The following is a 230,686-nucleotide window of genomic DNA, read 5'->3' as shown; positions in this document are numbered from 1 at the left end:
ACATGAGTCAAAAATTTGCCCTGTACGATGATCTTACCGTCAAGGAGAATATCCGCTTTTTTGGCGGTATCTATGGGTTGTCCAAGGATAGGATCTCCCAAAAATCAAACCACCTCATTGAAGAACTGGGCTTGGAGAAAGTAGCCAAAAGTCTCGTCGGCTCATTGCCGTTGGGCTGGAAACAGAAAATTGCATTTTCGGTATCCCTATTGCACGACCCAAAAATTGTTTTCTTGGACGAACCCACAGGGGGGGTAGATCCCATTACCCGAAGGCAGTTTTGGGAAATGATCTATAAGGCGGCACACAACGGCACCACCATTTTTGTGACAACACACTATATGGATGAAGCTGAGTACTGCGACAGGGTATCCATCATGGTAGATGGTACCATAGAGGCCCTCGACACTCCAAAAAACCTAAAGTCCCATTTTGGTGCGGATTCCATGAACGATGTGTTCTTAAAATTGGCAAGAAGTTAAAGAGCTTACCTTATGAAACGTTTTATCGGGTTTGTACAAAAAGAGTTTTACCATATTTTCAGGGACAGAAGATCCCTGTTCATCCTATTTGGCATGCCCGTGGCACAGATCATGCTTTTCGGCTTTGCCATTACCAATGAGATCAACAATGTCGACATTGCCATTTTAGATCGGTCCCAGGATGCCTCTACCAAGGAGATCATCTCAAAAATCTCCGCATCGGAGTATTTCAGTATCCTCCAATACATAAAGGAGGAAGCGGAGATTGAGGATGCCTTTAAAAAGGGGAAGGTTAAGGCCGTGCTCTATTTTGAAAAAGATTTTAGTAAAAAATTGATCAAAGAAAACACCGCAAAGGTTCAAATTGTGACGGATGCGACCGATCCCAATGTGGCCAACACCATCAGCAATTATATCAATTCCATCCTTTCCCATTACCAAGAGGAACAGAACAGGGCCATAACACAGGACTATCAGATCATACCCCAATCCCGTATGTTCTACAATGCGGAACTGAAAAGTGTTTATATGTTCGTACCGGGCGTTATGACCGTCATCCTCATGTTGGTATCGGCCATGATGACCTCTATTTCGATCACCAGGGAAAAGGAATTGGGCACCATGGAAATTTTATTGGTATCCCCTTTGAACCCTGTTCAGGTAATCATTGGAAAGGTGTTTCCCTATATCTTTCTTTCCTTAATCAATGCTGCCGCCATTGTCATACTGAGTATTTTTGTCTTCCATGTCCCCGTCAAAGGGAGTCTGTTCCTGTTGGGCCTGGAAAGTGTGCTGTTCATTGTCACCTCCTTGGCACTGGGGATATTGATTTCCACTATTTCGGCCACCCAACAAATAGCCATGATGATCTCCTTGATGGGACTGATGTTACCGGTGATCCTTTTGTCGGGCTTTATTTTTCCGATTTCCAGCATGCCAGTTCCCCTTCAGGTCATCAGTAATATCGTCCCTGCAAAATGGTTCATCATCATCGTCAAGGGAATCATGCTCAAAGGTGTGGGTATCCACATTGTTTGGAAAGAGACCATGGTCCTCTTGGGGATGACCCTTCTTTTCATTGGACTTAGCGTAAAAAAATATAAAATAAGATTGGAATAACATGCGGGTAATTCTATATATCATCAACAAAGAATTCAGGCAGATCTTTCGGAACAAGGGTATGCTGCCCATCATATTCATACTGCCGTTGTTGCAATTGGTCATTCTTTCCAATGCGGCCACCTATGAGATCAACAACATTTCCTTTGGATACATTGACAATGACCACACCCAAACCTCCCGTGCCCTAATAGACAAGTTCCATGCCTCCACCTTTTTTGATGTTTCCCAGGTATTCCCCCATCCAAAAGAAAGTGATCTGGCCATGTTACAAGGTAAGGTCGATGTGGTGTTGACCATCCCCGAACATTTTGAACGGGATTTGTGGAAGGATAAAAATATCGATTTGGGGGTGACCATTAATGCCATTGACGGAGCTGCCGCAGGGGTTGAAAATGTCTATATCACCCAGATCATCAAAACATTCAACAAGAACCTGGAAGTTGATTTGGTTCAGCTGTCCAATAACAAGGCTCAACCTGTCCAAATTGAAGGTATCCCACTTTTTTGGTATAACAAGACCTTGAACTATAAAACCTTTATGGTTCCGGGAATCCTGGTATTGTTGGTGACCATGATCACCCTGTTCCTTTCAGGCATGAACATTGTCCGGGAAAAAGAAATGGGCACCTTGGAACAGATCAATGTCACGCCTATCAAAAAACACCACTTCATCATTGGGAAGCTTTTTCCTTTTTGGGTCATTGGCATGGGGCTGTTGACCATTGGCCTGGTATTGGCCAAGCTCATTTTCGCTGTCCCCATGCTGGGAAGCCTGGCCCTCATGTACTTTTACACCTCCATTTACATACTGGTGATTTTGGGCATGGGTCTGTTCATCTCCAATTTTACGGATACCCAACAGCAGGCGATGTTCATCGCATGGTTCTTTGTGGTCATATTTATTTTGATGAGCGGTCTTTTCACGCCCATCGAGAGCATGCCCAAATGGGCCCAGTTCCTGACCGAATTCAATCCTATCAAATACTTTGTGGAGATCATGTGCATGGTCATGCTAAAGGGTTCAGGGTTTTATGATATTCTCCCTCAACTTATCAAAACAACCCTCTATGCCGTGGTCATGAATGCCATGGCCGTATGGAGCTATAAAAAAATCAGTTGATGAACACACAAAACCATCCATTGAGACAATCGGAATACAAATTTCCTCGAGAACCTTTGTCACGGTTCAAGGAACTTGCCTTTACCTTTCGGGTACAATGGGGCTTTATCAAGAAATTGCAGGAAATGGAGCATATTTTGTAGCAATCAAAATCTTTATCATAATATAAATGATTAAAAGGTCATTTTATTGTTAATAAGTCTCTTTATAACTTTTGAAGCCACACCGCTGTCCAAAAAAACCCTGCCTTAATTTTATAAAGGACAAAAAAACAATGAGTTCTTTATGTTTTATCATGACTTTCAGGTAGTGTTTCAAGAAGTTCCCGGGGAGATCAGTCTCTGTTTTTCAATTTCTGGATGTCCCCTCCGATGTGAGGGCTGTCATTCCCCTTTTTTATGGAAGGAAGGAAATGGAAATGAGCTTACCTCTGAATATTTTCAAGCACTTTTGAACCGATATTCCGGTTTTGCCACCTGTGTTGTCTTTATGGGAGGCGAATGGCATCGGGAAGAACTTGTGGCACACCTAAAATATGCCCGACAGCAAGGATACAGTACTTGTCTTTACACGGGCGAAGACCATATACCATTCAACATACTTGAACACCTGACCTGGATAAAGACCGGAAGGTGGGACAAAGACCTTGGCGGCCTTGATAGCCATACCACCAACCAAATGTTCAAGGAAGTCAAGACCAATAGGATGCTCAACCATTTATTCACCTCTAAATAGTTTTAATATGATACGACTCACCGATAAACAAATCGCCAAAAAGATTGCGTTCATAGACCATTACCTACACTCCGGCAATGCTGCAGACGGTTCCAAGGTCGATGCCAACGCCAATGTCACTTCCAAGAATATTGCGACCATGGAAGCAGAGCTCAACAAGGACATCAACATACAGATAAATAGAGCTTTGGTCAAACAGAAAATCGCCGCTTTATACGGGAATGACCTGGCAGAAGAATATATAAGGCAAATAGAGTCCCATGAAATTTATGTCCATGACGAGACCTCTTTAAAACCCTATTGTGCCTCCATAAGTATGTACCCCTTTCTATTGGACGGCCTTACCAAACTGGGGGGCGAAAGTTTGGCTCCAAAACACTTGGAAAGTTTTTGCGGGGAATTTGTCAACTTGGTCTTTGCCGTAAGTTCCCAATTTGCCGGAGCCTTGGCCACCGTGGAATTCTTGATGTATTTTGACCATTTTGCGGCCAAGGATTATGGGCCGGATTATCTCGACACCCATACGGACACTATCGCCAACCACCTCCAACATGTCGTTTATGCCATTAACCAACCGGCTGCGGCAAGGGGGTACCAATCGGTGTTCTGGAACATTTCCCTCTATGACAAACCCTATTTTGACAGTATGTTCGGGGATTTTGTCTTTCCAGATATGGGAAGACCCCAATGGGAAAGTGTCAAAAAGCTACAGTCCTTTTTTATGGACTGGTTCAACAAAGAGCGTACTAGGGCCATTCTGACCTTTCCCGTAGTGACCGCTGCGATGTTGACCAAGGAAGGAATCCCTGTAGATACGGAGTTCACCGATATGTGCGCACATGAGTTGAGCGAGGGAAACTCCTTTTTTATCTATCAATCCGAAAATGCGGACAGCCTTGCGTCCTGCTGCCGATTGCGCAATGAAATCAGTGACCACACTTTTAGTTATTCCCTCGGAGCCGGCGGGGTAGCCACTGGTTCGGTGAATGTCATCACCCTCAACATGAACCGTTTGGTACAGCAAGGGGCCGATATTGTAGCGGAAGTCCGCAAGGTCCATAAGTACCAAGTAGCCTTTCGCAAGCTTATTGATGACTATGAAAAAGCTGGCATGTTACCCGTCTATAACGCTGGTTTGATATCCTTGGACAAGCAATTCCTGACCGTGGGCATCAACGGAATGGTCGAGGCCGCAGAAAGCCAAGGCATCCAAGTGGGCAACAATGGTGGTTATAAGGAGTTTGTTAACCACTACCTCAAGGCCATCTACCATGAAAATAGAAAGGCCAGAGAGACCTACGGGTACATGTTCAACACGGAGTTCGTTCCAGCCGAAAATTTGGGGGTCAAAAATGCCAAATGGGACCGGGAGGACGGACTTTTTGTCCCTAGGGACTGCTATAATTCCTACTTTTATGTTGTTGAGGACGAACGTATCAACGCTTTGGACAAGATCATGCTTCATGGCAAGGAAACCATCCAATATTTGGACGGTGGGTCTGCCCTACATCTCAACCTGGAAGAAACCCCGAACAAGGAAGGGTTTAAAAAGTTGATCCATGCCACAGCCAAGGCCGGGTGCAATTATTTTTGTTTCAATATCCGTATCACCATCTGCAACGAGTGCGCTCATATTGACAAACGTACCTTGTATGAATGCAGTGCATGCAATTCGCAGAATGTGGACCATGCCACCCGGGTCATCGGATACCTCAAACGGGTCTCCAACTTCAGTTCCGGGAGGCAAAAAGAACATGGTCTGCGACATTATCACTTACAAGGCGGGTACAATCCCTTGGCAAACAGAAGGGCAGAAATCCTGTCCAACAAACTAAAACCAAATGAATTTACATATCGGTAATTTGAGACAATTTTCACTGAGTAGTACGCTACATTTCATCAAAAGGAGAGTTCTCGTTTTATTTTGGTTGAAATGTGGCCTCTCACTGGGCTCGCTATCTTCTGTGATTTCCCGTCCAGGGTGACCCAACCATCTTTGGAATTACCGAATCAACTTTTAAAAATTGCCCTAATCGGGTAAAAAATCCAATTATATGACTCCCCACTCCTTCCATATTCCCGTTATGGGAATTGCATTCACCATTGACACCCCATTGAAAGTTTCCCATTTGGGCATAGATTCGGCAATATCTCTGGTCGATGATATCCTTATGGAAAAACTAAGAAGGATGTATTGTGAAAAATTTGAAATGCCCTACCATGAAATCAATGAGGGAACCGAGGACTTCAGGGCCAAAAGAATCACCTCCTATCTCAATCTCATTAAAGAACTGGCAGAAAAAAGGTTTGAGCAACTAAAGGATGTTACATATGGCCATAGCGATGGTTTAAGACAATACTTTGATTTGTTGCCCAACACTTCGTTACTAAAGCAACGGTTTATCGATTTGACCCAAAAAACCGATTGCACGGCCTCCCTCAAGGAGTTTCTTGATGAGAACCTTTCCATGGGCAATATTGAGGTCAACATCATGACCAAATTGGATAGGGAGAATTATCGACACAAAAAGCCTTTGCCCAACAAGTACAATGATGCCCATGCCGCCCTTAGGGGATATGCCAATAGCCACCTTAGTTCCTCGGTTATTTTTTCGGCGGGCATGAACCCCCGATTGTACGGCTATATTGAGGAATTCGATGATTTTTATCCAGATGAAAACGGAATCATAAAAAAGAGAATCATCCTAAAGGTCAGTGATTACAGATCGGCCTTGATCCAGGGGAAGTTTCTCGCAAAGAAAGGGCTATGGGTATCGGAGTACAGAATCGAATCGGGATTGAACTGTGGTGGGCACGCCTTTGCTACAGATGGTCATCTTATGGGGCCGATATTGGCGCAGTTCCGAGACCGGAAAGAAGCGTTGGTATCAGAAACCAACGCTGTGCTGGTCCGTGCACTTTCACAAAAAAAACGTTATGTTCCCCAATCTGCCTTGCCCGTTAAAATCACTGCCCAAGGTGGGGTGGGCACCTCGGAAGAGCATGATTTTCTATTGGAACACTATCAATTGGATTCCGTGGGTTGGGGAACCCCGTTTCTTCTAGTGCCCGAGGCCACTACGGTGGACGACACTACCTTGAAAAAATTATCGCAGGCCAAAGAAAAAGACCTTTACCTGAGCAACATCTCTCCCTTGGGCGTTCCTTTCAATAGCTTAAGGGGAAATACCAAAGACATGGAAAAGTGGGCCAACATTCAAAAAAACAGGCCCGGAAGTGCCTGTCCCAAAAAATATGTCGCCTTGAACAAGGAATTCACCAGTGAGGGTATTTGTATGGCATCACGACAATACCAACATCTAAAAATACAAGAATTGAACAAAAAGAATCTTTCACCACAAGCCCGCCAAGCGGCCTTTGACAAGATTGTCGAGAAATCATGTGCCTGCGTAGGATTGGGTACTTCTGCCTTGTTAAAATACGGGTTGGATACCAAAACCGAAGGTGATGGTGTCTCCATTTGCCCAGGACCAAATATGGCATACTTTTCAAAGATTGCCAGTCTCAGGGAAATGATGCAACATATTTATGGGGAATCCAATTTGATCAAGAGAACCGACCGCCCCAACATGTTCATCAAGGAGCTTAAAATTTACATTGATTTTCTGAAAGGCAAGATGGAGGAAGTACAAGGTTCCATTACGGATAAGCAAGTAGCATACTTATCCACTTTTATCAATAATTTACATGAAGGGATCTCTTATTATCAAACCATATTTGGTAAGGCAAACAAAGTTTCTAACGACAACAGCTCCCCAATTTCGGGGGCTTTGAAAGATTTAAAAGTTGTTTTGGATAAGCTTTTGGGTGAAATTCGTGATTTAAAAACAACCGCCCAATAACGGGTTGTTCATTGATCCCTTTCTGTATACTCTCTTGAATTACTTCATGTATTTTCTAATATGGAGCTATGCCATATTAGGCTTCTAAATACTGCTGACAGGTTCAAGATCAATATTATAGAATCCACCCTTATTTTCCTTTCTTTTCAAAGATTGTCCAATAATGAGATGGGCCACATTGATCATGTTTCGCAATTCACAAAGTGCCACGTCCACTTTTGTTGTCCGATACAGTTCCTCAATTTCACCATATATCGCATCGAGGTGTTTGACGCCTTTTTGCAAGCGGGCGGTATTTCTTACAATCCCCACATAATCTTGCATAAGTGCCTGTAAGCGATTCATGTTGTGCCTGATAAGAATTTTTTCCTTGGCAATCTGTGTTCCCATATCGTCCCATTGGGGTATGGCAACCGATGCTGGGAATAGTTCCTGGCGTTCCAAATACCCGAAAATAGTATGGGCATATACCAAGGCCTCCAATAAGGAGTTGGATGCCAATCTATTGGCTCCATGAAGACCTGTCCGCGAGCATTCGCCACAGGCAAAAAGGTTTTTTACAGATGTCCTTCCCTGTGTGTCCACAACAATTCCCCCACAGAGGTAATGGGCCGCTGGGACAATAGGGATCCAATCTTTTTCAATAGTGATATGTCTGGTTCGGCATTCTTCATAAATGTTGGGGAAATGCACCTTGAATTCCTTCATATCAAGATGTGTACAGTCCAAAAAAACGCAAGGATCCCCATATTTTTTCAGCTCTTGGTCAATATTTCTGGAGACAATATCACGAGGCGCGAGCTCCGCTCTTGTATCGTAGTCGGGCATAAATCTACGCCCTTTTTTGTTTCTTAAATAGGCCCCAAAACCCCTTACGGCCTCTGAGATCAAAAATGACCGGCCGGCTTTACCATCGTAAAGGACGGTAGGATGAAATTGGACAAACTCCATATCCCGGATCTGTGCCCCTGCCCTATACGCCATGGCAATGCCATCTCCCGTGGCAATGGCAGGATTTGTGGTATGTCCATAGACCATGCCCACCCCACCTGTGGCCAAAACTGTGTTCTTTGCGCAGAAAGCCTCCACTTTACCCGTTTTTTGGTCAAGGACATAGGCCCCGTAACAAGTCGGTGTGCTTGATTTGGTTCCATAGAGCTGATGCTCTGTTATAAGGTCTATGGCAAAATGGTGTTGACACATTGTGATGTTGTCCCGCTGATGTACTTGACTTAGGAGGGCCAGTTCTATCTCACGCCCCGTACTGTCTTTATGGTGTATAATGCGGTGCTCTGAATGGCCTCCCTCACGCCCCAATGCCAATTTACCATTCTTGCCCTTGTCAAAATGTGCGCCCCAAGACATCAGTTCCCTTACCCGTTCGGGGCCTCCGGTGACAACCATCTCCACTATGTTTACATCGCAAAGTCCATCTCCTGCAATCAAGGTGTCGGATATATGCTTTTGATAAGAGTCTTCCCCTAAATCCGATACGGACGCAACACCACCCTGGGCATATTTGGTGTTGGATTCATCTTCATCAGACTTGGTAGTAATGCAGACGGTACGGTCCGGGAATTTATGCGCCATCTTAAGGGCAAACGACAGTCCGGCAACTCCCGAGCCAATCACAAGGTAATCCGTTGAAACCATTATTGCTCTATTTGGAAAGTTTCAGCATGCGTTCAATGGGAACCAACGCTTTTTTTGCAATGGTTTCCGGCACTTTTATTTCAGGGGTTTCATCCCTGAGACAACGATATGTTTTTTCCAGGGTATTTGTTTTCATGAAAGCGCATTCACTGCAGGCACAACTGTTGTCCTCCACTGCCGGGGCAGGAATCAGTATGGTGCCCGGGACTTCCTTTTGCATTTCATGAAGGATGCCGGCCTCGGTGGCCACAATATATTTTTCCCTGGGATGACGCTTCACATAGGTTATCATAGCGGAGGTGGAACCAACGTAGTTGGCAATTTTCAGTATATGTTCTTCGGATTCGGGATGGGCAATGATCAATGCATCCGGGTGTTTATGATAAAGCTCCAGCAATTTGTCGATACAGAAAGCTTCGTGGACAATACAACTGCCCTCCCAAAGTAACATATCCCTTCCCGTTTGCCCGATCAGGTAACTGCCCAAATTTTTATCCGGAGCAAAAATAATGGGAGCGGTTTTAGGGATGGCGGAAATGATTTTTAGGGCATTGGAGGAGGTGCATACATAATCACTTAAAGCCTTGATTTCGGCCGAACAGTTGATATAGGTCACTACAAGGTGTTCCGGATGGGCCTTCACAAAGGGCCTGAAGGCTTCCGGTGGACAGGAATCGGCCAAGGAACAACCAGCGGACAGATCGGGCAGCAACACCTTTTTTGTTGGATTGAGGATCTTGGCGGTTTCAGCCATGAAATGCACCCCGGCAAATACAATGATATCCGCATCAGTTTTGGCCGCGGCTTGGGAAAGGCCTAAACTATCGCCCACATAATCGGCAACTTCCTGAATTTCGGGACGCTGATAAAAATGGGCTAGCAAGACTGCATTTTTCTTCTTTTTGAGTTCTAGGATTTCCTGATGTAGGTCAATTTCAGGGGTAAAATGATTGACTGATTGTCCTCCTTTCATGGCATAACGATATCTTGATTTGGTAATTTTTTTTGAATCCGTTCCCATTCGATGTATGGTGACGGTTTTTTTTAAGTTTCGAAACTAGGATACCCGCACCGAGCAAAAAATGATAAATGTCATAATGAAATATAAAATTATCTTTTAATTATCTTTGAGCCATCCAAATGTATTTGAATATGCTGTCCAATGCCTGTAAATATGCCGTACGAGCAGTAGTTTATTTAGCGATCCATAGTACTGTGGACAATAAACTCGGTGCCAAAAGCATCGCTGAAGCTCTTGAAGTGCCCCAGCCTTTTTTGGCCCAGTTGCTCCGAAAACTGACCACGAACAAATTGGTTTCCTCTAGCAAAGGCCCGGGCGGAGGCTTTTTTTTGGACAAAAAAAATTTAAACAATACGCTTTGGGACATTATCTCCAGCATAGATGGAGCGTATAAATTTGATGATTGTTTTTTAGGCCTTTCCAAGTGCAATAATGAAAACCCCTGTCCCGTTCACCATATTGTATCGCCGTTCAAGGAAGAAATCCTCCGCAATTTCAAGGAGAAGTCCATTTCCGAGCTCGCTGCCGAGATGGAACAGAATGGAACGGTCATTTCCCTAAAAGGGGTTGATCTGTAAATCGGTTTTAGATCAAGTTTCCGACCTATTATCTCTTCTTTTCGGAAGGATTTATGCTCCTTCATAGACAACACCCGATGTAGGGGTCTCATACAATTTGATTTTGCAGAGTTGTGGGATGTTGACCTTGATCTTGCCCCATAGCCACATGGCGACATGCTCGCATGTCGGGTTTTCAAGTCCCTCAATATCATTTAACAACCTATGGTCAACAAGAGCTATTATGGGGCTGACCACGCTTTTGATATCGGAAAAATCAATGACCCATCCAAGGTCCCTGTCCAATTCCCCCTCGAAATACAATGTCAATCGGTAGGTATGGCCATGTAGGGTCCGGCATTTATGACCATCGGGTACATTGGGCAAAAAATGGGCCGAATCAAAGTTGAAATGTTTAAACAGAATCATGTCTTGCTATTTGAATCAAACTCTTATCCGAAGGCTGGGAACGCTTAAGGGAAGCTGCCCCGGATACGATGAACAACATTAAGGGAATCACCCCGCCAAAAAGAAAAAGACAGGCACCTATTCCCCTTAACCAAGTCAGAGATTGGAACACCCCTCCTCCTATAAATGCTTCGGAACGGGCAAACCAGAGTCCATTTTCAACCACTGCCTTGAATTGGATGGTGCCCGCGGGAAGAAGATCCAAAAGTACCATGAGCATCAACCCTATGTTAATGGACCAAAAAGACACCTTTACCAGTTTCTTACTCCATTTTTTTGGCTTGAACAGCAACTTTGTAGCAAACAACATGGCAGCGAGTGAAATATTCCCGTACACTCCCATTAAAGCAGCATGGGCATGGTTTACGGTCAGATAAGTACCATGCTCATAATAGTTCATGATGGGCAGGTTGATTATGATTCCCAATACCCCTGCCCCGAAAAAGTTCCAAAAGTTCACGGCTATCAAGAACGAAAACACCTCTGGAAACCCAAAATCGCCCAGTTCGCTCGGCTTTACTCCCTCAAGGGCAATTCGTGGCATGTTCTTGAACCTCCAAGCCTCCACGGTCAATAAAATCAGGGGAACGAATTGTAGGGTGGAAAATATACTGCCCAGGGCCATTGTGGCCACGGGTTTGGCATTCCAATAGAAATTGTGGGAAATCCCCAAAAGGCCGGTGCCCAAAAATAGAATGGTGGCAAAATAGATGACCCTTATGGCGGCATTTCTGCTCACAAGCCCCATCAATACCATTAAATAGCTAACGATAACCGTGATGAATACTTCAAAAAAAGCCTCTACCCACATGTGCACTACCATCCATCGCCAAAAGTCGGCAATAACGAAATTGGTTTCCGGGCGGGCCACAAAACCCGATATGAACAACAAGGGGATCCCTATTATCGAATACATGATCCAATTGGGAAGGTTCCAGGGCATACCCTTTACAAAAGCAGGTCTCATGCCCCTGAAAACCACAATTCCCCAAAGCACAAAAATAAGCATGAGCAGAACTTGGAAAGCTTGTCCGAAATCAACAAACTCCCAACCTTGATGTCCCAAAGCGTGCCACCAATCCCCCAAAACTCCCATCGGGCCCAAGACCATACCTGTCAAGGAGCCTGCCACCAGAACGACCAAGAGCATGAAAAGCAGGTTGATCAGGGGAAGTTGATGTTCCACTTCCCTTTTGGCCAAAATCGGGAGGATGAAAATGGAAGAGGCGATCCAACAGGTCGATATCCAATACAATGAGAGCATCAGATGCCAACTTCTGGAAACCGTTATGGGGAAGGATTCCGAGAATTCAACACCAAAAAAACCAAGGTAATCCACAAATTCATTGATGGTCACAAAACCACTGGACACCTGAACAAAAAACAAAATAATGGCCACGAAGAAAAACTTGTAAGATGCCCTTTGGGTTTTTGTGGGCGCAAAACCCCTGACACTTCTGGCTGTCAACAATGCTTTGCTAGCTGGTTTAAAAAATTTGTTCGACAATTGATTGTACTGGCCTATGAAGTACAGTACAATACCACAAACAAGCACAAAGGCCAACAACCCCAGCACACTCCACAAAACTACTGGAGAGGTTGGGGTATTGCCTGCCTCGGCATCGTAGGGCCAATTATGGGTATAGCTAAAACTTTCTCCTGGTCTTTCGGTGACACAGACCCATGCTCCCCAAAAAAAGAAATTGGAAAGACTGAGGATCTCTTCCTTGTCTGTAATGTAGTTCTTCAAAGGAAAGGAACTTTCACTGGAAGTATCCAAGAAAACATTTTGATAATAATCCCGCACCTTTTCCAGGGCATACACATAGGCATCATTCAAAACAACAATATCCGCAGCACTGTCATAACCATTATTCTTGAGTTCCTGTTTCACCTTTTCGGCAATCACTTTCTGTTCATTATCATTTGCGGCCCTACCGTTTTGGGCCTCAAATTGCTCTTGATAATATGTATTGACGTGAACGCTTATCTGGTGCAGGGCCTCAGCGGTAAAATCGGGGCCACGTTGTGCTCCATCCCCAAAGAAAGAACCATATTCCATAAGGGCATACTTATGAAAGACGATTTGTCCTTTTTCTATATCGGTCTTACTGATCAGCAATGCCCCATCTTGGGACCTGAAACCGGTCATCGGTGGTGCATCGTTGTAGGTTTGAAACCCGATCATGCCTACTCCTGCCAGACTTATGATCAATATGAACAACAATGGGCCCCACCAATTTTTGGTGTCCATCCAATAATCAATATTCTTTTTAAAACCTTTTTTGCCAGTACCCGTTTCTTTGTTCTTTACTTTATACACTCTTAAAGTTTTTGGTTGGTAAATTATATCATGTGTTTCCTCTATCCCTCTCCATACGAATGGTTCAAGATTGAATCTGCACCATCAAAGAAAAGCAATTTTATTTAATTAACTATTAAATGACCTTTATATATTTTATAATAGCCTGAGCCATGTTTAAATGATACCCTTGGTTCAAGGCCAACACTCCAAAAAGAAATTGAGGACTTCATTGGGGTGTTTGAAGTATCAGTGATTTTCTGAATGGACAGTGGACAGCAATCCCTGTTGTTTCGATTAAAACATCTTAAAAAGCCCCTTTTCAGGGGCTTTTGGTTTTTGGTTGACAATCTCTAGGTGACTGTTCTCATTGCTTTAATTCTTGCTTTACCGTTAACCCATACACACAGGGGATCACCAATAGGTTCAAAATAGTTGCAGAAAACAAACCTCCCAAAATAACCACAGCCATGGGGCTTTGAATCTCACTACCTGGTTGTCCACCTTTCAAGGCCAAAGGAATCAAGGCCAATCCTGTGGTAAAGGCTGTCATTAGAATAGGGTTTAACCGATCCAATGCCCCAGTTTTAATGAGGTTCATCCCTGTTTTTCCTTCTCGTCGCAAATCTTCGTATCGAGATACCAAAAGAATACCATTTCGGGTTGCAATACCGAACAAGCTTATAAATCCAATGGTTGCTGCAATACTTACGATTCCAGATGTGAAGTACACGATTAAAATACCCCCTATCAATGACAGAGGCAAATTGATGAGCACCACAAAGGCCAATTTTACATTTTTGAACTCGTAATACAGCAATAAGAATATAATGCCAATGGCCAAAAATGCAGTGACCAATAACAATTGAGATGCTTTGGATTCACTTTCAAACTGTCCGCCGTATTGTACACGATACCCTTCAGGAAAGTTAATGGTACTGTTGACCACGTCTTCAATCTCGTTTACAGCACTTCGAAGATCCCTGCCCTGTACATTGGCGGCAATAACAATCTTACGCTGGACATCTTCTCGACTGATAGTATTTGGGCTGCTTACAGATCCTATGGTCGCCAATTCACCCAACACTGTATGTCCGCCATTAGGAAGGCTTACCAACGTATTTTTGAAGCTCTCAATATTATCACGAAAGGGTTTTTCGTAGCGTACCACCAAATCAAAATATTGTTGGCCTTCATAGATTTCGCCTACTTCCTCACCTGCAAAGGCAATGTCCACTTGTTCCATCAGATCGCCAACTGTCATTCCGTATGCCGCCAAGATTTGGCGTTTGGGTTTGATCCGAATTTGGGGAACTTCTATTTGCTGGTCAACCGCCACGTCTGCCAATCCATCAATGGATTTGATGTTTTGCTCCACCTGTTTTCCCAATTCAAACAAACGTTGTAAGTCAGAGCCAAAAATTTTGATCGCAATATTGGCACGCGTTCCCGATAGCATATGGTCTATACGGTGTGCAATAGGCTGCCCAAGGGTAATGTTAACCCCGGGCACCACACTCAATTTGGTACGGACTTCCTCGAAAAACGTTTCTTTGGTTTTACCATCCAATATAAATGGCACATCAATTTCGGCAGCATTGACCCCTTGTGCGTGTTCGTCCAGTTCCGCTCGGCCAGTTCTGCGGGTCACCACTTCAACTTCGGGCATTTCCAACAACAAGTTTTCTATTTGTTTCCCTGCCTTGTTACTTTCTTCCAGAGACATACCGGGAGGACCAACCGCACTGATCACCAATGAACCTTCATTGAACTCAGGCAAAAAACTCCTTCCCAATTGGGTTGCCAATGCCAAACTCAAAACAAAAGCAATCACAGTTACACCTATCACCGTCTTTGGGAACTTGATCACCTTGTCGAGTGTGTTTGCATAACGTTTTTGAAGCCATTGTTCCACTTTTGTGCCCTCGGCTTGCTTGTTCAACAGCTTTTCGTTGTTCAGCAAATACGAACATAGCACAGGGGTTACTGTAACTGCAACAATCAAGGAAGTTAATACAGATGTTACAAAAGCAATCCCGAGCGGTTGTAATAATCTACCTTCCATTCCACTCAAAAAGAACAGAGGCACGAACGAAACAATTATGATCAAGGTCGCTATGATGATGGAACTTCGAATTTCCACGGAAGCATCACGTACTACGGTAATTACCGATTGTTGTGCTTCTTTTGGTAAACGACTGTTTTCACGCAAACGTTTATAAACGTTTTCCACATCAATAATAGCATCATCCACCAATGCCCCAATGGCAATGGCCATACCTCCCAAACTCATGGTGTTAATGGTATATCCCATGAATTTTAAAACGATGATGGACACCAACAGGGAAATGGGAATTGCCAACAAAGAAATTACCGTGGTACGCCAGTTCATTAAGAAAATGAACAGTACAATGACCACGAAAAATGCACCTTCCAATAAGGTCGAATTTAGATTGCTTATGGAAGCTTCAATAAAATCGGATTGTCTGAAAATCTGGCTTTTGATTTCTACCCCTTTTGGCAGGGTTTTCTGCAAATCTGCAATAGCCTCATCCAATTGTTCCGTCAATTTTAACGTATTGACATCGGGTTGTTTTGAAATGGTCAAAATCACAGATTCCTTCCCGTTCAATGAACCATCACCAATCTTGTCCGATGCGCCGATCTGTACCGTAGCCACATCTTTTATTTTAATGGTCTGACCGTTGATCTGTTTTACAACAGCTTCCTGTAAATCTTCCAATGCATAGGCCCTACCACTTCCTTTAATGATGTATTGATTGCCGTACTGATTCACTATACCACCAGGAGCATTTACATTGGCTTCCTTAACGTGCTCTACCAGTTCTGACAAGCTCACGTTGTAGTGCTTCAGCTTTTCGGGATTGGCAAATATTTGGTATTGTTTGTACTCGCCACCAATAACCACCACATTGGCGATTCCTCCTATTGCCTTGATGCGTGGGCGAATCGTCCAGTCGGATAGGGTACGTAATTCCATAGGTGACAAACTATCGGAGGTGACACCCAATAACATGATTTCTCCCATGATGGATGAAATAGGTGCCATAGTTGGTGCGCCGATACCTTCAGGCAGATTTTCACGAACCATCGGGATGCGTTCGCTTACAATTTGGCGCGCGCGATATATATCCGTTCCCCATTCAAATTCCACCCAGACAATGGAAATACCCGCTGCCGATGAGGAGCGAATACGTCTTACATTGGGCGAACCGTTCAGGGCGGTTTCCAATTGATAGGTCACCAGTTTTTCCACTTCTTCCGATTCCATGCCATGGGCTTCGGTAAGAATGGTTACCGTAGGTGCTGTGAGGTCTGGGAATACATCAACATTCATTGTTTTTGCATAGTACACTCCCAATACACTCAACACTACGGCTCCCAACAAAATCAGCAAACGATTATGTAGGGAACTATTTAATATTTTAGTCAACATAATTTTTGCTTTTTAATGTTCATGGCCATGTGCAGGGGTTGTTCCTGACATGGAAGCCATTTTTACCTGATACGCACCTGTGGTTACCACAACATCACCAGCTTCCAAACCTTTTAAGACCTCTACATTTTCACCATTGCGTTTACCTATGGTAATTGATCTCCGTTCAAAGCTTTCTCCCGAAAGTTGCACCATAACCGAATAGTTACCGTAATCTTCCAGTAAGGCCGATTCGGGAACAATTGTGGTTTGTTTACCATCTCCCATTGCAATCTGTACTTGGGTTAAACTACCGTCTGGAACTGCAATAATGTCGTTCACTCTGGCAAATACTGAAATCAATGGACTCTCCATTTCCACATCTTTTGAAATGGATAGGATTTCACCATCTGAATCTGAAATGTTTTTCCAATCACCAGTTTCCGTTTGATACCATAAACCTTTGATATTTTCCATGGTCAAACCATAGGTGGGTGCAATCTGCGATTTCAACACTTTTGAATCCTCTGTTGCCACACTGATCAATACAGCTCCCTGCTCTACATAATCACCATTGGCCACATTTACAGATCTTATGAAACCATTAAAAGGTGCTCGAATCTGTTTACTGTCTCCCGACACTCCCGAAGCAATGGATTGATATTCTGCTTTTGCTATGGCATAATTACTTTCCACTTTTTCAAATGCAGCCTTTGGAATGATCTTGCTCTCGTAGAGTTCCTTTTTTCTGTTGTATTCCGATGCTGCCTGATCATAATTAGCCTTTGCTTTGGCCACCTCGGCACTTAAATTATTGGATGCCAATCCTTGACTGCTCACGTTTAATAGCAACTGTCCTTGTTTTACCTCCATGCCTTCGGTAAGATTGGATGATGAAAAGTTGACGGTTCCGTTGGCCGTTGCCACCATTGTTTTTAATGCCCCTTGAGCTGGTTGCCAAACCCCAGAGGTTTTGATAACATCATATATTTCACCTTTTGTTACAGGTTCAGTTTGGAAAGCTGTTTTCCAAGCCTGTTCTTTCAAAAATGAAATGGATCCATCCTCTCCCGCTTCACCCAAAGCTTCTTTGGCTTCGTCCAAACTGGCATAGACCATAATATCCTCGATTACGATTTTATCAGTGTATTGCGGGGTGGTAAGATCAAAAATCAATTGATGTTCCCCAGATCCTGTGGGCTGAAGAAGTGGAGAAAATATACCCGGTGACGAGGGTGCGTCAGCAGTTGACCGTATTCCTTTTTCACCTTTGACCAAACTTACCGTAACCGAACCTTCCCGTATTGGCTGATGTTTGTCCAATACAGTAAAATGTGCGGCGAACTTGCTCGGTTGTCCAACAATCAATGCCGGGAACTCCACAAACAATTCGGTGTCATCTGTCCAAATGGTATAATCCAAACGAGGCGTTTCATCCCCTACATGGCTGCCATCTGGATTATGTGCGTGGTCTTCTTCGTTATTTTGTTTACAAGCTGTTGCAATTAAGGCAAGCACAATTATTAAATACTTTTTCATTTTGATTAAAGTTTAGTGATCGTGGTGTGTTTCTCCGTCCTCGTGAGTGTGAGTACCCTCCTCTTCAGTTTGTACGGAGTCCTTATCCATTGTAAATTCCTCCTGTTTAACTTCTTCCTGTTCGTGCGTATGGTCTGCACCTTCCCCATGGGTATGTCCATGGTCGTCTTTAGCTTCTTCTTTTTTGGTGTCGCGACATCCTGTAGTTCCTATTGCAATGATTACCATTGATGCCATTAAAATTTTTGATACTGTTTTACTCACGATGAGTTTATTTGTTTTAAAGTGTTCGTGAATCTTTGATTTCATCTTTTTGTTTTTTAAGGTGTTACAATTGATGTATTAATAATTGTGCTTGTAATTGCTGTAATTGTTTTTCCATTTCCAACATCCTATCGGTTGCATCCCGATAAAACTGAACTTCCATATAATATTCCAAAAAGGAATATTCCCCCAGACTATAGGCTTTAAATAAAAGTGCTTCGCTATCTAGGTTGGATAGGGTTTCTCGGTATTCGGTGTATTTGTTGAACAACAAAAGGTACTGGTTGTATTCTTGTTGAAATTGTGAATACATCAATGCCCTTGTTACTTCTGAATTGGTTTGCTGATACTCAAAGTCGGCCTTCGCCGCCTTGACTTTGTTTTTACTGTTCCATAAGGGAATGGACAAACCGCCAAATACCCCAGAATAATCATTGCCATTCACACCTTGGTAGTTATATCCCAATGAGAAATTAGGAAGGACTTTGTTCTTTTCCAGTTTGACGTTCTGGAAAGCAGAAGCTTCATTGGCTTGGAGTTCAGTCAATCTTGGGTCATTGGCCAGTTTTTCACTCCAAATTGTCTCAATGCTTTGTAATTGGACAGGACTGTCCAACTGCAAATCATTCATTTCAATGGATTGGCCACCATTTAGCGTTTGCAATTCGGTCAGTTGGTTTTGTATATCTGCTTGTATCTGTTCCACAACAAACTGTTCCTGTATCCAAGCTACTTTAGCCTTGTTGAGATCCAAAATTCCAACCTGTTCCTTATTGTACATTTCCTGGATTTGTTGGAAGACCTCCAAACTTTGGGTTTTCCGGACCTCTTCAATCTCCAGCCTTTTTCGAAGCATGTTCAGATTGATCAAACCCTTCTTCGCATTCAACAATATTTCTTGACGCTTTTTGGTATACATCGCTTCCAATTGATCCTCTTGAAGCTTGTTCCATTTATTGCGTGCCAAATACACTGTGGGAAACTCAAAGGATTGTGATACTTCAAATTCTGAATAATCGTCCGATTGGTGTTCACCAAACGGTAAATAATACCCAAGAACTTCTGGATTCGGTAAATTGTTGCCACTTTTATTCAACAGTTGCTGCCCATTGATATACGATTGATAGGCCTTCAACGCTTTATTGTTCTGTTCTATTTGGCTTAGTACTTTCTCCATCTCAGTGGATTGTGAAAACACTTTACCGAAGAACAGGTATACGCAAAGAGCGCATACGAATTTAAATTTCATAATGATTTTGTTTAGGTTTATCAAAATTGAGAAACGAACACCCTGATTCAATTACTAAAAAAGAATCAGTTTGCCTTCTTGATTAACCTAAAGCTGGTGGGCCCCGGAGAGAATAACTGGATAAATAGGCTTTGAGTTCCTTATCAGGTGGCTGATCCCACTCTACAATTTCATCAACATCTTTACAATGATGTTTGTTGTGGGAAAAGTTAAAATCAGTTTTTACGAGGTCTTTTTTGGCTACAACCTTTTCAACAGAAGTTGAATCCAATACCAAGAGATCATTAGTGATATTGGTATGGGTATGCATATCCAAAAACCAGTCGAAAAGCCCTTCTTGAGACTGGTTGTCCCTATGTTCTCCATGATGATGTTCATTACCATGGGTATGGGCCACTTCATTATGGGAAGATGCTTCAAGGTGAATATGATGAACATGGGGCAATACCTTGTGAAACATCAACATGCTGATGATGCCCAGGAATATGTATGCTATGCCCTTTTTTCTTGTCATTGCACCAAAGTTAGCAAAATTGTCGCCCTTTCCATTCGTTTATTGAATAAAAGCCAAACGCTAAAGGTCAATGTTTTGGATTTACACAAAGTTCAGCCCGTTCTTTTTCGACTCTACCTCAAAGATATCAACAAATACATCGTTTATAAGTATCAATCCATAGCACAAATCCAAAGGTAGTCTCTTTTCCGAAAAATCTTTGAGCGCTTAACACTTAATGATATCCGTTAAGCTTGACATAGAAATTAAGTGTTGATACCCGATTGGGATAGGAATCAACAAGAACAACTCCTTCCTGTATCGGCGGACATTGTAGATAGCATTTGTTATGCCTTAATTGACCATCCAACTTTTACGTAAACTTAGCTACTTCAGTAAATCTAGGTCTTGCAGTTTTCTACCAAGAACATCGTCGGTCCCGAGTTTGTGAAAATCATCTTGCAAATTCAAAACCTTAAAAACACTATAGTACAAACCAATGGCAACCGAAGAATCCCCTTTTTCTATTCGGTAAAGCGTAGCGCGATGAATTCCGGCTCGCTCAGAAACTTGGTTGGTTGTAAATTTCCTACGTTTCCGTGCGAGCTTAATATTTTCACCGATTTGATGAAATAGCCTCTGATCCTTGGGCAATAAGATTACCTTTTTCAACTTCATTTTGTTGCTTATTAACAACAATAATATCCTTTTTGTAGTTTTTAAGCAACATAATTTATTAATTATAGAAACAAAGTGATTCGAATTGACTGTATTTGAAGAATACTATAAACAATCTAAAAAAAGTGCATCAAAATGCACTTTTTATTGCTTTTTTAAACTTGCATGTTATTGTTTTATACAAAAGTGCATTATAATACACTTTCTGTTGTTTTAGTCATGAAATATATTATCTTTACATTAAAAAGAGCAATATAATGCACCCTGAAAAGTTAGGAAAGACCATAAAAAACCGAAGGGAAATACTTGCCATCACACAAAGAGATTTGGCGGAACTTTCCGGTATGGGACTGCGTACACTGAAAGCCATTGAAAATGGAAAGTCGAACCCAACCCTTGAAACGTTGAACAAGCTCATGGATGTACTTGGGATGGAATTGAGCATTGATGTGCGAAAACCTAAATTCTGATAAATGAGGATTGCAGAAGTCTATAGAAACGGAGAGCTCACCGGATTGCTCACCGAACATTCCGTAAACAGTTATGAGTTTAGCTATGATGATAAGTGGTTCATGGATGAAGGCAAACCGGCTATAAGCTTGACATTGCCCAAAACGAAAAAGACCCACCATTCCCAGCACCTTTTTCCCTTCTTTTTCAATATGCTTTCAGAGGGTGTCAACAAACAACTCCAATGCCGGCAGTTGCGAATCGATGAAAGGGATAGTTTTGGCCTATTGATGGCCACGGCAAAGAACGATACCATAGGCGCCATAACGGTAAAACAGATCCATAGCGAAAAACCATGAGCATCCCCAAAATAGCATACTGCCCAGGAACTTTGGCCGAAGGTTTCACGACCTACAGCCAGAATTGCCTAAACCGTGTCTTCGAAGGGAGAAAGGTGAGCCATGTCCTACCCTATGACCCTCCCGCGGAAAGTGAGGAGGTGGCAGAGAAGTTCCAGGAAAACCGCAAACGAATTTCCATTTCCGGGGTCCAGGAAAAACTCTCCATGGTCCTTGAAAAAAATAAACTGCGTTTGACCGAGGAAGGGGAACAGGGCACTTACATCCTGAAACCTATCCCCAGGGATTTGAAAAAGGTCGACCAGATACCGGCCAATGAACATTTGACCATGCAGATTGCCCGACAGGTCTTTGGGCTACATACCGCCGAGAATGCATTGCTATTTTTCAGTAATGGTGAACCTGCCTATATAACGAAACGTTTTGATGTAAAAGCAGATGGCACCAAACTGGGTTTGGAGGATTTTGCCTCATTGGCGGGTAAAACTTCCGAAAAGGACGGTGATGAATACAAATATAACTACAACTACGAGGAAATTGGAGAGCTGATCAAGGACTATGTTCCCGCCTACAGAATCGAATTGGAAAAGTTTTTCCAATTGGTGGTATTCAATTATCTCTTCTCCAACGGGGATGCCCATTTGAAAAACTTTTCGTTGCTCGAAACCCCGAATGGTGATTACACCCTAAGCCCCTCCTATGATCTGATAAATACAAGGATCCACGTAAATGATAGGGATTTTGCATTGGAAGGCGGATTGTTCAAGGATGTTTTTGAATCGGATGAGGTCAAGACCAACGGACGCGCCGGTCTTCATGATTTCCAAGAATTCGGTAGAAGATTGGGCATTATGGAGTCACGCATGGTGAGACTTTTGAAGCCTTTCCGCCAACGGCAAGACCTTGTAGAAGCATTGATTCAACGATCTTTCCTTAACCAGGAGACCAAGGATTTTTATCTAAAGGAGTATTTGTTTCGCTGTGGGCAGCTCAACAAAACGTGACGGTAACTATGCCCATGAACCTATCGATTGGTCAATTGGAATACCTACCATCCCGACGCAAAACCACTATCGCTTTCAGAATTATTTCTGAGCACCGAACGAAGTCCCTCCATATCGGCGCTGATCTTATCCTCCAAGACTCGTGCATAAATCTGGGTCGTTGTGATCTTGGTGTGCCCCAAAAGCTTTGATACCGTGGCTATGGGAACCCCATTGGAAAGGGTGACCGTTGTGGCAAATGTGTGTCGTGCCGAATGAAAGGTCAGGTTTTTATCGATCCCGATCTTTTTTGCTACCTCCTTGATATAGCTGTTCATTTTTTGGTTTACAAATACGGGCAAAAGGGCATCCTTTACTTTTCCTGGTGCATCCCTATATCTTTCCAAAATCAGCATAGCTTCTTCCAAAAGGGGAATCCTGAGCGGGTAATTGGTCTTTGTACGTTCCAGGAACAACCAAAACCTGCCGTCAATGCCTCGCATCACATTGCCCTGTTTCAACTTTTTGACATCACTATAGGCTAAGCCGGTATAACAGGAGAAGACAAAGACATCCCTGACGATTCGATGCCCTTCTTCAGGAACAAAAGCATTTTTCAAGAGTTCAAGTTCATGCTTCTCCAAAAATTCACTTTTGTGTTTGTGGAACTTCAATTTGTACCGGGCGAATGGGTTCTTATCGACCCATTCCAGATCCAAGGCAAGGTTCATCATTTTTTTAAGCCGCGAAAGATGCTTCATCACCCCGTTATTGTTCAACCGGTTCGAGCTCTGCAATGAAGGCCCTTTGCGTAAAAATTGCTCAAAATCGATTATGAAGCTATATCTGATGTGTCGGAGATAGATATCCCCGGTCCTTTGGTGCTTCAACAAAAAATTCTTGAGATAATTCTCTGTTGTGAAATAATTTTTAAGGGTACCTGCCGTAATGTCCCATCCATATTCTGGTTGTGATAAGCGACCAATTGAAGCAAGGTTTTATGTTTGGAATCCACCCCGACGAACCTCGCTTTTATGGATTGTGCCGTAACCAATTCAAAATCAGAGGACAACTGCTTGTGACAGGCCAATAACTTGGCATGCACCTCATCCAAATACTCGTTCAATTGCCTACCTTCAGGGGTCCTTGCAACGGTTTTACTGGCTTTGGGGTCCCAAAAGGTAACCGATGTTTGTCGTTTTAAACTGATCTCAGCACGCTTTCCATCAACGGTTATCCGTGCATAAATTGGTGCAAAACCATCTTTTTCCTTGGCCAAATTGAGCCAAATAAGAATGCTAAAAGTTCTTGAAGTGCCCATAGACTCTCACTTTAGATGAATACTCGATTTGTTGTCGAAAGTCAAATCGAAGTGAAAGTCAAATGTTAAAGAGTTACCAAAGTAGTGAAAAAAATTGGTCGAAAAAAGGTAACCGAATAGGTAACTTTTGTTTTGGTTTTAAAGCCAATCAAATGAATTCAAAAAAAATGTAATTCTTTGAAAATCATTCGATTGACTTTTTGTTGGGTTGCTTTAAAACCCATTTCGTCGGGATGACTGAACCATCCATATGATTGTATGTTGTTGTAAACCAGAAACAAGCACTGAAATTCCAGAACCTGCACACCTTATTGCACGTTTAATATGAAAACGGGAATAAGAACATATCCATTTGATACTAAAAATACGGAAATGAGTCTAAAAAGCATGAATTACCTTTAAAAAATATGGTTATACCTTCAAGAACTGCAGGAAAGAACAGATTTGCAAGTCCTCCTAGCCCTGCTTTATCCAAATTTGGTACTGACATTTTGAAAATTGTAAGTGCGATAATAAAGGCTAAAATCAGTCATATGTTGTTCAAAGGTTATCAATCACACTTTTGTGTCCTTGTTCATTTTTCGATTGCAATCGTTTATTTGAACTTCAACCACTCGGTTTGAGCTGTCTATTGTCTTTCATTGCAATGACTGTAACCTTATCTTCTTTGAAAATATAGTAGATGGTAGTGTTTTTATGGACTACAGCTCTTCTTAAAGATTTCCGTTTATGTGATTCCGGATAAAGCGTTGGAAAATTGGATACAGTATTCTCAAATTGCTTCAAAAGTTCCTCAAATCTTACTATTTCCTTTTTGCTGAACCTTCTCTTTAGATATGCCTTAATCTCCAATGCATTGGATAACGACCTTTCTGTCCACTGTACTTCATACAGATCATCCATTGGCCAGGCCGTTCCAAAAATCTTTTGAGTTCATCGTCAGACCCTGCTCAAAGTCACGTATCCCTGAAAGAATATTTACCCTGTCACTTTCTGTGAGTTCATCCCACCAGTCACCTGACTTTCCCTCACTCGAAAGTTTTACTGAATTCAAAAGCCCTAGGATTGCATCATCTTTTAGGGACTCTATCCAACCTACCAGTTCTTTTTTAGTTGATTTTGACTCTGACATGTTCATTGAAATATCTCTTTAATATAAAGTTACAAAAATCATGCTAGATAGCAGCTAAAGCCTTTCTGTGAATCGTTTATTTGAACTTAACCATTAATCTTTGTGTCACTCTTGACTTAACAGCCCTGTCCTAAAGATCGCGGGGTATCTACAATGTAACAGAAATATTATTGAGCAAATATTTAAAATGCAAAAAACCGTTTTTGAAAGAAAAAAGCATTCAAATCATTGAATGAGATGAGTATCTTACGTTTTCAATTAAGGATTGAGAGGAATAGCATCAACAACTTCCCACCTGATTGAGCTTACATCTTTATAGTTTTTAATGCTCAATTTAAAAGGCATTGTTCTATTAGGAGGAAAAATCTCATAAATGGTGTATTCTTTGTTTCCAATAACAGAATTTGTCTTGGAATAATAGGTAACTTTCAGAATAACATCTTTATAACTGGCAACAGTAGCCTTATTAGAAATCTTTCCATTAATTTTCAGTTCAGTACCCCAAAAACTTTCATTATACTTTCCATCAGCTGTTAAAAATTGAACAGGATTTGCATTCTCCATCTCCTCAATGGACATCTTCTGCTCCTGATAGGATTTTGAATCGTCTACTTGATCATCTTCAATTGTTTTATAAATGACAAATACAACACCAATTACAAACCCAGTGAGAATTATATTTCTTATGAGGATGAAGTATTTCATTTTCTATGGTTATTTAAGATTTGAGCAACAGTTATCAATGGGTTTATCAATCCTCAAACCACTTATTTAATCTACGTTTGGTTCTATCAAATGCTGTCCGTTCCCAAATCACTTCAAAGCCATTCCAAAAAACCCGGATTTTATCTCCGCTTTCCCTATAAAGAATGAACTTTATATCTTCATGCTCAATGTACACGTTGTTTACATCATTCTCATCGGCCATATAGTCTTTGTTACCCTCCTTTACCTGATCAATTCGCTCCAACAAGCTTTGTGCCTCCACTAAGGGTAAGTATCTAAAAGCATAGGCTTGGCCCATGTATCCACTTGAATCCCTATTGTTGCCAAAAAAAGCGAGTAAAAGTCCTTTTTCATTTACCTCACTACAATTAAAGGCCACTGAAATAAGTCCAGCACTATTATCAGAAGCCAGGCTTTCAGTTTCAAATCTAATTTCTCTATCATTTGCCGGTCCAATTATATAGTTCATGATAAATTCCTTGGACCTGAATTGACTAATTTCTTTAGCTATTTCCTTTTTATTGGCATCCACAGCAACAAAGCTCAAAGCGGCCAGTCCAGTTGGTATTAAAATGTCGGTTGCCTTTTGCGGATATATATTAAGGCTGGAAATCAGAATAAGAAGAAATAATGTTTTTTTCATAGTATTGGTTGATTATAGGTTACTAGTCTTCCCATCCACAAAGTGTTCTTCCTCTTCTCTTGGCCTCCTCAAGACTCACTTTAGAAATTGATGATCCACAATTTGAAAGACCTCTACAGTTTTTTTTATAGTGATAGCGTTTGCTTGATTTACCATTACATACATAAACTTCAGGACTCTCACCTGTAAGAAGATGCACCGTATCTACGTATTGCAGACCTTCAGGTTCCAACTTTGGAATATTCTGATAAGTATTTTCATTATGAAACCTATCTTCATAACCAACATCCTTACTTTCCCTTCCTAATAAAAAGGAAATCAGCAGAGCTAGAAATACACTTATATATTCAAAGTGTTTTTTCTTCATTCGAGAGAGGTTCCGTCTTCAAATAATATCTTTTCAGGTGTCCAAACAATTTTCAAATCCTCTATATCCTTATTTCTCAATCTAACATCTTCATCTCTAAACTGATTATAATCAGTTGTGTATGTACCTCTGTATACGGTTCCCGAAGGAATTGTTTCATCAATTGTTAAATTGATAGAAGTAATTTTTGTGTCAAACAAATCATTGATGGTCAGCACCCCTTTAAATGCTCTTATATCTTTTTGAGATTTGTTTTCAAATGCCAGACTATAAGTCAGGTAATCTTGGTAGTCATATTTCGAAAAACCTTTATCATAAAGGGCTACTGTAAGGGCAGAACTCATTTTTCTTCGCCTCTCTTCTTCCTCAAGCTTTGTCTTCTTTGCTAGATTCTCCTGCTGTTTTTCGTAGTCATTGGCTTCTTCTAGTATTTCATGATAGGTTTTTCCTTCCAAGGATTCTCCTGTCAATTCTGCTTTGGCTATCCAACCTGCCATTATTTGAAGTTCTTCCTCAGACAATCCTGCCTCATCTTTAATTTCTTTAGCGTCTTCTGAAAGTGATGCCTTGCTGTATTTTTTGTCCAGAGGGGAGGAACAAGATTGTAGCATGAACAAGAAAATGATTACTAGAGAAAACCTTTTCATTTTTCAGTTTTTTATCTATTGAATAACAAACTTATCCACCCTTCAAAAAAGAACCTTACGGGTTTCCGTAAGGTCTTTAATTTTTTGGCATGAAGTTTAACCCTTAGTAACAATTACAGGCATAGTCTACAATATACTTGTGAAATCTTTCCCCATAAGAATTTGAATCTCCATAACTTACATATCGAAAATTGCTCCAGTTCTGAGATGGAATACCACAAAAGATGTATGTGTTTGTGCTAAAATTAAATTCGTTCCTTTTTATTTCCGCCACAATATAAATACGGTAATCATATTCGTATGCCGTTACCTTGTATAGCCAGGATGAATTAAGGGTGTAACTGCTCAAAGACCCTTTTCTATACCCTTCCGATTCAATAAACTCTAACAGGTTTTCGCAACTTACTTCTTGTGCAGAACCAATATTTATATATAGAAGAATCAAAAGAAAAAATATCTTCCTCATATTAAATCCAAATTGCTGCTATTGATCTCACTTTCAAGTTTCTAAGACCACATTCTCGCTTCTCAATTAAAACAAGGAAGTTATTATAGCCTAGCGCAATGATTACACAATGGTTTTCCTCCTGTTCCCGATCTTCGGTTTTCCGACTCTATATTATTTCCCTCCGTACACTTATTATTGTTATGGTGTACATTGGAATTAATACTGTGAAATGGTGATACTCTTGCCATAATGTTTGATTTAAATTGTTAACTTCTCAAAGTTAAATCGCTTAAAAACCAAAACATTACGGGAATCCACAAGGGAACAGTTATTTATAAAGATTAAGTTCTGAGTCAAAGTGTGGAACGGTGCCTTTTTTCGAAAAAAATGCTTTCCAAAAATTTTGGGCATCATTTATCATCTCATCAGTATTCTTGTTTCTTTCAGAAATAATATACATGTCAACATTGTTGAATTTTGGAAAAGAACAATCCTCTTGTTCCAAGAAATCCATGGCAATATCAATGTCTTCTTCCCACTTTTTAATCTTTGTCCTGTCCTTATAAAAGCTAAAGAGATCACTATTCTCCAACATATCCGAATATATGACTATTAAGTTTCGTTCATGTTTAAAATCCAATCCCCCAAGTTCCCTACATAAGTTTTGGTATATTTTCGAATACGGCAATTCCTCTTGGTTTGACTTTTTGATCTCCTCCAAATTTTCTTTGATACGATTAATGAATGCATTTATTTCATCAGTCCTGTCCAAGGGGTTTTTTCCCAACATTCCTGGAATACCTTTCTTAAGAACAATGGTTTGCGAATTGCCTTCACTTAGGTCATTGATTTGGAAAAATCTAAGCTCTACCCCATTAACTCCTCCATTATCCGGCGATATGTCTGCAAAATCCAAAATTTGGTGTATATCATTTTCTGAAGATTTTTTTGAATCAAAAGCTCCATTGGTTACATCGATGAAAACATAGACCCCGATGGTTTTGGGTTCTAAACGGCCACAAGAGTACAGAGCCATCAAAAGTACCAGAATACAAAACTTCCTATCCATTTGATTTTGGGTTTGGTGATAGTTCTCTATATGATTTGATTCTTAGTTCCAGATCTTGAATGTCATTTTCCCAATATCTTGGCTGTTTGTGGTTGTTCCTGTAAGTTAAATTGGTATCTCTGTACTTATTGATAGCTTCCTTACAAGAGGCGTTCACCCGTTGTTCAAATCCTATGAAATACTCTAAGGCCTTATCATGTTTGGTCTTCGACTCCGCTAGCTGGGAACGCAGATTCTCCAACAAGTTTTCAATTCTTTTTCTTGACTCCGCAAATTCGACTTGATATTGTTTTATCTCAATATTATATCTCTGTCTCTCCTTCTTTTCAATTTCATATTTCTCAGAAGACTTGATTGCGTACTTTTTTTTCTCAACATTGAACGCTTTACTAACATGGGTGAACTCAATGCTTGGGTCATGGACTAAATAAGATGCTAATCCACCGACCAAAAAGATTATCAAGCTTATAGTAAAGAAAGTCCAAAAATCATTATTCAGTTCTTCCAATGTCGGACCTGCCTTTTTGGACAAATACATCTTTCTCAGCACAGCTGTATAATAACTTATTGCGGTGATTCCGAACAGTATTAACACCAAAAGCCAGACATAGGTCGGGTTCTCTTTGAACTGCCTGAGAAATTTTCCGGCGAAATGCGCAAGCAATGGCAATGAAATCACCAAAATACAGGACATTATCAATGTCAATAATGGCGTTTCTCTAAAAGACACAAATACTTGATAATTAATGGGTAATTCAGAGACCCCAATGGAAAATATTATTACTAAATACAACCATTTGGGCATACTTATATGTAGTTCTTGACGATTTATCTTTTCTGTTACTTCCTTAAATCTTTGTTTTGCCTCACTGAACTTATTTTTAGACTCAATCCAAGAAGGCTCATTTTCTATGACCTTTAAGTCATCTTGGTGATTTTCGTTCGCCTGTTGTAGTTTTCTTTCCAACTCCCTTCTCTCCTCTTCAATTTTGCTTTTAATGTAATCGGGGTTCTTATTCAACATTACCAACTCTTGCTCAATTGGAAATACCTCCTTATCATACACTTCTTGAAGAAATTGACCTCCTTTGGATGAAATAGCCTCAACATATGATTGATACTTGCTTATAATCCCTTTTTCGAAAGGTGTTTGAAAATTTGTTTCGATTACTGGTGTATTTCTTCTGCCATCCTCTTGACCTTTTTCCTTGCATTCGTTAATAGTCCTTTCATGAAGAGTATTAAACTCTTCTTCGAAATCTGCCCTATAATAAGATTCTAATTTCATATTCACGATTTAGAGAAATACCCTTTCATTGTTTTATGACATATTGATTATGCCACATACCAGTCCTTGCCTGAAAATCCAATGAAGTCTTTACAAACTTAAATTTGAAAAAGGTCAATGCTTTACGGGAATCCTCAATCCACAGAAAAATGTTGCATTGTTAGATAAGTCCCAAATCCTTTACAATTGCCACTAAGTGTATGGCATTGTTAGCCCCGAACTGTATACGAAGTTTATTCAGGTGCTTTTCGATAGAACTTAAACTGGAGGGGGAGATATTGTTCTTCTTGAACAAAGCACTGATTTCATCTTGGGAAAGACCTTTGGCCAGGTGTTCCATCAGTTCAATATCGAATTGATTAATTCCTAAATCCAGCTTTGAACTCAGTGCATTTTTAACTTCTTCAGAGAGATAACGTTCATTATTATATATAGATGTGATTGCCTGGGATAGTTCTTTAAGACCATTTCTCCCTTTACAAACGTAACCCTCAATCCCATAGTCATTTACCAAAGTCCTAACTTTTTGCAGCCGGTCCTCAACCGAATATGCTATGACTTTTAAATCGGGATATTCGCTTTTTACTTTTTCAATCAAAGCCTCCCCTGAAGGGTAATTTTGTTCTCGATAATCCACTTTGAAAGACAGATCTGTGACCAACAATTCATAAGGCTCATCATCTAAATAGCTTTTCTTTATTTTTAAATAGGCATCGTCACAATACTGTGTTTGATGAACTTCAGCAATATCCAATTTGGAAAGAGTCGTGTAAACACCTTGGTTTACATCATCCATATCTTCCGCTACCAATACCTTTCTAAACATAGTCTAAACAATAATATGTACTTCAAATCCATTATTTCTTTGTGAATCAAAAGTAATGGTTCCCTTTAGAGAGGTAATACGGTTTTCCGCATTCTGTAGCCCGAGTTTCTTTTTAAGCTCACATCCTATCCCATTGTCTTTATAATCAATGGAGACCTTGGCTCCCGATTTATTAAACGTTAATGCGACCAATGAGGCTTGACTATGCTTTTTCATGTTGGTCAATAGTTCTTGTAAGACCCTATAAATTGCCATTTTCTTCAAATCTGAAACACGACCCCATTCTATTTGTAAAATATTTCTAGTAACAATATTTACCTTTTGATTTTTAAAGCTTAGAAACAGGTCATTTAGCAGAACATCAAAATCTTCATTGAAATCAATAGGACTATTTTCCCTTGAAATATCCCTTGTCTTCGAATAAATATTTTCCAACTCATCCATGACTTCAGGCTCAACATCTGGATTGTTTTCCAGTCTGGTCATTACCTGATAAACATCATTTGCCACTTCATCGTGTACTTTTTTGGAAATCCTGGTCTCGGTATTATATGCTTGCTCCAATCTTCCTTTTTTGTACCTGTACCGGAAAATAAAATAGGAAGCCAACAAAGCCAAAAGTATAAAGGCGGCTATAGCCTTATATAAAAGTTTTAAACGCTTCTCCTTCTCCTGCTGTAATCTGGTTGCTTCTGTTTTCTTTCGCTCTTCCTCAACGTTATATTTTATGTATGCATTTTTATTTTCAGCCAATTGTCTTGCTTCAACAATACTATCGGCCAATCTCTTGTACTCTTTCACTTTGGGGTCTTCATCCAATTCTACAAATAGTGATAACGCATCTTGCACATACCCACCATTGTTTAGTTTTTTGGCAACCGCATAAGCTTTGTCCGCATAAAGCAAGGCATTCTTTTTATCATTTTTATCCAGAAAGAAATGGGTTAGGTTTTTATAGCTTCTGTAGATTCCAGCAAGTTCGTTTTCCTTTAGCCTAACCTCTAAAGCTTTGTTTAGATTGTCCTGTGCTGATGGTAGATTTAGTTTACCCTGTACATAACCAAGATTATCCAAAACCATGGCAAGTTGCAAGCTGTCACCACGCCCCAAAGTCTTGTCATAAACTAGAACATATTGATTTAGTGCTTGCTGATATTGCAGCATATCTTTATAGACATTGGCTTTATTATTAAGTATTGTGATACTATCTTTTGTATTCGGGGCCAATTTTAGCGCTTCTTCAAAAGATTTTAGTGCTTCTTCATAATTATTGGCTGACCGATAAACCCTTCCCAACTGATTGTGCAAACCTACTCGTGATTCGATCAAAGTATCTCCATCCTTGAGTTTGTTGATCAAATCAAGTGCCTCCACAATGGAGTTTTCACTATCGTATATATTTCCTATTTTAAACTGACCTATTGCAATCATTCTCAAATCCCCAATAGCACTTAGGGTATCTCCATTGATTAAATTTCTTTCTCTTCGTCTGAAATAATAACTGATTCCGTCAGGCAAGTGCTCAGGTTCCTTTGGATTTAGAATGGCATAGTAATAATAGTTAAGGCTATCTGATTTCTCCTGTGCTGCACATTTCCCAGAAATCATTGCCACGAAAAATGGCAACAAAGAATAAAAAAAGAGGAATGAAATATTTTGGCGCTTCATTCCTCTAAATTATGAACTAATATTTGATTAGTTATCTCCTGGAGGCGGAGGAGGTGGTGGGGGTATATCTCCACCATCACCGCCACAACAGGCTATAGGGTTAACATCCTCCTCTGCAATACTATCTGGAGTGCATGAAAATAGCATTACATTGAGGAAAACCGTAAATAAAATTAAATATGTTTTTGTCATTTTATTAGATTTTGAAAATGGACATACCTATGGCTGTCCGAGTTATTATTCAGTGAATTGTGCGATGAGAAATCGCATCGAAAATGAGAGGCGTCCCCCTCGATTGAGAAGTAGTGAGGTAAGGAGTACAGAGCTGTGATTACTTCTCAATTACCTACAGCAATGGACTGAATACCTCTGATTTAGAATTGAAACTCGTAAGCCTTATTACGAGAAGACATTTTCAAATTCTGAAGCAAATGAAGTGATGAAACCTTGGAAATCCCGGAAATATCATGGAAGAGATCTGGAAAGTTTTCTGAACAGAAATTCCACAAACTTTCCAAAAGATTTCCTATTTTAAACTATCTAAAAATCAACCTTTTAATGCACAAAAAACTTATTATTCATGCCTTCAATAAGGCAGATGAGGAAAGAAAAAAAAGAGGGGAAAAGAAACCCTCAAAAGTTGAATTGGCAGAAGATATTTCGAATTTTATTAAAGGTGAAATGGGATTCGAATTGGGAGAAAAAAGTTTTCGTGACTATTATAATGATGCAAAAAAGCTAGGTAACAACTTGAAGGATATAAGTATTAAACAACTAAAGGTTGTGATTGGTCTTTGTAAGTTTCTTGGACATAACAGCTATGAAGAGTTTGAGGATAGTATAAAAAGTAAAAGCATCTTTCAGAAATTGTTAGCCTTTTTGAAAAAGCATAAAATCTTAATCATACTTTTTATTATCACAACAATTATTGTTACGGCATTAATTTCGATAAATCAGCATCGATGGATGATATGGGATGGTAGTCATTACATTGAAGCAAAGTTTGATGCAGAAAAACTCCAACAGGGTGTACTGAAAGTATATAAAGAAGATAGGATCAAATATTTTGAAAAAATCACCCCAGATTGCAGTACAAAATTTTTTAACGAAGATGGAACAGAAAATCTTTGGTATGGAAAAAATTCATCAGGTGAATTGGAGTATTTCACAGACTTGGCAAGACATCCAGAAACAGGCAAATCCCTTAATCGGATAACTAGATATATGATCAAAAAATACATTTGTGAAAGTTATCCGTAATCCATATTTCAAGTACTTCCCCAAATCTTACCATAACTAACCTGCGCCGGATCCTGTTTCGATTTTATAGTGTGCAGGTAGCTTAGCGTTAGATAAAATCGAAACAGGGCGCACTTGCTAAGGCTAAAATTTGCTGGCATTATCCAAATCACATCAAACAATCACAAGTTTTAAGAAGTATTGGTTGGAGCTTCAAATTATATATTTTGATAAGTAAATTTTCACTAAATCAAGGAAAAACTCGACTAGAGATTATTTGTATTCAAAACCATCATTCAAAAATTCCCCATACTTTTTTTCCACCAGTTTGAAGAAATCCGATAACTTGATTCCGTGGTTGAAACAGATGGTGCTTAAGGTGGATAATGGTATGTTGTAACCATTCTCCTGCTGTATTTTTTCTATCACGTGATAGTTGACACCGTAAATTTTCCCATATTTCCTGGCACTTGTGTCTTTTGAGGTCAACCATTCCTCACTGATAAACTTGCATACATATTTATCAGAAAAATAAACTTTACTTTTATTTGTGTTTTTATCTGCCATTAACACAAATAAAAAAATTATAGGAAGTTTTTTTGAGAGTGTTCGCTCTCACTCAGGGGTTTTTACTATATTTATCCCTGAAATAACATATTTGCGAAACTTCTTAAGTTAATAATATTAGAAGCATTCGCTTTGATTCTCGCATCAAAAACTGGTAATTTTTAACGACGAGATGATAAGTGCAAATGCTCACGGCCCGGGCGTGAGCTTACTTATTGTCGTGCGGTATACCAGTACCTTGATGCTATAAGTTAAGTATTCACGCCCTCTTTATCTTATTTAAAAGGGGCTTTCTCAACTTTTCAAAGCTATCTTCTCTTTATCCTTTTTTAAGAAATCGCATCAGCTTTTAAAGCATAATCAATTTTAACCATGGTGCATTGACCATCTTAAACGGGGCCTGTTATGTTATATAGTGATTTTGAACTTTTAAAAATTGGCGATACTTCTGCTTTGGACCATATCCATGCCAAATACTTTAGGAGTATACTTTGGATAGGTAAGCAATGGCTTAACGATGATTTTTTAATAGAATCCCTTGTCCAGGATACCTTTTTAAAATTATGGATCAATAGGGACAAATTGGAATCTCCTGAACACATTTTCTATTTCTTGAGGTTTGTAATGAAACGGGAATGTATTTCATATTATAGAAAACCAAAATATAAGTTCCACAAGAAGGTCAACTCTCTGGAGGATTATGACAATTACCAAGACTACATGGTAGGATATGATCCAGTAAATGATTCTGAAAACCTCGATGATCAGGAATTGAAGCAAAAATCCTTCGACCATATCAAAAGTATACTTCCCCTATTGAATGCCGATAAAAGGCATTTGATTGAACTCTGTTTAAAATATGGCTTCCAGTACAAGGCTATTTCCAAGGTAATGGGTAAAGGCATCCATGAAACTAGTAGGGAAATAAAGGAAGCCATTGAAGATATTAAAACCATAGTCCATCAAGGAAACAAACTCGATTCCAGTGACAACATGACAAATCAAATCAAGTTCAGTGGGGAGCTTAGCGAGGAGCAGGCAAAAGTTCTTAAAATGCGCTGTGATCTGAAATATTCCTTTTCTGAAATAGCCAAAGAACTTGAACTGTCCCAAAAGGAAGTCCATCAGGAATTCATGAAAGCTTATAGGCTAATGAAGGCAAATCATCAATTGCAATTACAATCAGTTTAATATGGGAAAGTCTACGCTAAAACACACCAGAAAGATTCAATTATTGATCGACCTCCCTACCAAGGACGAAAAAAAGGAGGTTATGGATATGATGTACCAATGGCGGGACCGATGCTTTAGAGCTGCCAACATCATCGTTACACATCTGTATGTCCAAGAAATGATAAAGGAGTTCTCTTATCTATCGGAGGGGATCAAATATAAATTGGCGGATGAAAAAAAAGATGAAAAAGGAATCCTGCAACGTTCCAGAATGAACACTACCTATCGAGTGGTATCTGATCGGTTCAAAGGAGAAATGCCGACAAACATATTGTCCACCCTGAACCATGGCTTGATTTCCTCATTCAATAAAAATAGGGTTAAATACTGGAAGGGCGAACGCTCATTGCCAAATTTCAAGAAGGACATGGCATTTCCTTTTGGCTTACAGGGTATAAGTCGGCTTGTCTATGATGAAGAGAAGAAAGCCTTTTGTTTCCGTTTGTACCGGGTTCCATTTAAAACCTACTTGGGCAAGGATTTTACGGACAAACGAATGCTGTTGGAGCGTTTGGTAAAAGGCAACGTCAAGCTATGTGCTTCGAATATTCAACTGAATGGCGGAAAAATCTTTTGGTTAGCGGTGTTTGAAATCGAGACGGAAAAGCATAGCCTAAAACCAGAGGTCATAGCAGAAGCATCATTGTCCTTGGAATATCCCATAGTTGTGAAAACAGGAAAAAACAGACTCACAATCGGCACCAAGGAAGAATTTTTATATCGTAGGTTGGCTATACAGGCTGCCCGGAGAAGGACACAGGTTGGGGCGACCTATTCCAGATCAGGGAAAGGAAAAAAAAGAAAACTTAAAGCAGTTGACAAGTACAATAACACAGAAAGTAATTATGTGGCACACCGCATACACGTATACAGTAGAAAACTTATAGATTTCTGTATCAAGCATCAGGCGGGAACGCTTATTTTAATGAACCATGAGGACAAAGTCGGGATTGCCAAAGAAGAAGAATTTGTATTAAGGAACTGGAGCTATTATGAACTAATGACCAAAATAAAATACAAGGCCAAGAAAGCGGGTATTGAACTTATTACTGGCTGACAATTAGATTTTGAGGGTGCTTGTACACCCATAGGGTGAGGTCGGGAATTATACTCACTAAGTGTGAACAACACATACAACTTGTGGGATATACGCCAACAATAACAATCAATAAGCTTAAACACCATATACAATTCACTGAAAAACCATACCGGAATGCAGTATTCTTTGATGACAGCCATTCATCTAGTAGGCTAAAGTGTAAATACCCCAAAAATTAGCGCAGATTTTCTATTAACCCAAAATAATTATCAAGTGGCTTTTTTGAATTGATAGAAGCATCAATAATATATCTGGTCCATCCATTTTTTCCGTGAAAAATTCCTTGATTTTACTGGGCCGAACACCTTTTTCCGTGAAAAATGGGTATACTCTAGAAATTTTAAACAGGGTTAAAAGTGGAATGAAATCCACATCTAAGGGCCACAACAAATTACCGTTTTTTAGTCAAAAATCCATTGATTTTACTGGAATGGAGGCCTTTTTTAGTCAAAAATGATGTAAATGGCAATAACCATTATTTTTAAAAAACATCCTAAAAATGAGCTTTTCCGAAGGAAAATGAATCAATAGCATCGCGCCTGCGTGCTATCCTCTTGCTTTACGTTTTTTTTGCAAAGCAAAACAAAAACGAAAGCAATCCAAGTTTGGAATTCAAATCAAACCATTACAGAATTTCACTTTTTCCGATTTATTGAAAATCCTTACTTTTAATTTCATCCCCCAGAAATGTGTAATCCACTTAGTTAAAGCTATTATTTAAAATTTAAAAATCTGTGCATAGACTTAAAGCATATTATGCCAAATAATTAAGCCCCCCTATAAAAGTTGGCAACAAGTTGAACAAAAACAAGTGAGATAATTGATGAATAGAATCATACTTATTGGAAATGGTTTCGATTTGGCGCATGGTATGAAAACTAGCTATAATCATTTTCTTAAGGATTACTGGAAAAATATAATTGCACAATTGCAAAATGCGGCTGCAAATAATATTACAAGCCAAGGAATTCCATTTGAAAATGAAGAAATTAAAGTAGGTGAAATTTATGGCCCTTGGGGAACGACAACAAAGATTGAGGCAGCAAATTTTGAAGATTTATTAACTAATTTAAAATCACAAAATATTGATTTTTCATTCAAGAATAAGTTTTTAGAAATACTTACAAAAAGACAAAAAGAACTGAATTGGGTAGATATTGAAATCGAATATTATGAATTACTTAAAAAATCTTTTAATGACAATGAGCAAGGGACATTAGATTACACTATTCAGAAACTGAATAAGGAATTTGATAGAATAAAAAACTTATTAGAGGAATATTTGGTAAAAATAGAGTTAGAATTTGATAAAAATAAAAACGTAAATTTCCCAAGAACTCGACATAATATTGGGAGAAAAATATATTCTAATTTCAACTTAAGAGATTTTTCTGAGAGTTCGTTAAATCAAAAAATTGACATGGAATATACTGATTTTGTTAAAGACGCAAAGGCTTTTAAGGAAGGTCAAATAGATAGAACTGATTTGTCAGAAAAAAGATTCTCTCTCATATCGGCAATAGGAGTAGATGCAGACAAAGAAAAGTTCAAACAATTAATGTTATCTCAGGATGCTCAAGTTTTTTTCGATTTTATACCTAATCATACACTTTTTTTGAATTTTAATTACACATTTACCGAACTTCATTATCAAATACCAGATAGATTGCCAGAATGGAGAAATGGAAAGACAGTCGATTTCATCCATATCCATGGAAGCAACAGAAAAGAAGATAAAAACCCTATAATTTTTGGTTTTGGAGATGAACTAGATGATGACTACAAAAAAATAGAGAGACTGAACAATAACGATTATTTAGAGAACATCAAATCTATAAGATATTTAGATACTGATAATTACAAAAGACTTTTAGAATTTGTTAATAGTGGGAATTATCAAATTATGATAATGGGTCATTCTTGTGGGACTTCAGATAGAACTTTGTTAAACACTATCTTTGAAAGTGATAATTGCGCATCCATTAAAGTTTTTTATCACAATAAGGGAGACGGAAAAGATAATTTTGGTGATATAATAAAAAATATTTCTAGGAATTTTAACGATAAGGCATTAATGAGAGATAGGGTTGTAAATAAAACATACTGTGAACCTCTAAATTGAAAAAGTCAGTTGCTATGTGGATACCCCGATTTGGTGAAGGTTTTCTTGAAAACCAATATAATCTCAAGCCGGTCTTTTACATAGATCGATGGGTCTATAATTAACCTTGTTCATACATTTTTTCGTGAAAAATTTGTCGGTTTTATTGGGCTGACGGTACTTTTCCGTGAAAAATTTCAAATATCTCTCCTTAAATCATTTACAAAAATTATATAATTAATTGAAAATGAATTTTTTGCAATAAACCTTATACCTGTAACATGGCGCTAGCCTGTTACCCTCTTGCTTTACATTTTTCTTTTGCACAGCAAAACAAAAACGAAAGCAATTCAACTTTTGAATTGAATGAAATTTTTTTAACTCTTTACGGAATTCCACATTTTCCAGTTTATTGAAAATTCTTACTTTTAGATTCATCCCCCTAAATTTACAGTTAGCCTTTTAAAAACAATGCTTTGTGTAAAATCTTGGGCATAGTCAACCAAATTTGCAGTATATACCCAATAAAGTTCAGCATATAAACAAGTTGTAAGCAATTAAAAAAAAATTATGATCGATATTAAAGATTGGTTGCCAGAATTTGAAGTTTCAGCAGAAACAGATTCAGAATTACAAAAATACTTTTTGCAAACACCAGAAGTTCAAAAGATTCTCAACAGGAAATATTGGCTAGTTCTTGGACGAAAAGGCACAGGAAAAACGGCTATTTTTAAATACTTAGAATCTTCACAACCAGACGAGCTAAATGGTAATTATGTAATTTCTTTAAATTTCAAGGATTATCCTTGGCCTGCTCATCGACTTTATAAGGAATCACTTGCTGGTGAATTAAGCGCATATCAAAAAAGCTGGCGCTTTCTTTTTTTTGTAAAACTCATTTCAAAACTAATCGAGTTAAAAGAACTTAAAGGCGAATCACTCTCATCAGAATTAAAATGGGCAAAAAAATATATCAACAAAGTTTTTGGTAATCCAGATCCAACTTTGTTGGAAGTTTTATTTTCAAAACTTGCAAGAATAAAAAAACTTAAAGGACCTGGTGCTGACCTTGAAGATATCGATTTCAATGTTGGAGAAGTTTCATTTGATGAAGTAGCTGACAATAAAGAGCTTCAGTCCAACTTAAGAAGTAATGCTTTTACATTATTGAATTATTTTGAAACTATTTTTAAAAATAATGTGGGTGATTTTAAATTTTTCATAATAATGGACCAGTTAGATGAGAATTGGTTAAGTAGTGAGATTGAAGAATACAGCAAGGTTTTAATAAATTTGATTAACGTAGCTAGAAACATTTCTACGGATTCAAAACTCAATAAGAACTTAAAAATAATTCCTTTTTTAAGAACTGATATTTATGATACATTGAAATTTAATGATAAAAATAAGTTGTTTCAAGATACGGCAATCGTAATCTCTTGGACTAATGAATCTTTAGATGATATGTTTTTTGAACGGGTGAAAAAGTATAAACCATCTGATCTTGATTTAGATATGAGTAAAAAAAGTGGGGCATTATTTGAAGTTACCTATGTGCGTCAAGGAACGCCACCATTTAATTTTATAACGAGAAGATCATTTTTCAGACCGCGCGATGTAATAGTGTATTTTAATAAAATTAGGGAGCAGCATACGGCAAATAAAACTGGCCTATACACTTCGAAGGAGCTCTATGATGCTGCCGTAGAAGCTTCCACAAGTGTTTATAACGAAATTATAGATGAATGGTCGAATCAATTTCCGAATATTGAAAGATTACTTACTGTACTACAGATAATTAGCGTTGAAACTTTTGAATTTGAAGATTTTTCAGATAAATACAAGCTTGAGTTTTCAGAAGCAACAGAAGGAGATTTGAGAAAAGATTTAAATTTTTTATTTAACAATTCTATAATTGGTCAGAAAAAACAAGGTCGATGGGAATATGTATCCAGTCTCCCAAATTTAAAAATAAATATTGAAAAAGATTTTCGAACTCATCAATCTTTGAAATATAGATTGCAACTTATAGAAAGTCGCCCAAGTCAAAATTAACTGCTTACAGTAATGTATATAGCCCATAGCTACCTTGTTGTCTACTGAACTGTATTTCCTACAAAAAAACCCAAAACTATACTGAATATCCGCAACTTACAACCTTGCTACGTGCCATATACAGAACCGTTGTGTGTAATGCAAAGAAAACCGCTAAAAAATTGAAATAATGATATTTAACATCTACTACATTAATTTTCCCAAAGTTTACGAAATCAAAATGATGTTAAGTAATGTCATTGCATTAAGTAAAGAAAAGGAGACTGACGTTAGTGAAGGAAAGGAAGTAGATTATCGAGGGAAATTAGGCGTTAATTTTCTTAATCTATTTAACATAGTTGGTGCGTCAATTGATGGAGAAATTGGACGCAAAAATATTAAATCAGATTCACAGAAAGTACTTGAAACTTTCGAGATTAAAACAACGAAATCAGTTATTTTAAATGAGATAATTGAAAAAAGCAAACTGACTACAAGTTTTGACAGCATTAAAGAAGGGAGCTTAATAAAGGTAGATAATGTCAATCTGACTTTAGAAAATGAACCTGAATTAAGAACTGTTAAACTGTTTACAAGTGGTTCTTTTAAGGGAATGAACATACCTGGAGCAAATGGATTTGATATAAATAATTTATTCAATTCTATGTTCAAAGACTATGCCTATAAAATGAAAGGAGTGATAGCGAAAAGTACTGAGGAATTATTAGTTAAAATCCCTTTGACTTTTGAGAGCGAATTTGAAAGTTCTTATAGTGTTGATGACTTGTTTATTGGCAAAGTTTCAATTGTTGGATTGTACAAAGGAAAAATTAAAATCGATTCTCTAAAAAATTCTTTAGAGTTTTTTCAAGAAATAGGTACAATGCAGAATATGATGGCTAATAAAGAGGATGATGTTAAAGAAATTCAAGACAGTCAGTACACAGTAAAAAATGAGAACACAGGTTTTCTATTCGCAAGTTCAAAAGATGCTGACAAAGAATTTCATTATATAGATTTATTAGCAATAATACAGAATGTAGAAATTCCAAATCAATAAACTTATCAATGAGAGAGCAATTACTTTTTTTTGATAAGTTGTACTTCAACTTTTATAAAGCCTTAAAATCAGAAGAAGGCAAAGAAATCATAAGTATCACAGATGGATTACTGAATTTTGATAAAATAAACGAAGTGAATGAAGATATCCAGATTGTAGATATTTCATCTCTATCTGGACTTGACAGATTGCAATACAATGCAGAGTTAGTTTTTCCAAAATTTCCTCTCAATACAATTTTCATAGCTGATAAAGAACATAAAAAATTATTTGAGCACGAATTACGATATTGCTTTGAAGATTTTGTTGACATCGATTTAATTGAAGATATAGATGTCGAGTACAACGATGTAGAAAATACTGTGAAATCTAAAAAATTAAACCACAGAAAGATTATAGACCTTGATAGTGATGAAATTGAAGATTTTGTTAGTTCATTTAAAAATCAAATCTATGGTCACCAAAAATTCAAAGACGATTTCACAGAATTAATAAGAAACTTCAGGGTTTTCAACAAACTGGGAGAACACAAAATATTATCATTATTCTTGATGGGAGATTCAGGGGTTGGAAAAACAGAAGTAGCAAGGGCAATTCATAAATCACTTGGTGGAAAGAAAAAACTTGCTAAAATTAATTTTGGGAATTACAGTAGTGATAATTCCTTGAATTCATTAATAGGTAGTCCAAGAGGTTATATAGGTAGTGAAGGTGGAGAACTCTTCATTAGAGTAAAAGATTCTGATATTGGAATCATCTTAATAGACGAATTCGAAAAGTCAAACTCAACTCTTTTTAATTACTTTTTAGACGTTCTCGAAAGCGGAAAAATGGTCAGTTCAATTGCAGAAGAAATTGACTTGAACGGCTTCATTATTATTTTTACTTCTAATATCAATAAAGACGAATTCCCAAAACGAATCTCACCAGAATTAAGGTCAAGATTTGATTATAAAGGATACTTTATGCCTTTATTTCATAGCCACAAGGAAAAGTTCACAGAATTCAGAATTAAAAACATAATTGAAAAATTCAATAAGAACTTTGATTTTGAACTTCCTGAAAATATCGCAAATGATATTCTGAACCGAATTAATGTAAGTAACTACAAAAATATGAGGGATTTAAATAAAAAAATAAAAGATACATTTGTTAAATCCGTAATGGAATTATTAGCAAAAAACAATGAATAAAACACTACACAAAACAATGGTAACTGTAGCCTTACCCCTTTTGTAGCCTTCCCTAAAAATAGGACAGCTTTAAATTCAATAAACCGGATAAAAGCTTTAATGTCCTAGTAGATTCTAAATGTTTTTAATAGTTCCGAGATTCCAATGTCCCAATGACTTCCAGGAAATTCCTTCTTAAAAAAATATAATGAACTGTCTGTTAGATATTTAATGAAAACAACTCCGCCTTGGCGTGTTGTCGTCTTGCTCTACCGCTTTTCCAAAAAGTGGAAAACCGCTACGACCTGTGGCCGTTGGTCCCAACATTTTAGGGCTGTCTATGAATTTTCGAATTTTTAGAAGTCACTAACTCATGGGGCATGAGGTATCCCATTGAATTTTTTAAAAATCTCCTAGCCCTTTGTTTTTAGGCTCTTTTCATTGTCCTATTCCAATGGGACATCATATTTTGAGCGTGTGAATAATTAATTTCCTAAAATTAACTTCTCTCTTATTGAATTCCGGACTTGGTGTCTAGTTCTGTCTTCTTGGAGTAAATATGCATTACCTTCTGCATGTCCTCCCCTATTTTCTCCTGTAAGACCCTTGCATAAATTTGGGTGGTTGAGAGTTTACTATGTCCCAACATTTTTGATACCGTTTCAATTGGAACACCATTGGACAATGTTACGGTTGTCGCAAACGTATGTCGGGCCATATGAAAAGATACGTTCTTGTGAATCCCACAGGCTTTTGCTATTTCCTTTAAATATGCATTGGTCTTTTGGTTGCTATAAACGGGCAAAAGACCGCTATCCTCCATTGGTGCCTCTTCATATTTTTTCATGATCTCCACGGCCCTGGGCAGCATCGGGATCTTTACAGGCTCATTGGTCTTGATTCTCTTGGTATAGATCCAATAATTACGGTCGATACCTTTGCTGATATTATCCTTGGTCAGAAGCTTGATGTCCATAAAGGTGAGTCCGGTGTAGCAACTGAAAAGAAAGACATCCTTTACCCTCTCCCTGCCTATACTCGAGAAATTGGTGTCGTCAATCAAATCAATCTCCCTTTGTGTAAGATAGTTTCGGTCAAACTTACTAAAACGCAGTTTAAAGTTTCGAAACGGGTCTTTGTCCAGCCATTCCAACCTGACCCCTAATCGGACAACCTTCATCAAGCGTTCCAAGTGCTTCATGGTGCCATTGTTGGTACAGGTCTTCCTGTTCTTCTTTGGTTTGAAAGTCCTGATATAGTTTTCGAAATCCAAAATGAACTTGTGCTTCAGATCCCTGAGCGGCACATCACTTGTTTTGAGTTTGGTAATTATATAGTTCTTCAAATATTTCTCGGTGGAGTAATAATTCTTCATGGTGCCAGGCTTTAGGGTGTTGACCATATTTGTATTGTGGTATTCGAAAAGTTCCAAAAGGGTGTGGTTCACTTCATCCTCCCCGACATACCTCGCCTTGATCAATTTTGCCGTTATCAATGCCCTTTCCATGTGCAACTCCCTATGAACATTGAGGATTTCCCCATAGACGGTATCGAGATATGCGTTCAAATCTTCCATGGTTCTACTGGTCGGAAACGCTTTTCCCCGCATTTTATCCCAATTGCACACCGGAATGTCTCGTTTGATACTTATTTCTGCACGCTTCTTTTTGACCGTTATACGAACATATATATCGTAAATGTTCGGGTCATTTCGCTTTTTCCTGACGAAGAAATTGATTCCTAAAGTACTGTCTGTCCGCATGTTGTAATCGTTTTAATTGAACAATTGTTATTGGTCGGACTGCCCTTTAACCTCAATCGTTCATACATAAAACTACAACAATCTGTGTACCGGTGTGCACACCTTATTGCACACCAAAAACTTGGTTTCAAATGATATCAAATGGTATCATAAAAAATGAAAAGCACTGATAATCATTCAATTAACAGTGCTTTGTTTCTGCCTATATGGCGGTTCGTCGGGATGACTGACCTCTTGAAGAGGCGCTAACCCATTAATATCCAGAATATTATGTCGATTTTCCCAAAATAGGACATCCCATAGGACATCTTCGTGTGAAATAATGATTTTCACAACGTAAATATCGATATTTAAAATCAAACCACACCATCTTGTTTTATTTAATTTTAAATCAAAATAGACAAAGGAATTTTTGTGAGTTCAAAATCTCATCACAAACAAGATGAGTATCTATTCGCCCTATCGACAAGCAGATATAATAAGAACTTTGATTGTCATTTTTAAACTAGCTGTATAAATTACAAGATTTAGATTTTTGCCACCGGTGTTCCAGCCAAGCCATTACTGGCCCACCTTACATGATGGACACAATCAAGTTTAGAGGTTTTGATTGCAGTGATACCTGAATCTTGCGATGTTTTCAATACTACCAATGACCATGCCTATACCGAAGTTGTGTAGAAAATCCAATAAACTTATACAACCCGAATAGGATTAAGGTAACCCCCAACCCTATTCGAACCATTTAATATATTCTTCTGGACATTCCTTTATTTCTTGGTCAAATGATATCCAGCCGATTCAACAGCAGAAGTGATTTCCTCTTCCGTAGCACTTGTAGTCTGTACGGTCAACAATTTGTCTTGGGAGGCAAAGTCAACAGACCAATCGGTCACGCCATCCACCTTATCCAAAAATGGTTTTACGGTATTGGCACACCCACTGCACTTAATATTTGATTTGAATTGTAATGTACTCATGTTCATCGATTTTAAATTAGAAGATTACTATAGTTTAATCGTTTTAAGCCTCAAACTGTTCAATACGACCGATACACTGCTAAAAGCCATAGCGGCACCAGCGATCATCGGATCTAACAAAAATCCATTGATCGGATACAGCAGCCCTGCAGCTATAGGAATTCCAATGATATTGTATATAAAGGCCCAAAAAAGATTTTGCCTTATACCTATAACGGTCTTATGGGAGAGCTTCAACGCTTTGGGAATGGCATTTAAATCAGAGGTGATCAAGGTCATTTTCGCGACATCCATGGCAATGTCGGACCCTTTGCCCATCGCGATACTGACATCTGCTTGGGCAAGTGCCTGCGAATCATTGATACCATCGCCCACCATGGCGACCACCTTTCCACTTTCTTGAAGCCTTTTCACAAAATCAGCTTTCTCTGATGGGAGTACTTCGGCTTCATAGCTTTTGATACCCACCTGTTGTGATACGGCTTCGGCGGTCATCTTGTTATCACCGGTCATCATGTAAACTTCCATACCATTCCCCTGCATTTCCCGTATGGCTTCCTTTGAGGATTCCTTTATACTATCCATAATGGCCAAAATCGCCTTCACCTTGCCTCCACCGCCAAAGTATATGACCGTTTTGGCCTCCTGCTCTAACCCTTCGACCATGTGCCCCAGGTTGTCATCCATGGCGATTCCTTTTTCGACCATCAACTTATGATTGCCCACAAGGTATTGGGTTCCATCCAATGCCTCAGCGCGAACACCTTTTCCTGTAATACTATTGAAGTTCAAAATTTCGACCGGATTTACCTTTCTATTTTTTAAAAAGGAGACCACGGCTTCAGCCAAGGGATGTTCGGACTGTCCTTCCATGGCATATAAAATTTGCTCCAGGGCCCTGTGATCGGTCACATGGTCCGCAAAGACCATATCGGTCACCACAGGCTTTCCTTCAGTTATGGTACCCGTTTTATCCAGGACAATGGCATTCACTTTGTAACCCAACTCCAGGCTTTCCGCATCTTTGATGAGAATATTGTGTTCGGCCCCCTTGCCGATTCCCACCATGATGGCCGTGGGGGTTGCCAAACCCAGCGCACAGGGACAAGCTATTACCAATACGGCAACTGCGGTCAACAGTGCATGGGTAAAAGCGTCCTCACCTCCCAGGAACATCCAGGTGATAAATGTCACCAGTGAAATCGTCATTACCACAGGAACAAAAATACCGGCAATCCTGTCCACCAATTTTTGTACGGGCGCTTTGCTCCCCTGTGCTTCCTGCACCATCTTGATGATCTGGGACAAAAGGGTCTCCCCTCCCACCCGGTCAGCTACAAACTGAAAGCTTCCTTTTTGGTTTACGGTACCGGCAAAAACTTTTTCATCCTTTGTCTTTTCTACAGGGACGGGTTCGCCTGTGATCATACTTTCATCAACATAGGAACTTCCTTTGGACACCGTTCCATCCACAGGGATTTTCTCTCCCGGTCTGACCAATATCGTTTGACCTACCTTGACCGAAGAAATAGGGATTTCCCTTTCCTCCCCATCTGCTATCACCTTTAAGGTCTTGGGCTGCAACCCTATCAATTTCTTTATGGCGGAGGATGTATTTGATTTCGCCTTTTCTTCCAATAATTTCCCCAATGAAATAAAGGTGATGATCACTGTGGCCGCCTCATAATATACATGGGGTTCCATGCCTTTACTGAGCCAAAATTCAGGAAAAAAGGTATTGAATGCACTGAACAAAAAGGCAATGCCCGTACTGAGTGCGACCAAGGTATCCATATTGGCCTTACCGAATCTGGCCTGTTTGAAGGCATTTATGAAAAAGTTTCGGCCAAACCAGAACAGGATAGGAACGGCAAGTACCAATGAAATCCACCTACCCGGGACCCAATCCATAAAAAACATCCCCAGAAGGAAAATGGGAAGTGTCAAAATAGCGGACCAAAGGGTTCGCTTTTTTATGGATACATAATGCTTTTTCGAAAGCTCTTCCTGTACTTCGGTAGGATCCTCGGCATCCACAATTATATCATAACCGATTTGACGTACCGCATTTTGAAGATCGCTTAGGTCCATAGCACTGTCATACTCCACAAGGACCGTACTGTTGGCAAAGTTGACACTGGCATTGTAGACCCCTTCCGTATGGCCCAGCATGGATTCCACGCTGGATGCACAGGCAGCACAGGTCATTCCAGTGACCGGGAAAGATTTTTTTGACACCGTCTTCGCTTTCCTTTCGGTGTCCTCAATAATATCGATTGCATCCATTTTCTACTCCAATTTGTATGGTACAAATTTCAGAATAGACCTAAAATGGACTGTTACGTTATTTACTGAAAGAGTTGTAGAATTTTCCGAAAAATCAACTTTTATCTTTCCTCGTCAAGTACTTATAATTGGTGAGTGGTTTATAGAATTCGGCAACATCTATGAAATCAGGTTCGCCCACGTCAATCTTTTTTGGAGAATTTGCCCCGATCAGTTTAGAATATATTCGATAGGACAAACCATTGTAGTGAACTTGGGGCAAAACAAGAACATTGGTAGTAAATAATCGCCTCTCATTCGGCCAGATTCTTTGTTTCTTCCCTAAGAGATCCCTCGAATTTAGGAATAGGCCGCTTTTCTTTTCCTGCTTCGGTTTCCACTATTCCATTTTCCTTGATGTCGTTTATCAACCACTGCATTTCCATTATCTCCCTGCGTTGTGCCTTGATAATTTCATTGGCAAGCTCCCGTACCCTGACATCTTTTATTTGAGAACGTTCACTGGTCAAAATAGCAATGGAATGATGGGGTATCATTCCTTCCATGTAGTCTACTCCTGATACGGTAACCTGACTCCTGACCAGCCATATCCCACCTGCAATCAACAAAACACCCAAGGCTAATATTGACATGTTCTTGCGTCGGTCTTTATACATCTGTAGCATATATAGCAGCATAATAATGATCATCGATCCCCCCATGATCAAAGTCATGAAAAATCTAGTCTCACTATACCAAAAGTGATCAATGATTTGATATGAGTGGGTGTACATTAAAAAAAACATGGCGACCATTGAAGTACCAATCATCGCAAAAAACTTTAAATAATTATTGGATTTTCTTTGACTATCTTCCATTGTGCAAATTTTATCTGGTTATTGTGATTATTCCTTGACTTTCGAGTATTGTATTGTTCCATTCCAATTGTAGGCCTGACAATTTATCTGTCCCAGTTATCGTATATCGGTTCAATTGGCTTTGTTCATCGATTGTATTTTATAATGACCCCCCTTATTTTCCAATGCTTTTTGTAGCTTTTCAAGGGGGACCTCAAATTGCGACTCCACTGTAGCTTCTGCGTTTTTTAGATCGACCGCTACATCGGCTACACCGGCCACATTGAAAAGAGTTTCTTCAACGTGCCCCCTACAGCCATCACAAGTCATTCCTTCTATTTGGTATCTTCTTTTCATGTTGTGATCATTTTTTATTTTAACAATTTTACACCTAGAATCAACAATGTTGGTTCCAACACGTATGGGAAAAGTAACACTTTCTGTATAAGGGCGTTGTTTGAAAAAAAACAAACCTTGACCCATTTGCGAAGAAAGGTGTTTTTTAAATAGCGTTTAGGAGGCTGGTTCCTTGGAAAGGTATTGCGCCCTTAATGGTAGAGGTTAAATATCATCAAGCGATATTCTATTTTGTATGGCACTTTTCTTAAATTGTGTAGGTGTCATTCCAGTAACTTTTTTAAATTGGTTGCTTAAATAGGCAACGCTGCTATAGTCCAATTGAAACGCTATTTCTTTTAAGCCCAATTCATCATAAACAAGAAACTCTTTAATCTTTTCAATCTTTTGGTTGATGATATATTGCTCCAAGGTAATGCTTTCCACCGCGGAAAACAGCGAACTAAGATACTTATAGTCAAGATGCAATCCATCGGAAAGGTATTCGGGCCATTTGACCTTTTCCATGGGTCCGGTGTAGTGTATCGCCTCAATCACTAGGTTTTTGATCTGTTCTATCAACTGACCTTTACGATCGTTGATGATCGTAAATCCAATTTTCTCAAGTCGTTCGTTGAGACCTTCCCGTTTTTCAGGCGTGATTTTCCCATTGAGGGTTATTTCACCCAACGACACATTCATATAGGGAATGCCCTCATCGTCCAAAATACCTTTGACGGCCATGATGCATCTCGGACAGACCATGTTTTTGATGTACAACACATCTTTCGATTTACTGGACCCAACTTCCATATCATGCAGTGAATTTCCACAGGGCCTTCAAAAAAATGACGACCACTGCCAATATAACGATCAATATCAAGGCCAATATGCCAAGGATTTTCTTTCTTTTTTCCTTTCTATTCTTGGCCGGATCCCGTTTCTTTTTCGCCAGCCCCCTTTTTTTCTTTCGTCTTTGCCTCCTAAGTTCGCTCATTTTTCCAAAAATGGTTCAACTGGCACAATAGTCAACTATTTGCTCCTAAGGAGTCCTTTGCCAAATAATATGTCAATGTGTTTGAACTATCGCCTTTTCCATAATTTTCTGATCGTTGGTGAGCTGACATACCACAACAAGAATCCGCTCAAAACGGTAATCAATCCCATCAGGGAAAAAATCCGTAAAACCATGGTGTTAAAATCGTCCCGTCCCTCATAGTCCATAGTATGGGTCATCCACAAAAAATCGAACCATCTCCAGGACCGATGCCTTACACGTTGAAACGACCCATCGGTCTCTGAGACATACGCTTTAAGGTTTTCATCCGTTTCATAGGTGATCACATAGGCCGGTAATGGACGTCCACGATACTCGTGCTGCCCACCTGTTTGGGTGAGTCTTTCAACACTTTTGACCTTAAGTTCGGGCAACATATACTGTGAAGCAACGGCTAAGGCCTGTTGTTCATCGATACCCTTTTTGATCTCCCCCGTTTGTGCATCCATCAAAACCCCGCCATTGATCCAATAATAGGGACTTCCCCCTATATTTCTCATTTCCAAAGATTTGATTTTAACGTTCCCGTGTCCATTGGGAGCAATTAAATTCCCAAATTCTGACTGGTCCGGATGCTCCTTGATGAATTGATCTCCATGGATCTCGTCAATGTCCGTCCAACTAAAATATAGTCCACTGATGGTCCACATTAGGAACTGGATCCCAATAAATAGGCCAAGATATCTATGTATCTTTCTGACCTTCATCGATGTTTTTCTTCCGACCATTAGTTCTTCCCGTTGTTCCGTGAGGAGTTATGCATCTTTACAATTTTCCAATCCCCATCCGTTTTTTTAAGGATGGTGGTGGCAACCCCTTTTCTGCTGATCGTTTTGCCCTCACCTCCATTTTCCGATTTTAGGCCAATGGTATAGACATAGCTTTCCGTAGTAAAGGCAAAGGGTAGCTCCACCTTCACTTCAATGGTATAATCCGAAAACCTAAAACTGTTGAAATGTCCAAGTTCTGGACCTATATGATGGTCGAGATAATGTTGATAGGTGCCTTCCACGCCCCCGGATTCAAAAACTTCGGAATCTTCCGCAAAAAGCTCCAAGGTACCTTCCGTGGTCAAATTTTGCAGTGCTTCTTTATAGCTTTCCAAAATCCTCAGCACAGCGGCCCTGTCCTGGTCTAGGTTTTCCTTGTTAGGGTTTGTTTGGCCAAAGCTTGTCCCTGTGAGAAATACGGCCATTAGAAAAATCTGTAAAGTAATACGTTTCATTAGTTTGTTTTAACATTGTTTAGGTTAGTATATATTGTATGATAAAGGCTCCCAGGACAATCGAAATGACGATCCCATACAGGATATGGTCCAACCATTTTTTTAAAATGGCCTTTTTCGGCTGCACAGGTCCATTGTCACGACAACAATCTTTCATCCTTTTTTTCCATTAGTGCCTGACAAGGGAAGGGAACGATTAACTAACTAACTCACCAACCAATCAACTTTGGGTGTTCCCCTCCCTTTCAGGACTTTATTTCCTCATTCATAGTAACCGGACATGACCAACAACAATAGCAATATCGTTTGTCCCGGTTTTAGGGTAATTTCCATGTCATTTTCAATTATCCAATTCTTCCATTAGATCATTTACCAAGGTCAATATCCGTTCTTTCTCTTCCACCGATAATTTTGCATCCTTATGGATCAGGGTATAGGAAGATAGGGGCATCTTATCGTCTTCGATCTGACTTGCGATGGACTTTAGTTTGCTCCTTTTTCTTCGATCCGAATAGTCGCCCCATTCATTGAAATTGAGTTCTTCCTTTCCCTCTTTGATGTGTTCTTCCAAAAACCAGGCGATGGGTTGGACCTTATTGTACCACGGGTATTGGGTGTTGTTACTGTGGCAATCATAGCAAGATACCCGCAAATCGTGTTCGATATCCTTGGCAACCTGGTTCACCGACATGAAGTCCGTATCGGGAACCACATCGCTCAAGTTGGGATCTGTGGGCACAAACTGGATGCCCACAAATCCCAACAGCACTACCAATGCTATGATTTTCAGTACTTTCATTTAATTGATTTCCTTTTGCACCTTACCACAGGTCAACATCTTACTTCCAAAAAATGGATTCTGGATTTCGCTACTTGCGCTGAGCCACGTTCCTCCTTGGTTGTTGTTGTACATGGGGCAGAATTGTTGGTACAAGGTTTTGGAAGTCCCGGTTATGGCAATAAAATCGACCATATCCTTGCCCAGTCCCTCAAAGTGTTCCCGTTGGTGACCGATATCACTTTTGGCGATATGCTCCCCATGTTCCTTGGCCACTTCAATGATATCGGACAGCTCCTTCTGTTGCTGTTCATCGTATCCGCTGATATCAAAGCTGCCCAAGGCACTGGCCAAGGCTTGGCCCGATTTGGCCGCTTCATCCTTATTGTCCGCCACCAGGGCATCCTTCAGTTGGAGGTAGCTATCGATCACAGATGTGCCCTGTGCATCGGACGAACCCATATCATGGTCCATGGTCCCGTGGTCCATTTCCCCCGCAGAGCTCTCATGGTGATGGCCCTCTTCCGTTCCCATCTCCATATGGGCTCCTTCCTTGTCATTTGTTTCCTTCTTACCGTCCTTACAGGAAATCACGGTAATGGTCAAAAGCGCAATGGCAATTGTACTTAATGTAACTGTTGTTCTTTTCATTGTAATTGATTTTAAGATTAATTCCTCGTTTTGATTGCCCGGGGTAAGCATTTTTGTATTATCCCCTATTATTGTTACTATTTTAATTTTTTCATCTAATTTTCCATTTCTCCCACGCAGGCACTCAGCCCTTATTCTTCCTCGACCGTACGCTTTTTCCCCAAAAAAAATCGTTCCCCGAAAAAAATAAGCACCATCAATGCAAGGGCAACGATGACCACCAAGGGGTCACTACCCGCCTTTGACCAAATAAAGACGCCCAACACCAGTACATCCAGCACAAGGGCCGTAATGAGGATAATGGGATTTGCACCGATTTCCTTTCGTAGATTTTTTAGGACCCCCAATGGATCCCGATATCCATGATCAAATAAAAGATGGCACCCAATGCAGCGATCCGGGTCAAACTCAGGCTATTTTTTTTGTATTCTACCATTTAAAAACGGGCTAGCAGGCCTCCGCCCCAACCATATCGGTTGTTGTAGTTGGCCTGGATTGAAAAATTACGTGAAAGGATATAGGAGGCCCCTACCAGCCATTGGGTCTCACTTTCATAGGATGAATTCCCCAAATCGTTGACCCATCCAAAATCGGCCCGATATTCATATTCCCCCTCGAGGAAAATCCTTGGAAAAAGCAATAGTTCCCTATCCAACCTTATTCTTGGACGCAGCTGGTGGTCCATACTCACATCCATATTAAAGCGGTATGGGGTAAAATACTTGACCCCTATCAGTCCCACTGTATTGAAGCGGTCATAGGAATCAGGGATGGAGGTTTCCGTGTTCACCCCTGCATAGACCCGTACCCAGTCATTGAGATACCTGTTATAATTGAATTCCACCTCGGCATTTTGGTCGTAGTCAAATTCTGCCCGTACCCCAAATTCATTCCTGATATTACTTGAAACAAGGAAGAGTTCATTAAAATTGGAACCCAATCTGGCAGCACCCCAAGCATAATAATGGTCAGTTTCATCTACCAACTTTTGAACAGGAAAATCCTTCATCCTCACATCCCTTGGGGTATCATAACTGAAAACCCGGGCCATGCCCCCCATCATGTGATAGAGGATATGACAGTGGAAAAACCAATCCCCGTACTCTTCATTATAAAATTCGATGACCACTTTCTGCATGGGCGGCACATTGACCGTATGTTTCAAGGGTGACTTTTCACCATTCTCATTGATGACCCTGAAATAATGCCCATGGAGGTGCATCGGATGGTGCATCATGGTCAGGTTGTTGAGGGTGATCCGGGTTACTTCCCCACCTTTGATCTTGATCTTATCGGTTTCTGAAAGTGGCACACCGTTCATACTCCAGATATACCGTTGCATATTTCCCGTCAGGTTCAACAGAATGTCATTGACGGGCAGATCGGCATTATAGGTAGTACTTTCCTTTGCTTTTAAGAAATCATAGTTGAAATACGTTTTACGGGTATCGTAATCAAAAGCTGAAGTGTCTTTCTGCATCATTGGCATAGTCTGAACCATAGGGTCTTCCATCTTATCCTTATGTCCGGTGGATTTCATTGACGTTGAATCCTTTTCCATTCCTGCCATATCCCCCATCTTTTTATCCATCTCCATGTGCCTATGATCTTCATTCGCATTCATAGGCCTTTTATCATCCATCTTCGCAATGGGTTTATCCTTTTGACCGCTCATTTCGGTCTTATCCATCGACATCCCATTGTGCATACCCATATCCATGCTGCCATCCTTCATGTCCATCTGCATCCCATACTTTTGCATCAAATATTCGGGTGTATTTTTCTTCTTGTTGCCGGCCATTGCCGGAGCTCCCATTTTCATGTCCATTTGGGCCATTTGTTTCATCATCGCCACTTTGTCGGGCCTATCGATGGTCGTTGCGGGAAAAAGCGTTCCCTGCCCTAAATGCAACGAAGTATGCCCGGAGCCGTCCTGTGCCGTGGCCGTTACCTCCAAAGTGCCTTCAGGAACGGTCACGATGACATCATAGGTCTCGGCAATGCCAAAAAGAAAACGACTTTTGGAAACAGGCTCCACATCGACACCATCCCCGGAAACCACCATGGGGTTACCGCCACCGAAATCCATCCAATAATAGGTGGAGGCAGAGGCATTGACGAACCGGAGCCGCACTTTTTCCCCTGGTTTGAAATCAGGGTATTCGGCCAATGTTTTCCCATTGGTCAAAAATGCGGGGTAGTAGATATCCGCAATATCCGCTCCCTCCATACGATCTCGCCAAAATTTGAGCTGTGCACCTAGTGCACCTTCCTTGATGACCCTACTCAAGGGCACCGCGGTCCCTTTTTTGACCTGGTACCATTCGTTTCCCCGTTTAAGGTTTCGGAGCACGTTCATGGCCTTTTCGTTCGTCCAATCGGAAAGCACCACGACCAAATCCTTATCGTAGTCCAACGTCTTTTCCTTGGGATGGATCAATATCGAGCCATACACCCCCTTTTGCTCTTGTAGCATGGTGTGGGAATGGTACCAATAGGTACCTGATTGGTTGATCGGAATCCGATATTGGAAAGTTGTGCCAGGTTCTATGGGCGGTGTGGTCAAATAGGGAACCCCGTCATAAAAATTGGGCAAGATCAATCCATGCCAGTGTACGGAGGTTTCCACATCCATCTTATTGGTCACGTTGATCAGGGCGAGGTCACCCTCGTTGAATTCCAAGACCGGTCCCGGAATACTTCCGTTGATGGTCATTGCATCGGCAGTGACCCCACCGAGGGTCAATTTGTTCTGTTCCAGTACAAGATTGTATTCCCGAACGGGTCTACCTTCCTCTTTTCTGTCCTCACCATTTGTCCCCACTTGCCCAAAAACATGGGTCGTCAAGGCAGTTAGGACAAAAAACAAGATTTTAGATTTCAATATTTTCATCATTCATTCATTTACATTTGTTCAATTACATTTCATCGGTGATTTCACCGCAGGTCAACATAGCCTCTCCGAAATAGGGGTTTTTGATCTCTTTGGTCGTACTCAACCAATAGGCACCTTTGTCGTTATCGGCCATCGGGCAAAACTGTTCGTATATCTTTTGATCCACCCCAAAAAGCTTGATACCATTGGATAAATGGGCGGACAGTTGTTTAAAATGGTTGCGTTGCGCCTTGACATCCGATATCTTTGAAATGGAATTCGCCGAACTGGAGATTTCCTTCGATATCGTCATCCAATGGCCGTGCGCCTTCTTGTCCGTCAATTGTTTCATATCCACATGTTCCAAGGCCGACAACACTTTTTTTGCAGCGGCATTTGCCTTGGTACCATTATCATTGACAAGGGCATCCTTTAACTCCAAGTAGGCGCTCAACACCTGTTTCAATTGGTTTTTAAAAGTCGCTGTCGCCGTCATTCGCTGATTCATATCGGAATGGTCTATTTTGTTTTCCAAGCCGGGATCCCCCATATCCATTTCCGAATGATCGCTACCGCCTGTACCCTTGTCATCCCCCATCTTCATGCCTCCGTGGTTATGTCCCGTCATGGCGGGCCCACCTTCAGGATTCATCATGCTCGGTTTCCCGGCCAATTGGGCCGCCGCGTCGATACTAAAGGTCCCGTTTACCGCGATCTCATCCCCTTCTTGCAGCCCCTCCTTGACAATGAAACCATTTCCCAACGATGGTCCCAAGGTGACATCGCGCAACACAAAATTCACCCCATTGGATGTGGTATTCTTGATGTATACCACAGAACGTTCCCCGGTCCACATCACTGCCGACTTAGGAATGGTTATCGCTTCTGATGCAATGGGCTGTTTTGCTTTTACGGTTCCGGAAGCGAACATTTCCGGCTTTAACCTTAAACCGGTGTTCCCGATCTCGATTCTGGCCTTGGCAACCCTTGTCATGGGATTGATCACCGGGTCGATATAGGAAATCCTGCCTTTGAAATTTTCGCCCGGGAGGGAGGGTATGGTAAAGACCACTTCGTCGCCTTTCCTTACCCAGGGCATGTCGGACTCATAAATATCGAACAATACCCAAACGCTGTTCAGGTTGGCAATTTGATATAATGCCTTGCCCTTGTTGACATAGTCGCCAAGGTTTACCATTTTTTCGGTAACGTAGCCTGAAACATCGGCATGTATCGGCAATTCCTCCTTAACGGTCCCGGATTGAAGTATCTGTGCGATTTGGTTGTCGGAAAGCTTCCAGTTTTTTAATTTTTCCTTGGCGGCATTAAAAAACTGCGGTTGGGTGTCCGCTACCTTTCTTGCTTCAAAAAGTTCCTCTTGGGCAGTGACCAGGTCAGGGGAATAAATATAGGCGATGATCTGCCCCTGCTTGATATACTCCCCTGTAAAATTCACCATTAGCCGTTCCACCCTGCCGGGAATATGGGAAGATTGGGAATAGATCGATCGTTCGTCCGCTTCCACCTTGCCATTAAGATTGATCAATTTGACCGGGGCGGTCTTGCCCACGATTTCCGTAGTGACATTGGCAAGCTGCATGGCGGTTTTCGACATGCTAACGGCCATGGGGTCCAGTTCCGAACCGTTGTCATTTTCCAAAGGGATCAAGTCCATCCCACAAATGGGGCAATCTCCCGGTTCCGGCTGTCTGATCTGCGGATGCATCGAGCAGGTCCAAGTGGTTTCTTCCGATACTTCCGAAGCATGTTGGTGTTCCTCCGTGGCATTGCCCTTCGAGCCTCCGAACAATAGCCAACCCAGCAAAAGTCCAAGAACCAGGGTGGACAAGGCTATTTTTACTATTTTTTGTGTTTCTGATTTCATCTGATTATTTTTTTGCCGTGATATAGTTAAACTTGGCCAACGCTATTTCATACTGCGTCAATGCGCTTATTTTCAATTTAGTATACTTCAACAACTGTTGCTGCATTCGCAACACCTCCTCGAAGTCCTTCCCGGAATTCCCATAGGCAGTGAACAACAGATTGAGTGCTTGTTCCGATTCCATGATCTGCTCATCAAAGAGGGAAATCAGATCGGTCTGCTGCCTTATGTCAAAAACGGCCATTTCATAATTGGTCTTCAATGTATTGGTGATTTCCTTTTTTTGCAGGGAATAACTTTCCTGCATCAATTGGGCCTCTTTTTCGGCTGCCCTGTACTTACCCCTGAATAGGGGCAGGCTCAAGGTAACCATGGGCATCAATACATCCTTGCCGTTATCGGGAACCACCATGTCGGTACGCTTATCGACCATTACATAGTCCAGTCCGACCCCCACTTTTGGCAGGCCTTGTTTAAGGGCTGCCCTTTCGGATGCCGCTGCAGCCTTGACTTTTAATTCCAGGGAATTCAAGAGCGGATGGTCCACTACCAAGGAATCTTTGACATAATCAATGGGCAGTACATTGACCCCAAGGGTCTCAGGAACGATTATTTGTTCATCTTCCTTACGGTCCAATAGTTTATTGAAGGACGCCAAAAGGGGGATTTCCTTATGTTTAAGGATACCCAGATTCGTCCGGGCTTCCTTTAAAAGCACGTCCACCCTTAAGACATCGACCAATGATCCCAAGCCATTTTTGAATTTCGTATTGGAAACCGTCTTGTAGGATTCCAGGATGGCGATGTTGTCCTCTTCGATCCGTACCCACTCCTTAAGTTCGTACAATGGAAAATAAGCTGCTGAAACCTCGTAATAAAGTTTGTTCCTGGCATCCAAAAAAGACTGGTACTTGGCCTCTGCCATAAGTGCAGCGGCATCACCTTGGGCCTTTAAGGTTCCAAACCAAGGAAACATCTGGGTCAGTGAAAATCTTGCCTTTTGGGGCCCTACCCGGGTTTCGACCGGGGAGATGAAGTACCCAAAGGACAGGTTTGGATCTGGTAAAGCCTTCACCTGCGGTACCTTTTGTAACGCCGCCTCAAAATCTTTGTACTGTGAAAGCAGCCCCGGGTTGTTCCCAGCAGCAATCTCAAAGTAGTCCTCCAAGGTCTGGCCATTGGATAGGATACTTGTCAAGATAAATATAATGGTCACTACCTTTTTCATTTTACTGTATTTTTTTCAATGCTTTGTTGCGATTTTTAATGACTGTTTCCCTCCAATAGGCTTGGAGTACCGGGACCACGAACATGGTCATGATCTGTATGGCCATTCCCCCAAAAGTCGGGATGGCCATGGGAATCATAATGTCGGCCCCTTTTCCGGTCGAGGTCAGCACCGGCAAAAGGGCGATGATGGCCACGGCGGCCGTCATCATGGCGGGACGGACCCTCTTTTTCCCTGCCTCCAAAACCGCCGCTCTTACATCCGGTACGGTTTGAGGGTTCTTTTCCTCAAAAACCTGGTGGATGTACGTACCCATGATGACACCATCATCGGTGGCAATACCGAAAAGTGCGATAAAACCAACCCAAACCGCAACGCTTAAATTGATCGTGTGCATTTGGAACAGATCCCGCATGTTGACCCCTGAAATGGCAAAATTCATGAACCAATCCTGACCATAGAGCCAGAGCATTATGAAACCTCCCGCAAAAGCAACAAAAACCCCGGAAAAATGGATGGAGGATGCGATGACCGTCTTGAACTGAAAAAACAGCAGCAAGAAAATAACGATCAAACTGATCGGTATGATAATGGACAGTCTTTTCACTGCCCTGATTTGGTTCTCATAACTCCCTGAAAACTTATAGCTTATTCCCGCGGGGACCGTTAATTCACCTGCATCGATTTTTTTCTGGATGGCTTCCTGGGCATCGTTCACCACATCGACTTCCGCAAAACCGTCCCGTTTATCAAAAAGCACATAGCCTACCAAAAAGGTGTTTTCGCTCTTGATGGCCTGAGGCCCGCGGACATATTCAAAATCCACCACTTGGGATAAGGGAATTTGCGCCCCTACCGGTGTGGGAATCAAAATTTTCTTCAACGATTCCGGGTCGTCCCTCAATTCCCTCGGGTAGCGCACCCGCACGGGAAAACGTTCCCTACCTTCAACGGTGGAGGTGATTTTCATCCCACCGATCGCTGTTTCGATGCTTTGCTGCACATCTTCAATGTTCAAACCATATCGGGATATCCCGTCCCTGTTGATATTGAGGTGCAAATAAGGTTTGCCGACTATTCTATCGGCGAATGCGGCTTCTGCCTTGACCGAAGGAACTTCCTTCAAGATACCTTCCAATTGCATCCCAAAATCCTCGATGGTCTTCAAATCGGGCCCAAAAACCTTGATCCCCATGGGAGCGCGCATTCCGGTCTGCAGCATCACCAACCGGGTTTCAATGGGCTGTAATTTGGGAGCAGAGGTTATGCCCGGGATCTTGGTGACCTTTACGATCTCATCCCAGATATCGTTGGGGGATTTGATATGGGGCCTCCAGTTTCGGAAAAACTCACCGTCCTCATCCACGATCAGGTCCTTCTCGGCAATCCCTCGCTGCAAGGCCTCCTCATTGGTCAAAGTGTCTTTATGCTGGGTAATGAACCTGTCCTTTCGATCTACTTTATAACGGACCCTATGTCCGTCTTCATTCACAATGAATTCAGGTTTATAGTTGATGATGTTCTCATACATGGAAATGGGTGCAGGGTCCAGTGCGGATTCAACGCGACCGAGTTTACCGACAACCAAGTCCACTTCGGGTATGCTTCCCAAGAGCATATCCAACTGTCCAACCACCCTTTTGTTGTATTCCACCCCTGAATGCGGCATGGATGTCGGCATCAACAGGAACGAACCTTCATTGAGCGATGGCATGAACTCGGACCCTATTCCCGGGAATCTCTTGGAAGCTGCCTGCCATCCCGAGGTCTGTCTGACACTTTTCCAACCTACCGATTCAAAGCCTTTGGCCACGATTCCAAAGGTGCTATCGAACCCCAGCCAAACCAATACCCCAAAAAACAGGGTCACGAATGGGATGAGCATGAACTTTCCCTTGTTTTCCAGACACCACTTTAGGACCGGGGTATAGAAATGTACGATTCCCATCAAAGCGGCCAGGATAATGCCCACTAGGAACAACACAAAAAAGTAGTTGACCACAATACCGTTTTGGGGTCCCAAGGGCATCCATTCCTCGGTCAGGAAGAACGAGGCGATAAAAACGGTCAATCCCAAATTGATATAGTTGGGAAACGATTTATAGTGCTCCGGCCATTTGGGTTCCATCAAATTGTTCAACCCAATGAGTGAAATGACCAATGGCAACCACATCTGGGCATAGAATGCAAAAATAAGCCCAGTGGATATCAATAGAATGGACCAAAATCGTCGCACCCGTTTCTTGTCATAATCCACCCCCAGTACAAAATGGGCCAAGGCAGGCAGTACAACGATTCCCAGTACAAAGGCGCTCAACAGGGCGAAGGTCTTGGTAAAGGCCAGGGGCCTAAATAACTTCCCTTCTGCCGATTGCATGGCAAAGACAGGCACAAAGCTCACGACAGTGGTCGCCAATGCGGTGGTAATTGCCGAGGCCACTTCCACGGTTGCCCTATATATTACCTGAATGAGTTCCTTGCCCTTGGCACCATGGTTCTCGGGCATTTCCAAATGTCGGATAATGTTCTCGACGAACACGATCCCCACGTCCACCATCACCCCTATGGCAATGGCTATTCCGGAAAGCGCGACCACATTGGCATCTACCCCGGCATATTGCATGACAATAAAGGTCATTAGCACCCCGACGGGCAATAGACTTGATATGATCACAGAGGCCCTCAAGTTGAGGACAAGTACCAGTACAACGATGATGCTGATCAGTATTTCGTGCGACAGGGCATTTTCCAAAGTGCCTATGGTCTCGTGGATGAGCTGTGTCCGGTCATAAAACGGGACCACGGTCAATTGGCTTTCCACACCATTGGCCAAGGTCTTCTTGGGCAATCCGGGTGCGATTTCCTTGATCTTGTCCTTCACATTATTGATGACCGCCAAGGGATTGGAACCATAACGGGCGACCACTACGCCACCTACCACTTCGGCGCCCCCTTTATCGAGCACGCCCCTTCGTGTGGCCGGTCCCAAGCTGACCACCCCAATATCCTTGATCCGAACCGGGACATTGTCAAATACGGCAACCACCGCCTTTTCTATGTCTTCCGTATTTTTGACATATCCCAAGCCCCTGACCAAATATTCTGCTTGATTGACTTCAATGGTCTTGGCGCCCACATCCCTGTTCGACTTCCGTACGGCCTCCATGACCTTGTATAAGGGGATATTATAGGCCTTTAGGGCATCCGGATTTACATCCACTTGATATTCTTGGACATAACCCCCGATCGAAGCCACTTCGGACACCCCGTCCACGGCATTCAATCCATATTTCACATAAAAATCCTGGGCGGTCCGTATCTCGTGCAGATCCCATCCTCCCGTAGGATTGCCATCCTTGTCCCTTCCTTCCAAGGTATACCAATATACCTGTCCCAATGCCGTGGCGTCGGGACCCAAAGTCGGGGTAACGCCATCGGGCAACAGACCCGTGGGAAGTGAATTCAATTTTTCCAGGATCCGGGAACGCGACCAATAAAATTCCACATCATCATCAAAAATGATATAGATACTGGAAAATCCAAAGATGGATGAACTACGGATTGTTTTCACTCCTGGAATCCCCAGTAAATAGGTCGTCATTGGATAAGAAATCTGATCCTCGATATCTTGTGGCGAACGTCCGGGCCATTGCGTGAAAACAATTTGCTGGTTTTCCCCAATATCGGGAATGGCATCCACGGGCACCGGGTCTTTGGGAAGAAAGCCCGTATTCCAATTGAAGGGGGAAGTGACAATCCCCCAGGTAACCAACATTATTAAAACGAGAACGGTCACCAGTTTGTTCTCTAAAAAGTATTTTATGATTTTATTGAGCATATCATGAGTTTATTGTGTTGGAAATAGTGAAATTGTTCCAAAGGCAATAAATACCTAGGGCCATGCCAAAAACCATAGCACGGCCAAACGTCATCGATATGCTCTTAAATAAGGAAAGTTTGATCAAGAATCTGAATATCCTTGACCAAAAGGGGCGGAGGGTAATGTACGACAGGAACTATATTTTCCTGTGATCCCTCAAAAAGATTGATGTAACTGTAGGTGAAGGCAATTAGGAACTGATGCTCCCCTATACTTACATTTTCAACTGAAAGTAGAAGATCTTCCTGCCCGAGGACAGAAAGTGTCTCATCTTCACAGCATCCATTTTTTTGCAGATTATGTTCATGCGAATCGGAAGCTTGTTGCACATCCATTCCACAGGATTCCGCTTTACCGAAGAAGGAAAAATCAACAAGATCCTCACCACAATAGTGTTGCCCCACCGCAAAGGAAAATGTGGAGGCCAGCACATTCAGTGCCATGAAACAAGATAATATTTTGAACCAAAATAGTTTCATATGCGATTACAAAACTACAATAATTTTAACAACCCTATTTTATTTAACATATTTTTTATGGCGATTTCATGTAAAATCCTTGCCATTCCACAGCCCTGAACCTAAGCAGGTCCCACAAAATCATCGGTTTGATTTTCAATTACATATAGTATGACAAAACGTTCCCTGGCCAGCAATGACATAACGGCTTTTTCAGGTCGGCCTTATGTCAGAAATGAAGGAAGGACGGGCTATGCTATTTTGTCTTCCATAGGGAATATATGGTATACCAATTTCTTAGGCCGGGCCACAAAGGTTGTCCCATACCACATCCTGTCGGTGGATCGGGCACATTGACCTTTAGCTTCACCTGTTGCCCAAGCAACAGAAATCGAATGGGCATATGAAGTTGTTCCACCCAATCCAAAACATGATGTCCATCATGTTTTTTCAGAAGTAGTTCCCATACTTTTGAAACAGGAACAATCCACATTATCAGAATACAAAAAACTACTAATGTATGAGTGAGTTAAGATCGAATTGATTTCAATATGTTTTATGATCGGTGTACTATTTTTTTTAATTTTAATAGGTGAAGCAAACCATATCGAAAATATTATCCCTGTTTCTAGCCTGTTCCGTATTGGTCAGTACGACTTCCTTTGCTTCCAACGCCCATTTTTGTTGTAACAAATTGGTCAGTTTTTCCGTGACAGGAAAGGCAAAACCCTGCGACCAAAAGCTTCAAAGCCCCAAAAGCCCCTTAAGGAAGTGTTCTTTGGAGCAAAAGAATTGCTGTAGCAACGTTACTTATGCCAATTTCGGCAAGGATGACCTGATGGTTCGATCTTTTGACCTTGATTTCGATACACTCATAGTTCCATATACCTCCATTTTTTACCATACCGATAGCTTTGGTGGGCTACAGGAAAGCATTGTTCCTTTTAAAGACTATATCCCCCCTTGGGTCGAACGAAACCTCCCTATCCTCCACAGGACTTTATTGATTTGATTTTTTTTTCCACCTTGGGCACTATGCCCTGGTTTGTCCCTTTGTAAGGACATTCGTCCTTTAAATGGCTGGGGCATTTTCAGGACAATACATTCTGATCTGTTGTAAAAACGACGATTTATCAATGGAGATTGTAACAACAAATGGTTATATCACAATAACCCAAAATCGAAACCCTATGAAAAATTATGATACCCTTTCAGAAGCCATATCCGATTTACAGGCAAAGGGCTATACCTATGATTTTAATCTCAAGCCCCATTGTCTGGAATGCGCTTCCCTTAAAATCGAAATTCGACCGGAGGACTTTAAGGTCGACCAGACCCATCGTTTTGAGGGGATGAGCAGCACCGATGACAACAGCGTGCTGTACGCCATATCCTCCAAAGATGGCATCAGGGGCATCCTGGTGGATGCCTATGGCGTCTATGCCGGAAACATTTCTGAAAAAATGAGAAAAAAATTACGATAACCCTTAAAAAGAACCGATGATGGAAAAGCACCAACACCACGACCATTCACGGATGAACCACGATAAGACCGACCACTCCAAAATGGACCATGGCCCTGGGGGCCATTCTGGGCACAACCCCGCACATGGCCAAATGGGTCATGACCACCACAAAATGATGATCGCCGACTTTCGAAAGCGATTTTGGACAACGCTGGTACTCACCATACCCATTTTGTTCCTATCGCCCATGATCCAGGATTTTTTTGGGTATGAATTCCTGCTTCCCGGTAACCCTTACTTTCTTTTCGGGCTTTCCACCATTGTATATTTCTATGGGGGATGGCCTTTTTTGAAAGGTTTTTGGTCAGAAATAAAACAGGGTGCACCGGGAATGATGACCTTGATCTCCATGGCCATTTCCGTAGCCTATTTCTATAGCACGGCCACCGTATTCGGACTGAAGGGCCAAGACTTTTTCTGGGAACTGTCCACCCTTATCGCCATCATGCTACTCGGGCATTGGATAGAGATGAAGAGCGTCCTTGGTGCCTCAAAAGCCTTACAGTTGTTGGTCAGCATGATGCCTGCCGAAGCACACCGTGTCAAAGGGGAAACCATAGAGGACATACCGTTGGAAGCGGTATTGAAAGATGACATCATACTGGTCAAGCCGGGGGAAAAGGTCCCAGCCGACGGTACCATCGTCGAAGGCAGCAGTTACCTGAACGAATCCATGCTCACGGGGGAATCGAAACCTGTAAAGAAAGAGGAAAAGGACAAGGTGATCGGCGGTTCTGTCAATGGCAACAGCACCTTAAAGATCAAAGTGGAGCACACGGGCAAGGATAGTTACCTCAACAAAGTGATCACGATGGTGGAAGAGGCCCAAAAGACCAAGTCCAAAATGCAGAACCTTTCCGATAGGGCCGCCAAATGGTTAACCTATATCGCCTTGGCCATTGGTTTTGGGACCCTGGCGGTATGGTTGGCCCTGGGTTTCCCCTTTGTTTATGCCCTGGAACGCATGGTGACCGTTATGGTCATTGCCTGTCCCCATGCCCTGGGTCTTGCCATCCCTTTGGTGGTGGCCATTTCCACCGCGGTATCCGCCCAAAACGGCCTATTGATCCGCAACAGGACCGCCTTTGAGGAATCCCGGAAGATATCGGCCTTGTTATTTGATAAAACGGGGACCCTGACCAAAGGTGATTTTGGCGTTACCCGAATCCAATCGGTCGATGACAACTATTCCCCGGATGAAGTCCTTCGCCTGGCAAGTGCCTTGGAACAAAGCTCGGAACACCCCATTGCCGTGGGTATCATCAAAAGGGCCCAAGAGGAAAAGGTCACCATTCCCAATCCCTCGAACTTTCATGCGATCACTGGAAAAGGGGTCGAGGCAACCGTGGAGGACAAACCGGTAAAAGTGGTCAGTCCCGGTTTTTTAAGGGACAACAACATTCCCATTCCCAAAGACGCCTATAGCGATGCCGCCGAAACCGTGGTATTTGTGTTGATCGAGGAAAAACTGGCCGGATACATTGCACTGGCCGATGAGATACGATCGGAATCCCAAGAGGCCATCCAAGTATTCAAGAAGAACGACATCAAGGTATTGATGGCCACTGGGGACAATGAAAAAACGGCCAGGGCCGTTAGCGAAAAACTCGGTTTGGATGGCTACTATGCCGAAGTGTTGCCCCACCAAAAAGTGGAAATAGTGGAAGAACTCCAACGTAAGGGCGAGTTCGTGGCCATGACCGGGGACGGTGTGAACGATGCCCCGGCCCTTGCAAAGGCCAATGTGGGCATTGCCGTTGGTTCCGGTACAGACGTTGCGGCGGAAACCGCCGACATCATCTTAGTCAACAGTAACCCCAAGGATATTGCCAATCTCATCCTGTTCGGCAAGGCCACCTACAACAAAATGATCCAGAACCTGATTTGGGCAACGGCCTACAATGTGGTCGCCATTCCGTTGGCCGCCGGTGTACTGTATTCCTCAGGGTTTGTCATGGGCCCTGCCGTCGGTGCTGTGTTCATGAGCCTGAGCACCATCATTGTGGCCATCAATGCGCAGTTGTTAAAACGTAAGATAGGAAGTAATCAGATCAAAGGATGATAGGCAAATAGAGCAATTTAGCATATAAAAGGGTGCATTCCCAATAGCAATACGGATTTTCAGTGTTCCCGCAATCCTATTAGGCCACTACGAAGAGAATACTGGATTCTGGTATTAATACTGCTGGAAGCCAGTTCCATTTTTCTTGAGGTGTGCCATTCCTAATTTATTTCCTTTCTTAGTAACCATTATAACCTTTGTTATGGCAAAATTTTGTTTTCATGTTAAAGTGTATACCCAAAAAGGGATTCCACTTCCCTTTATCGATAGGTCAATAGTTGAGCTCCAACCTTCTGCTTCCACGGCTTTCCAAGAGAATCAGTCTTAGATGCTCCTTAGGGGAAAGGATAAATTTGGGTAGCACAAGTACAAATCCTTGGGAAGTCCCGGTTTTAATGATTTTGGGCCGTTCAAAGATATAATGGGGTTCCAACTTGGTTTCTTGATACGAGGATCTCCGTTTCAAGCTGCCATTTATCCTTAGGGCCTCAAGGGTGCCTACTTCAAAATCAATGCCTGATCGGTTGCGCACCTCTACGACCATAAATACTTGAGCGTTTCGGTAGACCAACCTTTTCAACCGCAATCGGATTCCCTTTCTTCGTACCGATGCCAAGGCACCATTTCCATCACTTGATAGCAATCCACTTAAAAGAGGAAATCGAGCTGTGTGGGAAGCCAAGGAATCCCCTTTTTTACCAGGTAATTGCTGTACTTGGCCAATGCTATGCGCCTTGTCCACAAAAAAATGGGTTTGTGCCAAGTGTTCCCCATAGACCACCATGAAGTCGTACGCTTGTCCGTCCATGGTGATCACCAAGAGGTTAGTAATGGTGTTGGCTGTGGCCTGCAACAGCCCAAAATACTGAGCTTCTTCCCGGTTATAGGTAAAGATCGCTTTACTGTTTCCCGTTACAGCCTGTTTGATGGGACTGGAAAAAAAAAGGGCCACGTTCATTTGTGAATTGGCACGGATGGTATCCAGGGCCTTTTGGCCCGACACGGTGTGTCCATAGGCCATTAGCATTACTGCAATGATGACGTTTAGTGTTTTCATGATCTAGGTATTAAGAAGAATTGATAATGATCGGAAATCTGAACCTTAACGGTACGTTGATCGCGCTGAAATATGCGTTTGATCCCATTGAACTGGGGCACACCCGGCACATTGATCTCTCCAAGGCCCTCTTCCAAAGACCGATCCACCACTTCACCTCGCAGATGGTTCTTCACATAAATCCCTTCCTGTCCATCCTGGGCATCATAGGCTTGCATATCCATAAGGGTTGTCCCCAATCGGGTAAGTTCCACCATCACCCGGTTGGGCCTTATCTTTACAAAGCCATAGAGGCGGGTACCTCCTGGCACTCTGTTTCCATCCACAACATAGTCATGTGTGAGTCGCAAGTCCAAACGTTGTCCGTCCCGAAGGGTTTGATCTCCATCCACATACACCTTGGCCGCAGCGGCAGTTGGTAAATTTCCATCGGGACGGTTCCTTTTTGGATTGGAGGCAAAGAACAGTTGATGTGCAAGTCCCAGATCCGTTTCCGTCCTTGGGGAACCTATTGCCATGTTTTGGTCATCTTCCCTTACCTTTTTTACAACCTCCAACTGGGGCATTTCATCTACATCCGATACAGAAACTTTTTTCGCAGTAAAGACATTGGTATCAAAGACACTGTCTATGATCCGCTGCTTTTCATATTCCATATAATTTGGATTGAAATACCCTTTATCATCCACCATGTGGTCGGGATATACTTGGGGTGCCGTGGATTGTTTTTCCACCTTGATGGCTTCCACGGCTTCCAGTTTGGATTCAAATTCCACTGAAGTGTCCTCCAGATCCGGCATGGGGATCCTTCCCACATCAAGGCTTTCCTTTTTTGGCTTTCCAAAAGTGACGATACTATATATGGTGATAAAGAGTACCATACATACCAGTACCAGAACAAAAACTATTTTATTCTTCTGTGTTTTCATGAGTTTCAAGTTTACGAAGTGAGTTTTCAAAAAAATCAGTGATCAACAATCCATGTGGATTATGGGGGAAATTCCGTTCCACTTGGATCAGATGTCCCGAGGTCACCAGTTCATAGGTATCGGTGACGGTTCCCCGATTGATCCGTATATGCAATTGGGACCTAAAGGCAAAGGAAGTCCCATCCCAATCCAGCTCTGCATCGATTCTGATGACCTCTTGCACAAGGGAATATTGCAACAACCGGTTATAGAAACCGTCTGCCTTTTTCTGTTGGTAGACAGCACCCACGGAGGCATTACCCAACCAAAGGGCCCTCTCCATGTTCTTCTCATAACTGCCGGCATCCACCCCATAAAACCACCTATGAAACTGTTCCAAATGGGCCAGGGCCTCCACTTCCAGATGATCTCGTTGTTCGGCCCAGGAAAGCGGTATGACCTCCCCTTCCCCATTGACCACGAAGGCCCCGTTCAACGATTCACGGTATATCCTGCCCACTAGGACCATAGCAACCATACAGACCAAACCCGAGGCGATAACCACGGCAAGAACCACAAAACGGTTGAGCCGCAGCACATGAACAATACTTTTAAAAGGTGTTTTCATAGACTTCAATTTAACCGGTGAACAATCGAAGGGTAAAACTGGTCGCCCTTCGGTACAATTTAAATTTGAGCAAGACAATAAAGCCAATGGTCCCGAGTTCAATGATGGAGGCAAAGAATTCACTCCCAAAATCGAAACCAAAGAGGTTCCCCCAGAAGTTGGTAGTGATCTCCGTATAAAGGTTGTTGACGAAGACATTGACCAAAAAGAAGGCGGGAACCAGCATATATACTGCTGCATAGAGCTTGAAATAATTATAGGCCAATGGCCTGAACTTTTCAAAGACGGCCAAGCTGATGACCAAGGGAAAAAAGGCCTGTAGGATCCCCAATAGGAAATATCGCTCTGCAAGGAACAAAGGATAGATGAACAGGTCCATCAACCAAAGAATGACCCCGATGATAAAGGCCAAGACCTTTAATCCGTACAAAGGAGTGACCAAGGCCTCATACAACAGTGCCATGGCTTTCTTGGCGGCTTCCAAGGCACCCACATCCCGTTCCAGGTCCACATCCTGCAACTGTAATGGGAGGAGTGCCGGAGCCGTGTCCCGGTATTGGGCCTCAATGGCCACCAGGATCCCATCGAACACTCCCAATACCTCAGTGGAGAAAATGACCAAGAGCACCACCAAAAAATTCTTGGCCAGTTCCGTGGGGGTCAACCCCCAGGTATGGCCATCGGTGGAAGCTATTCCCTCATTGTATTTCTTCAAAATATTGATCAAAAAAAACAGTACGGCCAGGGTCTTCATCCCCACAATGGTATATTGGGAGAAATCACTGTCCTTGATGGTCTGGAAGACGGCATCCACATATTCCAATCCTATGCCCAAAAAGATTCCCGCCATCAGTAATTGGTTTCCCGGTTATTGATGATATCCTGCATACGCCGAAAGGAGATGATTTCCCGGTACCTTCGTGTCTTGACCTCCAACTCGGCCACCATTTCCTGCGACTGCACTTTTTTTTCCATCAAAATGGCCGTGCGCTCCGCATCGGACATCTTCAAAAAATCACTGGACAAAATCTGGTTTACAAAATCCAGGTCATCAATGGCCGTATCCATGATCTGCTCAAAGGCTCTGGATACCTGTTCCACCTCCCCTGCCTTGATATAGGGTGAGTTCAGAATATCACGAAGATCGTTCTGTACCGTTCGAAATAAAATCTCGTTGTTCCGTGCCAATTCCCGAACCGCCTTCAGTTGTTTGATGGTGTTATTGACCTTGACAATATTGTCCTTCTGTTCCTTCAGAAACTCCACGGTCTTTAGCAGTTCAGAGGTCTGTTTGGCCGATTCCAACAGGGACTTGGTCATACTGATAAAGTTCGTATTGTCATACACCGGCATCCCTTGGCAGGCAGCGCCTGCAGGCAATAACAGGGCCAAGGACAGCGCCAACATCCATGTTCTAGGATTGTTCCTTAGGTTTTGTTTCTTAACTATTTTCATATCGTTTTCTTTTGTTGATTTATAAATTCCGTAATGGCCCGTTCCATATTCCCGAACTGTTCAAAGAGTTCCATGATCTGACCATGTTCCATCCCATCGGTGAGATAGGCCGCATAGACCTCTGGGGGTACCTCCAAGCGAAAGACATTGCTTTCCTTCCCGATCTTGATAAAGATTTCGGTGTATTTGTGTTCCCCTGTCAGGTTGTTTCTAAGGGACTTCAATTGATTGAGATCATGGTTGGAGAGGTTCAATCGCCTTGCCAGTTCATCATAGCCCTTTTCGTTCCGTAAACTGTACACGACCTGCGTATTCTCCAGGATACTTGCCGAAGTGGCATTTTCCGGTAATTGGTTGATGGATTGCAGGATGATACCAATGGCCCCGTTTTGCTTTCGGATGGCCTGGTAATAGAACTCCACACTCTCCAATACATTGGGAAACTTGAGTTGCTTGGCAAACTCATCGAACAGGATGATGCCCCTTTCCGAGCGGTTTCGCCAAATGGTGCGTTGGATGGCCGACTTGATCAATTTGAGCATTACGGACAGGATTTCCCTATTGTCGCGCACTTCGTCCAACTCAAAGACAATTAAACGCTTGTCCTCGATCTTATAGGTCTGGTCTTCTGCCACATGGAACAGAAAACTGTACAGGCCCCCATCCACATATTCAGAAAGGATGTGCAAAAAGCCATAAACACTAAAATCGGATTCCTGAACTTGGGTTTCCTCGATCAAGGTATCCTTGTGCTTGTCCACGAATTGATATAGGGAAGCCAAGGAATGCCCCTCCATGATCTTATTATAATAGTGCAACAACACTTTTTTCAAGGCCACTTCCTTGGATTTGGTCACATGGCTTTCCGCCAAGAGCTCCAAAAGGAACAGGGCCAGATCTTCCAATCGTTCAGGGGTCAAATCGGACGGATCAGAAATATAAAAGGGATTAATACCCAAGTTCTTGCCTTGCTCATAGCGAAGGACCACGTGATCATCGGGATACAATTGGGCAAATTTGGCATAAGAACCCCCTAAATCGATAATGACCAGTCGTACATCGGCCTCAAAGTATTGACGTAGGATATTATTGGCCAAGAAGGATTTCCCTTCCCCTGTCGGGGCAAAAATGGCAAAGTTCCGGGCCTTGATACGCCTTTTCCCCTCGTCCCATACATCCTTGACCACAGGAATATTGTACTGTCTATCATTAAAAACGATTCCTGTTTCATCAGAGCGATAATTGGTATTGTTGATATACAGACAAAGGGCTGCCTTCAGGTCCATCACAAAAAGATCTTCATTGGAAAAGTTGGAAGCATAACTGGGATAGGAGTTCAAAAAATAATGTTTGCGCTCCTCCCCATGGGGATGATAGGGTCGTATATCCAGTTCCTTTAATATGGCCTTAATGCCAGAAGCAATGCGCTTCAACACCCCAGCTTCCGTATGCCAAAAAACAATGTTTACATGGCCACGAACGATCCGTGCGGTATCATCCCCATTGATCCTGTCCAAGATATGTTGGACCTTATTGCGAACCACTTTGTTCTGGGAACCAAAATTGGAGCTCTTGGAGAGTTCCTCAATTTTTTTATCCAATAGTTTACGCCATTGATGGGTATCATCTAGATATAGGATTTGGTTGATGATATGGTTCTCCCCCAATTCCAGTCCCAGACCGTCCAAAAAACCTTTATGAAAACTGAATCCGTCCGAACTGAATTTCCCGTTGGGCACACTGCTTTGCACGGTTTCTCCAAAACATTCTTCATTGTTGATGGCCATCACATCAAAATAATGGTCACCAATTTCTATGGGGCCTTTCCCAAACTGGATATCCGTATCAAAATCAAGATTGTATCCATTGAAATAAGCATGGGTATGCTCCAATATGGCTTCAGGTTCCATGGGTACCATGGACACGCTTTTGGAGTTGTTGATATAGGATACCGCATCGTTGACGGCGGTCACAAATTCCGCTACCTGCACATCCAGTTTCCGGTGCAACCCTTTCTCTACTTTTCGAAAGGGATTGACATATTTGGTGGCATTAAGGGCTTTATCAAGAGGAAGTACAAAGAAGAGATAACTCTGATGGTCCAAATGCTCCCTACCCACAAAATAATCATGGGTGGCCTTTGCCAGAAAGGAATCCTTTGGAAGATTTCTACCTACATAACCCTTCTTTTGATATATATCCTGCTTATGGATAACCGTACCCACGGGCAAGGATTTAAAGGCTTGGTACCACATCCCATGTAGATCCCCAAAATCCGTTTCAGAAAGGGAGTATATCTCCGGCAGTTCCACCTGATAACACAATACCACATTGCCGTTGCTCCCAAAGATCACATGGTTTTGAATATCCAGGATTGGGTGAAATGCATTGAAATTCAGTTTAGACATAGTCAAAGGGGTTCAACTGTTTTAGGCTTATGGTCTTGGGAAAGGTTTGCATCACCTTCAATTGGAAAGGTTTCTTCACCCACTGCAACAATGCCCCATAGAGCAGGGCATTGAAAAGCAGCAGGCCCACGATGACACCCAAATGAAACGAAAAAATGATGATCAAAAGCGAACAGATGATAGACACCATCATCAGGCCAAACAGTGAAATGGACAGCCCCATGATCATGGCCCGCTTTCGTATATTTCTATAGACCTCGAACTGTTTCATCAGACTACGATTCCGATGAGATAGGTAAAGATGCCCACAACAGCACCGGCGATTAGCACAAAGACCAAGACACGGGTAATGCCCCTTTTTAGGTCAGCGTTCTCCCCAAAGAAATGTCCTGCATTGAACAGGAAGCCCACCAAAAATATAACGCCAAGAATGATAGGGAATATGGCCCGAATGGTATCTGAAATATCATTGACCGAATCCTCGATGCCCCCAATCTGGGCCAAAACTGCACTGGTGGTAAAAAGCAATAATAAGGTAATAAAAAAAGATTTTCGCATATCGTAAACGTTTAAGGGTTAGACGATTATTGATAGGTGAAAAATATAATGGATATGCATTCAAATAACTGAATATCAGTTATTTGTGAATATCATTTTATCTGTATTCAAATAGGCTCAATTGGTCTGGATTCCATGCAGAATTAATGAAAAAGCGAATACTCCCTGTTCATAAGTGCTATCTGGTTCCAATCCCTCCAGCCCAAAAACGTCAAAAGTGGCTGATCGGCCCATCAAAAAGTGTTGCAATTCGCCAAAATTCAAAGCTACATGCTACACCGCCACAAAACCTTATTTTCTTTTGTCCTTACTGTCCTTATCGAATCCCACTAGGTTAAAGAGTTCCCGCATTCTTGACCTTACTCGGTTCCCATACCTTGATTCGAGTTCCTGTGCATTGAGATTGGTGGTGGCGTGGGTCTTGATCTTATGGTCCGTGAACAGTTCATAGCGGGACAGCAAGATCTCCCCCATGACATTGCATTCCTTTCCAAAATGAACCCCATCGGGTTCCACACCCAGATCATCAAAACAAAAGGATTGGGTGTTTCCATAGTCCCCAATGATCTTATAGCCCAAATGGTTGAAACCAAAGACAATGTTCCTGGAAGGAATGACCTCATAAGGCCTTTGGTGGGGTACCATGAACTTGAACAGTTTCATTAGACTGGTCTTGCCGCACCCTACCGGACCTGAGAGGAGAAGGCCCTTATCCACATCGATACTCAACTGTTTGCAACGTTCCCTGTCCCTGATAAAGTAGAGACTGAGCTTGTACAGCACCTCTCGGTCCTCCCTATGGATCCTGAACTTCTTGCCGAACAAGAGTTTTCCCTTGGCATCGAGGTAGACCAAGATCTTATCGAAATCGTATTTGATCTCCCTGCCCTTCAAGGAACCCAGTTCATAACTTATGGCACCTTCGGTGATGATATGTGGGGCCTTAAAATTCATAGCGGTTCGTTATAGTCCTTGTCCTTGCTTGTCCGTAAGTTGTCCCGATATGGGACAGTGGGGGTTTGTTCGGCATTGTTTTCTTCGATCTCAAAAACTTTCTTTTTCATTTTCTTTTGTTTCTTCCCGTTTGTATTGTTTTTAGTTGTTTGTATATGTTTGTTTATAGGTACCAACGCTTGTCCATTGCTTGTCCCGAATTTGGTACGGTACTGGTCCAGGGCTTGTCCAGTACTTGTCCCAAAATCGAACATCTTGATCCGGCTGCCCTTGTAAGGATTATGGGACGGGGAGTACAGGATATAGTTCCAATGGCTGAGCTCGCGGATGCAGCGGTGATAGGTCGATTTGGACCCAATCTTTGCATAGGTCATGGCCTCTTCCCTACTGATAAAGAACTCGGCCACAAAATAATTTTGGTTCCATAATTGGAACAGTCCGATGTACAGGCTGATATGGGTCGGGTTCAAGCGGTTGTCCCTGGCAAACTGGGCAAACACCCCGTTCAGGTGTTTGATATAATTGATGTCCTCCACTTTAGATGCGGTTATGGACCTTGTTCTGCTCCAGTACTTCCATGATCTCATGGTATTCATAGTAGAGCACCCCTCCTATCTTTGTAAAGGGCAGGGTCCCGTTGACCCTAAGGTTTTGAAGGGTACCCGGCGAAATGCCCAACAGGTCCCGGACCTCATTGGATTTGAGCCATTTCTTGCCCGGTTGTCCACTTTGGTCCTTCAATAATGCTTTGATGTCTTCCAAGAGTTCCACTTTGAACTCCATGAGATCTTCTGAGGTGACGATGGTTGCTCCCATAGTTTTTTGAGTTTTAAAAGAAGGACCATCCCATTACTATCATTTCATTTGATGGCCCTTCGATAGATTTGACTTTCAGGGACAAAACTCAAAAAGGTTTTTGGAAAAACTTCCCAAGTTGGTACCAAGGTGGGTGTTTTTTTCTGCGCATAGGATTTGATTGTATTTGGTTCAATTTAAACAATGTACATCCAATAATGGGCTCATAAATCTCAAGATTATACCCCTATGGCCCATCAAAATGCAAATTCCCAAGTTGGTACCAACTTGGGAAAAACTAAAACTTATTCATCCAGGGAATCCATCCGTTGGTTGAGCATTTCAATGAGCTTGTCCAAAAAGCGGGTCTTACTGGTCTTTCGGGACCGGATATCAATAAAAGTGTGGTAGTAGTTACCGAGGTCCACATTGTAAAAATGCTCAAAATGCGAAGCCAACTCCTTGATGTCCGTGGTACCGCTATTGATGCATTTGCTGGATTGGAGTGCATATAAAAGTTCGATCAGATCGGTCTTGTTGCCGGTCCAGAAGAGTTTTGAAGGTTTTTCCATGGTCATGTTCTTTTGGGGTTCTAAATTGTTTTGTAGGTCATCCACCTCCTTTCTCAGGTACACGATGAGCATGTCATAGGCCATGATCGTGGCCACGGTACCATCCTGACAGGTGGAGAACTGGTCATCGATCAAAAAGTGGAAGGATTCAAGGGGTAGCCTAAGGTCTCTGTTCCCCCTGACAAAATATTGTTCATCCAGGGACATTGCCCCACGACGGTAATAATTATAAAACTCCAGATTGTCATTGAAAAAGGTCTGGAACTTGTCGATCTGAAGTTGTAGGTACTTGATTTGTGCCGCATCGTTTCCCCTTGGCCGCTTGCTCTCGATATTGAACAGTTTGACATAATAGATCAGCTTACTAAAGATTTGGGGCTTGACGTGCTTGAAGAAGTAGATTTCGTCCGCTTGGGTGTCAAAGGTCTTGCCTGTAATCTGTTTTTGGAGTTTACGGATACTTTTCTCCACGAGAACGATACCCTTTTCCGCTTTGAAAAGGATATCCCCGTTCCCGCTTTCCAAGGCATCCAACTGGCCCTCAAATTCCGATAGCAGCTTTTGGTATTTCATGACGATTTTCCATTAATGCTGGCCTTCCATGATTCCGAGCAATTCCAGGATGAAATTGTCATTGGTCTGGAGATAGGCATATTTTTTCTCTACCGTTGCACCGAGTTTCCGTTTCTCAAAGGCTGCGGTCAACCCGAAATCGATCTTGGGGATGCCCAATCCAATCGCCCGTTCAATGGTCCGGAAAAGCAACTGGCGATAAATGGCAAATTCTTCCAGACCATCATAATCCATACCTACAAAAGCAGGGACAAAGACCTGGTTCAAATTGGTATAGCAGAACATCACGCCCACTATCTTTTCAGGTTTATCCAATGAACAAAGGACAATGAATTCCCACAAATGGTTTTCGTTCATCTTTTCAAACAGGGAGTCAGGAAAGGAAAAGGTATTGAGCCCCAAATTTCTGGACTGTACTTCCCCAAATAAGGATTTGACCTGTTCAAGTTCAGATTTGGATAGCTTGGGAAGAACTATGGTCTTTGCCCTATCGAGATAGGGCTGGACATCCTTTCGAAAATGTCTTCTGTTTCTGGAGGACAATCTTTGCAAATAATCTTCCATGGAATCCACCCCGTTCAAGACAACGTAACAGGCGTTGGGCATCTGCACCCTTAAAAATCCCCCTCCATAAAGCGCTTCATTCCATACTGTATGTTCACCAAAATCTCTTAGTACAGTCATTTTGGCTCCAAACCGCTGTTCCAGTTTTTCCAAGGTTTCCAATAGCTTGTCCCTTGCCTCCTTGCCCAAGCTATGTGATGCATTCCAATAGAGGTGATCTCCTTCCGTGAACAGACAACCAAGGGACAGGACCATGGATGACAAATGGTAGGGATCGGTTTTCCTTTCCTCCTCAATGGCAGCAGAAATTTGTGCTTGTGCCAACATATCATCCTTCCAAATGGAAAGAGTTACAAAGGTCATCAATATGGGTATCCCATCAGTATCCTTGATGACCACATACCGGAACGACCAATTATGTTCCTTTCTTGGATTTCCCTGGAATACCTCTTCCAAAAACTTCAGCCCCTCCCAATCATAAACACCTTGACCACCTAAACTTTGGTTCCATGCCTCCTTTTCAACATGATCAATGGTATCGATTACTTCAACGGTAAGCTCAGAGGATACTTTCGGATCCCTTAGGGTCTTTGGTTCCATTTTAAAGGCATGGAAGACCCGTTCGGCATTTGTTTGGGTATCTTCCAAGGCCAATGGAAAATGATGTTCCATGGCTTCTACCAATCCTTTGATCTCCTTCTTTTCGTTATGTCTTGAAATGGTGATCCGGACCCCGGTGTTCTTTACCGGTACTGCGGGAAAGATGCCAAGATTGACATAAAACCCCTCCTGCATCAATCGGTTCACAAAATTGTAACCGGTCTTGGGCATTCCTGTACCAATGTAAAAGACAGGGGATTCGTTTTGGTCAATTAGCGGTAATTCGGTTGCGGAGAGGCATGCATTGAAATAGTCTATGCGTTCCCGCAATTCGTGCTGTAGGTCATAGATCTCTGGGGAAAGGTGGATTTGCGCCGAAGCCATGGCAGCGGCCACCGAGGCCGGTTCCAATTGGGCAGAAAAGGTCAAGGGGCCCCCAAAGGTCTTTATTTTATCGTATAGTTTTGGGTTGGAACAGGCCAATACCGCACCGCTGGCTCCAAAGGTCTTGCTCAGTGTGCCGAAAAGTAGCACATTTTCCGGTAATTCCCCTAATTGGTCCAGGACATAGCCTGTCCCATTTTTACCTACCCAACTCATCCCGTGGACATCATCGAAATAAAAATGGAGTTGAGGGTATTTTTCTGAAAGCGCCATCAATTCTGTGACAGGGGCATAGTCCCCGTACATGGAATAGATGCCATCGGCCATATACCAGATATGTCTTTTTGAATGTTGGTACTTCTTGATCTTGTCCTCCAACATCTCCAAGTTATTGTGGCGTATCATTTCGATGGGAACGCTTCGAGTCTTTAACATCTTTGCGGCATTCTGAACACTCCAATGTACCTGATGGTCCAAAATAATTACATCATTATCGTCCACTGCACTGGGTATGACGCCCAAATGCCCCAGCGTACTGTTTTTGGTAATGACAATGGGCTGACCATACATTTCCTTGATATAGTCTTCAAGTTCCTTATAAAGGGGATTGGAGATATAGGACTTGGAGAGCGGAAATTGAGTGCCATATTTCTCTATGGCATTCATGGCGGCCTCCTTTAAGCGAGAATCCTGTTCCAGCCCTAAATAACCCGTGGTCCCAAAATGGTACAGTTCCCTACCGCCTATTTCTATCGTCCTTCCCGAAAAGGACTTTCCCCCGGCATAAAGGTGCAATACCCCAGCTTGTTTTGCATCGGTGAATACTTCATGTACGGTGTTCAGAAAATTGTGGTGTTTGATCTTGGCCATTTTATTTGATTTATTTTGTGATAAAAAGAAACGGATTTTGTAAGCTGATAAAGCATACTTATTCTATTTAATCCTTTTCAGATAACAAATACTCCTTTTCGGATAACAGAAAGCCCATTATTGCTGATAACTGTCCTCCTGTGAAAACTTCAATTGCAGTAATTTTGTAAATTGATTTTGCTAACCAGTTTTCCAGAGATGAAAAAAACACATGAAAACACCTTTGCCGTATATCTGTTGACCGATGATCTATTACATATTATTTACAAGAAAGTGCCTTGTATCAATGTTAAGGCAGCAGAGCTCATTGTCAAGGATCGGATGGAATTACAGGAAGGCAAAACGATGCCGGTACTCTGCGATATACGGGAGGTCAGGAATATCGATAAGGCTGCAAGGGACTATTTGGCACTGGAAGGTTCCCTTTGGATCAAGAAACTGGCCCTCTTGATCTATCCACCGGTTACGGATATGATCAGCGCCATTTATCTGGACACCCATTCCCAAAAGGTGCCTACACGATCTTTTACCAAAAAATCGGAGGCCTTGGCCTATTTGGGCATTAAGGAAACTGATGATAACTAACCTATTTAATGAAAGGATATGCCGAACAGTGATGACTTTAGGGTAAAACGGATTCAAAAGATGCTCTTGGAAATGGCCAAGGGCAATTTCTTCTATAGCATTGAACCCATGGATAAGAATGACAATATCGCCTCTCTGGTGGTCATGCTGAACATGGTCAATGAGGAAATAGGGGCGGCCTTTATCCATCAAGGTTTTGCCAATGCGCACAATACCCCACAATGTGTCATCCAACTGTCCATGATCTTAGATGGGAATGGTCAAATCGAATTGCTCACCAACGGCACCTGCTCCCTATTGTCCTATCCCCCTAAGGATCTTTTCGGAAAACACATCACTGAATTCATGACGGAAAGGTCCCGGGAAAGATGGACTAAGAAGATGGCAAAACATCTGAAGCGGGAGCGGTCTGAAACGGTATTGTTCCTGGAATTCATTACGAACGATGGTCTTTTGCTGGCCAAGGATTGTCAAATATCGGTGTACCAGGCCCTGGATGGGAGCGGTCAAAAAATCCTGTTGAACTCCGTCTTCTTTTCCAAGGGGGAACCCTTTGAAACTGGGTTGCCCAAAAATAAACTCAAAGTGACCAAGGGCATCAAGGAACATAAGGTCACGTTGACCCCAGATGACATCCAAATCATCAGGGATGTCCACGATATGATCATCAACAACTTGGACAAGGATCTCCCCACCTTAAAGGATCTTGCACATCAAGAGGGCACCAATGAGTACAAACTGAAATATGGTTTCAAACAGATCTACGGTACGACCATTTTTAGATTTCTGATCAGGGAACGTCTTCGAATGGCAAGGACCCTGATCCAGCACAGCACCCTAACGATAAAGCAGATCATCCAAATGACCGGCTTTAAGAGCAAGACCCATTTTTCAAGGGCATTCAAGGACAAATATGGAATGTCCCCTACTGATTTAAGGTCATAAAAACCTTAAAATCATACATTTACTCCGTTTCAGATAACAAATACTCCCTTAGAGATACATCAGACTCCCGAACTTTGTCATATAAAATCAAAAGATATGTCATTCAAAGGAATCTACTCCAAGCTTGTTACCCTGTTCAGCTTTTTGCTGACCATTCTATTCACGTATACGGCGGTAAGTAAACTGAACCATTTGGATCTCTTTCAATGGCGCCTGGAACGGATGCCTTATATTTCATCCTATGCCTCTTTGATCTCATGGGGCGTACCCTTTCTGGAGTTGGTAATCGCTGGCCTATTGTGGTTTCCTAAATACCGAACCATGTCACTTTATGCCAGCTTAATCTTATTGGGCTCATTCACCACCTATATCATTGTAGTGCTAAAGTACAGTGAGTCCATTCCATGCTCTTGTGGTGGGGTCATTTCGGTCCTCGGTTGGAGAGACCATATACTATTGAACATCTCCTTTATGGTGCTATCCCTAATGGGAATTCTTTGGTCGAAGAAACAATACAACATCCAAACAAATCAAAATACTGTACAGTAGGGGAAGCCGAAAACCTAGAAAAGAGTAGGCATTAACTTTAATATTAAGTATTATGAAATCTAATTTTTTAAAACTTGTTTTACCTGCCTTCGCCATCCTTTTGGCGGTTGGCCTAGCCTTTGCCACAGAGGAAAGCAATCTTCCCTATGTGGGCTATATCGCTACCCAATCCGGGTATGCTGAAATTCAAACAGATTGTCCCAATCTTGGTGAGGGGTACTGTTATGAGGGACTCGATCAGGTGTTCAATGACAGTGGGTTGACAGACCCTAAGCGTACATGGGACTAAACACCATAATGCGTTAGTCAAGATGAGGCTGTCCAAAAGGACAGCCTCATTATTATATGAAAAACCGTTAAAGTCAAATAATTGCCCTGTCCGATGCAACACCACATGTCGACACAAATGATCTTTGGGTCTTTTTAAATAAACAATAACCCGTTGAAGCAAAATAACATCCTGAACTCCAAGTCAACATATTTTATCGCATTCCTTAGGGTACACCAGCGATCTTATTCACTATAGGCCTGGCCACAAATCATTCTTTCAAAGAGGCGCCAAAAAGCTTGGTTGACCCCTTAAGGTTGCCATAACCTTCCTGAAAAAAATGCCGCCCAGAAATTGCTTTCCAGACGACTTCATCACTAATTCAAAAAAAATGATCTACTATAAAAAAAGAAAGGTCATTTTGGTTCCACTTGAAATACCTTTTCCAACTTGGCAAGGCACAGGGTCCAATGACCCTTCTGTTCCAGATGCCTTTCCTGCCGCAACTTTTCATCCATCTGTTTTTTTAATTGTATGAGTTGTCCCATCATCATGCCTTTGGCATAATCGGTTTGGGTAAATACCTCAAGATTGCGTTTCACATCTGTACTTTCTTCCAAAACAATCTTTACCAACCAATCGATATAGGCTGCCTGCAACCCTTGTTTTCTGGGTTCCACAAACCCACCCTTCCCATTCAATTCACTAAAAAGTCCCCTTTGCAGTTGTACAAAATAGGCATTCATAACCCCTTCGAAGCCTTGGGTGGTCTCCATATATTGCAAACGTTTCATGAATTTCGGTTTCAACATCTCCTGGACCAATAACTGTTGGTATGTAAATAACTCGTCGGGAAAGGTCGTAAACCGTGAATAGGTATTGAACGTTGGTCGGGCCAACCACTGTGGGGGAGCAACAACCTGATCGACCAAAAAATCCATGGCCTCCCGTTGGGTTTCCAAGGGAATGGGATCATACATTTTTCCGGGTTGATCCATCGATTTATAGAATACCTCATATCCACCTACAAGTGAAAAGACATGCCTCATGGTGAAATACCAAAGTTCAATGGCCTCCCTATGGATACGTTCCATGCTTGCATTGTCCTTTTGGCCTTGGTTCAGTTTAGGCAAGAGCGCCATGGCCCGCTCCAGATTTTTAATGGCCAATTTGGCTCCTTTGACAGGATCATCCGTTTCGACGACCTCGTCCGTTGCGGTCGGACCGATGAATTCACCCTGATCGTTCGTGTAGCGATACCAAGGAATGGTATCCTGCAATCGAATGAGGCGTTCCAGACTATCGTTCTTTTTTTCAGCCGACCAACCCTCCGGAAACTCCTGATACCCCCATCGGATATAGTATTTATCAGTGGGGCCAACTTTTTGCATCAAAAGGGAAGGGGGAATACTATCTTCGGGCTGTGCCATATTGTTATGACGGGCATAATTCATGATACTCGGGGTATGGCCCATCGTCCGAAGCCATTGTGCATCACCCATTTTAACAACGGGGTACCGATATTCCCCATAGCTATTGTCAGTAATCCCAAAAGCATGACCTGTTTCATGGGCCACCAAGGATTGTATCAATTCCCCCATGAGTTCATCGGGAAAGGGATAGGTTTGGGCACGGGTATCCAAGGCCGCGCATCGGATAAAGTATCCATCCATCAAATGTTCATAGGAAGAACCCAACAGGATATCGGATTTTATGATCTCTCCCGACCTTTGGTCCACCACCAAGGTCACGGTCGAACCGCTCTTTTTTTCCCCGAACTCCCTGATATTCCCATTCCTGAACCATCGAACTACTGAAGTCCCCAGACAATGGCTCGACCACTCATCCAAGGAATCGACCTCATGCACAACGATGGCATCTTTAAAACCTGCCGACTCGAATGCGGGCAGCCATTCCAAGATACCGGCCTTGACATAAGGCCTCCATTGCTTCGGGATGTCAGGGGACATGATAAAGGTGATGGGGCGGATGGGAACACTGGTCTGCCTATCCTTATATTTTTTTTCCAAACGCCAACGGGCAATACTTCCCATATCATTTTTGGTACGATCGCGGTGGTTGGGCATGCTCTCGATCAAAAAACTCATTCGATAGTCAAACCGTCTGGGATCCATGGGACTTGACAGCTTCATAAAGCTATAGTAAACCGGCTGTATGATTTTGGCACTTTTCTTTTGTTGGCCAAGATGTACCTTGACCACTACCTCACCCCCCATCACCTTGGTGCCGACAACTCCGGTCAGTTTTGGTACATTGGGCGCATTGGATAGCGTTTCCCATCCCAGGGATCCATCAAATAGCATATCGGTGATATTGATATGGAACCTATCTTCGTTTTCTTCCATGATATCAAAAACACCCAATATGTTTGATTCCACATCCGGATCATTTCCCACAGGCAACCAAATACCTGTCTCGGACCAAATCCTAGGTTCCTCCAAATAAATCTGGTTGCCAGATTTCCTGAACACCACCTGTTTGGTTTCATATCTATGTAATCGACCGATCCTGGTAAGAAGCATGGGCTGCCCCATGTAGGATTTGGAGAGGTCCATAAAAAGCTGACCTTCCACTAGGGATGGGTTCAAAAAAGTCTGTGTTGTTGATGGGACTTCCCTAAACTCGGTCCCTCCATCTGGATTTTGGGCCATTCCAAAAAAGGGAACAGTCAAGAACAGCCCCATCCATAAAAAATACTTCATTGTTTTTCGGTTTTTAAGGACAGGCACTCCCCTACCACAGTACTGAACATTTCCAGACTTGTTTCCAGAGAGTGCCCATCCGATCAATATCCTTGGTTTTGTGGCAATAGATTGGGATTGGCCTCCAATTCGATCTCAGGTATCGGAAAAAGTACATCCGTGTCCTCCCAATCCGGTTTGAACATCCCCAAAACCGCTGTGGCCCTACCCGTTCGCCTTAGATCGAACCAACGATGTCCCTGTTCGGTGAACAGTTCCACCCTACGTTCGGCAAGAATAGCTTCCAAAAGTTCACTTTCCGAATTGGCCGTGGTATTGGCAAGCCCTGCCCTATTTCGAATCATATTAAGGTCTTCACGGGCACCGATCAAATTTCCTAGACGTGTCCTTGCTTCTGATCGGATCAGATATTGTTCCGCCAATCGAAAATGGATGGAATATTCAAGGGACTCCGTCACATCAAACCGTGCCTTGTACTTAAAGGGATAGTACAACGTGATGGTCTGCTCTTCATTGGAGATGCTATCGATCCATTCCGACCTTCGACCATCACCATCCTCAAAAGCGGAAAGGAGCCCATCGGTCAAGGCAAAAGACTGGCCAGGAACAAAAGGAATGATCAATTGGCTGGCCTCTTGGGTATTCCCAGGAAATTCACCATGCTGCAATTGCCAAATCGTTTCCATTGATTCCTTTAGGAACACCATTCCCAGTTCATCCTCCAAACCAAAGTTGCCAATGACATCGGCTGCCTCGGCCTCGGCCAAGTCCCATTGGTCCGTATAGAGGTATACCCTTGCCAACAAAGCCTTGGCCACATTTCGGTCCGGAACCAACCGTTCTTCATTCTCGATGGTACTGTTTTCCATAAGTCCCACAGCCCGCACCAAATCCGAAATGATCCTTTCATAGACCAAGTCCTCGGACATCCGTGAGACTTGATTGTTAAAGGCATAGTCTGTGGTTGTGATATAGGGAACATCCCCAAAAACGGATACCAAAAGACTGTGCATGAAGGCGCGGACAAAAAGTGCCTGTCCCATAAACCTGTCCTGCTCACTCTCTTCCAAATCGGTGGCCCCTTCAATCCCTTCGACAATGGCATTGGCCCCGTAAATGACCTTATAGGCTTCACTCCACCAAGCCAAAACCTCGGTATTGGGTGGCAGCACCCGGTTCTGGTAGAATTCCAACAATTGGGGATTGAAGCCATAGTAGTCCAGTTCATCACTGTATATGGCCAATCTAGTGGTAAACCCATAGTTGCCTGAGACCATTCCAGATTCCCGCATGGTAAAATATAGGTCGGCCATGGCGGACTCCACCGTAGATGGATCATTGAATACGGTCTCGGAGACCATGATGTTCTTTGGAGGGTCGACTTCCACAAATGCCGTACAGCCCATAATTCCTATTAAGGGTATTATCGATAGACACCTTTTCCCATACAAGGAGTTCCATTTCATTATTAAATACTTCACTATTGTTTTCATGATACTTTTTTTTAGATGGTTAGAACCCTACTTTTAGCCCCAAGGTCAGTTGTCTCAGTGGGGGCAATCGGTTATTGAGTGTCTGTTCCGGATCGGGCCCTTTGTATTTGGTAAAGGTCCAGAGGTTCTGCCCTTGCAGGTATACATTGACATCCAGACCATTTTCTAGATGGGGCACTCTATAGTTCAAGGAAATATTGCGTACCCTGATAAAGGAGGCATCCGACACGGCGGCACTGCTCCTTCGCTGAAGGTCCCCGTTGTTGGAGCCGGCAATCAATCCGGACGAGGCGACTTGATAGGTGTTCATATCACCCGGTTCCCGCCACCTATCATGGTAGAGTTCGACACCGGCATTTCTCCTAAACCCGGGAACCGTGTTGTCCCGGAGGGTATTATAACCCTTTTGCTTTTTGAACTGTAGGAAAACATCAAAGGTCATGTTGCCCCAGTTGAGGGTATTCCCGAGACCCCCATAAAACTTGGGTGCCAGGTCCTCAATCCATTCAAGGTCCCCACTGCTACTGATGTTCCCGTCCCCGTTATAGTCCTCGATCACGTATTGTCCAGTTTCGGGATCGACCCCAAGGGATCTGTACAGCTTTACAATGGATAAAGGTTCACCAATGACATAGCGATTGGCAAAAGTGGAAGTTTCCAAACCATCATAGCGCACAAGTTTACTCTTGGGAACCGATATATTAAAAGTCGTGGACCATTTAAAGGTTTCCGTACTTAGATTGGCGGAACGAAAATCCAACTCAATACCGGAGTTCTCCACCGTGGCATCGAAATTACCGGTAAGCTCGGAAAAGCCGGTCGTGGCCGCCAAGGGCACCCCCACCAGTTGATTGGAGGAACGGTTCCTGTACCAAGATGCATTTACAAATACACGGTCCCTAAAGAACCCAAGTTCAAGCCCTGCCTCCAGTTTTTTGTTGACCTCCCATCCGAACAAGGGATTAAAAATGCCCGAAGGACTCAGAATGGCGACCCCGTCATAATCGGAACCTGTGACAGTATAGGTATCCAAGAACTGGTAATCCCCGATATTATCACTCCCTGTGGTACCATAACTGCCTCGGAGTTTTCCAAAACTCAGTACGGAACTATCAGAAAGGAGGGCCTCTTCGGAAAAGATCCATGCCAATCCAACAGCACCGAAATTCCCGAACTGTTTGCCCGGACCAAAGCGGGAAGACCCATCCCTCCTTCCGGTCAGGTTAAGGATATACCTGTCCAAAAGCTTAAGGTTGACCCTCCCGAACACCGCATTATATTTATAATCGCTGTCGGCACTGTTACGGACCTCCACACGATCGGCAGCTGTCAGGTTAAAGATCAGTGAATTGTTGGGAAAGCCCGTACCCCGCATCACCAGTTGCTCGGTGGTTTCCTGTTGGAAAGTGGTCCCCAAGAGTACATCCATGGAAAGCTTTTTCCAATCCTTTTTCCATTGCAACTGGGGTTCTATGATCCATGAATTCCGCTTGGAACTATTTGTGGTCAGGCTGGAATAACTTTGCGGGGTAAAGTTGAACCTTGGGTTTCTTGCCGAACTCGGCAGGGTCCGGTACGAATCCAAACTATAATCCGTATAGCCCATGCTCGCCCTTACTTCCAAATCCTTCACAAGCTCATACGAGATAAGGGCATTTGCCAGAACCGTACTTGTCTTGACCCCAAATTTCTCTTCAAGGGCTGCCAAAGGGTTGTCCCATGTATTGTTTTCCCAATTGAGATTGCCATCCTCGTCAAACAGTGCAGGTGCATTCGGTGCCAGTGTATACGCTTGAAAGCTTAGGTCCGACCGTGGCAATAGATTATCCTCTTGGCTATAACTGGTGGAAAGGTTCAACCTGAACCGGTCATTGTCCGATCGGTGGTTGATATTGCTATGCACATTGGCCCTTTTATAATTGGCATCCCCAGGAAAGACTGTCGTTTCCTTCAAAAAGGCGCCACTGACCAAAAACTGGGTACGTTCACTTCCCCCGGAAACCGAAAGTTGGGCATTGTTCCGATACGCCGTTCCCCCTATAAGTTCCCTTTGCCAATCGGTATATCTATTTTGGTCCCATAGGGTAATATCCGGCCAATAAAAGTCATAAGCAGGCACTCCCAAAAAACCATCAAGGCCATCATTGCTGACCCCTTCCCTTCTCACCACCAGATATTGCTGGGTGTCCATCAGATCCATAAAATGGGAAACCTGGCCAAGGGAAGTACTGAGGTGGGCATCGAACCGTGTTTTACCTGCCCTCCCCTTTTTAGTGGTGATCAGTACCACACCATTGGCCCCTCTTGAACCATATATGGCAGTGGCATCGGCATCCTTAAGTACTTCGATGCTCTCAATGTCATTGGGATTGATAGCATTCAGGGGGCTGATATCGCTGTTCACGATATCCCTTGATATATCTTCGGAACCCAGGGATTGGGATCCGTAGGGCACCCCATCCACAATGTATAAAGGGTCTGTCACCCCGTTGATAAAGTTTTGTCCGCGCACCTCAATGGAAAAACCACCTCCCGGAACCCCTGTGGATTGGACAATGTTCACTCCGGACAGATGTCCCTGCATGGCCCCCAGGGGATTGGCCACGGGTTGTTTTTCCATCACATCGGCCTTGATGGTGGCAATGTTTCCCGTACGTTCACGCTCAGACACGGAGTAATAACCCGCATTGAGCACGACTTCACCCAAAACAGTGACATCCTCTTCCAATTGAACGAAAACTTCCTCCCGACCAGCAATGGGAACAGTGAGGGATTTAAAGCCCACCATGGAAAAGATGAGCACATCGGTAGGACCCGCATTGATAGAAAAAGAACCATCAAAATCTGAGATAGTCCCAATATTCTTGGATTCCACCACAAGGTTCACCCCGGCCAGGGGATTCCCCGAAGTATCGGTCACGGTGCCGGAAACAGTGGCCTGTGGTGGTTCCAAGACAGTGCCCGCCTGCACATGAAATGAAAAAAAAGACATTAAAAAGACAAATAGGAGCATAAGCAGGAATCCCCTGCGCATGCCTGTTATTGAATGTTGCATAAATTGAGTTCGTTTGATTTTTTTGTTAGTTATTAATTACACTACCCAAAAAGCCACGGGAAATCCGTAACTTCCAGAAGGGCATCAAGGTTCGGACAAAGGCCATCCTGTCCAAGGGAAAAAAGCCCATGGAAATGGATTCCTAAACCAAAAAAAAACCGTGATTTCGTGTAGGGTCGGTTACCCAAAAAGTGTAGTCGTTAGTTGTGGGACTAAAGGATATCGTAAACCGAAAGATCAGTGTAACGGGTATCCCACAATCGTGGCCTTGGGATTATACGGGATTCTTTGGCTTCTTTTTAAACAGGATATCGAACACCGAATGTGCTGCCCCAAAAACAGGACAAAAACAAGGTGTGAACCCTACATAAAAAAGTTGCCATAAGTTTCCCATAACCCATTGGTTGGGCGATGCTCCGAAAGAACCAAAGAAACAAAAACGCTAAGAAAAAAGTTGGGCGTGGAAACTCAACTTAACGGACGGAGGCACTGGTAAATGCCCTGCAAACGATAAGTGAGCCCACGCCCGGGTCGTGAGCAAACTGCTTATCATCTCGTTCGCATAAAAAATTACCAGTTTTCCATCCGAGAATCAAAGCGATTGCTTCAAATATGTTCTAAACGAAGAATCGCAAATTTAAATAACTGGATGCAATATAATAAAATATTTCAGTTTTCGGTCGAACGACCGAGATATTTTATTTCCCATCCTATTCCTTTGCTTAGATGTCAAACATTAATGTGGAAATATGCAGCTATATAACCGAGGAATGGCTACTCCCTTGGATAAAGGAAGGCAAATCCCAGAGTTCCTTTGCTATTAAACACAATATTGACGAAAGTACTGTAAGAAAAATAAAAGGTAGAAACGAATATAGAATACCCGTGGAAACTTTAAATAGGATTTGTGAAGCAAAGGGTATTAAGCTTAGTGAATTCTTTAAACTAGCAGGACTTTGAAAATAAAATTAGCATCCTTTGTCATTTAAATACTCCCTTACAGATATTCACATTTCCCTTTCCTAGAAAATTCTTACATTTAGCATCATCTCCCCCAAAACTTTATTGAACTATGATAAAGCTATGCTTTGGATTATGAGGCGAGACTTGGGCATAGCCGGCCAAATTGGAAGTATATGCCTAATAAAATCAGCATTTAAACAAGTTACCTGTAAAACGAAAAACAACAATAAATGAAAGTATTTTTTAGTCACGCATCAGAAGATAAACCACTGGTAGAACAAGTTTTTTTAAGAGTTCAAAATAGGTTCCCAGAAATAAAAGGATGGTTAGATAAATATGAAATTTTAGGTGGTGATGAACTAATTGACACTGTTCACGCAGGAATTGAGTCTTCGGATAAATTTTTAATTTTCTTATCGCCAAATTCGATTGATAAACCGTGGGTTAGAACTGAATTACGAAAAGCACTTTCTGATGAAATTACAGGTATCAAGCCAGAGTTTATTATTCCGATAAAAGTTGGACATATTTCACAATTCCCACCATTTTTGGAAAGTAAGTTTTACATTGATATTGAAAATAAAACAGAAGAAGAGTGGTTACAAGATATTTATTCTGCGATTACTCGTCAAAAAAAAGCCACTGATACACCCGCTGACAATTTATCTGTTTCTATTCATTTAGCAAGTGACGAACCCAAAGCTGCAATGGTAGTTTTTGAACCACAGTTTTGGGCTGAACCAATAGGCTTTAAAATAAAAACTTCTAAAAAAATAGTAAATCATATATGGCAATATCGAGAATTTAAAGGTATGCAACAAGTATCTATTTCGGAATTGAAATCTGATTTTGAATATGGAGTTCAAATTTTAAATCATAATATAAAACCAAAAGTTCCTTTCGTTTTAGGAGTTGTTTTTGAAGAAACTGGAGACCCAAAAAGCTTTATAACAGAAATAACACCTTGGAATGGTGAAGGCGGAGAACAAAGTATGAGATTCATAAGTTTTAATCAATAAAAAGTACTACAGGTAACAATGGTCATAAGTAATTGCTTGGGCTCGCCTACTTCTGAAAATCCTCGCGGATTTTCAGTTTGGCGTGTACTTGCAAAATTATGTGCTAAACCACGCAACTACTCATGGCCGAGACCGTTGGGCATAATTTTAACGAATGTACACAGATAAACCACCAATACAGATACAAAATGAATCCATAGAGATATATAATGGATTTAAAAACAAAGAAATAGTAATACTTTGTGGGCGAAACAATAGTGGCAAATCATTTCTTCTTAAAAAGCTATACAGAGAAATGGGTGCGAAAACGTCTTATCTAGGGCCCAATAGATATCAAAACTTTAATACGTTAGGAGTGGTTTCTCAAAAAAGAAATAAATCTCAAGAATATCAGAATTGGATTCATAACTTTCAGAGAGACCAACAGAACATAGACAATTCGCCTTGGAATTTGCAACAGGCTATTGCCGAATTAGAAAATGTAAAAAGAACTAATCTATTCTCGATTATTAATAAACTTTTGGGTTCAGAGATAAAAATTGCACTTAGCGACCCAAATAATGAAATGTCTCAAAGATATGTTAGTGTTGATGGATATAACATTAGTTATACTAGCTCTGGCTTTAGACTTATTGCTTCCATTCTAACCTCGTTGATGGATACAGATTATGAAAATTTTTTAATTGATGAACCCGAATTGGGTATTTCGCCCGAAATACAAGGTATTTTAGCAGATTTTCTTTTAAACGACGAGAATAGAAAAAAACACTTCCCCCATTTAAAGAAGCTTGTAATTGCAACTCATTCACCAATATTCATTGATAAACTAAGGATAAATAACAATTATTATGTAGAGAAAATTGGAGACGAAATCGCTATAAATTCTATAAACTCAATTCAGGGAATAAATTCCTTACAATTCTTTTTATTAGGGAATCGATTTGAGACACTTTTTCTACCTTCAATAATAATATTGGTTGAAGGAAAATGTGATTTTAAGTTAGTCAATCAACTTGTCAAAAGTAAATATCCAGATTGCAATATGTCTATTATCCAATCAAATAGCGATAGTAAGATTAGTGAGTACATCCATATGGCTAAAAACATGTTTGGAGACCTAAATAAAAGCCCATATCACAATCGAATTTTAGCAATTATCGATAGTGTACATCAAAATGGACTGAAAAATAAACTTATAAATCAAGGAATACCAGAAGAGAATATTGTTATATGGGACAAGAACGGAATTGAATACTATTACCCTGAGGAAATTATGTTTAAAATCTTTGGGCAATACGATAATATCCTTATCCAAAATGATGTGGTTAGTGCAAATGGAATAACCAAAAAGAAAAATGAATTAGCAGATTTAGTAGTGGGAATGATGAATGGAAACGAGAAATATAATGAGGAGTTTGAAACCAAATTTTTAAAAAGACTTGAATCTCTTATATATTAAAAACTATGCCCAACAAAGTTGGCTATACGTAATGCGGGTTTTGGCGCTAAATTGAAAGTAAGTGAATATTAAAAAACATATCGGTAAGCTGACAGTGAAGTGCTTTCTAATCCCGCACTACGCATAGCCGAGTCCGTTAGCCATAATATTAAGAAAAACAGTAAACTAACCAAATGAATTTAAACTTTGACGTCAATGATGACCAAATAAGTGATTTCACAGAACAAGCTAAGTCTGAGTTACTTTCTGTCGTTCGAAATAAGGCTATCGAGATAATCGATGAAGCCAATCGATTGGAAGAAACCCGAAGAACAAGCAACTCTAAAGAGATTACCGCGACCACGATTCAAGATGCATATTCCTTTACGAATAGATTCTCGAATAATTTAAAAACGCCTAAACATATAAAATGGATTCAAGCTTTAGCTTCAATTTCATCAATTATAACTGGTGGTTTATTTGATATAGAGAAAATGAAAGACCCATACTACCTGATAATTTTCTTGGTAGTTTTAGCAATAGCAATTGGTTCTTCGGTGTACCTAATTTTTAATCGCAAGTAAAATGAATAAGAAAGAAATATATAAATATCTGACACCTGCTGCTCAAGAAGAACTTGCTGAAAAAGTAAATGATTTTGAGAATAATGTAGTAACAAAAGCTTATGAAATAGCTTCACGAAATCAAGAAAGTCTCAAAGAAATTTCTCTCTCTGATATACTTAAAGCTACTACTGAACCAATTTACCGAGAAAAAAATATTAAAAATGAATCTTCTCTTTTTTATAAAAAAGAAAGATTTTATAGACTAATTTCTCTATCGGGTATACTTTATGCGTTTATAGGAATCGGAATTTATCTTTATCAAAATGACTTTATAAATTTAAAAGCCTCAAGCGGACTAATTATTACTGCTGTTGGAATTGTCCTAGCTCTTTCAGGACTTGTGCTAAAATCTTCTGGTTTTGGAAGGTCAAAACAGAATTTAATTTTTACAAGTGAGGGAACCAACTTTGATATAGTTGAAAGGTGGCAAAAATTAGAAAAATTAGCTCTGGATAAAACAGAGAATATTGAAGGTCGTGGAAAATTTTCTTCGGTAAAAGAGTTTTATCGTAACATTTTAGATGATAAAGATTATATCGAATTTAGAAGGTTACTTGATGTAAGGAATAGAATTTTACACGAAAATTACAAACCGACAAGAACTACCTATGACCATTTTATCGAATTATCTGAAAAGCTTTTGGACATAGCCGAAAAAGCCGAGTCAAAAAATACTATGGCTAAGAATGGCTATAAGTAATTGCTTGTTCTCGCCTACTTCTGAAAATCCGCGAGGATTTTCAGTTTGGTGTGTACTTGCAAAGTTTAGTGCTAACCCACCCAACTACTCATGGCCGAGACCGTTGTAAGCAATTAAAACCATAAAATTATGAAGAAAAACCTTTTAATTCTGGCATTAATAATTCTGATAAGTTTTGGAACCTATGCCCAAGAAACTTACAAAGTTGGAAATACGGAGTATTATTATGGACAATATTATTCAACAACAGGAAAACCGCTTGTTAAAAGAAGTGAAGCGAACAAAAGAGAATTCTTAAAGTCTATGGGATACGACGAAATTCCATACGGATATGAAATTGACCATATTAAACCTTTATCTGAAGGCGGAACGGATGACCCAAGTAATATGCAGTTGTTGACTGTTGAACAGCATAAAAGAAAAACGGCACAAGAACGAACAAACAGAAGTAATTCAACCTATCCAACGACCACAAGAAGCTATTATTCAAATTCTACTTATAGCAATAACAACATTTACAATAGTTCTTCGATTTCTAATTCAACTTACTTTGGAATTGATAACAGCGGAAGAACAATTTATACTGGAAGTAGAGGCGGAAAATATTATATCAACAGTAGCGGTAAAAAAGTCTATGTGAAATCTAAAAAAAATACTTCAAATAGCCTTTACTCTAGCCCGACTTATTCTTCACCGACTTATTCTTCACCGACTTATTCTATTCCAAGCAGTTCATCAAGTAGAACTATACAAACCGGACCAAGAGGCGGAAAATATTACATTAACTCAAACGGAAACAAAACTTATATAAAGAAAAATAACTGATAAACAACTACTTACAAAAATTCTATAAGTAATTTGAAGGTTACTTAAGTCAGTTTTATTTATGAAATATACAAGTGGCGACATAAAAAGATTAGGGGGATCAATTGTAAAAAACAAAGGATATGTTACGGACCCTGAATTAGAATTACTACAAGAATACCGTAAATCATTTATTGAACCTTTGACTCAATCTTTTAATAAGCTTATAAAAATAAAAAATAACGTTAGTAAAGATGGCATCATAGCCTTTCGTTTAAAGCGTATAATTACCATTATTAATAAGGTTTTACGAAATCCTCAAATGCACCTTAATAGAATGGGGGATATTGCTGGCATAAGGTTGATTTTTGATACAGACGATCAAGTTTATCGTGCTTTAACATTTATTAAAAATGAATTTGAAATCAGTGGACGAGTTAGAAACTATATTAAAAACCCTAAAACCATTGGTTACCGCGGAATTCACATTTATGTTAAAGATTCAACTCACAAAAAGCTTATTGAAGTACAATTAAGAACAAGAGAATATCACAACTGGTCTACATTAGTTGAAATCACTGATTTACTGTACAATACTAGACTAAAAGAAATCGGATACGATAATCACCCAGAATTTGGAGAATTTCACCGATTAATTTCTAGCAATGATGAACTATCAGAAGACCAAGCTAATCATCTTTACAATGTTTTAAAAAAGTATCAATTCATTGATAAATTAAGTAAGACGTTCCGTAGGAATAATTCAGAAGTTAAAAAGCAATGGCATGCAGCTTCTTCGAAAAGTAGGTATTTTTTAATCGAATCTTCAACAGAGGATGTTCCAAAACTTAATGGATTCGTAAATTATGATTTAGCAGAAGAAGCCTATTTCAAAGCATACAAAAATAATTCGGAGTCGCTCCTTGTTTTAACTGCAATTCAAAAACCAACTTTTGATCAAATAAGTGTTGCATATGCAAACTATATTCTGTCATATCACACATTTATCAGGGACATTGAACATATCATTAAATCATTGGCTCTTGAAGCTCTTGAGCAAGGCAAAACAAAAAAATTTAAGAAAATATTTGAAACCTATGAAGAACTAGAAGCCAATAGTTTAATTCATATTTTCACTTCCAAAGAAAATGTATTCCTATCAAGAACTAAAAACAGGCTGATCCTTTCCAGTTTTGGTAAAATTTCATCCAGAAAACAAAAACTAATCAGAAGAGAAATTCAAAAAAAACTTAGACAACGACAAAGAAATCATTTGGTATTTATGAACGAAATTAGACCCTTAATTAAGGGTTATAAATTAAAGAATATTTTATGCAAATCATTTTTACGGAAAAACGGAAAACGAACAATGAAAAGGTTGAAAAATATTAAAATTGAATTTGATTACTCCGATTAATACATTTACAGTACGCCTAAAATGTTAACTTGATTTTATCCTGCTACTAAGGGTCTGTAAATTAAACTTTGTCTAATCCATCAATCCCTCAGAGACTAGCGTGTAAGCTACCCTTAAAACCGAATGTTTCCATATATTTGGGAAGAATACAATTTCCCCTACCAAAAACTAACAACACTTCATGTCCGAAGATCAAAAGAAACTGCTGGAAACGCAATTATGGAACATTGCCAATGAGTTGAGAGGCAAAATGGATGCCGACGAGTTTAGAGATTATATTCTAGGCTTTATTTTCTACAAATACCTTTCCGAGAAACAATACCTGTACGCCAATACGTTATTGGAAACTGAGCAAGTCAAGGATTATCTTTTGGTTACCAATGCTGGCGATTTGGAAGCCATTAAAGAGGAATCCTTATTAAAGTTGGGGTATTACCTTAAACCTGAGGAACTCTTTAGCTCCATCGCCAAAAAAGGGAATGCCAATACCGAAAACGAGAGTAACTTTATCCTTGCCGATCTGGAAAGCATTCTCAATAGCATTGAGCAAAGTACCATGGGCACGGAAAGCGAGGACGATTTCAACAAACTTTTTGAAGATCTGGACCTCAACAGCACCAAACTGGGAAGAAGCACCGAAGCCCGAAACAGCCTTATCTCCAAAGTGCTGTTTCATTTGGACAAAATAGACTTTGCCTTGGAAGATGCCGAAGCGGATGTATTGGGCGATGCTTACGAGTATCTTATTTCCCAGTTTGCCAGTGGAGCCGGGAAAAAGGCTGGGGAGTTTTATACCCCGCAGCAGGTCTCTAAAATATTGGCAAAAATAGTGACGACGGACAAGAAACGCCTTAAAAGCGTGTACGACCCCACTTGTGGCTCCGGCTCCTTGCTGTTGCGTGTGAGCAGGGAAGTGCCCGTGGATGATTTTTTTGGTCAGGAACTCAACAGGACCACCTACAATTTGGCACGGATGAACATGATCTTGCACGATGTGCATTTTAGGCATTTTGACATTAGGCAGGAGGACACGCTGGAACAACCCCAACATTTGGATATGCGTTTTGAGGCCATTGTGGCCAATCCCCCTTTTTCGGCCAAGTGGAAAGGAAAGAACAACCCTTTGAACGAAAACGACGAACGTTTTAGTCAATACGGGCGTTTGGCACCCACCAGTAAGGCCGATTTTGCCTTTGTACAGCACATGCTGTACCAATTGGCGGAAAACGGCACTATGGCCTGCGTGTTGCCACATGGCGTTTTGTTCAGGGGCAGTGCCGAAGGCACGATCAGGGAATACCTGATAAAGGAACTGAATTATTTGGATGCCGTTATAGGTTTACCCGCCAATGTATTTTACGGCACAAGCATCCCCACCTGTATTTTGGTATTGAGCAAATGCAGGGTACACAATGATGACATTTTGTTTATTGATGCCTCGCAAAGTTTTGAAAAAGATGGCAATAAAAACAAGCTGAACGAAGCCCATATTGATGCCATTATAGATACTTACCGTACCCGCAGCACCAAAGACAAATTTAGTTATGTATCGAGTTTGGAGGAGGTGGCCGAAAACGATTACAACCTCAACATACCCCGTTATGTGGACACCTTTGAAGAAGAGGAGCCTGTGGACTTGGACCAAGTGGCCACTGATTTGCAGGAATTGGAAAAGGACATTGCCGAAACCGATGCCCTTATTGCCGACTTCTGCCAACAACTGAACCTTAAAACACCGTTTTGATCATGAAAGAACAAAAACGGGTGCCGAAATTACGGTTTGAAGAATTTTCTGGGGAATGGGAAACGAAAAAGTTAGGATTGCTTTGCTCTAAGATCGGTAGTGGAAGCACGCCATCTGGTGGTCAAGAAGTTTATCAACAAACAGGTATTCCATTTATAAGAAGTCAAAACGTAATAAATAATGAGTTAATTCTAGATCACACCTGTATTCCAGAATCAATTAACTCAAAAATGAAGGGAAGTATCGTTAAGAGCAATGATATCCTATTAAATATAACAGGAGGTTCTATTGGTAGAAGCTGTGTTGTGCCAAAAGGTTTTAAAATAGGAAACGTTAATCAACATGTTTCAATTATTAGACTTAAAAAAGATGAACCTAAATTTATACAATCATTTTTGGCTTCGTATAGAGGGCAAAAATTAATACTAAGAGGTCAAACAGGTAGTGGAAGAGAAGGTTTGAACTTTCAAAGTATTCGTGGATTTAAAATAAACATTCCAACCCTCACCGAACAACAAAAAATAGCTGCTTTCATTTCAGCCGTTGATAAAAAAATAACGCAATTACAACAAAAGCAAAGGTTGTTGGAAGCCTACAAAAAGGGGGTGATGCAACGAATATTCTCTCAGGAATTGCGGTTTACACGAGAAGATGGGAGTGCCTATCCTGATTGGGAGGAGCAAAAAATGAGAGATGTTGCACCATTACAAAGGGGGTTCGATTTACCAACATCAAAGATTATTGAAGGTGATTATCCAGTAGTTTATTCAAATGGTATCCTAAGAAAGCACAAAGAATTCAAAGTAAATGCTCCTGGGGTTATTACTGGAAGATCAGGAACCATCGGTCAGGTTACTTATATCAACGAAAAATTTTGGCCACATAATACTTCTTTATGGGTCACAGATTTCAAAGGGAATTATCCTAAATTCATCTATTATTTATATCATTTTTTTAAACTAGAAAGATTTAACGCAGGCTCAACTGTACCGACATTAAATAGAAATGATGTCCATGCTGTTAAAAAGCATATACCGATAAGACCTGAACAAACCCAAATCGCCCATTTTTTAAGTGCCATCGATAAAAAAATAGCTGTGGTAGAAACCCAAATAGAACAAACGCAACAGTTTAAAAAGGGGTTGTTGCAGCAAATGTTTGCCTAGAAATGGAAGAGTTAAAACCAGTCAATAGCGAGAAAGAACTTGAGGAATTATTCAAACAAAATTATTTTGAAGTTGATGAGGATTTCTATTTTGGTGTAAAAAACTTAGCAATAAACTTCCCATTGACCCTACCTATAAGTGAAGAAAGAATAATACCTGAATCAGCTAGTGAAAAATGGGAGGATAGATATTCACCTAATTATGGTAAGCAACATTTTTCTTTTTCAAACTGCCAGTTTGAGTATTTACTAGAGCTTGTAGATTCTGAAAGTAATCTTCAGTTCAATAGTTGCAAATTTAATTTTGTTGATGCTGAAAATAAATATTTGAGCGGCAAAATAAGATTTCGGGAATGTCATTTTTATAACTATGCAAATTTTAGAAATACAACTTTTTATGATTTGGCTGATTTTTGGAGAAGTATTTTTTATCCACCAACAATTTTCTTCAAAACCGAATTTTTAGGGACAACAGTTTTTAGCGCTACAACTTTTAAAGAGAATGTACTTTTTACCTATTGCCTCATTGACAAACTCATTCTTTTAAGGGGAACAAAAATTGAAAAGGGCTTTGATATATCCACGGCTATACGTTCAGGTGAAATGGGCATCTTTGATTTTCATGTTAAAGATTATAAGTGTCTAAATAAAAATCTTTCAGAGGAAGCTTATGAAAGGGCCATTTCGGAAGATGCTGATATACCAATCAAAAACAAAAGGGAAACATTCAGAATTTTAAAACAAGAGCATATTTCCCAACATAACATCGTACACAGCATAGAGTACAAAACCCTTGAGAATGAAACCTATTTAAAAGAAAACCTTTCCAAATTACTCAGAGGGGAATCAATTGTTTCCTGTGTATCCAATTTGTTTGTCCTATCATTAAATTGGCTCTCCAGTAGATTTGGAGTGTCATATTTCCAAGCGGCCTTTTTTACGCTAATTTTTGGGGGCTTGTTCTACTATTTCACAATACTAAGTACCTCCAAATACGAAATGGCCATGAACTTCGATTGGAACATTTTTTATGAAAATATACCAACTTATAGTTCATACTTATTGCCTACGCATAGGTTTGATTTTCTTGGCGAAGGGTTTGGAGAAAAATATTCATTCAGTAACTGGTTTTACTTTTTTGACATATTTGGAAGGATTGTAATCGGCTATGGAATTTATCAAACCATACAAGCCTTTAGAAAATTTAGATGATGTCCATGCTCATAATACAAGCTAGAGAGATGCTTACAAACCAATAACAGGTTGTATACGACCAAACTTAAAAAAAGGCTTGTAGCAGGAATATTTGTTCAAACGCATTGAAAATGACGTACACCAACGAAAAAAAACTGATCCAAGATGCCCAGCGCATCATTGCCCATCACAATGAGGTGTCGAGATTAAAAGGGGAAAATTTCAATGTGTTTTCCATCCTAAACATGGAACACAAGGAAAATGGCACCCATTCCGCTTTTTTAGGGGAATTGCTCAATCCAAATGGATCCCATTCAAAAGGCAACCTATTTTTACAATTGTTCCTGCAAACAATCGATAACAATACCATGAATTGGGACAAGGCAAGTGTTATCTTGGAAAAGCATATCGGCTTTAGGGACGATGCCAACCTACTGGGAGGTAGGGTGGATATATACATTACCGATCAAGTCAATAGCATTTGCATAGAGAATAAAATTTATGCATCCGACCAGAATGTTCAACTACAACGCTATTGTAACCATAACAAAGAAAACAACACGGTATACTATTTAACGCTCAATGGTTCAGATGCTTCGTCGGAGAGTAAAGGCGAATTGATTGCAGACAGGGATTATTATCGCATATCGTACAAGAATGACATTATTGACTGGCTGGAGACTTGTTTAAAGGAATCGGCAGAAGAACCGATTCTTAGGGAGTCCATACGGCAATACATTATTTTAATAAAGAGACTGACCAACCAATTAACCGATAAGGCCATGGAAAAAGAAATGCACAAGCTTGTCAAGGAAAATTACAATGCTGCCCAAAAAATAGGCAATGCAATATCCGATGTGGAACGGGAAATTACCAAACAGTTTGTGGATGAGATTGCTAAACATCTTGAAATGGAGTTGGATGACGATTGGAACATACAGGTGGACGATGATTTAAATGACCCATGGACGGGAATAACCATTAACAATGACAAATGGCCAGAAAATATTGCCGTCAAACTCGAAGGACAGTCCAAAATACCTTGGCAAAAATCTATATATGGCATTATAGCCAATAAAGATAAAGTGGAAAGAGCACCTTTGAAAGAAGCCTTGGGGCAACTTGCATATTTTCAGTCAGGCTTTAGGGAAAGCAATATATGGCCTTATAACAGGGATATACTGTATTTTGATAATGTAAGTGAGCGTTCCAAGCTATTTAATGCCAGCCAACGAGAGGAATTGATTGAGTTTGTTAAAGAGAAACTTTTGGAAATCTGTAAAGCTAGTGAAGCACCTTTGGCATCTTTGAAGGCTAAAAGTTGAAACAAATGACTTTTCATCATGGATAAGTACCAAAATAAATTTATTTACAATGAGATTTGGACACTCACTTTTGGAGCAGCGTTCCAAAGAGCAAATGTTTATGTAAAAGGTGCTAAGAGTGATGAAAAAAAGAAGTTCAAAAAGTACCTTCAGCAATTTATTGAAACGGACATATTACCAGTATACCAGAACAATAATAAAATTGATGATAAAACACATATACATCAAATAAAAAGTATTTCTGATGCTTCTCACGGGTACATTAGAAGTAACATACTATCCAACAACCATAGATTGAATTTTGGTGTCAGTCAAAAACTGCTCAATCTCTTGTTGAAGTATTTATGGTGTCTTTTTGATTACCCTGAACCACCCCATTTTCCTTTAGATAGACGTATTCAAGAGTCTTTATTTGTATTGGCAAAAAAGTCCAATATTTTACCAAAATCCATCGTCAGCTGGACCCAGATAAACGATAGTGATGATTATATGGCTATCATTGAATACATTAGAGTAAATTTTCTAAATAACCAGACTTTATCCCAATTTGAACTGGAACACTTTGAGAGAAGAAGAAACCAATCATAAATGACCACCCAACCCGAATACATATTAGAAGAAAACCTAGTTGAACAGCTACAGGACTTAGGCTATACAAAAGTCAGTATAAAAGATGAAGCTGAGCTGGTTACCAACTTAAAGAGTCAGTTGGAAAAACATAACCGGACCACCTATTCGGATGCAGAGTTTAAGCAAATATTGAATCAGCTCTCCAAGGGCAACATTTATGAAAAGGCCAAAACGCTTCGTGACCGTATTACCTATGCCAAGGACAATGGGGAAACGGGTTATGTGGAGTTGATCAACCAAGTCCATTGGTGCAAAAACCAATACCAGGTCACCCATCAGGTTACTATGGAAGGCTCCTACAAAAACCGCTATGACGTTACCCTACTCATCAACGGTCTGCCCTTGGTGCAAGTAGAGCTGAAAAAACGGGGCCTCGAAATGAAAGAGGCCTTCAACCAAATCAACCGTTATGAGCGGCATTCGTTTGGTTCGGGCAGTGGTTTGTTCCAATACGTACAGCTCTTTGTCATCAGCAATGGGGTAAATACAAAGTATTTTGCCAACAACCCTGTAAAAGCACGCTCCTTTAAACAAACCTTCTTTTGGGCGGATAGGGAGAACAACATCATTACCCAATTAAGTGATTTTGCCAAAGCATTTTTAGAGCCATGCCATCTCTCTAAAATGATAACCAAATACATTGTATTGAATACCGCTAATACCTTAATGGTGTTGCGACCATATCAGTACTATGCGACAGAGGCGATTGTGGAGCGAGTGAAAAACAGCAAGAAATTTGGTTATATATGGCATACCACAGGATCGGGCAAAACTTTGACATCATTTAAAGCGGCCCAGATACTGACCAATTTGGAAGATGTGCTCAAGGTGGTCTTTGTGGTAGACCGCAAGGATTTGGACTACCAGACCATCAAGGAGTTCAATAGCTTCAGTGAAGGCAGTATAGATGCTACGACCAATACAAGCACTTTGGTAAAACAGCTATCCGATGATACTAAACTCATTGTAACCACCATACAAAAACTGAACACGGCAATCTCCAAGCCAAAACACATGGCCAAAGTGGACAAGCTCAAAAACGAGCGTTTCGTATTTATTTTTGATGAATGCCACCGCAGCCAGTTCGGGGATACCCATAACGCCATCAAAAACTACTTTGAAAATGCCCAGATGTTCGGTTTTACAGGCACTCCCATTTTTGCGGATAATTCCGTAAGGAATAAACTGGGAAGACGGACCACCAAGGATCTTTTTGAAGAGTGTCTGCATAAATACGTCATCACCGATGCCATTCGGGACAGGAACGTTTTAAAGTTCTCTATCGAATATATGAACACTGTAAAACCTAAAGATGATGTTGTTGATATAAAAGTGGAGGACATCAATACCGCGGAGGTATTGGAGGCTCCCGAGCGATTGGAGAACAACGTAGATTTTATAATTAACAATCACAACCGTAAAACACACAACAAGCGATACACGGCCATTTTTTGTGTACAGAACGTAAAGACCCTTATAAAGTATTACGAGCTATTCCAAGCCAAAAAAGAAGCAGGCGAACACGATTTAAAAGTGGCTACGATATACTCTTACCAAGCCAACCAATTGGATGAAGATGCCCAAGGCTTTATCCCGGATGAGGATTATGATGATTTTGCGGCCGAGCCCCCATCAAGGTACGATACAAAACATACAAGGGATAAATTGGAAGAGTTTATAGCTGACTATAACGGGATGTTCAAAACCAATTATTCCACCAATGAATTTTATTCGTATTACAAGGATATTGGGAAACGGGTGAAAAATAAACAGGTTGATGTCCTATTGGTGGTCAATATGTTCTTGACAGGTTTTGATAGTAAGTTACTGAACACAATCTATGTGGACAAAAACTTAAAGTATCATGGTTTGATCCAAGCATATTCCCGTACCAATAGAATATTGGATGAGGTGAAATCCCAGGGAAATGTTGTGGCCTTTAGAAACCTTAAAGAACCCACTGACGAGGCCATAACCCTATTTTCCAACAAGGAAGCCATTGAAGAAATCATAGTGCAACCCTATGAGGATTATATTGAAAAGTTTGATGAAGCCGTTGAGCGTGTAAAGGCCATTGCACCCACATTTGACAGTGTGAACGATTTGGTTTCTGAAGCAGAAGAACTGGAATTTGTAAAGGCCTTTAGGGAATTGATGCGCGTAAAAAATGTACTTGGAACATTCACCGAGTTTAGTTTTGAGGATTTGGGAATGGACGAACAAACCTTTGAGAACTATAAAAGCAAGTATTTAGACCTGTATGATACCATAAAGTCTGAGACCCAAAAGGAAAAAGTATCCATTTTAAACGACATTGATTTTGAATTGGAACTGATCCGGAGGGATGAAATAAACGTTACTTATATTCTGACGCTATTGGCCAAACTCCACGACTCAGAGCCAAAGGAGCAGGAAGAACAACGAAAAGCGATTTCCGATATATTGGCCTCAGAAACGCAATTAAGGAGCAAAAAAGAGCTGATTGAAAGATTTATAGCGGAAAATCTACCATTGATAACGGACTCCGAACTGGTTGCCAATGAATTTGAATCCTTTTGGACCGTAGAGAAGAAAAAGGCCATACTGAAATTGGCCAAAGAGGAAAACTTGGATTACCAAAATTTGGTTGATTTGGTCAGTAACTATCTATTCACTGAAAAGGAGCCTTTGCGAGATGAGATTATTGCCGTTATGAATGAAAGGCCCAGCCTAAGAGATAGAGCTACTTCATCTGACAGAATATTAGGTAAGGTAAAAGACTTTGTGGAAACTTTTATTGATGGGATGGGATAGACAGTTCAGAGTAAGAAAGTCCTTTATCATCGCCTGTTATTCAGACAGAACCATGAGAAAAGAGGAACAGACAGAATTCGAGAAAAAGGTACTTGACCAGTTCATGTCGGGCAAGAACCTTTTCGGCAAGGGCGGCGCGTTCGCCCCGATGCTGAAGAACGTCATCGAAAAAGCCCTTGAGGCGGAGATGGATGGCCATTTGGACGAATCCCAAAGGATCAACGGCAACAAACGCAACGGCAAAGGGAAAAAGACCATCAAGAGCGGCTATGGCACTTTCGATATCGATACGCCCCAGGACAGGCAAAGCAGCTTTGAGCCGGAACTGGTAAAGAAACGTCAGACCATTTTGGCCGACAACCTATCGGACAAGATCATAGGACTTTATGGCCTTGGGATGAGCTACCGCGACATCTCTTCGCATATCAAGGAAATGTACGACACCGACATCTCCCATACCGTTTTGAGCCAGATAACCGATAAGATCGTCCCCGATGTAAAGGCGTGGCAGAACCGTCCTTTGGAGCCCCTCTATTGCATCGTGTGGCTGGATGCCATGCACTACAAGGTAAAGGTCGACGGCAAGATCGAGCACAAGGCCCTCTACAATATCCTTGGCATCAACAAGGAGGGCTACAAGGAAGTTTTGGGCATGTACATCTCCGAGAGCGAGGGTGCCAATTTTTGGTTGCAAGTACTTACAGACCTGAACAATCGGGGCCTGAAGGATATCCTGATCGCTTGCACGGACAATCTTCGGGGGTTTACCGATGCGATATTGAGCGTATTCCCAAAAGCACAGGTACAGCTGTGCATCGTGCACCAGATACGCAATTCGCTCAAATACATTGCCTCTAAAGATCAAAAGGAGTTCATGCGCGACCTTAAGCTCGTTTATCGGGCGACCAGCAAGGAGGTGGCGGAAGACAGATTGTTGGATCTGGAGGAAAAATGGGGAGGCAAATATCCCGTGGTGATCGAAAGCTGGCAGCGCAACTGGGAGCAGCTGTCACAGTATTTCCAGTACACCGAACCGATCAGAAAAATAATCTATACCACCAATGCCGTGGAGGGATTCCACCGCCAAGTACGTAAAGTTACCAAGACCAAGGGGGCCTTCACAAATGATATGGCCTTGATAAAGCTTGTATACTTGGCCACCAAGAACATAGAAAAGAAATGGACCAGCCCTTTGCACAATTGGAGCCTGACCGTTCAACAACTTTACATTAAATTTGGGGAAAGGATGCCCCTGATACTAAACACCAATTCCTTTGGGGCTAGCCCCAAAGGAATTGAAACAACGGACAGAGTTTAATTTACAGACCCGCTTTTAAATCACCTACTCCTACCATCAGATAGTATTCTGTTCTCAGACCACTACTTATCAGGTTCAAATATCGACCTGACCTCCCGATGCACCTTTAAGTAATGCTGCTCCAAATCCCCTTCCTTGATTTCAAGGGGCTTGGGTAGGCCCCGCTCAATCACTGGCCTTGGAAACCGTACCTTTCGGTCCTTCCCATCCGCAAAGACCACAAACTCCCCCTGCTTCAAGCGGAAGAACACCTCGGCCCTGCGTTTGGATACCTCCTTCTCCCCTTCCGTAATGCGCCGTTCCAAGTTCAGTCCCGAACTCTTGCTCACGCTCCGTGTAGGCATCTTGACCAGTTCAAAGAAGCGCTCATAATACCTTGCCGTATCCGGGTCATTCACCTTTCCAAAGAATTGATAAGACAGATTCGAGAGAATCGCCTTGCTCGCCTTCTCCCCGTACATCATATCATTTTGGATCTTGTCCTGCAACACGTACACACTCACAATATCATAACTCCGAAGTGTGGCCGGTATGCGGTGCATATTCAATAACCGCAAGGTGGATGCCTCCTCTAACAGCATAAAGGAAGGTTTCCGATGGCGTTGGCTCATCTGTTTGGAAATCGTATGGATAATCGTGGCGATCACTGGGGAAAGGGAAGCATCCTTTTGGGGGTTATTCACTAAGGCAATGACGGAAGGGTGGTCTTCATTATTGATATCCAAGGAAATCTCATCTGCGGAGAGCACCATGAAGATCTTCCGAGTACTTATCTTTTTGAACCCATTGGCCAGGGTACTGAGCACCCCTGCCGTTTGCCGTTCCGATCCAATCCCACTGATAAAGGCATCCGCCATGGCCCGCGAAGTAATGTTCCCTTTTAAAAACTTGATCAGGCTCTTGGTCGCCAATTGTTGGAAAACGGCCATCAGATGGGGCAAGGTGCAATAGTGTGGATAGTCGATCTTCAACCGCCATATCAACCCACTGATCAAACCCTCTGCTGCATCCTTAAAGAAACGAGAAGTACTGTTCTCATCGGAGTCTCTATGTTCCATCAAATTCTCCAAAAGCACCCTTGATACCTCATGAACACTCTCCTCATCGGGCAGGTATCTTGGGGCAATGGGATTGACCCGATTATAAATGGGTCCAAAGGAAACAATCTTAAAGGGTATCTCTTCACCATTCCACAAGGGACAGGCCATTTCGGTTATCTCAAAATCCTTGTAATCGTGGATGACCCCGGAGAAATGCTCCTTTTGAAAATGCTTTAAAAAATTATAGATGACACTCTCGGTCTTACCGCTTCCTGCAGAAGCCATCACGGAGACCCCCCTTCGGATGTTTCCTAAAACCAAAGGCCTCCCCTTTACCCTCATTTTCACCTCAAAAACCTTTGAGGGTTTCTGATTGTCCTTGTAGTAATCCACCAGACCATAGATCACGACATGGACAAAGAACAGCGGCAACCAAAGGGTCAATGATCCCTTTATAAAACCATCCCATCCTCCTACTAAACCATTGGCCATGGCCAAAAGAACAATTCCCAAAACCCAAATTACAAACCCATATTTGAGAAATCGATTTACCACAACCGAGATTCCGCCCCCGACCACCATACCAGATACTATTCCGATCCATCCTAAATTTTCCATATCTAAATTATTTATATTCCTATGGATCCTGATTCCAGAGCTTTTCCGATACCCTTTTTGAGTTGCATCAGGGTCTTATACGCCAACTGAGCTTGGTTCGTGGGAATGCTCGGCACCTTGATACCGGCCTTGAACAACAATTGTTTGGCGGCCTGTTTCTCGTTGGAAGGAAGCCCTAAAAGGGCCGCAAAGAACTGCTTGGGATTTTTATCCAACAAGTTTCGGGCGTGATAGGTCTCCACAAAGTTCCTTCGGTACCCGAATTGTTTGTCAAAGCTCTTCTCCGCCGCCCGATAGAACTTGTCCCGGTCAAACCCCTGTTTGACCTTATCCCCATTAAGGATGGTCTCCGAGGTACGGAACTTAGATCCTGGGGAGAGGCTATGGGAATTAGTTATGTCCTTTCGGCTCACGATGATATGGATATGGCTCTGATGGCCTTCTTTGGCCATGCCTGAAACGATGCGTTTCCCGTTCAGTTTATGGGGTGCCTCCATTTCCAGAGCCTTGATTTTCTCCTGAAGTTTGGCCATGTCCCCTTGCTCCCTACCCTCTTTGATGGCCCTGATCTGGTGTTGCAGTTCCAAGATCTTGCTGGCATAGGCTTGGTTCTCCTTGACCTTCTTATCCTTTTCGGAATAGGCACGTTCCCTTTCCAGTTTCGCGAAATACAACACATCCTTTACGGTAACCTCTTTGTCCCTATAAAAGGAAGCCGCATAGGTTTTCATGAGTTCCCGGGTGTACTGCTTCAGTTTTTCAGGGTCATTCCCGATATGGTTGAGCTCCGCTTGGGATGGACTGACCATGATGGAATAGAACTTGGGATCCCGTTTCGAAAGTTTGGCCGTATTGGCATCGATCTCGGCAATGACCCTTTGGGCATCGATATCATTTTCCGTTTGGTTGAAAAAAAACTCTTGTTCTTCGGGGGCCTTACCTTCGTTCTCCTTTTCGAGATACTTGACAAAATCACTGGCACTGCCGTGATAGTTATCTCCCAAGTGTTGTCTTGTGATGGCGATGTACATGCTTATAGATTTTTGAGTTTGGTGCGGTACTGTTCAATGGCCCCGGGTTTGAGGTCCACTTTGAGGTGGTCCTTTCCAAAGCGGTTCTTGGTCACGGACACATGATCCAGAACATGCGCAAAATCCTCCTTCAGTTCCACCAATTGCTCTTTTAGTCTTTCATGCACGATTTTGGGAACCGTGGTCTCCTTATCCAAGAGTTCAGGGTTGGAGGGGGTATTGATCTCGGTCAACTGCTTTTCAAAAAATTCAAAGTCCCCTTCCCATTCGTCCCCCTCTTCGGGGTCCAGTTCCTGTTGAAAGAGGGCCTGCATCATACTGACCGTGGGTAGGGTCTGCTCCTTTTCGATGCTTCGCATGATGGCCACCATGGCATTGAAGCGCCGCTTTATGAACAATTTCATACTGACGATGGTCTCCCCAAAATGTTGGTCCGGGGAAATCCCATGTCGTTCAAAAAAGTCCATCATGGCCAACAAGGTCAGGGATTGTGATTTCCCGAACGTTTTGGAAAACCGCCTAAATTTCTTGGCCACGGAAACTTTGACCTTCATGGCCGCAAACGGTTCTTTTTCGTATCCTTTATCCATTTTTTCACCAAAAAATCCTTGTTTTTATTGGCCTCGGGCCGCTTTTTCACCAAAAAGCTCAATACCCGAAATCTTCAAGATTTCCCGAAACCCCATAAACAGGGGGCTTGCGGAGCAATCATGATCGGTAGCGCTGTGCAAGCACGCTATCCTCTTGCTCCTCCTTTTTGTGCAGCGGCCCAAAAAAGCATCGCACAACAGGATCCGATCCCCAATAGCCATTGGGGTTATCGGAGCCAGTGGCCCAGGTCCTAAAAAGTCAAATCGAATCGTACGGCTTTCGGAAAGTCAAATGAATCTGCCGAGGCAGATAAGTAGCAAGCCATACAAAAGGTGTTGCGGTGCAACATCTTAAATATACCTAGATTTCATTAGGCACAAAAATGCGTTCTGCGGGCAAATGGCATCATTTGCCCGCAACATTAAGGGAATTTGTAGTTGGGGAGTCCCCGAACGTCGAACAGGGCCACGGAACGACAAAAAAAAAGGCCCTTTTTCAAGAGCCTTGTTCCGGTCAATCTTTCGATGGCACGGTGTCGGTCTGTTCCCTGTAATATTCATACCGGAATATCCAGAGGTTGATCACTAGGGAGTACGTTTTGTCCACTGTGGCATCAGTGCTCTTTTTGACGACACTATGTTTTGGGTGTTTCTTTGCTGGAATCTCCAACGACTTTTTTACAATTGCTTTCATAATACATGATTTTAAATTATCGATTATTTGAGGGCATCCCCGCACTTCCCAAAAATTTCAGCTCAAAAGGAAACGGAATAAGGAGTGAGGTACGAACGGTTTATGCCGTAGTCTTTTGATGGGAACATTTTTGAAGGGCTAACTTGCGGTCAAATAAGGGATAGGTATTCTTTGGGGTTGCCCAATACTTTGCAAACAAGAATTTCCCAAATTGGTTTTTGGGTGTTCGACCCACCTAAAAACCAACCATGAACCCATAAAAAAAGCCCATCGTGATGGATGGGCTTGGATGGTGGGTTTAAGGGTTCACATATTGAATACGAAATCATAATGGTATAGGTTTCGCAAAGCTTCCCTTCGACTCCGCTCAGGGCAGGCATCTTCCAAGAGGATATCATAGTCCTTATCGTGGGTTTCTGCAAATTGGCGCAATTCTGTCCCGGAACGGCTTTCCACATCTTCTTTGGATACGGAAAGCAAACGTTCCTGGGTCTCGCTATCAAGGTTGGTAAAGTTCAAATAGACCATTATTCAAAACTTTGATAGTTCATTGCTCACAGATCATATAGGCTTGGATCGAACCCATCGGGGTAATACCTTGGGTCATATTGTTCTTCCAACCATTTTTCAAATTCCGTCATTTCTGTATTCGCTGTATTCGCTTCCATGACCATTGGATTAAAGAATTCCATTATCAGCAAAACTGTAATACCTACCATCAGGCGCAAGGATGATATGGTCCAAAACCTTGACATCAAAAAGCTGTGCCGCCTCTTTGATCTTTTGGGTCAATTGTTTATCCTGATAACTGGCCTTGAGTTGTCCAGAAGGATGGTTATGGGCGAGGATGATCCCCACGGAAAGGGTCTTTAGGGTAATGGCAAAAAGGATGCGCAGATCTACCAAGGTACCTGTGATGCCCCCATGGGATAGTGGATAAATGCCCTTTACCTTGTTGGACTGGTTGAGCAGCACGATCTTAAAGGTCTCGTGCAGGCCTATGGTCTTGTTGTCCCAATTTTGGAACAATAGATTCGCCACCTCATTGGAGTTCGTCACGGACAGGGATTTCAGCGTGCTGAGTTTTTCCCGATAACTGATCTGTATTTCATTGACACGGTGTTCCATTTCAAATGTGTTAAGGATGAAAAAAGAAAGGGATGCCCAAAGACTGGACACCCCCTATCCATTTTACTCGGTGGTATTGTTATCACCACCACCCAACAATAAAATCTCACTGGCCACTACTTCGGTCACATACTTCTTATTTCCCTCTTTGTCCTCATAGGAACGGGAGGTCAATTTCCCTTCGATGGCAACTTCCTTGCCCTTGGTCACGAAGCCCTCGATGATGTCGGCCAGTTTCCCCCATGCGATGATGGTGTGCCATTCGGTATTGGTCACCCGTTCCCCTTCGGAGTTCTTGTAGTGTTCATTGGTGGCCATGGTGAAGCGTGCCACACGTTTGCCTTTGTCAAGGTCTGTAATGGTAGGGTCTTGCCCCACGTTTCCAATAAGTTGCACTTTGTTTCTCAATGTACTCATGATAAAAAGTTTTAAAGGCCTGCCGTCTTCCAGTACGGATAAATCAGCAAACAGGGTTAAAAATTCCCCCTCTTTTATTGGTCATTGTTTCCCAAATTTTAAGGGGCGTTTGTTTGCTTCTTACGTGCGTAGCACCATAAAAGAAGGGGGTTCTGTCAAGGCTTTTGGACAGAAATCGGGAGGCTCCGCGACGTAGTAAAATCCAAGGATTTTCAAGGAAGTGGAAACCCTATTTATGGACAAAACCTGCCTTGGCCTTGACAGGTTCGATGAGGGCCCTAGGAATTCCATCCGACCCATTGGCAAGGGAGCGTACGGGAAGTTAAGCGACTGCAGGCGATGGTGTCCTGATTGGAAGTCCTTGGGCCCTGCCCTGTTTTTCGATGCCCCGAAAAACAATCAGGGCTTCTTTTATTACGGGACCCTTAAAATTTGATGGGCGGACAAGCGGATTTGCGGCCTTTCCCGGCAAAGCCCCAAGAAGGGTTTGCTAAGGAAGGGCGCACCAAAGATCCGTTTGGACGGCTTCCGTTTTGACCAAATGAAGTTTCATCAAACATTACGACAATAAGGGAACAAACGTATTGGAGTTACCCTACGACCGGATTATTTTTCATCTACAGTGATAAGCATTTCGTAATTGTTCGGATACGGTTTTTTATGCCCGGAAGCTTTCATATTGTCTCATAAGTCCTGTCGCCGTTTCTCGAAGAATCAGACCCCTAACCTTCCTGAAGTCCCCTCCAATACACGGACAGTTGTTTGGGTGACACAACCTGCGAAGCCTCTCATGTACAATTTTATTGAAGGTCTTGGCGAACCATGGGGCTGCCAACAACGGCTGAAATATAAGTTAGCCCAAAAAATGGTTCCTCTTTGAAACTAAGTGTTCCACTTCATCCGCTGAAGTCGAACAGCATTCAATATTGCCAATAAGGCAACCCCCACATCAGCAAAAACTGCTTCCCACATCGTGGCTAGGCCTCCCGCTCCAAGGATGAGCACAAATGCCTTCACGCCAAAAGCGAGCCCAATATTTTGCCAAACTATCTTTCGGGTGGAGCGTCCTATTTTAATGGCTCGTGCCATCTTGCTCGGTTGGTCGGTCTGAATGATGACATCTGCTGTTTCAATGGCCACATCACTACCCAAGCCTCCCATGGCAATGCCCACATCGCTGATGGCCAGAACGGGCGCATCATTAATGCCATCGCCCATAAAGGCCACTTTGGTGTCTGATTGTTTTTTGAGTTCTTCGACTTCGCCGAGCTTATCTTCTGGCAACAGGCCGCCCTTTGCCCAATCAAAGTTCAACTTTTTCGAGACTTGTTGCGTTATGGAATCTTTGTCACCCGAAAGCATTATGATTTTCGAAATCCCGGCATCCCTGATTTGTTGGATGGCTTGATGGGCATCTTCCTTGAGTTCATCTGCAATGGTAACATAGCCTGCAAATTTTTCATCAATGGCCAACATTACAATAGAATCTACAATATCATCGGTTTCTGAAGGTACATCAATGTTGTTTGAGGCCATTAGGGCTTTATTGCCCACCAGCACTGTTTTCCCATTGACCGTTCCCCTTAATCCCTTTCCTGCAACTTCCGATACATCGGTTGCCTTTATATCCGTGCCTTCGGCTTTGTATTCCAAAATTGCTTTTGCTATGGGATGGGTAGATTGTTCCTCCATGGCCATCAGGTATTTCATAAACTTGGCTTCCTCAAATTGCGCGGTCTTGATCTCCTTGATTTTAAAAACCCCTTTGGTAACGGTTCCCGTTTTGTCCATCACTACCGTGTTCACTTTGGTGATTGCTTCCAAAAAAGATGCACCTTTGAAAAGAATCCCATTTCGGGATGCCGCTCCCAGACCACCAAAATAGCCGAGCGGAATGGAAATGACCAAGGCACAGGGACAGGAAACGACAAGGAATATTAAAGCGCGATAAAGCCAATCCTTAAATACATAGTCATTTAGAAAAAAGTAGGGCAAGAACGTTAATCCAATGGCAAGGAAAACTACAATGGGCGTATAAATTCTTGCAAATTTTCTGATGAACAGTTCTGTCTTTGATTTTCTGGCTGTAGCGTTTTGTACCATATCCAAGATTCGAGTGATGGAACTATCCTTGAATTCTTTGGAGGTTTCTACATCGATAACACCCTCGAGATTAATACTTCCGGCATAGACTTTTTCGTCTCTATTTATCGTATCGGGCTTACTTTCGCCAGTAATTGCCGCCGTATTGAGAGAAGCTCTTTCGGATAAGAGAATGCCGTCCAAGGGGATTTTCTCCCCCACACGTACTTGTATCCTTTCGCCAATCTCGACGGTTTGGGGATTTACGGTAACGAAATTCCCGTTACGAAGCACCAAAGCTTCGTCCGGTCGCGCATCCAAAAGGGCCTTAATATTTCCCTTTGCCCGATTGACTGCTGCATTTTGGAACAGTTCGCCCACGGCGTAAAACAACATTACGGCCACGCCCTCTGGGTATTCGCCTATGGCAAAGGCCCCTAGAGTGGCAATGGACATCAGGAAAAATTCAGTAAAGAAATCACCATGCTTTATACTGTTCCAACCTTCTCTGATGACAGGGAAACCAACAGGCAAATAGGCAAGGGTGTACCATATAATCCTTATCCAGCCCTTGAAAAACGGGAAAGCATCAAAATAGTCCACTGCAATGCCGATGATGAGCATTACAAAACTGAAAATGGCCGGTAAATAGGTCTTGAATTTAGATACACCTTCAGGACCACCATGGTTATGGCCACTTTCGCCCTGGCGTTCCTTTGAACCTAGATCACGTAGTTTTACTTTTTTCTTTTTCATAGACGGTAAGGTCGTAATTAGTTTCGTGCAACGGAAGTGCATTTATTGACCGCTGCATTTGTCGCAGATTCCCTTAATGACCAAATTGGCATTTTCTGCCACATACCCATCAGGTAGATTGATATGGGGAATCTTATGCTCAGTGAGACAGACCGTTTCATCACAGTTATCGCAATGAAAGTGCAGGTGCAGATCTTGTTCCATTTCACAATTGCAACCTGGTTCGCACAGGGCATACTTTGAAATATTGGTGCCATCATCTATTTGGTGCACAATGCGTTTTTCCTCAAAGGTCTTCAGGGTCCGGTACAATGTGGTTCTGTCCGCTTTTGAGAAAGCGTTCTCCATATCGGTCAGGGCAATGGCCACTTCCTTTTCAGCCAAATATTTATAGATCAAAATACGCATCGCCGTTGGGCGTACACCTTTGTTTTCCAATGTTTTTTCAATTTCTGTCATCATATTGTAATTTTATCAATGGCTATGTCCCGCATCCCCTTTTTTCATTTGGGCCATTAAATAGTAGGCATTGTTGTATGCAAATGTAGTATATGGCCCAACGGAATCTACAAAATCGATGGCGACCCAATCCCCGTCATTTGGGCCTGTGTTAATTTCGACAGGTTTGAAGCTCCAGTCATTGCCTTCACGCTCCGCTTTAAAAATATACTTCTTTCCTTCGTTTGAACTTATTGCACTTTCAGGCACCGCAACGGTCTCGGATTTTTGGATTTCAATCCGTCCTTCAACATACATCCCTGGAATCAGCTGCCCTTCCTTGTTCTCGATTTCAGCATGGACGTGTATCGCTTTGGGATTTTGCTCGAAAGTTTTCCCTACGGAATAAATTTTCGCAGTAAGTTCCTTTCCGGGAATGGATTGCACATTGAAGGATACTTGCTGGCCTACCTTTACTTTGTACACATCCTTTTCAAACACCATTAAATCGGCATGGACGTGATGGGTGTCAACGATTTCAAATAGGTCGGTCTGCGGTTCTACGTACTGTCCGGTTTTGACCGCTACTTTTTGGACAAATCCCTCAATGGGACTTCGCAATGCCACCCGTTGGTAAATCGTACCGTTTCTGACCCCGGATGCACTAATGTTCAATTGTTCCAACTGTGCTTCCAATCCTTTTGCCAGGCTTTGGGAGGCCCGGTATTCCGCTTCGGCCTTTTGAAAGTTGGCCCCGCTGCCCACCCCGGCATCATACAGGGTTTTTTGTCTTTCAAATTCCTTCTTAAGAAACTGGCTGTTACTGTAGGCGTTCAGGAAATCGGTCTGTTTCTGGATGATATTGGGGTGGGACAGATAGGCAACCGTTTGACCTTTGCTTACTTTGTCGCCTTCAATGACCTCTATGGACACCACATTGGCACCCACGACCGTAGTAATGGTCGCTTCGTTCTGTGGTGGGACCTCCAGTTGGCCATTGGCCTCCACATATTGCTTCATAACACGTGGGGCAACGGTATCGATTTTCATGTTAAGGTTGCGGAATTGCGTTTCCGTTAGCATGGCTTCCTTGACTTCACCTTCTTTGTGCATTTCACCCACTTCAGGATTTTTTTGCTTTGCTTCCTCAGTATCGGCTTTGGAATTCCCACAGGAAGTAAGAACCAAGAGCATCGTCACGAGCCCGATAACGCTATATTTAAAAAGATTGTTCATTTGTCTATTGTTTAAAATATTGTAATTCAAATACTGATTCTAGATAGTTGTCAAGAGCGTCAAGTGCATCCGTTTCCGTGTTTATGGCATCCCGAATAATCTGTGTGAACGCTGCATAGTCCACCGCACCCTCCGCGTAGGCCAACAACGCTCCCTTGCGCTGCTCTTGGGCAAGCGGCAAGGCCTTGTCCCTATAAAATTGCCACGATGCGCTCCATTTCCGATAGGCTTGCACCGCCTGCCGATATTCGGATTGCAGCTGGCGTTTGGTATAATCCGCATTGGTCTTTGCGATTTCACTTTCAATTTTGGCGGCCTTGGCTTGACTACGCTGTCCACCTGAAAACAAAGGAACCGAAATGCCGGCTTGATAGGTGTAGAACCCGCTATTGCCATTGACCTGTTGCAGTCCGCCCTGAAGGTTGAACTTAGGCAGCAAGTCAGCCCGTGCCGCATCGTATGTCGCCTCGGCCTCCTCGATGCGCCTTTGTGAAAGTTCCAGCGCTGGGTGTTTTCCCAAATCCCCGTCCCATCCTAAAACCGTTACCGCACTTTCATCAAGTTTTTCTGGAACGGAATAGTAGATGTCCGAAAACAACCAAAGATTGAGCTTTTGTAGGGCAATGGCATAATCACTTTCGGCCTGTTGCAGTTGATTGTTGATTTGTAAGGCCTGATTTGTGGCCGATGAATATTCCAGCCTGGAAATGGCCTCTACCTTGAAGTTGAGTTCTATTGCTTTTTTAAACTGTGAATAAATGGAATCCAGTTCACGGTACAGTTCAAATTTCTGTCGTTGTCGATAGGCTTCTGACCAAGCCTTTTTGACCTCCTGTTCCACTTGCAGTTCGGAAAGGTCAAGAGCTGTCTCGGCCAAAGCGATGCGTTGTCTCTGCAAACGCCTTTTTGCACGGATGCTTAAAAGGTCGATATTCTGTTGTCCAACCCCAACCAAGGTATAAATTCCTTGTCCGTCCACAATTTCTTCGCCACCTGTGAAGACCTGGGTATTGCCAAGGTCGTAAGCCATACCTTTTAGGGCGGTTTGTTTTTGGACCTCCCATTGTTTCGCTTTCAACAGCGGGTAGTTTTTCTTGGAAACTTCCACCGCCTCTTCCAATGAAATAGCGGGCAGTGAATCTTTAGGCTGGATCTGCCGTGCATTTTCAAAACCTTCTTGCGCATGCATTTTGGCAGGCAGTGCGGTGGCGAACAAAAGAAGGACCATGACCACAGGGGTAACCCATTTCGGGTCGGGTTTACTCATCCGTTCCGAACGTCCCTCGACCCATTGGTAAAAGATGGGTAGGATAAAGAGGGTCAAGAGGGTCGAAGTTATCAAGCCACCAATGACCACGGTGGCCAAAGGTCGCTGTACCTCTGCCCCGGCCGAAGCCGAAACGGCCATGGGAAGAAACCCTAAAATATCCGTAAAGGCCGTGAGCATAATGGGACGAATCCGTCTTTTGGTGCCTTCTATAATTCTACCTTTAAGATTGGTCACGCCTTCTTCCTTCAGTTCATTGAGACCACTTATCATGACGAGTCCGTTCAGAACGGCCACGCCAAAAAGCACGATAAAGCCGACCCCCGCGGAAATACTAAAGGGCATATCCCTTAACCAGAGGGCGAACACACCGCCAATGGTGGCCATCGGGATGGCGAGGTAGATCATCAAGGTCTGTGGAAAGGACTTTAGCGCAAAATAAATCAATATGAAAATCAGGAACAAGGCAATAGGGACCACAGTTTGCAATCTATTGCTGGCGCGTTCCAGATTTTCGAAAGCTCCACCATACCGAATGTAATATCCTGTGGGCAGGTCAAACTGAGCATCCAATTTTTCTTGGATATCCTCTACAACGGATTTTACGTCACGGTCGCGAATATTGATGCCCACATAGGTCCGCCTATTGGTATTGTCACGGCTTATCTGCATGGGGCCGGGTTCATAACTTACCTCGGCAATTTCCCGTAATGGGATTTGCGAACCATTGGGCAGGTTGATAAACAGGTTCTGGATGTCCTCGATGCCTTGGCGGTTTTCCTCTTGAAGCCTTACGACCAGGTCAAACCGTTTTTCACCCTCGAAGATTACGCCCGCCTTTCCTCCTGCAAAGGCGGCCTGTACCACTTTATTGAGCTGTTCGATCTTTAGACCGTACTGTGCCAATTTATTGCGGTTATAGTCAATGGTGATTTGTGGCAGGCCGTCCGTGGCCTCAACTTTCATATCTGCCACACCGGGAACGGTGGCAATGATTTCCCCCATTTCCTCGGCCTTGCTTGCCAATATGCCGAGGTCTTCCCCGAACAATTTAATGGCCACATCCTCACGAACACCCGTAAGCAATTCGTTGAAGCGCATTTCTATAGGTTGGGTAAACTCAAAATTCACACCGGGAACGATACTGATGGCCTCCTTCATTTTTTCCACCAATTCATCCTTGCTTTCTGCAGATGTCCATTCATCCCTTGGTTTGAGGATAACGAAGACATCGGCGATATCCATGGGCATCGGGTCCGTTGGTACATCGGCGACACCGATACGGCTGAGAACGGTTTCCGCTTCGGGAAATTCGGCCTTCACGATACGTTCAATCTTTGTCGTGGTTTCGATGGTTTCCGACAGGGAACTGCCGGGTTTCAAAATCGCGTGAAAGGCAATATCACCTTCGTCCAATTGCGGGATAAACTCACCGCCCATTCTCGTAAAGGCGAAAATGGCAATGGCAAAAAGGCCAAGGGCAATGCTTACGACCATTTTGGCCTTGGAAAGTGATTTGGTCAACAACGGTTCATATTTCTGCTCAATCCAATGCACGAACCTATCGCCATAGGATTGTTTTTTGGATTTTGGCGGCCGTAGGAACAATGCCGAAACCATGGGCACATAGGTAAGACACAATAGCATGGCCCCGATCATGGCGAAAATGAAGGTGAGGGCCATGGGCCGGAACATTTTCCCTTCGACGCCCTCCAAGGCCAAAATGGGCAGGAACACGATCAGAATGATCAGCTGGCCAAAGAAAGCGGCGTTCATCATTTTTTTGGAGGCCTTAGCGGCGATGTCATCCCGTGTTTCTGCACTAACGCCATTCTTTTTGACCACATAGGAGTACATTAAAAAAACGGTGCCCTCTACGATGATCACCGCACCATCCACAATGATTCCAAAATCGATTGCCCCCAAGCTCATCAAGTTTGCCCATACGTCAAAAACATTCATCAGAATAAAGGCAAACAATAGGGATAAGGGTATGGTCGAAGCCACAATGAGTCCGCCACGCCAATTTCCCAATAACAAGACCAACACGAAAATCACGATAAGCCCACCTTCCAAAAGGTTCCCCGTTACCGTGCCTGTTGTCTCGGCGATCAATTCGCTGCGGTCAAGGAAAGGTTTGATGGACACCCCTTCAGGAAGGGACCGTTGTATCTGTTCCACACGTCGGGTCACGTTCTCGATCACCTCGTTGGAATTTGCCCCTTTGAGCATCAAGATCATTCCGCCCACGGCTTCGCCCTTTCCATCTTTGGTAAGCGCACCATAGCGTACCGCACTTCCCATGCTTACCTTACCTATATCCTTCACTTTGATGGGAATGCCATTAACGGCCTTGACCACCATGTTTTCAATATCCGATATGGTTCTGGCCAGCCCTTCACCACGAATGAAGTTGGCTTGGTGGTTACGCTCGATGTAGGCCCCACCTGTATTCTGGTTGTTGTTTTCAAGGGCCGAGAACACTTCTGTAATGGTAATACCAATGGCGCGAAGTTCGTCCGGGTCAACCGCCACTTCGTATTGCTTTTTGTTTCCGCCAAAGGCGTTTACCTCGACCACGCCGGGTACCATGGCCATCTGTCTCCGTACAATCCAGTCCTGGATTGTACGCAGCTCGGTTGCCGAATATTCACCTTGATGTTCATCATCTACTTCAAGGGTATATTGATAGATTTCGCCCAATCCCGTTGAAATTGGACCCATAACGGGTTTGCCAAAGCCCGAAGGGATCTGTTCTTGAACCTCGGGCAGTTTTTCGGCTACAAGTTGTCTCGGCAGATAAGTGCCCACCTCGTCATCAAATACAATGGTCACTACAGAAAGACCAAATCGGGAAACAGAGCGGATTTCCTTGACATTGGGTAGGTTGCTCATCGCAACTTCCACGGGATAGGTTACAAATTGTTCTATATCCTCCGTTCCCAGGTTGGGTGATTGGGTAATGACCTGTACTTGATTATTGGTGATATCCGGTACGGCATCGATGGGAACTTGGGTCATGCTATAAACGCCCGCACCAATCAATGCGAGGGTCAGCAGACCTATAATAAATTTGTTATTGATTGAAAAATCAATGATTCTGTTGATCATATAAAATGTGTTTTAATTCAGTTGAACCAATGCAATAGGGTTGCAAGTATGAGGGAACAGGTCTTTGAAAAGTTCAAAGTCCATAAACCTCATAATCGGATATAGCTATCCTGTAAAACTGAATTAAACCTGTGGAGGTTGAAATAGTGGGTCGGTAAATTCCTTGCCCAATCCTTCAAAATGGGTGAAATCATCTTCAAGGTAAGTCTCTTGAAGCGGCTGGAATCGAGCTATACCAAAATCCACCGTGTGCACATGGCAGCAATGGCAGTGGCAAAATGGTGAGCATAGTTCACAATTCTCGCTGTGTTCACCATCAAATTGAACCAGATAAACACCTTGGGAGTCTTCTGTTACGTTACCCGCATCACTGCAAGGAACCACATTGAGTGCCAACACGTAGATGGATAATATGACGGTAAAAAATTTCACTTTGCAAAGATAACAGAACTTTGGTGCAACTGCATTGCAAAATCCGGAAAGGACCTATTGAAGATTTAGTGTGTGGAACCAAGAGCATTCCATTTCAAATTTCAAAGGATGATCAAATGGGGCAATCCGGACCATCCAAAATTCAAGACAGGAAATTTCCAATCCATACCGACCCCCAAAAGGCTATGGCTTTACCAGAGTACGTCCCAATCCCAATTCGTCTGGAAAAAATCAAAGTATCCAAGAACGCTCATGATAACCGAAAAAATAAATCACTGCTGGAACAAGCCACTACAACTGCCATGGATCACGAAACAAAGTACAGTTGGCAAGTGGAACAAGCAAACGTTCCTTGTAATGGACAGGTGTCCAACTGACCGTAATAAACGGTCTTAATCATAGTACAAAATGGTGGCCTAAAAGATTCAATTTATGTAGCGGGCAGTACTAAAGGCCACGTGGGATGTATAAAAGTCCTATTCAAAAGGGGGAAGTTGACCTGTAATGGGATGCTTCCTTGAAGGATAAGCCAGTCGTTCCATAAACCGGTCATAAAAAAACAATTTATTTAAGCATTTGCTTATATAATGATATAACCTTATCTTTAATAAAATTTTTATCATGGCCCTTGAAATAAGTTGCACCCGCGCTGAGGCAGACCAAAAGCAGTTGATGCGCTGTCGCGAGACACTACGGATGAGTTCGAATTCAATCAACACTATTGGTAAGGTACTGGCCCTAGCAGGAAATGAGACCAGATTGAAGATTCTTTTCCTGCTGAACAAGGAAGGTGAGCTCTGCCCTTGTGATTTTTCAGATATACTGGAAATGACCGTACCCGCAATTTCGCAGCATATCCGTAAGATGAAGGATGCTGGTCTAATTACCTCCAGACGGGAAGGCCAAACCTTGTATTACTCACTGGTAAAAGGCCAAAGCGAGGTGTTGGAAGGCATATTCAGCAGGCTTCAGGAAAACAAAAAAGTTGCATAGAATGAACATAGAAAGATCATCATATTCAGCAATGTTCACTGGAGTTTTTACAGCGATCACAGCCTCATTATGCTGCATCACACCTGTGCTTGCATTGATTGCGGGCACCAGCGGAATGGCATCTACCTTTGCATGGCTGGAAGCTTTCAGACCATTTTTTATAGGCCTGACCGTATTGGTACTTGGATTTGCCTGGTACCAGAAGCTAAAGTCAAAATCGCAGCAAGAAATTGATTGTGCCTGTGAAAATGATGTAAAACCTTCTTTTCTACAATCAAAAAGGTTCCTGCTGTTTGTTACCCTCTTTGCGGGACTGATGCTGGCATTTCCATATTTCTCAGGGCTTTTTTATGCCCAACCGACCAAGGAAATCATATATGTGCAGCAGGACAACATGGTAGATATAACCTTTACAGTGGAAGGAATGACCTGTTCCGGCTGCGAAAACCACATTGAGAGCGAGGTCAACAAATTGGACGGTATCGTTTCAGTAAAAGCAAGCTATGAAAAAAGCAATACTACAGTTAAATATGACCGTACCAAAGTTACGGAGCAACGAATCATAAAGGCCATCAACAATACGGGCTATAACGTTTCCGAATAATATGGATACAAAAATATTATCTACCATTACCTGTCCGAAATGTGGATACCAAGAAGAGGAAGAAATGCCAACCGATGCTTGCCAGTACTTTTATGAATGTAAAAACTGTCACGAAGTAATTCGACCTAAAGAAGGCGATTGCTGTGTTTTTTGTTCCTATGGCTCTGTCGCCTGTCCACCCATACAGAATAAATCTTCCTGTTGTTGACGAGAATAGTGGTAGACCAACCTTTTCACAACCATATATTGCAGATAAAATATAAATTATGATACCAAAAGATTTAAGCCAGGACATCAAAACGAGACTTCAAAGCATCAATGGACAGGTAAACGGTTTGGTCAGGTTATTGGACGAAAGTTCCGACCCCGAGAAGATTTTGGTACAGTTCAAAGCAGTGAAGAACGCCTTGGACAAGGCACATCACCTGCTCCTCGATGAGACCTATCGAAAGACCCTCGCCATCAAGATATCTGAGACTGTCGAGGCCTGTCCAGGAAATTGCGGCAATGAAGAACGTATCGAATTTATACGAAAGCAATTTCCAGATTTGGAATTGGACAGCCTAACGGAAAAGATGAAGGAGATAGATGCGCTCAAGGCCAAACTCGAAAACCACAAAAATGCTTGACCTCCCCATAATCACTACCGATTGGATGGCCCGCATGATGCGGGCTTTTTTTTGAAATCTTATTTGGAGACCACCCTACCCACCATTCTACCTTTGATGCATTGTTTGAATTCCATGTCGCGTACAGGAAATATTAAACTATTTAAAAAACAGAAACATGAAACGTCAAGTAGAAGTATTTACGGCCAATTGTCCGGTCTGTGACCCCGTGGTCAAAAAGATAAAGGAACTGGCCTGCGATACATGTGAGGTAACGACCTATGAGCTGGTCAGGCTATGTGAGGACAAGACCTGTCTTGATAAGTTGGAGAAATACTGCATCAAGAAAGTGCCTGCTGTGGTCGTGAACGGTGAGCTCTTGGAGTGCTGTAAGGATTCGGCCATTACCGAAATGGAATTGGTGGAAGCAGGAATTGGCAGTCATAATTGAAAAGTGTTTGCATATGATTTGTAGAATATTCCTGAACATTCGCTATGTCAAATTGATATTGCTATTGGCCATATCAGGATCGGTGATGGCCCAGGGCCACGGCCCCCTCTATGGGCTACAGACACCGACCCTTGCCAAAGGCGGGGTGGATTTGAACGTGGCCGGGATGAGCCTAGGCACAGAAACCGAAACCTCCTATATGTTGCGCTACCTATTTTCCTATGGCATTACAGAAGATCTACAGGTAAACCTTACCACGCCCACAATGATAGAACGGTTGGGTGAGACGCCAAGGACACGGGGCAATAGCAATATGCCCGCCAATGGGGATATCGAGGCTTCCCTTTGGTACCGTTTTTTCTCGAACGCCTTTGGTGTGGGAAAGCGGTTTGAGTCCACTGCCATCGTGGGTGTTTCCGCTCCTACCGATAATGTCAGGGGACAGGTCAATGTCGGCAACGCTATACATGCGGCCATTTCCACGGGCTATGCCTCACGCACTTGGTATGCATGGATCGGTGGCGGTTACCAATATTATTTTGAAAGAGATGACGAACGATTGGGCGACCTGCCCTATGCGAGTGCCGTTGTGGGGTACCGACCCAATATCTTTATGGGTGATTACCCAAAACCCGATTGGCGCATCTTTATCGAATCATTGGCCGAATTCCCTGGAGGCAATAAAATTGATGGACAACTGGATTTTAGCGATACGCGCAGTACAAAGGTTTTGGTGGGACCTTCTTTCCTAGGACTTTACGGTGCTTGGGGCATATCCTTTGGTGCGATGGTTCCAGTAGTACAGGATTTGACACCCGGTTCGGTAAAAGAAAGGTATCGGATTGCCGTAAATTTAAGTTATTGGTTGTAAACACAGTATAAATTAAAAAGCACATATAATGAAAAACATCAAAATGATGGCCCTGATCGGTATTCTTGGAATAGGCACGATAAGCGGCCAAATCGCCAGGGTTGACCAAGAAGTCTATGGAATGGACTGCGCGCCCTGTGCCTATGGATTGGAACGAGGGTTGAAAAAGATGGACGGGCTTCAGGAGGTTCGCGTCAGCCTGAACGATGGAAAAGCGTATTTGGGATTGGCCGAAAAAAATGACCTTACCTTACGTAGCATTCAGGAAGAGGTCAAAAAGAACGGTTTTTCGGCAAAGAAAGCCGAAGTGGTTCTAATGGGTAACGCAACGAAAGAGGATGGCCAATGGTACATCGAGACCGATAACGAACGGTTTGCGGTATCGCAGGATACATCTATCGAATTGGTTCAAAAATTGGCGGTGGGCAGGACAACGCTGAGTGGCACGGTACAGGATGAAGATGATGATAATCTCTCGGACCAATGGGAGATCATACTGTCCAAAATAGAATAGGCCTTATGAAAGTAATTCTCAAAATGGTATTGGGCACCAGCTTGGTAGCGGCCCTTCTTCCGGTAATGTGCTGTTTGGCCCCGACCTTGTTGTCGGTCGTGGCGGGACTGGGTTTCTTGGGCGGGAATTTTGAATGGGTGCATCCCGTGCAGCCCTATCTGACCACTATTTCGGCAGGAACGCTTGGGTTCGCCCATTTTAAAAACATCAAAAATGAAAGGAAATGTGGGAATGAAGGTCCTTGTCAAAACCATGGACAAAAGCACCACATTAATTCGTGGACGCTTTGGACCGTTACATTTCTGGTTTTAATACTTACGATAGTAAACTATGGATATGAATATTAGACCCGCACATATTATTCAGGTTGTTTTTTTACTGTCCCTTATGTCAAGTTGCGAGCAGCCCGAGAAACAATGGCAGTTCGAACGAAAGATCATGCTGCCCGAGGAAGCCCGACCCTTGGCTTTGGCCAAAGATGGTGATGCGATATGGTTTTCCGACCCTGATTATTTTAGGCTTTACAAGATCGACCGGGACGGAGAGCTGTTGGATTCGATTACTGGTATCCAGCGACCAATGAACATCCATACTGACAATGGCACCCTGTTTATTCCCGAATTTTTGACGGACACCATCTGGCAATATAGAGATGACAAAAGATGGCCTTTGAAACTATCCAAAAGACCACAGGCCCCATCAGGGGTTTCCATTTACGGAGATACAGTTCTTGTAGCCGATTTTTATAACCACCGAATCATCGTACAGACACCGAATGAATGCTTCACTATTGGCAGGCAGGGGCACAAAGATGGGGAGCTGTACTATCCGATAGATGTAAAGATGAAGGATAACAGGATATATGTGGCCGATGCGTACAACAGCAGAATACAGGTATTCGGGTTCAATGGAACACACCTAAAAACCATTGGTGGAAATGAAAAAATGAACGTCGCTTCCGGTATTGCAATGGGGGGAAGGGAATTCGCAATTACCGACCAAGAAAATGGCCGGGTGTTGATTTACAGCTTTGATGGATCATTGCGGCAAGTCTTGACCGAAAGCATCAAGTATCCAACGGATGTGCAATTCGACGGGGAATACCTATACAGTACGAATTTTAAGGAGAACGCAATTTTAATCTGGTCCAGAAAATAGTGAGGGACATTGTACAATTCACTTGTTCCTTAAAAAGTTCGCTTTACAAAACGACCATCCTTTAAACTGAGCGGGAAACCGATTAAGCCATTACTGAAAACAAGATTCCCAGAATCATGTTTTTGTCCCAAATTTCAAGGTTCACATTCCCGCTTGTTGTTTGAACAATCCAATCGAAAAACGTAAATGATCGAACCTTCATTGATTTAAAATTTCAGAACCAATGTTCTACGTATACAGACCAGGACACTTGACCTCTTTAATCAAAAAAATCCAATGTGTTTCTAAGTATGCCGTATCATCTGTGAGCCCTATCGTAGGGAGTCCGAACCATCATTCCATGTAGTCGGCATTGTATTGGGCCTGTTTGACCCAAGTAGGGTTTGACGTATGCCAATTGTTATATTACTGAAACAAATAATAAATCCTTAAATCTTAATTTTTATGAAGACCCTTTTGAAAAACTTGGGAATTATCTTTGGAACAATGCTTTTGATAGTATCCTGTAGTGACAACAATGAAAATGACAATGTAGAGAAGGAATCTTATCAAACAACCCTTAAAATGACCGATGCACCCATTGACAATGCGAACGTGGAAGCGGTGTTCATCACGGTCTCCGATGTAAAGGTGGACGGAAACTCCATTGAGGGGTTCTCCAAGACCACTTTTGACCTTTCGGCCTTGGTCAACGGCCAGACGAAGACCTTGGGCAATCTCCAAATGGAGGCAGGGACCTATTCCAACATTGAATTGGTCCTGGACTATGCCAATGACATGAACGGCAACAGTCCCGGATGTTATGTGGAAATGGCCGATGGGACCAAGGACAGGATAGAGGCCTCTTCCAATACTGTGGACATCACGGATTCCTTTGAGGTCTTTGCCACCAATACCAATGAGATCATCATCGATTTCGACCTGCGAAAGACCATAAAGGAAGAACAGGGGACCTTGGAATCAGACTTTGATTTCGTGACGCTTTCAGAGCTTTCCGCAGGTATTCGGACCGTAAACAAAGAAGCGACGGGAGAGATTTCGGGTACGGTCAACGATTCCCAAGATACTTCCGATAAAATTGTGGTGTATGCCTATGAAAAGGGCACATACAATGCCGAAGTGGAGACCCAGGGCCAGGGTGAGAGCAGTATCAGGTTCGCCAATGCCGTGACCAGTGCTGAAGTGGGCGGAATCAACAACTCCTATAGCCTTAACTTTTTGGCCGAAGGGGAGTATGAACTCATCTTTGCTTCCTATACCCAAGATGGTACTGAGTTTTATTTCAACTCACAATTGGAAGTGGAGTCCACCACAGGTCTCGACCTGGGGGCCATCAATATCACATCGGCCCTACAGTTGAGCGCCAATGTCACCGTGACCGGGACCGCTTCGCTATAGGCAATCCCATCGATTATAACAAGAAAAGCCCCAGAACGGGGCTTTTTTTATTGTCAAAGGTTTTATTTGCCACCATTGGCCTGTAAATCTGCCAAACAGGCGGCATCCAATCCTGGAATGGTGCCGCCACTGATCATATTGATGAGCCCCTCACCGGTTTCCGCTGTCCAATACATCAGACAATCCTCAGTGGTACAATGCTTTCCGTGTGTCTCATCCTGATGCGTACTTTGCAATGGGGTACCGGCATTTACCAATCCCAATAGATGTCCAAACTCATGGTCAAGGACCGTGGTCTCCAGAACCGCAGTGCTCGGGGCCAAGGGTTGTCCGCTAAATTCCCGGATGGTATCTGCAAAGATGACAAAGGAGGTGTTCCTGTAGGCTACCCCCAATACGGAACCGTTTTCCGTGTTCTCGGAATATTCCCCATCAATAAAAAGGCCAAAAACCTTTAGGATACCCTCTTGGTTATAGGCTGTACGTATATCATCCTCCAAGTTCCTGATATCCGTAATGGAATAAACGGCCTGCCCCGGGGATGAAATCTCTGTAAGCGCAATGGTAACCCCATCGGGTTTATGGAGCCGTTCCATCAAGAAGGACTCAAAATTGTCCAAGGTTGTTGCACTAGGCTTCAGACCTTCCACATAGAATATTTCAAGGTGCAGTGCTGGAAAACGGGAACCATCCAACAGATCTGCGGCCGAATCCCCGACGGACTTACGGTTCTGTGAAACATCCATTGTGTCGTTCAATCCATTTCCATCATCCGCTTGTCCAGAGTCGGCACTGCAGCCAAGACCCAAAATACCAAGCAATCCCATTAAACAAATGGAACAAAATCTTTTTCTTACCTGTAATTCCATATTTACCCAACGGCAGATAAAAAAGGATAGTATGCCCTTGTCCCGTTTATTTTTAAACCATATTCCCAGGATTCCCGTAAACCATGACCTCCTTAATCTTGGTATTTTCAAGTTCTTCTGATGACGCAATATTCCGATGTATCCTAAACCTACCGTAGGCGTAAAGGCGTGTCTATACCATGCGCATATAAAATAGACAATGATCAGTAGTGCATATAACCCGAATGTGTTACAATATATCGGCGACCAGAAGATATAAAAATAAAAAAATCCAAAGGAACCTCATGATCTTTGGCACTTTGGAGGTAGGAACCTTTTACAGGTTTTTCCTTTGAAAGATTGAATGCCCACTCAATTGGAATTCAAAGTTCAACCACCGCTGTTCACCTCTGGCCAACAAAACCATCTAGCAAGCAATTCCATGTTTTTATTTGTATTAAATCTAAATAAGATTTGCAAACACAGCACAAAAACCTATTTTTGCCCCTTATTTTAAATAAATCCAAATTAATGAAACTCATAACACTTGCCACAACCCTCTTATTATCGGTTTGTGCATTTTCCCAATCCAATCTTAACGGAAAAGTAATCGATGAACAAAATCAGCCCTTGATGGGTGCCACGGTTTATATACCTGCACTGCAGATAGGGGCAACAACGGACTACAACGGCAACTTTGAACTCCCTTCCGTTGAAGCAGGCTCCTGGGAGGTCTCGTTTAGAATGTTGGGCTATAGGACACTCATAGAGAAAATGACATTTTCACAAAATGAAACCCTCACATATACTGCCGTACTGACCGAAGACCTGAACAGTTTGGACGAGGTCGTGATTTCAGCCAGCAGGAATTCGGAATACCTATCCGAGATACCGGCCTCCGTAACCGTGGTGGGCGAGGTCAAACTTCAGGAATTCTCCAACTCCACCTCGAACATCAGTGAAATATTGGAGTTTACGGTACCCGGTCTGGCGGTATCCACCGGAACCTTCTCGAACTGGGGGCAGACCTTACGGGGACGTTCGCTATTGGTCATGGTCGACGGGATTCCCCAGTCCACCCCACTGCGAAATGGACAATTGGGAATAAAATCGATCAGCCCCAATGATATCAGTCGGGTCGAGGTCATCAAGGGGGCCACCTCCATTTTTGGCAATGGGGGCAATGGGGGCTTCATCAACTATATCACTAAAAAGCCGGACGCCACTGAAAAAATAGAGGGCACCACAAATGTTTGGGGTACCTCCAACTTGGCGGCCACCGATGATGCCCTTGGTTTTGGGCTGTACCAATCCCTCAAGGGCAATTTGGATAGGTTCACCTACTACATTAGTGGAAGCTACGAAAAGACCGGCAATAAATATGATGCCGACGGGGCGGTAATCTTGCCCACCTATGGCCTGGACAACACAAAGATCTACAGTGCCCTGGCCAAGTTGGAATACCGGATTTCCGATAACCAAAATATCACTTTGGGCGGTAACCTATACAAATCCGCACAGGACACTCCTTTCATCCCGGTTCCCGGAGAATTTGAAGTATTCAACGAAGAAGGGGATTATTCGCTAACGGCCGGCTATGGGGTCGAGGGTTCTATCGAAGGAGAGGAAGCCACGGGATCGACACTTGTGAACGGACAGCTAAAATATAACCTGACCGAAATTTTTGCCGGGACCACGGATTTTACGACGGACCTATATTACCAGAACACGGAAAACATCTTCTTTTACTCGGATAAATTTGAAAACGGGGGCCAATCCGTCATCAATGCTGAAAAATACGGACTGAGGCCAAATTTCAATACGACCTTCCCTGTCAGCTCCACAACGGACGTCTCCCTGACCTATGGAGTGGACCTGCTCCGTGACAAGACCAATCAAGGTCTTTTGGACGGGAGGCTTTGGGTGCCGAACATCAAAATGTTCAGCTGGGCCCCTTACCTTCAATCCACTGCCAAGTTCAATGGGACATGGGTGGTGAAAGCCGGTCTTCGTTTCGATGACATGAACTTGGATATTGAGGACTACAATACGCTTCCCTATTCTCCCCTGGGGGATGACAACTTTAATCCATCGGTTGCCGTGGAAGGTGGAAAGATAGGTTTTGACAACCTGGCCTTCAATGTTGGGATCCGTTACATCAAACACCAAGAGTTCATTCCCTATGTGAGCTATTCCCAAGGATTCTCCATTGCAGACCTGGGTTCGGTGCTACGGTCCGCAACTGCTGACAACATCAATGACATCCAATTGGAACCGGCAGTGACCAAAAATTATGAGTTCGGGTTCCTGTCCAAATTTGATAATATCAAATTTGAAGCTGTGGGCTACTACAGTACCTCCAATTTGGGCACTGGTGTTGTATTCGATGAGAACATCAATTCCTTTGCACCTTCGAAGCAACCACAGGATATCTATGGCGGGGAGGTTGCCGTGGACTATTTTTCCCCGGACAACAAATGGCAACTGGGCACCTCCTATTCATATGTGGAAGGGGTGACCCATACTGCCGGCAATGAAAACAATCTGGTCTATTTGGGAGGTGATGTCATTGCTGCCCCAAAGTGGACGGCCTATGTCAACTGGGCACCTACGGATAAAGTGGATACCTCCCTACGAATGACCCATTTGGGGGACAGGGACAGGTTTGACCCTTATTTGGATGCCAATGACGATTATACCTATAGACATACCCAATTTCCTGTGGAAGGCTATACTTTGCTCAATTGGTCCGCGACCTATCGTTTGCAGTCCAATATATCCGTCTCCTTGGCCATCAATAACCTGCTGAACGAATATTATCTGCCCGCAAGGTCACAATGGGCAGCACCCTTGCGCACCTTTACAGGAGCCGGGGAAGGCATCAATACGAAACTGAGCCTTTTGTACAGTTTCTAATCCATAGAAAACGGTGTCGATGTTCCCATTGGCACCGTTTGAAAACAATATCAGGTACCCTTCTGACCACTATGAACAGAACGATACGGAAAATACACCTTTGGCTGGGCCTCACCTGTGGGCTTATCGCCTCATTTTCAGGTCTCACGGGCTCCCTTTATGTCTGGCAACCCGAACTTTCCGCATTTCTCAATCCCGACCTGCTCCAAGTGGAGGACTTTGGGAATCTGGACGATAGGACCATCATGGAAACCACGGCAAGTTTGGTTGCCATCCATGGGGACAGCATCGACCGTATGTTCCTCCCCTATCGGGAACAACAGACGATTTCCATTACGTTCAATAATGGAAAGACCAGTTATTACCACCCCGAGACCCATGCCTATCTCGGCAAAAAATCAACTTCCATCCGCTTTTTTGAAAACCTGTTGGTCCTTCACCGGAACTTGGGCATACCAACGTATGGCAAATACATTGTGGGGACCAGTGCCATCATTTTCTTTATGTTTCTGTTGACTTCTGGAATCTATATCTGGGCAACATCCTATCGCAACAACTTGAAAGAGGGCTTTACCATAAAATGGAAGGGAAAAAGAAAGAAAATCAATTTCGATTTGCACAAGGCCTTTGGGGCCTATTTTATCGTGCCCTTGCTCCTCATGGCCCTAAGTGGTTCCTACTTTACCTATAATTCATACTACAAGTCGGCACTAAGTCTATTTGATGGGAAACACGACAATACCCAACGACCATGGGTACACGGGGATTCTCCACAATTACAGGATTATCTCTCAAAAACAAATGAATCCTACGCCTTACGGGCCATCCACTTTCCCAAGAATGGAACGGACCATTATAGGCTTCGATATATCAGGGAACGGTTCATAACCGCTGGGCTTCGAAGGACCAAAGAAGTGGAACTTGGTACCAATGGTCGTGTTACGGTGGTGAGTGATTTTAGGACGGACCCCAACAGCAACCGAATGGCAACGCAGTTCTACCCTATCCATATCGGTGAAATGGCCGGTACCCTCGGCAGGATCTTGGTCTTCGTCTCCGGTCTGGTCCCTTTGCTCTTGTTCTTGACGGGGCTCAGCATATACCGGAACAAAAAAAGAAGGAGGACCGGAAAAAAAGACAGGATGCAGGGTCGATGATCTATCGCTGTTTTTTTTCTTTTGATGTCTTGGCTAAATCGAAAATGACAGTAGGCCTTATGTTTCCTATTTGTATCTGCAAAAACGGTAATAGTATTGTACCACAATGATAAAAAACACTCGAACTGTAATCACGAGCAAAGGAGGTAAGAGTGATTCCAAGGATGCATGTCGTATCAAAAAATACGGGGAGAGTTCTGCTGAGGAATTACGCTTTACGGAACCAAGGTCAGAGTCGGTCAAAGAGCTATAGGAACTTTACAATTTGCGCGAACAGTTATCAAAAAGCAGGACATGACTTTTGTTGGGACAGAAAAAAGAAAGCATGGCCCTTGCCAGAGTGTTGCGCCTATAGAAGCTGGCAGAGAGCGATTCTAAATCTGGAAAAAATTGATGCTATCGAAAAGGAAATTAAGAAAATCGTTCTGAACGATTCCAATTTAAAGGATAGCTACGAACTCTTTACCACCATTAAGGGCATTGGTCCAGTAATCGCAAAAAACCTTGTCATCAAAACTGAAAACTTCAAATGTATTACAACGGCCAAAAAGCTGCAGGCTTTACCAGTGTATGTCCTTATCCAATTCTTCCGCAAAAATGTCAATGAAGTCCAAGACCAGTCATATGGCCGACAAAAAACTAAAATCATTGTTATTCTTAGCTGCAAAAACCACAGTGGTGCACAATAAGAGTATAGTTTATATGCAGAACGGAAAAAGCTTGAAGGTAAACCCCTATTTCTTGATTTTGAATAGTGTATCCAATAAACTTTTGAGAACGGGCTATGGAGTGATACAAAGTGGCAGACCACTTAACATGAACCATATTGCAGTGATCCCAGAAAAGTGGTGGGCCAATTCGCCTGATTGATCTGAATGTGACTTAAAAGGTCAATCCATAATTGCTTGTAAATTGTTTCTAGTGGGGCATCATGGAAATGACATAAGGAAATTTCAGCCAAGGAAAGATCTCCTTTAAAAAATAAAGTAGGGTGATTTGCGTTATGGTTGTTACATAACTCAATAATCCAATCTTACAATTGTTATGAAACTCACCAATTTTTTTTTATAATCCTTACCGTTGTTGCTTCCACTGTTTTTGTTAGCTGCAGCAAAGATGATGATACTTTCGCAAGGGTATCCGTTAATGGAACCGAGATAATGGCCACCCCATCCGATTTTGTCGTAGGGGATCGTTCGGATTTTAATGGCGATGTTGATGCAAGCTTTAAGGGCAATGGTGGTTCTGCTGTCCGTGTGTTCAGTTGGAACAACAATCTAACCACTGCCGATTATAATGCTGACATAACAGCCACATCAGAAGGAAGTTTTCAAATTATCGTCCGAGATGCAGATGCTACTGTTGTTTTGGACAGGACTATTCAAGGCGGCACTGAACCCGACAGTATTGATGGGGTAACTTCAGCAGGCGTTTCAGGAATATGGACTGTAACCATTGAAGTGAACAATTTTAATGGTGATGGCAGTTTTTCTTTGAGCGAGGGAAATTAGTTTCTGAAACTGTAAAATTTATAAAAGCCCCTTTTCTGGGGATTTTTTGTTTTTGAATTAACTTGAACTGTTCTGAAAGACAAACATTTTTCGTAACCATATACCCTTATTGTAATAACCATTTGATTTAATTCATACTAAAAAATTTAATTTTTAACAGAGTATATAACAGTTACCTTCGAAACGGTTTTATGCCGTCCCTTGTCCGAGAAAATAGTGCGAGCTTAACTTTCGGGAATATTGGTAAGAAAATAAAAGTTATAAGGCAAAATTCAAGCGTTGGTGCCTGATGTGATTTATAATGGTTTCAAAAGCGCTCCTTGGGAACCCAATGGTTGCCCTTACCATGCAATAGACAAGTTTAAGAATTTTGGCCCAAGAGCACACTGTTCATTAATTTGTTTATAACACACCGTCGACAAAGCCCCTACCCCATTGACTTTCTTCCTGGAAAAAACTAACTTCATTACATGGTAAACATCGATGTTCATAATTCACTCGAAATGTCAAAATAGCTCATGAACATCGATGTTTACCATGTGGAAAATTTGCCTAGTGCTGTTGGTCAAGACCAACAGCACTAGGTTTACATCCTCCATCTTTTGTGATTTTCACTCTTGTCTCCCAAAAAAATTATTCGTCACATTTTTTTACTAAATTTGTGACGAAAAATAAGTGACTAAATGCCCGAACCCACTGAAAAACTTATAAAAAATTCAATTTCGAACCATAAGCGTGGAAAAATTTTTTTCCCGAAAAACTTTTCCAAATTCGGTACATCTGAAGCGATAAGGCAAGCATTGAAAAGGTTAGAGGACAAAGGTTTTTTGATCCGATTGGCCCAAGGTATTTATCTATATCCCAAAGAACACAAGCTACTTGGGACGTTATATCCGTCTTTGGAAGAAATTGCCAAAGCAATCTCTAAAAGGGATAAGGCCAGAATTATTCCCACTGGGATTCAGGCACTCAACCAACTGGGGCTTTCCACACAGGTACCTTTGAATTTAGTTTACTTAACGGACGGAACTTCCCGTACCATATCCGTTGGGGAAAATACAATAAAGTTTAAAAAGGCTTCCCCTAAAATTCTAGCCGTCAAGAGTGAGACCAATATTCTTATCATGCAAGCCCTGCGCCAATTGGGCAAACACAATATAGATGACAAAACCTTGGAAAAAATAAATATGATACTCCAAAAGGTTGACAGAGAATCAATAGTTCATGATATGAAACTAGCTCCTGTTTGGATTTCTGAAATTATGCAAAATTCACTATCAAAAAGGGAACCGACATGAAGGAATGGTTTGATTTATCCGAACAGGACAGAAGAGAAGTGATTGTTCAAACAAGTATTTTAAAAGGCCTTCCACAGGCGGCCATAGAAAAGGATTGGTGGGTGGTCGCTGTCCTTCGCACCCTATTCGAAACCAAATATTCAAACCATCTGGTTTTCAAAGGAGGTACATCCTTGAGCAAGGCATGGAGACTTATTGAGCGCTTTTCGGAGGACATAGATCTGGGAATGGATAAATCCTTTTTTGAATTTGAGGGAGATCTTTCCCGAAAACAGGTTAAAAGACTTAGAAAGGCATCATGCAAGTTTGTGAGCGAGATACTGCCGCAAGATTTAGAGGATAAGCTTCATGAAATGGGCATCAAGGATTTTACCATCCATGTCCGCGATTTTGAAGAATCAGATACTGATCCCTTGGCCATTGAAATCCGCTATAAGTCATTGGTCGACAAGGTTCCCTATTTAGAACCAAGAATACTGGTTGAAATAAGCTCCAGGTCACTTCGGGGACCCTTTGAAAATAGAGAGGTTATATCGTTTATTGGGGAAATGTACAGAGGCCTATCCTTTGCTGATAAAGCCGTTAATATACCCACAGTTTTGCCTCAACGTACATTTTTGGAAAAACTGTTCCTATTGCATGAGGAATTTCAGAAACCAAAAGAACGGGGACCAATAAGAGGTCATCGTATGACAAGGCATTTATATGATGTATCCAGAATGATGGATACAGGATTTGGGGAATCGGCAATAAAGGACAAAGCATTGTACGACAAAATTGTGGCACACCGAGAAGTATATGCACGAATATCTTGGATCGATTATTCAAAGCATGGTTATGAAACTTTGAATTTCATTCCACCTGAAGAAGTTATGGCGGAATGGGAAGAAGATTATGCGGAGATGAAAGAGAGCATGTTCTATGGTAAAACGGAAAGCTTTAAAGATTTAATCAACAAGCTGACCGGCTTGAGAGATAGGTTTAATTCAGCCTAGTTCATTTTGATTCCAATTGTTCTCAAATAGCCCAGAAACAGGACTCAAATGTTAAAGTAGCGTTGAAGTAGAGTCCCTTTCCGCGACAGCTGACTTTTGACCCCTTGAAACTAAGTGTCCTGTCTTATATGTTGAAGTCGAACTGCATTCGATATTGTGCATAAAACAACCCGAAAATCAGCAAAAACTGCTTTCCTAAAAAGGTATTCTAAATAGAAATAACAATACCCCTACAGCTCTACCGTACAATTCTCAAATTGGGAACCCCACTGTTATCTTGAATTTTATGGCTGCTCTCATCCAATATGTTTTTCAATTGGGCCATGTCCTTACTGATTTTCTTTTCCACCACCCTTGCATACTTTTGGGTCGTGGAAAGCTTGGTATGCCCCAAGAGCTTGGAAACGGTCTCTATGGGTACGTCGTTCATAAGGGTGATTGTTGTTGCAAAGGTATGTCTGGCCACATGGAACGTTAGGTGCTTATCAATATTTGCCCTTTGTGCAATAATCTTTAGGTATTGGTTCACCTTTTGATTTGAGTACACAGGAAGAACAATATCTTCATTTTTGGGAAAATCCACATACTTCTCCAAGATGTTCTTGGCCTTGGGCAATAGGGGCACCTTCACTTCGGTCTTCGTCTTTTGGCGCTTTACATCGATCCAGAGTTCCCCGTCGATGCCGGATACGATACCATTGGGATTGAGGAGTTTAATCTCTATGTAGCTAAGTCCGGTATAACAGGCAAAAAGGAAAATATCACGGACCAGTTCCATACCTTTTTCATCGAATTCCAATTGGTCCAACGCGAGGATTTCCCCCTCTTCCAAAAAAGCACTGTCATAATCCTCCATTTTCACTTTATAGAGGTTGAAGGGATTCTTGGGAATGCAATCAAATTTATAGGCCATGGTCACCAATTTCTTGAACCGTAGCATATGTTTCATAATGCCATTGTTGTTCAATGTTTGGAACGACTTGATGGGTTCGCAGTTCCGCAGGAAGTTTTCAAATTCAATCAAAAAGGCATAGTCAATGGAGGCCAACCCAATATCGGGCACCCGATATTTTTTGGCAATGAAACGTTTCAGGTAGGTCTCTGTAGAAGAATAGTTCTTGACTGTCCCTTTGGCCAGTTTGGGCAACTCATAGGTTCGGTTATACTCCAAAAGGTCCAATAGGGTGAGCATCACCTTGTCCTTCCCCAGATATCTAAGCTTGATGGATTGTGCCGTTATAAAGTTGCTCTCCGCACAGAGTTGTCGATGGCATTCCAGCAACTTTGCACGGACGTCGTCCAGATATTTGTTGACAACGACGGATTCACTGGCCCTATGGTCCATTTTTCCCAAAATAGGACACCATCGTTCTTCAAAAGTTGATCTATGGACACTAAGATCTGCATTTTTTCCTTTACATCTGATCCGGACATAAATTGGAAACCGTCCATCTTTTTTTCTTCCTGATTTTTTCAGCCAAAAACTGATACTGAAGGAGTTAGAGGTATTCATGTGTTCTCGCTTTAAGTTAAACTTTGGATTAAGCGAAAGTCAAATCACACGAAAAATCAATTACGGAAGTACAATTTAGGGAATTTTTCCCGACAAAAATAGGACACTCTATAGGACATCCTCACCGATGGTTTTAGATGGAAATAAAAAAAACCAGAAAAAATTAATTTTCTGGTTTTCAATTAATTAAGGTTTTACTTAGTGTCATAAAACCATGGTTCGTCGGGATGACTGAACCATCCATATGATTATATGTTGTTGTAAATCAGAAACAAGCACTGAAATTCCAGAACCTGCACACCTTATTGCTCATTTATCATGAAATTGAGAATAAGAACATATCCATTTGCTACTAAAAATACTGAAATCTGTTTAAAAAGAATGAATTACCTTGAAAAAAATTTTAATCAATCGAACCAATATTCGAATTTCATATTTTACCAATCTATATCTATTTAGAAGTCCTGTCCTAAAGATCTGGGTATCTACAAATCAGATTACATAATTCTGATTGATTAAAAATAAATATTACTCAAAAAACAACAATGGCACAAAACCATAGATTTAAAAAAGCCTCTCAAAAAGAAATATCACTTTATACTCTTTTAGGAGAATCTCTATGCGCAGTTCAAATATTGGAAGATGCCTTAAGTCATTCCATTATTATAAAAAAAACGGAACCAGAACAAAAGAAGGAAGCTGAACAGCTTTTAAAAAAACATCAATTCTACACATTTGGCAAAGCAATAAATATTGCCATAAAAGAATCATTACTACCTAAACCTTTGGAGATTGAACTGTCAAAATTTCTGGATGAGAGAAATTGGCTTATTCATGACAGCATTACAGACAATAAAGAAAAAGTTAGATCTGACGATTACTTTAGCAAACTATTTGAAAGAATAAAAGCCATAACATTAAAAGCTCACAAATTGCAGATTTCAATTGAACAACACTTAATTGAATATGCGGAAAAAAAAGGAAGGGATATGTCCATGGTCAAGAGTGCCATAAATAGATATTATGACTCTTAAGATATACTATAATTCACAACATTAGCAATAAATGAATATCAATTCATTACTAACTATTTCAGAAAACACCTGTCGACTTCAGTTTTGTTTAATAGCAAAAAAAATACGGCTAGGGCTAGATATTTAAATACCCCAACTAATTATTATTTGGAGCTGATAACACCTAAAGGAAAATGATCAAGGAAGAAAAGAATAAAGAAGAAATCAAAGAAATGAATTTTTGTCCAACATGCAATTCTGTAGTCGAGACAGTTATCGTTTATTCATATATTTCTAAAAATACAGTTAATCCAGATTTGTGTGGTCATGTAACAGAAGTATTATTGAGCAAATGTTTAAAATGCAAAAATCCATTTTTGAAGGAGAAAAGTTTTCAAATTGTTGAAGGAGATGAGTATCTTAATAGTGAATTACAATTTTTTCCTAACACCGAAAACGAAGCAATTAAAAATTGTCCTGAGATTGTATTCAACCCGTACAAAGAAGCTCTAAAATGCTATCGAGCACATGCATATGATGCTTGTGTAATAATGTGTCGTAAAGGAATTGAAGCAATCTGTATCGACAAAGGAGAGATTAAAGGAAGTCTTGCCGCTAAACTGAAAAATCTTAACTCAAAAGGAATTTTAGAAAACACTCTTTATAAATGGGCAAACGAATTAAGATTAATCGGAAATGATGGGGCCCATTCTCACGACCAAATTGTCAACCAACAAGACGCCAAAGAAGCTGTTGATTTTTTTGACGCTTTTATAACATATTTGTATCATTTGGTAAATCAATACGAGGAACTAATAAAAAGAAGGAAAAATCAGTAACTAGTGGCTGTGTAAGTGTCCAAAAAAATTGAATGACTTGTTTTTGGTTTGATAAATTTTATTCACTTCTATTAGGTTTTAGTTATAGGGTAACCAATTAACCCCGAGGTATTTTCCTTTACCCAAAATAGACAAATTACTTTGCTGAATCACTCCGAAATTATAATCCTTCCTAACTAGAGATTTATACTCAAATACTGTTATTTAAACTTCTTACTATTCTTGAGAAATCCAGCTTTCAAGTATTTTCGAAGGGTCAATAACAGGAAGGATTAAAGTACCCCATGGTGTGTTAGATGTCTTTTCCATTATAATTCCCCTTAGAGTGGAATAGGAGATACCTGAAAGAGTAGCTACAAACAACTTTTGAAATACTGGAAAGTCGTCTTCGTTTAAGCTATACATCTCCGACAAATTATCCACTTCAAAATAAAAGTTGTATCTGAATTTACATTCAGAAATATTATTTTCTTCATGACTTTCAAAAACTATTTGTAGGCCTAAAAGAAAACCATTTTGGGAAACATCATATGCACTGTTATGAGCTACTTTAATTTCGATTTTTTTGTTGTCATTGGAGGAATCCAATTCATCAATTTCCGAAAATAACTCTTCAATATGTTTTATATGAATTTTAGAAGGGTCGATATGTTGCTTTTTTTTACTCATTAACTTGCATAAGCAGGTTGAACAGTATTATAGTCTCCTTGGGTATATTTCTTTTTATCCTTTAAACCACCTCTAATTACATCAAGGTAAACATAATTTATTATTGGCTCAATATGGATTAATCTTTCCCCAAGGGCTATTTCCATTTTAATAATGGTCTTTCCAGTAAAATTGTGAGTGCCACTCAACCATTTGCTAATTTCAGAGGGAGTTTTGTTAAGCATTGAAGCAAATTCCTTGTCGCTGAGGCCTTTCTCTGATAAAATATTTCTGACCTTATTTGCAATTGCCAAATTGCGCTTAACTAGACGTTCAATGACTGGGTCATTATTTTTGTCAAGCCATTCGTTTATTATGTTGTTCTTTGTCATGGTTTTGTTTTTATTTCTATAACGGCATTATCATATCAATATCAAACGCGATATTAGTAAAGTCGTCTATCCAAGTAATTTCTTTCTCTTTGAGAGCCAAATCAATTGCTTTGGTAAGTTGATTTGCCAATTCAAAGTGTGATTTGACATTGGCACAATCTTGGGCGTTTTTAGCTGTTTTGATATCACCTGAGAAAAGTATTACTACATGTTCATTTAATCTGTAGCAATATAATCTTAAGTTATTGGGTATGTTTTTACCATCTTCTGTGTAAGTGGGTGGTCTATCGGTTCCTTTTGGTGGGAGGCCATTTGCTTCTCCTTGATTTTGTTCATCTCTGAATAAATGTTCTTGTGCACCATATTTTTCTCCAATTTCTTTTAACCAATTTGCGATGTGTACAACCTTCTTCTTGTGCTTTCCCCCATGTGTACGAAGAAATGATTCATACATAGATTCTACACTGTCAAGATTCTCTGGGTCATCGCTTAAACAGATTGAATAATAGCTCACACGGTCATAGTCCTGAATATGTTTAAGGCGTGCAAAACTACTCATATATACGTAAATATAAAAATTAAATTCACTTATAAGTGAATTTAAAGGTTAATTGTTGTTAAAACTGCTTTTACAGTGGTGTAAAACGCTAATCAACTTAAACTTTTAAAGCGAACGAAGCAAAGCGAAGTGCTGCAAGCGTCCCAAAACTTACCTTAACTAATACTACTGAGCGAGGTAAGGATTCTATTTGACCAGTTTTTCCAAATAATCAACTTTGTCCTTTTCTGCTTGTAATAAACGTTCGTAAAGTTTCTTGTTTTCTTCATAAGCATCAATCAACTTGTCCAGTGGATTGAAAGTGCAACCATAATTTACAGCTGAAGAATTGTCTACGTGGTAAGTGTTACCAATGATATTTAAGATTGCTTCTTCAGAGAAATTCTCGATTCCCTCCTTGGTTACCCCCAACGCCTTGGCTATCTCTTCCAACTTGGCATCATCCACCTTTTCGCTGTTCTCAATGTTCGAAACAGCCTGTTGGCTAATGCCCAGTTCCTCGGCAAGGGTTTCTTGTTTCATTCCACGGAGTTCCCTGATCCTACTGATCTTTCTGCCTATATGGTTGTTCTTGGTCTTTGTCTGCATATCTCAAATATAGGGTGTTTCGTACAATAATCCGATTGTAAAATACAAAACTGGTTCAATAAAATACAAGTGCCCATGGTGGGGTACTTGGGAATGTGGCCTTAATATGGTCAGCGATTCACGAACCCTTTAAACCACAATTCTATGACATATGACACAAACATACCGGAAAACTTTGAAAGAGCCGAAGAGCTGTCCGAATTGCTTGACAGCATCCTGAACATCATAACCATTGACAGTGCCTTTTTGTCCAAAAAACAGAAGGAGGGCAATACCGAATATTATTTCCTTACCCTTTTTGTGGATGTCAATAATGATCCTCTCCCTAATGAGATACGTACCCTAGTAACCAAAAAGGGAAAGAAGCATCTCGATTTCAGGATAAGGGTCTATACGGAAAGCCAATCCGAAGTAGGCCTTGAAAGGGGTTCGCTCTATTTCTTGGAACATTGCTGTCTGGGAGAGACTGTTTTTGCTCGTTTACAAGGAGGAAACATTATGGATTACCCCACAATGGCATACGAGACCCTTATCAAAAGGGCCATTCGATATCATAAATCCGAATCGGCAAAAGTAAATGCCTTTGCCAATACTGCCGACATCCTGATAAAGGAAGGGGATTATGCCATTGCCACCTTCAACATGCACCAGGCCTTTGAGCTTTCGTTCCGTTTCATTGAACAGATGTGCATAGGAAGGAGCATGGTAACACACAGTATCATTAGCCATATCAATTACTGCAAACATTTCTTTCCCACCCTCCAACCTTTTAAGGAATCTTCTAGTATGGAAAACAATGAACTCTTGCTCCTATTAGAACATGCATATAGTGTTGCCCGTTATGGCAATGAGTTTGAAATCACAAAAGTGCAGACCAAGACCATCCAGTCACAGATGAAGGATTTCATCCAAGAAGTCGAATCCATTTTCCATAGGCACCTTGATCAGTGTAAAGACCGGATAGAGGGAATCGGAAAGGATTTTGAGAAAGCATTCCCGAAAGTGACCGAGAACGAAGGGAAGAATAATGAGGAATCAGTGGTTGATCAACTGAAGGAACTGGAAAAAATGTATTTCCATGCCTTGAAGCCCTATATCCCTGAAAAGGGATTGTACAGCACGGAACTCATTACCGAGGGATACTGTGAAACCTCCTATATGATCTCCGACCTGATCAAGGTCTGTATCACAGCTTTGGAAAACGAAAATTTCTCGACACGTTCCGTTCCCCAACCCCACAGCAATATTAGTGGGGTTCTCGGATATATACTGGATTTGATACCCCATGATGAAATGGAGTTCTTGGACAAGGCTAGAAAATTGCTTTCGGAACAAAAGACAACCACAAGCCAATAAATCCATTCACATGAAATCAAAGAAGCAAAGGTTAAAGACCTTGGAAGAGATACAACAGCTCAGGAACAATCTTTCGGGACTCTTGGGAAACAATAGGTCCATAGACCCCAAGGGAAATTATGTGACTTTCGAGGTCAGGGACAACAACCATCTTTTGACACAGATCATCAGTCTTTTGGAGGTTTGCGTGTTTGCCCTTGATGGGGAGGGAATGATGTTGTTTCCTGCTAACCAAAATGCATCAAAAGAGGACAGTGTGATCCAAGTATTGGAACTGGTATTGAGCATCCTTCCGGATAGCCAATTGTACTTTATGGACAAGCTGGACGAAAAACTATCGGAACTTGAAAACAAAAAATGAATCCATGAACCCAAACGAGGAAAAGCTAATAAAGGATTTGAGACTTCACTCAAATGACCATTCCCCTACCTTGGCTCCCCATCCATGGTTCAAGGACAAGTACCAACCTACGTTCTTTTACCTTGACGGTCATGCCGATCTATTGTTGACCGTTCGTACATTGATATACCTTTCCATGAGGGCAATAAATCCCGATCTTGGTTCGGATGATATTATGGACAGGAACGAAGAGGAATTCATCCATCAAGCGATGACCATTGCAAACCGATTGATGCCGGTCGGGGAAGAAGCTTTGATGGACCATTTGAACCTGTTTTATCGGGAAGAAAAGAAGGCTAAAGAAGAGGAATGATCAAGGAATAGCAAAAGTATTTTTGCCCGAAATAAGCAGGAGTTTTTATGATTTTTACGCTAAAAATTTCTTGATTTTACTGGGCTGACCGCATTTTTACGCTAAAAATAGTATCAATCCCAAAATTTTGACGGTCAAAAGATTGGAGACAATTCGAAATCTACTCAAGCACCCAAAAATCATTTTTTCACCAAAAATTCATTGATTTTACTGGGCTGAGAGGATTTTTTCACCAAAAATGGGAGAATGGCCGATAAATTAAATTGCACAAAAAAAATAGGTCTATTATACACGCACACTAGACTCCAAACAACCATTTTTCCATTAAAAATTCATTGATTTTACTGGGCTGAGAGGATTTTTCCATCAAAAATGATGTAAATGCCAATAACCAATATTTTCAAAAAACACACTAAGAATGGGCTTTTCCGAAGGAAAATGAATCTATGGCATCGCGCCAGCGTGCTATCCTCTTGCTTTACATTTTTCTTTTGCGAAGCAAAACAAAAAAGAAAGCAATCCAACTTTGGAATTTAAATAAATCATCCATTCGATGAACTATTGAACCTTTTACGGAATTCCACATTTTCCAAGTTATTGAAAATTCTTACATTTAACTCCCTCCCCCAAAATATTTACTGTGAGCATGTAAAAACGATGCTTATTTTAAAATTTAACAATCTTGGCTTAGTCAACCAAATTGGTAGCATATGCCCATAAAGGTTGTATATATAATCAAGTTGGCAGCAATAAGATGAATCAAAGAGAAATTGCGAATACAATTAATGAACTGATTGATATTTCAGTAAAAAACGAACGTTTTGTGAATGACAGCAAACTACCTTCCAAGTCATTTGGAATAGGTGAAGGTAACGTGTCTTTCATTGGTTTTGATGAAGTTTCAAAGTATCAAACAGGGTTAGAACATCTTTACCAACAGAACCAAGAAGTTGAACAGACTATTTCACTAAAAAAATTTGAGTCCAGCTTAATTGATTTAATACGAACTCTTAGGGATTCGTCATCAAAATGTGAATACAAAGACTTCAAAAACCTTACTGCTAAATTATTAGAACCTGAAAACCAAGAGTCAGAAATACTCTATGAACTTTTCGGTTGTGAAATGCAAAGTGACAATCTCGAACTTGGAGATTTCACTCTATACAATTTCCCTAAAGCTGAAAATTTACTTATTAAGAAATACCCTCCTTTACAATATCGTGAAATCTATTTTAATCGTAGAAAATCGGACATTTTATTGGGCGTTAAGGTCAAAGCTAGAGAAAATAACAAATCCGTTGAATTAGCTGACGAACTTGTTGAAACCTTCGAAAATGTGATGAACTATATGATTGCCGATTTAAGTCATCAAAGAAGTGTAGGAATTTTCAATTTTAGAGGTTGGAAAATCACCCGTCGTGTTATTTGCAATAATTCATCCATGGGCTTTCATGGCAGCAATGATATTTCTCTTCCTGTTAAAATTGAAGACCCTTTTTTCCAAGACGACTCCCAAGGGAATGATAAAATTTGGCAGCTAATAACTAAAAGCAATAAATCCGAAATTGAAAAAAGACTTTTACAAGCAATTGAGTGGATTGGAAAAGGGGTCTATGACAAAGACAAATCTAAATCGTTAGTACAGTTAGTTTTTGCAATCGAAGGAATGCTTCAACATGACCACAAAACTCTTATAACTCCCTCAATTGTAAGTCAGTTAAGTGATTGGTTAGCTTTCATTATTCATGACGATGCAACTAAAAGAAGACAAATAGCAAAATATTTTAAGCAGACCTATAGAAAAAGATCAGCAATCGTTCACGGTGGCGATAAAGCAATAGACATAAAAGATGTACAAATTGCATTACAGATTTCAAAACTTATGGTTATAGCATTCTTAACAACGGATCCATTTAATAAAATGAAAACAGTTCAGAAACTCAATGAATACATAACTGAATTGAAATTTAAATAATTACTGCTGCCAATAACATGGTGTATAGTGCATACCCTGCGGGATACGCACCATAATAAACCGTTAGGGTGCATTTGAATAAAAATCGAGAATATGAATAAAATTACTAAACTGACTTTAATTCTGTTACTTACAATAATAGGTAGCTGTGGAATTCCGCGATCTGAAGTAGACAAATTGAACGCAGAAATTGAAATATTAAAAAAGGAGATTGATGAATGCAAAAACGGAGCTGACAAACTCTTTGGAAGAGCAAATCTATATTTTGACCAAAAAGATTTTGACAAGAGCAAAACGGAATTAAACACTCTAATTGAAAAGTACCCAACTTCAAAGGAGGCTGAAAAAGGAAAAGAACTTCTGACCAAAATAGATTTCGAAATTGAAAGAATAGTGGAAGAAAAAAAGAAAGAAGAATTAGCAAGGAAAAAAGCAGAAGAAAAGCGCCTTGCTAATGCTACTAAAAATATGAGGAAAAAATATGACGATATGAACGAAATAACTTGGTATCGTGACAAGACTTCACCTCAATACAATAACTATAATGGATTCTTTGGGTATTTCGGAAAGTCGAACACCGGAAGTCCATTTTTGAGATTAAGAATTCAATACGCAGCAGATGATTGGTTGTTTATAGAAAGATACGTGATAAAAGTTGATGGAGTTGCTTATGAAATTAAAGAGGAAAAATATGGCGAAATTGAAACCGACAATGGATATGGTGGAATTTGGGAATGGTTAGATAGATCTGTTGGCAAAAATGAACTTGAAATAATGAAAGCTATTGCAAATGGAAAAGATGTAAAAATTAGGTTTATTGGCAAACAATATCATAAAGACAAAACAATTAGCTCAACACAAAAAAAAGCCTTAAGAAATGTTTTAGATGCTTTTGAGGCAATGGGTGGGACTGTGTATTAAATACTATAAACGCAACCCAACAAGGGCCTAAGTAATTGCTTGTTCTAGCCTACTTCTGAAAATTTGCAAGGATTTTCAGTTCGGTGTTTACTTGTAAAGTTTTGTGCTAACCCACGTAACTGCTCATACGAGCCGAAACCGTTGTAAACCATTATGACCAAACAAATTAAATGATAAGAAGAGACGATTTTAGAAAGCTACAGGTAGAAATAAAGTCAGCCATTGATGAACTTTATGAAACTGCTAAAAAGAATGAGAAAAACCAAAATGATTACATTCTATTTTTGGCTCGTTCATCCTACGATACAGAAATTGACAAAACCAAATATAGTCCTTGGAGATTAGACCACGCATTTGAAGAATTTATTGACAGACATCGTGTGGACTTTTTACTTCAATACCTAAACAATCAATATAGTTTCCAAGCGGAAAATTCAGCAGATTCCAAATTTACCTTATCAATTGAATTAATGATTTACACACATCTTTGGGAATCAAAACATAACCTTGGAAATTTTAAAAAAATTGCAGATTTATGCGATTCAAAAGAATATGACTGGAATGTAAAAGTTCCAGGAGATTCTAAATACAGATTTGTAAAAAAAAATGTCCGAGATATTTTCGAAAAACATAATTTAAAAATCTACAACATATTTAAAGACTGTTATAAATCGCAGTTGAGAAATGCATTTGCTCATTCATTATATCATTTCAGCTTAAATGGACACAGCATCGTTCTCGAAAACTATGAAGAGGCAAAACATCCATTGAAAGAATTGACATTTGACGAATGGACTGTAATTTTTCTAAAGTCAGCACTGACACAAAATTTTTATCATAACAAATTTAGTTCTGAAATAGAAGCATTAGAAGCAGGAAAAGAATACAAAGTGATAATGGAATTTAATGGAGAAAAAGAAGTTGGATTTTTATCTTATGACCATGAAAGAAAAAGATTTAACGGACGGATGAAATAACTGTTTACAAGATGGCAAAAAGTAATTGCTTGTTTTCGCCTACTTCTGAAAATCCACGAGGATTTTCTGTTTGTTGTATGCTTGGCTAAGTTAAGTGATGGAACACACAACTACTTATATTTGAGACGTAGGCAATAAGAAAAAACAAAAACCGTGGGATTTAAACCGATTAAACATAAAAGTAAGATTGTAAAAGTCCATAAGGCTCTAGTTACCCCGGATTTCAATAACAAAACAGTACTGGTTCGCGACCATTGGGACTACGTTGAAATGTGGCTTCAAAAGGAGAAAAAGAAAGAGGCTTTGATGTATTGGAGGCAAGCCGAAAGCTTTTACAAAGCAAGTGTTGCAATACCAGAAACTGCTTCTCCATTAACTCTCTATTATTGTTTTTTGAATGCGACAAAGGCTCTACTAACAGTCAAGAATATTGCCTTTGTTGAAAACCATGGCGCAAGTGGAACAATTCAAGATGGTGACACAAACTTGAAAAATGAAGAAATTAAATTTCATGCAAATGGAATTCTTTCAAGTCTTTGTGGATACTTTGGTGAACCTTGCAATAATGATGTCTATTCACTAAAGGACCTATTATACAACTTACCATACATACATCGCTGCTTTAACCTAACATTTCCAACAGGTTACCCAGAAATATACATTCCAATTGTAAATCCTCATTTTGTGATTATGAACAATTCTCACAAGGCATGGTTTTATGCTGAACTTTCTGGTAATTACGCAAATCAACATACCTTGAATAAAATTAAGTCATCAGGATTTGAGAAAGATATTGGCATTGATAACCGTTTTGTCATTAGAAAAAAAAAGCGTTTTAATTGGTATAAATCGGGAGCAAACAAAACTCAAAATGTTGAGAATTTAACCAACTATCACAAGACCTTAAGAAAAGATATTCAATATATCCATGGAGTAGAGACATTGTGGTATGTAAAAAGAAAGGATAGTAATAAATGTATTCCTAGGCACCCTTTGACAATAATGCTTGCCTCGATGCATCGACTAAGTGAACTTGCGAGATATGAACCTACAGTCATATTCAGGCATTTTGAATTAAAGCAGAACTGGTTACTTTCTGAATTTATTAAAGGAGCTGGAATTGAATTCGTTGATAAGATTGCTTGTGAGATTACAAATCAAAACTTAATGACTCCGGCAGTTAGAACTGTAAAATAAAAGTCAATTGCTAACAAAGCATATACACAATAGTGCCCTATGAGATGCTACTGCACATAGCCAATTGGTTAGCTGTAAGTTAAAAATCCAATCCCGAATGACTGTAGCTACCCCGATCTTTAGGACAGGTTCTCTACAAAACCAATATAATTATCAAGCCGTTTTCTTAAACACACCGATGGGGCCTAATTCATCTAATCCATCCATTTTTTCGTGAAAATTTTATCGGTTTTATTGGGCTGGCGGTATTTTTCCGTGAAAAATTTCAAATATTACCCCACAAATCACTTCCAAAACCATATAATTACTTAAAAATGAACGTTTTGGAAAAACTGCATACCTGTAACATGGCTTTAGCCTGTTACCCTCTTGCTTTACATTTTTCTTTTGCAAAGCAAAACAAAAAAGAAAGCAACCATCGATGAAACTATTGAACCCTTTACAGAATTTCACACTTTCCAATTTATTTAAATTTCTTACATTTAACACAATCCCCTCAAATTTACAGAGAGCCTAGTTAAAACTATGTTTTATTTTAAATTGAAAAACTTGGGCATAGCCAAACATTTTGGTATTATATGCCCCATAAAGTTCAGCTTATAAACAAGTTGTAGTGCATTTAAGAGGAATATGAGAAATCCAATTAAAATATTACTTCTGACATTAATACTAGGGATTTCAAGTTGCTCAAGCTCATTTATTGTACGAACAAAAGAGAAAAAAATAACTTTGATATCACTTCCTGCAGATTCAATCAAAGTCGGACTTGATAATGGGAAGGCTATAATTAAATTCAATCGAAATGATTTGGTTGAACTTTTTGAATCGGATTTAAAAGAATTTACTGACCAAAGAATAAAATCATATGTGGATGACCTAAAATCTTTAAAATCAGATAAGATTTATATAAAAGACAAAACAATCGGAACATTACCACTTTCCGAATATGAGTTGAAATTCCATACTTTAATCTTAAAAGGAAAAGCGGAAATTCAAAATAAAAAAACAGAAGAGAATTTAAAGCGCATTAAATATAAATATACAAGAGATAAACTTGGTGGAGAAAATGCTTATTTCTATTCTGGTAACGGAGTTGGATTGTATGAGATTTTACTTGCTTTAGGTGAATAAAAATGCACTACAACAACATATAAAAACAATGCTCAAATCAGTCTCGAATCGAAAGTCCGTGCTCGCTTGCTTAGCTGATTGTCCTGCGGACAATCAAGCTCGCCACCTCGTACAGTTTTTATACGAGACGTTGGGGGCAATTAAAAGAAACACATGAGCGCATATAGAGTTATAGACCGAATTCAGATTGAACCTCATATCTTGTTTATAAGGATTGAACCAACTGATATTAAAATAACTCTTGGCGATGTTTTCAAATCATTGTCAGATATTGCTTGGATTAGTGGTTTTGATAAGCGATACATTCAAGATTATTTTCAAGTCAGAGCAGAAGAAACTATCAATTACATAGCGAACAATATAATTACGCAATCTGATGACAAAATCACAAGTGATACAGGGGAACTAGTCGTTTCTGAATTGTCTCGATTAACTGTTATAAATGAAATGAGTTACTTAGACATTCCACTAGCAGAGCTTATAAAGAGCCAAGCTGTAGGAAATGATGGATTTGACTTTTTCTCTAAGAACTTGAACAAAGTAATCTTATTTGGAGAAGCCAAATTTAATTCAAGACAAAACGCTTATGGCGCAGCATTCGAACAAATTGAAAGGTTTGAGAGAATAAAACAAGACGTATCCGACATCAAAGAAATAGCCGAATTCTGTTGTGAAGATTCACTTAACAATCATACCAGTGGAAAAAAAGGATTTATAGCCTCATTTGCTAGTAAATCTACATCAACAACCACTATTGTAAATGGTATTAAAAGAAACACTCATTACAATAATCTCAAGAAGTGTGAAGAACTGATCTGTGTTGCAGTCAACGTATGAAGAACGCAATAAAAAATATCATTAGTTCTGAGGATATTGGAGATGTGGTTTCTTTTGTGTTAGACAGAATTTATAAAAATGGACCAGTGTCAACAACCGACATGGAAATTCTTTCATATTTAAAACTGTACAAGCCAGACGAATTCAAAATTCATCAGGAAAGAGCTTTGAACTACATGGGAGTATTTTATAAAGATGTTGAACCTCAAACATTAAAGGAAGTAGTATTTCGACAATATAGAAGGCATATTATAGAGAAATTCCAACACACATACACACCAGTACAAGCTAGTATCATTAGTGAAATTGAATCCAACAAATGTTTTAGTTTTTCAGCACCTACAAGTACAGGGAAGTCATATGTTTTTATGAATCTCATTCAGGAAAGCGTAAATGATATTGTCATTGTAGTACCTTCTAGAGCACTTATTAATGAGTATTATCACAAGCTCAATAACCTTATTGATGACAAAGCTGTAAATATCTTAACCTTTATAGACAAGATCAATACAAAATATACACAACGTAATGTATTCATAGTAACTCCAGAGAGGTGCAGGGAGCTATTTAGATTTAAAGAACAATATCATGTTAGCACCTTTCTATTTGACGAGGCTCAACTGAGTAATGAAGACTCTAAGAGAGGGTTATATTTTGACAGTATAGTTAGAAGAGCTCAAAAGGCATTTACAGAAGCATCGTTTGTCTTTGCTCACCCTTTCGTCTCAAATCCTGAGTCTCAAATTAAGAAAAATCACTTTCAACCTGATTCGTCAAAATCAGTGCAATTCAAGCAAAAAAACGTCGGACAAATATATCTCTGCTCAGATGCTGATTGGAATTTTTATCATTTCGGTATTGAAAAGTCCATAATGGGTAACAATAGAGTAAAATGCTCTTTTGACCCTATTGTAGAAACAATAAGAAACCATGGCTCTGTACTTTTCTATGTGTCAAAAAGTAAAATTTACAACCGTGGATTTCTTAATCAATTTAAAAAATATATCAACCTGTGTACTGAAATTGAAGGTGAAAAAATTGACTCCTATATTGACCAATTAAAAGAGTACACAGGTGGTAACACAATCGCAAATAAAAACTATTATTCTCAATTACTAGCCCTTTTAAAAAGAGGGATAGTAATACATCATGGATCTCTGCCCCTTCAAACAAGATTGATCCTTGAGAAGTTTACTCAAGACGGATTGTGCAGAATTTGCTTCGCAACATCGACGTTAGAACAAGGAGTTAATATGCCATTTGACGTTGTGTATCTCGACAGATTAGAGAGTAGCAAAGCTCTATCCGTTAAAAATCTGATAGGACGTGCAGGTAGGTCGACTAGTTTGAATGAATTTGATTTTGGTTATGTCATTATAAACTCTCCTTCAAAAATGTCCGCTTTCCGAGGAATTATTGAGCAAGATGAAATATTGGATGAAGAATCTGCTCTTGAAAAGTCAGAGCAAAAAGATGAAGATTACAATGACTTCAAGGAGGCTATATTAAATGATACTTACTCAGATGAATTCAATTTAACTGAGAAAGACTTAGACAAACTAACTTCAGAGCGAACGGAAGATGTAATTAAAAGAATTCTTGATGCTGTTTTTGATAATAATCAAATCGTACCCCTCAATAAATTAAATCAAGACTTAAGGAATAGGTTACAACTTTACTCCTATTTTCGATTGTTGTACTCTATTTACTTAAATCGACCCCTTGGTGACGGAGAAGGTAATGTATTAGATACAGCGATTAAAATTATTCTTTGGAAAGTTCACGGAAAGACTTTTAAAAACATCTGTTGGTATCGTTACTCGCACGCAAGTAAGACAAATGAAAGGGCGAGACTAGAAAAGCTCGGAAGAGGTACAAATCAAATTACAGCAAACTTTATAACAGGCTACCATTCAATACCTGATAAAAATCATAATGTATATAGTCTTTTTCCACCCGGAACAAGAGCCGCTGATGTAGATTATGATCTCATCATGACGGACACATATGACTTTATTGACAAATTAATTAGTTTTAAATTAACAGATGTATTTTATGCATCATTTTTAAAATACTTTCAAAAGAAGGAAGATCTACGAGCCGAGAAACTAGCCAAATATATTAAATATGGAACAGATAATGAAAGGCATATTTGGATGCTCAGATACGGAATGTCATTTGAGGACATTGAAAAATTAGAAACACATATCCTTACCATAAATTCCGAAGAGATCGTGTTTAAAGATTCAATCTTGGAAGTACCCATAGAAGAAAGACAATCAATTGAGAGGTTTATCAGAATAAAAGAAAAATAAAAAACGGCGACCAACATGGTATAAGTGCAATGCGGGCTAGAGGGCTTAATTTGAGAAATGCTATTCTGGAAAACTGAAAATAAAATTGAACCTAAAAAGAACTTTTAATCAAAGATTAAAGAGTATTACATTGGACTTTCTGATAATCATATCCCAACTGAGTTACTCAATGAAATAATCTCAAAAGTTACAGGTCAAATTTATGGCGATTATAAACGGTTCTGGAAGCAGTACCCTAAATCAAGAAAAAAGATATTCGACTTTGAAAATAGATGATATTCAGCATCCTTTTGTACATCTTTTGATTACCGACTTTTGAAAGAAAGAGGTATTTCGAAATCGAGAGAATATTCAAAGATTCTGTTTAAAATGGATGAGGAAGAGTTTGACAAGCACTTAGACTATAAAAATTGGTACGAAACAAAATAAAAACTAAAAATGGCAACATCAAAAATATCCGAAAACCGAATACTTGAAATTTATACAGAAGCTAAAAGACGAATGAATTTATGGTTATCTCATTCAACATTTGATGAAATGACGGTTATGGGAAGTCAATTGAGATTTGATATGGCATTAGGATTATATGGTGGTTATCCTTTTGAAAAGCCAGAATGGATGAAAGATAAAGCATTCAATAATTTTATTACAGAATCTGAATTTAATACATCAGAATACCAAGAAATTATCAATCAACTTTTTGAAAAAGCCGGAAAAAACTAAGCACAACAAAGATGGCCCATGGGGAATTCCACTCATTGGCTACACTGCATCTTACAAACCAAACTGAATCAGATTTTACTTGTGAGGAATTAAAAAAGTAGATTGTACCCTATTCAAATTTATTTCACACTCATCTTCCCGAACACTTTAAAATTGGAACAGAATCCACGTGCAAAAGTTATTCTAAAGGTATTTGGAACAAGCCGTAAATTATTCTGAAAATTTTAGACTGAAATGTTAAAGTTTGAGTTCAAATAATATTATTTTCAATCCTTGTGCAAATTGCGTGCAAATGAAAAAGCCTCCAGAGTGTGAATTTCTCTGAATCCTTACTGTTTCTGCTCCCCCTCTTGAGCTAGAACCAAGGACCATATCATTAACAGGTCTTCATATTGAAAATGTCCCAGAGGATTATCAATGTTTTCAGTGTCTCCGAGAGCGCACTGTCCCATTAACCTGCTAAAAATTCCTTCTTTAAAAAATATATACTTCTGTCTATTAGATCATTAATTATCACAACACTGCCTTGGCATGTTGTCGTCTTGCTCTACCGCTTTTCCAAAAAGTGAAAAACCGCTACGACCTGTGACCGTTGGTCCCAGCGTTTTAGGGCACTCTGTGATTCTTCAGATTTTTAGGAGTCACTAATTCATGGGACATGAGGTATCCCATTGATTTTTTTAAAAGTATCCTAGCCCTTTGTTTTTAGGCCCTTTTCAGTTGTCCTATTCCAATGGGACATCAATTTTTATCAGTATGGGATAGTTATTCCTTAAAAGTTGACCTTTGGCCTATTGAATCCCGGTCTTGATGTCCTGTACTGATTTCTTGGAATAAATCTGCATCACCTTCTCCATATCCTCCCCTATTTTCTCCTGTAAGACCCTTGCATAAATTTGGGTGGTTGAGAGTTTACTATGTCCCAACATTTTTGAAACCGTTTCAATTGGAACTCCATTGGACAATGTTACCGTTGTCGCAAATGTATGTCGGGCCATGTGAAAGGATACGTTCTTGTATATCCCGCAGGCCTTTGCTATTTCCTTTAAATAGGCATTGGTCTTTTGGTTGCTATATACGGGCAGCAGGCCATTATCCTCAATTGGTGCCCCTTCATATTTCTTCATGATCTCCACGGCTCTGGGAAGCATAGGGATCTTTACAGGCTCATTGGTCTTTATCCGTCTGGTATATATCCAATAGTTACGGTCAATTCCTTTGCTGATATTGTCCTTGGTCAGAAGCTTGATGTCCATAAAGGTGAGTCCCGTATAGCAACTAAAAAGAAAGACATCCTTTACCCTCTCCCTACCTATGCTCGTGAAAGTGGTATCGTCGATAAGGTCAATCTCCCTTTGTGTAAGATAGTTTCGGTCAAATTTATTGAAACGTAGCTTGAAGTTTCTAAACGGATCTTTGTCCAGCCATTCCAACCTGACCCCCAATCGTACAACCTTCATCAAGCGTTCCAAGTGCTTCATGGTGCCGTTGTTGGTACAGGTCTTGCGATTCTTCTTTGGTTTGAAAGTCCGTATATAGTTTTCGAAATCCAAAATAAACTTGTGCTTCAGATCGCTGAGCGGCACATCACTGGTCTTTAGTTTGGTAGAGATATAACTCTTTAAATATTTTTCCGTGGAATAGTAATTCTTCATGGTCCCAGGCTTTAGGGTATTGACCATGTTTGTATTGTGGTATTCGAAAAGTTCCAAAAGGGCATGGTTCACTTCGTCCTCCCCGACATACCTTGCCTTGATCAATTTTGCCGTTATCAATGCCCTTTCCATGTGCAACTCCCTATGAACATTGAGGATTTCCCCATAAACGGTATCGAGATATGCATTCAGATCTTCCATAATCCTGTTGATTGGGAACGCTTTTCCTCGTAATTTATCCCAATTGCACACCGGAATGTCCCGTTTGATACTGATTTCTGCACGTTCCTTTTTGACCGTTATACGAACATATATATCGTATATGTTCGGGTCATTGCGCTTTTTCCTGACGAAGAAATTGATTCCTAAAGTACTGTCTGTCCGCATGTTGTAATCATTTTAATTGAACAATTGTTATTGGTCGGACTGCCCTTTAACCTCAATTGTTCATACCTAAAACTACAACAATCTGTGTACCAGTGTGCACACCTTATTGCACACCAAAAACATGGTTTTAAATGATATCAGATGGAATCATAAAAAATGAAAAGCACTGATAATCATACAATTAACAGTGCTTTGTTTCTGCCTAGATGGCGGTTCGTCGGGATGACTGGATTCGAACCAGCGACCACGCGCACCCCATGCGCGTACGCTACCAGACTGCGCCACATCCCGAAATCAGCAAAATGCTGATAAAATTCAAAAAAACAATACCCAAATTACAATTCCGCCTACCGCTAAGCAGTCTGGGCAACATACGGAGTCTATCCTGAGCGTAGCCATAGGGCCACATTCCGAAAACGGACTGCAAAAATATAAATTTTGGTGACATTTCAATCCTAAAATTACTTTTTTACCAAAACCACATAGAGAATACTCAAATTTGGATTTTCAATATTCTAAATCATAGTTTCTGTTCTTACAAAAATTCTCTTTATCTTCCATAAAACGGACTTTTAAATCTGCTGTTTATCTATTATTTCAACATAAAATCATGCAAAAGAGCCTCTTATTCCCATATTTTTTTATTTTATTGCTCAGTACATCCTGTGCCCAAAAATCAGATAAGGGCATACATCTTCCAGCAACCATTGATTTTACACCTAAGCTTGTGGTAGGTGGGGTCCAAAATCCTTGGGGCATGGTATTTTTGTCCGACAATAGTATTTTGGTATCAGAGAAATCAGGAAAGCTCCTTCTCCACAAATCCGGAAAAACCATTGAAGTGGACAATGCCCCTGAAGTATACAACCGTGGACAAGGTGGTTTAATGGATATTGAACTGCATCCCGATTACGACAATAATGGTTGGATTTATTTTTCCTACGCTTCTACCGAAGGCAATGAAAAAGGTGGCAATACGGCCATTATACGCGCCAAGTTATCCAACAACAAGCTCGTAAACATTGAAAAATTGTATAAAGCATCGCCAAACTCCACACGCGGGCAACATTTTGGATCTAGAATTGAGTTTGACAATGATGGTTACTTGTTCTTCTCCATTGGTGAAAGAGGGGACAGGGATGTAAACCCACAGGATATTACACGCGATGGAGGTAAAATTTATCGTTTGCACGATGATGGCCGTATTCCTGAAGACAATCCGTTTATTGATGAAACAGGGGCAAAAAAAGCCATCTACAGCTATGGGCATAGAAATCCTCAAGGCTTGGCTCTTCATCCTAAAACTGGAGTGCTTTGGGAACATGAGCACGGACCAAGGGGCGGGGATGAAATCAATATCATACAAAAAGGGAAAAACTATGGATGGCCCGTAATCACCTACGGTATTAATTATAGTGGCACCGAAATTACCGATGAAACCTCAAGGCCAGGCATGGAACAGCCATTGTACCAGTGGACGCCATCCATTGCACCATCTGGGATGACGTTTGTTACTTCCGTGAAATATCCCAAATGGAAAGACAATTTATTGGTAGGCTCCCTGGCTTTTCAATATTTGGAGCGATTGGAACTAAAAGACAACAAAGTTGTCTATCGCGAAAAATTACTGGACGGCATGGGCCGAGTTCGGAATGTACGCCAAGCACCAGATGGTTTCATTTATGTAGGTATTGAAGGTAAAGGGGTTTACCGATTGGAGCCAAAATAATCTGGACCCACTTATTTCAAAGCATCAATGGCCAACTTGACCGAACCATATTTTTTGAGCGCTTTTTCGGCTTCCTCATAACTCAGGTCCAGTTCTTCCATAATATAACGCGTTCCCCTATCCACTAATTTGGTGTTGCTCAATTGCATGTTCACCATTTTGTTGCCTTTCACCCTACCTACGCGAATCATCAAGGCCGTGGAAATCATGTTCAGGACCATTTTTTGACTGGTTCCACTTTTCATTCGGGTACTCCCTGTTAAAAATTCCGGGCCAACGTTCACTTCAATCGGTATATCGGTTGATTGAGCCAGAGGAGACCCTGGATTATTGGTAATCCCCACTGTTAGAATACCATTGGACTTTGCATCTTCAATCCCTCCCAAAACGTAAGGAGTGGTGCCCGAAGCGGCAATGCCCACCAAAACATCATTATCATTAATATTATGTTCCTGAAGGTCTTTCCAAGCTTGCTTCGCGTCATCTTCAGCATTCTCGACCGCCTTGCGAATGGCCTGGTCTCCTCCTGCAATCAATCCAATTACCCGATTATGTGGCATCCCAAACGTAGGTGGAATTTCCGAAGCATCCAATATGCCCAATCTACCACTGGTTCCGGCCCCTATATAAAAAAGTCTACCCCCTTTTTCAAAACGTTTGGCCGTTTCATCGACTACTGTGACCACCTGAGGCAATACCTGCTTGACAGCTTCAGCCACTTTCTTGTCCTCATTGTTGATATTGGCTACAATCTCCAACGTATCCATTTCATCCAACCCATCATAGTTGGATGGCTCCTCGGTAATCTTTATGTGTTTTTTCACCACTACTTTATAGTATTTGTATGTTCAAATTTTTGAATGCGTCCAGTTTTGAATCCCAAGGTTCCAATTCCGTTATCATGGTATTGATTACGTTCAAATCACACGTTTTAAAGCGATGTTGGGAATTCAATTTCTCCGAAATACATAAAAGTACGGCTTTCTTGGAAGCATTGATTACGGCTTTTTTCGTCTGCACCACATCCCAATCAAACTCGGTCAATCCAAATTCCGTGTCAACATAGCCCGTACCTATAAAGCTATAATCCACTTTAATCTGTGACAGTGCATTGATTGTACTGGATCCCATTGCTATTTGCGACCCTTTTGAGAGTGTACCCCCAATAAATATGGTTTCCACATTAGGTTTGCGCAGCAACTCCTTGGCTACAGGCAGACTCAAGGTGAAACAAGTAAGTTTTAGGTTTACGGGCAACAATTTGGCCAACTCAAGGCAGGTTGTCCCCCCATCAATCAAAATGACACTATTGTTTTTAAGAAGGCCCAACGCCTTTTTTGCGATAGTTATTTTCTTGTCTTGGGCATAAACATTGCCCTGATGGGGACTGTGATTGGCAAACCCCAGAGAAACAGCACCTCCATGCACTTTGACCAAGAGGTTTTCATCATCAAGCTCTTTGACATCCCTTCTTACGGTATCTACGGAAACATTGAGCTTGTCCGCCAAATCTGTCAGCAATACCCTATTGTGCAACTCCACCTCATTAAGTATGGAATGCCGTCTTTCTTCTTTAAGCATGTAATATCCTTTTCATACGAATTCAAAAGTAGAAAACAATTACAGAAAATATCTTTTATGAGAACAGAATGTTCACCTTGTCTAAAACTTGCAAACAATTGCAAATATAATGCAGTTTTTTGCCATTTAATGCTTTTTTGATTATATTTGCAGCATCAAAAAGGTCAAAATCAATAAAAACATGCAAGAATTAGCCGATAACTTATTAAAAAAAGAACCTCTGGACACCGAATCCATGAAGTTCGAAAAAATCAACACCCATATTTATCAGGACGCCCAAAGCGCATCGTGGTACGTTGCCAACGAAATAGCAAGTCTGATAAAACAAAAACAAGACGAAGGCAAAAAGGCGGTTCTTGGATTGGCAACAGGTTCTACGCCTACCAAGGTATACGACTATTTGGTTCAGTTCTATAAAGAGGGGCGACTAAGCTTCAAAAATGTTGTCACGTTCAATTTGGATGAATACTTCCCAATGGATCCAGATTCCATCCATAGTTATGTCCGCTTTATGAACGAACATTTGTTTGACCATATTGATATTGAACCTCATAACGTCCATATTCCAGATGGGAGTTTGCCCAAGGATGCAATAAGAAAGTATTGCTTGGATTATGAAGAGAAAATAAAAAATGTCGGAGGTATAGACATACAGATTCTAGGAATCGGTAGAACCGGGCATATCGGGTTCAACGAACCTGGCTCGTCACTGAACAGTAAAACCCGTTTGGTTCGTTTGGACCGTGTTACACGCCTTGATGCCGCAAGTGATTTCTTCGGCGAGGAAAATGTACCGAGAAGAGCGGTTACAATGGGGGTCGGCACCATTATGGATGCCAAAAGAATCATAATCATGGCATGGGGCGAAGGAAAAGCGCCCATTGTCCAACAAGCGGTTGAGGGCGAAATAAAGGAATCCGTCCCAGCAACTTTCCTACAGCATCATAAAAACTGTGATTTTGTTCTTGACGGAGCGGCATCCTCCTATTTGTCAAGAATAAAAACACCTTGGTTGGTTACCGAATGCGATTGGGACGACAAACTCATCAAAACCGCATCAATTTGGCTTTCAGAAAAACTGGGCAAGGCCATATTAAAGTTGACCAACGAAGATTATAATGAATATGGTATGGGTAGCCTAATTGCCGATGTGGGTTCCGCAGAGCAAATCAACCTTTCAGTATTCAATCAATTACAACGCACAATTACCGGATGGCCCGGAGGCAAGCCCAATGCCGATGACAGTCAAAGACCGGAAAGAGCACAACCCCACCCAAAAACATCTTTGATTTTTAGTCCCCACCCCGATGATGACGTAATTTCGATGGGAGGCACTTTGCTGCGTTTGGTGGACCAAGGACATAATGTCCACGTAGCGTATCAAACCTCGGGCAATATTGCGGTTTTTGATGATGAAGTGATACGTTTCCTCGATTTTGCCACCGACGTGCAAAAAGACAACAAGGAACTTAAAAAGAAATTCAAACAGGTCCGTGAGTTTTTGGCCAACAAAAAACCGGGAGAATTGGATAGTCCCGAAGTACAGGATTATAAAGGGTTAATTAGAAAAGGGGAAGCCTTGGCCGCGTGCCGCTATTGTGGCGTGAAGGAAGAAAATGCGCATTTTCAGAACCTGCCATTTTACGAAACGGGTGCCGTGAGAAAGAAACCCCTTTCTGACGAAGATGTTCAAATAACCTATGATTTGCTGAACAAGCTAAAACCACATCAAATTTTTGCCGCAGGAGACCTTTCCGACCCACATGGAACACACAGGGTTTGTCTGGATGTAATCTTTAAAGCCATTCAGCGGTTGGTCGACGAAGGCTCGGACTGGATAAGAAACTGCTACGTTTGGTTGTATAGGGGAGCTTGGCAGGAATGGGACATTGCGGATATGGAAATGGCAGTCCCAATTGGGCCAAAAGATATGGATAGAAAAATCAATGCCATATTTAAACACCAGTCCCAAAAGGATAGTGCCATGTTTCCAGGGAACGACGAAAGGGAATTCTGGCAACGTGCAGAACAAAGAAACAAGGATACCGCAAATAGATATAATGCACTTGGAATGGCAGAGTACGAAGCCATGGAAGGTTTTGTACGATACCATTTCTAAAAAAAACAACATTTCATTTTAAGTTGTTAGTTGTTTAATTAATCCTGAAAAGGCCTACATTTAGTGCATAAGTAGGCCTTTTTCTTTTATGCATCATCGTTAAAACAACATAAAAACCAGACCGTTCACTAAAGTTATACTACCAAATTAGCCTGAACTTCCCGATATTCCAACAAATAAAAGCCAATACTATAAATTAAAACCACCACCAATGAATGTAGCTCCGAAAGATAAAAACGCATGGCTGTGGATTCCCTTTTTATATTTCACCCAAGGGATTCCCTACATTTTGGTGGTAACGGTTTCCGTGATCATGTACAAGCGTTTGGGCATTGGCAATGCGGAAATAGGCTTGTACACAAGTTGGCTATACCTCCCTTGGGTCATCAAACCCTTGTGGAGTCCCATTGTTGACCTGAATGGCACGAAAAGAAAATGGTTTTTGGGCATGCAATTGGCGGTTTCCCTGGCATTTTTGGGGATTGGTCTCTTTTTACCCTCAAATTCGTTCCTTATCATAACGCTAGCGTTCTTTTGGATGGCCGCCTTCGCCTCTGCCACCAACGATATTGCCTCGGATGGGTATTATATGATTGGCCTCACCCAGAAAAAACAATCCTTCTTTATTGGCCTTCGCAGTACATTCTACCGTTTGGCCATGGTTACGGGACAGGGACTTTTAGTGATTTTTGCAGGTTTTTTGGAAAATCAATACGGGGACAATACCAAAGCATGGTCCGTAACCATGATCAGTGCAGCTATTTTAATGCTTGCTTTAACGGTATCCAACTTTTTTACGGCCCCCAAGTTTGAAGGATCAACAACCGAACCCAAGGATAAACCAGCAGGATTCTTCGAGGTATTTACCACTTTTTTCAAAAAACATCAAATTGGAGTAGCCTTATTGTTCATATTAACGTACCGTCTGGGCGAATCACAATTGGTGAAAATGGCATCCCCTTTTTTACTGGATGAGTTACAAGTTGGCGGATTGGCCTACTCTACCGAAGCCGTGGGCACCATTTATGGTACTGTGGGCGTAATTATGTTGTCGCTCGGAGGAATTCTGGGTGGTATCTTGATTTCCCGGGACGGACTTAAAAAGTGGATGCTGCCCATGTTGCTTGCACTCAACCTGCCCAATGCGCTTTATGCGATATTGGCCATAACTCAAACTACCAGCATTTATGCTGTGGCCGGTACCGTAGTGCTTGAACAATTTGGCTACGGTTTCGGTTTTGCCGCTTTTATGATGTACCTTATTTATGTGGCCGAAGGAGCCTCCAAAACATCGCACTACGCCATTGCCACCGGGTTTATGGCCTTGGGCATGATGCTGCCCGGAATGCTGAGCGGATACATTCAAGAATGGTTGGGCTACGACGGCTTCTTTATCTGGGTGGTAATTGCAGCCTTGCCTGCTTTTCTGGTGCTTCGCTATTTAAAATACCCCGCAGATTACGGTAAAAAACAGTAGAATCCAATGACTAAAACCCAACAAGCCTACACACTTCCAAAAAACACACTGACTTTAAAACAAAAAGTGGGGCAATTGTTTATGCCCGCTGTTTTTATCAACGATACCGAAGATGGGGTACGAAAAATGGAGAAGCTCATCAAGGAACATCATATCGGTTCTATCTGTTTTTTCCACAGCAGGGCCAGTGCGGCCACCAATTTTGAAGGAAAGAAAAAGGTGGCTCATAACGCAAAAAGCTACGACCGTTTGTTGGAGCTTATTGCACGGTATCAAAAAGCTGCCAGCGTACCTTTGCTTGTTGCCATTGATGCCGAGTGGGGACTTGCGATGCGTATTGAAAACACACCACAATACCCTTATGCCATTACTTTGGGAGCTTTAACCAGTAATAATGACCTAATTCATAAAGTAGGCGAAGCTATTGGAAACGATTGCAGACGAGCGGGAATACAATGGAATTTGTCCCCCGTTTTGGATATCAACAACAATCCTGAAAATCCCGTAATCGGTTATCGTTCCTTTGGGGATGATAGAAAAGATGTGTCCCACAAAGCAGAAGCATTCCTAAAAGGAATGGCCAAGAGTGGAACCCTAAATTCCATCAAGCATTTTCCAGGGCATGGTGATACGGCAACAGATTCACATTTGGATCTACCTGTAATCGACAAATCCTTGGAGGAACTTATGGAAAATGAGCTTTATCCCTTCAAAAAAGGAATTGAATCCGGGGTGGACTCTGTGATGGTAGGTCATTTGCTCCTACCTCAGTTGGATGCTGAAAATCCATCTACTACTTCTTCCAAAATCATATCGGATCTGCTCAGAAAACAGTTGGGTTTTGATGGTGTTGTAATTTCTGATGCTTTGAACATGCATGCAGTGTCCAAAAAATTTCCTCAAAAAGGGGCCTTGGAAAAAGCTGCTTTTAATGCAGGTATGGACGTGCTTTGTTTTAGTGAAAATGTGGCTGAGGGTATTGATGGGATATTGGCAAGTGCTTCAGAAGAACAAATCCAAGAAAGTTTTGAAAGAGTCTGGAACTTAAAACACAAAGTGTTTTCTGTAAAAATGCAATCCAATGATTCCGGTCTTGATGTAAATTCCAAATTAAACCGTAAAATTGCAGAACAGGGCATCACGGAATTGTATGGTAATGCATCAACCGTAGAGGAAATAAAATCCTCAAACTTCTTGAATGTTTCCGTGAATTCCAGCAAAGAAAATAGCTTTTCGGAACAAATTTCATACAATTTTGGATCAAAAGTGGTTGATTTGGATACGGCCCTGAATTCCAAAGAACAGAATGTATTGTTGAGCATTTTCCCTCCAGCTGTAAAACCCAAAAACCAATTTGGTTTTGATGAAAGTACGTTGACCACTATCCATAAATTGGTGGAGAAGAAAAATACCTTGATCTATCTTTTTGGAAATCCGTACGTCCTGGATATTTTAAAATTGAAGCCATCATCCAATACCGTATTGGTGTATCAGGATTTTCCGGAGTTTCAAGAAGTTGCTTTTGAGCACTTTTCCGATAAAATTGAAGCCAAAGGTAAACTTCCCATCCAACTAAAAACCTTTCAGCCATGAATGTTTATAAAGTTTTGGGATTGATGTCCGGAACCTCTCTCGATGGGTTGGACATTGCCTATTGCCATATTTGGAAAGAAGATGGGAAATGGAGCTTTTCCATAAAAAAAACTACTGAAATCGATTATTCCGATGAAATGAGGGAGTACCTCAAAAAAGCGATTCATCTTTCCGAAGAAGAACACGAGCAACTGCACAAGGATTATGGTATTTGGTTGGGACAACAATCCAAGTTGTTTATGGATGAATTGGGAGAAGAGGTCGATTTTATTGCCAGTCATGGGCACACTTCGCACCACCGACCAGAAGATGGAGTTACGTTTCAATTGGGCGACGGACAGTTATTGGCTAATACATCTGGTAAACAAGTTGTCTGCGATTTCAGAACCAAGGATGTGTCCCTAAAGGGACAAGGCGCTCCCTTGGTGCCCATTGGCGATAAATTGCTGTTCCATGAATACGATTTTTGTTTGAACCTGGGCGGCATCAGCAATATTTCTTTTGATAAAGATGGCCAACGCACTGCCTACGACATTGGATTGGCCAACATGCCACTGAATTACATTACCCATAAAATGGGACTGGCCTATGATGAAAATGGAAAACTGGCCCGTTCCGGTAAATTGGACCACTCCCTGCTACAAAAACTGAACAACCTTAAATATTATGACCTGCCCTACCCCAAATCCACAGGGTATGAGTGGTTCGTTTCCGAAATTGTACCATTGATCGAGGCTTCCGAGATTTCCAACGAGGATTTATTGCATACATTCATCCATCATAATTGCGAACAGATTGCATTTGCTGCCCTCAAGCACAAGGGCAATGGCAAATCCAACAGTAAACTGTTGGCTACGGGAGGAGGTGCGCTCAATCAATTCTTTATGGATACGCTCCAAATTAAACTGGGTGCCGGTATTGAGGTTGTAGTTCCCAACAAAACATTGGTTGCCTATAAAGAAGCCTTGGTTTTTGCGTTAATGGGCGTACTCCGCTTGGAAGGAAAAACCAACGTGCTGAAATCAGTTACAGGTGCCACTTCCGATTCGTGCAGTGGCGAGGTATTTTTTTCCAAAGAAAACTAAGTCGTTGCCAAACGTTTTCTTTTGGGTTTGTTCACCAAAAGAAAAATAGTCAAAGCACACAGTCCACAAATGGCCAAACCTGCAAAAAGGGGCCAAACGGAATCTTTTACAAATTCTCCGATAAAGGTTGCAATGGGAATGGATAGCAATGTCGACACAAACCCATTAATGGCTGCTCCAATTCCGGCAATATGACCGATAGGCTCCATGGCGATGGAACGGAAATTTCCCCACATAAATCCTAGACAGAAAAACTGAACGGATAAAAATCCGACCAAGACATAAATGCTTGGATTAGGGGTGTCGAGAAAAGCAATCGCGTAGGTCAGCGCTACAACGCAAAATACAATGGTTGCCATTAAGGACAACCTTCGCATACCAAAACGCATTACCAAGGTTCCATTCAAAAATGTGGAAAGTCCAATAGAAACCGCAAGGCCTGCAAAAATGTACGGGAATATTTCTTTTAAGGCATATTGATCTTCGAATATATGCTGGGCAGAACTCAAATACACCAAAAATGCTCCCGTTACCAAACCAGATGTCAAGGTAAAGGCAACAGTTTCTTTATATTTTACAAACTCCTTTACACCATCAATAAAAACGTGCCTCGTAAAGGGAATTTTATATTCTGGGTGCAGGGTCTCTTTTTGTCGTTTCCAAAACCATACGGCAATCACAAGTACAAAAAACATTTGCACATAAAAAATGGCTTGCCAACCCGCAGCATCCAAAATCAGTTTACCCACTGCGGGGGCCACAACTGGCACCAAAATGAAAAAAGCGGTGACAAAGGACATTATTTTGGCCATATAATCGCCCTCGTATGTATCCCGAATAATGGAGATGGAGATGGTTCGGGGTGCGGACAATCCAATTCCCTGCAAAATCCTTCCTACGACCATTACTTCCAAAGATGGGGCATACAAACAGATGATACTAGCAATCAAAAAGATGGAAAAACCCATATAAACCACTGGCTTACGTCCAAAACTGTCGGATATAGGGCCAAAGAACAATTGCCCCACGCCCAGTCCCAAGAAAATCATGGTGACCAACAATTGATTATCCGTAGGGTCGGTGCTATTAATGGCAGTCCCAATGTTGGAAATTGCAGGCAGTATGGCGTCAATGGCCAAGGCTACAATGGACATCAAAGCGGCCATCATGGCCACAAACTCAAAGTTGGGTTTTTGATTTAACTTTTGCATCTGGCAAAATTAGGCATACCCAACGGACCAGTAAAGCTTTTAAGAAAGGTTTAATGATAAGAAAACATATCCAACGTTGTAGTTTGAGATTATTGATGGTCCAAGGGAATATCTCCTTCCAAATCTGTTCAAAAAAAAACAGATAACCTTATCTTTAAAGCTAAATTAACTAGGCAATGAAACAATTAAAAACCTTAGTGGTCGGATGCGGCAATATGGGAACTTCCCATGCCCGTGCTTACCACCAGTTAGATGGATTTGAAATAGTGGGATTGGTAAGTCGTGGCGCCAAAAGCAGGGAACGCCTTTCCGAAGAATTAGATGGAACACCTACCTTTTCGGATTATGCCGAAGCATTAAAAACGACCCAACCCGATGTGGTTTCCATTAACACATACCCAGACACGCATTACAATTATGTAAAAACGGCCCTTGAGGCCAATGCCCATGTTTTCGTAGAAAAACCGTTGGCTTTGACCGTGGAAGAAGCACAAACACTGGTTGATCTTTCCCAAAAGCAGGATCGCAAAATGGTTGTGGGCTATATTTTGCGCGTACACCCTACCTGGACCAAGTTTACAGAAATGGCGCAGACCTTGGGCAAACCCCTGGTGATGCGAATGAACCTAAACCAACAAAGCTCGGGGGAACAATGGTACACCCACAAACAGTTAATGCAATCCATGTCTCCCATTGTGGACTGTGGTGTACATTATGTGGATGTCATGTGTTCCATGACGCGCTCCAAACCCATTAGCGTTTCTGCCATTGGTGCCCATTTGTCTGATGAAGTAGATTCCAAAATGTACAATTACGGACAGCTACAGGTACGATTTGAAGATGGTTCCGTGGGTTGGTACGAAGCAGGCTGGGGGCCTATGATGAGCGAAACTGCATTTTTTATCAAGGATGTTATCGGCCCAAAAGGTTGTGTATCCATTAGTGATGCTGACAAGGGTGCATCTGAAGATATTGAAGGACATACCAAAACGGGAAGTCTAAAATTACACCATAGCGAGCTCGATGCCAATGGTAATTTCACCAAAAAAGATGAAATCATTAGCACAGCAGATGAACCCGACCATGACGGGCTTTGTTTACTGGAACAAAAATACCTATTGGACGCCATTGTAAATAACCGCGACCTGACCCATCATTTAAATGATGCCGTCAACAGTCTTAAGATTGTGCTGGCTGCGGATGAATCCGTTAAAACGGGGAAGACAGTAATGTTATAAGCTAAATTGTCAGGTCGAGCGCCCGCCTGCTAGACGGGCAGGCAGTCGAGACCCATTTTAAAATACTTTGCTATGTTTGGTGTCAGATCGAGCGCAGTCGAGACCCGCCAAATCATGAACCTATACTTTGTTTACATACTAAAGTGTGCCGACGGACTAACTTATACTGGAATCACGGATAATATAGACCGAAGGTTGTCAGAGCATCAAAACGGAACTGATAAAACAGCTTTCACTTACCGAAGAAGACCTGTTTAACTTATCTTTCAACAAGAATTCAATGATGTTTTGCAAGCCATCTATTTTGAAAAGAAAATCAAGAAGTGGAATGCTAAAAAGAAGTTTGCCCTTGCAGCCGGTGATTTAGACCTTTTACAAATATTGTCAGAGTGAAGAAATGCTACGCACCACAAGTTTAATCCAAACCAAGATTGAGGTCTCGACTGCGCTCGACCTGACATTACAGAACTAGTTCAGATTTAGGTTTTTGTGAAAATTGGTGGAATTCGTGTCAAGCCTTTGACCTTTGACCCCTTCACCTTTCCAACATTACAACGGAATATTCCCGTGCTTCTTCCAAGGGGTTTGCACGGCTTTTTTCTCCAACATGGCAAAAGTCTTCAATAATTTGCTTCGGGTATCTTTTGGCAGAATCACCTCATCGATAAACCCACGTTTGGCCGCTCTGTACGGATTCGCAAACTTATCCGCATACTCCGCTTCCTTTTCCTTTAGTTTGGCCTCGGGATCGGCGGCGGCGGCTATTTCCTTTCTAAAAATAATTTCACTAGCACCCTTCGCCCCCATTACCGCAATTTCGGCACTCGGCCAAGCAAAGTTAAAATCGGCACCAATATGCTTGGAGTTCATTACATCGTAAGCACCGCCATAGGCTTTACGGGTAATTACGGTAACTCGTGGCACGGTCGCTTCACTCAGGGCATAGAGTAATTTTGCCCCGTGCATAATAATGCCGCTCCACTCTTGGTCAGTTCCCGGCAAAAATCCAGGAACATCAACCAAAACCAACAATGGAATATTGAAAGAATCACAAAAACGGGTAAAACGCGCTGCTTTTCTGGAGCTGTTCACATCCAAAACCCCTGCAAGAAACATGGGCTGATTGGCAATGATTCCGATACTTTTGCCTCCAAGTCGGGCAAAACCGGTAATAATGTTTTCCGCATAATCCTTGTGAATTTCATAAAACGAATCGGCATCAATGATTCCGCCTATAACATCATGCATATCGTAGGGCTTGTTGGGATTGTCGGGCACAATACCAGACAATTCATCCCTCGTTTCATCACCAAGTTCATAAGGCAACAATGGCGTAGTTTCCTTATTGTTTTGGGGCAGATAATTCAACAAGTTTCGAATATCATCCAAGCAAGTAGCATCGTTATTGGAAGTTTTATGGGCTACTCCTGATTTTACCGCGTGGGTACTGGCTCCTCCCAGCTCTTCCGAGGTCACGGTTTCGTTGGTTACCGTTTTTACCACATTGGGTCCGGTAACGAACATATAGCTGGTTTCCTCCACCATAATAATGAAATCCGTCATCGCAGGCGAATACACAGCTCCACCGGCACAAGGGCCCATAATAGCAGAAATCTGTGGAATTACCCCTGATGCTTGCACGTTGCGGTAAAAAATATCGGCATATCCCCCTAATGACCTCACTCCTTCCTGAATTCGGGCACCCCCAGAATCGTTGAGACCGATTACGGGCGCTCCCACTTTCATGGCCAAATCCATCACCTTACATATTTTTTCGGCATGGGTTTCGGAAAGCGCTCCTCCGAAAACGGTGAAATCCTGGGCATATACATACACCAATCTTCCGTTTACGGTTCCATAGCCCGTTACTACCCCATCACCATAATACATTTCCTTGTCCATACCAAAATCGGTGGTGCGGTGGGTCACCAAAATGCCCATTTCTTCAAAAGAGCCTTCATCCAAAAAGTAAAGTACCCTTTCGCGAGCCGTCAACTTTTTCTTTTGATGTTGTTTTTCGATACGTTTTTCGCCTCCACCCAAATGGGCTTGTGCTATTTTTTCTTGTAGTGCTTTTATTTTGGGGTCCATAGGATTCAATTTGAAGGTAATCGTACTATTTTCTTGTCTTCCAGAAATTGATAAAGGGCTATCATGGCGGCGACCTCTGCTCCGTTGGCCGTTTGCTGCTTGATTTTTTCCGGAGAATAATAATTCTTCACAAAATGGGTGTCAAAACCACCTGACCGGAACGCTTCATGTGCAAACACAAAACTTCCGAAAGGCAGGGTGGTCCGCACCCCTTTCACTTTATACTTTTGAATGGCATCGAGCATCAACTCTATGGCCTCCTCGCGGGTTTTACCGTAGGTAATGAGCTTGGACAGCATGGGGTCGTAGTAAATGGGGACATCCATTCCTTCCTTAAAGCCATTGTCCACCCTAATCCCTTCACCAACGGGCAATTGATAGGCTTCGAGATTTCCCACACTGGGCAAAAAATCGTTCAGCGGGTCTTCGGCATACACGCGAAGTTCCACCGCATGACCATTGATTTTCAAGTCCTCCTGTTTTATTGGGAGTTCCTCGCCACGGGCCACTTTTATCTGTAATTCCACCAAGTCCACCCCCGTGATCAATTCGGTAACGGGGTGTTCCACTTGCAGGCGAGTATTCATCTCCAAAAAGTAGAAATTGAGGTCGGCATCCATCAAAAACTCGACGGTACCTGCTCCAACATAATCACAAGATTTGGCCACTTTGCACGCTGCAATGCCCATTTCTTCCCGCAATTCCGGGGTTAAAATGGCAGAAGGCGCCTCTTCCACCACTTTTTGGTGGCGACGTTGCACACTACATTCCCTTTCAAAAAAATGGAGGACATTACCGTGAGTATCGGCCATGACCTGTACTTCGATGTGCCTTGGTGATTTCACATATTTCTCCACAAAAACGGAACCATCGCCAAAGGCGGAAGTGGCCTCGCTAATGGCTCTTTTCATACCCGATTCAAGGTCTTCCGCCTTTTCTACAATCCGCATTCCTTTACCCCCACCACCGGCAGAGGCTTTTATCAATATCGGGTAACCTACTTCATTCGCAATCCCGTGGGCCTTGGCCACGTCGGAAATCGCTTCGTCAATACCGGGCACCATGGGAATATCATAAGCCTTAACAGCTTCTTTGGCCGCCAATTTGCTGCCCATGATCCGAATGGCCTTGGATTTTGGCCCAATAAAAGTGATGCCGCTTTTTTCCACCGCTTCGGCAAAATCAGCGTTTTCACTTAAAAAGCCATAGCCCGGATGAATTCCATCAACTTGACGTTCTTTGGCCACCCCGATAATTTTGTCCCCTCGCAAATACGATTGGCTGGAAGGTGCTTCGCCAATACAGACCGCTTCGTCAGCAAATTGTACGTGGGGGGCATTCCTGTCCGCTTCAGAAAACACGGCAACAGTCTTTATGCCCATCTTTTTTACGGTTTTCATAACCCTTACCGCAATTTCGCCACGATTGGCAATCAATATTTTTTTCATGGTGTTCTATTGAAATTCAATCAACAATTGTTTCTTGTCAACGGCATCACCTTGTGATACTCTTATTTTTTTGATAACGCCGTTTCTCGGAGAGGTAATAATGTTTTCCATTTTCATGGCTTCCAGAATCAATAGTTGCTCTTCTTCTTCAACTTCCTGACCTTCCTCCACCAAAATATCCAAAATCAATCCTGGCATAGGTGCGGATATATAATCTATGTTTTTACTGCCATTGGTAGCGAAGCCCATTTTTTGGATAAGTTCATCCAAAGGGGTTTGGATTAAGGTTTGGTATTCCCTTCCGTTAACACTTATGGTGTAGGTTCCATTATTAAAATCGGAACCTAAAATTTTTATATGGTACGATCCTCCATCCTTTAAAAGATGAAAGGCATCAGCACCAGTTTTGATCAAATCCAACGAAGAAATGGTGTCCTTGGAAAGTTTAAAGTCAAAGTCATCGCCAACCTTGACCGTATAAGTATCATTCATATATAAAATTTCCATTGGTTAGCTTGATAAATATAAGGGTAATGCATTAAAATCACACAAAGCTAAACGCTTAAACTGGCTAGAATCATGACATTGATCATTCATTTTTTGATTGTGGATTGCCAATTATGTTGTATCGTTATTAAGCGGTAGATATAATCATTTGTTTATTTTTGATGATAAATTTTGAACTATGCTGATTCTAGGGATTGCTGGTGGCACAGGGTGCGGAAAAACAACGGTAGTAAACCAAATTGTGGAGCAATTGCCCGAAAACGAGGTAGGTGTGATTTCGCAGGATTCCTACTACAACGACCTTTCCCATATGAGCCGGGAAGAGAGGGCCAAAATTAATTTTGACCACCCCAATTCCATTGATTTTGACCTATTGATTAAGCATATTGACCAATTAAGGGCAGGTAAGACCGTGGACACTCCTATTTATTCCTTTGTAGAGGAAACCCGAATGAAGGAAACCGTGCCTACGCCACCGCGAAAAGTGATGATTGTGGAAGGGATTTTGGTGTTGAGCAATCCCAAATTAAGGGATATGTTCGACATAAAAATATTTGTTCATGCAGATTCGGACGAGCGTTTGATTCGAAGGTTACAGCGGGACACGCAGGAACGGGGCCACGATTTGAACAAGGTACTCACTCGATACCAGACCGCGGTAAAACCCATGCACCTTCAATTTATTGAACCCTCGAAGGAGTTTGCGGACATCATTATACCAAACAACCGCTACAATACGGTTGCCGTGGATGTTGTAAGGACCATCATCAACAATAATCTTACGTAAGATGGCCCTAAAAGAGTTGAGGAAAAAGAAATGGTTCAAGATTATGACCAACACCTATATTTTGGTCCTGACCATTTTTGTGATTTGGATGGCCTTTTTTGACACCAATTCCCTAATGATTCATTTGGAACTGGAAAACGAAATAGATAAGTTGGAAAAGGAGAAGGAGTTTCTGAAAAGTGAAATCGCCAAGGATAAGGAGATTTTGGAAAAGATGTCGGATAAGAAAGAGTTGGAAAAGCTTGCCCGTGAAAAATATTACATGAAAAAGGAGAATGAAGAAATATTCCTGATTGAATATGAAGATAGCCTAAAGAACAAACAAGATGAGTAACACTGGTCTATTTAACGAATTTCCTGAGGTTTCCGCCAAACAGTGGAAACAAAAAATCCAGATGGACCTCAAAGGTGACGATTACAACGAAACCTTGGTTTGGGAATCTTTGGAGGGCATCAATGTCAAACCTTTTTATCATCAAGAAGACATTGCGGACATTCCTTCCTTTTCACTCCCCAAAGACCATGATTGGTCGGTAGGCCAATCAATGTATGTGGGGGATGCCAAAAAAGCCAACACAAAGGCTCAAGAAATACTCGAAAAAGGGGTGGAGAGCATAGTTTTCACTATTCCCAATGAGAAAATTGACTTCGAAACCTTGTTCTCGGGCATCAATCTAGAGACGGTGCTGCTTTACTTCAATTTTGAGTTTTTGGCCCTGGAACCTGTCGAAAAATTAGTTTCACTTCTAAAAGGCAAAAAAGCAAAGGCCCATTTGAACATCGACATCATTGGACATTTGGCCAAAGATGGCAACTGGTACCATAAATTGGAAAAGGACCATAAGCTATTGACTGAATTGGTTTCACTAGGCACTTCGGACATATCAATTACTGGAGTTGACCTGTCCCTCTATCAAAATGCAGGTGCCAACATGGTGCAGCAATTGGCCTACGGTTTGGCTCACGCCAATGAATATCTGAACCAATTTGTTCCTTCGAGCGGAGTCGGGAAGTCACTCCCAATTACCTTTAAAGTTGCCGTTGGCAGCAACTATTTCTTTGAAATGGCCAAGGTTAAAGCGTTGCGATGGCTTTGGAACAGTTTGGCATCCGAATACGACATTCAAGGTAAGTGCAACATTTTGGCCATACCCTCTAAGCGCAACAAAACCTTATACGATTACAACGTGAATATGCTCCGTACTACATCAGAGTCCATGTCGGCGGTTTTGGGCGGAGCGGATACCGTTTGTAATTTGGCCTACGATGCCATTTACCATAAAGACAACGAGTTTGGAGAACGAATTGCACGTAACCAACTGTTACTTTTAAAAGAAGAATCCTATCTGGCCAGAGCTTCACAAATTTCTGAAGGCACCTATTACATTGAATCACTTACCAATCAACTGGCAGAAAAGGCCTTGGTCCTTTTTAAACAGATTGAAAAGGCCGGCGGTTTTTTGGATAGTTTGAAAAAAGGCATGGTGCAGCGTAAAATAAAGGAAAGTGCGGACAAGGAGCAACAGCTTTTTGATAAAGGAAAGATTATTTCTCTTGGCACCAACAAATACCAAAATCCGCAAGACCGCATGAAGGACGAATTGGAACTCTACCCCTTTGTGAAAACCATGGCAAGGAAAACCATTATTGAGCCCATTATTGAAAAAAGATTGGCCGAAGCATCCGAACAAAAAAGATTGAACGATGAGTAGAAAAGACCTTCAACATTTGGAATTAAGTTCAGAGTTCGGAGTTCAGGGTACAGAGTTGGAGAATACCCATAACCCAAAAACCATAACTCATAACTATGGCCATACCAACTTTGCTGCGGGCATATCTCCATTTTTACGGGGGCCCTACTCCACCATGTACGTTAGCAGGCCTTGGACCATACGTCAATACGCAGGGTTTTCAACTGCCGAGGAAAGCAATGCGTTTTACCGAAGAAATTTGGAGGCGGGCCAAAAAGGACTTTCCGTGGCCTTTGACCTCCCCACGCACCGTGGTTACGACTCGGACAACGACCGAGTAGTCGGGGATGTGGGCAAGGCAGGGGTAGCCATAGATTCCGTTGAGGACATGAAAATCTTGTTCAATGGTATTCCTTTGGACAAAATGTCCGTTTCCATGACGATGAACGGGGCGGTAATCCCCATTATGGCCTTTTACATTGTGGCAGGATTGGAGCAAGGTGTGTCCATGGAACAACTTTCCGGAACCATCCAAAACGATATTTTAAAGGAATTTATGGTTCGGAACACCTATATTTATCCTCCTACCCCTTCCATGCAGATCGTGGCGGATATTTTTGAGTTTACCAGTAAACATATGCCGCGGTTCAACAGCATCAGTATCTCTGGTTACCACATGCACGAGGCAGGGGCACCTGCATCCATGGAGTTAGCCTATACTTTGGCCGATGGAATCGAATACATCCGAACAGGAATTAAAGCAGGCCTTAAAATTGATGAGTTCGCTCCAAGACTTTCCTTTTTCTGGGGTATTGGGATGAATCACTTCGCTGAAATTGCAAAAATGAGAGCCGGACGCATGCTATGGGCCAAGTTGGTACAACAATTCAACCCTTCAAATCCAAAATCGTTGATGCTCCGTACCCATAGCCAAACCAGTGGATGGAGCTTAACGGAGCAAGATCCTTTCAACAATGTGGCCAGAACCACCATTGAGGCCATGGCGGCAGTTTTTGGCGGTACCCAGAGCTTACATACAAATGCATTGGACGAAGCGATTGCGCTACCTACGGATTTTTCAGCGAGAATCGCACGAAATACGCAAATCTATCTCCAACAGGAAACACACATCACAAAAACGGTAGACCCGTGGGCAGGAAGCCATAAAGTGGAACAATTGACCCACGAAATTGCCGAAAATGCCTGGGAATTGATTGAAGAGGTTGAAAAATTGGGCGGGATGACGAAGGCCATTGAAAAAGGCATCCCCAAAATGCGCATTGAAGAGGCCGCAGCCAAAAAGCAGGCCCGTATTGATAGTGGACAGGACATTATTGTTGGTGTGAACAAATACAGATTGGACAACGAGGACGACCTTCAAATTTTGGAAGTGGACAATGCCAAGGTACGCAAGCAACAAATGGTCCGCTTGGACCAAATACGAAGCAGCAGGGATTCCAAAGCCGTGGAAAAATCGCTCGAAGAAATACGTGTCGCTTCTAAAAAGGCCATGGAAAATAACTCCGCCCGTGGAAATTTGTTAGCTTTAGCCATAGAAGCGGCCAAACAGCGTGCTACCCTTGGTGAGATCAGCGACGCCATGGAAAGTGCCTTTGGACGCTATAGAGCAAAAATTCAATCTTTTACCGGAGTGTATTCCAAAGAAATCAAAAACGACGAAAGTTTTGAAAAGGCCCGTAAATTGGCCGATGCCTTTGCCGAGCAAGAAGGCCGCAGACCTCGTATTATGGTTGCCAAAATGGGTCAGGATGGACACGACCGCGGTGCCAAAGTGGTCGCCACCGGTTATGCCGATCTAGGTTTTGATGTGGATATTGGGCCCTTGTTCCAAACCCCTGCCGAAGTAGCCAAGCAAGCTGTGGAAAACGATGTTCATGTGTTGGGTATTTCTTCACTCGCCGGAGGACACAAAACTTTGGTTCCCGAAGTAATTCAGGAATTGAAAAAATACGGTCGGGAAGACATTATGGTCATTGTTGGAGGTGTAATTCCAAAGCAAGATTATGACCATCTGCTAAAAAATGGTGCCATAGCGGTTTTTGGACCAGGCACAAAAATTGCGGATGCTGCCACGGAAATACTTAACATTTTGTTAGATTGACAATCATAACACACTATAGGGCAAAACTTTAACTTTCTTTAACGCAGAATGCAAGGGTTATTCACCCTCTGTTAACAAATTACATTTTATCGCATCCTAAATAATCGTATTTTTAGCACCTAACTTACTATGAAATGGGCAAGATTATTGCAATTGCAAACCAAAAGGGCGGTGTAGGCAAAACTACTACTACGGTGAACCTTGCGGCCTCCTTAGGTGTATTGGAAAAAAAGGTATTACTGATCGATGCCGACCCCCAAGCCAATGCAACATCAGGTTTAGGTGTTGATGTTGACTCTATCGAAAAAGGTACATATCAACTTTTGGAACATACCATGAGTGTGGATGAAGTAACCATTAAAACAGATTCCCCAAATGTGGATTTGGTACCCGCACACATCGACCTTGTTGCCATCGAGATTGAATTGGTGGACAAGGACAATAGGGAGTACATGATGAAAGAAGCCCTCAAAAATTTGGGCGACAGGTATGATTTTGTACTGATAGATTGCGCTCCATCTTTGGGATTGTTGACCTTGAACGCACTTACCGCTGCCGATTCCGTGATGATACCAATACAATGTGAGTATTTTGCCTTGGAGGGCCTTGGCAAACTTTTGAACACCGTAAAGAGTGTTCAAAAAATACACAACAACGATTTGGATATCGAGGGAATGCTCTTGACGATGTACGATTCCAGATTACGCCTTTCCAACCAAGTTGTGGAAGAAGTGAAAAAACACTTCGCGGATATGGTCTTTGACACCATCATCCAAAGAAACGTCAGGTTAAGTGAAGCCCCAAGTTACGGGGAAAGTATCATAAAATATGATGCGAGCAGCAAAGGTGCTTCCAATTATCTTAACTTGGCCAACGAAATTTTGAAGAAAAACAAGGAGAAAGTTTAAATGGCGAAAGCAACAAAAAAACAGGCACTGGGAAGAGGCCTGTCCGCTCTTTTAAATGATCCGGAAAACGATATTAAATCAGTTTCGGATAAAAATGCGGATAAGGTAATAGGCAATGTAGTGGAACTGGATATCAATTCCATTGAGGTAAACCCATTTCAGCCACGTTCCAATTTTAACGACGAAAACCTTGAAGAATTGGCCAGTTCCATTCGTGAATTGGGCATCATACAACCGATAACGGTTAGGAAGCTGGATTTCAATAAATTCCAATTGGTTTCCGGTGAACGTAGGTTCCGGGCATCGAAATTGGTCGGATTGGAGACCATTCCGGCCTATATCCGAATTGCCAATGATCAAGAGTCCTTGGAGATGGCCTTGGTGGAGAACATCCAAAGGCAAGATCTCGACCCCATCGAAATTGCACTTTCGTACCAAAGACTTATCGACGAGATACAAATCACCCAAGAAAAATTGAGCGATCGTGTTGGTAAAAAACGTTCCACCATCACCAATTATTTGCGCTTGCTCAAATTGGACCCCATTATCCAAACCGGAATGCGGGACGGTTTCATCAGTATGGGGCACGGCAGGGCGCTTATCAACATCGATAAGAAAAAGGAACAGATCGCCATCTATGAAAAAGTAGTTTCCGAGGGTTTGTCCGTAAGAGCCACCGAACAGTTGGTAAAAGCCCATAAAGAACCTAAGGGTTCTAGCTCCGAAAAGAAGAAGGGTAAATCGGATGTTCCCGAGTTTGTTTCCAATAGTTTGGACTCCATCAAGGAACGGCTCGCCACAAAGGTGGACATCACCACATCAAAAAACGGAAAAGGAAAAATTGTGATACCCTTTCATTCGGAAGAAGATTTTAAGCGTATCAAAAAATTGTTGACAGGTGAATAAAAACCTCCTTTTATTGTTCTTTGCTTTTTTGTTGTCTCTCACAGGGTTTTCTCAGGAAGAAAAGGAAAAAGAAAGCAAAAAACAGCCCCAACAAACCAAAGAGGTGGATTCTCTTTCACAAAATATGAAAGGGGAAGGCGTTACTTTTGAAGAGGTTACTAAAAAGGAGAACATCAACCCCCTTGCACCCAGTAAGGCTGCTTTTTATTCGGCAATTCTCCCAGGCCTTGGACAAATTTACAACAAACGCTATTGGAAGGCTCCCATAGTTTGGGGTGCCATTGGAACAGGCATCTATGTTTATTCCTATAACAACACTGAATATCGTAGGGCAAGAAACGCTTTCAAGCGCCGACTTGCAGGTTTTGAAGACGACGAATTCTGGGATTTGAACAGCGATGGAAGCGGACCGGATCTAACTTCGGAAGCGCTCCAGGAAGCACAGGAAAACACACAAAGGGACAGGGATTTGGCCTTGGTTATAACCATTGCGCTCTATGCCTTGAACATTATAGATGCCAATGTGGACTCGCACTTAAAGCAATATAATGTAAGTGATGATCTGGCAGTAGACTTCAACCCTTATTTAGATATAAACCCCTTTACCAATCGGCCAAACTACGGTATGGCCATGGTGATAAAATTTTAATGTATGAAGATTGGTCTGTTTGGATATGGCAAAATGGGAAAGATGATAGAGCAGATTGCTCAGGACAGAGGCCATTCCATTGTAGCAAAAATTGATGACCCTTCACAAGATGTAGAATATGCCTCTATGGATGTTGCCATTGATTTTAGTACACCCGAGGCTGCTTTTGGTAATATCACCAACTGTTTTAAAAACAAGGTTCCCGTAATCAGCGGTACAACGGGATGGTTGGATAAATTTTCCGAAGCCATCAAAATTTGTGAAGAACATAAAAGTGCTTTTATCTACGCCTCCAATTTTAGTTTGGGGGTCAATATTTTTTTTGAACTCAATAAACATCTTGCCAAAATGATGGATGGATCGGGGCAATACAAGGTTTCCATGGAAGAAATCCATCACACCCAAAAATTGGATGCGCCCAGTGGAACCGCCATTACCCTTGCCGAGGGAATAATTGAACACACCCCCTACGAAAACTGGAAATTGGAACAATCGGGAGATAAAATCATCCCTATAAAATCCATCAGGGAAGGTATGGTTCCTGGAACGCACAGTATTTCTTATAAAAGTTCGGTGGACACTATTGAGATAAAACACGAAGCACACAACAGGGAAGGTTTTGCTCTGGGAGCAGTTATTGCATCGGAATGGATACATGGAAAAACAGGTGTTTTTTCCATGAAAGATGTGTTAAACCTAAGCTAAAAAACGTAACAAGAATTTAGACCCAGGGTCTAACAAAGAAACTTTTTTATATGGACGGTACACAATGGATCATTTTTATCCTGATCATTCAGGTTATCCATTTCTTGGGAACGTGGAAACTCTACGTTAAGGCAGGCAGAAAACCATGGGAAGCCGCCATACCTATTTATAATGGCATTGTTTTGATGAAAATCATCAATAGACCATGGTGGTGGGTGCTTTTGTTGTTCATTCCGATCATCAATTTATTGATGTTCCCCGTAGTTTGGGTGGAAACCATCCGCAGTTTTGGAAAGAACTCGCTTGTAGATACTTGGCTGGTCATCCTTACCCTTGGCCTTTACATTTATTACCTTAATTATGCGGAGGACGTACAGTACATTGAAGACCGCAGCCTAAAACCTAAAACGGGATTGGGCGAATGGGTAAGCTCCATTGTATTTGCCGTTGTAGCTGCAACCTTTGTCCACACCTATTTTATTCAACCCTACGTAATTCCAACGGGATCATTAGAGCGCACTTTGCGGGTCGGCGACTTCTTGTTTGTGAGCAAATTCCATTACGGTGCACGAGTGCCCATGACCACCTTGGCGGCGCCAATGGTCCATGACACCCTTCCCATACTCAAAACAAGATCATACCTAGCTGACGTTGATCCGGAAACTCACAAAACTTCTTGGATAAACAAATTGCAACTTCCATATATGCGTTTGCCCGGTTTTGAAAAAGTGGAGAAGAACGACATCGTTGTCTTTAGCTTGCCCGCTGATACTCTGTATCAATTCTTTAAGGCACAAAAGGCAGTTATAAAACCTATCGACAAAAAATCAAACTACGTAAAACGATGTGTGGGAACCCCTGGGGATTCATTGGAAGTAATCAATGGATATGTGCACATCAACGGTGAGCAGCTTCAACTTTCGGACAGGGCAAAACCCATGTATATGTATGACATTTATGCTAAAAATGGGGTGTCCAGTAAATACTTGGAGGATGTTGATGCTTCCGACTACGTTCGTAAATATATTGCCACCAACATCAATGAATCCCAATATAATGGGTTGGCGCCATACATTTCCGGTGCAAGACCAACGGACGATGGCAAAATTGAGCTTTACACACAGGAAAATGGTATTCCAACCGATGTTATTCGTCAATTGCGGCTTTCGCTCACCGAGGAAAAACCCCGCTCCCGGATGGCCAACCTCACCAGTGAAATGGTTGATGCCCTTAGGAGCAATCCTGCAATAGACTCAGTGGTACAGACCATAGAACCCAAAGGGGAATATGGCGGTGCTTTCCCACAAAAACCCTCCCTCTACCCTTGGAACAACGATAACTTTGGACCGATTTATATTCCTAAGAAAGGAACCACGGTGGAAATCAATTCGAGAACTATTCCGTTGTACAAAAAAATCATCCGCGATTACGAGCACAACGAAGTAAAAGTAACAGGAAACAAAGTGCTCATCAACGGAAAGGAAGCCGATTCCTACACTTTTAAACAAGATTATTATTGGATGATGGGTGACAATCGTGACCACTCCGAAGATAGTAGGACATGGGGGTATGTTCCTGCCGACCACATTGTGGGCAAGCCTGTTTTCCTTTGGATGAGCTTTGACAACTTTAGACAAGGAATCGCCAATTGGAGAGTTCGTTGGGACCGTGTATTTACTACCGTTGGCGGAAGCGGCGAACCTGTATCCTATTTCTGGTATTTCATCGGGCTTTTGGCAGCTTGGTTCATTTTTGATTTCTTCCGTAAGAAAAAGAAGAGCAAAGCATAGATAACCGTTAATTACATTGTTCTTTGAAAATACTCGTACATCCCTCTTATTTTCCAAGTATTGCCACTTTTGCGGCCATTGTGCAGCATGAAGTGGTTTGGGAGGCCCATGATAATTTTCAGAAGCAGACGTACAGAAACCGCTGTTATATTTCCACAGATAAGGGCAAGCACATGCTCAACGTCCCCATTAAGCACGTTGGTGGCCAAGAAGGTCGACAAAAATATGTTGATGTAGGCACGGAGAACAGTTATAACTGGAAAAAAGAACATTGGCGTACTTTGGAAACTGCATACAGGACCTCACCATTTTTTGAATTTTATGAGGATGAGCTAAGACCCCTTTACGAAGACTCTGAAGACTCCCTTTACGACTTCAATTTAAAAACCATAGAAACAATTGCAGATTGTATTGGGCTGGCAATCCCAACACAAAAATCCGAAAAATACGAAGTGTCACCAGCAACGCTTTTTGATGCTCGGTTTTTGGTAGAAGCAAAAAAGGAAAGGAATTGGAATATGGGATCTTATGCCCAAGTATTTGAGGAACGCCACGGATTCATCCCAAATTTAAGTGTACTGGACCTCCTGTTCAACGAGGGCACCAACACGCTCAGTTACCTAAAAAGTCTATCTTTGGATTTAAAACATGCTTAGGCATCTACTCCATTACGGCATACACTTTTTAATCCCTATTTTGATAGCCATTTGGTTTTTCAAGGACCATAGAATCAAAGTGGCATTAATACTGTTGGCGGGAATTATCATCGATGTAGATCACCTTTGGGCCACTCCTCTGTTTGATACCAACCGTTGTAGCATTGGTTTTCATACACTACACAGTTATTGGGCAATAGCCATCTACTGCATTTTGCCATTTTTTAAACCCACACGAATAATTGGATTGGCCTTGATCATCCACATTTTTGCGGATACATTGGATTGCCTACTCATGTGAGCTGAAGCGCAAAGTGGCCATAATAGGATAGTGATCGGACAATCGGTCATCAAAATTTTGATGGGAAAGCACTTCAAACTCAGAATCGGCCAATATATAATCGATACGCAATGGAATCTTCCAAAAATCATAAGTACGGCCAAAGCCCTTGCCCTTTTCCAAAAAAGTATCTTGCAAATCTCCCTTTACAATTTTGTAGATGTTGGAAAACTGTGTATTGTTAAAATCACCACAAGCTATATTGGTATAAGGGCTGTTTTCAAAATGTTCCCTAAATATTTCCGCCTGCTCCAACTGCTTCGAAAATGTATGGACCAATCTTTTATATGTTCTCTCCGATTTTTCCCCATCTGAAAAATTATCGGCACTGGGTCTTATTTTAAACGATTGCAAATGAAGATTGTATACTCTTATAGTATCCTTGTGAAAGACAATATCCGCATAAATAATATTATTTATAGTGCCTGGCAAATCCAAAGAACCATTATTTACAATCGGATACTTCGAAAATATAGCTTGAATTGTCCTTTTTTTGACATAAGGCGTCTCACTTCTATAGGGGTACTGTTTTAACTGACGATGACGTGTTCTGGCGTGCTCCTGTATACAAAGAATATCAGGGTCTTGCTTCTTAATAAATTGGACAATGCTATCTCCAACACCAGGCTCTTTCATCCAACCATTTTTGTTGAACCCCCACACATTATAGGACATGATTTTTAAGTCGGATGATTCTTTTTGAGGAACGTCGTTGTTGCCCAATCCATAAAAAGGTCCAAACATTAAATAACCAAGAACAATCGCAACCAAGGAAAGAACAAGCTGTCTTTTTAGTTTGATGCCCCAGTAAACAAGGAATAAGATATTAAGTGCAAAAAGAAAGGGAACAACTAAACTTAGAACAGATAAGGCCGAAACAATCTGGAACGGCATATAGGATAGTATGCCGGTGATTATCAATAAAACCGCAACTAACACATTGATTGCATACACAATCCTATCAATTATCGAGGTAGCTTTTTTCACGGTCTAATCTTCCTTACCGGCCTTAAACAAAAAGTCCTTTTCCTGCTTGGACAAACTCTCGTAGCCAGACTTGCTGATTTTATCCAAAATGGAATCTATCTTTTTTTGTTTGGCTTGTTTATCGTAATCTACTTTGCTTTTTGATGCCGCTTTTTTCTTATAGACCGTCTTCATGGGGGCCTTTCTTTCTCTAGGTTTAAAAAGGTCTACGATTGAATTTCTCAATTTGGTAAAACCAGCACCGATATCATTGCCTTTAAACAGTTGCCTAGCATACATATACCCCAAAAAAGCACCTCCCAAATGGGCCATTCCCCCACCAATGTTGTCGCCCATACCAATGAGTACCAAATCCTTTACCACCAAAGCAACCCCGATATACCATAGTTTGATGTTGAAGAAAATAACACGAACTTCTTGATTGGGAATATAGGCACAAACAAAAATGAGCACAGCGTTTACACCTGCAGATGCTCCGATTAAAGCTGTATTGGAATTGACCAAGGTTGGAAAAACATTATAGCTGAGCAGAAATACCAACCCACCCAATATCAATCCTAAAAAGTAGACGTTGATAAAGCGTTGGGCATCAAAAAGGTTCAAAAAGATTCGACTGGCAAAGTAAAGTACGATCATATTCCAAAAAATATGACCGAAGCCTGCATGGAAAAATGAATATGTGACCAAAGACCACGGTTGTGCCAAAAATTCAAAGAAATCCTTCGGCAAATGGAACCAATGCGAAAAGGATTGACCCAGTAACGCTCCGGATAGACCATCCAACAAAAACAACAGTACGTTTACCGCTATAAGTTTCTCTGCAATACTAAGCCTCGCAAATTGATATCGTAGCCCACCGTTCATCATAAGTTAATCCCACCGATTACTGTTGAACTGGTTCTTTTTCCAGTACCACATCATTATAAAACCAATTAAAGCACCGCCAATGTGTGCAAAATGTGCCACCCCTGTATTAACATTGCCTATTCCAAAAATAAGGTCAACGGCAATAAGAATCGGCACAAAGTACTTCGCCTTTATCGGTACGGGCAAAAAGATAAGCATCAGTTTGGCCTCCGAATACATAAATGCAAAAGCCACCAAAATACCGTAAATAGCCCCCGATGCCCCAACTGCTGGGGTGTTGAAAGCTGTCAACATACTATCCACCGTACTCTTCCCAACAATATCGTACCAACCGGGGCTATACTGCCCGTTGGCCAAAATATCCAAAATCTGTGTACGGGCAATACCTGCACCTTCCAAAGCACTCATTCCTTCGTTGAAAAGGAAATAATTCACCCCGGTATGCAATGCGGCAGAACCCAATCCTGCCGAAAAATAGAAGAAAATAAACTTGTTTTTGCCCCAAATACGCTCCAAAGGCGTACCAAAGGCCCAAAGCGCGTACATATTAAAAAGGATATGCATAAAGTTACCATGCATAAACATGTGGGTTACCACCTGCCACCATTCAAAATTGGAATTCTTGGGAAACCAAAGTGACATCCATTGGTACATTTGGTCTCCGTATAATTGTGTGGCAAGAAACATGATCACGTTAATGATCAAAATATGCTTTACTGCCTCGGTAAGTCTACCCATTTAATTAAATTTTTTATCTATATCCCCTTCCGAGATAATGGTATATGTTATTTTTTGAAAAGGGCTCAAATTGGGCTCCTTGCACGCAAAAAGGTTGTTCACCAAGGTCAATTGCGATTCTTGGTCCAACACATCGCCAGTTCTTACGGCCAAATTCCCACTTAATGCCTTGGCCAACATTTCGGCCTGCGAAATGGAGCCATCGGCATAACCCTCCATATAATCTGAAATTAAGCGATCCAATACCGTGCCAATCCCACTCTCGGGAACCATCATGGGTACGCCTGTCACTTTTACAGTTTCCTCCTCCAAACTCTGGAATGCAAAACCAATGTTTGTCAGACTTTCTTTGATTTCCTTGAGCACCGCCAATTCCTGTTTATTAAAGGTCAGTTCCAAAGGAAACAGCAATTGTTGGCTCACACCCTCTTTTACGGTAATCTCGCCCAAAAATTTCTCAAAAAGGATACGCTCGTGGGCCCTATTTTGATGAATGACCAACATCCCGGATTTTACCGTGCTTACCACATATTTTCGGCGCAATTGAAACGTACTGGCCAAATGTTCCTCGACACCTTCGCCAGGATATAAAGTGCCCTGCCCCTCGCCCTCGGACTCAATGACCAGACTACTAAATTCTTGGTGATCGCTTTGAGTGCCAAGACCTTCATATAAATCCTCCCAACCCTTGGTACTTGGTTTACGGAGACCACTTCCACCATTGCTTCTCTTGAGAGTTGATTCTTCAAAAGGGTTAAACGTGGCGTCCACCGTTACTTTGGGCAACACTGCACCCTTCTCTTTGTAGGAATAGGGCGTGTCCAAATTGGGATCGTGATCAAAATCCAATACAGGGGCCACGTTGAACTGTCCCAAGCTATGCTTAATGGTTGACCTTAAAATGGCATACAAGGTGTTCTCATCATCAAACTTTACCTCTGTTTTTGTGGGATGGATGTTGATATCGATGGAAGATGGATCCACATCCAAAAACAAAAAATAACCAGGGTAGGTGTCGGATTTTATCAACCCCTCAAAAGCAGCTACCACGGCGTGATGCAAATAAGGACTTTTGATATAACGGTCGTTGGCAAAAAAGAACTGCTCTCCCCTGCTCTTTTTGGCAAACTCCGGTTTACAGATGAAACCAGATACTTTCACCACTTCGGTTTCTTCGTTTACCGGTACCAAACGGTGCTCCATTTTACTGCCAAAGATGTGCACAATTCGTTGGCGGTGCTTTGTGCTGGGCAGGTTAAAAATCTCAGAGCCGTTATTGTAAAAATGGAACTCAATATTGGGATGTACCAAGGCTACCCTATGAAACTCGTCGGTAATATGGCGAAGCTCCACTTGGTTCGATTTCAAAAAGTTCCGTCTTGCTGGAATATTAAAAAACAGGTTTTTGACGGATATTGAAGTTCCCTTTGGAGTCGCTACAACTTCTTGGGAAACAATCTTGCTGCCTTCAATCTTAAGATGGGTTCCCACCTCATTGGACGAGGTTCTGGTTTGCATATCCACATGGGCAATTGCGGCAATGGAGGCCAAGGCCTCTCCCCGAAAACCTTTGGTTTCCAGATTGAACAGGTCCTGCGCCGATGATATTTTGGAAGTCGCATGCCGTTCAAAAGACAATCGGGCATCCGTTTCGCTCATACCAACACCATCGTCAACCACCTGGATAAGTGCTTTGCCACCATCTTTAACAATAAGTTTTATAGAAGTTGAACCTGCATCAATGGCATTTTCCAAAAGTTCCTTTACAACGGAAGCGGGTCGTTGGACCACCTCCCCTGCAGCTATTTGGTTAGCGACATGGTCCGGTAAAAGTTTGATGATATCCGCCATTATGGATTCAGGAATATTGATAGATCAAAATCGATGATAAACAGGAACAGCAACACCAAAACGGCCACAATAATCCAAAAACGAAGCTTTAAATTTTTATCCCCTTCGGTCTGTAAATCATCAACCGCAGAAGTCAACTTATTCTTGAGCCCCCTTGTAGAATGTGCCGTACTTCGAAATTTATCGAGTTTGTGCTCAATTTTATAAGGATTCCCCTCTCCCTTGTAATATCTGGGGGAGTAATCGAAGCTCTTATTTTTCCTAAGTTTTAAAGGGTTTCGCATGGTATCCTTATCGCTGTAGCCTCAAAGGTACTCAAAATAGAAAAAAAGGGTTGGGCGTTTGTCCCAAAAAATGTTAACAGCTAACCAGATCTTTGGATTATTGGATAAATGGATTGTTGGAGTTATTGAACTTGAACTTATTTCCCCAGCACGGCCATTTGAATGGCGGCAATGGCTGCTTCGGTTCCTTTGTTTCCGTGTTTGCCCCCACTTCTGGCTTTGGATTGCTCAATGTTATCATCCGTCAACACACAAAAGATCACGGGAACATCATACGCCACATTTAAATCCTTGATACCTTGGGCCGTTGCACTGCAAACAAAATCAAAATGACTGGTTTCGCCACGGATAACACTGCCAATGGCTACAATGGCATCAACTTTTTCTGTTTGAATCATTTTTTTGCAACCGAAGGTCAATTCAAAACTTCCGGGCACATCCCAACGAAGCACATTTTCAGGGAGTGCTCCACAATCCATTAAAGCTTCTTCGGCACCTTGGTATAGGGCCTCGGTAATTCCGCCGTTCCATTGAGAAACAACAATCCCAAACCGAAGGTTCTTCGCATTTGGGATTTTGCTTTTATCGTAAACGGATAAGTTTTTGTTCGCTGTGGCCATGGTTTAGTTTTGCGCCAGTCCGATCAGTGCATCAATGCTATTCGCTTCTTGTGAGTTGGGATATTCTTCTTTGATGCGTTCAAAGTACCCTAAGGCCTTGCTTTTTTCCCCGAGTTCCAAGGCAATCACACCTGCTTTGTGTAAAAATCTTGGTGCAGTAAACTCGTTATCGCTATGCGCAATGGCTTTTTCGTAGTAGTCCAATGCGTCTTCAGGCTGGTTCAATTGTGAGAAAGCATCTCCGATTCCACCTTTGGCCATGGCCCCCATAATATCATCATCAGAAGAAAAGCCCTCCAAATGCTCAATGGCCTGATCATACTGTTTCAAGTTCAAATACGTCATGCCCGCCGAATATTTGGCCAAGTTCGCTGCTTTGGTACCGCTGTATTCCTCGATAATATCCAAGAACCCATATTTACCTTGGGCCCCGTTCAATGCCAAAGTGAACAAAGAATCTTTCTCTGTTTCACTTGCCAAGGCTTGATCAAAATATTGTTGTGGGTAAAAAAGTTCGTTTGCTGCGGCAGCTTCTTTCGGATTCTGGATGAATTGATGGTAACCCAAGTAGGCCAATACACCCACGGCAATTACGCCAATAACTCCCAAAATGTAGTTTTGGTTTTTTTGAACCCATGCTTCGGTCTTGGAAGCACCCTCGTCCAAAGTATTGAAAACTTCAGCGGTTGTACTGTCGTGTTCCTCTAACTGAGCTTCCTCTTCCTTATTTTTTGGCTTAAAGCCTCTCTTCTTGTATGTTGCCATCCGTCATTTAATTGGTCGCGCAAAAATAAAGTTTTTATCCAAAACCAAAAGGTAATTTATTCGTTATTTTTGGAATCCCTTTTTGGAGGGCCACCTTTTAATTCCAAATTGTTTCTCTAACTTTTTATGTTTTTAAGACATTTATCTTTAGTCAATTACAAGAATTTCGATTCCAAGGCGCTGGATTTCGACCCCGTGATCAACTGTTTGGTGGGTGATAACGGGGTGGGAAAGACCAATGTTTTGGATGCTGTTTACCATTTATGTTTTGGTAAAAGCTACTTTAATCCCGTGTCCACACAAAACATAAAACACGGAACGGATTTTTTTGTGGTCGAAGGGGAATTTGAGAAGCACAACAGAACGGAAAAAATTCTTTGTTCCTTTAAAAAAGGAACCAAAAAAGTGATAAAACGCAATGGAAAACCCTATGAAAAGTTTTCCGAACATATAGGTTTTCTGCCTTTGGTGATTATTTCCCCCTCCGACCGTGACCTTATTTTGGAAGGAAGCGAGACCCGAAGGAAGTTTATGGACGGGGTTATTTCACAATCCGACAAGGTGTATCTGCAAAACCTAATCAAATACAACAAGGTGGTTTCGCAGCGGAACTCCCTGCTAAAATATTTTGCCGCCAACCGTACTTTTGACCGTGATACCCTGAGCATTTACAACGAACAGATGAATACCTTGGGAACGGCAATCCATCAAAAAAGGGTTGAATTTATCGACTCTTTTCTGCCCATTTTTAAAGAACAATATCAAAATATTTCCGAAAAAGATGAGCAAATAGACCTCTCCTACGAAAGTCAGTTGAGCGATGACACACTCCTGAATCTCTTGGAAAAGAATATTGAAAAAGACAGAGCGTTGCAATACACATCGGTCGGCGTTCATAAAGATGACCTCAGCTTCACGATAGCGGGGCATCCCATCAAAAAATTTGGGAGCCAGGGGCAACAAAAATCCTTTTTGATCGCATTGAAACTGGCGCAATTCCATTTCATCAAGCAATTGGCGGACACCACCCCAATTCTATTATTGGATGATATTTTTGACAAACTGGACGAAAACAGGGTATCCCATATTGTTGGATTAGTGAAAGATGATAATTTTGGACAGATTTTTATCAGTGACACGCACGCCGACAGGACAGAAGAGATCGTTAAAAACATTCACCAGAGCTATAAAATATTTAACTTGTAGCACCATGAGACAGATCCTTTCCCTATTATTGGTTTTGACGCTTTGGGGATGCAACGATTCATCCGTAAATAAAGATGATTTGCATTATTTGAATGGATACTGGGAAATTTCGGAGGTAGAATTTCCTGATGGGTCCATCAAGGAATATGGCTTAAACACAAGCATCGATTTCATCCACTTAAAAGAACAGAGAGGATATCGAAAAAAAATGAAGCCGAAGTTTGATGGTACCTACAACACTTCCAAGGATGTGGAGCGTTTCACCATAACCCAATCCAATGAAAGATTTACCTTATATTATGAAAGCGGGTTTAGCGAGTGGGAGGAAAAACTGCTGCAATTGGATTCAGTTTCTTTTTCGGTAACCAACCAAGAGGGTGTTGTCTACAAGTACAAACGTTTTGAACCTATCAAAATTCCACAGTAATGGCCAAACGGCATAGCTCACACATACCATTAAGCGAAGCTTTGAGCGAGTTTATCAAAGAGAACAAGCTCCAAAAGGGCATGGACAAAGTGGACGCCAGAGAGGCATGGGTTAAATTGATGGGCAATGGCGTGAACAACTATACTACCGCGGTTGAACTAAGGAACGAAACGCTCTTTATCTCACTCTCCTCTTCCGTATTGCGAGAAGAATTGAGTTTGGGCAAAACCAAAATTATTAAGATGATCAATGAAGAATTAGGGAAAGAACTGGTGAAAAAATTGGTTTTAAGGTAATCGGAATGTCAGTTCGGGCGCTGTCGAAGGAGCAATCGAGAACAACCATCAATTATTGATTTGAGAGATTTTTCGCTATACTCAAAATGACAAAGTCCTCAAAAAGTGTCATTTCGACAGGGCAAAGCGACGGGAAACCTTATTTAGAACCCTTCATAATATTCTTTATTCTTTATGAGATTCCGCAACAAATGTGATAAAAAAAGCCACCCGAAAAGGTGGCTTCCACTAAAATATCTTTGTATCGCGATTAGTAAATTTCCCTTCCTGAGAAGTGAAAAGCACCCTCTATAGCAGCGTTTTCATCACTATCGGAACCGTGTACTGCATTTTCACCGATACTGGCCGCGTACAATTTTCTAATGGTTCCCTCAGCAGCTTCCTCCGGGTTGGTGGCACCGATCAAAGCGCGGAAATCATCCACTGCATTGTCTTTTTCCAAAATAGCGGCCACAATGGGCCCTCTTGTCATAAACTCTACCAACTCGCCAAAAAATGGACGTTCTTTATGGATGGCATAGAATATTTCGGCATCCCTCTTGCTCAATTGTGTAAACTTCATGGCCACAATCTTAAAACCAGCAGCCGTTATTTTATCCAAAATTGCACCAATGTACCCGTTTTCAACGGCATCAGGCTTAATCATGGTAAATGTTCTATTTCCAGTCATTTTTTAAATTTTGCGCAAACTTACGCTTTTTCAAGCAAGGTACAAGGCTCAATAGCTTTGTTTTAACTCTTGGAGCACAGCTCCGTTATCTCCCATAATCTTGAATTCTGCCTTTTTTTCTTCTATATTTAGGTTGATGATACCGTAACTTTTATCCGAAACCACCTCCCCTACGCGATACTGATTGGGTTCACCGCTAAAGCTCGAGTAGGAATGGGTAAGTCCGCTGCTGGTAAAATCTACCAAGGGATAGGAAAGACCGTCAATATCCGTTTTGGAGAATTCGGAAATATGTCTGTCCCCAGATAGGATGATCACCCCCTTGGCTCCTGATTCAGCAATCATGTTTTCCAACTTTTCCACTTCCAAAGGAAAATTGCCCCAAGTTTCAAAACCGTGCTCCCCCGAAAGTACCTGGATACTGGACATGATCAAATTGAAATCGGCATCCGAACCGTTAAGTTCGTTTTCCAACCATTTCCATTGCGTTTTTCCAAGTACGGTAGCCGTAGAATCCATAGTGGGTCTATACCGTTTTTTGGAATCCTCATCTTTGATGAGTTCGCTCCTGAAATATCGGGTGTCCAGCACAATGATCTTCACTTTTCCCTTTGGGACCTCGTACTGGTGGGAAGCATACACTCCCTTTTGGTCTCTCCTTTCACTATCCTCGGGCACACCCATAAAGTCCAAAAAAACCTGTTGGCTTTCGGCCTTTATGGAAAACTCGGAACCCCCATCGTTCACACCAAAATCATGGTCGTCCCAAGTACCTATTATGGGCACTTCATTTTTCAATTTGGCATAGCCTGCAACAGTGTCCTGCATTGCATAAATAGTACGTAATCTTTCCACATCATCCGTATCCGCGTAGACAATATCCCCGCCCCAAATCCACACATCGGGTTTTTCCGCCAAAATATCGTCCCAAAAAGGATTCGGTTCCTGCGACATGTTACAAGAGCCGAAGGCCACAACAAAATCCAGTGTTGGTCTATCCACAACCCCAACTGTTTTTTCCGCTTTCTTTTTACAAGCCGAAAAAAGAACCAGAACAGTCAGTAAAATATAAAAATGTTTCATGATGTGCTTTTACCGAACCAAAAATACGGATAAACCAAGTTTCCTCTATATTATAATATTGTATATTTGGTCGCATGAATTCAGCGGATATCACGACAGTAAAGTCGATTCTTTCCCAACCTCAGAAAATAGTGATCGTTCCCCACAGAAACCCCGATGGAGATGCCATGGGTTCCTGTTTGGCCCTCTATGCTTTTTTAAAAGAAAAGGGACAAACGGTGCACGTTGTGGCACCTAATGACTACCCTAAATTTCTGAAATGGTTGCCAGGAAACGATACGGTCATAAATTTTGAAAAGGAAAACTCGCAAGCCAAAGAACGTATTGATCAGGCCACTGTAATTTTTACCTTGGACTTTAACGACCTTTCCCGAGTTGGACAAATGGAAACTGTTTTGCAAGAGGCCAATGCAGATTTTATTATGATAGACCATCACCAACAACCAAGTGATTATGCCAAGGTGACCTATTCCGATGTTACCATGAGCTCCACCTGTGAGATGGTCTACAACTTTATTGACTTTTTGGGTGAAACCAGTCTTATTGATGCCGACATCGCCACGAATTTGTACACAGGCATCATGACGGATACAGGTTCATTTAAATACCGTTCCACATCGAGCAAAACGCACCGTGTAGTGGCCGAACTTATTGACAAGGGTGCGGACAATATGGAAATCCATCAAAAAGTTTTTGATACCAATTCGCCCTCTCGCCTGCATTTGCTGGGCATTGCCTTGAGCAATATGGTGATTCTGCCCGAATATAGAACGGCATACATTACCCTTAGCCAAGATGAATTGGACCAATACGATTTTAAAAAGGGGGACACAGAGGGATTCGTAAATTATGGGCTAACTTTGGAAGGTATTATTTTTGCGCTCATTTTTATTGAAAATCGCGAAGAAGGCATTATCAAGATCTCGTTACGTTCCGTTGGGGATTTTTCCGTTAACGAATTTGCGAGAGCACATTTTAATGGGGGAGGACATACCAATGCTGCCGGGGGCAGGAGCGAGGTGAGCATGGAAGAGACCATATCCAAATTCAATGAGATTTTGAAGACCTATAAAAGTAAATTGAACCCATGAGATTTTTGCCAGCTATACTTTTGATTGTAATGCTTATGGGCTGTGGAGGTCCAGAACCAAGAAAACCGGAGGAAGTTAAATCGGGTAGTTTTTACAAGGAATCCATTGAACGCACCAAAAAACTTTTGGCCGCAGAGGAAGAAATTATCCAAGGAATCATCTCCAAAGATACTGTTCACGAATACCTGTCCAGTCCAGATGGATTTTGGTACTATTACGAGTCCAAGAACGATACGGCAACATATCAACCAAAAACAGGTGATCAAATTTTATTTTCCTATAATTTGATGAGCTTGGGCAACGACACCATTTATACGGCGCAAGAAATTGGACCAATATCTCACCTAATAGACAAGCAACAATTGTTTCCCGGGCTTCAAAATGCCGTGAAACTTTTAAAAATAAACGAGAAGGCCACATTTTTGTTCCCGTCTCCCCTAGCCTATGGCTATCAAGGAGACAACAAGGCCATTGGACCAAAAACGCCGCTTAAATCATCCGTAGAATTACATACAATCATAATAGACAACGACAGTTTAAACTAAATTCTTGAACAATGAAGAAATTATTTTACATCATACCCTTATTTCTCCTAGTGATCATAGGATGCAAGTCGAGCAAGTATGCCGATTTGGGTGATGGCATTTTTGCAGATATCCAAACTACCAAGGGAGATATCATTATACAGCTGGAATATAAAAAGACCCCGGTTACCGTGGCCAACTTTGTCTCTTTGGCCGAAGGCAAGAACCCTTTCGTGACCGATGAGTACAAGGACAAAAAATTCTATGACGGTATTGTTTTCCACAGGGTCATCAAAGATTTTATGATCCAAGGAGGAGACCCTACAGGCACAGGTAGTGGAAATATTGGATACACTTTTAAGGACGAGTTCAACGATTCGTTGAGGCATTCCAAAAAAGGAATCCTTTCCATGGCCAACAGGGGCCCCAAGACAAACAGCAGCCAATTTTTTATCACACACAAAGCAACGCCATGGTTGGATGACAAACACACTGTTTTTGGTGAAGTGGTCGCAGGAATGGATGTGGTGGACTCCATTGCCAATGTAAAAACCGGAGCTGGCGACAAGCCAACTACCGATATCGTAATGGATCATGTGGAAATTGTTCGCAATGGCAAGGAAGCTCGACAGTTTGATGCCGTTCAAATTATGAGCGATTATTTTGAGGAAGCCAAAGAAGCCGAAGAGGCATTCAAAAAAATGAAAGAAGATCTGGCCGCTCAGTTTACGGAACAAATCAATGAGGCCAAAGAAACTTCCAGTGGCTTGCGTATTTTAACTTTAAAGGAAGGTGATGGGGAGCAGCCCAAAATAGGTCAAAAAGTATTGGTCAACTATGCAGGATGGTTGTTCAATGGTGATTTGTTTGATAGCAATATCCAAGAAATTGCCGAGCAATTCAACCAATTGAACCCTGGAAGAAGAGATCAGGGCGGTTACCGACCTTTCCCAATGGATTATAGCCCCGATGCACAATTGGCGGCAGGTTTCCGCGAAGGGTTATTGACCATGAAGGTCGGGGACAAACTCCGCTTGTTCATCCCCCCGCATTTAGGATATGGGGACAATGATTATGGCCCTATTCCCGGTGGTTCCACCTTGGTCTTTGATATAGAAGTTGTTGGAATTCAATAATAACAACACAAACAGATTTAATATAAAAAAGCCGTACTTTTCTGTGCGGCTTTTTATTTTTCATAACGCTTTGCTTTCGTTTTTGATGGGACAAAAAACCAAAACAATCATAGCTCTAGCCCTTCCAGTACAAATACTATTGGTAAAATGGCTCAGCAGCTACCCTACCTTTGTTGAGGATTATTACAGTAATGGGGTTTACAGCTACATTTCCCGCTTGCTGCGAACCTTGTTTGGCTGGATTCCCTTCTCTTTTGGAGATTTGTTGTACACTGCCCTGGTGATTTTAGCCATTGGATATCTTTACAGGCATTGGAAAAGAATCAAAAGAAAACCTCTATTGTTCTTAAAGGATATTGTTGTAGTACTCTCCATCGTTTATTTTGCCTTTCATCTACTTTGGGGCATGAACTATCACCGACAACCCATCAACTGGAAATTGGGCATTGAACGTGAATACACGGTTGACGAATTGGTTAATTTAACCCGATACATTGTCGAAAAAACAAACCAATATCAATTTGAGTTGACAGGAGATACCGTGTCACCCGTGCATATACCCTACTCCAAAAAGGAAATCTTCTCAAAAACGGAGGAGGCCTACGGGAACTTTGCAAAACAATATCCCGATTTTGGATACGAACACCGCAGTCTAAAGTCTTCCATATACAGTGTTCCACTCACTTTTATGGGATACGGCGGCTACCTAAACCCTTTTACCAACGAGGCACAGATAAACGGGATCACCCCAAAATTTAGGTTGCCCACCGTTAGCGGGCACGAAGTGGGCCATCAATTAGGCTACTCGGCCGAGGGGGCCACTAATTTTATCGGTTTTTTGGTCACTTCTCAAAGTGAAGACCCTTACTTTAAATATTCTGCTTACAATCATGCCTTGGGCTATTGTCTCACCGATCTTTTTCATAAAGATGAGGAACAATACAATGAGATGGTTGCCACCATAAACAAGGGGGTAAAGGAGAACTTTAATGAATTACGCGATTTTTGGGAAAAATATGAGAACCCCATGGAACCCATATTTAAATCCGTATTCAACACTTTTTTAAAGGTTAACAACCAAAAGGACGGCATCAAAAGTTACAACTCTGTTGTTGGATTGATGATTAATTATCGAAATCAACAGTTAGACTCCCCTTGAAACTTGTGGAGTCCTTAGAGTTAGGTTATATTTAAACCGACTAATTCAATTCAAACCTTATGAAACTTAAACTTTTAGCACTGTTTCTCTTCATGGGCAGTGTTTCTTTGTTTGCGCAGGACTACTTTCCAAAAAATGATGGCGTAAAGGCAAAGAAGAACAACAATTACACGGCATTCACCAATGCCAAGATCTATGTAACCCCAACACAGGTTATCAATAACGGTACCTTGCTCATCCAAAACGGCAAAGTGGTACAAGTGGGTAAATCCGTAAGCATTCCCAAAAATACCGTTGTAGAAAATCTTAATGGAAAATCCATCTACCCATCATTCATCGATGTATTCTCAGGATTTGGAATAAAACTTCCCAAAAAAGCCAACGGCGGCGGAAGATCGGCACAATATGGGCCATCCAGGGAAGGATTCTACTGGAACGACCATATTATGCCAGAGAACGATGCCATCAATAGTTTTACTTATGATGAAAAAGAGGCCAAAGAACTTCGAAATGCAGGTTTTGGAACCATCAATGCGCACATTGAAGATGGTATTGCCAGAGGGACAGGACTTTTGGTTGCTTTGAACGATGAAGCATCCGAAGCACAACGTATCCTATCCGATAAATCTGCGCAATATTTTTCTTTTGAAAAAAGCATTGCTTCGAGACAATCCTATCCAGGCTCACTAATGGGAGCCATGGCATTGATGCGCCAGGTTTATTACGACATGGACTGGTACAGCAAGGGCAATGTGGACACCAAGGACCGTTCCTTGGAAGCACTTATTGCCAACAAGGGATTGACCCAGATTTATGCTGCCGGTGATAATGGTAACGTTTTACGTGCTGATAAAATCGGAGACCTTTTTGGTATTCAATATACCATTTTGGGCGGGGGCGATGAATACGAGCGTATTGATCAAATTAAGGCCACCAACGCCAAATTAATCCTACCGCTGGACTTTCCGGATGCATTCGATGTTTCCAACCCATACGAGGCAAAATACATTGCCTTGAAAGATATGAGGCACTGGAACTTGGCTCCATCAAATCCAAAGGTTTTGGCCGATAACGGTGTGGATTTCTCCATTACTTTGCACGGACTTAAGTCCCCCAAAGATTTGAAGGAAAAAATTATGAAAGCTATTACCTATGGCCTATCCAAGACCAAGGCATTGGAAGCTTTGACCACTGTTCCCGCCCAGATCTTGGGAAAATCCAACGAAATAGGATCACTACAAGCCGGAAGCCAAGCCAACTTCTTGATTACCTCTGGTGATATTTTTGACAAAGGGACCACGCTTTACGAAAACTGGGTCCAGGGAACCAAGAATGTTATCGAGAGCATGGACATCATCGATATTCGTGGGGATTATAATCTCGCTGTTAACGGAAGCACCTACAAGGTTTCCTTGACAGGAGATGCCGATAAACCAAAAGCGGAAATCAAAAAAGGTGACGAAACAGTAGATTCCAAGATAGATTATTCCTCCGATTGGTTGAATATCTCTTTTAGTGAAGACAATGTAGGTTCTTACCGTATGGTCGCCCATGTTCTGCCGGACACTAAAACCATTACGGGAAGTGTGGTGCTTCCCAATGGTGATGAAACTAAGGCCACGATGACAAAGACTTCATCCTTTGAAGAAAAATCCAAAGACAAGGAGACTGACGAAAAGCCCCAGCTTATGGCTTTGACCTATCCCAATGTTGGATATGGCTTCAAGAAAAAGCCTGAACAAGAGAATATATTGTTTAAAAATGCGACCGTTTGGACAGGAGAGAGCATTCTGGAGAACACTGATGTATTGATTAAAAATGGTAAAATTTCCAAAGTCGGTAAAGATTTGCGTGCTGGGGGAGCTACCCTGGTTGATGCCACCGGAAAGCACTTAACTGCTGGAATTATTGACGAGCACACACATATTGCTGCGCTATCCATTAACGAAGGAGGACACAATTCTTCCGCGGAAGTACGTATGGAAGATGTAATCGACCCAAAAGACGTTGCCATTTACCGTGATTTGGCCGGTGGGGTTACTACCGCCCAATTGTTGCACGGTTCTGCCAACCCAATCGGTGGACAGTCTGCCATTTTTAGATTGAAATGGGGAGAAAGTGCCGAGGATATGGTATTCGACAACTCACCCAAGTTCATCAAATTTGCTCTGGGAGAAAACGTAAAGCAGTCCAACTGGGGCAGTTATTCCCGTTTTCCTCAAACAAGAATGGGCGTTGAGCAGGTATATACCGATTATTTCCAACGCGCCAAGGAATATGATGAAAAGAAAAAGAGCGGTGAACCTTACCGCCACGACGAGGAAATGGAAACCTTGGCCGAAATCCTAAACGGAGAGCGATTCATCTCTTGTCACTCTTATGTACAGAGCGAAATCAACATGATGATGAAAGTCGCCGAGAAATTTGGTTTCCGTGTGAACACTTTCACACACATTTTGGAAGGTTACAAAGTAGCCGATAAAATGGCCGAACACGGTGTTGGTGGAGGTACATTCAGTGATTGGTGGGCGTACAAATATGAAGTGAACGATGCTATTCCTTACAACGCCGCCATCATGTCCAGCCAAGGTGTTACCGTCGCCATTAACAGCGATGATGCGGAAATGTCCAGAAGATTGAACCAAGAAGCCGCCAAAACCGTAAAATATGGAGGCATGTCTGAAATTGAAGCCTGGAAAACGGTAACCTTGAACCCTGCCAAATTGCTTCATTTGGACGACCGCGTGGGAAGTATAGAGGAAGGCAAGGATGCCGATGTAGTGCTTTGGAGCGACCATCCCCTATCGGTTTATGCCAAAGCTGAAAAAACATTGATCGAGGGTAAAGTTTATTTTGACTTGGAAAAGGACAAAAAGCTACGAGAATCCATCAAAAAGGAAAGAAACCAACTTATTGGTATGATGTTGAACGAGAACAAGAAGGGTGAAAAGTCCCGTACTCCCGTTCAAAGCAAGAAAGAAGAGTTTAATTGTGACACCCTTTAAAAATAAATCATGAAAAAAATAGTTTTAATCATAGCAATTGTTTTTGGGGTTTCATTGAACGCACAACAAACCCCTGCCCCACCTCAATCCGAACAAGTTGCCATTATAGGGGCGACGGCCCACGTTGGTAATGGCGAGGTGATAGAAAACTGTACCATTATTTTTAATGATGGAAAGATTACCGCTATCGGTGCAGATGTTACGACACCGACTACCGGGACAACGATCAATGCAGAGGGCAAACATGTTTACCCAGGCTTTATCGCTCCTTCCAAGCCCCTTGGTTTGGTAGAAGTCGATGCCGTTAGAGCAAGTGACGATCAAGATGAAATTGGCGAGATGATTCCCCATGTCCGTAGTTTGATAGCCTATAACGCAGAGTCCAAGGTTGTGGAAAGTATGCGTCCCAACGGTGTATTAATCGGACAGGTAACCCCACAGGGCGGGACCATTTCCGGAACTTCCAGCATTGTTCAGTTTGATGCATGGAACTGGGAAGACGCTGCCTTAAAAACAGACGATGGGATCCACATGAACTGGCCAAACTTTTTTAGAAGAGGCCGCTGGTGGATGGGCGAAGAAAGAGGATATATCCCCAACAAGGATTATGGGAAGGAAATGGAAGACATCAAAATGTTTTTCCAAAATTCCAAAGCCTACGGAAAAACAAGCGAGACGGAGAAAAACCTTCCGTTTGCCGCCATGCAGGGTCTTTTTGATGGGACTCAACGTTTGTACATCCATGCCGATGGCGAAAAGGAGATGACCGATGGTGTGACCATGGCCAAAGCAATGGGCGTGAAGCACGTGGTAATCGTTGGAGGATATAGAGCCAACAAAATAGCTGATTTTCTAAAGGAAAACGATGTTGCCGTTTTAGTGGAACGGACACACGCCTTGCCAAGTTTTGATGATGATGATTACGACATCACCTACAAATTACCAAAATTATTGTTGGATGCCGGTCTTTTGGTAGGCCTTCAAAATGAGGATGCCGCCAACTTCCAAGCCAGGAACCTTGCCTTTTACGCAGGCCAAACAGTAGCTCATGGACTAGATAAGGAAACTGCCCTACAATTACTAACTGGCAACACAGCCAAAATTTTGGGTATTGATGATAGGTACGGAACTCTGGAAGAAGGCAAGAGTGCCACCCTCTTTATTTCTGAGGGAGATGCATTGGACATGCGAACCAATAAACTCACTAAAGCCTATATTGATGGTAGGGATATTTCGTTGGAAACCCACCAGACCGAACTTTGGAAACGGTACATGGGCAAATACGAAAGAGAAAAAGAAGGACAATAGATTCCAAAATAAAAAACGGCGCTCGGAAGGGCGCCGTTTTTGTTTTGTGTGATTAATTCATTTTAATGGGCACATATTCCCCATTTTCTGGTTTTTCATAAAACCCTTTAGGTTTGGAGGTCTCACTCAAGCCAACTTCTTCAAAAGTGACCGTACTTGCAGGCTCTAGAATTTTTCTTTCCTCAAATTTGTGCCATGTAATGGATTCAGGAACAATCAATCCATTTACCTCTTGCCAATTATCATAACGAATCCATTTAACATTATCTGAATTTTCCCCAGATTGGTAGGTCACCGTATAGCCCAACCAAGCCATTTGATGGGTTTCGGGATCAAAATGGATAAAGTACTCATCTTTAGATGAGGCCCCAACTCCCGACTCATAAGCTATTTGGAGGCCGGGATATTTCTTCCCTCCGTATTCCAAATCTTCAGTTGCGGAATACATAATACCATCATCGGCCAACACAAAGGGCATGGCATAGAAGTAAAACATCAAATTATGATAAAATCCTACGTCACCTTTGTAGTTTTCATCTGTATCCAAAAGCCACGCTTTTTCACCATCAAATCCCATTGAAAATTGTTCGGTGCCGATTCTATCTCTTCTGGACCACAAGTCAACAGTGTGTGTTTCGGACAACTCAGGTTTTGGAAGAACATAAGACAATGTTCGTTGCTTCTTCCATTGCTCCAAACCCCCATGTGCATCAAAAACTTTGACCATGGCATCTGGGTACTTCGTTTTGGATTCGTCAATTTCCTGAGGAACAGGCTTTTTAACTGTTTCGGTTTTAGGCGTTTGTTTGCAGGCTAAAACGACCAGAAAAAACCCTAGAATGGTTAATTTGTTCATGATATGACTTTTATCAATTGGTCGAAAACCCCTTTTTATAATTACAGGAATAGCTATTTTTACCATGCGTATGGAAGCTAAACTAATCAGTAGTGCCCAAAACCCCTTGGTGAAAAAAGTTCTTCAACTAAAGGAAAAATCCCGTGAACGGAAAAAGACCGGGCTTTTTGTTGTAGAGGGACAACGGGAAATTGAACTGGCGCAAAAGGGAGGGTATACTTTGCAAACCCTTCTTTTTTGTCCTGAAATTATAGGCGATATTTCCATTGAGTCCATTACAAAGTCCTTAAATCCTGAAGTCATCCAAGTTTCTGAAAGTGTTTATGGCAAAATTGCCCACCGTGGCACCACAGAAGGTGTTCTCGGGTTGATGCTGTCCAAAAATCATGCATTGGAGAACATCTGCTTTAAAAACAAAACACCTTTGGTGCTGGTGGCCGAAGCTCCAGAAAAACCTGGAAACATAGGCGCACTTTTGCGAACCGCCGATGCGGCCGCTGTGGACGCCGTTTTAATAGCAAACCCCAAGTCCGATCTATATAGTCCAAACATTATACGTTCCAGCGTAGGTTGCCTTTTTACCAACCAAATAGGCGTGGGGACCACGGACGAAATCATTGCTTTTTTACGAACCAACCAAATCAAAATTTACTGTGCTGCCCTAACCGCTTCCAAAAATTATGTGGAATGTGATTTTAAAGCCGCTTCGGCCCTGGTTATGGGTACCGAGGCTACTGGATTGACCGAAAATTGGCTTAAAAATTCCGACCAAAACATAATTATACCGATGCAGGGAGAAATAGACTCCATGAATGTTTCGGTATCCGCTGCAATACTTATATTTGAGGCGAAGCGCCAGCGCGGATTTTAAGCTATGGAAAAAAATACTCTCTTTTATGTCATTCTAGTCATCCTTGTAGTCCAATATCTGGTTCACCAGTATTTGGAGTATCTGAATGCCAAGCGTTTCAAATCAACACTGCCCCCAGAGCTTGCCGATATTTATGATGAGAACGAGTATCGAAAATCGCAACAGTACAAACAGACCAACTATAGATTTGGGGTGATTTCCGATGGGTTCTCCCTTGTGCTGACAATATGTTTTCTGTTGTTTGGAGGTTTTGAATGGGTGGACCAACTCACTCGCTCCTTCACCGACGAACCCATTCCAATGGCTTTGATTTTCTTCGGAATCATTATGTTGGGCAGCTCTATTCTAGGATTGCCATTTTCATACTACCGAACTTTTGTCATCGAAGAACAATACGGGTTCAACAAAACCACTAAGTCCATTTTTGTATCGGACAAATTAAAAGGCGGTATCCTGACCATCGTTCTTGGAGGAGGTATTCTGACCTTGTTTATGCTGTTTTACCAGTCTACAGGGCCCAATTTTTGGATGTATGCATGGGCCATGGTCGCCGGGGTTATCCTTTTTATCAATTTGTTTTATAGTCGATTGATTGTTCCGCTTTTCAACAAACAAACACCTTTGCAAGATGGCAGTTTAAAAAGTTCGATTGAAAACTATGCACAAAAAGTGGGTTTTGAGCTCCAAAACATCTTTGTGATCGATGGCTCCAAGCGCTCCACAAAGGCTAATGCCTATTTTTCGGGTTTTGGAAAAGAAAAACGCATCACCCTGTTCGACACCTTGATCAATGATTTGAGCGAAGATGAAATTGTGGCAGTATTGGCCCACGAAGTAGGTCATTACAAGAAGAAGCATATTATTGTCAACCTTATTGTCTCACTCTTGACCACAGGTCTGACATTGTTCATACTTTCATTGTTCATCAACCACCCTGAAATATCGTTGGCCATTGGGGTATCCACACCAAGTTTCCATGCCGCTTTGGTAGGTTTTGCCCTGTTGTACAGCCCAATCTCCGAAATCACCGGTTTGATCATGAACTATTTATCGAGAAAATTCGAGTTCCAAGCCGACGATTTTGCCAAAACCACATTTGAGGCAACACCACTGGTATCTTCCTTAAAAAAGTTGTCCAAAAAAAGCTTGAGCAACTTAACGCCACACCCCGCCTATGTTTTTGTGCACTACTCCCACCCTCCATTGGTGGAACGTATCCGAAACCTTAAGGCATAGATTTTGTTGTTTAGATAATAAGATTGTAGTAAATTTAAAATACTATGACAGAGGCTGCTATTGAAAAAGAGAACAAGGAGATTGCGAAGCAGTACAAGGAATTACTTCGCATAAGCTACCAAACGCTGACTGATGAGGACAAGAAGTTGATTCGTTCTGCGTTTGACGTGGCCGTGGATGCCCATAAGGATCAGCGACGAAAATCAGGGGAAGCCTATATTTTCCACCCGATTGCCGTGGCCAAGATCGTAGCGTCCAAAATTGGCCTGGATGCCGTTTCCATTGCCTCTGCCCTACTCCATGATGTAGTTGAAGACACACCATATACTTTGGCCGATATTGAGCGGATGTTCGGCGAGACCGTTGCCCGAATTGTTGACGGACTCACCAAAATTGCCAATCTAAAGAAAGACAAAGACATCAGTCAGCAAGCTGAGAACTTTAGAAAAATGCTGCTGACCCTGCATGATGATGTTCGGGTAATCATTATTAAGATTGCAGACCGCTACCATAATATGCTCACCATGGACTCCATGCCGGAGCACAAACAGGTGAAAATTGCATCCGAAACGCTGTATATCTATGCCCCTTTGGCACACAGGATAGGTTTGTACAACATCAAGACCCACTTGGAAGACCTTTCTTTAAAATACACGGAGCCTGAAGTATATAACGACATTCAGGCCAAAATAGAAGGGACAGAGGAGGAAAGTTCCGCCTATATCGAAGATTTCGCCAACGTAATCCGGACATCCTTGGACAAGGAAGGCTTGAATTATTACATCAAAGGCCGAATGAAGTCCATCTTTTCCATCCGCAGGAAGATGAAGGCCCAAAATGTTTCTTTTGACGAAGTATACGATAAATTCGCCATCCGGATCATATACAAATCCGATAGAAAGAACGAGAAATTCCTCGCCTGGAAAATCTATTCCATTGTTACCGACCACTTCACTCCTAACCCCATCCGATTACGTGACTGGATTACTTCACCAAAATCCACTGGTTACGAAGCGCTACACATTACAGTAATGGGCCCCAAGGGCAAATGGGTAGAGGTACAGATCAGAAGTGAGCGCATGCACGAAATCGCCGAAAAAGGCTATGCGGCACACTTTAAATACAAGCACGGGGCACAAAAAGAACAAGGTATAGAAGAATGGCTGAACAAATTACAGGAAGCACTGGAAAGTGCCAATGGCAATGCTGTTGATTTTGTTGAAGAGTTTAAACTGAACCTATACTCCAAAGAAATATTTGTCTTTACCCCCAAAGGAGATTTAAAATCCATGCCGAAGGGTGCAACGGCATTGGACTTTGCGTTCAACATTCACACTGAAATCGGTTTAAGGACCCGCGGTGCCAAAGTAAATGGGAAACTGGTTCCGCTTGGAACCAAGCTGCGCAGTGGCGACCAAGTGGAGATTATAACTTCGGAAAGCGCCAAACCCACCCAAAACTGGTTGGATTATGCCGAAACAGCAAGAGCTAGGTCCAAAATAAAATCATCGCTCAGCGAAGAGAAAAAAGAGGTTGCCGAAGAAGGAAAGGAGATATTGCGACGCAAACTGAAAGCGCAAAAAATAAACCTGAACGAGGATACCATCAACAAACTGGTGACTTTCTTCAAATTAAAGACCAGCTTGGACCTGTTCTACAGGGTGGGCATCGGGGTTATTGACAACGATAAGCTGAAGGATTTCTCTTCCTCCTATCACAATGCCTTCATCAATTTCTTTAAGAACCGGATGCGCAAAACGCCCCCCCCTAAAGATGTTGATAAAAACGAAATTACCACCAAGTACGATTTACTTGTGTTTGGCAAGGAGGAAGAACGGCTCAACTATAAATTGTCCCAGTGCTGTAATCCCATTCCCGGCGACGAAGTCTTTGGTTTTGTAAGCGTAAACGATGGCATCAAAGTGCATAAGAAAAATTGCCCCAATGCCATATCATTACAGTCCAACTATGCTTACCGGATCATCAGCGCCAAATGGATAGATTCCAGTCAGGAGGAATTCTCCGTTGACATTAAAATTACGGGAATAGACAACATGGGGTTGGTAAAGGACATTACAAAAATCATCTCCGAAAATATGCACGTGAACATGCGCAACCTCAACTTTAGTGCAGATGGCGGTACCTTTAAGGGAAAAATCACCTTGGTCGTAAAAAACAACAATATCCTTAAAAGATTGATGAACAGTTTAAAGCAGGTCGAAGGGATAGATAAAGTAAGTAGAATTTAATTTTTAACTGTACCTTTGTGCCTTAGTATAGGTAGAAAGCCATGGGAAACAATAAAAATCAGGAAATTGTAAAAAACGTGTTCACCTCGTTCCTTGAGGAAAAAGGACACCGCAAAACCCCTGAACGCTACGCCATTTTACAGGAAATTTACGAAAGTGATGATCATTTTGATGTGGAATCGCTCTACATTAAAATGAAAACCAAAAACTACAGGGTAAGCCGTGCCACCCTCTACAATACCATTGAACTATTATTGGAGAGCAAATTGGTACGCAAACATCAATTCGGCAAAAATCAGGCACAGTACGAAAAGTCATATTTCGACCGTCAGCACGATCATGTTATCTTGACCGATACAGGCGAAGTAGTGGAGTTTTGCGACCCACGCATTCAATCCATCAAAAAAACAATTGAAGAGGTTTTTGACATTAAGATCAACAATCACTCATTATATTTCTACGGAACTCGAAACAAAGAAAAAAACCTAACTGAATAACCCGAACTTTACATGGTAGATTTATTGCTTGGACTCCAATGGGGAGACGAAGGAAAAGGAAAAATTGTTGATGTACTGACCAAGGAATACGATATTATAGCCCGATTTCAAGGAGGGCCCAACGCCGGCCACACCTTGGAGTTTGATGGCATAAAACACGTTTTGCACACGATTCCCTCCGGGATTTTTCATAAGAACGCCATAAATGTTGTGGGGAACGGAGTTGTAATAGACCCCGTAATCTTCAAAAAGGAACTGGACAACTTGGAGCAGTTCAATATTGATATTGAAACCAAGCTTTTCATATCCCGTAAAGCACATCTGATATTACCAACGCACCGCTTATTGGATGCTGCCTCGGAAGCTTCCAAAGGCAAGGCCAAAATTGGTTCCACCCTTAAGGGCATTGGTCCAACTTACATGGACAAAACCGGCCGTAACGGTATGCGTGTCGGTGATCTTGAGTTTGACGATTGGAAAACAAAATACCGTGCCCTTGCCAATAAGCACGAAGCCATGATTGATTTTTACAATGTGGACATCCAATACAATTTGGCCGAACTTGAGGCAGAATTCTGTGAAGGTGTGGAAACACTTAAAAAATTGACCTTTATAGACAGCGAGGAGTACATTTTTAAAGCCCAAGCAGAAGGCAAAAAGATTTTGGCCGAAGGTGCCCAAGGCTCTTTATTGGATATTGATTTCGGCACATATCCTTTTGTAACCTCATCCAATACTACGGCAGCCGGTGCATGTACCGGATTAGGCGTGGCTCCCAATAAAATTGAAAGAGTTTTGGGAATATTCAAGGCCTATACCACCCGTGTGGGCAGCGGACCGTTCCCTTCCGAGCTTTTTGACGAGGATGGGGCAAGAATGGCAAAAATAGGTAACGAATTCGGCGCCACCACTGGACGGCCAAGACGCTGTGGTTGGTTGGATTTGGTCGCCCTAAAATATGCCGTTCAAATTAATGGGGTAACCGAGCTTATGATGATGAAAGCCGATGTTTTAAGCGGTTTTGAAACCATCAAGGTTTGTACGGCCTACAAATATAAGGGAGAGGAAATCCAACATTTGCCCTACAATATTGAAGAGGAATACGTAACCCCTGTATATACCGAAATGAAAGGATGGGCCAAAGACCTTACAAAACTGACCAACGCAGAGGAGTTACCCACTGCACTGAACGACTATATTACGTTCTTGGAAGGGCAGTTGAACGTACCAATTAAAATTGTATCCGTAGGTCCGGACAGGCTTCAAACTATTCATAGGTAAGCTAATTTATCAGTATCCAAGACATTGCCCTATGTGACTTATATCACTTTAAGCACGGGACATTTGCTCTATCTTTAATTCAATTTAAAAATAAAGCGATATGACTGATAAACTCAATAAAATAGGGCTCGATAAAAAAATATCCAGCGATTTATCCGACAAGCTAAACGAGCTTTTGGCCAACTATCAAATTTTCTATATGAACGCCCGTGGATTCCATTGGAACATTAAGGGCGAAAAGTTCTTTGAACTTCACGCAAAGTTTGAAGAGCTATACAACGACTCATTAGTGAAAATTGATGAAATTGCAGAAAGAATCCTGACCTTGGGCTTCACCCCTTTGCACAATTATGCCGATTATTCAGCGCTATCCAAGATTGAAGCAGCAAAGAATGTATCAAACGGCAAGGAAGCTGTTCAGGCAATCCTAAATGGCTATGAAGTGCTGTTACCTTTGGAAAGGGAGCTTCTGGAAATGTCCGGAGATTCCAACGATGAGGGTACCAACGCCTTGATGAGCGATTACATCCGTGAACAGGAAAAATCGGTTTGGATGTACTCTGCATTTTTGAACAGATAAACCATTATGGATTTGAAATCCATAGTTTTCAAAAAGATTGAGGTTCTTTTAAGTCCTCCCTTAATCTCTCCATAGGAGGGAAACTTCCCCCCTTGGTGAGAGGGGGTTTTCTATAAAATTCATAGAAACTAAAGCAACTACAATCAAACCTGACTGCCGTTAGGCAAGTTTGCGGGGTTTTAGATAACAAGGAGGTTCTTTATCACAATACCCAGCATTACGGACATATTACGCTTTCCTTAAAACACGGAAAGTAAAATACAAGGCTGCAATCATTTGGAACAGAAATGCCAAAGCTTTCTAAACGGTATATGCCACGTCCGTTAAAAATCCTACTTTTGGGCAAAATTCCATGAATTTGAAAAGCGTTTCATTTTTCATTCTATTTTTGGCCACTTTTAGCGTTTTTGCCCAAGAACAAGAACCCAAAGGAGAAAGGCAAATAAATATTGTTTACGGCGCCAACTTCACCAAGGACGAGGCTCGGTTTCCTGGCGCATCCATTTTCAGCAAAGACGACGAGCGCCAAGTCCAGTTTGAACACCAAGGTGCCGACCTTTGGTGCGATATTGCTATTTTCTATACTGAAGAAAACCGCTTAAAGGCCATTGGCAACATCCGTTTACAACAAGGGGATTCCATAGAAATGAACAGTGGCAAAATGGATTATGATGGAAACACCAAACTGGCCAAAGCCTGGGAAAAAGTGGATTTGACCAACGGCCAGATGACATTGACCACTGACACCCTTTATTTTGATCGAGAAAAACAGCAGGCCTACTACAACTCAGGCGGTAAAGTGGTGGATTCCGCCAATGTGCTCACCAGCAAAGTGGGCACCTATTTTATGACCCCGAAAAAGTATCAGTTCCAGCGAAATGTGCATATAGACAACCCCGATTACATTATCGATTCCGAGCAGTTGGACTACTACACTACCTCCAAAAACGCCTACATGTACGGCCCATCCACCATAACAGGCGAAGAATATAAGATTTACTGCGAACGTGGGTTCTACGACACCAAAATAGAACAAGGCTACGGCATTAAGAATACCCGCATTGATTACGACAATAAAATCATAGAGGGGGACAGCCTTTATTTTGACAAAGCAACCGAATTTGCCTCGGCCACCAACAACATCCAGATTACGGACACCATCAACAATGGAGTGATCAGAGCCCACTATGCCGAGGTACACAAGGCTAAAGATTCCGTTTTTGCGACCAAAAGGGCGGTTTCCATCAGTTTGGTGCAAAAAGATTCGCTTTATATGCACGGAGATACTTTGATGGTAACAGGAAAAGAAGAGGAACGCATCGTAAGAGCTTTCAGAAATGCCAAGTTCTATAAAACCGATTTGAGCGGTAAATCCGATTCCATTCATTTTGATGAGAGAACGGGGGTCACCGAGTTGATAACCGACCCTATTTTGTGGAACGTGGACAATCAAATCACAGGTGATAGCATTCATTTGATATCGGACATGGAGACCGATAAGCTCGATTCACTAAAAGTGATAGAAAATGCCTTTATTATTTCGTTGGATACCATTAGTGGAACTGGATACAATCAAGCCAAGGGCAAAAACCTCTTTGGCAAATTCGTGGAAAACGAGCTCAAAATCATTGATTTGGTCCAAAACACCGAGGTGATTTACTACGTCTACAACGATGATGAGGAACTCATTGGCATAGATAAAACCATCTGCAGCAAGATTCGATTGCTCATGGCCGATAACGACATTGAGGACATTACTTTCTATGTGAATCCTGATGGGGATATATTCCCCGAGACCGACTTGCCTGTTGAAAGCCGAAAATTAAAAGGATTTGTTTGGCGTGGTGATGAACGAATAATGTCCAAGGAGGAAATTTTTGATGAAGACGACAACAGCATAGAACTGGTTAAAATTAGGGGAATAGACAACCCCATTGATATTGATGCTGAGGAAAACGAACGGCAGAAAAACCAGAACGACCCTATAAACGCACCCAATTCCAAGGCTGTAAAACCCAAAAAACCGGTTCTTAAAAAGAAGGCACAGACCCCGTAATGTCCAAAAACGACTTTTTCACATACCAAGCCCAAACTTCCACACACCCATTGGCCTTGGAAGTCTCCCATGCCAAGGGCAGCTACATCTACGACCAAGATGGCAATGCCCATCTGGATTTTGTGGCCGGGGTATCTGCATGCAGTTTGGGACATTCCCATCCAAAAGTTGTGGATGCCGTTAAAGCACAAGTGGACAGGTACATGCACGTGATGGTCTATGGTGAGTATGTGCAAAAACCAGCGGTCGAATTTTCAAAGTTATTGGCGGCACACCTACCCGACAAGCTGAACACCACCTATTTGGTCAATTCGGGAACGGAAGCCATGGAAGGAGCCATTAAACTGGCCCGAAGGCACACAGGTCGCTCACAAATTATTGCTGCAAAAAATGCCTACCACGGTAACACCATGGGCAGTTTAAGTTTGATGGGGCTGGAGGAACGCAAAAGTGCCTTTCGTCCGCTGATTCCAGATGTGAGGTTCGTCCAATTTAATGCGAAGGAAGAACTGGACAACATTACCGAGAAAACCGCTGCCGTGGTCTTGGAAACCATTCAAGGGGGCGCTGGATTTATCTTACCAAAGAACCATTACCTAGAAAAAGTAAGAAAACGTTGCAACGAAGTCGGTGCTTTGTTGATTCTGGATGAAATACAGCCCGGTTTTGGCCGTACAGGTAGATTGTTCGCATTTGAACATTTTAATTGCATGCCGGACATCTTGGTGATTGGAAAAGGAATGGCATCAGGCTTGCCCGTGGGAGCCTTTGTGGCATCAAACGAGCTTATGGCAGATTTAAAAGAGCAGCCAAAGTTTGGCCATATCACTACTTTCGGAGGGAATCCCGTGATTGCAGCGGCAAGTTTGGCAACCCTCAAAGAAATCACCGAAACAGACCTTATTCCACAAACCTTGGAAAAAGAAAAACTGTTCCGAAAATTATTGGATCATCCCTTAATAAAAGAAATAAGGGGCAAGGGCCTAATGCTTGCCCCTATTATGGCAAGCAAGGAAGTGGCCGACTATTTAATCCTTGAGGCCGCTAAACAAGGACTGATTCTTTTTTGGCTTTTATTTGAACCCAAAGCCGTGAGGATATCGCCCCCATTGACCATTTCCATGAAAGAAATTGAGGAGGGCTGCGACCAAATCCTCAGTATTTTAAATAGCTACAAACCCAGTACTGTTAACTAATTTGTTGATAACATACCCCGAATTTGGACTTGAAGAGCACCGCAAAGGGTTAATTTTAAGTCCATAGTTCAACCAAAAACGTTCCTATGGCGTTAGAATCTAACGAATATCCTGACAAATCCATAAACAAATTTGAGTCCATGCTCAAGACGGATGACGTCTACTTTTTTGATGCGGAGGACTTTGAGGAAATTATCCACCACTACCTGAACAACGGTAAAATCTCCTTGGGCAAAAAAGCCATTCAGATTGGCTTGGAGCAGCATCCAAATTCCATGGAATTGAAGCTTTTACAGGTAGAAGTATTGGCTTTTGAGGACAAATTTGATGCTGCAGAAACACTTCTGGATGAAATTCAGACCATTAATGCGGCCAACGAGGAAGTCTATATCCAACGGGCCAATATCCGCTCCAAACAGGACAAGCACCAAGAAGCCGTAAATCTTCTACTAGAGGCATTGGATATTACGGACCACTCGTTCGACATTCACTCCCTATTGGGAATGGAGTATCTATTTATGGACAACTACGAGCAGGCAAAACTTAGTTTTATGAGATGCGTTGAGATTGATGATGGAGACTACTCATCACTCTATAACGTAGTATACTGCTTTGAGTTTTTGGAGGATTATGATGGCAGTATCCTATACCTTAACGATTATCTCGACCGAAACCCTTACTGCGAGGTGGCTTGGCACCAATTGGGGAAAATGTACTTGGCCAAAAAGCGCTATATCGAGGCTTTGACCGCTTTTGATTTTGCAGTGATTTCGGACGATTCCTTTATCGGCGCCTATTTTGAAAAAGGCAAGGTGCTGGAAAAATTGGGCAGGTACAACGAGGCCATCGAGAACTACGAGTCCACCATATCCATTGAAGACCCTACATCGTATGCTTTCCTACGACTTGGTAAATGCCACGAAAAATTGGGCAACTATGATCTGGCCAAATATTATTACTACCACACCGTTCACGAGGATCCTTTATTGGACAAGGGATGGTTGGCCATTACGGATTTCCATTTTAGGCAAAAAGACCATGAAAAAGCCATATACTACATCAACAAGGCCATAAATATTGATGGGGAAAACCCAAAATATTGGAAAAAAGCCGGAAAGTTATATGCTGCCCTAAACAATTGGGACGAGGCGGATTTTGCCTATAAACAAGCAGTGGACTTGGGCAATTACGAACTGGAAACATGGAGGAACTGGGCGGAAGTACTCAACAAAATCGGAGATTACAATTCGGCAATACAAGTGTTGACCCAAGGGTTGGAATTTTATCCCGACAATTCGAACCTTACCTATAAATTGGCGGGCATCCATTTAAAAAATCACGATTTGGATGAAGCAAAAAGCATCTTATCCAAGGCTATGAAATTGGATATTGGTAAATTGCAGCAGTTTGAAAAAGAATTCCCTGAATTCATTGAAGTTGATTGGGTAAAAGCGCTGGTTTCAAAGATCAGGAAAACAGCCAAGTAGCCCCGCCTTATTAACAAATTAATGCAAGCACGTCGTATACTGGACTACGTTTTTATTACCCTGAAAGGAATGGCCATGGGTGCCGCGGACGTTGTCCCAGGAGTATCGGGAGGGACCATTGCCTTTATTTCCGGCATTTATGAAGAACTCATAACCTCGATAAACAACATAAACCTTTCCCTGATTTCAATTTTAAAAAAAGAGGGCATCAAGGCCGTTTGGAACAAAATCAATGGAAACTTTTTATTGTCCCTTTTCCTCGGAATTTTTATCAGTGTGCTCTCCTTGGCAAAATTCCTGAGTTGGCTTTTGGAAAACGAACCCATTTTATTATGGTCCTTTTTCTTTGGATTGGTGGTTGCCTCCATTTTTATGGTAGGCAAAGAAATAACCAGATGGAATTTGGGAACAGTGGTTGTATTGATTTTGGGAGCTGCCTTGGCTTTCTTTATAACCGAACTCCCTGCAAGCGATAACTCGGGTAGCCTACCCTATTTGTTTCTTTCGGGCGCATTGGCCATTTGTGCCATGATCCTCCCGGGTATTTCGGGAGCGTTTATCCTTGTACTGCTAGGCTCCTACAAAACCATTTTGGATGCTGTCCACCAAAGGGATATCAAAATAATTTTGACTGTGGGCGTTGGAGCCATTTTTGGGCTTTTGAGCTTTGCCCGCCTGCTCAAATGGATGTTCAATCACTACAAAAACATCACTTTGGCACTACTAACAGGGTTTATCTTGGGTTCCTTAAATAAAATTTGGCCGTGGAAAAAAGTCTTGGAAACCAAAACATTTGGCGAAAAAACCATTGTTGTGGATGATATGAACGTACTTCCGGGCGCTTTTGAGGGCGATAGCAAATTAATACTGGCCATAGTCTTAGCCATCCTAGGTTTTTCACTTATTTTTATCCTGGAAAAAGTAGCTTCCAAAAAATAAGAAAAAACCATCAGGTCACATGCCGCAGCAACCTAGAACATTTCTGGATAATTTCTTCTTGGTCATAAAAGGCCTGTGCATGGGGACCGCCAATAAGGTTCCGGGGGTTTCGGGCGGTATAGTGGCCTTTGTTGCCGGATTTTACGAGGAGTTTATCTACTCCTTACAAAAATTGAATTCCAAAGCGGTGAAGTTGTTCTTTAACGGCAGGTTCAAAAGTTTTTTCCGATACACCAATGCCAAATTTCTGGGCCTGCTGATTTTTGGAATGCTGGTCAGCTATTTTAGTGTTTCCCGGATTCTAGATTATTTTTTGGACCATAACGAGGTCTTTGTCTGGGCCACTTTCTTCGGAATGGTCATAGGCTCCATTTACCATATAGGGAAAGATTTTGCTCCTTGGAACAAACGTACCGTTCCAGCAGGGATCATCGGGTTAGTCATTGGAATTTCCATTAGTTTTTTAAACCCTGCCAAAGAGAACGACAACTTGTTTTTTGTTTTTTTCTGTGGCATCGTTAGTGTTTCCGGGATGACACTTCCCGGGCTGTCCGGCTCCTTCATATTGATTTTATTGGGAAACTATGTCCTGCTACTGGTAGATTCGGTCAACGCACTTTATGATACTTTTTCTGAAGTTTTCTCTGGGGATTTTAGCTTTGTAAAAAATTCCGAACGCATACAAATCTTAAAGATACTAGGAGTTTTTACCTTGGGGTCCGTTACGGGATTGGTTACCTTTTCACATTTGCTCAGTTATGTCCTCAAACATTTTAAAGCTACAACGACTGCGGTATTGCTAGGTTTTATCACAGGGTCTTTGGGCGTACTTTGGCCTTGGAAAAGAACTATTTTTAAGGTGGACAAAGCCGGCAACCCTTTATTGGATTCCAACGGGGATAAAATAATTCTCAACTATAAACGTCACCTCCCCCAAATGGCAGAGGCAGAGACTTGGTGGGCCATACTTTTTATTTTAACGGGGATTTTGGTATTATTGATTTTGGATTGGTATGGCAACAACAGAAAAAAAAATGAACAGGTTCGGGCTACTAGGTAGAAACATTTCCTATTCTTTCTCGCAGGGATATTTCACCCAAAAATTTAAAGATTTGGGACTGGATGACCATAGCTACGAGAATTTTGATCTTCAAAAAATCGAAGAGCTGAAAAGCGTGCTCGCCCAAGATAATCTTAGAGGGCTTAACGTAACCATACCCTACAAACAAGAGGTTATCCCCTATTTGGACGAGCTGGACGCCAAGGCATCGAAAATAGGGGCCGTAAACACCGTTCAGTTTACAGAAAATGGCCTAAAAGGCTTCAATACTGATGCTTATGGATTTCAAAAATCATTGGAACCCTTCTTGAAACCGCACCATAAAAATGCATTGATTCTGGGCACGGGCGGTGCCTCCAAAGCCGTCCGTTTTGTTCTGGATGAACTGGGAATTGCCAACACCTATGTTTCGCGTAGTAAAAGGGACGGGCAATACACCTACGACGAACTGGACCAAACCATCATTAAGAAGAACACCCTGATTATTAACTGCACCCCACTTGGCACCCACCCCAATATTGAGGACAAACCTGCACTCCCTTATCAATATATTGGAGCTGATCATTTGCTGTACGACTTGATCTACAATCCCGAAAAAACCAGTTTTCTAACTTCTGGCGAGGCCAAAGGTGCCGCCATTTGCAATGGGCTACAAATGTTGGAGCAGCAGGCAGAAAAGGCTTGGGAAATCTGGAACGATGCTTAAAAACAAGTAATCGGCATAGGGCTTTTACCAATCCGTACATCTATAAACTTCATCAAAAGAAGAATCAATACTTTTGCTATTAGACAATTAAGTTGTTAAATTGGCTATAATTTTCATCAATCAACAGGTAAACAAACAACGAATGCAGGAAAACGATCGTAAACTTCAGCAAACTGAAGGTGGAATAGAGGAAACATCAGAAAACACAAAAGGACAATTGGAAGAAGCCACACAAGCTGAATCTAAAGTGTCCGAAGAAACTGTATCTGAAACCGAAGAGTCTCAAAAGCCTGAGAAAGAAGGTATTTCCGAATCCAAAAGCGAGAAGAACGATTCCGAAGAACATATAGACGAGATTGACGAATCCAATGCTGAGGATGCTGAAGATGCTGAAAACGAAAAACGGCATACCATACCAATGCTGGATTACCACTCCATGACCATGGAAAACTTGGTCGGGGAATTACAGCGTTTGGTGAAAAATGAGAAAGTACAGGCCATCAACAAGCATGTGAGTGCCATTAAGTACGAGTTTGACCAAAAGTTCCAAGAGTTTCTTGACGAGAAAAAAGAAGAATTTATATCCAAGGGAGGAAATGAGATTGATTTTCGCTATAATTCCGTTGCCAAAAGGCAATTCAATGAGGTATATTCGGATTTCCGGGAAAAACGCGATCAATATTACAAACAACTCGATCAATCCCTAAAGGCCAACCTGCAAAAAAGGTTGGATATTATTGAAGAGCTAAAAGGCCTGATTGATATTGAGGAAGACATCAATACTACTTACAACAACTTTAAAGACCTTCAAAATAGGTGGAAAAATGCAGGCCCCATACCGCGCACCAATTACAACGATGTTTGGCGCACCTACCACCATCACATGGAAATCTTTTATGATTTTCTGCATCTAAACCGTGAGTTGCGCGACCTGGATTTTAAACACAATCTGGAAGAAAAGCAGAAGTTGGTGGAACGTGCAGAAGCTTTGGCGGAAGAACCGGATTTGAACAAAGCCTTCAGGGAATTGCAGACGCTCCATAAAATCTGGAAAGAGGACATTGGTCCCGTGGCCAAGGAACATCGGGAGGAAATCTGGGAGAAATTCAGCACCGCCACCAAGGCCATGCACCAGCGTAGGCAAGAACATTTTCAGGAATTGGAAAAGGTCTACGAGAAAAACTTGGAAAAAAAGCAAAAAATCATAGCTAACATCGCTAAAATAGCCGAAAACGTTGCGGATAACCACAGAGGCATCCAACAACAAATAAAAGAGGTAGAAGCGTTAAGGGATTCGTTTTTTAAGGCAGGCCGGGTGCCCCAAAAGGTGAACGAAGAAACTTGGAGCTATTTTAAGGAAACCGTACGTAAATTCAATAGGACAAAAAACGCCTTCTACAAAAATCAGAAAAAAGAGCAACAACAAAACCTTGAAAAGAAAAAGGAACTGTTGGAGTTGGCCGTTTCTTTGAAGGATAGTGATGATTGGACAGAGGTTACCCCGCAAATGAAACGTATTCAAAGGGATTGGAAAAAAATTGGCCATGTTCCCAGAAAATATTCCGACAAAATCTGGAAAGAATTCAAAGACGCTTGTAACCATTATTTTGACCGTTTGCACGCCGAAAAGAACGAGGCCCACAAGGAAGAATTCGAAAACTTTAAGAAGAAAAGCGAATGTCTGGACCGCCTCAAAGAATTTCAGCTTAGTGGCGACAAGACAAAGGATATTGAAGCAGTTAAAGCTTTTTTGGCCGAGTGGAAAAAGTATGGTCGCATTCCCTACAATAAAAAACACATCAATAGCAAGTTCAATAAAATTGTTGATGCCCTCTTTAAAAAATTAGGGGTAGGCAAACAACAATCGGAATTGCTCAAATACGGAAACAAAGTACAGGAACTTGCCAAAACAGAGGATAACTACGCCATTGGCAACGAACGTGTTTTTGTTAAGCGTAAGATTGACGAGGTAAAATCCGAAATTCGTCAGTTGGAGAACAACCTTCAGTTTTTCTCGGATGATTCAGAGGACAATCCTTTGGTCAAAGAAGTCGTCAATAAATTGGACAAACAAAAAGAGGCACTTCAAACTTGGAAAGAGAAAATGAAGAAGCTGAATATTTTGGAGCATAAACTCAACAGGGAGAGCGAAGAGGAAGAAACGGACAGCAACGAAGAGGAATAAAAGACCTTTGTGCGGCCCATCGGGTCTGTATACACTTTGAAATAACCAAAAAAGTCATACACCCCATTTATTCAAGGAAAGATTCAAAATGATACCAATCAACCATTTTTGGTAGTTTTTGACTTCCGTCAAACCCACCCCAACCCTACCAATTCTATTTAAAATTTTCATCTCAAAAACTGCATCCAAACAACCAACGACCCTAATTCGAAGGTAGCCCGCTTTACCATCAATTTTAATACCAGTGCTTAGGCCGAATAGGAAGGTCGCTTGGTCTTGGTAGGGGAATGGCCAAACTCGTATTCTTTGCTGTGGAGCATTCGATGGTACACGGTCTCGTCCATGTTGACGGGAATATCAAGATTGGGGAACTGAAGCTGATAGGAATTTCCTTTTTTTCCGATGAGCCGTACATTGACTGGTTTTTTCTCCATAACCTAAATTTTTAAAAAGGTTAAACCATAGAAAAATACCGTTTCGACTTGGTCAAACCCATTCCAAAGTTGAAATCCTATTAATCTCTTCAACTTAATTCTCAGTAAAATACTGTTTAAAATGTCAATATGACATATTTATTATAAATATTTTATTTAAATGACATTTTTAAACCCCGAGCATTCCGAAAAAATGACAGGGATTTTTAGAAGCTCTTAACAAAAAAATGACAGAAATCTATTTTGGCATTCCCTTTGCCCATTTAAAATCGGGGAATGGAAAGCCCCAAATTTTTAGACAATATGTTAAACTTAAATTTTTTAAATCATGAGCAATTTAGTTTCTGTACCAAAAAATGGAAGTTTGGCAAAATCGACCTTGGACTTCCCGACCTGGTCCAACTGGATCGACAGTTTTTTCAGTTCGGACCTGCCTCCAGTGTTCACCTCAAATTTTAACACCGGGATTACCGTACCCAAAGTAAACATCAAGGAAACAGCGGATGCCTATTGGGTAGAGATGGCCGTCCCCGGAATGAAAAAGTCCGATTTCCAGATCGATTTGGACAACCAACAGCTTTCCATCTCGACCGAGGTAAAACAAGAAGAGGAGGGCAAGGAGGACAACTACACCCGTAGGGAGTTCGCCTATGCATCCTTCAGGAGGTCTTTCACACTTCCCGATTCCGTTGACGATGGCAAGATTAAGGCCTCGTACATCGACGGTATTCTAAGCATTCATCTCCCGAAGAAGGAAGAGGCAAGGAAAAAGCCGGCAAGGACCATCAAGATTTCCTAACATTTAAGATTTTTTGAAAGTTAAATGGACTGGGGGCCAATAGACCGCCCCCCTTCCATTGAACCCTACAATTGTTGAACCTAAATTATTGAAAAATGAAAGTCTTTGGCAGAGAGATAGGTAAGGTAACCCAATTCCCACCTATCCTTATATGGTTAAAGAAATGGACAAAGCGCGTAACGGGCATTGGCAAGCTTAGACCAATGGCCATGCCATCGATGAGCAGCTCTATTGGGGAGACAGACTTTGGACTTTCCATCCCCAAGCCCGTGTTCGGTAAGGACAACGTAAAGATGGAACTTCAAGGCAACACTCTTATCATAAGTGGTGAGAAGAAACAATACCGTGAAGTAAGGAAAAGAAATGGGGCGCGAAGGGAGTTTGCGCGTGCCTCCTTCCACAAGACCTTGGACCTCCCTCAAGACATTGCCCCTGAGAGCATACATGCCACCCTAGAGAACGGGTTGTTGCAGGTGCGCTTTTCCAAAAGGAAAACAATCTACAGACGGCTCCTCAAGGTGGCCTGACTCTGACTGTTCAGTATTAAAAACAGTTTGTTCATGGTACGAAAGTTCAAGGCAGGTGACCGGGTCAAGGTAATAGGAGGTTCCGATGGCCCCAAGATGGAGGTCCTCAAATATATCGCCAAGAAGGAACCCCTATTTGGGTTTGTGGACAGGGACACCTATGTGGAATGTATGGTATCGCAATGGCGAGCGAAGATTCCGGATATCCCACCAAAACCGTCTTCCCAAGGTACTGGATCCAAAAGGAATGTTCAAGGCCTATCAAACTCGGCGATAGGAACAATGTTGAACCAAAAAAAAGAAAGATGAAAATTCAAATGCTATTTTTAACAGGTCTGTTACTGTCCCTGAACAGTTGCCAGGGCCAAAAAAAGAAGGAAAACAAATTGGTCGAGGAAGGCGGCCACAAAGAGGTCGAACAGCCCAAGGGCAGTTGGAAAGTCGATAGGGAATACGATGAGAAAGGAAACCTAATTCGCTACGACAGTATCTATTCCTGGTCCTCCGATTCGTTGAACGACCTCTCTGGTCTGGACAGGGACAGCCTTTTGAGCAACTTTGAATCCAAGTTCTACAGCCACTTTTCACAGTTCAGGGGCCAGGGGTTCGGGGACATTTTTGCACCGGACTCACTCTTTAGTAAAAGGTTCTTCAACGACGGTTTTTTTGAAAGCGATTTCGGGGAGGACTTTATGGAACTTGACAACATCAGAAAGCGAATGATGGAAAGACAAAAAAAGTTCCTGGAAAGATACCACTCCGACTTGGGGATCCAGGAAAGGGACAGTGTGTAGGGAACATAATATGGACTGGTCATTGACCAAACCCAGCTTCTTTTAAAATGAACATTTGAAGAAAGGGGGTGCTATATCTCCTCCAATGAAAACTTTTGAAGATGAAATCGGAAACATTGATCGATGCCACACTTGGATTGGTGCTCTCGGGTGGAGGGGTGAAAGGGATGGCACATATTGGGCTCTTGAAGGCTCTGGAACAACGTGGGATCTATCCAAGCCAGATATCCGGCGTAAGTGCCGGGGCGCTCGTTGGTGGGCTTTACGCGGACGGGGCTACCATTGAGGAAATGCAACTTTTCTTCAAGGAAACCCCCTTGCTCAAGTACAATTTTGTAACCTTGAACAAACCAGGACTTTTCGATACGGACAAGTACCTTCCCTTCTTTGATGACTTTTTCACGGCACGTCGGTTCGAGGAACTCGGTAAGCGGCTTGTGGTAGTGGCCACGAACCTGTTGAAGGGTGAACCCGTGTATTTCGAAAAAGGTGAATTGTTTGGCCCCTTGTTGGCCTCGGCGGCCTTGCCTCCGGTGTTCAGCCCTGTTTCCATCGATGGGCAGCTCTATGCCGATGGTGGGATCATGAACAATTTTCCCGTAGAGCCCCTGACCGGAGCTTCCGACGTGATTATAGGATGTTATGCCACGTCCATGAGGGAAGTGGGCAAGGGACAAATCAAGAGCGCCCTTCAAATTTCACAAAGGGCCAACCTTTTGATGCTGCACGCCAATGCCATGGACAAACTCTACATACCCGATCTGTTGATCGTGCCCGAGGAACTTGGAAAAATTGGGGTTTTGGACAAAAAAGGAATCGACAAGGCATTTGTCCTTGGCTACGACCATGCCAACCGGAGGCTGGATGAATGGTTACAATAAACCGGAAGTGTTGAGCAGAACAAAACACACAAATGACCTAAAACTATTCGGATATGGGAAAATTGGCAATCGGAATCTCTTTGATAGTGGCTATCTACGCCCTTTTCCTGCACATCACTTACCTGTGTTTCTTTAGGGATGGAAGTTCCCGACACTTAAGCCTTAATGGCTTTATCAAAAAATTCAAAGGGTTTTTAAGGTCGATAGGGAAAGGTTTGCCTGATGGTACAAGGCTTTAAGAAATAGCCCCACAACCAACAATTTAGAAGGTCCATACCTGATCGGTGACCTGGCTTAACACGGTGTGTGGGAGATATCGGTATCGTACAGCTCCTTGATGTGACCGGAGGTATCCCGGTAGCTCATCCCAAGACCGTAGAGACCAATGATCTTGTCCGAAAGGCTGTCCGCTAAAATGGTCTGGCGCTTTTTGACCAGCTCCGGTTCAAAACTGCTCTGAAAATCCTGTGGGGTCTCAATATCAAAAGAACCAAAACCGCTCTTGAGTTTTTTCTTTCCCTTGCCATTGCGCTTATTGCCCTTGGCCAGCTCATCGCTGTCCAGATGGGAATCCATCTCGGCAGAAAGCGCTTTTTCGATTACGTTCTTTAACATAGGCGCAAAAGCACCGTCCTTACCAAATAAACTCTTGCCTGATATAAACTGGTCAAGTACTTTTTTCTCGAATTCCTGTTGTTCTTTTGTAGTCATAATTCTGTTTGAATGAAATAAATAAATAATCCTATTCAGACAGAGTTTACACCCTGATCAACAAAGACATGCTTGCATCAATCAACGGACTTTTTCCAACAAGGAATCTACGTTCTTCAACCAAACCATCATGTGTCAGCTTACTTGGCTACGTTCACCGATCGCGTTTCACGGATTACGGTAACCTTAACTTGACCGGGATAGGTCATATCGGTCTGTATTTTTTGTGATATTTCGAAAGAGAGTTCCGCTGCTTTGTCATCGTTCACTTTTTCGCTTTCCACAATTACACGCAGTTCCCTTCCTGCCTGAATGGCGTAGGCTTTCTGTACCCCATTGAAGCCGAAAGCAATATCTTCCAAATCCTTTAATCTTTGAATGTAGGAGTCCAAAACTTGTCTCCTAGCTCCAGGACGTGCACCGCTGATAGCATCACAAACTTGGACTATGGGAGAAATTAAAGTGGTCATCTCGATTTCGTCGTGGTGGGCTCCGATTGCATTGCAAACCTCTCCTTTTTCACCATATTTTTGTGCCCATTGCATACCTAAAATAGCGTGGGGCGTTTCCACTTCAACTTCGGCCATTGGAACTTTACCTATATCGTGAAGCAATCCAGCCCTTTTGGCCAATTTAGGGTTGAGTCCCAATTCCGCGGCCATAACGCCACAGAGTTTGGCTACCTCCCTTGAGTGCTGCAATAGGTTTTGTCCGTAAGAGGAACGATATTTCATCCGCCCAACCGCCTTTATCAGTTCTGGGTGCAGTCCGTGGATGCCCAGATCGATTACGGTACGCTTGCCTATTTCGGCAATTTCTTCATTGATTTGTTTTTCGGTCTTCTTCACTACCTCTTCAATGCGGGCTGGGTGAATTCTACCATCGGTCACCAATCGGTGCAACGACAAACGGGCCACTTCCCTCCTAACCGAATCAAAGCATGATAAAATAATGGCCTCTGGGGTATCATCTACAATGATCTCAACACCTGTGGCCGATTCCAAAGCACGGATGTTTCTACCCTCTCGGCCAATAATACGGCCTTTAACGTCATCCGACTCCAAATTGAACACCGACACACAGTTCTCCACAGCTTCCTCGGTTCCGATACGCTGAATGGTGTTGACCACGATTTTTCGGGCTTCTTGCTGTGCGGTGAGCTTAGCTTCTTCCAAGGTGTTTTGCAGATACGCCATAGCATCGCTTTTGGCAGTTTCCTTTAAAGATTCCAACAATTGGGCCTTGGCATCTTCTGCGGAAAGTCCCGAAATCACCTCCAACTGTTGTACTTGGCTCTTGTGGAGCTTTTCAACCTCAGATTGTTTTTTGTCGAGTATCTCACTTTTGTACTCGATTTCTTTTATTTTTTGTTGAAACTGATCGTTAAGCTTTTTGTTCTTGGCCAATTCGCTGCTAACTTGTGACTCTTTGTCCCTTGTACGCTTTTCGGCCTCTGCAATTTTTTTATCCTTATTGATGATGACTTTCTCGTGCTCCGCCTTCAACTCCAAAAACTTCTCCTTTGCCTGAAAAATCTTATCCTTCTTTATGCTCTCGCCTTCTTTACTGGCTTCCTTTATAATATTGGCTGCTTCTTTTTTTGCATTGGCAATGGTCTTGGACGCTTTGCCTTTCTCCATCATCTTGGCAATTGCAAATCCTATTGCCAGCCCCACAACAGCTGCGCCAACAATAACTATGATATTATCCATGTTTGCTTGTGTTTAGTTAAAAAAAAAGCCCACATCGGAAGAAGTTTTGTACAAACTCCAAAATACAAGTTTAGGGCTAACAGACTGATCAAGGATCCCTATACAAGTAGGGCCTGCTTTTACAACCTAAACTCACCCTTTCTAATTATAATAGTGTTGAGTTTGTCAAAAATAAATTACCAATGTGGGCAGTAACAATATTTTATTTTAAAGAACTTATTCTCCCAATTTGGAGTGAACCAATTCATCCAAGGCCCTGAGGCGCTGCATGGCGGCCTCTGCATTTTCTGAACGTTCTATTCCACCTTGCTCAATTTTGGAAGCAAATTGCAGGGCACACATGGCCAAAACATCCTGCTTATCCCGAACGGCATAGTTTTGCTCAAACTTTTTTGCCAAATTTTCTATGTTCTTGGCCGCTTTTCGCAACCCTTCCTCTTGCTTGGGGTCAATCGTCAAAGGATATACCCTGTCGGCAATGGAAAGCTTTATTTTGAGCTTCTCGTCCATAATCTCGGTATCCGTTAATCCGCCAACTTGGCTATACAAACATCAAGTTCGCGGATCAATGTATTTATTTTGAGCTTAGCTTCTGTTTTACTACTAGTATTACCACCCAGCATTGTGTTCGCCATTTTTAGGGAGTCATATTTTTCCTCCCATTCTTTTAGAGCACTCTCTTTGAGTTCGTTTTTCTCCTTTTGAAGTTCCAATTCCTGTTTTAGTTTGGCATTCACTTGGTGCAACAGCTCCATTTTGTGCAGCAGTTTGCTCACCTTGTTCTCCAAAGAATCCACAATCTCAACAAGTTCGCTCATATATGCAAACAACAATACGTATTACACAAAGTTAACCAACCTAGCATAACCTCGCAATACTTTTTGGATTTATTCTTAGAGCCTGTTTGAAGTACTGATGGGTTGTCTTAAAATCTTTTTATCAAATAAAAACATTGGTTACTTTCGTAAGGAAATATTGATTTTTATATGCGCCACAACTTTTTTATAGCCTTTTTTTTTATCGTATTATACCTGCCTGCCCAAAAAAATTACCCCCAAGGTGAATTTCGTTCCCCTTTGGACATTCCCTTGGTGCTAGCGGGCACTTTCGGTGAACTGCGCTCCAACCACTTTCATTCGGGAATGGACATTAAGACCCAGCAACGGCAAGGACTGCCGGTTTATGCCATTGCAGATGGCACGGTAACGCGCATCAAAGTTTCGCACTGGGGCTATGGAAAGGCCCTGTACATAGCACACCCCAATGGATATACCTCGGTATATGCCCACCTTAAAAAATTTGGCCCTGAAATAGAGGAGTATGTAAAGAAAGTTCAGTACGAGAGGCAGTCCTACGAAGTGGAAATGTTCCCCGATTACGGCGAGTTAAAAGTCAGTAAAGGCAGTACAATCGCTTTCTCAGGAAACACGGGGGGGTCCGCGGGGCCCCACCTCCATTTTGAAATACGAAGCAGCGTAAGCGGCAAACCCACCAATCCCCTGCTCTATGGTTATGAAGTAAGGGATGCGACAGATCCAACCTTGTCTGGACTATATGGCTACCCGTTGTCCGAAGGTGCCCTGATCAACCAAAGTGCTGAGAAAATCCAGCTAAATTACACAAGGCAGTCCGATGGTTCTTTTTTGGCCGATAAGGTAACCGCCATTGGCACTATTGGTTTTGGCATCGATACTTTTGACCGTTTGGACATGGCGGCGAACAAAAACGGGGTATATGCCGTTAAACAATCGGTAAATGGCAGGGTGTTTTCCGAATTCGACTTTGAATCTTTCTCCTTTGGGGAAACACGTTACATCAACACACTTATTGATTACGCCCATTTTTATGATCATCGCCAGCGAATCCAAAAATGTTTTAAGGAACCCTACAACCATTTGAGCATCTACAAATCACTTTACAACGATGGTAAAATCAATGTGGAAGAAGGAATGTCCTACAAGGTGGAATTGCTCATTTCAGATTTGGCCGGAAACACCACCAAGCTCATTGTTCCGGTTGAAGGGAAACGGGAGGAAGAAAAAATCGGTGAAATTGATGGTACCACTGAAAATTTTGTAATTGCCGACAAACCCAACAACTTTGATCTGGGTGCGGCCAAAGTGTATTTTCCTGCCAGTACATTTTATGAGGATTTCTTCATCAACCTGGAAAAAGGGAACGATACCATCACCATACACGACAATAGTATTGCGGCGCACCGGAATTTTACCATTAGCTTCGATCCTTCAAAATATTCGGCTGAAGAAAGAAAGCAACTATTTATTGCGCATTTGGACAGTAGAATGAACCCTTCCTATTCCAAAACCTACAAAAGGGATGGTTCCTTTACCACCCGGACCCGTACTTTGGGCACCTACACATTGGTAAGGGATAGTATTGCGCCTGTAATACGGCCCAAGAATTTTAAGGAAAAGCAATGGTTGAGCAACTATAGTTATTTGAGCCTCACCATATCTGATGATCTTAGCGGTATTGACAGCTATTCGGCCACCTTGAACGGAAAATGGATCTTGATGGAGTACGAACCCAAGACCAATACCATAACATACAATTTTGACGACAATATCTCCAATGAAACGGAATGTGAGCTAAAAGTTACGGTTACAGACAATGTGGGCAACTCTACGACCTATACAGGCACGTTTTTCAGGAAATAGCGTTATTTTTGCAAACGAAAAATCGCCTAGACCGATTTCCTTAAAATTAATCCATTTTTGATGTAGAACGTCGGGGAATAAAACCTTCAATGCGAAATTCAAACTCAACTTTTTATAGGCTTCGGCCAATTAATTGCCGAATGCTTGGCTAAATAAAATTTGATGAAAAAAATTGTCTTTGTTTTTGTTCTTTTTGCTTCGACCCTAACTATGGCGCAAAAAAATATTTATGAGAGCATACGGTTTGATGAATTTACCAAAGACCATGAAATTTTGGCGATTGTTCCCTTTATAGCACATTTGGAGCTCAAAAAAGCCGTGGACAGGGAAGAACTGAGCATATTGGCCGAAAAAGAAGGGTACGCGGTACAGAACGCACTGGAAACCTATTTTTCCAAACGGAAAAAGCGGAAAAAGTTCAGTGTGGACTTCCAAAACATTAGGAACACCAATGCCATTTTGGCCCAAAATAATATCAACTACGACAATATCGACACCTACACCACCCAAGAATTGTGCAAAATTTTGGATGTCGATGGAGTTATAAGTGGCAACCTAAACCTAAACATCTTACTTTCCGAGGGCGTGCCCACCGATTTCAGTATTTTGGATTACTTCAGCGGAGATGCCAATTATGGTCGCATTGGGGTGAAAATAAGTGATGGCGAAACCGGAAAATTGCTGTGGAAGTACGAAAACGAAATCTCCAAGAAAACCGGTAAAAACACCACGGAGCTCATCGACAAAATGATGAAAACCGCATCCAGAAAATTTCCTTACGACAGAGAAAAACGCAGGAACAGAAACTGATTAACTGTTCGCAAATTCCTTTAATACCTCAACAGCGTAGTCGAGTTCTTGCTTGGTGTTGTAGATGGAGAAAGAAAAGCGTAGACTTGGCTTTTCCAATTCCTCACCGGACAGAATCTCGTTAAGCACATGCGACCCTTGGTTGCTTCCAGATTGGCATGCACTGCCTTTGGAGCAGGCAATTCCCTTCATATCCAAATGAAACAAGAGCATTAGCCCTTTTTGTTTGTCAAACGGCAAGCGAATATTGGCCAAGGTATAGGTACTTTTCTCCAAATCACCTGAAAGTCCGTTGCATTCAGCTCCCGGTATCTCCTTTAAAACTTGGTCTACAAAATATTTTTTAAGCTCTTTTACGGTTTTGGCCTCTTCATCCAAGTGCTCGTAAGCCCTGACAAAGGCCTCTTCCAAGCCTACAATGTTGTGAAAAGGTTCTGTTCCCGCTCTAAAGCCCCTTTCTTGGGCCCCACCAACGATCAATGGTTTTAATCCAGAATTTTTTCTGATAAAGGCAAATCCGACGCCTTTGGGCCCATGGAATTTATGGGCTGCCGCAGTCATAAAGTCAATATGTATAGCCTGCGCGTCCCAAGGATAATGTCCAATGGACTGAACAGTATCCGAATGGAAAAGTGCATTGTTTTCTTTGCAAAGTTCACCAACGGCAGCGATATCCGTAATATTGCCAATCTCGTTGTTCACATGCATCAAACTTACCAACTTCCTGGAACCGTCCTTCTTGAGCAAATCCTCCAAATGTGCTATGCTGGGACTGCCAAATTCATCTAAATCCACATACCGAACATTGGTATTGTACTCTTTTTCGAGTTCTTCCACGGTATGCAGTACGGCATGGTGCTCTATTTTGGAGGTAATAATGGTCTCAACCCCTAAATCCCTAACAGCACATCGCAAAATCATGTTGTCGGCTTCGGTCCCCCCTGAGGTGAAAATGATTTCAGAGGGTTGGGCATTCAAGGTTTTGGCAATGGTCTTTCTTGCTTGTTCTACGGCGGTTTTTGCCGACCTTCCAAAACTGTGCGTGGAAGATGGGTTGCCATAATGCTGCGCAAGCGCTTGTTGCATGCGCTGAATAACCTCTTCCCTTACCTGCGTTGTAGCAGCATTGTCCAAATACACTTTTTGCATGGTTGAGTTCACTTTTAACAGGGGTAAAAATACGGGAAATAAAGTTAATTTCTTTTAAAGTAGATCTTAGTATTGGCGTATTATAATGGAATTGCTTTAAATTTGGCGCATGAGAAAATTTATCTTTTCAATTCTTACTTTGGGCTTGCTATTTTCTTGCAGTGATGGCGACCTTCAGATTGAAACCATTGATTTTGACAGTGTTGCCGTTCAATATTGCTCTGCCCCGGTCAGGAACGCAGGAAATCTGATGTTCAAAATAAATGAGAGCGAAGCCCTTATCTTACAACTGCAAAGTGGGGTCTTGAACAATGGCATTGTAGGAGACACCATAGTCACCGAAAGTACAGTGCCCGGTCAATCTCAAGTTACTTACAGGGTTTTCTCGGATGCTGTGGACAATGCTTATTTCTGTGATGATATTCCAGTGGTAGAACCCACAGTTATTGATGAAGTTATTGCGGAAGATGGATTGGTAATCGTGGAAACCATGCTGGCCGAAAACGATAGCACCCTTTTTGTACACAATATTAGCCTGAGCGGAATATCTTTTGTTACGGGCAACGGGGAACGCATTACCAATTTGGCCATAAACGAGTTTGGCGAGGTGACCACCACCGTTCCCAACTAGCTGCTCTGATAAATATAAACCTCGGTGGCACCTAATCCGTATTTTTGATACTCGGCATCGTAAAATTCCACATTGTCATATTTCTTGAACAAGTAGTGCAATTCCTCTTTTAGAACGCCTTCACCCACCCCATGGATAAACACTACTCGTTGGATGCGTTTTCGTATCGCAAAATCCAATTGCCGTTTGGCCGTATCCAATTGAATGTTCAGCATATCGTAATTGCTCATTCCCTTACTGGATTTAACCAATTGATGTATGTGTAGGTCCACCTCCATTTTGGGAGCGCTGCGCTCTTTGGGTTTTATGGTCGGTGCTTTTCTTCTTTTGGGCAATTCCTTTTCTTTTTTGATTCTGGCCACTTCATAATTGGTCACCGAAATATGGCCTTCGATTTTGACAAGGTCACTGATTGCATATTGCATGGGGAAACCATCATCGGTAATCAGGGTTACCCTGTCACCATCCACTTTTTGTACAATTCCCGCAATTGCTTCGTCCAACACCTCTGCCCTATCTCCAATAGAAAATTTGCCCATAATTGATCGCTGTGGTAAAAAATGATGTAAAAATTAAACCCGAATACAAAAATAATAGTATTTTTCGGGCACTACAGCCTATGATGAACCTAACACCAACCATAAACGCCTTTAGTTTAGAAAACTACATGCTGCCGTGCCTCAATAAAAAAATATTGGGGGTGGATTGCCCAGGTTGTGGGTTGCAACGCTCCGTTGATTTGTTGTTGCATGGTGAGTTTGTGGCCGCTTTTCAGATGTATCCGGCCATTTATACCATTATACCTCTGTTCGCCATGATTATCAGCAATAAAGTATTCAATTTAAAGGTAGATAACCGATTGATCACCGGTTTAGGCGTAGCAACCGTTGCTCTAATTTTAACAAATTATATATTCAAATTCATCCATTAAACATTATTAACCATGGAACAAAAAAATTTACCCAATGTAACTATCGCCCTAGTTTTGGCCATTTTATCATTTCTTTGCTGCTGTTTCGGGGGAGCACCCGGTCTTGTTCTAGCGGGAATAGCTTTCTTTTTGGTCAAAAAAGATGAAAAAACGTATGCTGAAAATCCAGAGGTATACAAAAATTACAGTACATTAAAAACAGTTAGGATACTTGCGATAATAGGCATGGTCATTGGACTACTTTATCTATTGTATACTTTATGGTCGATCAACCAAATGGGAGGCTGGGAAGGCTATATGGAAAAAGTACAGGAAATGACAGAACAATATCAATAAAAACAAATAAACCACTATTGGATTTGAAATCCATAGTTTTAAAGATAAGAATGAAATTCTTTGTCATTGGGAATCAAGTCCTCCCTCAATCCCTCCAAAGGAGAAAAGTTTCTCCCTTTGGGGAGGGACATTCAGGAGTAAGCCTGCTTTTTCATGAACATTAAACTAAATGCCACTGAACCATATTGGTTTTAGTGGCATTTTTCATTTATATGTTGTGCTCT

Annotated in this window: 217 protein-coding genes, 1 tRNA gene and 1 other RNA gene (1 of these 219 cut by a window edge); 118 read left to right on the top strand and 101 right to left on the bottom strand. The window is 41.7% G+C overall.

The genetic code is table 11. The features are described 5' to 3' along the window. The 7 genes from VM932_RS09535 to VM932_RS09505 all read left to right on the top strand — a co-directional run. Positions 1-482, top strand: the 3' portion of a protein-coding gene (locus VM932_RS09535) for an ABC transporter ATP-binding protein (RefSeq protein WP_326278588.1). 247 nt of this gene lie to the left of the window's left edge; only the last 482 of its 729 coding nucleotides appear in the window; the start codon falls outside the window, past its left edge; the stop codon is at positions 480-482. Between the two features lie 12 nt (positions 483-494). Next, a complete protein-coding gene (locus tag VM932_RS09530; protein ID WP_326278587.1) occupies positions 495-1,601 on the top strand; it encodes an ABC transporter permease in 1,107 nt (368 codons plus the stop codon). A gap of 1 nt (position 1,602) precedes the next feature. After that, complete coding sequence (locus tag VM932_RS09525; RefSeq protein WP_326278586.1) at positions 1,603-2,724, top strand: ABC transporter permease; 1,122 nt, start codon at positions 1,603-1,605, stop codon at positions 2,722-2,724. After that, positions 2,724-2,867, top strand: coding sequence for a hypothetical protein (locus tag VM932_RS09520; protein ID WP_326278585.1), 144 nt, complete (start codon positions 2,724-2,726; stop codon positions 2,865-2,867). The genes VM932_RS09525 and VM932_RS09520 overlap by 1 nt, the downstream gene beginning before the upstream one ends. Positions 2,868-3,009: 142 nt before the next feature. Then, positions 3,010-3,459: an anaerobic ribonucleoside-triphosphate reductase activating protein gene (gene nrdG / locus VM932_RS09515; RefSeq protein WP_326278584.1), complete on the top strand. Its 450-nt coding sequence runs from the start codon at positions 3,010-3,012 to the stop codon at positions 3,457-3,459. A gap of 7 nt (positions 3,460-3,466) precedes the next feature. After that, on the top strand, positions 3,467-5,320 hold the full coding sequence (nrdD, locus tag VM932_RS09510; RefSeq protein WP_326278583.1) for an anaerobic ribonucleoside-triphosphate reductase: 1,854 nt from the start codon (positions 3,467-3,469) through the stop codon (positions 5,318-5,320). A 193-nt stretch (positions 5,321-5,513) separates the two neighbouring features. After that, positions 5,514-7,322, top strand: a complete 1,809-nt coding sequence (locus VM932_RS09505) for a hypothetical protein (protein ID WP_326278582.1) — start codon at positions 5,514-5,516, stop codon at positions 7,320-7,322. Between the two features lie 84 nt (positions 7,323-7,406). Here VM932_RS09505 and nadB read toward each other — a convergent pair whose 3' ends face one another. Further along, on the bottom strand, positions 7,407-8,975 hold the full coding sequence (nadB, locus tag VM932_RS09500; RefSeq protein ID WP_326278581.1) for an L-aspartate oxidase: 1,569 nt from the start codon (positions 8,973-8,975) through the stop codon (positions 7,407-7,409). Positions 8,976-8,982: 7 nt separating this feature from the next. Continuing rightward, the gene (nadA, locus tag VM932_RS09495; RefSeq protein WP_326278605.1) at positions 8,983-9,948 is read right to left on the bottom strand and encodes a quinolinate synthase NadA; all 966 of its coding nucleotides are present in this window, start codon (positions 9,946-9,948) and stop codon (positions 8,983-8,985) included. 179 nt (positions 9,949-10,127) lie between these two features. Between nadA and VM932_RS09490 the strand changes: the two genes are divergently transcribed. Then, the gene (locus tag VM932_RS09490; RefSeq protein ID WP_326278580.1) at positions 10,128-10,574 is read left to right on the top strand and encodes an RrF2 family transcriptional regulator; all 447 of its coding nucleotides are present in this window, start codon (positions 10,128-10,130) and stop codon (positions 10,572-10,574) included. 51 nt (positions 10,575-10,625) lie between these two features. Here the strand turns inward: VM932_RS09490 and queD are convergent, their stop codons facing one another. The 8 genes from queD to VM932_RS09450 all read right to left on the bottom strand — a co-directional run bounded on the left by queD (position 10,626) and on the right by VM932_RS09450 (position 20,982). Further along, positions 10,626-10,982 (bottom strand): 6-carboxytetrahydropterin synthase QueD, encoded by a 357-nt coding sequence (queD, locus tag VM932_RS09485; RefSeq protein WP_326278579.1) that lies wholly within the window; start codon positions 10,980-10,982, stop codon positions 10,626-10,628. After that, on the bottom strand, positions 10,969-13,344 hold the full coding sequence (locus tag VM932_RS09480) for a nitric-oxide reductase large subunit (RefSeq protein ID WP_326278578.1): 2,376 nt from the start codon (positions 13,342-13,344) through the stop codon (positions 10,969-10,971). Before VM932_RS09480 ends, queD begins: the two co-directional genes overlap by 14 nt. Positions 13,345-13,690: 346 nt before the next feature. Beyond that, positions 13,691-16,780, bottom strand: coding sequence for an efflux RND transporter permease subunit (locus VM932_RS09475; RefSeq protein WP_326278577.1), 3,090 nt, complete (start codon positions 16,778-16,780; stop codon positions 13,691-13,693). Positions 16,781-16,792: 12 nt separating this feature from the next. Then, a complete protein-coding gene (locus VM932_RS09470) occupies positions 16,793-18,298 on the bottom strand; it encodes an efflux RND transporter periplasmic adaptor subunit (RefSeq protein WP_326278576.1) in 1,506 nt (501 codons plus the stop codon). A 12-nt stretch (positions 18,299-18,310) separates the two neighbouring features. Continuing rightward, complete coding sequence (locus VM932_RS09465) at positions 18,311-18,607, bottom strand: hypothetical protein (RefSeq protein WP_326278575.1); 297 nt, start codon at positions 18,605-18,607, stop codon at positions 18,311-18,313. A 19-nt stretch (positions 18,608-18,626) separates the two neighbouring features. Continuing rightward, entirely contained in the window at positions 18,627-19,811 is a 1,185-nt protein-coding gene (locus tag VM932_RS09460; RefSeq protein WP_326278574.1) for a TolC family protein, read from the bottom strand. A gap of 82 nt (positions 19,812-19,893) precedes the next feature. Then, a complete protein-coding gene (locus VM932_RS09455) occupies positions 19,894-20,325 on the bottom strand; it encodes a DUF6769 family protein (protein WP_326278573.1) in 432 nt (143 codons plus the stop codon). Between the two features lie 366 nt (positions 20,326-20,691). Further along, entirely contained in the window at positions 20,692-20,982 is a 291-nt protein-coding gene (locus VM932_RS09450; protein WP_326278572.1) for a helix-turn-helix domain-containing protein, read from the bottom strand. A gap of 257 nt (positions 20,983-21,239) precedes the next feature. On the opposite strand from VM932_RS09450, the gene VM932_RS09445 reads away from it, so the two are divergent. The 3 genes from VM932_RS09445 to VM932_RS09435 are packed head-to-tail and all read left to right on the top strand — an operon-like array spanning position 21,240 to position 22,795. Beyond that, positions 21,240-21,452, top strand: coding sequence for a helix-turn-helix domain-containing protein (locus tag VM932_RS09445; protein WP_326278571.1), 213 nt, complete (start codon positions 21,240-21,242; stop codon positions 21,450-21,452). Between the two features lie 3 nt (positions 21,453-21,455). Further along, a complete protein-coding gene (locus VM932_RS09440; protein WP_326278570.1) occupies positions 21,456-21,791 on the top strand; it encodes a HipA N-terminal domain-containing protein in 336 nt (111 codons plus the stop codon). Continuing rightward, positions 21,788-22,795: a type II toxin-antitoxin system HipA family toxin gene (locus VM932_RS09435; RefSeq protein WP_326278569.1), complete on the top strand. Its 1,008-nt coding sequence runs from the start codon at positions 21,788-21,790 to the stop codon at positions 22,793-22,795. The genes VM932_RS09440 and VM932_RS09435 overlap by 4 nt, the downstream gene beginning before the upstream one ends. Before the next feature lie 44 nt (positions 22,796-22,839). On the opposite strand, the gene VM932_RS09430 is transcribed toward VM932_RS09435, so the two are convergent. The 14 genes from VM932_RS09430 to VM932_RS09365 all read right to left on the bottom strand — a co-directional run bounded on the left by VM932_RS09430 (position 22,840) and on the right by VM932_RS09365 (position 33,101). Beyond that, positions 22,840-23,664, bottom strand: a complete 825-nt coding sequence (locus VM932_RS09430; RefSeq protein ID WP_326278568.1) for a site-specific integrase — start codon at positions 23,662-23,664, stop codon at positions 22,840-22,842. Further along, the gene (locus VM932_RS09425) at positions 23,661-24,095 is read right to left on the bottom strand and encodes an Arm DNA-binding domain-containing protein (RefSeq protein ID WP_326278567.1); all 435 of its coding nucleotides are present in this window, start codon (positions 24,093-24,095) and stop codon (positions 23,661-23,663) included. The genes VM932_RS09430 and VM932_RS09425 overlap by 4 nt, the downstream gene beginning before the upstream one ends. Positions 24,096-24,701: 606 nt before the next feature. Continuing rightward, the gene (locus VM932_RS09420) at positions 24,702-24,998 is read right to left on the bottom strand and encodes a type II toxin-antitoxin system RelE/ParE family toxin (protein ID WP_326278566.1); all 297 of its coding nucleotides are present in this window, start codon (positions 24,996-24,998) and stop codon (positions 24,702-24,704) included. Next, positions 24,991-25,233, bottom strand: a complete 243-nt coding sequence (locus tag VM932_RS09415; RefSeq protein ID WP_326278565.1) for a hypothetical protein — start codon at positions 25,231-25,233, stop codon at positions 24,991-24,993. Before VM932_RS09415 ends, VM932_RS09420 begins: the two co-directional genes overlap by 8 nt. A gap of 252 nt (positions 25,234-25,485) precedes the next feature. Then, the gene (locus tag VM932_RS09410; protein WP_326278564.1) at positions 25,486-25,932 is read right to left on the bottom strand and encodes a hypothetical protein; all 447 of its coding nucleotides are present in this window, start codon (positions 25,930-25,932) and stop codon (positions 25,486-25,488) included. Between the two features lie 46 nt (positions 25,933-25,978). Then, the gene (locus VM932_RS09405) at positions 25,979-26,596 is read right to left on the bottom strand and encodes a hypothetical protein (RefSeq protein ID WP_326278563.1); all 618 of its coding nucleotides are present in this window, start codon (positions 26,594-26,596) and stop codon (positions 25,979-25,981) included. A 22-nt stretch (positions 26,597-26,618) separates the two neighbouring features. Further along, positions 26,619-26,963 (bottom strand): hypothetical protein, encoded by a 345-nt coding sequence (locus tag VM932_RS09400; protein WP_326278562.1) that lies wholly within the window; start codon positions 26,961-26,963, stop codon positions 26,619-26,621. Continuing rightward, positions 26,960-27,610 (bottom strand): hypothetical protein, encoded by a 651-nt coding sequence (locus VM932_RS09395; RefSeq protein ID WP_326278561.1) that lies wholly within the window; start codon positions 27,608-27,610, stop codon positions 26,960-26,962. The genes VM932_RS09400 and VM932_RS09395 overlap by 4 nt, the downstream gene beginning before the upstream one ends. 103 nt (positions 27,611-27,713) lie before the next feature. Next, positions 27,714-28,076, bottom strand: a complete 363-nt coding sequence (locus VM932_RS09390; protein ID WP_326278560.1) for a hypothetical protein — start codon at positions 28,074-28,076, stop codon at positions 27,714-27,716. A gap of 310 nt (positions 28,077-28,386) precedes the next feature. Beyond that, entirely contained in the window at positions 28,387-29,127 is a 741-nt protein-coding gene (locus VM932_RS09385; RefSeq protein ID WP_326278559.1) for a hypothetical protein, read from the bottom strand. Beyond that, a complete protein-coding gene (locus VM932_RS09380) occupies positions 29,120-30,415 on the bottom strand; it encodes a hypothetical protein (protein WP_326278558.1) in 1,296 nt (431 codons plus the stop codon). The genes VM932_RS09385 and VM932_RS09380 overlap by 8 nt, the downstream gene beginning before the upstream one ends. A 160-nt stretch (positions 30,416-30,575) precedes the next feature. Beyond that, positions 30,576-31,241 carry a DNA-binding response regulator gene (locus VM932_RS09375; protein ID WP_326278557.1) on the bottom strand — a complete coding sequence of 222 codons (666 nt, stop codon included), beginning with the start codon at positions 31,239-31,241 and terminating at the stop codon, positions 30,576-30,578. Positions 31,242-31,244: 3 nt separating this feature from the next. Next, positions 31,245-32,909, bottom strand: coding sequence for a tetratricopeptide repeat-containing sensor histidine kinase (locus VM932_RS09370; protein WP_326278556.1), 1,665 nt, complete (start codon positions 32,907-32,909; stop codon positions 31,245-31,247). A gap of 27 nt (positions 32,910-32,936) precedes the next feature. Next, positions 32,937-33,101 carry a hypothetical protein gene (locus VM932_RS09365; protein ID WP_326278555.1) on the bottom strand — a complete coding sequence of 55 codons (165 nt, stop codon included), beginning with the start codon at positions 33,099-33,101 and terminating at the stop codon, positions 32,937-32,939. Between the two features lie 366 nt (positions 33,102-33,467). Between VM932_RS09365 and VM932_RS09360 the strand changes: the two genes are divergently transcribed. Beyond that, complete coding sequence (locus VM932_RS09360) at positions 33,468-34,169, top strand: hypothetical protein (protein ID WP_326278554.1); 702 nt, start codon at positions 33,468-33,470, stop codon at positions 34,167-34,169. A 252-nt stretch (positions 34,170-34,421) separates the two neighbouring features. On the opposite strand, the gene VM932_RS09355 is transcribed toward VM932_RS09360, so the two are convergent. Continuing rightward, entirely contained in the window at positions 34,422-34,715 is a 294-nt protein-coding gene (locus tag VM932_RS09355; protein WP_326278553.1) for a hypothetical protein, read from the bottom strand. A 405-nt stretch (positions 34,716-35,120) separates the two neighbouring features. Between VM932_RS09355 and VM932_RS09350 the strand changes: the two genes are divergently transcribed. The 6 genes from VM932_RS09350 (at position 35,121) to VM932_RS09325 (ending at position 43,435) form a co-directional block, all read left to right on the top strand. Beyond that, complete coding sequence (locus VM932_RS09350) at positions 35,121-35,906, top strand: sigma-70 family RNA polymerase sigma factor (protein WP_326278552.1); 786 nt, start codon at positions 35,121-35,123, stop codon at positions 35,904-35,906. Between the two features lies 1 nt (position 35,907). Next, a complete protein-coding gene (locus VM932_RS09345) occupies positions 35,908-37,005 on the top strand; it encodes a hypothetical protein (protein WP_326278551.1) in 1,098 nt (365 codons plus the stop codon). 865 nt (positions 37,006-37,870) lie between these two features. Next, a complete protein-coding gene (locus VM932_RS09340; RefSeq protein ID WP_326278550.1) occupies positions 37,871-39,169 on the top strand; it encodes an AbiH family protein in 1,299 nt (432 codons plus the stop codon). A 549-nt stretch (positions 39,170-39,718) separates the two neighbouring features. Next, positions 39,719-41,203, top strand: a complete 1,485-nt coding sequence (locus tag VM932_RS09335; RefSeq protein WP_326278549.1) for a P-loop ATPase, Sll1717 family — start codon at positions 39,719-39,721, stop codon at positions 41,201-41,203. A gap of 169 nt (positions 41,204-41,372) precedes the next feature. After that, positions 41,373-42,242: a hypothetical protein gene (locus VM932_RS09330; RefSeq protein WP_326278548.1), complete on the top strand. Its 870-nt coding sequence runs from the start codon at positions 41,373-41,375 to the stop codon at positions 42,240-42,242. 8 nt (positions 42,243-42,250) lie between these two features. Then, complete coding sequence (locus VM932_RS09325) at positions 42,251-43,435, top strand: AAA family ATPase (RefSeq protein ID WP_326278547.1); 1,185 nt, start codon at positions 42,251-42,253, stop codon at positions 43,433-43,435. 490 nt (positions 43,436-43,925) lie between these two features. On the opposite strand, the gene VM932_RS09320 is transcribed toward VM932_RS09325, so the two are convergent. The 16 genes from VM932_RS09320 to VM932_RS09245 form a co-directional block, all read right to left on the bottom strand. Beyond that, positions 43,926-45,176, bottom strand: a complete 1,251-nt coding sequence (locus tag VM932_RS09320; protein ID WP_326278546.1) for a site-specific integrase — start codon at positions 45,174-45,176, stop codon at positions 43,926-43,928. Between the two features lie 770 nt (positions 45,177-45,946). Continuing rightward, positions 45,947-46,156 (bottom strand): heavy-metal-associated domain-containing protein, encoded by a 210-nt coding sequence (locus VM932_RS09315; RefSeq protein WP_051947607.1) that lies wholly within the window; start codon positions 46,154-46,156, stop codon positions 45,947-45,949. A 27-nt stretch (positions 46,157-46,183) separates the two neighbouring features. Further along, positions 46,184-48,442 carry a heavy metal translocating P-type ATPase gene (locus VM932_RS09310; RefSeq protein ID WP_119641097.1) on the bottom strand — a complete coding sequence of 753 codons (2,259 nt, stop codon included), beginning with the start codon at positions 48,440-48,442 and terminating at the stop codon, positions 46,184-46,186. Between the two features lie 293 nt (positions 48,443-48,735). Beyond that, a complete protein-coding gene (locus VM932_RS09305; protein ID WP_235855789.1) occupies positions 48,736-49,074 on the bottom strand; it encodes a DUF305 domain-containing protein in 339 nt (112 codons plus the stop codon). 336 nt (positions 49,075-49,410) lie between these two features. After that, complete coding sequence (locus tag VM932_RS09300) at positions 49,411-49,635, bottom strand: heavy-metal-associated domain-containing protein (RefSeq protein WP_326278545.1); 225 nt, start codon at positions 49,633-49,635, stop codon at positions 49,411-49,413. A 204-nt stretch (positions 49,636-49,839) separates the two neighbouring features. Continuing rightward, positions 49,840-50,427, bottom strand: coding sequence for a helix-turn-helix domain-containing protein (locus tag VM932_RS09295; RefSeq protein ID WP_036383511.1), 588 nt, complete (start codon positions 50,425-50,427; stop codon positions 49,840-49,842). A 270-nt stretch (positions 50,428-50,697) separates the two neighbouring features. Then, complete coding sequence (locus VM932_RS09290; protein WP_036385860.1) at positions 50,698-51,399, bottom strand: PepSY domain-containing protein; 702 nt, start codon at positions 51,397-51,399, stop codon at positions 50,698-50,700. Further along, the gene (locus tag VM932_RS09285; RefSeq protein WP_119618910.1) at positions 51,399-51,896 is read right to left on the bottom strand and encodes a YybH family protein; all 498 of its coding nucleotides are present in this window, start codon (positions 51,894-51,896) and stop codon (positions 51,399-51,401) included. Before VM932_RS09285 ends, VM932_RS09290 begins: the two co-directional genes overlap by 1 nt. Before the next feature lie 340 nt (positions 51,897-52,236). Continuing rightward, positions 52,237-52,695, bottom strand: coding sequence for a heme-binding domain-containing protein (locus VM932_RS09280; RefSeq protein WP_326278544.1), 459 nt, complete (start codon positions 52,693-52,695; stop codon positions 52,237-52,239). Beyond that, the gene (locus tag VM932_RS09275; RefSeq protein WP_119647252.1) at positions 52,696-53,325 is read right to left on the bottom strand and encodes a DUF3347 domain-containing protein; all 630 of its coding nucleotides are present in this window, start codon (positions 53,323-53,325) and stop codon (positions 52,696-52,698) included. It lies immediately after the preceding gene. 131 nt (positions 53,326-53,456) lie between these two features. Continuing rightward, positions 53,457-53,672: a hypothetical protein gene (locus tag VM932_RS09270; protein ID WP_326278543.1), complete on the bottom strand. Its 216-nt coding sequence runs from the start codon at positions 53,670-53,672 to the stop codon at positions 53,457-53,459. A gap of 89 nt (positions 53,673-53,761) precedes the next feature. Beyond that, the gene (locus VM932_RS09265; RefSeq protein ID WP_119618935.1) at positions 53,762-56,218 is read right to left on the bottom strand and encodes a multicopper oxidase domain-containing protein; all 2,457 of its coding nucleotides are present in this window, start codon (positions 56,216-56,218) and stop codon (positions 53,762-53,764) included. A 25-nt stretch (positions 56,219-56,243) separates the two neighbouring features. Next, complete coding sequence (locus VM932_RS09260) at positions 56,244-58,085, bottom strand: efflux RND transporter periplasmic adaptor subunit (protein WP_326278542.1); 1,842 nt, start codon at positions 58,083-58,085, stop codon at positions 56,244-56,246. A 4-nt stretch (positions 58,086-58,089) separates the two neighbouring features. Continuing rightward, on the bottom strand, positions 58,090-59,313 hold the full coding sequence (locus VM932_RS09255) for a TolC family protein (RefSeq protein WP_326278541.1): 1,224 nt from the start codon (positions 59,311-59,313) through the stop codon (positions 58,090-58,092). A gap of 1 nt (position 59,314) precedes the next feature. After that, complete coding sequence (locus VM932_RS09250) at positions 59,315-63,151, bottom strand: efflux RND transporter permease subunit (RefSeq protein WP_326278540.1); 3,837 nt, start codon at positions 63,149-63,151, stop codon at positions 59,315-59,317. Between the two features lie 104 nt (positions 63,152-63,255). Beyond that, complete coding sequence (locus VM932_RS09245; protein WP_067035961.1) at positions 63,256-63,672, bottom strand: HYC_CC_PP family protein; 417 nt, start codon at positions 63,670-63,672, stop codon at positions 63,256-63,258. A gap of 571 nt (positions 63,673-64,243) precedes the next feature. Here VM932_RS09245 and VM932_RS16760 point away from each other — a divergent pair. The 3 genes from VM932_RS16760 (at position 64,244) to VM932_RS09235 (ending at position 67,239) form a co-directional block, all read left to right on the top strand. Beyond that, positions 64,244-64,663, top strand: a complete 420-nt coding sequence (locus VM932_RS16760; RefSeq protein ID WP_428979728.1) for an HYC_CC_PP family protein — start codon at positions 64,244-64,246, stop codon at positions 64,661-64,663. 178 nt (positions 64,664-64,841) lie between these two features. Beyond that, the gene (locus VM932_RS09240) at positions 64,842-65,135 is read left to right on the top strand and encodes a phosphoribosylpyrophosphate synthetase (RefSeq protein WP_067029136.1); all 294 of its coding nucleotides are present in this window, start codon (positions 64,842-64,844) and stop codon (positions 65,133-65,135) included. A 16-nt stretch (positions 65,136-65,151) separates the two neighbouring features. Next, positions 65,152-67,239 (top strand): copper-translocating P-type ATPase, encoded by a 2,088-nt coding sequence (locus VM932_RS09235; RefSeq protein ID WP_409552656.1) that lies wholly within the window; start codon positions 65,152-65,154, stop codon positions 67,237-67,239. Between the two features lie 271 nt (positions 67,240-67,510). Here the strand turns inward: VM932_RS09235 and VM932_RS09230 are convergent, their stop codons facing one another. The 13 genes from VM932_RS09230 to VM932_RS09170 all read right to left on the bottom strand — a co-directional run bounded on the left by VM932_RS09230 (position 67,511) and on the right by VM932_RS09170 (position 79,565). Further along, entirely contained in the window at positions 67,511-68,296 is a 786-nt protein-coding gene (locus VM932_RS09230) for a DUF4138 domain-containing protein (RefSeq protein ID WP_067029093.1), read from the bottom strand. Continuing rightward, on the bottom strand, positions 68,293-69,225 hold the full coding sequence (traM, locus tag VM932_RS09225; protein WP_067029095.1) for a conjugative transposon protein TraM: 933 nt from the start codon (positions 69,223-69,225) through the stop codon (positions 68,293-68,295). Before traM ends, VM932_RS09230 begins: the two co-directional genes overlap by 4 nt. Next, on the bottom strand, positions 69,206-69,832 hold the full coding sequence (locus VM932_RS09220) for a conjugal transfer protein TraK (protein WP_067029097.1): 627 nt from the start codon (positions 69,830-69,832) through the stop codon (positions 69,206-69,208). The genes traM and VM932_RS09220 overlap by 20 nt, the downstream gene beginning before the upstream one ends. Positions 69,833-69,842: 10 nt before the next feature. After that, a complete protein-coding gene (locus tag VM932_RS09215) occupies positions 69,843-70,682 on the bottom strand; it encodes a hypothetical protein (protein WP_176712344.1) in 840 nt (279 codons plus the stop codon). Then, positions 70,682-71,287 (bottom strand): conjugal transfer protein, encoded by a 606-nt coding sequence (locus VM932_RS09210; RefSeq protein ID WP_083157924.1) that lies wholly within the window; start codon positions 71,285-71,287, stop codon positions 70,682-70,684. The genes VM932_RS09215 and VM932_RS09210 overlap by 1 nt, the downstream gene beginning before the upstream one ends. Then, positions 71,284-73,695 carry a TraG family conjugative transposon ATPase gene (locus VM932_RS09205; protein ID WP_067029101.1) on the bottom strand — a complete coding sequence of 804 codons (2,412 nt, stop codon included), beginning with the start codon at positions 73,693-73,695 and terminating at the stop codon, positions 71,284-71,286. Before VM932_RS09205 ends, VM932_RS09210 begins: the two co-directional genes overlap by 4 nt. Next, on the bottom strand, positions 73,688-73,966 hold the full coding sequence (locus VM932_RS09200; protein WP_067029103.1) for a hypothetical protein: 279 nt from the start codon (positions 73,964-73,966) through the stop codon (positions 73,688-73,690). The genes VM932_RS09205 and VM932_RS09200 overlap by 8 nt, the downstream gene beginning before the upstream one ends. Then, the gene (locus VM932_RS09195; protein WP_067029105.1) at positions 73,966-74,253 is read right to left on the bottom strand and encodes a hypothetical protein; all 288 of its coding nucleotides are present in this window, start codon (positions 74,251-74,253) and stop codon (positions 73,966-73,968) included. Before VM932_RS09195 ends, VM932_RS09200 begins: the two co-directional genes overlap by 1 nt. Before the next feature lie 291 nt (positions 74,254-74,544). Further along, complete coding sequence (locus VM932_RS09190) at positions 74,545-75,207, bottom strand: ATPase (RefSeq protein WP_326278539.1); 663 nt, start codon at positions 75,205-75,207, stop codon at positions 74,545-74,547. Beyond that, complete coding sequence (locus VM932_RS09185; RefSeq protein ID WP_326278538.1) at positions 75,204-75,794, bottom strand: hypothetical protein; 591 nt, start codon at positions 75,792-75,794, stop codon at positions 75,204-75,206. Before VM932_RS09185 ends, VM932_RS09190 begins: the two co-directional genes overlap by 4 nt. After that, positions 75,745-76,023, bottom strand: a complete 279-nt coding sequence (locus VM932_RS09180) for a helix-turn-helix domain-containing protein (RefSeq protein WP_326278537.1) — start codon at positions 76,021-76,023, stop codon at positions 75,745-75,747. Before VM932_RS09180 ends, VM932_RS09185 begins: the two co-directional genes overlap by 50 nt. 284 nt (positions 76,024-76,307) lie before the next feature. After that, the gene (locus VM932_RS09175; RefSeq protein ID WP_067029113.1) at positions 76,308-77,147 is read right to left on the bottom strand and encodes an RteC domain-containing protein; all 840 of its coding nucleotides are present in this window, start codon (positions 77,145-77,147) and stop codon (positions 76,308-76,310) included. A 12-nt stretch (positions 77,148-77,159) separates the two neighbouring features. Then, positions 77,160-79,565, bottom strand: coding sequence for an aminotransferase class I/II-fold pyridoxal phosphate-dependent enzyme (locus VM932_RS09170; protein ID WP_326278536.1), 2,406 nt, complete (start codon positions 79,563-79,565; stop codon positions 77,160-77,162). Between the two features lie 198 nt (positions 79,566-79,763). On the opposite strand from VM932_RS09170, the gene VM932_RS09165 reads away from it, so the two are divergent. The 4 genes from VM932_RS09165 to VM932_RS09150 all read left to right on the top strand — a co-directional run bounded on the left by VM932_RS09165 (position 79,764) and on the right by VM932_RS09150 (position 81,933). Then, on the top strand, positions 79,764-80,150 hold the full coding sequence (locus VM932_RS09165; RefSeq protein WP_326278535.1) for a DUF7793 family protein: 387 nt from the start codon (positions 79,764-79,766) through the stop codon (positions 80,148-80,150). Between the two features lie 18 nt (positions 80,151-80,168). Next, complete coding sequence (locus VM932_RS09160; RefSeq protein WP_326278534.1) at positions 80,169-81,095, top strand: helix-turn-helix domain-containing protein; 927 nt, start codon at positions 80,169-80,171, stop codon at positions 81,093-81,095. A 96-nt stretch (positions 81,096-81,191) separates the two neighbouring features. Next, positions 81,192-81,644, top strand: coding sequence for a MauE/DoxX family redox-associated membrane protein (locus VM932_RS09155; RefSeq protein ID WP_326278533.1), 453 nt, complete (start codon positions 81,192-81,194; stop codon positions 81,642-81,644). Between the two features lie 52 nt (positions 81,645-81,696). Next, positions 81,697-81,933, top strand: a complete 237-nt coding sequence (locus tag VM932_RS09150; protein ID WP_067029123.1) for a DUF6520 family protein — start codon at positions 81,697-81,699, stop codon at positions 81,931-81,933. 395 nt (positions 81,934-82,328) lie between these two features. Here the strand turns inward: VM932_RS09150 and VM932_RS09145 are convergent, their stop codons facing one another. The 3 genes from VM932_RS09145 to VM932_RS09135 form a co-directional block, all read right to left on the bottom strand. Beyond that, on the bottom strand, positions 82,329-84,635 hold the full coding sequence (locus VM932_RS09145; RefSeq protein WP_326278532.1) for a zinc-dependent metalloprotease: 2,307 nt from the start codon (positions 84,633-84,635) through the stop codon (positions 82,329-82,331). Between the two features lie 83 nt (positions 84,636-84,718). Then, entirely contained in the window at positions 84,719-86,128 is a 1,410-nt protein-coding gene (locus VM932_RS09140; protein WP_326278531.1) for a RagB/SusD family nutrient uptake outer membrane protein, read from the bottom strand. A 19-nt stretch (positions 86,129-86,147) separates the two neighbouring features. Beyond that, the gene (locus VM932_RS09135) at positions 86,148-89,183 is read right to left on the bottom strand and encodes a SusC/RagA family TonB-linked outer membrane protein (RefSeq protein ID WP_326278530.1); all 3,036 of its coding nucleotides are present in this window, start codon (positions 89,181-89,183) and stop codon (positions 86,148-86,150) included. A gap of 726 nt (positions 89,184-89,909) precedes the next feature. On the opposite strand from VM932_RS09135, the gene VM932_RS09130 reads away from it, so the two are divergent. The 14 genes from VM932_RS09130 (at position 89,910) to VM932_RS09065 (ending at position 106,319) form a co-directional block, all read left to right on the top strand. Beyond that, positions 89,910-90,143: a helix-turn-helix transcriptional regulator gene (locus VM932_RS09130; protein ID WP_326278529.1), complete on the top strand. Its 234-nt coding sequence runs from the start codon at positions 89,910-89,912 to the stop codon at positions 90,141-90,143. 233 nt (positions 90,144-90,376) lie between these two features. After that, the gene (locus VM932_RS09125) at positions 90,377-91,165 is read left to right on the top strand and encodes a toll/interleukin-1 receptor domain-containing protein (RefSeq protein ID WP_326278528.1); all 789 of its coding nucleotides are present in this window, start codon (positions 90,377-90,379) and stop codon (positions 91,163-91,165) included. Between the two features lie 154 nt (positions 91,166-91,319). Beyond that, positions 91,320-92,624, top strand: coding sequence for an ATP-dependent nuclease (locus VM932_RS09120; RefSeq protein ID WP_326278527.1), 1,305 nt, complete (start codon positions 91,320-91,322; stop codon positions 92,622-92,624). A 173-nt stretch (positions 92,625-92,797) separates the two neighbouring features. Then, positions 92,798-93,187, top strand: coding sequence for a hypothetical protein (locus tag VM932_RS09115; RefSeq protein WP_326278526.1), 390 nt, complete (start codon positions 92,798-92,800; stop codon positions 93,185-93,187). A gap of 1 nt (position 93,188) precedes the next feature. Continuing rightward, a complete protein-coding gene (locus VM932_RS09110; RefSeq protein WP_326278525.1) occupies positions 93,189-93,929 on the top strand; it encodes a hypothetical protein in 741 nt (246 codons plus the stop codon). Positions 93,930-94,058: 129 nt separating this feature from the next. Then, the gene (locus tag VM932_RS09105; RefSeq protein WP_326278524.1) at positions 94,059-94,754 is read left to right on the top strand and encodes an HNH endonuclease; all 696 of its coding nucleotides are present in this window, start codon (positions 94,059-94,061) and stop codon (positions 94,752-94,754) included. Between the two features lie 61 nt (positions 94,755-94,815). Beyond that, positions 94,816-96,150: a nucleotidyltransferase family protein gene (locus VM932_RS09100; protein WP_326278523.1), complete on the top strand. Its 1,335-nt coding sequence runs from the start codon at positions 94,816-94,818 to the stop codon at positions 96,148-96,150. Between the two features lie 181 nt (positions 96,151-96,331). Further along, positions 96,332-97,894 (top strand): type I restriction-modification system subunit M, encoded by a 1,563-nt coding sequence (locus VM932_RS09095; protein ID WP_326278522.1) that lies wholly within the window; start codon positions 96,332-96,334, stop codon positions 97,892-97,894. A 2-nt stretch (positions 97,895-97,896) separates the two neighbouring features. Beyond that, positions 97,897-99,060, top strand: coding sequence for a restriction endonuclease subunit S (locus VM932_RS09090; RefSeq protein WP_326278521.1), 1,164 nt, complete (start codon positions 97,897-97,899; stop codon positions 99,058-99,060). 2 nt (positions 99,061-99,062) lie between these two features. After that, entirely contained in the window at positions 99,063-100,271 is a 1,209-nt protein-coding gene (locus VM932_RS09085) for a pentapeptide repeat-containing protein (protein WP_326278520.1), read from the top strand. 113 nt (positions 100,272-100,384) lie between these two features. Then, positions 100,385-101,578 (top strand): PDDEXK-like family protein, encoded by a 1,194-nt coding sequence (locus tag VM932_RS09080; protein ID WP_326278519.1) that lies wholly within the window; start codon positions 100,385-100,387, stop codon positions 101,576-101,578. Positions 101,579-101,596: 18 nt separating this feature from the next. Then, entirely contained in the window at positions 101,597-102,166 is a 570-nt protein-coding gene (locus tag VM932_RS09075) for a hypothetical protein (protein ID WP_326278518.1), read from the top strand. Beyond that, a complete protein-coding gene (locus tag VM932_RS09070) occupies positions 102,167-105,001 on the top strand; it encodes a type I restriction endonuclease subunit R (RefSeq protein ID WP_326278517.1) in 2,835 nt (944 codons plus the stop codon). Between the two features lie 52 nt (positions 105,002-105,053). Continuing rightward, on the top strand, positions 105,054-106,319 hold the full coding sequence (locus VM932_RS09065) for an IS256 family transposase (RefSeq protein ID WP_326278516.1): 1,266 nt from the start codon (positions 105,054-105,056) through the stop codon (positions 106,317-106,319). Positions 106,320-106,381: 62 nt separating this feature from the next. On the opposite strand, the gene VM932_RS09060 is transcribed toward VM932_RS09065, so the two are convergent. The 12 genes from VM932_RS09060 to VM932_RS09005 all read right to left on the bottom strand — a co-directional run bounded on the left by VM932_RS09060 (position 106,382) and on the right by VM932_RS09005 (position 121,159). Then, the gene (locus VM932_RS09060) at positions 106,382-107,977 is read right to left on the bottom strand and encodes a type IV secretory system conjugative DNA transfer family protein (protein ID WP_326278515.1); all 1,596 of its coding nucleotides are present in this window, start codon (positions 107,975-107,977) and stop codon (positions 106,382-106,384) included. Positions 107,978-107,988: 11 nt separating this feature from the next. Continuing rightward, positions 107,989-109,008 carry a MobB family relaxase gene (mobB, locus tag VM932_RS09055; protein ID WP_326278514.1) on the bottom strand — a complete coding sequence of 340 codons (1,020 nt, stop codon included), beginning with the start codon at positions 109,006-109,008 and terminating at the stop codon, positions 107,989-107,991. A 2-nt stretch (positions 109,009-109,010) separates the two neighbouring features. After that, positions 109,011-109,598 carry a BfmA/BtgA family mobilization protein gene (locus VM932_RS09050; protein WP_326278513.1) on the bottom strand — a complete coding sequence of 196 codons (588 nt, stop codon included), beginning with the start codon at positions 109,596-109,598 and terminating at the stop codon, positions 109,011-109,013. Between the two features lie 514 nt (positions 109,599-110,112). Further along, positions 110,113-110,292 carry a hypothetical protein gene (locus VM932_RS09045; RefSeq protein WP_326278512.1) on the bottom strand — a complete coding sequence of 60 codons (180 nt, stop codon included), beginning with the start codon at positions 110,290-110,292 and terminating at the stop codon, positions 110,113-110,115. Between the two features lie 306 nt (positions 110,293-110,598). Next, positions 110,599-110,820 (bottom strand): hypothetical protein, encoded by a 222-nt coding sequence (locus VM932_RS09040; RefSeq protein ID WP_067036197.1) that lies wholly within the window; start codon positions 110,818-110,820, stop codon positions 110,599-110,601. 150 nt (positions 110,821-110,970) lie between these two features. Beyond that, positions 110,971-111,420 carry a JAB domain-containing protein gene (locus VM932_RS09035; protein ID WP_119618872.1) on the bottom strand — a complete coding sequence of 150 codons (450 nt, stop codon included), beginning with the start codon at positions 111,418-111,420 and terminating at the stop codon, positions 110,971-110,973. A gap of 63 nt (positions 111,421-111,483) precedes the next feature. Next, positions 111,484-111,837, bottom strand: coding sequence for a single-stranded DNA-binding protein (locus VM932_RS09030; protein ID WP_036385938.1), 354 nt, complete (start codon positions 111,835-111,837; stop codon positions 111,484-111,486). A gap of 882 nt (positions 111,838-112,719) precedes the next feature. After that, complete coding sequence (locus VM932_RS09025) at positions 112,720-114,675, bottom strand: heavy metal translocating P-type ATPase (RefSeq protein ID WP_067036191.1); 1,956 nt, start codon at positions 114,673-114,675, stop codon at positions 112,720-112,722. 42 nt (positions 114,676-114,717) lie between these two features. Then, entirely contained in the window at positions 114,718-115,134 is a 417-nt protein-coding gene (locus VM932_RS09020; protein ID WP_067036187.1) for a Fur family transcriptional regulator, read from the bottom strand. 15 nt (positions 115,135-115,149) lie between these two features. Next, the gene (locus VM932_RS09015; RefSeq protein ID WP_136565955.1) at positions 115,150-116,349 is read right to left on the bottom strand and encodes an efflux RND transporter periplasmic adaptor subunit; all 1,200 of its coding nucleotides are present in this window, start codon (positions 116,347-116,349) and stop codon (positions 115,150-115,152) included. A 4-nt stretch (positions 116,350-116,353) separates the two neighbouring features. Next, the gene (locus VM932_RS09010; RefSeq protein ID WP_326278508.1) at positions 116,354-120,727 is read right to left on the bottom strand and encodes a CusA/CzcA family heavy metal efflux RND transporter; all 4,374 of its coding nucleotides are present in this window, start codon (positions 120,725-120,727) and stop codon (positions 116,354-116,356) included. A gap of 123 nt (positions 120,728-120,850) precedes the next feature. Then, positions 120,851-121,159 (bottom strand): DUF6660 family protein, encoded by a 309-nt coding sequence (locus tag VM932_RS09005; protein ID WP_067036178.1) that lies wholly within the window; start codon positions 121,157-121,159, stop codon positions 120,851-120,853. A gap of 621 nt (positions 121,160-121,780) precedes the next feature. Here VM932_RS09005 and VM932_RS09000 point away from each other — a divergent pair. The 10 genes from VM932_RS09000 (at position 121,781) to VM932_RS08955 (ending at position 127,756) form a co-directional block, all read left to right on the top strand. Beyond that, positions 121,781-122,152 carry an ArsR/SmtB family transcription factor gene (locus VM932_RS09000; protein ID WP_090294748.1) on the top strand — a complete coding sequence of 124 codons (372 nt, stop codon included), beginning with the start codon at positions 121,781-121,783 and terminating at the stop codon, positions 122,150-122,152. Position 122,153: 1 nt separating this feature from the next. Next, on the top strand, positions 122,154-122,756 hold the full coding sequence (gene merTP, locus VM932_RS08995) for a mercuric transport protein MerTP (RefSeq protein WP_072882310.1): 603 nt from the start codon (positions 122,154-122,156) through the stop codon (positions 122,754-122,756). Between the two features lies 1 nt (position 122,757). Then, positions 122,758-122,964 (top strand): GDCCVxC domain-containing (seleno)protein, encoded by a 207-nt coding sequence (locus tag VM932_RS08990; protein ID WP_072882309.1) that lies wholly within the window; start codon positions 122,758-122,760, stop codon positions 122,962-122,964. Positions 122,965-123,022: 58 nt separating this feature from the next. Further along, positions 123,023-123,385, top strand: coding sequence for a metal-sensing transcriptional repressor (locus tag VM932_RS08985; protein ID WP_072882308.1), 363 nt, complete (start codon positions 123,023-123,025; stop codon positions 123,383-123,385). A 157-nt stretch (positions 123,386-123,542) separates the two neighbouring features. Continuing rightward, entirely contained in the window at positions 123,543-123,815 is a 273-nt protein-coding gene (locus VM932_RS08980; RefSeq protein ID WP_225604888.1) for a glutaredoxin, read from the top strand. 13 nt (positions 123,816-123,828) lie between these two features. After that, positions 123,829-124,686 (top strand): hypothetical protein, encoded by an 858-nt coding sequence (locus VM932_RS08975; protein ID WP_225604889.1) that lies wholly within the window; start codon positions 123,829-123,831, stop codon positions 124,684-124,686. Between the two features lie 28 nt (positions 124,687-124,714). Next, complete coding sequence (locus VM932_RS08970) at positions 124,715-125,200, top strand: heavy-metal-associated domain-containing protein (RefSeq protein WP_067036158.1); 486 nt, start codon at positions 124,715-124,717, stop codon at positions 125,198-125,200. Positions 125,201-125,205: 5 nt separating this feature from the next. Beyond that, complete coding sequence (locus tag VM932_RS08965) at positions 125,206-125,547, top strand: hypothetical protein (RefSeq protein WP_326278498.1); 342 nt, start codon at positions 125,206-125,208, stop codon at positions 125,545-125,547. Further along, positions 125,537-126,358, top strand: a complete 822-nt coding sequence (locus VM932_RS08960; RefSeq protein WP_326278497.1) for an NHL repeat-containing protein — start codon at positions 125,537-125,539, stop codon at positions 126,356-126,358. Before VM932_RS08965 ends, VM932_RS08960 begins: the two co-directional genes overlap by 11 nt. Before the next feature lie 444 nt (positions 126,359-126,802). Next, positions 126,803-127,756, top strand: coding sequence for a DUF4382 domain-containing protein (locus VM932_RS08955; RefSeq protein WP_072882303.1), 954 nt, complete (start codon positions 126,803-126,805; stop codon positions 127,754-127,756). Positions 127,757-127,818: 62 nt separating this feature from the next. On the opposite strand, the gene VM932_RS08950 is transcribed toward VM932_RS08955, so the two are convergent. Continuing rightward, positions 127,819-128,625: a membrane metalloprotease gene (locus tag VM932_RS08950; RefSeq protein WP_326278495.1), complete on the bottom strand. Its 807-nt coding sequence runs from the start codon at positions 128,623-128,625 to the stop codon at positions 127,819-127,821. Between the two features lie 510 nt (positions 128,626-129,135). On the opposite strand from VM932_RS08950, the gene VM932_RS08945 reads away from it, so the two are divergent. From VM932_RS08945 to VM932_RS08920, 6 genes are all read left to right on the top strand, one after another. After that, the gene (locus VM932_RS08945; protein ID WP_326278494.1) at positions 129,136-131,520 is read left to right on the top strand and encodes a TonB-dependent receptor; all 2,385 of its coding nucleotides are present in this window, start codon (positions 129,136-129,138) and stop codon (positions 131,518-131,520) included. A 71-nt stretch (positions 131,521-131,591) separates the two neighbouring features. Further along, positions 131,592-132,677: a PepSY-associated TM helix domain-containing protein gene (locus VM932_RS08940; RefSeq protein ID WP_326278493.1), complete on the top strand. Its 1,086-nt coding sequence runs from the start codon at positions 131,592-131,594 to the stop codon at positions 132,675-132,677. 603 nt (positions 132,678-133,280) lie between these two features. Continuing rightward, a complete protein-coding gene (locus VM932_RS08935; protein ID WP_326278492.1) occupies positions 133,281-133,547 on the top strand; it encodes a hypothetical protein in 267 nt (88 codons plus the stop codon). 290 nt (positions 133,548-133,837) lie between these two features. Then, a complete protein-coding gene (locus VM932_RS08930; RefSeq protein WP_326278490.1) occupies positions 133,838-134,188 on the top strand; it encodes a hypothetical protein in 351 nt (116 codons plus the stop codon). A 683-nt stretch (positions 134,189-134,871) separates the two neighbouring features. Continuing rightward, on the top strand, positions 134,872-135,486 hold the full coding sequence (locus tag VM932_RS08925) for a DUF6088 family protein (RefSeq protein WP_326278489.1): 615 nt from the start codon (positions 134,872-134,874) through the stop codon (positions 135,484-135,486). After that, on the top strand, positions 135,483-136,481 hold the full coding sequence (locus VM932_RS08920) for a nucleotidyl transferase AbiEii/AbiGii toxin family protein (protein WP_108246668.1): 999 nt from the start codon (positions 135,483-135,485) through the stop codon (positions 136,479-136,481). The genes VM932_RS08925 and VM932_RS08920 overlap by 4 nt, the downstream gene beginning before the upstream one ends. Before the next feature lie 238 nt (positions 136,482-136,719). Here VM932_RS08920 and VM932_RS08915 read toward each other — a convergent pair whose 3' ends face one another. Then, entirely contained in the window at positions 136,720-137,994 is a 1,275-nt protein-coding gene (locus VM932_RS08915) for a site-specific integrase (RefSeq protein WP_326278487.1), read from the bottom strand. A gap of 545 nt (positions 137,995-138,539) precedes the next feature. On the opposite strand from VM932_RS08915, the gene VM932_RS08910 reads away from it, so the two are divergent. Beyond that, a complete protein-coding gene (locus tag VM932_RS08910) occupies positions 138,540-139,028 on the top strand; it encodes a hypothetical protein (RefSeq protein ID WP_326278486.1) in 489 nt (162 codons plus the stop codon). 173 nt (positions 139,029-139,201) lie between these two features. Further along, the gene (locus VM932_RS08905; protein ID WP_326278485.1) at positions 139,202-139,846 is read left to right on the top strand and encodes a DUF4145 domain-containing protein; all 645 of its coding nucleotides are present in this window, start codon (positions 139,202-139,204) and stop codon (positions 139,844-139,846) included. A 216-nt stretch (positions 139,847-140,062) separates the two neighbouring features. Here VM932_RS08905 and VM932_RS08900 read toward each other — a convergent pair whose 3' ends face one another. The 4 genes from VM932_RS08900 to VM932_RS08885 all read right to left on the bottom strand — a co-directional run bounded on the left by VM932_RS08900 (position 140,063) and on the right by VM932_RS08885 (position 142,033). Further along, positions 140,063-140,515: a hypothetical protein gene (locus VM932_RS08900; protein WP_326278484.1), complete on the bottom strand. Its 453-nt coding sequence runs from the start codon at positions 140,513-140,515 to the stop codon at positions 140,063-140,065. After that, complete coding sequence (locus VM932_RS08895; RefSeq protein WP_326278483.1) at positions 140,515-140,886, bottom strand: helix-turn-helix domain-containing protein; 372 nt, start codon at positions 140,884-140,886, stop codon at positions 140,515-140,517. The genes VM932_RS08900 and VM932_RS08895 overlap by 1 nt, the downstream gene beginning before the upstream one ends. Before the next feature lie 16 nt (positions 140,887-140,902). Beyond that, positions 140,903-141,445, bottom strand: a complete 543-nt coding sequence (locus tag VM932_RS08890) for a hypothetical protein (protein WP_326278481.1) — start codon at positions 141,443-141,445, stop codon at positions 140,903-140,905. A gap of 186 nt (positions 141,446-141,631) precedes the next feature. Then, a complete protein-coding gene (locus VM932_RS08885) occupies positions 141,632-142,033 on the bottom strand; it encodes a helix-turn-helix domain-containing protein (RefSeq protein ID WP_326278479.1) in 402 nt (133 codons plus the stop codon). Between the two features lie 144 nt (positions 142,034-142,177). Here VM932_RS08885 and VM932_RS08880 point away from each other — a divergent pair, with 144 nt between their 5' ends. From VM932_RS08880 to VM932_RS08830, 11 genes are all read left to right on the top strand, one after another. Then, complete coding sequence (locus VM932_RS08880) at positions 142,178-143,389, top strand: HEPN domain-containing protein (RefSeq protein WP_326278478.1); 1,212 nt, start codon at positions 142,178-142,180, stop codon at positions 143,387-143,389. A gap of 10 nt (positions 143,390-143,399) precedes the next feature. Further along, positions 143,400-143,750, top strand: a complete 351-nt coding sequence (locus tag VM932_RS08875) for a hypothetical protein (protein WP_326278477.1) — start codon at positions 143,400-143,402, stop codon at positions 143,748-143,750. Further along, entirely contained in the window at positions 143,734-144,102 is a 369-nt protein-coding gene (locus tag VM932_RS08870; RefSeq protein ID WP_326278476.1) for a hypothetical protein, read from the top strand. The genes VM932_RS08875 and VM932_RS08870 overlap by 17 nt, the downstream gene beginning before the upstream one ends. A gap of 754 nt (positions 144,103-144,856) precedes the next feature. Next, positions 144,857-146,077 carry a hypothetical protein gene (locus VM932_RS08865; RefSeq protein ID WP_326278475.1) on the top strand — a complete coding sequence of 407 codons (1,221 nt, stop codon included), beginning with the start codon at positions 144,857-144,859 and terminating at the stop codon, positions 146,075-146,077. 93 nt (positions 146,078-146,170) lie between these two features. Then, a complete protein-coding gene (locus VM932_RS08860) occupies positions 146,171-146,998 on the top strand; it encodes a tetratricopeptide repeat protein (protein ID WP_326278474.1) in 828 nt (275 codons plus the stop codon). Between the two features lie 170 nt (positions 146,999-147,168). Then, on the top strand, positions 147,169-147,975 hold the full coding sequence (locus tag VM932_RS08855) for a hypothetical protein (RefSeq protein ID WP_326278473.1): 807 nt from the start codon (positions 147,169-147,171) through the stop codon (positions 147,973-147,975). A 153-nt stretch (positions 147,976-148,128) separates the two neighbouring features. Next, positions 148,129-149,172: a YaaC family protein gene (locus tag VM932_RS08850; protein ID WP_326278472.1), complete on the top strand. Its 1,044-nt coding sequence runs from the start codon at positions 148,129-148,131 to the stop codon at positions 149,170-149,172. 630 nt (positions 149,173-149,802) lie between these two features. Further along, complete coding sequence (locus VM932_RS08845) at positions 149,803-150,303, top strand: hypothetical protein (protein ID WP_326278471.1); 501 nt, start codon at positions 149,803-149,805, stop codon at positions 150,301-150,303. Between the two features lie 153 nt (positions 150,304-150,456). Further along, a complete protein-coding gene (locus VM932_RS08840; protein ID WP_326278469.1) occupies positions 150,457-151,140 on the top strand; it encodes a hypothetical protein in 684 nt (227 codons plus the stop codon). Next, positions 151,137-153,455 carry a DEAD/DEAH box helicase gene (locus VM932_RS08835; protein ID WP_326278468.1) on the top strand — a complete coding sequence of 773 codons (2,319 nt, stop codon included), beginning with the start codon at positions 151,137-151,139 and terminating at the stop codon, positions 153,453-153,455. Before VM932_RS08840 ends, VM932_RS08835 begins: the two co-directional genes overlap by 4 nt. Before the next feature lie 438 nt (positions 153,456-153,893). Continuing rightward, positions 153,894-154,178 (top strand): immunoglobulin domain-containing protein, encoded by a 285-nt coding sequence (locus VM932_RS08830; protein WP_326278467.1) that lies wholly within the window; start codon positions 153,894-153,896, stop codon positions 154,176-154,178. 791 nt (positions 154,179-154,969) lie between these two features. On the opposite strand, the gene VM932_RS08825 is transcribed toward VM932_RS08830, so the two are convergent. Beyond that, positions 154,970-156,220 (bottom strand): site-specific integrase, encoded by a 1,251-nt coding sequence (locus VM932_RS08825; protein WP_326278466.1) that lies wholly within the window; start codon positions 156,218-156,220, stop codon positions 154,970-154,972. A 217-nt stretch (positions 156,221-156,437) separates the two neighbouring features. Continuing rightward, a tRNA-Pro gene (locus tag VM932_RS08820) sits at positions 156,438-156,511 on the bottom strand. Positions 156,512-156,830: 319 nt separating this feature from the next. On the opposite strand from VM932_RS08820, the gene VM932_RS08815 reads away from it, so the two are divergent. After that, the gene (locus VM932_RS08815) at positions 156,831-157,949 is read left to right on the top strand and encodes a PQQ-dependent sugar dehydrogenase (RefSeq protein ID WP_326278464.1); all 1,119 of its coding nucleotides are present in this window, start codon (positions 156,831-156,833) and stop codon (positions 157,947-157,949) included. Positions 157,950-157,960: 11 nt separating this feature from the next. On the opposite strand, the gene murQ is transcribed toward VM932_RS08815, so the two are convergent. After that, positions 157,961-158,773: an N-acetylmuramic acid 6-phosphate etherase gene (gene murQ / locus VM932_RS08810; protein ID WP_326278462.1), complete on the bottom strand. Its 813-nt coding sequence runs from the start codon at positions 158,771-158,773 to the stop codon at positions 157,961-157,963. 7 nt (positions 158,774-158,780) lie between these two features. After that, positions 158,781-159,530: a DeoR/GlpR family DNA-binding transcription regulator gene (locus VM932_RS08805; RefSeq protein ID WP_326278460.1), complete on the bottom strand. Its 750-nt coding sequence runs from the start codon at positions 159,528-159,530 to the stop codon at positions 158,781-158,783. Between the two features lie 181 nt (positions 159,531-159,711). Between VM932_RS08805 and nagB the strand changes: the two genes are divergently transcribed. The 4 genes from nagB (at position 159,712) to VM932_RS08785 (ending at position 165,804) form a co-directional block, all read left to right on the top strand. Next, positions 159,712-161,649 (top strand): glucosamine-6-phosphate deaminase, encoded by a 1,938-nt coding sequence (gene nagB, locus VM932_RS08800; protein WP_326278458.1) that lies wholly within the window; start codon positions 159,712-159,714, stop codon positions 161,647-161,649. Positions 161,650-161,860: 211 nt separating this feature from the next. After that, positions 161,861-163,126, top strand: coding sequence for an MFS transporter (locus tag VM932_RS08795; RefSeq protein ID WP_326278457.1), 1,266 nt, complete (start codon positions 161,861-161,863; stop codon positions 163,124-163,126). 6 nt (positions 163,127-163,132) lie between these two features. Next, positions 163,133-164,719 carry a glycoside hydrolase family 3 protein gene (locus VM932_RS08790; RefSeq protein WP_326278456.1) on the top strand — a complete coding sequence of 529 codons (1,587 nt, stop codon included), beginning with the start codon at positions 163,133-163,135 and terminating at the stop codon, positions 164,717-164,719. After that, a complete protein-coding gene (locus tag VM932_RS08785) occupies positions 164,716-165,804 on the top strand; it encodes an anhydro-N-acetylmuramic acid kinase (protein WP_326278455.1) in 1,089 nt (362 codons plus the stop codon). The genes VM932_RS08790 and VM932_RS08785 overlap by 4 nt, the downstream gene beginning before the upstream one ends. Here VM932_RS08785 and VM932_RS08780 read toward each other — a convergent pair. Beyond that, positions 165,801-167,015 (bottom strand): multidrug effflux MFS transporter, encoded by a 1,215-nt coding sequence (locus VM932_RS08780; RefSeq protein ID WP_326278453.1) that lies wholly within the window; start codon positions 167,013-167,015, stop codon positions 165,801-165,803. The two genes, VM932_RS08785 and VM932_RS08780, sit on opposite strands and share 4 nt — an antisense overlap. Positions 167,016-167,191: 176 nt before the next feature. On the opposite strand from VM932_RS08780, the gene VM932_RS08775 reads away from it, so the two are divergent. Then, positions 167,192-168,253, top strand: a complete 1,062-nt coding sequence (locus VM932_RS08775) for a Gfo/Idh/MocA family protein (RefSeq protein WP_326278452.1) — start codon at positions 167,192-167,194, stop codon at positions 168,251-168,253. Between the two features lie 72 nt (positions 168,254-168,325). After that, positions 168,326-168,511, top strand: a complete 186-nt coding sequence (locus VM932_RS08770) for a GIY-YIG nuclease family protein (RefSeq protein ID WP_326278450.1) — start codon at positions 168,326-168,328, stop codon at positions 168,509-168,511. A gap of 291 nt (positions 168,512-168,802) precedes the next feature. Here the strand turns inward: VM932_RS08770 and VM932_RS08765 are convergent, their stop codons facing one another. From VM932_RS08765 to VM932_RS08755, 3 genes are read right to left on the bottom strand one after another with little or no spacing between them, the layout of a single operon-like run. Then, complete coding sequence (locus VM932_RS08765) at positions 168,803-170,344, bottom strand: acyl-CoA carboxylase subunit beta (protein ID WP_326278449.1); 1,542 nt, start codon at positions 170,342-170,344, stop codon at positions 168,803-168,805. A gap of 5 nt (positions 170,345-170,349) precedes the next feature. Beyond that, positions 170,350-171,792: an acetyl-CoA carboxylase biotin carboxylase subunit gene (accC, locus tag VM932_RS08760; protein WP_326278448.1), complete on the bottom strand. Its 1,443-nt coding sequence runs from the start codon at positions 171,790-171,792 to the stop codon at positions 170,350-170,352. A 6-nt stretch (positions 171,793-171,798) separates the two neighbouring features. Beyond that, a complete protein-coding gene (locus VM932_RS08755) occupies positions 171,799-172,284 on the bottom strand; it encodes a biotin/lipoyl-containing protein (protein WP_326278447.1) in 486 nt (161 codons plus the stop codon). Between the two features lie 193 nt (positions 172,285-172,477). Here VM932_RS08755 and udk point away from each other — a divergent pair, with 193 nt between their 5' ends. The 11 genes from udk (at position 172,478) to VM932_RS08700 (ending at position 182,814) form a co-directional block, all read left to right on the top strand. Further along, positions 172,478-173,086 (top strand): uridine kinase, encoded by a 609-nt coding sequence (gene udk, locus VM932_RS08750; protein ID WP_326278446.1) that lies wholly within the window; start codon positions 172,478-172,480, stop codon positions 173,084-173,086. Between the two features lies 1 nt (position 173,087). Further along, complete coding sequence (locus tag VM932_RS08745) at positions 173,088-173,420, top strand: FtsB family cell division protein (RefSeq protein ID WP_326278445.1); 333 nt, start codon at positions 173,088-173,090, stop codon at positions 173,418-173,420. Next, a complete protein-coding gene (locus tag VM932_RS08740; protein ID WP_326278444.1) occupies positions 173,413-174,798 on the top strand; it encodes a methylmalonyl-CoA mutase subunit beta in 1,386 nt (461 codons plus the stop codon). The genes VM932_RS08745 and VM932_RS08740 overlap by 8 nt, the downstream gene beginning before the upstream one ends. Then, positions 174,791-176,899 (top strand): methylmalonyl-CoA mutase, encoded by a 2,109-nt coding sequence (scpA, locus tag VM932_RS08735; RefSeq protein WP_326278442.1) that lies wholly within the window; start codon positions 174,791-174,793, stop codon positions 176,897-176,899. Before VM932_RS08740 ends, scpA begins: the two co-directional genes overlap by 8 nt. A 134-nt stretch (positions 176,900-177,033) precedes the next feature. Beyond that, the gene (locus VM932_RS08730) at positions 177,034-177,807 is read left to right on the top strand and encodes a ParA family protein (protein WP_326278440.1); all 774 of its coding nucleotides are present in this window, start codon (positions 177,034-177,036) and stop codon (positions 177,805-177,807) included. Then, the gene (locus VM932_RS08725) at positions 177,808-178,713 is read left to right on the top strand and encodes a ParB/RepB/Spo0J family partition protein (RefSeq protein WP_326278439.1); all 906 of its coding nucleotides are present in this window, start codon (positions 177,808-177,810) and stop codon (positions 178,711-178,713) included. Beyond that, positions 178,706-179,362, top strand: a complete 657-nt coding sequence (locus VM932_RS08720; RefSeq protein WP_326278437.1) for a DUF5683 domain-containing protein — start codon at positions 178,706-178,708, stop codon at positions 179,360-179,362. The genes VM932_RS08725 and VM932_RS08720 overlap by 8 nt, the downstream gene beginning before the upstream one ends. A gap of 3 nt (positions 179,363-179,365) precedes the next feature. Next, entirely contained in the window at positions 179,366-180,067 is a 702-nt protein-coding gene (dapB, locus tag VM932_RS08715; protein ID WP_326278435.1) for a 4-hydroxy-tetrahydrodipicolinate reductase, read from the top strand. Positions 180,068-180,117: 50 nt separating this feature from the next. Next, complete coding sequence (lepB, locus tag VM932_RS08710; RefSeq protein ID WP_326278434.1) at positions 180,118-181,857, top strand: signal peptidase I; 1,740 nt, start codon at positions 180,118-180,120, stop codon at positions 181,855-181,857. 23 nt (positions 181,858-181,880) lie between these two features. Further along, entirely contained in the window at positions 181,881-182,513 is a 633-nt protein-coding gene (locus tag VM932_RS08705) for a WbqC family protein (RefSeq protein ID WP_326278433.1), read from the top strand. Continuing rightward, positions 182,506-182,814 carry a DUF6122 family protein gene (locus VM932_RS08700; protein ID WP_326278431.1) on the top strand — a complete coding sequence of 103 codons (309 nt, stop codon included), beginning with the start codon at positions 182,506-182,508 and terminating at the stop codon, positions 182,812-182,814. Before VM932_RS08705 ends, VM932_RS08700 begins: the two co-directional genes overlap by 8 nt. Here VM932_RS08700 and VM932_RS08695 read toward each other — a convergent pair. The 7 genes from VM932_RS08695 to VM932_RS08665 form a co-directional block, all read right to left on the bottom strand. Further along, positions 182,803-183,807, bottom strand: a complete 1,005-nt coding sequence (locus tag VM932_RS08695) for an endonuclease/exonuclease/phosphatase family protein (protein WP_487309604.1) — start codon at positions 183,805-183,807, stop codon at positions 182,803-182,805. The genes VM932_RS08700 and VM932_RS08695 overlap by 12 nt on opposite strands. A 36-nt stretch (positions 183,808-183,843) precedes the next feature. Next, positions 183,844-184,707 carry a rhomboid family intramembrane serine protease gene (locus VM932_RS08690; protein ID WP_326278428.1) on the bottom strand — a complete coding sequence of 288 codons (864 nt, stop codon included), beginning with the start codon at positions 184,705-184,707 and terminating at the stop codon, positions 183,844-183,846. A 3-nt stretch (positions 184,708-184,710) separates the two neighbouring features. Continuing rightward, positions 184,711-185,445 carry a rhomboid family intramembrane serine protease gene (locus VM932_RS08685; RefSeq protein WP_326278427.1) on the bottom strand — a complete coding sequence of 245 codons (735 nt, stop codon included), beginning with the start codon at positions 185,443-185,445 and terminating at the stop codon, positions 184,711-184,713. Beyond that, the gene (mutL, locus tag VM932_RS08680) at positions 185,446-187,296 is read right to left on the bottom strand and encodes a DNA mismatch repair endonuclease MutL (protein WP_326278426.1); all 1,851 of its coding nucleotides are present in this window, start codon (positions 187,294-187,296) and stop codon (positions 185,446-185,448) included. Beyond that, positions 187,296-187,580, bottom strand: a complete 285-nt coding sequence (locus VM932_RS08675; protein WP_014031601.1) for a hypothetical protein — start codon at positions 187,578-187,580, stop codon at positions 187,296-187,298. The genes mutL and VM932_RS08675 overlap by 1 nt, the downstream gene beginning before the upstream one ends. Positions 187,581-187,717: 137 nt before the next feature. Beyond that, complete coding sequence (gene ribH, locus VM932_RS08670; RefSeq protein ID WP_326278424.1) at positions 187,718-188,200, bottom strand: 6,7-dimethyl-8-ribityllumazine synthase; 483 nt, start codon at positions 188,198-188,200, stop codon at positions 187,718-187,720. Positions 188,201-188,203: 3 nt separating this feature from the next. Then, positions 188,204-188,965, bottom strand: a complete 762-nt coding sequence (locus VM932_RS08665) for a tetratricopeptide repeat protein (RefSeq protein ID WP_326278423.1) — start codon at positions 188,963-188,965, stop codon at positions 188,204-188,206. A 126-nt stretch (positions 188,966-189,091) separates the two neighbouring features. On the opposite strand from VM932_RS08665, the gene recF reads away from it, so the two are divergent. The 3 genes from recF to VM932_RS08650 are packed head-to-tail and all read left to right on the top strand — an operon-like array spanning position 189,092 to position 190,894. Then, a complete protein-coding gene (recF, locus tag VM932_RS08660; protein WP_326278422.1) occupies positions 189,092-190,171 on the top strand; it encodes a DNA replication/repair protein RecF in 1,080 nt (359 codons plus the stop codon). 4 nt (positions 190,172-190,175) lie between these two features. After that, positions 190,176-190,598, top strand: a complete 423-nt coding sequence (locus VM932_RS08655) for a hypothetical protein (protein WP_293168192.1) — start codon at positions 190,176-190,178, stop codon at positions 190,596-190,598. Next, the gene (locus VM932_RS08650; protein ID WP_326278420.1) at positions 190,598-190,894 is read left to right on the top strand and encodes a DciA family protein; all 297 of its coding nucleotides are present in this window, start codon (positions 190,598-190,600) and stop codon (positions 190,892-190,894) included. The genes VM932_RS08655 and VM932_RS08650 overlap by 1 nt, the downstream gene beginning before the upstream one ends. A 250-nt stretch (positions 190,895-191,144) precedes the next feature. Here VM932_RS08650 and VM932_RS08645 read toward each other — a convergent pair whose 3' ends face one another. Both VM932_RS08645 and VM932_RS08640 read right to left on the bottom strand, forming a co-directional pair. Next, on the bottom strand, positions 191,145-191,564 hold the full coding sequence (locus VM932_RS08645; RefSeq protein ID WP_100815890.1) for a nucleoside-diphosphate kinase: 420 nt from the start codon (positions 191,562-191,564) through the stop codon (positions 191,145-191,147). 48 nt (positions 191,565-191,612) lie between these two features. Then, a complete protein-coding gene (locus VM932_RS08640) occupies positions 191,613-192,647 on the bottom strand; it encodes an alkaline phosphatase D family protein (RefSeq protein ID WP_326278418.1) in 1,035 nt (344 codons plus the stop codon). Positions 192,648-192,721: 74 nt separating this feature from the next. Between VM932_RS08640 and VM932_RS08635 the strand changes: the two genes are divergently transcribed. The 6 genes from VM932_RS08635 (at position 192,722) to VM932_RS08610 (ending at position 200,870) form a co-directional block, all read left to right on the top strand. After that, complete coding sequence (locus VM932_RS08635; RefSeq protein ID WP_326278417.1) at positions 192,722-193,738, top strand: DHH family phosphoesterase; 1,017 nt, start codon at positions 192,722-192,724, stop codon at positions 193,736-193,738. Further along, positions 193,735-194,283 carry a gliding motility-associated peptidyl-prolyl isomerase GldI gene (gene gldI / locus VM932_RS08630; protein ID WP_326278416.1) on the top strand — a complete coding sequence of 183 codons (549 nt, stop codon included), beginning with the start codon at positions 193,735-193,737 and terminating at the stop codon, positions 194,281-194,283. Before VM932_RS08635 ends, gldI begins: the two co-directional genes overlap by 4 nt. A gap of 11 nt (positions 194,284-194,294) precedes the next feature. Further along, a complete protein-coding gene (locus VM932_RS08625; RefSeq protein WP_326278415.1) occupies positions 194,295-195,398 on the top strand; it encodes a peptidylprolyl isomerase in 1,104 nt (367 codons plus the stop codon). Positions 195,399-195,483: 85 nt separating this feature from the next. Next, the gene (locus tag VM932_RS08620; RefSeq protein WP_326278413.1) at positions 195,484-196,557 is read left to right on the top strand and encodes a DUF3810 domain-containing protein; all 1,074 of its coding nucleotides are present in this window, start codon (positions 195,484-195,486) and stop codon (positions 196,555-196,557) included. A gap of 59 nt (positions 196,558-196,616) precedes the next feature. After that, positions 196,617-199,562: an amidohydrolase family protein gene (locus VM932_RS08615; protein ID WP_326278411.1), complete on the top strand. Its 2,946-nt coding sequence runs from the start codon at positions 196,617-196,619 to the stop codon at positions 199,560-199,562. Between the two features lie 9 nt (positions 199,563-199,571). Further along, positions 199,572-200,870 carry an amidohydrolase family protein gene (locus VM932_RS08610; protein ID WP_326278410.1) on the top strand — a complete coding sequence of 433 codons (1,299 nt, stop codon included), beginning with the start codon at positions 199,572-199,574 and terminating at the stop codon, positions 200,868-200,870. Between the two features lie 52 nt (positions 200,871-200,922). Here VM932_RS08610 and VM932_RS08605 read toward each other — a convergent pair whose 3' ends face one another. Then, positions 200,923-201,726 (bottom strand): DUF6503 family protein, encoded by an 804-nt coding sequence (locus tag VM932_RS08605; RefSeq protein ID WP_326278409.1) that lies wholly within the window; start codon positions 201,724-201,726, stop codon positions 200,923-200,925. A gap of 70 nt (positions 201,727-201,796) precedes the next feature. On the opposite strand from VM932_RS08605, the gene VM932_RS08600 reads away from it, so the two are divergent. The 13 genes from VM932_RS08600 (at position 201,797) to VM932_RS08540 (ending at position 218,069) form a co-directional block, all read left to right on the top strand. Beyond that, on the top strand, positions 201,797-202,597 hold the full coding sequence (locus tag VM932_RS08600; RefSeq protein ID WP_428979727.1) for a TrmH family RNA methyltransferase: 801 nt from the start codon (positions 201,797-201,799) through the stop codon (positions 202,595-202,597). Between the two features lie 3 nt (positions 202,598-202,600). Then, positions 202,601-203,833: a M48 family metallopeptidase gene (locus tag VM932_RS08595; RefSeq protein ID WP_326278406.1), complete on the top strand. Its 1,233-nt coding sequence runs from the start codon at positions 202,601-202,603 to the stop codon at positions 203,831-203,833. Positions 203,834-203,877: 44 nt separating this feature from the next. After that, positions 203,878-206,082, top strand: coding sequence for a RelA/SpoT family protein (locus tag VM932_RS08590; protein WP_326278405.1), 2,205 nt, complete (start codon positions 203,878-203,880; stop codon positions 206,080-206,082). 41 nt (positions 206,083-206,123) lie between these two features. Continuing rightward, complete coding sequence (locus VM932_RS08585; protein WP_293168220.1) at positions 206,124-206,579, top strand: Fur family transcriptional regulator; 456 nt, start codon at positions 206,124-206,126, stop codon at positions 206,577-206,579. Between the two features lie 12 nt (positions 206,580-206,591). After that, the gene (locus VM932_RS08580; protein WP_326278404.1) at positions 206,592-207,860 is read left to right on the top strand and encodes an adenylosuccinate synthase; all 1,269 of its coding nucleotides are present in this window, start codon (positions 206,592-206,594) and stop codon (positions 207,858-207,860) included. A 100-nt stretch (positions 207,861-207,960) separates the two neighbouring features. Continuing rightward, positions 207,961-208,440, top strand: coding sequence for a Dps family protein (locus VM932_RS08575; protein WP_326278403.1), 480 nt, complete (start codon positions 207,961-207,963; stop codon positions 208,438-208,440). A 352-nt stretch (positions 208,441-208,792) separates the two neighbouring features. Further along, positions 208,793-210,496, top strand: a complete 1,704-nt coding sequence (locus tag VM932_RS08570) for an OstA-like protein (RefSeq protein ID WP_326278402.1) — start codon at positions 208,793-208,795, stop codon at positions 210,494-210,496. Then, positions 210,496-211,692, top strand: coding sequence for an aspartate aminotransferase family protein (locus tag VM932_RS08565; RefSeq protein ID WP_326278401.1), 1,197 nt, complete (start codon positions 210,496-210,498; stop codon positions 211,690-211,692). Before VM932_RS08570 ends, VM932_RS08565 begins: the two co-directional genes overlap by 1 nt. A gap of 86 nt (positions 211,693-211,778) precedes the next feature. Continuing rightward, positions 211,779-213,179, top strand: a complete 1,401-nt coding sequence (locus tag VM932_RS08560; protein WP_326278400.1) for a tetratricopeptide repeat protein — start codon at positions 211,779-211,781, stop codon at positions 213,177-213,179. 21 nt (positions 213,180-213,200) lie between these two features. Continuing rightward, entirely contained in the window at positions 213,201-214,118 is a 918-nt protein-coding gene (locus VM932_RS08555) for a polyprenyl-phosphate transporter (protein ID WP_326278399.1), read from the top strand. Positions 214,119-214,137: 19 nt separating this feature from the next. After that, the gene (locus VM932_RS08550; RefSeq protein ID WP_326278398.1) at positions 214,138-215,178 is read left to right on the top strand and encodes a DUF368 domain-containing protein; all 1,041 of its coding nucleotides are present in this window, start codon (positions 214,138-214,140) and stop codon (positions 215,176-215,178) included. Next, positions 215,132-215,884 carry a shikimate dehydrogenase family protein gene (locus VM932_RS08545; RefSeq protein WP_326278396.1) on the top strand — a complete coding sequence of 251 codons (753 nt, stop codon included), beginning with the start codon at positions 215,132-215,134 and terminating at the stop codon, positions 215,882-215,884. The genes VM932_RS08550 and VM932_RS08545 overlap by 47 nt, the downstream gene beginning before the upstream one ends. Before the next feature lie 142 nt (positions 215,885-216,026). Then, positions 216,027-218,069 (top strand): DUF349 domain-containing protein, encoded by a 2,043-nt coding sequence (locus tag VM932_RS08540; protein ID WP_326278395.1) that lies wholly within the window; start codon positions 216,027-216,029, stop codon positions 218,067-218,069. Positions 218,070-218,317: 248 nt separating this feature from the next. Here the strand turns inward: VM932_RS08540 and VM932_RS08535 are convergent, their stop codons facing one another. After that, entirely contained in the window at positions 218,318-218,503 is a 186-nt protein-coding gene (locus VM932_RS08535; RefSeq protein ID WP_326278394.1) for a hypothetical protein, read from the bottom strand. A gap of 328 nt (positions 218,504-218,831) precedes the next feature. Between VM932_RS08535 and VM932_RS08530 the strand changes: the two genes are divergently transcribed. The 5 genes from VM932_RS08530 to VM932_RS08510 all read left to right on the top strand — a co-directional run bounded on the left by VM932_RS08530 (position 218,832) and on the right by VM932_RS08510 (position 221,504). After that, entirely contained in the window at positions 218,832-219,302 is a 471-nt protein-coding gene (locus VM932_RS08530) for an Hsp20/alpha crystallin family protein (protein ID WP_326278393.1), read from the top strand. 95 nt (positions 219,303-219,397) lie between these two features. Beyond that, positions 219,398-219,829, top strand: coding sequence for an Hsp20/alpha crystallin family protein (locus VM932_RS08525; protein WP_326278392.1), 432 nt, complete (start codon positions 219,398-219,400; stop codon positions 219,827-219,829). A 33-nt stretch (positions 219,830-219,862) separates the two neighbouring features. Next, positions 219,863-220,138, top strand: a complete 276-nt coding sequence (locus VM932_RS08520) for a hypothetical protein (protein ID WP_326278391.1) — start codon at positions 219,863-219,865, stop codon at positions 220,136-220,138. Beyond that, positions 220,135-220,623: a hypothetical protein gene (locus tag VM932_RS08515; RefSeq protein ID WP_326278389.1), complete on the top strand. Its 489-nt coding sequence runs from the start codon at positions 220,135-220,137 to the stop codon at positions 220,621-220,623. The genes VM932_RS08520 and VM932_RS08515 overlap by 4 nt, the downstream gene beginning before the upstream one ends. A gap of 101 nt (positions 220,624-220,724) precedes the next feature. After that, positions 220,725-221,504 carry a patatin-like phospholipase family protein gene (locus VM932_RS08510; RefSeq protein WP_326278388.1) on the top strand — a complete coding sequence of 260 codons (780 nt, stop codon included), beginning with the start codon at positions 220,725-220,727 and terminating at the stop codon, positions 221,502-221,504. A gap of 294 nt (positions 221,505-221,798) precedes the next feature. On the opposite strand, the gene VM932_RS08505 is transcribed toward VM932_RS08510, so the two are convergent. The 5 genes from VM932_RS08505 to VM932_RS08485 form a co-directional block, all read right to left on the bottom strand. Then, a complete protein-coding gene (locus VM932_RS08505; protein ID WP_326278387.1) occupies positions 221,799-222,215 on the bottom strand; it encodes a transposase in 417 nt (138 codons plus the stop codon). Between the two features lie 140 nt (positions 222,216-222,355). Beyond that, complete coding sequence (gene rny / locus VM932_RS08500) at positions 222,356-223,927, bottom strand: ribonuclease Y (protein WP_326278386.1); 1,572 nt, start codon at positions 223,925-223,927, stop codon at positions 222,356-222,358. 52 nt (positions 223,928-223,979) lie between these two features. Then, positions 223,980-224,089: non-coding RNA, 6S RNA (gene ssrS, locus VM932_RS08495), on the bottom strand. A gap of 54 nt (positions 224,090-224,143) precedes the next feature. Beyond that, a complete protein-coding gene (locus VM932_RS08490; RefSeq protein WP_292961381.1) occupies positions 224,144-224,437 on the bottom strand; it encodes a cell division protein ZapA in 294 nt (97 codons plus the stop codon). Positions 224,438-224,451: 14 nt separating this feature from the next. Then, positions 224,452-224,745, bottom strand: a complete 294-nt coding sequence (locus VM932_RS08485) for a hypothetical protein (protein WP_014031632.1) — start codon at positions 224,743-224,745, stop codon at positions 224,452-224,454. A gap of 168 nt (positions 224,746-224,913) precedes the next feature. Here VM932_RS08485 and VM932_RS08480 point away from each other — a divergent pair, with 168 nt between their 5' ends. After that, on the top strand, positions 224,914-226,605 hold the full coding sequence (locus VM932_RS08480; protein WP_326278385.1) for a M23 family metallopeptidase: 1,692 nt from the start codon (positions 224,914-224,916) through the stop codon (positions 226,603-226,605). A gap of 162 nt (positions 226,606-226,767) precedes the next feature. Then, the gene (locus VM932_RS08475; RefSeq protein ID WP_326278384.1) at positions 226,768-227,415 is read left to right on the top strand and encodes a hypothetical protein; all 648 of its coding nucleotides are present in this window, start codon (positions 226,768-226,770) and stop codon (positions 227,413-227,415) included. Here the strand turns inward: VM932_RS08475 and VM932_RS08470 are convergent, their stop codons facing one another. Then, the gene (locus VM932_RS08470) at positions 227,416-228,564 is read right to left on the bottom strand and encodes a cysteine desulfurase family protein (RefSeq protein ID WP_326278383.1); all 1,149 of its coding nucleotides are present in this window, start codon (positions 228,562-228,564) and stop codon (positions 227,416-227,418) included. It abuts the gene before it with no gap. 109 nt (positions 228,565-228,673) lie between these two features. Here VM932_RS08470 and VM932_RS08465 point away from each other — a divergent pair, with 109 nt between their 5' ends. Further along, positions 228,674-229,195 (top strand): hypothetical protein, encoded by a 522-nt coding sequence (locus VM932_RS08465; protein ID WP_326278381.1) that lies wholly within the window; start codon positions 228,674-228,676, stop codon positions 229,193-229,195. Here VM932_RS08465 and VM932_RS08460 read toward each other — a convergent pair. Further along, positions 229,192-229,734 (bottom strand): Smr/MutS family protein, encoded by a 543-nt coding sequence (locus VM932_RS08460; RefSeq protein WP_326278380.1) that lies wholly within the window; start codon positions 229,732-229,734, stop codon positions 229,192-229,194. The genes VM932_RS08465 and VM932_RS08460 overlap by 4 nt on opposite strands. An 11-nt stretch (positions 229,735-229,745) precedes the next feature. On the opposite strand from VM932_RS08460, the gene VM932_RS08455 reads away from it, so the two are divergent. Together VM932_RS08455 and VM932_RS08450 are read left to right on the top strand one after the other, a co-directional pair. Continuing rightward, positions 229,746-230,126, top strand: a complete 381-nt coding sequence (locus VM932_RS08455) for a DUF2752 domain-containing protein (RefSeq protein WP_326278604.1) — start codon at positions 229,746-229,748, stop codon at positions 230,124-230,126. Between the two features lie 12 nt (positions 230,127-230,138). After that, positions 230,139-230,462, top strand: a complete 324-nt coding sequence (locus tag VM932_RS08450; protein ID WP_293168251.1) for a CCC motif membrane protein — start codon at positions 230,139-230,141, stop codon at positions 230,460-230,462. Positions 230,463-230,686 lie beyond the last annotated feature (224 nt).

The organism is Flagellimonas halotolerans (assembly GCF_035818535.1).
Taxonomy (GTDB): domain Bacteria; phylum Bacteroidota; class Bacteroidia; order Flavobacteriales; family Flavobacteriaceae; genus Flagellimonas; species Flagellimonas halotolerans.
The sequence above is the reverse complement of the archived record's forward strand: the minus strand, read 5'-3'. Positions and strand labels throughout refer to the sequence as shown.

Coding starts and splice junctions, on each gene's coding strand:
- VM932_RS09030 (WP_036385938.1), bottom strand. CDS start 111,837: ATGAGTACATTGAGAAACAAAGTGCAACTTATTGGAAACGTGGGGCAA.
- VM932_RS08490 (WP_292961381.1), bottom strand. CDS start 224,437: ATGGACGAGAAGCTCAAAATAAAGCTTTCCATTGCCGACAGGGTATAT.
- VM932_RS09385 (WP_326278559.1), bottom strand. CDS start 29,127: ATGGATAGGAAGTTTTGTATTCTGGTACTTTTGATGGCTCTGTACTCT.
- VM932_RS08855 (WP_326278473.1), top strand. CDS start 147,169: ATGATAAGAAGAGACGATTTTAGAAAGCTACAGGTAGAAATAAAGTCA.
- VM932_RS08730 (WP_326278440.1), top strand. CDS start 177,034: ATGGGCAAGATTATTGCAATTGCAAACCAAAAGGGCGGTGTAGGCAAA.
- VM932_RS08950 (WP_326278495.1), bottom strand. CDS start 128,625: ATGGAATTACAGGTAAGAAAAAGATTTTGTTCCATTTGTTTAATGGGA.
- VM932_RS09065 (WP_326278516.1), top strand. CDS start 105,054: ATGAGAAAAGAGGAACAGACAGAATTCGAGAAAAAGGTACTTGACCAG.
- lepB (WP_326278434.1), top strand. CDS start 180,118: ATGGACGGTACACAATGGATCATTTTTATCCTGATCATTCAGGTTATC.
- VM932_RS09325 (WP_326278547.1), top strand. CDS start 42,251: ATGAGAGAGCAATTACTTTTTTTTGATAAGTTGTACTTCAACTTTTAT.
- VM932_RS09080 (WP_326278519.1), top strand. CDS start 100,385: ATGACGTACACCAACGAAAAAAAACTGATCCAAGATGCCCAGCGCATC.
- VM932_RS09070 (WP_326278517.1), top strand. CDS start 102,167: ATGACCACCCAACCCGAATACATATTAGAAGAAAACCTAGTTGAACAG.
- VM932_RS08905 (WP_326278485.1), top strand. CDS start 139,202: ATGATCAAGGAAGAAAAGAATAAAGAAGAAATCAAAGAAATGAATTTT.
- VM932_RS08475 (WP_326278384.1), top strand. CDS start 226,768: ATGAAAAAAATTGTCTTTGTTTTTGTTCTTTTTGCTTCGACCCTAACT.
- VM932_RS08590 (WP_326278405.1), top strand. CDS start 203,878: ATGACAGAGGCTGCTATTGAAAAAGAGAACAAGGAGATTGCGAAGCAG.
- accC (WP_326278448.1), bottom strand. CDS start 171,792: ATGAAAAAAATATTGATTGCCAATCGTGGCGAAATTGCGGTAAGGGTT.
- VM932_RS09165 (WP_326278535.1), top strand. CDS start 79,764: ATGAAAAAAACACATGAAAACACCTTTGCCGTATATCTGTTGACCGAT.
- VM932_RS09095 (WP_326278522.1), top strand. CDS start 96,332: ATGTCCGAAGATCAAAAGAAACTGCTGGAAACGCAATTATGGAACATT.
- VM932_RS08530 (WP_326278393.1), top strand. CDS start 218,832: ATGAGCAATTTAGTTTCTGTACCAAAAAATGGAAGTTTGGCAAAATCG.
- VM932_RS08890 (WP_326278481.1), bottom strand. CDS start 141,445: ATGAGTAGTTTTGCACGCCTTAAACATATTCAGGACTATGACCGTGTG.
- VM932_RS09230 (WP_067029093.1), bottom strand. CDS start 68,296: ATGAAAACACTAAACGTCATCATTGCAGTAATGCTAATGGCCTATGGA.
- VM932_RS09240 (WP_067029136.1), top strand. CDS start 64,842: ATGAAAAATTATGATACCCTTTCAGAAGCCATATCCGATTTACAGGCA.
- VM932_RS08880 (WP_326278478.1), top strand. CDS start 142,178: ATGACATATGACACAAACATACCGGAAAACTTTGAAAGAGCCGAAGAG.
- VM932_RS08975 (WP_225604889.1), top strand. CDS start 123,829: ATGATTTGTAGAATATTCCTGAACATTCGCTATGTCAAATTGATATTG.
- VM932_RS08610 (WP_326278410.1), top strand. CDS start 199,572: ATGAAAAAAATAGTTTTAATCATAGCAATTGTTTTTGGGGTTTCATTG.
- VM932_RS08925 (WP_326278489.1), top strand. CDS start 134,872: ATGCCCGAACCCACTGAAAAACTTATAAAAAATTCAATTTCGAACCAT.
- dapB (WP_326278435.1), top strand. CDS start 179,366: ATGAAGATTGGTCTGTTTGGATATGGCAAAATGGGAAAGATGATAGAG.
- VM932_RS09520 (WP_326278585.1), top strand. CDS start 2,724: ATGAACACACAAAACCATCCATTGAGACAATCGGAATACAAATTTCCT.
- VM932_RS08970 (WP_067036158.1), top strand. CDS start 124,715: ATGAAAAACATCAAAATGATGGCCCTGATCGGTATTCTTGGAATAGGC.
- VM932_RS09360 (WP_326278554.1), top strand. CDS start 33,468: ATGCACAAAAAACTTATTATTCATGCCTTCAATAAGGCAGATGAGGAA.
- VM932_RS09010 (WP_326278508.1), bottom strand. CDS start 120,727: ATGATCAACAGAATCATTGATTTTTCAATCAATAACAAATTTATTATA.
- VM932_RS09445 (WP_326278571.1), top strand. CDS start 21,240: ATGCACCCTGAAAAGTTAGGAAAGACCATAAAAAACCGAAGGGAAATA.
- VM932_RS08895 (WP_326278483.1), bottom strand. CDS start 140,886: ATGACAAAGAACAACATAATAAACGAATGGCTTGACAAAAATAATGAC.
- VM932_RS08900 (WP_326278484.1), bottom strand. CDS start 140,515: ATGAGTAAAAAAAAGCAACATATCGACCCTTCTAAAATTCATATAAAA.
- VM932_RS08825 (WP_326278466.1), bottom strand. CDS start 156,220: ATGCGGACAGACAGTACTTTAGGAATCAATTTCTTCGTCAGGAAAAAG.
- VM932_RS08775 (WP_326278452.1), top strand. CDS start 167,192: ATGAAACAATTAAAAACCTTAGTGGTCGGATGCGGCAATATGGGAACT.
- VM932_RS09530 (WP_326278587.1), top strand. CDS start 495: ATGAAACGTTTTATCGGGTTTGTACAAAAAGAGTTTTACCATATTTTC.
- VM932_RS09335 (WP_326278549.1), top strand. CDS start 39,719: ATGATCGATATTAAAGATTGGTTGCCAGAATTTGAAGTTTCAGCAGAA.
- VM932_RS08470 (WP_326278383.1), bottom strand. CDS start 228,564: ATGCAAAAAGTGTATTTGGACAATGCTGCTACAACGCAGGTAAGGGAA.
- VM932_RS09215 (WP_176712344.1), bottom strand. CDS start 70,682: ATGGCGGGAATCTTTTTGGGCATAGGATTGGAATATGTGGATGCCGTC.
- VM932_RS08605 (WP_326278409.1), bottom strand. CDS start 201,726: ATGAACAAATTAACCATTCTAGGGTTTTTTCTGGTCGTTTTAGCCTGC.
- VM932_RS08525 (WP_326278392.1), top strand. CDS start 219,398: ATGAAAGTCTTTGGCAGAGAGATAGGTAAGGTAACCCAATTCCCACCT.
- VM932_RS09045 (WP_326278512.1), bottom strand. CDS start 110,292: ATGAAAGCAATTGTAAAAAAGTCGTTGGAGATTCCAGCAAAGAAACAC.
- VM932_RS09410 (WP_326278564.1), bottom strand. CDS start 25,932: ATGAAATACTTCATCCTCATAAGAAATATAATTCTCACTGGGTTTGTA.
- VM932_RS08515 (WP_326278389.1), top strand. CDS start 220,135: ATGAAAATTCAAATGCTATTTTTAACAGGTCTGTTACTGTCCCTGAAC.
- VM932_RS08615 (WP_326278411.1), top strand. CDS start 196,617: ATGAAACTTAAACTTTTAGCACTGTTTCTCTTCATGGGCAGTGTTTCT.
- traM (WP_067029095.1), bottom strand. CDS start 69,225: ATGAAAACACAGAAGAATAAAATAGTTTTTGTTCTGGTACTGGTATGT.
- gldI (WP_326278416.1), top strand. CDS start 193,735: ATGAGATTTTTGCCAGCTATACTTTTGATTGTAATGCTTATGGGCTGT.
- VM932_RS08675 (WP_014031601.1), bottom strand. CDS start 187,580: ATGCGAAACCCTTTAAAACTTAGGAAAAATAAGAGCTTCGATTACTCC.
- VM932_RS09025 (WP_067036191.1), bottom strand. CDS start 114,675: ATGAAAAAGAAAAAAGTAAAACTACGTGATCTAGGTTCAAAGGAACGC.
- VM932_RS09525 (WP_326278586.1), top strand. CDS start 1,603: ATGCGGGTAATTCTATATATCATCAACAAAGAATTCAGGCAGATCTTT.
- VM932_RS09315 (WP_051947607.1), bottom strand. CDS start 46,156: ATGAGTACATTACAATTCAAATCAAATATTAAGTGCAGTGGGTGTGCC.
- VM932_RS08505 (WP_326278387.1), bottom strand. CDS start 222,215: ATGACTACAAAAGAACAACAGGAATTCGAGAAAAAAGTACTTGACCAG.
- VM932_RS08520 (WP_326278391.1), top strand. CDS start 219,863: ATGGTACGAAAGTTCAAGGCAGGTGACCGGGTCAAGGTAATAGGAGGT.
- VM932_RS09255 (WP_326278541.1), bottom strand. CDS start 59,313: ATGAAAAAGGTAGTGACCATTATATTTATCTTGACAAGTATCCTATCC.
- VM932_RS08965 (WP_326278498.1), top strand. CDS start 125,206: ATGAAAGTAATTCTCAAAATGGTATTGGGCACCAGCTTGGTAGCGGCC.
- VM932_RS08790 (WP_326278456.1), top strand. CDS start 163,133: ATGACTAAAACCCAACAAGCCTACACACTTCCAAAAAACACACTGACT.
- VM932_RS09120 (WP_326278527.1), top strand. CDS start 91,320: ATGTACACAGATAAACCACCAATACAGATACAAAATGAATCCATAGAG.
- VM932_RS09400 (WP_326278562.1), bottom strand. CDS start 26,963: ATGAAGAAAAAACACTTTGAATATATAAGTGTATTTCTAGCTCTGCTG.
- rny (WP_326278386.1), bottom strand. CDS start 223,927: ATGGATAATATCATAGTTATTGTTGGCGCAGCTGTTGTGGGGCTGGCA.
- VM932_RS08805 (WP_326278460.1), bottom strand. CDS start 159,530: ATGCTTAAAGAAGAAAGACGGCATTCCATACTTAATGAGGTGGAGTTG.
- VM932_RS08555 (WP_326278399.1), top strand. CDS start 213,201: ATGCAAGCACGTCGTATACTGGACTACGTTTTTATTACCCTGAAAGGA.
- VM932_RS08535 (WP_326278394.1), bottom strand. CDS start 218,503: ATGGAGAAAAAACCAGTCAATGTACGGCTCATCGGAAAAAAAGGAAAT.
- VM932_RS08700 (WP_326278431.1), top strand. CDS start 182,506: ATGCTTAGGCATCTACTCCATTACGGCATACACTTTTTAATCCCTATT.
- VM932_RS09395 (WP_326278561.1), bottom strand. CDS start 27,610: ATGAAAAGGTTTTCTCTAGTAATCATTTTCTTGTTCATGCTACAATCT.
- VM932_RS09355 (WP_326278553.1), bottom strand. CDS start 34,715: ATGGCAGATAAAAACACAAATAAAAGTAAAGTTTATTTTTCTGATAAA.
- VM932_RS08565 (WP_326278401.1), top strand. CDS start 210,496: ATGTCCAAAAACGACTTTTTCACATACCAAGCCCAAACTTCCACACAC.
- VM932_RS09175 (WP_067029113.1), bottom strand. CDS start 77,147: ATGAAATACCAAAAGCTGCTATCGGAATTTGAGGGCCAGTTGGATGCC.
- VM932_RS09420 (WP_326278566.1), bottom strand. CDS start 24,998: ATGGATGATCTGTATGAAGTACAGTGGACAGAAAGGTCGTTATCCAAT.
- VM932_RS08860 (WP_326278474.1), top strand. CDS start 146,171: ATGAATAAAATTACTAAACTGACTTTAATTCTGTTACTTACAATAATA.
- VM932_RS09090 (WP_326278521.1), top strand. CDS start 97,897: ATGAAAGAACAAAAACGGGTGCCGAAATTACGGTTTGAAGAATTTTCT.
- VM932_RS08770 (WP_326278450.1), top strand. CDS start 168,326: ATGTTTGGTGTCAGATCGAGCGCAGTCGAGACCCGCCAAATCATGAAC.
- VM932_RS09305 (WP_235855789.1), bottom strand. CDS start 49,074: ATGTCAATATTAGCCTTGGGTGTTTTGTTGATTGCAGGTGGGATATGG.
- VM932_RS09375 (WP_326278557.1), bottom strand. CDS start 31,241: ATGTTTAGAAAGGTATTGGTAGCGGAAGATATGGATGATGTAAACCAA.
- VM932_RS08570 (WP_326278402.1), top strand. CDS start 208,793: ATGAATTTGAAAAGCGTTTCATTTTTCATTCTATTTTTGGCCACTTTT.
- VM932_RS09160 (WP_326278534.1), top strand. CDS start 80,169: ATGCCGAACAGTGATGACTTTAGGGTAAAACGGATTCAAAAGATGCTC.
- VM932_RS09125 (WP_326278528.1), top strand. CDS start 90,377: ATGAAAGTATTTTTTAGTCACGCATCAGAAGATAAACCACTGGTAGAA.
- VM932_RS08465 (WP_326278381.1), top strand. CDS start 228,674: ATGAGAAAATTTATCTTTTCAATTCTTACTTTGGGCTTGCTATTTTCT.
- VM932_RS08580 (WP_326278404.1), top strand. CDS start 206,592: ATGGTAGATTTATTGCTTGGACTCCAATGGGGAGACGAAGGAAAAGGA.
- nrdD (WP_326278583.1), top strand. CDS start 3,467: ATGATACGACTCACCGATAAACAAATCGCCAAAAAGATTGCGTTCATA.
- VM932_RS08835 (WP_326278468.1), top strand. CDS start 151,137: ATGAAGAACGCAATAAAAAATATCATTAGTTCTGAGGATATTGGAGAT.
- merTP (WP_072882310.1), top strand. CDS start 122,154: ATGAACATAGAAAGATCATCATATTCAGCAATGTTCACTGGAGTTTTT.
- VM932_RS09170 (WP_326278536.1), bottom strand. CDS start 79,565: ATGGCCAAGATCAAACACCACAATTTTCTGAACACCGTACATGAAGTA.
- VM932_RS09260 (WP_326278542.1), bottom strand. CDS start 58,085: ATGAAATCAGAAACACAAAAAATAGTAAAAATAGCCTTGTCCACCCTG.
- VM932_RS09050 (WP_326278513.1), bottom strand. CDS start 109,598: ATGGATAAAGGATACGAAAAAGAACCGTTTGCGGCCATGAAGGTCAAA.
- VM932_RS08780 (WP_326278453.1), bottom strand. CDS start 167,015: ATGCAAAAGTTAAATCAAAAACCCAACTTTGAGTTTGTGGCCATGATG.
- VM932_RS08910 (WP_326278486.1), top strand. CDS start 138,540: ATGGCACAAAACCATAGATTTAAAAAAGCCTCTCAAAAAGAAATATCA.
- VM932_RS08795 (WP_326278457.1), top strand. CDS start 161,861: ATGAATGTAGCTCCGAAAGATAAAAACGCATGGCTGTGGATTCCCTTT.
- ribH (WP_326278424.1), bottom strand. CDS start 188,200: ATGGCCACAGCGAACAAAAACTTATCCGTTTACGATAAAAGCAAAATC.
- VM932_RS08915 (WP_326278487.1), bottom strand. CDS start 137,994: ATGAATACCTCTAACTCCTTCAGTATCAGTTTTTGGCTGAAAAAATCA.
- VM932_RS08955 (WP_072882303.1), top strand. CDS start 126,803: ATGAAGACCCTTTTGAAAAACTTGGGAATTATCTTTGGAACAATGCTT.
- VM932_RS08985 (WP_072882308.1), top strand. CDS start 123,023: ATGATACCAAAAGATTTAAGCCAGGACATCAAAACGAGACTTCAAAGC.
- VM932_RS08575 (WP_326278403.1), top strand. CDS start 207,961: ATGACTGATAAACTCAATAAAATAGGGCTCGATAAAAAAATATCCAGC.
- VM932_RS09185 (WP_326278538.1), bottom strand. CDS start 75,794: ATGAGATCATGGAAGTACTGGAGCAGAACAAGGTCCATAACCGCATCT.
- VM932_RS09295 (WP_036383511.1), bottom strand. CDS start 50,427: ATGGAAGTTGGGTCCAGTAAATCGAAAGATGTGTTGTACATCAAAAAC.
- VM932_RS09365 (WP_326278555.1), bottom strand. CDS start 33,101: ATGACAAAAACATATTTAATTTTATTTACGGTTTTCCTCAATGTAATG.
- VM932_RS09205 (WP_067029101.1), bottom strand. CDS start 73,695: ATGTCTAAACTGAATTTCAATGCATTTCACCCAATCCTGGATATTCAA.
- VM932_RS09035 (WP_119618872.1), bottom strand. CDS start 111,420: ATGGAACACCGTGTCAATGAAATACAGATCAGTTATCGGGAAAAACTC.
- VM932_RS08920 (WP_108246668.1), top strand. CDS start 135,483: ATGAAGGAATGGTTTGATTTATCCGAACAGGACAGAAGAGAAGTGATT.
- scpA (WP_326278442.1), top strand. CDS start 174,791: ATGAGTAGAAAAGACCTTCAACATTTGGAATTAAGTTCAGAGTTCGGA.
- VM932_RS09155 (WP_326278533.1), top strand. CDS start 81,192: ATGTCATTCAAAGGAATCTACTCCAAGCTTGTTACCCTGTTCAGCTTT.
- VM932_RS09015 (WP_136565955.1), bottom strand. CDS start 116,349: ATGAACAATCTTTTTAAATATAGCGTTATCGGGCTCGTGACGATGCTC.
- VM932_RS08550 (WP_326278398.1), top strand. CDS start 214,138: ATGCCGCAGCAACCTAGAACATTTCTGGATAATTTCTTCTTGGTCATA.
- VM932_RS09460 (WP_326278574.1), bottom strand. CDS start 19,811: ATGAAATTTAAATTCGTATGCGCTCTTTGCGTATACCTGTTCTTCGGT.
- VM932_RS08545 (WP_326278396.1), top strand. CDS start 215,132: ATGGCAACAACAGAAAAAAAAATGAACAGGTTCGGGCTACTAGGTAGA.
- VM932_RS08815 (WP_326278464.1), top strand. CDS start 156,831: ATGCAAAAGAGCCTCTTATTCCCATATTTTTTTATTTTATTGCTCAGT.
- VM932_RS09075 (WP_326278518.1), top strand. CDS start 101,597: ATGGATAAGTACCAAAATAAATTTATTTACAATGAGATTTGGACACTC.
- VM932_RS09380 (WP_326278558.1), bottom strand. CDS start 30,415: ATGAAATTAGAATCTTATTATAGGGCAGATTTCGAAGAAGAGTTTAAT.
- VM932_RS09415 (WP_326278565.1), bottom strand. CDS start 25,233: ATGAACATGTCAGAGTCAAAATCAACTAAAAAAGAACTGGTAGGTTGG.
- recF (WP_326278422.1), top strand. CDS start 189,092: ATGTTTTTAAGACATTTATCTTTAGTCAATTACAAGAATTTCGATTCC.
- VM932_RS09455 (WP_326278573.1), bottom strand. CDS start 20,325: ATGACAAGAAAAAAGGGCATAGCATACATATTCCTGGGCATCATCAGC.
- VM932_RS09190 (WP_326278539.1), bottom strand. CDS start 75,207: ATGAATTTTAAGGCCCCACATATCATCACCGAAGGTGCCATAAGTTAT.
- VM932_RS08875 (WP_326278477.1), top strand. CDS start 143,400: ATGAAATCAAAGAAGCAAAGGTTAAAGACCTTGGAAGAGATACAACAG.
- VM932_RS09060 (WP_326278515.1), bottom strand. CDS start 107,977: ATGGAAAATTTAGGATGGATCGGAATAGTATCTGGTATGGTGGTCGGG.
- VM932_RS08540 (WP_326278395.1), top strand. CDS start 216,027: ATGCAGGAAAACGATCGTAAACTTCAGCAAACTGAAGGTGGAATAGAG.
- VM932_RS09110 (WP_326278525.1), top strand. CDS start 93,189: ATGAATAAGAAAGAAATATATAAATATCTGACACCTGCTGCTCAAGAA.
- nadB (WP_326278581.1), bottom strand. CDS start 8,975: ATGGTTTCAACGGATTACCTTGTGATTGGCTCGGGAGTTGCCGGACTG.
- VM932_RS09195 (WP_067029105.1), bottom strand. CDS start 74,253: ATGCGAAAATCTTTTTTTATTACCTTATTATTGCTTTTTACCACCAGT.
- VM932_RS08460 (WP_326278380.1), bottom strand. CDS start 229,734: ATGGGCAAATTTTCTATTGGAGATAGGGCAGAGGTGTTGGACGAAGCA.
- VM932_RS09490 (WP_326278580.1), top strand. CDS start 10,128: ATGCTGTCCAATGCCTGTAAATATGCCGTACGAGCAGTAGTTTATTTA.
- VM932_RS08600 (WP_428979727.1), top strand. CDS start 201,797: ATGGAAGCTAAACTAATCAGTAGTGCCCAAAACCCCTTGGTGAAAAAA.
- VM932_RS09390 (WP_326278560.1), bottom strand. CDS start 28,076: ATGAGGAAGATATTTTTTCTTTTGATTCTTCTATATATAAATATTGGT.
- VM932_RS09250 (WP_326278540.1), bottom strand. CDS start 63,151: ATGCTCAATAAAATCATAAAATACTTTTTAGAGAACAAACTGGTGACC.
- VM932_RS08785 (WP_326278455.1), top strand. CDS start 164,716: ATGAATGTTTATAAAGTTTTGGGATTGATGTCCGGAACCTCTCTCGAT.
- VM932_RS09135 (WP_326278530.1), bottom strand. CDS start 89,183: ATGCAACATTCAATAACAGGCATGCGCAGGGGATTCCTGCTTATGCTC.
- VM932_RS08635 (WP_326278417.1), top strand. CDS start 192,722: ATGAATTCAGCGGATATCACGACAGTAAAGTCGATTCTTTCCCAACCT.
- VM932_RS08685 (WP_326278427.1), bottom strand. CDS start 185,445: ATGGGTAGACTTACCGAGGCAGTAAAGCATATTTTGATCATTAACGTG.
- mobB (WP_326278514.1), bottom strand. CDS start 109,008: ATGTACATCGCCATCACAAGACAACACTTGGGAGATAACTATCACGGC.
- VM932_RS09100 (WP_326278523.1), top strand. CDS start 94,816: ATGAAATATACAAGTGGCGACATAAAAAGATTAGGGGGATCAATTGTA.
- VM932_RS08765 (WP_326278449.1), bottom strand. CDS start 170,344: ATGGACCCCAAAATAAAAGCACTACAAGAAAAAATAGCACAAGCCCAT.
- VM932_RS09465 (WP_326278575.1), bottom strand. CDS start 18,607: ATGAAATCAAAGATTCACGAACACTTTAAAACAAATAAACTCATCGTG.
- VM932_RS08945 (WP_326278494.1), top strand. CDS start 129,136: ATGAAACTCATAACACTTGCCACAACCCTCTTATTATCGGTTTGTGCA.
- udk (WP_326278446.1), top strand. CDS start 172,478: ATGCTGATTCTAGGGATTGCTGGTGGCACAGGGTGCGGAAAAACAACG.
- VM932_RS08755 (WP_326278447.1), bottom strand. CDS start 172,284: ATGAATGATACTTATACGGTCAAGGTTGGCGATGACTTTGACTTTAAA.
- VM932_RS09275 (WP_119647252.1), bottom strand. CDS start 53,325: ATGAAAAGAACAACAGTTACATTAAGTACAATTGCCATTGCGCTTTTG.
- VM932_RS09475 (WP_326278577.1), bottom strand. CDS start 16,780: ATGTTGACTAAAATATTAAATAGTTCCCTACATAATCGTTTGCTGATT.
- VM932_RS09330 (WP_326278548.1), top strand. CDS start 41,373: ATGATATTTAACATCTACTACATTAATTTTCCCAAAGTTTACGAAATC.
- VM932_RS09505 (WP_326278582.1), top strand. CDS start 5,514: ATGACTCCCCACTCCTTCCATATTCCCGTTATGGGAATTGCATTCACC.
- VM932_RS09340 (WP_326278550.1), top strand. CDS start 37,871: ATGAATAGAATCATACTTATTGGAAATGGTTTCGATTTGGCGCATGGT.
- VM932_RS09265 (WP_119618935.1), bottom strand. CDS start 56,218: ATGAAAATATTGAAATCTAAAATCTTGTTTTTTGTCCTAACTGCCTTG.
- VM932_RS09235 (WP_409552656.1), top strand. CDS start 65,152: ATGATGGAAAAGCACCAACACCACGACCATTCACGGATGAACCACGAT.
- VM932_RS09130 (WP_326278529.1), top strand. CDS start 89,910: ATGTCAAACATTAATGTGGAAATATGCAGCTATATAACCGAGGAATGG.
- VM932_RS08940 (WP_326278493.1), top strand. CDS start 131,592: ATGAACAGAACGATACGGAAAATACACCTTTGGCTGGGCCTCACCTGT.
- VM932_RS08560 (WP_326278400.1), top strand. CDS start 211,779: ATGGCGTTAGAATCTAACGAATATCCTGACAAATCCATAAACAAATTT.
- VM932_RS09370 (WP_326278556.1), bottom strand. CDS start 32,909: ATGAAGCGCCAAAATATTTCATTCCTCTTTTTTTATTCTTTGTTGCCA.
- nagB (WP_326278458.1), top strand. CDS start 159,712: ATGCAAGAATTAGCCGATAACTTATTAAAAAAAGAACCTCTGGACACC.
- VM932_RS09140 (WP_326278531.1), bottom strand. CDS start 86,128: ATGAAAACAATAGTGAAGTATTTAATAATGAAATGGAACTCCTTGTAT.
- VM932_RS09425 (WP_326278567.1), bottom strand. CDS start 24,095: ATGGGCACTTCAAGAACTTTTAGCATTCTTATTTGGCTCAATTTGGCC.
- VM932_RS08935 (WP_326278492.1), top strand. CDS start 133,281: ATGAAGTCCAAGACCAGTCATATGGCCGACAAAAAACTAAAATCATTG.
- VM932_RS08640 (WP_326278418.1), bottom strand. CDS start 192,647: ATGAAACATTTTTATATTTTACTGACTGTTCTGGTTCTTTTTTCGGCT.
- VM932_RS08830 (WP_326278467.1), top strand. CDS start 153,894: ATGGCAACATCAAAAATATCCGAAAACCGAATACTTGAAATTTATACA.
- VM932_RS08845 (WP_326278471.1), top strand. CDS start 149,803: ATGAGAAATCCAATTAAAATATTACTTCTGACATTAATACTAGGGATT.
- mutL (WP_326278426.1), bottom strand. CDS start 187,296: ATGGCGGATATCATCAAACTTTTACCGGACCATGTCGCTAACCAAATA.
- VM932_RS09145 (WP_326278532.1), bottom strand. CDS start 84,635: ATGAAGTATTTTTTATGGATGGGGCTGTTCTTGACTGTTCCCTTTTTT.
- nrdG (WP_326278584.1), top strand. CDS start 3,010: ATGTTTTATCATGACTTTCAGGTAGTGTTTCAAGAAGTTCCCGGGGAG.
- VM932_RS09435 (WP_326278569.1), top strand. CDS start 21,788: ATGAGCATCCCCAAAATAGCATACTGCCCAGGAACTTTGGCCGAAGGT.
- VM932_RS08960 (WP_326278497.1), top strand. CDS start 125,537: ATGAATATTAGACCCGCACATATTATTCAGGTTGTTTTTTTACTGTCC.
- VM932_RS08650 (WP_326278420.1), top strand. CDS start 190,598: ATGGCCAAACGGCATAGCTCACACATACCATTAAGCGAAGCTTTGAGC.
- VM932_RS09280 (WP_326278544.1), bottom strand. CDS start 52,695: ATGAAAGTACTGAAAATCATAGCATTGGTAGTGCTGTTGGGATTTGTG.
- VM932_RS09440 (WP_326278570.1), top strand. CDS start 21,456: ATGAGGATTGCAGAAGTCTATAGAAACGGAGAGCTCACCGGATTGCTC.
- VM932_RS08930 (WP_326278490.1), top strand. CDS start 133,838: ATGGCCACCCCATCCGATTTTGTCGTAGGGGATCGTTCGGATTTTAAT.
- VM932_RS08725 (WP_326278439.1), top strand. CDS start 177,808: ATGGCGAAAGCAACAAAAAAACAGGCACTGGGAAGAGGCCTGTCCGCT.
- VM932_RS08690 (WP_326278428.1), bottom strand. CDS start 184,707: ATGATGAACGGTGGGCTACGATATCAATTTGCGAGGCTTAGTATTGCA.
- VM932_RS09105 (WP_326278524.1), top strand. CDS start 94,059: ATGAAGAAAAACCTTTTAATTCTGGCATTAATAATTCTGATAAGTTTT.
- VM932_RS09115 (WP_326278526.1), top strand. CDS start 92,798: ATGAATTTAAACTTTGACGTCAATGATGACCAAATAAGTGATTTCACA.
- VM932_RS08595 (WP_326278406.1), top strand. CDS start 202,601: ATGGAAAAAAATACTCTCTTTTATGTCATTCTAGTCATCCTTGTAGTC.
- VM932_RS08885 (WP_326278479.1), bottom strand. CDS start 142,033: ATGCAGACAAAGACCAAGAACAACCATATAGGCAGAAAGATCAGTAGG.
- VM932_RS08840 (WP_326278469.1), top strand. CDS start 150,457: ATGAGCGCATATAGAGTTATAGACCGAATTCAGATTGAACCTCATATC.
- queD (WP_326278579.1), bottom strand. CDS start 10,982: ATGATTCTGTTTAAACATTTCAACTTTGATTCGGCCCATTTTTTGCCC.
- VM932_RS09405 (WP_326278563.1), bottom strand. CDS start 26,596: ATGAAAAAAACATTATTTCTTCTTATTCTGATTTCCAGCCTTAATATA.
- VM932_RS08620 (WP_326278413.1), top strand. CDS start 195,484: ATGGGACAAAAAACCAAAACAATCATAGCTCTAGCCCTTCCAGTACAA.
- VM932_RS08990 (WP_072882309.1), top strand. CDS start 122,758: ATGGATACAAAAATATTATCTACCATTACCTGTCCGAAATGTGGATAC.
- VM932_RS08480 (WP_326278385.1), top strand. CDS start 224,914: ATGCGCCACAACTTTTTTATAGCCTTTTTTTTTATCGTATTATACCTG.
- VM932_RS09220 (WP_067029097.1), bottom strand. CDS start 69,832: ATGAAAACACCTTTTAAAAGTATTGTTCATGTGCTGCGGCTCAACCGT.
- VM932_RS08745 (WP_326278445.1), top strand. CDS start 173,088: ATGGCCCTAAAAGAGTTGAGGAAAAAGAAATGGTTCAAGATTATGACC.
- VM932_RS08450 (WP_293168251.1), top strand. CDS start 230,139: ATGGAACAAAAAAATTTACCCAATGTAACTATCGCCCTAGTTTTGGCC.
- VM932_RS08510 (WP_326278388.1), top strand. CDS start 220,725: ATGAAATCGGAAACATTGATCGATGCCACACTTGGATTGGTGCTCTCG.
- VM932_RS09345 (WP_326278551.1), top strand. CDS start 35,908: ATGGGAAAGTCTACGCTAAAACACACCAGAAAGATTCAATTATTGATC.
- VM932_RS08980 (WP_225604888.1), top strand. CDS start 123,543: ATGAAACGTCAAGTAGAAGTATTTACGGCCAATTGTCCGGTCTGTGAC.
- VM932_RS09040 (WP_067036197.1), bottom strand. CDS start 110,820: ATGGTCTATTTGAACTTTACCAACCTTGATAGCGAGACCCAGGAACGT.
- VM932_RS09300 (WP_326278545.1), bottom strand. CDS start 49,635: ATGAAAAGAAGATACCAAATAGAAGGAATGACTTGTGATGGCTGTAGG.
- VM932_RS09290 (WP_036385860.1), bottom strand. CDS start 51,399: ATGGTCGGAAGAAAAACATCGATGAAGGTCAGAAAGATACATAGATAT.
- VM932_RS09245 (WP_067035961.1), bottom strand. CDS start 63,672: ATGAAACTATTTTGGTTCAAAATATTATCTTGTTTCATGGCACTGAAT.
- VM932_RS08665 (WP_326278423.1), bottom strand. CDS start 188,965: ATGGCAACATACAAGAAGAGAGGCTTTAAGCCAAAAAATAAGGAAGAG.
- VM932_RS09450 (WP_326278572.1), bottom strand. CDS start 20,982: ATGAAGTTGAAAAAGGTAATCTTATTGCCCAAGGATCAGAGGCTATTT.
- VM932_RS08485 (WP_014031632.1), bottom strand. CDS start 224,745: ATGAGCGAACTTGTTGAGATTGTGGATTCTTTGGAGAACAAGGTGAGC.
- VM932_RS09285 (WP_119618910.1), bottom strand. CDS start 51,896: ATGAAACGTATTACTTTACAGATTTTTCTAATGGCCGTATTTCTCACA.
- VM932_RS09320 (WP_326278546.1), bottom strand. CDS start 45,176: ATGCGGACAGACAGTACTTTAGGAATCAATTTCTTCGTCAGGAAAAAG.
- VM932_RS08625 (WP_326278415.1), top strand. CDS start 194,295: ATGAAGAAATTATTTTACATCATACCCTTATTTCTCCTAGTGATCATA.
- VM932_RS09310 (WP_119641097.1), bottom strand. CDS start 48,442: ATGGATGCAATCGATATTATTGAGGACACCGAAAGGAAAGCGAAGACG.
- VM932_RS08655 (WP_293168192.1), top strand. CDS start 190,176: ATGAGACAGATCCTTTCCCTATTATTGGTTTTGACGCTTTGGGGATGC.
- VM932_RS08865 (WP_326278475.1), top strand. CDS start 144,857: ATGAATCAAAGAGAAATTGCGAATACAATTAATGAACTGATTGATATT.
- nadA (WP_326278605.1), bottom strand. CDS start 9,948: ATGAAAGGAGGACAATCAGTCAATCATTTTACCCCTGAAATTGACCTA.
- VM932_RS09470 (WP_326278576.1), bottom strand. CDS start 18,298: ATGAAAAAGTATTTAATAATTGTGCTTGCCTTAATTGCAACAGCTTGT.
- VM932_RS09085 (WP_326278520.1), top strand. CDS start 99,063: ATGGAAGAGTTAAAACCAGTCAATAGCGAGAAAGAACTTGAGGAATTA.
- VM932_RS09180 (WP_326278537.1), bottom strand. CDS start 76,023: ATGGGAGCAACCATCGTCACCTCAGAAGATCTCATGGAGTTCAAAGTG.
- VM932_RS09200 (WP_067029103.1), bottom strand. CDS start 73,966: ATGAAACAGTTCGAGGTCTATAGAAATATACGAAAGCGGGCCATGATC.
- VM932_RS08645 (WP_100815890.1), bottom strand. CDS start 191,564: ATGACTGGAAATAGAACATTTACCATGATTAAGCCTGATGCCGTTGAA.
- VM932_RS09020 (WP_067036187.1), bottom strand. CDS start 115,134: ATGACAGAAATTGAAAAAACATTGGAAAACAAAGGTGTACGCCCAACG.
- VM932_RS09350 (WP_326278552.1), top strand. CDS start 35,121: ATGTTATATAGTGATTTTGAACTTTTAAAAATTGGCGATACTTCTGCT.
- VM932_RS08585 (WP_293168220.1), top strand. CDS start 206,124: ATGGGAAACAATAAAAATCAGGAAATTGTAAAAAACGTGTTCACCTCG.
- VM932_RS09210 (WP_083157924.1), bottom strand. CDS start 71,287: ATGAAAATAGTTAAGAAACAAAACCTAAGGAACAATCCTAGAACATGG.
- VM932_RS09000 (WP_090294748.1), top strand. CDS start 121,781: ATGGCCCTTGAAATAAGTTGCACCCGCGCTGAGGCAGACCAAAAGCAG.
- VM932_RS09150 (WP_067029123.1), top strand. CDS start 81,697: ATGAAATCTAATTTTTTAAAACTTGTTTTACCTGCCTTCGCCATCCTT.
- VM932_RS08740 (WP_326278444.1), top strand. CDS start 173,413: ATGAGTAACACTGGTCTATTTAACGAATTTCCTGAGGTTTCCGCCAAA.